The sequence below is a fragment of the Nonomuraea sp. NPDC047897 genome, from assembly GCF_043204415.1.
In the GTDB taxonomy this organism is placed as follows: domain Bacteria; phylum Actinomycetota; class Actinomycetes; order Streptosporangiales; family Streptosporangiaceae; genus Nonomuraea.
Genome location: NZ_JBIDCC010000002.1, coordinates 355,607 through 582,105, shown reverse-complemented (window position 1 = coordinate 582,105; position 226,499 = coordinate 355,607). Strand labels below are relative to the sequence as shown.

The window sequence follows — 226,499 nt, the reverse complement described above, 5'->3', positions numbered from 1 at the left end:
CGTCCTGCTGCCGCCCCTGGCCGCCCTCGCGCTGATGTACGGCATCGGCGAGCTGACCCTGTCCTACCAGCGGTTCCTCCACGTCTCGGTGCCGGGCCTCGCCGGGCTCGTCATCGCCGCGGTGCTGCTGGCCTTCCTCCTGGGCTCGCGGCTGTCACCCGTCGCCTCACTGCTGGGCGGGCTGGTCTGCACCGTGGTCGGGTTCGTGCCGGTGGTGGAGCTGTCGGGCGTGCGGGTCCTGCCCGACGAGGTCTTCACCGGCGTGCTCGGTCTCGGGTTCCGGACGCTGCTCTACACGTGGATGCTGCTGGTGCTCGGGGTGGCGCTGCTGGTGGCGTCGGCGTTCCCGTCGCGCTGGCGGAGCGTGCGGCCCCCGGTCGTCACACCCGGACACGGCTACGGCGGTGCTCCCTACGGGCCCGCGCCCGGCCACCCGAGCGGCCCGCAGGGCGGTGCGCTCGGTGGGCCCGCGGGTGGCCCGCTCGGTGGGCCCGTGAGCGGACCCGGCGGCACGCCACCCGGGCCGTACCCGTCGTCGCCGGGGTCCGAGGACGCCACCCGGCCGATGCATCGCGAGTGACGGCCGAGCCCGCCTGGCAGAATGCCGCCATGCGCGAAACGAAGATCGGCGACTTCCTGGACCGGCTGGCCGACCGGGTCCCCGCGCCCGGCGGCGGGGCGAGCGCGGCACTGCACGCGGCACAGGCGGCCGCGCTGCTCGGCATGGTGGCCCGCTACAGCACCGGCGAGAGGTACGCGGCGCACGCCGAGACCGTCGCCGCCGTGACGGCCGAGACCGACGCGCTGCGGGAGCGGGCGCTGCGGCTCGCCGAGGAGGACGCCGCGGCGTTCACCGCGGTCACCGACGCCTACCGGCTGCCCCCGGGCGAGCAGCGCACCGAGGCTGTCGCGACCGCCCTCGCCGGCGCGGCCGAGCCGCCCGCCGCCGTCGTGGAGACCGCCACCCGGCTGGTGGGGCTGTGCGAGACCCTGCTGCCGATCGGCAACCGCAACGTCGTCACCGACGTGGCGGCCGCCGCCGAGGCGGCGCGGGCCGCGCTCACCACCGGGCGGGTGAACGTCGAGGTCAACGTGGCCGGCATCAGGGACGAGACGGTGACGGGCGCGCTGCGCGAGCGGCTCGCCGGGGTCGACGCCGCGCTCGCCCGGGCCGAGCGGGTGACGGCGGCCGTCCGCGAGGAGATCACGGCGTGACGGGCAGCGCGGGCGGGACCTCGCCGGCAGGCGTCGAGCTGCGCGGCAGGGACGTGGCGGCGGCGATCAGGGCCGAGACCGCCGAACTGGTGGCCGCCGCGCGCGGTTCCGGCCGTCCCGCGCCGAGGCTGGCCGTGGTGGTGGCCACCGCCGACGAGGCGACCCTGTGGTACGTCCGGTCGATCGCCAAGGCGGCGGAGAGCGTGGGCATCACCTGCGATCTCGTGGACCTGGGGCCCGCCGCCCGGCCGCGGGAGATCCGGGCCGCGCTGGAGCGGCTCGCCGCCGATCCGGGCGTGCACGGCGTCATGCTGCAGACGCCGCTCCCCGAAGGCGCCTCCGCCCAGGAGCTGGCCGCCGTCATCGACCCGGCCAAGGACGTCGACGGCGCCAACCCGCTGTCGCTCGGCCGGCTGGCGGCCGGGCTCCCGGCGTTCGCGCCGGCCACGGCGGCGGCGGTGATGGCGCTGCTCGACCGGCACGGCGTGCCGCTCCGGGGCGCCCGGGCCGTGGTCGTCGGCCGCTCCACGGTCGTCGGCAAGCCGCTCGCGCATCTCCTGCTCGACCGGCACTGCACCGTCACCGTCTGCCACTCCCGCACGCGCGACCTCGCGTCCGTCACCTCCACGGCCGAGGTGCTGGTGGCCGCGGCCGGCCGGGCGGGGCTGATCGGCGCCGAGCACGTGGCACCGGGCGCGGTGGTGATCGACGTCGGCACCAACCCGACGCCCGACGGGGGGCTGACGGGCGACGTGGACTTCGGCGCGGTCGTCGGCCGGGCCGGGGCGCTGACGCCGGTGCCCGGCGGGGTCGGCCCGGTCACCACGGCGATTCTGCTGCGCCACACCGCGCGGGCGGCGGGCCTGGCGTGACGGTGCCCGGACGCGCGGCGGGTCCCGCTCCCCGCCCCGGCGTGCCGGCCGAGAGCGGTTCGCGAACGTACGGATGGGCCGGGGCGGTCCCGGCGCGGCAGGAGGGCCGTGATGCGTGAAGTGCTGGTCGTGCAGAACAGTCGCAGTGGCGGCCCCGGCCGGTTCGGTGGCTGGCTGGAGGAGGCGGGACTGCGGCTGGACGTGGTCCACGCCTACGACGGCGCGGCCGTGCCCGACGTCCTCCGGCACGACGCCATGGTCATGATGGGCGGCGGCTACCTGCCCGGCGAGGACGACCGCGCGCCCTGGCTGGCGCCCACGCGGAGGCTCGTGGCCGAGGCGCTGGCCCGGAATGTCCCGTTCTTCGGCATCTGCCTGGGCGGGCAGATGGTCGCCGAGGTGGCGGGCGGCGAGGTCACGGGCGACGCGGGCGCCCCCGAGAACGGCAGCGTACCCGTCACGCTGCGTTCCGAGGCGGCGGACGACCCGCTGTTCCGCGACCTGCCGGGCGTGGTGCCGGCCATCGAGCACCACGTCGACGCGATCACCGCGCTGCCGCCCGGCGCGGCGTGGCTGGCCGAGACGGCCGCCTGCCCGTACCAGGCGTTCCGGGTCGGCGAGCGGGCGTGGGGCGTGCAGTTCCACCCCGAGGTGCTGCCCGAGCGCATCCGGACGTGGGAGGTGGACGGGTTCGACCCGGACGAGGTGTACGCGCGGGCGGTGGCGGACGAGCCGGTCTCGACGCCGATCTGGCGGGAGGTGGCCGCCCGCTTCGCCCGGATCGTCCTGCACGCGGGCGAGCCCTCAGCGATGGCGGCGCAGGTCTCCCCCGCCGGCTGACCGCCGGGCGGCGTGCCCGGTCATCGCCCCCACGCGCGGGACGCCGTCCCACGGAAGATCTCCCGTCCCGACCTTTAGCGACCTTCATACGGGATAGGTATGCGCGGAACGCCGCCACAAGGAGGGAGCCGGAACCCATGACCACCGGCGACGACCGGCCCACGCTGACCACCCGGCAGGGACACCCCGTCCACGACAACCAGAATCAGCGCACCGTGGGGGCGCGTGGCCCGTCCACGCTCGAGAACTACCACTTCCTGGAGAAGATCAGCCACTTCGACCGCGAACGCATCCCCGAGCGGGTCGTGCACGCCCGGGGCGTGACGACGTTCGGGTACTTCGAGGCGTACGGGAAGCTGGGCGACGAGCCGATCTCCCGGTTCACCCGGGCGAAGCTGTTCCAGGAGGCCGGCAAGCGCACCGACGTGGCCGTGCGCTTCTCGACCGTCATCGGCGGCCGCGACTCCGCGGAGACGGCGCGCGACCCGCGCGGGTTCGCGGTGAAGTTCTACACCGAGGACGGCAACTGGGACCTCGTCGGCAACAACCTGGGCGTCTTCTTCATCCGGGACGCCATCAAGTTCCCCGACGTCATCCACGCGCTCAAGCCCGACCCTGTCACGTTCCGCCAGGAGCCGGCCCGGATCTTCGACTTCATGTCGCAGACGCCCGAGTCGATGCACATGCTGGTCAACCTGTTCAGCCCGCGCGGCATCCCGGCGACGTACCGGTTCATGCAGGGGTTCGGGGTCAACACCTACAAGTGGGTCAACGACCGGAACGAGACCCTGCTGGTGAAGTACCACTGGATGCCCAAGCAGGGCGTCCGCAGCCTCACCGTCGAGGACGCCGCGGCCATCCAGGCGAACGACCTGGGCCACGCGACCAAGGACCTGATGGAGGCCATCGACCGCGGCGACCACCCCGAGTGGGAGCTGCTGGTGCAGGTCATGTCCGACGACGAGCACGCGGAGCTGGACTTCGACCCGCTGGACGACACGAAGGTCTGGCCGGAGAACGACTTCCCGCCCAGGCCGGTCGGCCGCCTCGTGCTCAACCGGAACGTCTCCAACAACTTCGCCGAGAACGAGCAGATCTCGTTCGGCACCGGCGTGCTGGTCGACGGGCTGGACTTCTCCGACGACAAGATGCTCGTCGGCCGGACGTTCTCCTACAGCGACACCCAGCGCTACCGGGTGGGCCCGAACTACCTGCAGCTCCCGGTCAACCAGGCGAAGAACGCCGACGTCCGGACCAACCAGCGCGACGGCCTGATGGCCTACCACGTCGACGGCGCGGGCGAGAACCCGCACGTCAACTACGAGCCGTCGATCACCGGTGGGTTGCGTGAAGCGCCTTCACCGGGCGAGGAGGTCGGACCGGTCCTCACAGGCCGGCTGACGCGCCGGCGCATCCCCCGGACGAACGACTACACGCAGGCGGGCCAGCGCTACCTGCTGATGCACCAGTGGGAGCGCGACGACCTCGTGCAGAACCTCGTCACGCTGATCAGCGAGTGCGCCCGACCGGTGCAGGAGCGGATGGTCTGGCACTTCCTGCTGGCCGAGGACGAGCTCGGCCTGCGGGTCGGCCAGGGGCTGGGCATCACCCCGGCCGACGTCACGCACCTCGAACCGCTGCCCGGCCAGACGCTGACGGACGAGGACCGCCAGCGGCTGTCCCAGCTCGGCAAGAACGGGCCGCGCGACGTCACAGGACTGAAGATGACGCACTGCGTGCCCGACGAGAGGGGCCTGCCCGCGTAGCCGAGGCTCGGGCGGACGTCCGGGGCGGGACGGCGAGCCCGCCCGCCCCGGCGTACATTGACCACGTGCGTGTTGACCAGCTTCACCCGTGGCCGACGACGGTCGCGGAGGCGGAGGCCATCCAGGACCGACTACGGCTTCACGTGGAGCCGGCCGGGCCGCGCGCGTTCACGTTGGTGGCCGGTCTCGACGTGCACTACCGGGACGACGAGCGGCTGACCGCCGCCGTGGTGGTGCTCGACGCGGCCACGCTGTCCGTCGTGGAACAGGCGACGGCGCACGGCAGGGCCGCGTTCCCGTACGTGCCCGGCCTGTTCGCGTTCCGGGAGCTGCCAGCGCTGGTGGAGGCGCTCGAACAGCTCACGGTGACGCCCGACCTGCTGGTGTGCGACGGGCACGGGCTGGCGCATCCACGCGGGTTCGGGCTGGCCTGCCACCTCGGCGTGCTGACCGGCCTGCCCGCCCTCGGCGTGGGCAAGACGCCGTTCGTCGGCACCCACGCCACCCCGGGGCCGGAGCGGGGCGCGTGGACGCCGATCGTGCTGGACGGCTCGACGGTGGGCCGGGCGCTGCGCACGCAGGACGGGATCAAGCCGGTGTACGTGTCACCGGGGCACCGTATCGACCTGGAGACCGCGACCGACCAGGTGGTGCGCCTGACCCCGCGCCATCGCCTCCCGGAGCCCGTCCGCCGCGCCGACCACCTCGCCCGGCACCCCGACTGACCACGGGCGGGCGGTCAGACACCGGCGAACTCGCCCGGGGTCAGGATGGCCTGGGCGTCGGCCCCGGCGAACCACAGGCCGATGACGAACACCGCCGTAGCCTCCAGCAGCACGGCCCGGTCGAGCCCACCGCCGTCCAGCGGGGTGCAGCCCAGGTCCGTGACGAGGGCGCGTACCCGGGACAGGGCGTCCGGGTCGTCGCCGCACAGGGGCACAGCGAGCGGCCGCCCGTCGAACACGGGCGGCGTCATCCGCCACACGTCCACGTGACACAGGTTGAACGCCTTCACAACGTGCGCGCCTGTGAGGTCAGCGACCAGCCGGGCGATGGGACGCGTGACGTCGAAGGTCTGCGGCTGGTTGGTCACGTCGATCAGCGGCTTGCCGCGCAGCGCCGGGCCGGCGGCGGTGAGCACGTCCTCCAGCCCCGGCTCCAGGACCGCCACCATGACGACGTCGCCGAACGCGGCCGCCTCCGCCCAGGTGCCGGGCAGCACGGCCGAGCCGCCGGCGGCGGTCATCCGGCCGGCCAGTGCCGCCGTCGTGACCGGGTCGCGCCCGCTGACCATGACCTCGTGTCCGGACCGCGCCCACTGCGTGCCGAGGGCGTCGGCCATGTTGCCGGTCCCGAGAATGCCGATCCGCATGCCGTTCTCCGTTCGTGTACAGGGTTTACTTACGGAAGGACGGTAGGCATCCCGTCACACACCATTCGGTGCCCAACGGAGGCTGTACGTTGTTCCTCGCCGACTGCCAGGCAAGACTGGCCTTCGACCTGCTGGCCAACACCTGGAACGCCGTCGTCGTGTGGGGGTTGCGGCACGGCCCGCGCCGCCCGGGTGAGCTGCGGGAGCAGATCGGCGGGATCAGTCCCAAGGTGCTGACGGAGACGTTGCGCCGGCTGGAGTTCAACGGGCTGGTCGCCCGGCGGGCGTACGCGGAGGCTCCGCCGAGGGTCGAGTACGAGCTGACGGAGCTGGGCCGGACGCTGCTGGGCCCGATCGGGACGTTCGGGGAGTGGGCGTTCGCCCACGCCGAGGACGTCCTGGCGGCTCAGGACCGCTGGGAGGACGCCGTCGAAAGCCCGTGACGTCGCCCGGGAGCCGGCCCCGGAGAGCGCCTCGGCTCAGGCGGCCTGCTGCCGGTGCAGGAGCAGCATCGCGGCGTCGTCCAGCAGCGGGCCGCCGACGTGTTCGACGAGGTCGGCCCGCAGCGCGTCCAGTCCCACCTGCGGATCGCGGGACAGCAGCAGGGGGACGCGCTCGTCCAGCGGGTAGAAGGCGCCGCCGGAGTCGCGGGCCTCGATGACGCCGTCGGTGTAGAGGAGAAGCTGGTCACCCGCCACGAACGGCACGCGCTGCGGCCGCGGCTCGCCCGGCCCGAGGGCGGCCAGGCCGAGGGCGAGGCCTTCCTCGGTCGGCTCCACCTTCTGGACGCGGCCGTCGCGGCCCAGCAGCAGCGGCGGCGGGTGACCGTGGTTGAGCAGGTGGATGCCGTTGTCGTCCACCTCGGCGAGGATGGCGGTGACGAACTCCTCCTCGCCGAGCTGCCGGGCCAGGGTGGCCTCCAGCCGGGCGCTCACGGCGGCCAGCCCCGGCTCGTCGTAGGCCGCTTCGCGGAACGCGCCCAGCACCCAGGCGGCCGTCTCCACGGCTTCCAGCCCCTTGCCCTGGACGTCGCCGATCAGCAGGCGGACGCCGTAGGGGGTGGTGACGACCTCGTACAGGTCGCCGCCGATCCGCGCCTCGGCCACGGCGGAGGTGTAGGACAGGGCGATGTCCAGGTCGCCCGCCCGGCGTGGAACGGGGCGCAGCAGCACGCGCTGGGCCGCCTCGGCGACCCGGCGGACGTTGGCCAGCTCCCGTTCGCGGCCGAGCCGCAGCCGGGCGGCGAGCATGCTGGCTCCGGTCACGGCGGCGATGGTGGCGAGGGTCACGGAGCCCTGCCACCGGCCCAGCACGTCGTTGTACAGCGACAGCGGCAGGCAGACGAGCATGGCGACGACGCCGACGGCGAAGGTGCGCCGGACGCTGCCGTACACCGAGGCGAACGTGGGGCCGAGGGTGAGCAGCGGCAGGAATCCCAGAGTCGTGCCCACCATCAGGTCGATCATTGTGACGGCGGCGATCGCGGCGAAGGGCAGTGCCTGCAGGATGGCGTGCGAGGTGAGGCGCACGTTCAGGCGTGATCTCATCGCCTGCCCACCGGGTCGCCCGGGGCGTGGGCGCTCGTCCGGACGGGAATGGGGTGCGAGATCACGGCCACACGTCTATTACACCAGGTCCGTAACGGCTGCCACACCCGGTCTCCGATGAGGCCGGTCTGGCCGGGACGGGTGGCGCCCGGCGACGGGCCCGGGCCGGCGGGTGGCTGGAAAGGACCAGGGTTCGGTCACTTCCTGTCGAAGTGGAGGCGGGTGGTGGTGCCGCCGCTGTCGCTGTGGCGGCGGACCAGGTCGGTGAGCTCCTCGACGAGGATGAGCCCGTGCCCGCGGCCGGACAGCGGGGCGACGGGGCGCACGGGGGGGACGTCGAAGCGGCCGTCGTCGTCGATCTGGCAGACGAACGTGTGGGGCAGCGCCCAGGTCGTGACGGTGCAGCCGTCGGAGGTGTGCTCGAAGGCGTTGGTGGCCACCTCGTTGACCGCCAGCAGCACCCGGGCGACCCGGCTGCCGCTCAGGCCGGCGGAGCGGGCCTGGGTCTCGACGAACGAGCGCACGCGCGCCAGCTCGGCGAGGGTCTTGAAGGTCCGCCGGTGCGCCCCGGCGGGAGGTGGGCTGAGTGGCTGGTCGAACATCTCGCTGTTCTCCAGGGGGCCGGCGAGGACGAGGGCGCACGGGCGGCTCGCGGACGGTGACGCGAGCCGGGGGTCACGCGGGGGTTCCCTTCGCGGCCGTCAGCTCGGGGGCGCGGGGCGCCTGGATGGAGCCGATGACGGCCAGCAGCTCCACGAGGGCGGGTCGCGCGCCGCGCAGCAGGATGCGGCCGCGTCCGGCGGCGACCGTGCCGGCCAGCAGGCGGGCGGTGGCGACGTCGGCGAAGGTGAGGCCGGCGACGTCGATGACGAGGGGGGTGTCGCTGTCGTCGGCCGCGGCCGCCAGCGGGTCGAGTACGGCGGCCAGGGCGTCGCAGTTGGTGCGGTCGGCGGCGCCGTCGAGCGACACCCCGTCGGGGGTGCGGCGGATGCGGAGCAGGGGCTCCCACTCCTCGACGCTGCCCGCGCCGGCCCGGGCGGCCCCGGGGTGGGCGGCGCTGATCCGTTCGAGCTCCGCGTGGGTGAACAGCCGCCGGTCGTAGCAGCACAGCGCCATCGCGTAGCCGGCGGAGAAGATCTGGTTGGCCTGCGCCTCGTAGCGGGCCAGCTCGCCCATGTCGACCAGCGGGCGGACCGTCCAGCCCATGTCGGCGGCCACCCGGAGTCCGGACCAGCCCTCGGCGCGCGCCTGGTCGATGGCGGCCGTCCAGCCCTTCAGGGCCCGTTCGGGTTCGAAGGAGCCGTCGGACAGGAAGGACTCCTCCGCGGTGGTGACGTGCAGTTGCCCATCGTTCAGCGGCTGTCGCACCTCCACTCCGTACGCCTGCGCCGCGGCCAGGAAGGCGGGAGGGAGGAAGGTGTCGGTGATGTAGAGGACCTTCTGGTCGTGTTCCAGGCCCTTGCGGAGGAATCTGACCAGAGCCCGCAGATGACGCTCGTGGTCATCGAAGGTCCAGCAGACGTGGTCCCCAGGGCGGAGCCGGTCGACTGTGGTGGGATCTGCCATGAACCGCTTCTCGTCATCGGGGGATCGGCGTGACGCTCAGGCTGTGCCCTCGGGGGTGCCCTCTCCGTGTCTCGCCTTCTGTCCACAGTAACAAAGCGCATGACACGCCAATCCCCTACAAACCGGACGCAAGTGGTTGTCCAGTCGCCCTGTCGCCGTCTGTCCAGGTGACGGTCACACAGGTCAGCCCTTCAGTCCCGTGTGCGCGAGACCCTCGATGAACTGCCGCTGCGCCAGGACGAACACCACGAGGACGGGCAGGGCCGTCATCGTGGCAGCGGCGAGCTGAACGTTCCATAGCGGCGAGCCGTAACCGTCGACGAACTGGGTGAGCGCCTGCGGCAGCGTGAACCTGGCCGGGGTCGACAGGTAGACGATCGGCTCCAGGTACAGGTTCCAGGAGTGCAGGAACGTGAAGATCGCGACCGCGCCCAGCGCCGGCCGGGCCAGCGGCAGCGCGACCCGGTAGAACGTGCCGAACCGGCCCAGCCCGTCCACCCGGGCCGCCTCCTCCAGCTCCCCGGGCAGCGTGATGAAGAACTGCCGCATGATGAACGTGGCCAGCACGCTCGGCGCGCCCAGGATCGGCACCAGGATGAGCGGCCAGTGCGTGTCGCTGAGCCCGGCGGTGTGAAACATCTGGAACAGCGGGACGATCGTCACCTCACTCGGGATGAGCAGCCCGATGAGCACGAGGACGAACAGCGCGTTCTGCCCCGGGAAGCGAATGCGGGCGAAGGCGTAGCCGGCCATCGCGGCGACCGCCATCGTGCCCGCCGTGACCACGGCGGCGATGTAGAGGCTGTTGAGGTACTGCTGCGCGAACGGCTGCATCGCGAAGACCTCCCGGTAGGACGACAGGTCCCAGCGGGTCGGCAGCAGCGCGGGCGGGAAGGCGAAGATGTCGCTGATCGGCTTGACCGACGAGGTGACCATCCACCAGGTCGGGAAGACGAACGGCACGCACAGCGCGCACAGCAGCCCGTACAGGGTGAGCTTGACCCTACGACTCATGAAAGACCCACCTCCTGCGCAGCCGCCACTGCAGGAGGGTGAGCGCGGCGACGATCGCGAACAGCAGCACCGACAACGTCGCCCCGTAGCCGAAGTGCCGGAACTGGAAGGCCTGCTGGTACAGGTAGTAGACGAGCACCGTGGTGGACGTGCCGGGACCGCCCTGCGTGAGGACCGCGATCTGGGCGAACACCTGCAGCGACCCCACGACCGTGATGATCGAGGTGAGCAGGATGGTCGGGCTGATGAGCGGCACGGTGACGCTGCGGAAACGCCGCCACGGCCCGGCCCCGTCCAGCTCGGCGGCCTCGTGGAGCTGGCGCGGCACGCCCTGCAGCGCGGCGAGGAACAGCACCATGTTGAGCCCGACGTTCTTGATCACCTGTACGACGATGACGGACAGCATGGCCGTGGCCTCGCCGCGCAGCCAGTTGGGCCCCTCGACGCCGGCGAGGCCGAGCAGGCCGTTGACGCCGCCGTCCTTCTGCAGCAGGAACTGCCAGACGATGGTCCAGGCGACCAGCGACACCAGCACGGGCGAGAAGAACAGCGTCCGGAACAACGTCGTGCCGCGCAGCCTCTGGTTCAGCAGGACGGCCAGGGCCAGGGCGAGGCTCAGGTTGAGCAGGACCAGGCCGACCGAGAACAGCGCGGTGGCGGTCAGCACCGACCGCAGGTTGGTGTCGGCGACCAGCTTGGCGTAGTTGTCGCCGCCGACGAACTCGAACGTGCCGGCCAGCACGTTCCACTCCTGCAGGCTGTACCAGCCGACCAGCACGAGCGGCAGCAGCACGAACAGCACGCTGCCGGCGAGCTGGGGCGCGACGAACAGGTAGCCGACGAGCCCGTCGCGGCGGGCGATCGTCCAGAACCGGCCGGACCGGCCGGGCGGGCGCCGCAGAGCCGCCGTGGCGGCGCCGCGGGCGAGCTGGGTGGTGGCCATGTCAGGCGCCGAGCATGGGCTGGATCTTGGCGCAGACGCCGTCGAGCACCGCCTTGACGTCGGCGTCGGGCTTCCACAGCGGATCGAGCGCCGCCCGCACGGTCTGCGCCAGCTCGGCCTGGCCGGTGTGGCTGGGCTTGACGACGCCCTTGCCGATGCCGTCGATGACGACCTGCTGGAGCTGGTCGGGCTTGAGCAGCGGGTTGGTCTTGGCGAGGGTCTCGGCGGTGAGCTGGGAGCGGCGCGGCGGCGGGAAGTACGCGGCCAGCTTGGCGGAGTTGGCGGTGTTGGTGAAGTAGGCCAGGAAGTCGGCGGCCAGCTCGGCGTTCGGCGACTTCTTCAGCACGCCGATCCCGGCCTGCCCGATCACCGCGTACGGCCCCTTCGGCCCGGCGGGCAGCGGCAGCAGGTCCCAGTCGAAGGAGGCGTCCTTGAGCATGGCGGCGCGGGAGATCTGCGCGACGGCCATCGTCGCGTCGCCGGAGAAGAAGTCTGCGGTGGTGCCCGGCCCCGGCATGGCCTTGTCCGTGAAGATCGACTTGTGCAGGAACGTCATCGCCTCGGTCATCTCGGGGCCGTTGAACGCGCACGTGGCGCCGTCGTCGCTCCACGCCTTGGCGCCCCAGCCGCCCCAGACGGTGGCGAGGTTGTCCCACCCCTTGTAGTCGAAGTTGAGGATGACCAGGCCGGACTTGCCGCTCTTGGCCGCGGCCGCGGCGTTCACGGCGGCGGCGTGCTCCCAGTCCCACGTGCCGGCCTCGGCCAGCTCGCGGGGCGTCTTCTGGCCGGCGGCCTTGACCAGGTCGTTGTTGACGAACACGCCGAACGGCGAGGTGGAGAAGGGGTAGGCGTACAGCTCGCCGTCCTGCTGCCACAGCCGGGTGGCCGACGGGATCAGCTCGCCGACGTTCTCGATCTTGCTCTTGAGTGGGGCGAGCGCGCCGGAGGAGACGAAGTCGGGCGCGGAGCTCTCCAGGACCCACGCCAGGTCGGGCGCCTTGCCGCCGGCGATCTGGGTGGTCAGCGTGGTGGTGTAGCTCTCGAACGGGATGGGGTCGAAGGTGATCTTCCCGACGTTCGGGTGGGTCCTGCGGTACTCCTCGGCGATCTCGTCGAACAGCTTGAGATGCGCCTCGGTGGAGGTCCAGATCGTCATCCGCAGCGGCTGCGGGCCCGACGCCGCCGGGGTGTCCTGGCCGCCGCCGCACGCGGTCGCGGTGAGCACGGCGGTCAGGGACAGGGCCGCCAGTTTCCCGAGTGCTTTCATGGGTGGTTCTCCTTCTGGCGTCAGTAGCCGGCGACGTCCGGCCAGCCGAGTTCGACGCCGTCGCGGACGAGCCGCCGCTGGTAGTCGGCGAGCAGCCGCTCGCCCTCCCGTACGGCGTGGGGGGTGGTGGAGTGGTCCAGGCAGAAGGCGGCGAGCGCGCCCGCCGCCTCGCCGACGTTCCACTCCACGGGGTGCAGGCGGTAGGCGCCGTTGGTGATGTGGGTGGTGCCGATGTTCTTGCCGGCGGGCAGCAGGTTGGTCACGCGCCGCGGGACGAGGGCGCCGAGGGGGATGCGGAACGGGGAGCAGCCCACGTCGATGTAGTTGTCGCCGCCGGTGGACGGGTGCAGGTCGATCCGGTACATGCCGACGCCGACCGTGTCGGGATAGGCGACGGCGCCCTTGTCGCCGCGCACCGCCAGGGACAGGTCCTGCTCGGTGACCGTGCGGAGGGCGCGGATGCGGCGCGACTCCCGGATGTAGGGCGCCTGGGCGAGCCCGTCGGCGCTTCCGGTCACGTCGCCGCGCAGCCGCAGCCCGGGCCAGCCGGTGCCGCCGTCGGGACGGGGCGCCTCGGTCTGCAGCCAGTAGAGCACCGAACGGGACAGCTCGCGGGCCGCCGCCAGGTGCTCGGCGGCGTCCGGCACGTCGATGACCGGCCCCTCCAGGTAGTCGATCATCGGCCAGTTGACCAGGGTGATGTCGCTGGCGTACGCGCCGGGCAGGAAGTTGTCGCGGGCGGCGATCCGGCGGAACGTCCACAGGTTGGCGTCGCCGGGGTTGACCCGCTGGTCGGCCTCCACCGAGCGGGGGTCGTCGCCGGGGTTGGGCGTGAAGGAACGCTCCACGGTCTCCAGCGTGCGAGGGCTGGGGCAGCGCCACGACAGCAGCCGGTCGCCCCAGAACGGCGGCTGGTAGGCGCGCCAGAAGTCGTAGGAGGCGGGCCGGTCGACGGTGTGGTCGCCGTCGACGTGGTCGATCGCGAAGCAGACCGAGACGGCCTGCATGTTGAGCGGCTGCGCCTCGGCCGGCGCGCTGGGCTCGCCGGTCTCGGTTTGCGACTCGAAGCCGGTGACGTACTCGGTGCCGGTCAGCGGCAGCAGGTCGCCGGTCTCGGTGGCGTCCAGCACGTACCGGGCGACGACCGTGACCTCGCCGCCGCCGTCGCGGTGCGCGAGCCGCACGGCCGTGACCCGGTCGCCGTCGGTGTCCGCCGCGACCGGCCGGTACGGCTGCAGCACCCGCAGCCGCCCCGCCCCCCGGTACGGGGCGAGCATCGCCTCGATGACGGCGACCGCGACCCTCGGCTCGTGGCAGAGCCGGCTCACGTGTCCCGCTCCGGGGTTCAGCTCGCGCCAGGCCCGGGCCCGCTCGGTGAGCGGGTAGTGGTCGCGGTAGTAGCGGCGGATGCCGTCGCGCAGCGCGCGGTAGCTCGCCGTCACGCCGAAGCGCTCCACCCACGAGTGCTCGTCCGGCGGCACCGCCTGGCTGGTGAGCTGGCCGCCCAGCCAGTCGTACTCCTCGCTGAGCACCACCGAACGGCCCGCGCGCAGCAGGGCCAGCGCGGCGGCCACGCCGCCGAGGCCGCCACCGGCGACGAACGCGTCCGCCGAGATCTCCACCACGGTGGGTGTCACCCTTCTTCCTGGGTCATGTCTTCCTGGGTCATGGGGGGTACGGGAGCCAGCGTCGAGCCTTCGACCGGCTCGCACGCCAGCAGTTCCTGAGGGGCGCCGCCGCGCTCCGGCGGCCCGGCCAGCAGCTCGGTCAGCAGCTCGACGGCTCTGCGGCCCATCTCGCGGCGCGGGATGCGGAACCCGGCGAAGTCGATGTCGGTGCGCACGGGCCGGCTGGAGGCGCCGAGCGCCAGGACGGACAGGTCGCGCGGCACCGACAGGCCGCGCTCGCGCGCCGCCCGCACGGCGGCGACGGCGTCGGCGAGCTCCTCGGCGAAGACCGCGGTCACCCCGGCGTCGAGGAGGTCGTCCAGGCGCGGCAGGTGGACGCCCGTCACGCCGAGCCGCCGGGCGGCCTCGCCGAAGCCGCGCAGGCGGTCGGCGTAGGACTCGGCGCCGGCGCCGGCGCCCAGGTAGCCCAGCCTCCGGTGCCCGAGCCGCACCGCCCGCTCGACGAGGGCGCCCACCGCCGCCGGGTAGTCGGCCCCCACGTACGGCACGGGCGCGCCCGCGTCGTCGCGGCGGCCCACCGACACGAAGGGGATGCCCTCGGCCAGCAGCCGGGCCAGGTCGTCGCGGTCGACGGTGCGGCCGAGCAGCACGCAGCCGTCGGCGAGGCGCACCCTGCTCTCGGCGTTGAAGATCCGCCTGCGCTCCCCCGACGCCTTGGCGCCGGTGAACAGCAGCAGGTCGCAACCGGCCTCCTCGGCGAACTCCTCGATGCCGACGAGGAACGGGTGGTAGAAGTCGGCGCTCTCGGCCGGGAAGACCGCCTCGTAGGTGAAGACGCCGAGGATGCGGTTGCGCCGCTCGGCCAGCCGGCGGGCGGCCGGGTCGGCCACGTAGCCGGTCTCCCTGATCACCTGGAGCACCCGCTCGCGGGTCTCGGGCGAGATGCGCACCTCACCCTCGGCCCGGTTGTTCAGCACCAGCGACACCGTCGTCTGGCTCACCCCGGCCATCCTGGCGATGTCCTGCTGGGTGAGTCGCCGGCTGGAAGCAGTCACGGTCCGTGCCCATCCCTCGTCTTGATAATGCGCATTAGTACGTCATGCGGCCTCATTCTTCGCCGACACCGGAAACCCCGTCAAGAGCTAATAGCGGACGATAATCCGTATTAGCCGGAACGGCGGCACCGTGCGGAGGACGCGCCGGCGCAAGGCCACACCCCGTCACGGTGATCGTTCAGGACCAGAAGCGCTCCAGCACCACGGCCACTCCGTGCTCGTCGTTGGACAGGGTGCGCCGCTCGACCGCCGCCAGCACGAGAGGATGGGCGTTGGCCATGGCGTATCCCGCCCCGGCGAAGGCCAGCACGGCCAGGTCGTTCGGCATGTCGCCGAACGCCGCCACCTCCGCCGGGTCCACCCCGCGCTCCTCGCACAGCCCGGCCAGCGTGCCGGCCTTCGTCACCCCGGCGGCGCTGATCTCCAGCAGTCCGCCCACCCCCGAGTGGGTCACCTCCGCCTGACCGTCCACGGCGGCGACGGCCGCGGTGAACATCTCGTCCACCAGGTGCTCCGACGACCAGACCAGCAGCTTGGCGATCGGTCCGGCGCAGCCCCGCAGCGAGGCGACCTCGCGGCGGTGACGCGCGTCGTGGACGTGGGTGACGCCGTAGCCCGGCTCGGCCAGCACGCCCGTGCCCGTCTCGGCGGCGAACGCCACCCCCGGCAGCGCCTCGGCCAGCGTCTCCACGACGTGCGCCGCCGTGGCGGGGGCGAGGTCGCGCCGGGCGACGATCTCGCGGGTGCCCAGATCGTAGACGATGGCGCCGTTGCTGCAGACGGCGAGGCCGCCGACGCCGGCCAGCTCCGCGATCGGCTCGACGCCACGCGGCGCCCTGGCGGTGACGAACACGATCTCCGCCCCGCCCTCACGCGCCAACCGCAGCGCCCGGCGGGTGCGCGGCGAGACCGTGCCCGTGGAGTCGAGGAGGGTGCCGTCCAGGTCGGTCGCCACGAGGCGGGGAGGGTTCACGTACCGATTATCACCTCCCGCTCCGGCCCGGCGCGGGCCCGCTGTACGCTGCGCGAATGCCTCCTGATGTCCGCCAGGACCATCCCGTCGGCTCCGCCCTGCGTTTCGCCACCGAACTGGTCGCCTGGGTCGCCACGCCGTGGGCGCTGTGGCCGCACTCCGCGCCGCTGGCCGTGCTGTCGGTGGTCGTGCTGATCGGCCTGCCGACGCTGTTCGCGACGCCGGGCGACAAGCGGCACGTGATCGTGGCTGTGCCCGGATTCGTGACGATCCTGCTGGTGGTGCTGCAGCTCGTCGCCGCCGTCGCCGGGGCGTGGACCGCCTGGTCCGCGGTCGCGGGCGGGGCCGTCGCGCTGCTGGCGGCGGTCACGGCCGTCGTCGAAGTGCCGCGCTGGCGGTGGCTGCTGTCACGGCGCGGGTGACGCGGCGCGGGTGACGCGGCCCCGGCCCTACAGGCGCATCTCGGAGGGCAGCCGCCTGGAGGCACTCGTCAGTTCGAGGCCCAGGAGCTCGCCCGACCCGCCGAAGTCGAGCGTCACCCCGTCGGCGGTGACCTGGCTGACGGTCTCGCCGGGGGCGATCTCGTGCTTCATGGCGAGGTACGCCCGGTCGTGGCCGGGGTCACGGGTCAGGTAGACCGGGTGCCTGCGGCGGCCCAGCGGCTCGTCATCCCAGCTCAGCAGCCCCTCGTGGGCCTCGTGGGAGCGCGCGAGCGCGGCCCGCACCACGTCGAGGACGTTCTCCAGCGCCTCCAGCGCGTCGACGCCGGTGACCTTGCGCTCGTGCTCCCAGCCGGCCAGGCCGTCGATCCGGTACGGGCACGACCACTCCCCCGCCGCGTCCTCCGTGGGCAGGCCGACGGTGACGACGACCTCGCCGGGCGGGTCGCCGCGCAGGGTGAGCGTGCGGTGGGCGATCTCGTACATGCAGGGTGATCTACCCCCGTCACGCGGCGCGCAAGACTGGCGTCGCCGGGACGCCGCCGCCATACCGGCAGCGTCGAAAGCCTTCCGGCGCGCCACCGGCGGCGGTTAGTCTGCTCACGGTCGTGGTGAGGGGGCCATGTGTGGAATGAGCCGTTCGGGACCCGGCTGCGGGCCCGGCTCGACAAGTACGGCCCGCTCTGCGTGGGCATCGATCCGAGCCCGGAGCTGCTCGGGGCGTGGGGCCTCGACGACTCGCCGGCCGGGCTGGAGCGCTTCGCCCGCTCGGTGGCGGGCGACGTGGCCGACGTCGCCGCCGTGGTCAAACCGCAGTCGGCGTTCTTCGAGCGCTGGGGCAGCCGCGGGATCGCCGTCCTGGAGCGGGTCATCGCCGACCTGCGGGAGGCGGGCACGATGGTGCTGCTCGACGTCAAACGGGGCGACATCGGCAGCACGATGGCCGCCTACGCCGAGGCCTACCTCGACCAGGGCAGCCCGCTGGCCGTGGACGCGGTGACGGTCAGCCCGTACCTCGGGTTCGGGTCGCTGGAGGTGGCGATCACCAAGGCGGTGGCCAACGACGCGGGCGTGTTCGTACTGGCGCGCACCTCCAACCCGGAGGCCGGCGAGCTGCAGTCGGCGGTCGCCGGCCAGGTCGTCGCGGGGGCCGCGGCGGCGAACGCGGGGCACGCCCCGCTCGGGCCGGTGGGGCTGGTGGTCGGCGCGACCCTGCCGTCGCTCGACCTGCCGCTCGACCGGTTCGGCGGCGCGATCCTGGCGCCCGGCCTGGGCGCGCAGGGCGCCGCGCCGGCCGACCTGGCGCGCCTGTTCGCGGGGGTGCGGCAGGCGGTGGTGCCGTCGGTGTCGCGAGCGGTGCTCGCCGACCCGGACCGGGTGCGCGAGCTGACACTCCGCTACCGCGACGAGTGCGCCCACCACCTGTCGCCGTGACCGGCGAAGTCGGCAGCGCCGTGCGGCATGCCGTGGGTAGCGCCGCGACCGGCGCAGTCAGCCGCGCCCTGGGTCGCCGCCGTGACCGGTAGTCAGCCGCGCCATGAGCCGCGCCGTCAGCCGGTGGGGCCGACGTCGGGGCGGACCTCCTTCTCGGTGACGCCCTCCTCCGACTCCTCGCGCCCTTCCCGCCCCTCGGGCCGTTCGGCGTCGCGGGGCTGCTCGACGTAACCCGGCTGGTCCACGTCACCCGGCTGGTCCACGTCACCGGGCTGGTCGACGTCGCCACGCTGGTCGGCGTCGCCGGGCTGGTCGGCGTCACCGGACGGCGTAGCGGCCTGGGCGTCGGGCGGGTCGGCGGGGATCGGACGGCCGGAGGTGGCCGTCTCGGCGCCCGAGCGCCGCGCCACCACATCGCTCTCGGCGTTCAGCCCGGGCACGGCGTCGGGCGTGTCCTCATGGTTCTGGCTCATGGTGCACCTCCTGCCCCGCCAACCGACGGTGATGTCGCCTCCTGCCCGACCGTCTAGGCTTCCCTCTCATGTCCTGGCGATCATGGATGCTCCGCTTCCCCGGCAAGCGGACGAAGCCGGTGGTCCGTCGGTAGAGGACGACCCGGGCGCGCCGCCGTCCCGCTCACCGGCGACGTGCCGCGGTGGCGGGGCGGCTCAGGCCAGGGCGGCGTCGATCTCGGCGCGGGTGGGCATCGAGGTGCTCGCGCCCCGCCGCCGCACCGACAGTGCCGCCGCCGCCGAGGCGAACCGCAGCGCCTCGGCCGCCGGCAGCCCGTCCGCGCGCGCCACCGCCAGGGCGCCGGCGAACGTGTCGCCCGCCGCCGTGGTGTCCACCGCCTCCACCCGTACGGCGGGCACGCGCAGCCGCTCCCCCGACCGCGACCCGTACAGGGCGCCGTCGGAGCCGAGCGTGATCACGGCCTCCGGCACCCGCGCCAGCAGCGCCTCCAGCGCGGCCGCCGGCTCATGCTCGCCGGTCAGCGCGGCGGCCTCGTGCTCGTTGGGGACGACGAGGGCGACGGCGTCGAGCAGCTCGTCCGGCAGTTCGCGGGCCGGAGCGGGGGTGAGGATGGCGGGCACCCCGGCCTCCTTGGCCGCCCGCGCCGCGCCGGTCACCGCCTCCAGGGGAAGTTCGAGCTGGAGGAGCACGGCGCTGGAGGCCGCGATGACGGCCCGGTCGGCCGCGTCCGGCGCGGTGACGGCGCCGTTCGCGCCGGGCACCACGATGATCGAGTTGCCGCCGGCGTCGTCCACCACGATGTGCGCGATGCCGCTCGGGCCCGGCACCTGCCGCAGGTGCTCGACGTTCACCCCGGCCACGGCCAGCGTGTCGCGGATCTCCGCGCCGAAGCCGTCGTCTCCGACGGCCCCGAGGAAGGTCACCTCGGCGCCCGCGCGGGCCGCCGCGATCGCCTGGTTGGCTCCCTTACCGCCGGGGACAGTGCGGAATGCCCGGCCGGTGACCGTCTCGCCCTGCTTGGGGGCCTGAGACACGTACGCGACCAGGTCCATGTTCGCGCTGCCGAAGACCGAGATCATCGCTGCATCATCTCCCGCGTCCGCCGGGCCAGCTCGTCCAGCCCGATGCCGTCGAAGCCCGTCAGGCTGCTGGCCAGCTCGTTCTTCATGAGCCATCGGTCGGGGACGCCGCCGTTCAGCGCCCCGGCGACCGAGCCGGCGGTGGCGCCGGCCGAGTCGGTGTCCCAGCCGCCGGCGACCGCCCCGGCGATGGTGGCGGTGACGTCGCCCGCGCCGTGCACCAGGGCGGCGGCGACCAGGGCGGCGTTGTTGATCGTGTGTACCCAGTGCAGCCGGCCGTGCCGCTCGTACAGCCGGTCGACGACCCGTTCGAAGTCGCGTTCGACGGAGGCGTCCTCGGCCGCCAGCCGGACCGCCTCGTGCAGGCGTGAGCCGGGCGGCACCACCGACAGTCCCGCGGCCACCACGTCCTCCGCCGAGGTCGCGACGAGCGACCGGGCGCACATGGCGGCGGCGAACATGGCGCCGTAGACGCCGTTCGCGGTGTGCGTGAGCCGGGCGTCGCGCCAGGCGTACTCGGCCGCGGTGGCCGGGTCGCCCGGGTTCGCCCAGCCGTACACGTCGGCCCGGATCAGCGCGCCGATCCACTCGCGGAACGGGTTGCGGTGGGTGGCGGTCTCGGGCGGCTCGACGCCGGACAGCAGGTTGCGGTACGCCACCCGCTCGGCGGTGAACGTGCGGCCCGCGGGCAGCTCGTCCAGCCAGACGGCCGCCACGTCGTCGGTGGTGAAGCCGCGGCCGTGGCGTTCGAGGACGGTGAGGGCGAGCAGCGGGTAGTTGAGGTCGTCGTCCTCGGGGATGCCGGCGATGTTCTCGGCCAGCGAGTTGACGGCGCTGCGCCGGTTCCACGGCCACCGCGCGGCGACCTCGCGCGGCAGGCCCTCGGCGGTGAACCAGCCGCGGATCGGCCAGTTGCCGGTGGCCTCGGCGATCTCCCTGACGCCCTGGCGGGGGATCTTCTCGACGGGTTTGCCCAGCACGCATCCGGCCGCCCGGCCCTGCCACGCCCCCAGCACCCGCGCGGGATCCACCTCCGGCCGCCCGCCGGTTCCGCCCGGCGCCGCCGCGACGGCGGGCCAGGCGGGGGCGGCAGGCCAGGCGGGGGTGGCGGCGATGATGTCGGCGAGGTCGGTGGGCTCGGCGAGCGGCGACGGGATGGCGGCCAGCTCGTCGAGCAGGTGTTCGGCCAGCGGCCGCAACGCGCGGGCACGCGGCTCGGAGGCGCCGGCGCGAGGCGGGGCGTCGTGCCCGCCGGCCGCGTGCCAGCGGGCCGCGATGCCGGCCACCTCCGGGCCGTCGCGGCCGTCCTCGGCTGCCTGCCGGAGCTCGTGCCCCACCAGGTCCTCCGGCTGGACCCAGGTGAGCCGGATCATGCCCGCCCCGCCGCGGGACCGCCGGTGAGTGCGGCGAACGCGGACTCGTGCGCGCGGCGGCGGGCCAGGTCGTCGGCGTGGACCTGCCGCGCCACCCGGGCGATCGCCCGGCCGGGCGCCACCAGATCCGTGCGGCTGGCCGCACCCACCCGCGTCACCCACTCGGCGGGCACCGCCGCCAGCCCGCCGAGCGCCCCGGCGATGGCGCCGCCCATGGAGGCGATCGAGTCGGCGTCTCGCCCGTAGTTGACGCCGCCCAGCACCGTGTCGCGGACGTCGCCCTTGGCCACCACCAGGAACGCCAGCGCCAGCGGCAGCTCCTCGATGCTGTGCAGCCGGCTCGGCCGCCGGGCGCCGAGCCCCTGGTCGCGGTAGGTGTCGGCGACCGTGTCGTACGGGCGCACGGCGGCGCGCAGCGCGGCGAACGAGCCGTCCCAGTGGCCGATGCCCTGTGCGGCCTCGCAGACCGCCTCGATGGCGGCCCGGGTGCCGTCCTTGGCCAGGCGCAGGCAGGCGGCCACGACGGAGTCGACGGTCGCCTGCGGCCGCATGGCCTCGGCGACGGCGGCGGCCATCACCCCGGCCGCCTCCCGGCCGTAGCTCGACTGGTGTGCGCCCGTCAGGTCGATCGCCTCGGCGTAGGCGGCGTCGGGGTCGGCGGCGTTCACGATGCCGACCGGCGCCACGTACATGGCGGCGCCGCAGTTGACGATGTTGCCGACGCCGGCCTCGCGCGGGTCCACGTGCCCGTAGTGCAGGCGTGCGACGATCCACTTCTCGGCCAGGAAGATCCGCTGCAGCGGCAGCGCTTCGGCCTCCAGTTCGGGGATCCACTGCCGCTCCCCCATCAGCTCCGGCACGAGGTGCTCGGCCATCGCGTACGCCCCGAGGTGGCCGCGCACCTTGTCGTACACGCGGATCAGCGCGTGCGTCATCAGGGTGTCGTCGGTGATGTGCCCGTCGCCCTTGTGGTAGGGCGCGATGGGGCGGGCGTTGCGCCAGTCCTCGTTGAACGGCGGCACGATGCCCTCGACGCGGCCGCCGTAGCGGTCCACGATCTGCTCGGGGGTCCAGCCCTCGGTGGCGCCGCCCAGCGCGTCTCCGACCGCCGCCCCCGCGACGCAGCCCACGGCCTTGTCGGTCAGCAGGTCGGAAGGCTGGTCTGGGAGCGTCATGCGAGTTCCTCCGTCAGGGTGGTGGTGAGTTCGATGAGGTCCTGGCCCGCCAATCGCGGCAGGCAGCACCCGGTGAGCGTGCGGGCCGTGCTGATCCATCCTGGCGCAAGCGCCGCGAGTCCGCCGCAGGCGCCCGTGAGCGCTCCGGTGAGCGCGGGCGCCGAGTCGGCGAGCGGCGCCAGGCAGGCCGCGGCGGGCACGGCGGCGGCCGGCGAGCCGCCCGCCACCTCGGTGAGCGCCAGGGCCACGGGCACCGTCTGCGCCGCGCCGACGGCGTAGCTGTAGACGTGGTCGAGCAGCGCGGCGTCGAGTGCCGGCACGGCGGCGAACGGGTCTCCCGCGGCGCGGGCCACGTCGAGCGCGAGGCGGGCGTTGTGCCCGATGGCGGTGTCGGCGGGCAGCGCGTCGAGGGCCGCCCGCACCGCCGCGGCCGCCGAACCGGTCGCGACGGCCGCGGCCACCGCCCTGGCCATGGCCTGCGCGCCGAGGACGCCGTCGCCGGAGTTGGTGACCTGCGCGTCCTCGGTGGGGTCGCGGCCGAGAGCGCCGAAGGCGACGGCCCGGACGGCGGCGGCGTCGTCGAAGTGGTGCGGGTTGTCGTGGCCGCTGGCGGGCGGCTCGACGCCCCGGGCCAGGTTGCCGAGCGCGGTGGCGACGGAGACGCGGGCGCGGACGTCGTCGCCCAGCTCCCGGAACGCCTCGGCCCGCGGCCGGTCGATGGTGAGCGCCGTCCAGGCCAGCCACTCCGCGTCGTCGGACGGCCCGAGGGCGAGCGGGGCGACGGGCTGGTTGAGCGCGAACGGCACCGGCAGCGTGGTGACCCGGTGTTCCTCGGCGAAGGCGTCGAGCTCCCGGTGGAGCCGCCTGCTCCACGGGGCGTGCAGGGCGGCGCGGTGCCTGGCCGCCGGCCAGCCCACGGCGTCGCCCACGGCGAGGCCGACGAAGGCCCCCTGGATTCTGTCCCCCGACATGCGTCTCCTACAGTCCTTCCGGCGGGCCGTCCGCACGGCCCCGGGTCGGCTCTCCCGCCAGGTCCGCCCGCACCGGATCGTCCCGCTCCACCAGGGCGGACAGCTCGTCCGCCACGTCCAGCACGTGCCTGCCGGCGACCACCGGCAGGCAGGCGCCCGAGACCGGGCCGATCCGCGCGGCCCACCGCTCGGGGATGCCGCTCTCGCCCTGACCCGCTCCGGCCACGGCGCCGGCGATGGCGCCGATGGTGTCGGCGTCGCGGCCCAGGCTGACGGCGAACGTCACGGACGCCGCCACGTCCCCCTTCCCGGCCAGGTAGGCGGCCAGCGCCAGCGCCACCGCCTCGGGGGCCAGGTCGGTCCACGGGTAGTGGGGTACCACGACGGCCTCGTGCAGCGCCGCCACGAGCGCCGCGTCGTCCTGGCCCGCGCCGGTCTCGACGGCGTCGCGGGCGCGTCCGGTGGCGCGTGCCGTCCAGGAGTCGGCCGGCACGACCGACAGCGCGGCCTGGACCACCTGCTCCGGCGGCAGCCCCGCCATGGCGGCGGCCACGGCGGCGGCGACGGCCCGCCCGCCGAGCACCCCTTCGCCGGAGTGGCTGACCAGCCCGTCCTGCTCGGCCAGCCGCGCCGCCTCGGCCGGGTCCCCGGGGCAGAACACCCCGTACGGCGCGGCCCGCATGGCCAGGCCGTCGGACCAGCCGTGCTGGTGCGCCAGCCCGGTCATCGGGGGCTCCAGCCCGCGGCGCAGCGCCTGCACCGTGCCCAGCTCGGAGAACCCGGCCCCCTTCATCGGCCCGGTCACCCGGGGGATGACCTCGGCCCGGTAGGCGGCTGCCACGTCGGCGGGGGTGAGCGCGTGCCCGTGCCGGACCAGCAGCGACGCCGCGAAGATCGCGTACTCGGTGTCGTCGGTGCCGCCGCGTTCGATCTCGGTGAGCCGGCCCCAGCGGCGGCGGATCTCGGCCGGCGTGAGGTTCTCGGCGGGCGCCCCGAGGGCGTCGCCGGCCGCCAGGCCGAGCAGACACCCTCGGGCCCTGTCGCGATGCGTCACCGCTGGTACCGCTCCAGCACCTGGTTGCCGTCCTCGACGAGCCGCTTGGCCGCCTCGTCGATAGTGATCTTGTTGGCGTAGTACTCCTGGAGCACCGGCGTGGCGACCTTGCTCTTCCACTCGTCGAACCCGTTCACCTTGAGGAACGGCGCCACGACCAGGTCCTTGGCGGAGGCGGTCGCGACGTCCCAGCCGTCCTCCTTCGTGGTGATGGAGGGGTCGGCGGCCGCCTTGACGGAGGTGGGCAGCAGCCAGTCGCCCTTGGCGAGTTTGGCCTGGTTGGGGCCGTTGAGGAAGAACGAGATGAACTTCATCGCCTCGTCCGGGTGCTTGCTGTCCTGCGCGATCGACAGGGTCTGGGAGACGGCGCCCTGCTGGGTGGTGGTGCCCTTCAGCGGCGGCAGCGTCACCCACTCGAACCCGTCGGGCGCCTGCTCGGCCACCTGCTGGCGCAGGTAGACGCCGGCCGGCAGCATGGCGAACTTGCCCTTGTAGAAGGCGGGCAGCGGGTCGGCGGTGCCCTGGCCGAGCGCGGCCGGGTCGGCCGACTTGTCCTTGTAGAGCTGGTCGTGGATGCGCTGCAGGACCTGCTTCTCCTCGGGCCCGACCTTGACCGTGGTCTTGCCTTCGGCGGTCTGGAAGAACGTGCCGCCGAAGTTGAGCGCCAGGTTGAGCGTCTTGTTGACCGGTGACTTCATCGGCCAGGCGACGCCGAACGTGCCGCCCTTGGTCATCTTCTTGGCCGCCGCGGAGAACTCGTCCCAGGTCCACGGCTGCTCGGGGGTGGGCAGGCGCACGCCGGCCTCGTCGAGCAGCTTCTTGTTGGCGATCACGACCTGCGACTCCTGCAGGAACGGCACCCCGTACACGCCCTGCTTGCCCTTGCCGTCGTCGAAGGTGACGGTGTCCCAGGCGGGCTGCGGGATGTCGGCCTTGAGGTCGGCGGGCACCTTGTCCGACAGGTCCATCAGGTAGCCGTCGGCGGCGAACCCGGCCAGCGCCGGCGAGTCGTTGTGGATCACGTCGGGGGCGGTGCCGCCCGCGAACTGGGTGACGAGCTGGTCGTTGACGTTGTCCCAGCTGCCCTGGACGTAGGTGACCTGGATGCCGGGGTTGGCCTTGTTCCACTCCTCGACGAGTTGCTTGTTGGCGGCGAGGGACTCCTTCTGCCAGGCCAGGCTGAGGAAGTTGAGCTTGACGGGCTCGCCGGGCTTGGCCGCCTCGTCGCCGCCGCTTCCACCGCCGCCGCACGCGGCGGTCAACGCGACGACCGCGGCCGCCGCCAGAGCGGACTTCATTCGCATGTGTGCCTCCTAGCCCTTCACGGCGCCGGCCATCAGGCCGGACTTCAGGCGCCGCTGGATGATTGCGAAAAAGATGAGGCTGGGGATCGTGGCCATGAGGGAGGCCGCGGCCAGCGGGCCGAGCCGGGCCACCCCCTCGGGGCCGACGAACCTGGCCAACGTGAGGGGAAGCGTCATCACGTCCGGGTCCTGCAGGACGACCAGTGCGAAGAGGAACTCGTTCCACGACGAGATGAACGCGAACAGCAGCGTCGCCACGACGCCGGGCGCGAGCAGCGGGGCGACCACGCTGACGATCGAGCGCAGCCGGCTCGCGCCGTCCACGGCCGCCGCCTCCTCCAGCTCGGCCGGCACCGCGCGCACGTACCCCTGGAGCATCCACAGCGCGAACGGCAGTGTGAACGTCACGTGCACGATGACCAGGCCGGGCAGCGTGTTCACCAGCTCCATGTCCCGCAGGATCATGAACAGCGGGATGATGATCAGGATGAACGGGAACACCTGGCTGACCAGCACCCAGCCGATCGCGATCCGGTTGAGCAGGCTGCGGTAGCGGGCCATCGCGTACGCGGCGGGCAGCGCGATCACCACCGTGACGACACTGGCGAACAACGCCACGACCAGGCTCCGGGAGGCGGCGCCCACCAGGTCCTGCTCGCCGAACGCGTCGGCGAAGTTGGCCAGCGTCGGCTCGCGCGGGATCCACGTGGGGTCGGCCTGCGCCATCTCCTGCGGCGTCTTCAGCGCCGTGGACAGCAGCCACACCAGCGGGAAGGCCAGGAAGAGGATGTAGGCGACCAGTGCCAGGTACTGCGGTGCGCGCCGCACCCCGCTCGCCTTCTTGCCGCTCACTTCGCCTCCCTCATCTGCCGCCACAGGTAGAGGCCGAGGACCGCCAGCACGACGATCGCCATGGCCAGGCCGAGCATCGAGGCGTAGCCGGCGTAGCGGTACCGGAACGCCTCCTCGTACGCGAACAGCATGGGCAGCCTGGTCCGGCCGCCGGGCCCGCCCTGGGTGAGCACGTAGACCAGGCCGAACTGGTTGAAGTTCCACACGAAGTCGAGCGAGGTGATCGCGACGATGACGGGCTTGAGCTGCGGCAGCGTGATGTTCCAGAACCTGCGCCAGCGGCCCGCCCCGTCGACCTCGACGGCCTCGTACAGCTCCCGGGGGATGCCCTGCAGGCCCGCCAGCAGCACCACCGTCGTCTGCGGCATGCCGGTCCAGATCCCGACCACGATGATGGCGGGCAGCGCGAGCGAGAAGTCGGCGAGCCAGTTGACGTCGGTGCCGAGCAGGCTGTTGAGGATGCCGGCGTCGGGATGGTAGACGAGCTTCCACATCAGCCCGATGACCACGGGCGGCATCGCCCACGGCACCACCGCCAGCACCCGGGCCACACCGCGGAAGCGGAGGTTCTGGTTGAGCAGCAGGGCCAGGCCGAGCGCGGCGAGGAACTGCAGCACGGTCACGGAGACCGACCAGATGATCCCGATCCGGAACGACGACCAGAAGTCGTCGTCGCCCATGAGCTGGGCGAAGTTCTCCAGGCCGACGAAGGACGTCTCGTGGTTGCGGGTGTTGCGCGCGTCGGTGAACGCCAGCCCGATCCCGTACAGCAGCGGCCCGACGCTGAAGAGCACGACGGGCACGAGGGCGGGCAGCATGAGCAGCCACATCTCGCGCGAGCGCCGTGACCGGCGGGCGCGCCGCACGTGCTTGGCGGGTGGCGCGGGTGGTCTCGTCACGGTCGCCGTCATGCCTCGCCTCCTTCGTCGCCGGGCCGAACGGTTGTGCCGGGCCGGACGGTTGTGCCGGGCCGGACGGTTGTGCCGGGCCGGACGGTTGTGCCGGGCCGGACGGTTGTGCCGGGCCGGACGGTCTCGCCGGATCGCGGCGGCTGTTCGCCGGTGGTGGACGCGCGGACGGCGAGCCGCGGCGGCACGGTGACCAGGCGGGGGGCGACGTCGTCGTCCGCCAGCCGGTCCAGCAGCAGCTCGGCGGCAGCCCGGCCGCGTTCGGCCGAGCCGAGGGAGACGCTGGTGAGCGCGGGCCAGGACGCCGCCGCCAGGTCGGTGTCGTCCATGCCGACCACGGCCACGTCCCGCGGCACCCGCCGCCCGGCGGTCCGCAGCACGTCGAGCGCGCCGAGCGCGATCAGGTCGTTGGCGCACATGAGCGCGTCGATGTCGGGCCGCCTGTCGAGCAGGGCGGCGACCGCGCGGCGGCCGTCGGCCCGGTAGAAGTCGCCGATCTCCACCAGCTCCTCGTCGTACGGCAGGCCGAGGGCCGCCAGCGCCTCCACGTAGCCGGCGCCGCGGGCCGCGCCGGGCACGGTGTCGGGCGGTCCGTTGACCAGCCCGATGCGCCGCCGGCCGAGGGCGTGCAGGTGGTCGAGGGCCAGCCGGACGCCGGTGCGCGAGTCGGCGCGCACGTTGTCGACCGGCGTGCCCTCCGGCACCGAGCCGATGACGACGACGGGCGCCCTGGCGGCGGCGAGCATCCGCAGGTGCGCGTCGGTGACCCGCAGCGGCACCATGATCAGCCCGTCCACGTAGCGTTCGCCGAGGCTGTGCAGCACGCCGATCTCGTCGGCGACGTCCGCGCCGGTGGAGTGCAGGACGAGCCGGTAGCCGGCCGCCTTGAGCACGGGCTGGATCTCGCGCAGCATGGCCAGGTAGGCCGGGTTGCCGACGTCCGCCATCGCGAACGCGACCTGGTGGGTCCGGCTCGACTTGAGCGAGCGGGCCACGGCGTTGCGCACGTAGCCGAGCTCCTCCGCCGCCGCCATCACCTTGCTCACGGTGTCCTGCCTGGTCGGCAGGCCGTTCAGCACCCGCGAGACCGAGGCGATGGAGACACCCGCGCGCTTGGCGATCGTGGTGATCGTGGGTCCCTGGGCCAAGGCTGTCCTTCCGCCAAGGCAAACGCTTTGCCCCTGCTTCTGTAAACGTTTACCGCGTGGGGCACATGAAACACTCACGTCACCCACGGGTCAAGTCACGATCACATAACGCCAGGTCAGCGGCATGTCCGGGTCAAGGAAGCCCCTGAGTCGCCACTCAGGCGGCGCGGGCGGCGAGCAGGCGGAGGACGAGCGCCAGCGGCGGCCAGTCCGCGCGGCCGCGACGGACGACGGCGTACGAGCGCATCGTCACGCGCGGGCCGGACAGCGGCAGCAGCCGGATGCCGGGCAGCGTGGGCTGGTCGGCGGGCAACAGGCCGATGCCGAATCCGGCGACGATGAGGTCCTGGACCAGTTCGAGGCTGTCGGCGCGATGGGTGATCCGCGGCTCGAAACCGGCCATCGACGCGAGCGTGCGTACGACGTCCTCGTCGGCGGTGTTCCGCGAGTTCACGATCCAGTCGCGGTCGCGGTGCGCCCCGAAGACCGCGGGCGCGTCGCCGTGCGCGGCCATCCCCCGGGACGCGTCGCCCTGCACGGCGGCCCCCGCGTGCGGCGCGGCGTGCGGCACCGCGAGGCTCCAGGCCACCGACCACAGCGGCATCCTGTCCACGGTGGCGTCGGCGGCGACGGGGGCGAGGTCGTAGTCGTAGATCAGGGCGAGGTCGACCGCGTCCGAGGCGAGCAGCGCCAGGGACTCGGCCGGTTCGTGCTCGTGGACGCGCAGCCGCACCCGTGGATGCCCCGCGGCCAGGTCCGCGGCGACGGGGAGCAGCGAGCGGCGCACGGCCGTGGCGAAGCCGGCGACCCGCAGGGTGCCCGCCGGCTCGGCGTCCGGGTCGAGGTCCAGCCGGGCCGCCTCCACCGCGGCGAGGATCGTCACGGCGTGCCCCGCCAGCCGCCGGCCCGCGGGGGTCAGCCGCACTCGGCGGCCGTGCGGTTCGACCAGGGCCGCGCCCACCTCGCGGGACAGCGCGGCGATCTGCTGCGACACAGTCGAGGTCGTGGTGCCCAGCTCCTCGGCGACCTCGCGCATCGAGCCCAGCCGGGACAGTTGCAGCAGCATCTGCAGCCGGCGGACGTCCATGCCGTCAATCGTTCACGAATCACGAACGGTACGTCAAACGTTCTCACGTGGACATGAACGGTCACGGTCTCGTGTACTGGGCCCATGACGACCACCGCCTCCCCGGCACCCCCTCCGGCCCCGGCCGGCGGGGCGTCGCCCGCCGCCCGCACCGGCACGGCGCTCGCGCTGGCCTCGATGCTCTTCGTGCAACTGGGCCTGGCCGTCTCCGTCACCATGATCGACCAGGTGGGCGCCGAGGGCGCGGCGTGGCTGCGGCTGGCGTGGGCCGGAGTGCTGCTGCTGATCATCGTGCGGCCCCGGCCGTCGGGCTTCAGCCGGTCGGGCCTGCTCGCCTGTGCCGCGCTCGGCCTGGTCACGGCGGGCCTGACCCTGTTCTTCATGGCCGCCGTCGCCCGGCTGCCGCTCGGCACCGCCAGCGCGCTGGAGTTCCTCGGCCCGCTCGGCGTCGCCGTGGCCCGCGGCCGCGGCGGGCGGAAGGTGTGGCCGCTGCTCGCCGCCGCGGGCGTCCTGCTGCTCACCGAACCGTGGCACGGCCGCATCGACCTGCCCGGCGTCGGCTACGCCCTGGCCGCCGCCGTCTGCTGGGCCGCCTACATCCTGCTGACCCAGCGGGTCGGCGACGAGGTCGCCGGCATCCGCGGGCTCGCCGTCTCCATGCCGGTCGCCGCCCTCGCGGCCACCGCGGTCGCCGGGCCCTCCGTCGTCGGCCGGCTCACCTGGGAGCTCGTCCTCGTCGGCCTCGGCCTGGCCCTGCTGCTGCCCGTGGTGCCGTTCATCCTCGAACTGCTCGCCCTGCGCAGGCTCACCACCGCCGCCTTCGGCACCCTGATGAGCCTGGAGCCCGCGATCGCCGTCGGCATCGGCTTCGTCCTCCTGCACCAGACTCCCGGCTGGGCGGCTCTCGCCGGGATCGCGTTCGTGGTCGTCGCCGGCATCGGCGCCGAACGCACCGGCGCCCGCGGCCCGGTCGAGCGCGCCTGAGAGGATCGGGCCCGTGATCCACCATCTCCGCCACACCCCCTGGGAACGTCCCGAGACGCGGCCCGCCATGGCCAACACCGACGACTTGCGGCCGGGACTGGCCCTCACCAGCCGCTCGCTGCTGCGCGACGGCCGCCCGTGGATCCCGGTGACCGGCGAGCTGCACTACAGCCGGGTGCCGAGGAGCCGCTGGCGCGACGCCCTGCTGCTGATGAGGGCCGGCGGGGTGACCCTCGTGTCCACGTACGTCTTCTGGATCCACCACCAGGAGCGGCGCGAGCGCGAACCGGTGTTCGACGATGGCCTCGACCTGGCCGCGTTCGTCCGGCTGGCCCGGGACACCGGCCTGGAGGTGATCCTGCGGATCGGGCCGTGGTGCCACGGCGAGGTCCGGGGCGGCGGCCTGCCCGACTGGGTGACGGCCGCCGGCTACGCGCCGCGCACCGACGACCCGGCCTACCTGGAGGACGTGCGCGCATGGTTCGGCCACCTGGGCCGGCAGGTGGGACCGCTGTGCGGGCCGGACGGGCCGGTCATCGGCATCCAGCTCGACAACGAGCTGTACGACCAGCCCGGCCACCTGCGCACGCTCAAGGACGTCACCCGCTCGTGCGGCCTGTCCGCGCCGCTGTGGACGGCGACCGCCTGGGGCGGCGCGGACCTGCCCGACGGCGACGTCTTCCCGCTGTACGGCGGCTACGGGGACGGGTTCTGGGTGGACACCGGCGAGGGCTGGGACGACTCGTTCCGGGCCCACTACTTCTTCTCGCACCAGTGGGACGACCCGGGCATCGGGCGGGACCTGGCCGGCTCCCCCGCCGCGCCCGCGGCCCGGCAGCCCGGCTTCCCGCCGGCGACCTGCGAGCTGGGCGGCGGCATGGCGAGCGCCTACCACCGGCGGCCCCTGCTGTCGGGCGCCGACGTGGCCGCGGTGGCGCTGGCCAAGCTCGGCAGCGGCTCGGCCTGGCAGGGCTACTACATGTACGCGGGCGGCGCCAACCCGCGGCCCGGGCTGCAGGAGTCGCAGGCCACCGGCTACCCGAACGACCTGCCCGTCCTCGACTACGACTTCAACGCGCCGATCGGCGCCCACCTGCAGACCCGCGACGCCTTCCACCTGCTGCGCGCCCAGCACGCGTTCCTGGCGGCGTTCGGCGACCGGCTGGCCACGATGAACGCCGTCATCGCCGCCGATCCGGCGCCCCCCGCGCTGCCCGACGGGTCAGCCCCGTCCGGCGGGTCCGTCCCGTCCGGCGTGCGGGACCGCGGGTCACTGCGCTGGGCGGTGCGCTCGGACGGGCGGTCGGGGTTCGTGTTCGTCAACGCCCACCAGCCGTACGAGCCGCTGCCCGACCACCGGGACGTGCGGTTCGACGTGGAACTGGCCGAGGCCCGCGTCCGCTTCCCGCACCGCCCGGTCACCATCCCCTCGGGGGCGTTCCTGTGGTGGCCGGTGAACCTGGACGTCGCGGGCGTCACCATCGCCTGGGCGACCCTGTCCCCGCTCACCGTCCTGGACGTGCCGGGCGGCGACCCCGTCCTCGTACTCGCCGGCACCGGCGGCGTGCCGGGCTGTCTGGCCGTCCCGGCCGGCCACCGGGTGAGCGGGCACCCCGTCCGCGAGCACGGCGGGGAACTGGTCCTGGAGGACCTGCCCGCCTCCCGCTCGGCCGTCACCGTGGAGGCGCCCTCGGGCGAGCGCCTGCGACTGCTGGTGCTCGACGAGGCGGAGGCCCTGCGCGCGTGGACGCCCACCGTCGGCGGGCTCCGCAGGCTGGTCCTCTCCGACGCCGACATCGTCGAGGACGGCGGCACGCTGCTGGCCGTCACCGCCGGCGGCCCCACCACGGTGGAGGTCTACCCGCCGCTCGCCGTCTCCGGGGGGTACGAGGGGGATGCCCGGTTCGAGCGGCACGAGGTGGGCGAGCCGCCGGAGCCCGTGCCCGTCTCGATCGTGCGGGTCGGCGAGGCGTCCGCGCCGCCCGTGCGGCCGGTCACCGTGCCCGGCCGGGCGTCGGCTCCGGACCCGGAGACCTTCCTCGCCCACGCCGCCCACTACACGATCACGGTCCCGGCCCGGACGGCCGGCGCGCGGTCGTTGCTGCGCGTCGAGCTCGTGGGGGACGTGGCCGTGGCGAGCGTCGGCGGCCGCGTCCAGGACCTGTTCTGGAACGGCGCCCCCTGGGACATCGACATCACCCCCGCCCGCAACGGCGAGCCGGTCGAGGTGGAGGTCATGATCTATCCTCTCGGCCCCGGGACGCCGGTGTGGCTGCCCCCGGAAGCGGAGGAGATCAGGCGGTCGCTGACCGGGCCGGCGGCCCGGATCGTCTCGGCCACGGTGATCGACCGCCGGCCGGTCCGGCTCCCGTCGTGACCGTCACCCGCGCTCGGCGGCCCGCTTCTCCCGAGGGGTAGGGGGCGGCCCGAAGCGCCGGCGGTAGGCCGTCGGCGTCAGCCCGGTCTGCCGCCGGAGCCGGGCCCGCAGGTTGGCGGCCGTCCCGAGCCCGCTGAGCCGGGCCACCCTGTCCAGGCCCTGCTCGCCACGTTCGATCAGCCGGCAGGCCAGCGCCACGCGTTCCGCCGTGAGCCAGGCGAGCGGGGTGGTGCCGAGCTGGGCCGCGAACCTCCGGTGCAGCGTCGCCGGGCTGACCGCCGCTCGGGCGGCGAGGTCGGCGACGGTCAGCGGCAGGTCCAGCCGTTCCTGGGCCCAGGCCAGCACCGGCGCGAGCGAGGCGTCCGGAGTGTCCGGAACGGGGCGTTCGATGAACTGACGTTGGCCACCGTCCCGGTGCGCCGCGAACACCAGTCGCCGGCTCACCGCGTTGGCCACGTCGGCGCCGTGGTCACGGCGGATCAGGTGCAGGCCGAGATCCAGCGCGGCGGCGCTGCCGGCGGCGGTCAGGACATCGCCGTCGTCCACGAACAGCACGTCGGGTTCGAGGCGGACACGCGGATGCCGGGCCGCGAACGACTGCGCCCAGCGCCAGTGCGTGGTCGCCCGGCGACCGTCGAGGAGACCCGCCTCGGCGAGCACGAACGCGCCGGTGCAGAAGCTCACCAGCCGGGCGCCGCGCGCGGCGGCGCGGCGTACCGCGTCCAGCACGGCGCCGGCAGGCCGCGCCAGCGGGTCCGGCCGGTTGGGCACGATCACCGTGTCGGCGTTGTCGACCTGCTCCAGCCCGCCGGCTCCGGACAGCGTGAACAGCCCGGCGTGCATGCGCAGGGCGGGCGCGGCGGCGCTGAGGGTGAAGTCGTACCAAGGCCGGTCCAGCTCGGGCCGCCGCAGCCCGAACAGCTCGGTCGCGACGCCCAGCTCGAACGGATTGGACCCCTCGTCCACGATCATGGTCACCCGGTGCGGGCGGCCTCCGGTGGCGTGCGAGGATTCGTGCGGCATATGCGATTCCTAGCACTCACACTCCGCGAACACCACCGGCGACGATGGCCGCATGACCCATGAGCCGATTTCCCTGCGGGCCGCGCTGGCCCGCTTCGACCGTCTGTGGAGCCCGCGGATCGTCACCCGGGTGAACGACTACGACGTCCGGATCGCCAAGGTGGCCGGTGAACACGTCTGGCACACCCACGCCGACACGGACGAGTTCTTCCTGGTGCTGGAGGGCGAGCTGACGATCGCCCTGCGCGACGCCGAGGGCGCCGGTGCGGGTGGGCGGACCGTCACGCTGGCGCAGGGCGAGGTGTTCGTCGTGCCGCGTGGCGTGGAGCACAAGCCGTCCTCGGCTGCGGGGGCGTCCATCCTGATGTTCGAGCCGACCGGCACGCTGAGCGTGGGTGACCGTCACGACGAGCTCCCCGGCCACGTCGACGCGACCACGGGCCACGCTCTCTGAACGGCTGCGGGCAGGCCTCGCCGGGCGTCCGGTGAGGGGGTCGGCCCGGGGCCGTGGCCTCAGGCGGGCACGGGGGCGGGGGCGCGGGCGGTGAGGACGCGGATGGCGGGGGCTCCCGCGAGGGCGACGACGGCCGCCAGGACGGCGGGGATGATGAGCGCGATCGGCAGGGACGACGCCTCCGCGACGTAGCCGAGCACCGCCGGGCCCACCAGGAGCCCGCTGTAGCCGAACGCCGTCACCATGGCCAGCGCCCGCCCGACGGGCCCGCCGGCCGCGCCGACCGCGCTGAAGATGACCGGCACCACGGTGGCCAGGCCGACCCCGGCGAGCGCCCAGCCCGTCCAGGCGCAGACCACGCGCAGGGTCTCGCCGGTCAGCGGGGCGGCCAGCACGAGGACGTAGCCGAGGGTGGCGAGCAGGCCGGCGAGCTGGATCGTCCGCACGGAGCCGAGCCGGGCCCGGATGGGGTCGCCGAGCAGGCGGATGGTCGTCATGGCCACGGCGAAGATCGTGTAGGCGAGGGGCGCGGCGGCGGGATCGGTGTCGAGGATCCAGCGCGCGTGCAGGGCGGCCCAGTCGATGGCGGCGCCCTCGGCGAGGTGCCCGGCGAACGCGGCGAGGCCGAGCAGCGCGATCAGGCCCCAGCGCAGCCCGGAGCCGGCGCGCCCGTCGGCGCGCCCGCCGACGGAGGCGTCGCCGGCCGGGGCGTCGGCCTGTTCGGAGACGGCCGGCAGCAGCAGCCGGGCCAGCGGCAGGTACAGGAACGGCACGACCACGGCCGCCCCGACGAGCAGGGCCTGGGCGTCGAGGCCGGTCCGCAGGACGAGCGCGGTGAGCGCGCCGCCCGCCGCCCCGCCGAGGCTCCACGTGCCGTGGAACGCCGAGATGATCGGACGCCCGTAGGCGCGCTCCACCTCGACGGAGTGGGCGTTCATGGCCACCTCGGTCACGCCCAGGCCGAGGCCGAAGAGCACGGCGAGGATCGCCAGTTGCAGGTAGCCGGGCGCGACGGCCGGCCCGAGCAGGACGAGGGCGGAGAGGGGGCCGCTGATCCAGCACACGGTCCGGCTCGACCATCTGTCCACGAGCGGCCCGGTCACCAGCATCGACACGAGGGCGCCGCCCGAGATGAGCAGCAGGACGGTGCCGAGCCGCGCCGGTCCGAGGTCGAGCCGGTCGTTCAGCGACGGCAGGCCGGAGGCCCACAGCCCCATCACGAATCCGGCCAGGGAGAAGTAGCCGAACACCGCGACCCGGGCGCGTCTGGCTTCTGCGATACTTATGTTCACGCCTAGAGCATATTCAAGGATGTGACAATCGCACAATGGCGACGAACGGGGCGACGACGAGTGGCGAGCTGCGCGCCCACAACCGGGTGCGGCTGCTGCGCGCGGTGCACGACTGCGGCGCCACCCTCACCCGCTCGCGGCTGACCCGCGACCTGGAGCTGGCCCGCGGCACGGCGTCGGTGCTGGTCGCCGAGCTGGCCGACAGCGCGCTACTGCACGAGGAGCCCGCCGCCGAGCACGGCCGCGGCCGCCCCACCCAGGTGCCCGGCCCGCATCCGCACGGGCCGATCGCGCTCGCGGTGGACGTGCGCGAGGACGCCTGGGAGGTCACCGAGTGCTCCCTGGGCGGTCAGGCGACGGTCCTGGAGGTCCGCCGCCACGACGGCACGCCGGAGGGGGCGTTCGGACCACTGGGAGAGGTGCTCAGGGGGCAGGTGGACCGGCTCGGCCCCAGGGTGGTGGGCGTGGGGCTGGCCGTGGCGGGGCCGGTGCGCGCCGGGGGCCTGGTGGACGTGGCGCACCTGGACTGGCGCTCCGTGGACGTCCCGGCCCTGCTCGACCTGCCACCGCTCGGCCCTCCGCCCGAGGGAGGCCGCACGGCGTACGGGGCTCCCCCCGCCGGAGACGGCACCACGCACGACACTCCCCCAGCGGGACACGGCGCCGCGCACGGGATGCCGCTGGTGGGCAACGACACGGCGTTCGCGGCGCTGGCCGAGGCGCGGCGGGGCGTGCTGCGCGGCGTCCGCGTGGGGCTGCATCTGCACGTCGACTTCGACCTGGGCGGCGTCCTCGTGGTGGACGGGCGGCCGCTGGCGGGGGCGGGCGGGATCGGCGCCGAGTTCGGGCACATGCCGCTGACCGGCGGCGCCGAGCCGTGCGCCTGCGGGGCGCGTGGCTGCTGGGGCCGCGAGGTGGGCACGAACGCGCTGCTGCGCCGGCTGGGACTCGCCCACGGCGGCGGCCGGGGCCGCGACCGGGCCGAGCGCGTCTTCGCCGACGCCGCGGCCGGGGACGCGGAGGCGGCGCGGGCCCTGGCGGCGAACGCCCGCGCGCTCGGCACAGGGGTCGCCGCCCTGGTGAACGCGCACGACCCCGAGGTGGTGTCACTGTCGGGCTTCGGCGTCGATCTGCACGCGCGGGCCCTGGCGGCGCTCACGGAGCCGTTCGGGGACGGCCTGATGGCGATCCGCCGCGAGCGGCCGCCCCGGCTGGCCTCCTCCACCCTCGGCTGGCGGGGGGCGCTGATCGGGGCGATGGAGTCGGTGTTCGACGCGTTCCTGACCGTCGAGGGCGTCCAGGCGTGGCGCCGCGCCCGCACCGCCGCGCCTGCCTGACCCACCGCGCCCGCACCGCCGCGCCCGCCTGACCCGCTGCGGGCGGCGGTCGCCGGGGGACCGGCGCCCCTCCATCCGGGCCTGCACCAGGCGCGCGACACGCCCGAACTGCGAAATGTGATGCATAACACCCTTTCTAGGGCGAAACACCCCAGGCGGCGGGCGGGCGGACCCATACCGGTCCCAGCGGGGATCTTGCGACGCCACCCGGACGGGCGTACGGATGAAGGCGTCCGGAAGGCGAAGGACCGCCCGGACGCGAAGGATGTCCCGTGGATCTCGAACTCGCCCTGCGCATGTGCGAGGCGGCGCTCCGGCAGGCGGCGCGCGAGGGGGCGCTGATCTCCGTCGCGGTCGTCGACGAGGGCGGCCATCTGGTGTCTTTCCAGCGTATGGCGGGTGCGCGGCTGGCCGGCCCGGTGCTGGCGCCCGCCAAGGCCTATACCTCCGTGGCGCACGGCATGGCCACGGCCGAGCTCGGCAGGCTGGCGGCGCCCGGCGGGGAGCTGCACGGCCTGGCAGGTGACCGTTTTGTGTGTTTCGGAGGGGGCATCCCGCTTTGGGCGGATTACGGTGAAGGGGAACGGGTGGTCGGCGGCGTGGGGGTCAGCGGTGGGACGGTCGCGCAGGACGTGTCGTGCGCCGACGCGGCCGCCTCGGTGTGGAGCACGCGCTGAGCATCGCTTTCCGCACCAAGAACCGCTGGTATCCGCCATGATTAGCCACTGCACTACGGGTAACAGAATCCCGAACGTTAACTCCCCGAGGAGAGACAGATGGCACTTCCCACTCTCACCCCCGAGCAGCGCAAGGCGGCTCTGGAGAAGGCGGCCGAGGCTCGCGCGGCCCGTACGGCCCTGCTGGCCAAGGTCAAGGCCGGCGAGCTGTCCTTCAGCCAGCTCCTGGAGCGCGACGACGACATCGCCAAGAAGATCAAGGTGTCCCAGGCTCTGCGCGCGGTCAAGGGCGTCGGCCCGGCCAAGGCCACCGCGCTGATGGAGGAGGCGGGCGTCGACGAGAAGCGCCGTCTCGGCGGCCTGGGCGCCCAGCAGCGCAAGAAGCTGGTCGAGGCGCTCGGCTAGAACGTGAGCGGCCGGGTCCGCGCGGATCCGCCCGCGCGGACCGGCCGGCCGCCCTCCCCGCCGGCCGCACCCGGCGAGGACCGGCCGCCGTGCCGCCGGCCCGCCGACCGGGCCCGGGCGGACCGGACGCCGGTCGGGCGCCGATCAGGCAGGGGTCACGAGCGGAGGTAGGCGAGGACGGCGAGCACCCGGCGGTGCTGGTCGCTGTCGTCGGCGTAGAGCCCGAGCTTGCTGAAGATGCTCCTGATGTGCTTCTCCACGGCCCCGTCGCTGATCACCAACTGCCGGCCGATGGCCGGGTTGGACCTGCCCTCGGCCATCAGCCCGAGCACCTCCCGCTCGCGCGGGGTGAGCTGGGCGAGCGGGTCGTCCTTGCGTCTGCGAACCATGAGCTGGGACACCACCTGGGGATCGAACACGGTGCCGCCCGCGGCGACACGCCGCAGGCCCTCCAGGAACTCGTCGACGTCGACCACCCGGTCCTTCAGCAGGTAGCCGACCGCGCCGCGGGCGTCGGCGAGCAGGTCGTCGGCGTAGGACACCTCGACGTACTGCGACAGGATCAGCACGGGCGCGCCCGGCACCCTGCGCCGCGCCTCCACGGCCGCCCGCAGCCCCTCGTCGGTGAACGACGGAGGCATCCGCACGTCCACCACCGACACGTCCGGCCGATGCTCGGCCACGGCGGAGACGAGGGCGTCGCCGTCGCCGACGGTCGCCACCACCTCACAGCCGAACTCCTCCAGCAGCCTGACCAGGCCCTCCCTGATCAGAACCGCGTCATCGGCCACCACTACGCGCACGGCACCTCCGCCACGATCACCGTCGGCCCGCCGTCGGGCGAGTCGACCGTGAACTCCCCGTCGACCGCGCGGAGCCGGTCGGCAAGCCCGGCGAGACCGTGTCCCTTGGCGACATGGGCGCCGCCGACCCCATCATCCCCGATCGTCAGCATCAGCGTGTTGCCGGTACGGGTGAGCTGGACGGTGCAGACAGTGGCGCGGCTGTGCTTGGCGACGTTCGTCAGGGTTTCGGCGACGACGAAGTAGACGGCGTTCTCCACGGCCGCCTGGAAGCGCCCGGTGGTCTGCACGTCCAGCTCGACGGGGATGGTGCAGCGGCCGGCCAGCGCAGCCAGCGCGGGCGCGAGGCCCCGGTCCGACAGGATGGGCGGGGCGATGCCGCGCGACAGGGCGCGCAGCTCGTCCAGCGTCTCGCGGGTGGCGGCGATGGCCGAGCTGATGGTCTGCTGCGCCGCCTCGGGGTCCTTGCCGAGCTGGCGCTGCGCCCGGGACAGCTCCATGGCGAGGGAGACGAGCCGCTGCTGCGGGCCGTCGTGGATGTCGCGCTCCAGCTTGCGCAGCGCGTTGGCCTCGGCCGACACGGCGGCGGCGCGGCCCTCGGCCAGGTCGTCGATGCGTTCCTGCAGCTCGGCCACGCCGGTCAGCAGCGCCCGGCCGAGCCCGGCGCGCAGCAGTGCGGCCATCCGCGTCATGAACGGCAGCAGGATCACGAAGACCAGCCCGAGCAGCACGTGGAAGATCGAGTTGGTGAGATAGCCGGAGCCGAAGCCGAGCAGCTCGGGCAGCTCCACGTTGCCCGGGATGCGGGACGTCACGATGCCGTAGAGCGGGTACGTCAGCGCCAGCAACGGCACCGCCCAGAACACCACGGTCAGCACGAACGCCGCGATCGAGATCGGGAAGTTCAGCAGGCCGTGCAGGAGGTCGAGCCACGACTGCCCGCTGGTGAGCGGGGTGACCAGCCGGCGGAACCGGCCCGCCCCTTCCGGGGCCGGTTTGTAGCGGGGGCGCACGGGCGGGCGGCGCAGCACGTCGGACAGCCAGCCGCGTTCGGCGTCGGCGAAGCCGCGGGCCATCAGCAGGGTCCCGGCCAGGATCGGCACCCCCACCCACACCACGACGGTCCCCAGCCCGGCGGCGAAGCCGGCGATCATGAGCACGAAGCCGATGACGGCTGTGGGGAAGCCCACGAGCGTGTAGCGCGTGTCGAGCAGGACACGCCGTGTCAGGGAGCGCATGGCCTCAACGGTAGGGCGCGAAGGCTCCCGGTTCGAGCCGGTATGCCGGTGTCCGGTGGTAGGGCCTGCCCTACCCGCCCGGTGGTGTGATCTCGACCGGGAGACGGCGGCGTACGGCAATGTGCCGCGGCGGTCGCGGCGGAAGCCTGGGAGCACCGCGTTTGCCGACGAATCGAGGCCCCCCGTGACCGCCCTGCTCGCTCCCCCTCCGCCCGTGCGGCGGGCCCCCGCGCGTCCCTCGCCGGTGGCCGCCCGGGACCCGTTCATCGACCTGCTGCGGGTGCTGGGGATGGTCCTCGTGGTGGTGCAGCACTGGACGATCCCGGTGCTGGCCTTCGACGGGGCCGTGCTGACCACGGGCAACGCCCTGGCGACGCCGGGGGTGTGGGTGGTGACGTGGCTCAGCCAGGTGATGCCGCTGGTGTTCTTCGCGGGCGGAGCGGCCGGCGCGATCAGCTTCGGCCGGGCCCGGGACGGCGCGCCGCGCTGGGTGCTGGCGCGGCTGCGCCGCCTGGCGTGGCCGCTGGTGCCGCTGGCGGCCGTGTGGCTGCCGCTCCCGCACGCCCTCGCCGCGCTCGGCGTGCCGGCGCAGCCGCTGGAGACGGGGGCGCGGCTGACCGGCCAGTTGCTCTGGTTCCTCGCCGTCTACGTGATCGCCGTGGTGGCCACGCCGTGGCTGGCCGGCCTGCACGCCCGGCACGGCCTGCGCGTCCCCGCCGTCCTGGCGGCCGGCGCGGTGGCGACGGACGTGCTGCGCTTCGCGGCGGGCTGGGACGCGCTCGGCTACCTCAACGTCGTGTTCGTCTGGCTGGCCGTGCACCAGGCCGGCTTCCTGTACGCCGAAGGCCGGCTGACCCGGCCGGGGACGACGGCGGCGGCCGGGTTCGGCGTCGCCGCGCTGCTGGTGTGGGCCGGGCCGTACCCGGGCAGCATGATCGGCCTGCCCGGCGCGGAGATGTCGAACATGGCGCCGCCCACGCTCGCCATGCTGGCCGTGGCCGCCGGGCAGATCGGCCTGGCCACGCTGCTGCGGCCGTGGCTGCTTCGCCTGCCGCTGCGCGGGCTGCTCGCCTGGGCGGGGCCGCGCGTCATGACGGTGTACCTGTGGCACATGCCGGCGCTGTTCGCGGTGACCGGGCTGGTGGTGGTGGGGCTGGGCGTCGGCACGCCGGAGCCGCTCTCTCCCGGCTGGTTCGCCGGGTGGCCGCTCTGGTTCGGGGCGCTGTGCCTGGTGATGTGGCCGCTGCTGCGGCTGTTCGGCCGCTTCGAGGAGCCGCCCGCGCTGCCGTACGGGCGGGCGGGGTGGCCGGGCGCGCTGGCCGCGGCCGCGCTGACCGGCGGCGGGGTGCTGACGCTCACCGTGGCCGGGTTCGCGCCGGGCCTCGCGCCGGTCGCCGGGGCCGCCGCCGTCGCCGGCGGCCTGTTGCTGACGCTGCCCGGCGCCCGCCGGGAAGCACGGCGGGACGTGCGGTGAGGGTCCGGAGACACGCCCGTCACACCGTCTCGCCACAATCGTGAGACATGACGAAGCTTCGCCCCGTGTCCGACGCCGACCTGCCCGGCGTCGCCGCCATCTACGCCCACTACGTCGAGACCAGCGTGGCCACGTTCGACGAGACGCCACCCCCCGTGGAGGAGTGGCGGGCCAAGCGGGCCGCGATCGCCGGGGCGGGGCTGCCGTTCCTGGTGGTGGAGGACGACGGTGAGGTGGCGGGGTTCGCCTACGCGGGCCCGTACCGGCCCAAGCCCGCCTACCGGCACACCGTGGAGGACACCCTCTACCTCGCCCCCGGCGCGACGGGACGGGGGCTGGGGCGGCTGCTGCTCGGCGAGGTGATCGACCGGGCCGCGCGGGCCGGCGCCCGGCAGATGGTCGCGGTGGTCGCCGACAGCGGCGACCCGGCGTCGCTGCGGCTGCACGCGGCGTTCGGCTTCGGGGAGGCGGGGCGGCTGCGGAGCGTCGGTTTCAAGCACGGCCACTGGATCGACACGGTGCTGCTGCAGCGCTCCCTGGGCTAGCGCCGGTTCGACCACGTCTCATTCTTCGGCAGGATAGGCATGTGAGCCTTCTCATCGACCGCCTGCCAGAAGAGATCGACGCCGACCCGGACGCCATCTTCGACGCGTTCGTCGCCTGGAACTCCGAGCGGGGGCTCACGCTCTATCCCGCCCAGGAGGAGGCCCTCATCGAGGTCGTCTCCGGCAGCAACCTGATCCTGGCCACGCCCACCGGGTCCGGCAAGAGCCTGGTGGCGGCCGGTGCCCACTTCGCCGCGCTGACGCGCGACGTGCGCACCTTCTACACCGCGCCGATCAAGGCCCTCGTCTCGGAGAAGTTCTTCGACCTGTGCGCGGTCTTCGGCACCGAGAACGTCGGCATGATGACGGGCGACGCCAGCGTCAACCCGGGCGCGCCGATCATCTGCTGCACCGCCGAGATCCTGGCCAACGTGGCGCTGCGCGACGGCGCGCAGGCCGACATCGGCCAGGTCGTCATGGACGAGTTCCACTTCTACGCCGAGCCCGACCGGGGCTGGGCGTGGCAGGTGCCGCTGCTGGAGCTGCCGGGGGTGCAGTTCGTGCTGATGTCGGCCACGCTGGGCGACGTCACCATGTTCGAGCGTGACCTGACCCGGCGCACCGGGCGGCCGACCGCGGTGGTCAAGCACGCCGAGCGGCCGGTGCCGCTGGTCTACTCCTACCGGATGACCCCGCTGCACGAGACTCTTGAGGAGATGCTCAGCACCGGCCAGGCGCCGGTCTACGTGGTGCACTTCACGCAGGCCGCCGCGATGGAGCGGGCGCAGTCGCTGATGAGCATCAACATGGCGACGAAGGCCGAGAAGGAAGCCATCGCCACGATGATCGGCGGGTTCCGGTTCACCACCCGCTTCGGCCGGGCCCTGTCGCGGCTGGTCCGCCACGGCATCGGGGTGCACCACGCCGGCATGCTGCCGAAATACCGGCGCCTGGTCGAACGGCTGGCCCAGGCGGGGCTGCTGAAGGTCATCTGCGGCACCGACACGCTGGGCGTCGGCGTCAACGTGCCGATCAGGACCGTGCTGTTCACCGCCCTGTCGAAGTACGACGGCAACAAGGTGCGCCGACTGCGGGCCCGCGAGTTCCACCAGATCGCCGGGCGGGCCGGGCGGGCCGGCTTCGACACGATCGGCTACGTCGCCTGCCAGGCGCCGGAGCACGACGTCGAGAACGCCAAGGCCCTCGCGAAGATCGGCGACGATCCCAAGCGGCGACGCGGCTACGCGCGCAAGAAGCCGCCGGAGGGGTTCGTCGGCTGGAGCCAGGAGACGTTCGAGAAGCTGCAGACGGCCGAGCCGGAGCCGCTCAACTCGCGGTTCAAGGTGAGCAACGCGATGCTGCTCGCGGTGATCAACCGGCCGGGCGACTGCTTCCAGGCGATGAAGCACCTGCTGACTGACAACCACGAGGACCGCAAGTGGCAGCGGCGGCACATCAGCCAGGCCATCGCCATCTACCGGTCGCTGCTGGCCGGCGGCATCGTGGAGCAGCTACGCGAGGCCGACGAGCAGGGCAGGCGGGCCAGGCTGACGATCGAGCTGCAGGAGGACTTCGCGCTCAACCAGGCGCTGTCGACGTTCGCGCTGGCCGCCTTCGACCTGCTCGACATGGAGTCGCCGAGCTACGCGCTGGACATGGTGTCGATCGTCGAGTCGATCCTCGACGATCCCCGGCAGATCCTGTCGGCCCAGCTGAAGAAGGCGCGGGGCGAGGCGGTCGCGCAGATGAAGGCCGACGGGATCGAGTACGAGGAGCGCATGGAGGCCCTCGCGGAGGTCATGTACCCGATGCCGCTGGAGACCCTGCTGCTCGGCGCGTACGAGACCTACCGGCAGGGCCACCCCTGGGTGGGCGACTACACGGTCAGCCCCAAGTCGGTCGTGCGCGACATGTACGAGCGGGCGATGACGTTCGGCGAGTACATCCAGTTCTACGAGCTGGCCCGCTCGGAGGGCACGGTGCTGCGCTACCTCGCCGACGCCTACCGGACGCTGTCGCGGACGGTGCCCGAGCACCGCAAGACCGACGACCTGGTCGACCTGATCGAGTGGCTGGGCGAGCTGGTCCGGCAGGTCGACTCGTCGCTGATCGACGAGTGGGAGAAGCTCGCCAACCCGGCCGAGGCGCTGGAGCGCCAGGAGGAGCTGGAGGCCAGGGTGCGGCCGGTCACCGGCAACGCGCGGGCGTTCCGGGTGCTGGTGCGCAACGCGATGTTCCGCCTGGTGGAGCTGTGCGCCCTGGAGAAGGAGGAGGAGCTGGCCGAGCTGGCCCCCGACGTCGACTGGGGCGCGGCGCTCGACGCCTACTACGACGAGCACGAGGAGATCCTCACCGGCGCCGACGCGCGTGGGCCCGCGCTGCTGCGCATCGAGGAGGAGAGCGGCCTGTGGCGGGTCCGCCAGACGATCAAGGATCCGGCGGGCGACGGCGACTGGGGCATCGACGCCCAGGTGGATCTGGCCGCCTCCGACGAGGAGGGGCGCGCGGTCCTGCATGTCACCGGCCTCAACCGGCTGTGACGCCGGGCACCCGGTGACGGGGCCCGGACATGAAGATAGCCGTGTGCCGGAACGGACTGGCAAGGACGTCCCGGCACGCGGCTGTCACTGTTCATGCTCTCGACGCGACGTCCGTGTCACGTCATGACCATGTCGCAAGATCGAGACATTCGGCATGGGGTTCAGCAGGAGGCGACGTCACAGATCTTGCTCAGCATGCGGCGGGCGTCCTTGGCCTGCCGGGCGAAGTCGCTCCTGGCCGGCTTGCCCCACTCGCCCGCCTGCGTGTAGACGATGAGGGCGTTGGCGCGGCGGGCGACCACGGCCCGCTCGCCGCCGATGGCCGGCCGGTGGCCCTGGTAGCTCTGCCCGGTGACGGTCAGGGCCTCGTCGCCCAGCTTGACGGTGCCGCTGCTGTAGCGGTAGCCGCTGATCCGGCAGCCGGCCACCGCCGCGCGCAGGTCCTTGACGGCCCTGCGGGCGGCGGACTCCGACGTGTAGAGGATGACCTGCTCGGACTTGGAGAAGTCGGGCACGGCCGTGTAGACGATGGTGCGTGCCGCGGTGCGGCCCTGCCGGGCGAGCCGCGGACGTTCGCACGGGTTGACGACGAGCGGGGCGTCCGTCTTGCGGCTCACCGCCCACGAGGTCTCGGGGTCGTCGTCCTTGACGGAGGCGGCCTTGTCGTACAGCAGGAAGCCGTTGGGGATAGAGACGGCGGCGGCTAACAGGAGTGTGATGACCATGGCTCAAAATAGTACGAATGAGTGACGAGGAGATCAGGCGGGTCCTCGGCCTGCTGTCCCAGGACGACACAGTGCGGACGTTCGCCGCGTTACTGCTCGGCGTGGACGGCGAGCGGCCGGCGAAGACGCTCGACCGGCTGGCCGGTGGCGGCCTGGCGGAGCGCGGACCGGACGGGGCGTGGCGGGCCCGGCCCGAGCGGTTCCGCGAGCTGCTGAAGGAGCTGGCCGAGCCGGCCGCCCCGGTGAGCGAGGAGGAGCGGCTCCTGCGCACGTTCCTGGTGGACGGCCGGTTGCGGGCGATCCCGGTGCGGCGCGAGAAGCGGCTGGTGGTGCTGCGCCACATCTCGCGGGCGTTCGAGCCGGGAGTGCGTTACCCGGAGAAGGACGTGAACGTGACGTTGCGCGCCTTCCATGATGACTACGCGGCGCTGCGCCGCTATTTGGTGGACGAGCTGCTGCTGTCCCGCGAGGACGGCTTCTACTGGCGCAGCGGCGGCCCGGTGGACGTGTGACGGACCCGCCCCGACGGGCCGGTACGTGAAGAGGACGACGTACGGCAGGCCCGGTCGCCGGCCGTCAGCGGAGCAGCGGGCACGGATGGTTCACGTGCCGGTTGGGGCAGCAGATCACACCCACGGTGATGAAGCGTCCTTGGGCGAGCCATTCGCCCCACTGGACGTCCACGCCACGGGGCAGCAGATCGGTGGCCCCCGCCAGGCGGTGCTCCAGAGGGGTCGTGTCGCCCGGCGGGCGCAGGGGCGCGTACTCGCCCGCCATCCAGGTGGCGGCCTTGCCGGCGTCGTCGAAGGTCTCGGCGATCCTCGTGCGTGGTCTGGCCAGCCAGTCGCCCGTCCGCATCGGCGGGAGTGCGGAGGTGGCGAAGTCCGGTGCGGTGGGGCGGCGTTCGGCCTCGTGCTTGAGGTCGGGGCCGTGGCCGAGCCAGGTGTAGGCGTGCCAGTGCATCGTTCCCCGTACAGTCGAAGGAGCGACGGCCCGTGCCTGGTTCAGGCGGGCATGTCCATCTCCTCCTCCTGCTGGTTGCCGCCGCACACGCGGCGAAACTCCAGCGGGCCGAGATCCTTCGCGTACAGGTCCATCTCTCTCCCCTCCTTCGCCCGGGCCGGACGACCCGAGGTGGTGCCGCCCCGGAAGTCGGCCCGTGGCAGCTACTTCCGGGGGTGTCTTGAGCTGGGGTTCCGCAGCGTGTCGAGCAGGACGGACGCGAGCTCCCGCAGCGTCGTCGGCCGCCACTGCGGCGGGCCGGATGATTCCGGGGCCTGTCTGCCGGGGAGCCGACCTTGATGCCAGGGTGCCGGCGTGTACTCACGCCACACTCCGTGCCGCCATGCGTTCACCGACGGATGGCAGATCCCGCAGTCGAGGTCGCAGGAAGCCGTGCAGTCGGGAGCTCCACACCAGTGGTGGCAGCGTCTGGATTCGCGCGCTTCGGCAGGGGGCCGCTTCTCCGGCAAGCCGTGCGCCCCGACGAAGACCTTCGGCATGGCCGGGACGACGGGGGATGTCTGTCGGGCAGGCATGAGCCGACGGTAGGAGTGGGTGATTCACTGCCTCAATGAACTTGCGCGAACTTGCACGATCAGCCTAGGGCAGCGAGTGCTGCCGTGATCAGAGCGCGTGCCTTGTTGCCGTATACGGCGCCGGCCGCGAGTTCGGTGAAGCCCTTGATGTAGAGCGCGATCTCGCGCGGTTGGGTGACGGTCACGCCCGCGGACAGCAACTCTACGAACACCCGCTTGTCGTCGTAGATGGAGAAGGTCTCCATCGTCCACAGCTTGCGAGGGGCGCCAGAGGGGATGATTCCGAGGGAGATGGATGGCAGAGACATGCCCTCCAGAAGCTGGCCAAGCTGCCCGGCCATCACCTCGTCATCAGCGACCCGATCGCGCAGGACGGACTCTTCCATGAGGATGGCGAACCGGTGGTCGCCCTCGTAGAGCAGGCGGTTTCGGGCTGCCCGTGTTGTGACCGCTTCCTCGATGTCGCGAGGAGCATCGTGGAACTCGGCAAAGGCAGTCAGGACGGCTCGCATGTATCCGGGCGTTTGAAGGGGCCAGGGCATGAACTGTGAGCAGTAGAAGCGGAACAGGCGGGTTTCCTCGTACAACGAGACTCGCGTCTCTTGCAACCGCTTCATGCCGCCGCGTTGCAGTCGCTTCCACTCGACATACATGCTGTCGGCGTCGCGGCTCGCAGCGATCAGGTCAGGGATCTCTTCCTCAGCGCCGCAGATCCGGCACCAGGCGCGTATGTCGTCGTCAGTCGGCAGGGTGCGGCCGTTGATCAGCCGGGAGCACTTTGACTCGTCCCAACCGGCCGCCAGGGCCACAGCCCTGGCGGTGAGGCCGGAGTCGCGAAGGATTTCCCGAAGCCGCCTGCCGATGGCGAGACGGGCCTGCTGGGCGCTGGATGACGGTGATGATGCCACGTGCCGTGATCAGGTAGGCCGGTACTCCGCGTGGTCGATGCCGCGCCGCCAAACAGCCTCGAACGCTGTCGCACACAACTTCACCACCGCAGGATCTTCGGAGAAGTCGTAGCCGGCGGCCTCGCCGTCCCCTGAGTGAAGGCCGAAGCGCACCAGCCCCCCGTCGAACAACCAGAAGTCATTGCCGGGTAGCGCTAGATCGGATGCTCTTTGGCGGGGTAGCCAGCGAACCAGTTCACCACCGGCAAGGTTGGCATGGGGGGTAGCGGAGTGCTCATATCGGATGTAGTCGCTGACCGGCTCGGAAACGATTCGAGCGCGGCGGACCACGACGCCCCGGTCCACGGTTGCCCTCATCAGCTTCACCCAGGGAGCGTCGAAGTCGGTCCGGTCGAATGGTCTGCCGTCACGCCAGGCACGGAAGCCGGGACTTGAGTAGCCGTAACCATCACGCATCTCCAGGTGCAGGGCGGAGCGCGTGCAGCGCCCCAGCAACTCGTCCAACGTCGGGCTCGCGTTCACCGCACGCCTCCAGGAGGTAACCACGCATGTGTGCAGGAAGCCTAACGATCATTTCGTTGGGCGCGAGCGGGCTCCGTGCCACCACATGGTCCAGCTCGGCCTGGTCCGTGACCACGACTCCCTGAATCACGAAGCTTCCGTCTCTGTCATCGACCCAGACCGAGGGGCAGCCGCCGTGCTCACTCGTGCCGTCGATGCCGATGAACCGTAGCGCCATGGTCCCCTCCAGTGCTTCGGATGTGCGCGGACTTGCACACGCGAGCCTCAACCGCCCAGGGGTCACCGTCAAGCGATTGTGCTCAGATCGCATCAGCACAACGTCAGCGCCGGTGCTGACAACGATCACGATCAACCCGGAACAACAAGAAGCCCCAGGCTCTCGGCGTGGGCCGCGAGCTGGGGCCATGACTCCTGTCGACCAGGTCAGACCTGGTACGCAGGGGAGTGTGGTGGACGATACTGGGATTGAACCAGTGACCTCTTCCGTGTCAGGGAAGCGCTCTCCCGCTGAGCTAATCGTCCTTGGAGGTGGAGACGGGATTTGAACCCGTGTGGACGGCTTTGCAGGCCGCTGCCTCGCCTCTCGGCCACTCCACCGTGCCGAACTCCGAGCGGAAGACGGGATTCGAACCCGCGACCCTCACCTTGGCAAGGTGATGCTCTACCACTGAGCCACTTCCGCGTTGTCGCGCGTCCACTCTAGCGGGTTTTCCGAGCGGATGCTCACTTGCGGAGCTGTCGCGCCACGCTGCGTTCGGTCGCGGGCAGGCTGAGGAAGATTTCGAGGATGCGGGTGAGCCGGTGGACCTCGATGCGGTGGAAGGCGGGTCCGTCGGAGCGGGCCAGCATGAGAGTGAGCGCGAGCGGCGGCAGCGGGGCGTGGATGACGTGCAGGCCGTCGTCGAGCGTGGCGGCCGTGGGGCGCGACGGCACCGTGTCGGGCAGCGGCACCTTCTGGGGTGCGCGCCAGCTCGCGTAGACGACGCCGTGCTCGGCGGCCGTGGCGGCCCAGTCGGCGCTGAACAGCACAGGCAGCGAGTCGACCAGCGTGGTCAGCGCCCGGTCGCCGGCCGTGGTGACGTATTTGAGTATCTCCAGCTCGGGGTAGGTGCCCGGCGCCTCGCGGGTGCTCCAGACGCCCTCGACGGACACGCCTTCGACGCTGAGCAGGCCCTTGACGAGCGCTTCCTTGGGCGTGCCCTCGGGGCAGTACACGGTGAGGTCGTCGACCGCCCGGCCCTCTCCCCTGTCGAGCACGGTGACCTGGGTGATGTCGGCTCCGGCCGTGCCGAGGACCCGGGTCACCTGGGCCAGCGACCCCGGGCGGTCGGGCAGCGTGATGCGGAGACGAAGGAGCATCCATCCCTCCCTGCGAAGATGCCGCTCCCCAGCCTATCGGCGAATACCGGTAGGAGCCGGACCTGCGCTACAAATGACGGGGTGAAGATTGGGCCGATCGGGGTGTGGCCTCCGGTGGTGCTGGCGCCGATGGCGGGCATCACGAACGCGCCGTTCCGGGTGCTCTGCCGTGAGCAGGGCGCCGGGTTGTTCGTGTGCGAGATGATCACGACGCGGGCGCTGGTCGAGCGCAACCCGAAGACGCTGCGGATGATCAGGTTCGCCGAGTCGGAGACGCCGCGGAGCATCCAGCTCTACGGGGTGGACCCGGTGACGGTGGGCCGGGCGGTCGCGATGATCGTCGAGGAGGACCTGGCCGACCACATCGACCTCAACTTCGGCTGCCCGGTGCCCAAGGTGACCCGGCGGGGCGGCGGCTCGGCGCTGCCGTACAAGCGGCACCTGCTGCGGCGGATCCTGCGCGAGGCGGTCGCCAACGCGGGCCCGCTGCCGGTGACGATGAAGATGCGCAAGGGCATCGACGACGACCACCTGACCTACCTCGACGCGGGCCGCATCGCGGCCGAGGAGGGCATCGCGGCGATCGCCCTGCACGCCCGTACGGCGCGGCAGCACTACGGCGGGGTGGCCGACTGGGCGGCCATCGCCCGGCTGAAGGAGGCGGTGCCCGAGATCCCGGTGCTGGGCAACGGCGACATCTGGTGCGCCGACGACGCGCTGCGGATGGTGGCCGAGACGGGCTGTGACGGGGTCGTCGTGGGGCGGGGCTGCCTGGGGCGGCCGTGGCTGTTCGCGGACCTGGAGCACGCGTTCGACGGCTCACCGGAACGGGCCAGGCCGACGCTGGGCGAGGTGGCGGCGGTGATGGCCCGCCACGCCGAGGGGCTGGCCGCGTGCTTCGACGTCGAACGCTACGCGGTGGCCGACTTCCGCAAGCACGTGGGCTGGTATCTCAAGGGTTTCACGGTCGGCGCCGAGCTGCGGCGCGAGCTGGCCACGTCGGAGTCGCTCGACGGCCTGCGGGCGGGGCTGGCGAAGCTCGACCACGACCAGCCGTGGCCGCCCAACACCGACACGCCGCGCGGCAAGTCGGGCGCGCGCACCAAGGTGCTGCTGCCCGACGGCTGGCTCGACGACCCATGGGACGGTGCCGTGCCGGCCGACGCCGAATCGGACGTCTCGGGCGGCTGACGGCCCAGCCCGGGCGGCTCAGCGCACGCCGCGTGGTCGGAACTGGACGCTGATGCGCGGCCCGGTCGGGCGGGTGGTCTTGGGGATGGCGTGTTCCCAGGTGCGCTGGCAGCTCCCGCCCATGACGAGCAGGTCACCGTGGCCGAGGTCGCGCCGGATCGAGTGGCCGCCGCCGCGCGGCCGCAGCAGCAGTGCGCGCGGAGTGCCGACGGAGAGGATGGCGACCATCGTGTCCTCGGTGCTCCCCCGGCCGATGGTGTCGCCGTGCCAGGCGACGCTGTCGCGCCCGTCGCGGTAGAAGCACAGGCCCGCTGTGCGGAACGGCTCGCCCAGCTCGTACCGGTAATGGGCGTTGAGGGCCCGCAGGGCGTCGTCGAGCGCCGGGTCGGGCAGCCGTTCGCCCTCGTCGTAGAACTTGAGCAGCCGGGGCACGTCGACGACCCTGTCGTACATCCGCCGCCGCTCCTCCTTCCACGGCACGCCGTCGGCGAGCCGCTCGAACAGCGCGTCGGCGCCCGTCATCCAGCCCGGCCGCACGTCGATCCACGCCCCGTGGCCGAGGACCGTCCGCTCGACGGTGTCGCCGAGCGTGCCGACGGCTATGTCCTGGTCGAGGTCGAGCAGTGACGGCTGGAAAACAGCCTTCATGTCACCGAGTGTATGCGATGCATCAAACATCCATTCGATTCGGTCACCGCCGCTGTGCATCCCAGCGAGGATCCATGTAACGTCTGCGTCGTGCTAAGCCGTTACATGGTCGGCGCGGTCGCCGCGCGCACCGGCGACGAGATGTCCGGTCCCGCCCTGCTCCTGGCCGGACTGGCGCTGAGCGGGTCCCCGGTGCTGGGGGCGTGGCTCCTGGCAGGGCTCACCGCCTCGGCGGCCGTGGGCGGGCCGCTGCTCGGGGCGCTGCTCGACCGGGCCCGGCGGCCGGGCCGGATGGTGGGCTGGTGCCTGCTCGGCTACACCGCCGGCCTGCTCGCCGTGCTGCTGGGGCTGGGGCGACTGCCCGACGCGGCGCTGGTGGGCCTCGCCGTGTCGGCCGGCCTGCTGGGGCCGGCGCTGACCGGCGGCTGGACGTCACAGCTCCCCCTCGTCGTCCCTGCGGACCGGCTGGGCCGGGCCAACGCCCTCGACGCGATCAGCTACAACGTGGCCGGCCTGGTCGGCCCGGCGGCGGTGGCGGCGGTCGCCGCGGCCACGAGCGGCCAGACGGCGGTGTTGGCGTCGGCCGTGCTGCTGCTCGCGGCGGTCCCGCCGGCGTGGACGCTCCCACCCCGCCGATCCACCCCGCCACCCCCCTCCGCCAAAGCCCTCATGGACGGCACCCCATCGAGCGGGGCGGCGTTGCGCCGGGAGCTCGCCGCCGGATTCACCGCCATCGCGCGCAACGCGTCGCTGAGGCGGGCGACCGTCACCTCGATGGTGTCCTGCTGCGGGCTCGCCGTGCTGGTGGTCGGCACGCCGCTGCTCGGCGCCGAGCTCACGGGCGAGGCGTCGTACGGGGCGCTGCTCCTCGCGGTGACGGCGGCCGCCGCGCTCGTCACGAACGCCGCGGCGACCCGGGTACGGCGCTGGAGGCCGCGGCCCGACACCGTCCTGGCGGGTTCGACGCTGCTGCTGGGCGCCGCCATGGCGCTGGCCGCCCGGGCGGCGTACGCCGACGGGCCGTTCGAGCTGGCCGTGCTCGCCGCCGCGGTGGCCGGGGTGGCGGAGGGGCCGCAGCTCACGGCCCTGATGGCGGTGCGGCACCGGGAGGCGCCGCCGCGCCTGCGCGGCCAGATCTTCACCACCGGCGCCAGCCTCAAGATCACCTCGTACGCGGGTGGGGCCGCGCTGGCCGGTCCGCTGGCCGCGTACGACGTCGGGCTCGCCCTGCTGGCCGGGGCGGCGCTGCAGGTGCTGGCCATGGTGGCGTACGGGCTGCTGTCGCGTCGCCGGCACGGGCGGCCCGGCTCCTGACCCCGCGCCCGGGTCACGGGGACGTCCGCCGGGGTGCGTTCAGGCGCGGGCCGCCCGGTGGGCGGCCACGCGTTCGCGGGTGGCGCAGCGGGTGCTGCAGTAGCGGCGCGGGCTGCCTCCGCCGAGGTCGAGGTACGGCCGGCGGCACGCGGCCGAGGCGCACAGGCCGCCCGGGACCCGCTGGTGGTCGGCCAGCAGGACGGCCAGGGCCATGGCCGACGACACCAGGAACCACTCCCCCCACGGCACGTCGTCGTGGGCGTCCACGTGCACGTGCCAGGGCGACGTGCCGCCGTGGCTGGTCAGCCGGGGCGGCCGGGCCGCATCGGCGAGGATCCGGTTGAGCAGCCCGGCCGCGGCGTCGGCGCCGGGCGCGGCCAGCACCTCCACCAGCCGCCCCGCAGCCACCCGCATCGCCGCGACGTCGCCCGCCCGAACGAGCCCCGTCCCCGCGGTCGCCGCGTCCTGACCCGTGGGCGTCCCTTCGGCGACGGCCCGTTCGCCGTGGGCGCGCAGCACCCGGGTCACCGACTCGGCCGACGGCTCCTCGTACAGCAGGGCCACGCACAGGGCGACGGCCCGCTCGGCCATCGCCCGGGTCGAGTGCACGCTCACCCCCGCAGCGTACGCCGGTGGCGGCTACGGGAGCGGGCGGCGGCCCGCGAAGCCCAGCTCGGTGCGGTGGTACCAGCGCAGCTCAGTCTCGCCCTCGATCCAGCAGAGCCGCACCGACACCCCGTCGAGCACGGCCGGGAAGTCGAGCAGGACGGGCGCGACGCCCTTCACCTCGATCCCCTGCCGCGCCCAGCCGCTCAGCAGGTCCTCGATGCGGGCTTCCAGCGCCTTCAGCTCGGGGACGCCGCCGAGCGGGGAGGTGCCGGCGGTGCGCCGGTCGTGGGCGAGCTGCGCCATGTCGGCGCGGGCGGCGACCAGTGCGCGGGCGTCCTCGACGATCGACGGCAGCAGCGCACGCGCCTCGTCCACGGTGAAGATCCTGTCCATGGCGGCACGCTAGCCGTTCGGCTCGTAGGCCCGCACGAGCTGCTTCTCGGCCTCGTCGAGGTAGCCGTCGAGGTAGGCGGCGGCCTCCTCCGACCGGCCGGACTCCAGCAGCTCCAGCAGGCGCCGGTTGCGCTCGACGAACGGCTCGTGGAAGGCGCGCGGGTTGTGCATGACGTGGAACACCAGGCGCAGCTCGGCCAGGAGCTGCCGCATCGCCTCGTCCAGCCGTGGGCTCTCGTTGAGGGTCACCAGGGCCTGGTGGAAGCGGATGTTGGCGGTGCCGACGCCCTGCCAGTCGTCCCGCTCGGCGGCCCGTTCGGCGTCGGCCAGAGCGTCCTTGATGTGCGCGAGCTGCTCGGGCGTGGGGACGCGCCGCACGGCGGCGCCCTCGATGACCCGGCGGACCCGGTAGAGGTCGGCGACGTCCTCGGCGGACAGCATCCGCACGAACACGCCGCGGTTGAGCCGGTGCTCCAGGAGCCGTTCGTGGCCGAGCAGCCGGAACGCCTCGCGCAGCGTGTTGCGCGACACCCCGAGCGCCTCGGAGATCGACTCCTCGGACAGGCGTTGGCCGGGGACGAAGAAGCCTTCGCTGATGCGGTCGCGGAGGATGTCGGCCACCCGTTCGGCGGTGCTGCTGCGGCCCAGCCGGGTGCGGTCGCGCTCGAGATCGGCAACAGCGTCGTTCACAAGGGCCAGACAATCATCGAACAAAACCCTTGTCGAGTTGTTCAACGATCCTTATGTTGAAGACAAGCCCCCACACAAGGACAGGAGCGACGACATGCCAAGCTCCCCCCAGCAGACACGGCGCGTCATCTTCGCCAGCCTGGTCGGCACGTCGCTGGAGTGGTACGACTTCTTCCTCTACACGACAGCGGCCACCATCGTCTTCGGCAAGCTGTTCTTCCCGACGTTCGACCCGCTCAACGCCACACTGCTCGCCCTGACCACGAACGCCGTCGCCTTCGTGGCCCGCCCGCTCGGCGGCATCGTCTTCGGCCACTTCGGCGACCGCGCCGGGCGCAAGACGGTGCTCGTGGTCACTCTCCTCGTGATGGGCGTCTCGACGTTCCTCATCGGCCTGCTGCCCGGCTACGACAGCATCGGCGTCGCCGCGCCGATCCTGCTGGCGCTCCTGAGGTTCGTCCAGGGGCTCGGGCTGGGCGGCGAATGGGGCGGCGCGGTGATCATGTCGCTGGAGCACGGCGACGACCGCAGGCGCGGCTTCAACGCGAGCTGGCCGCAGGTGGGCGTCCCGGCGGGGTTCGTGCTGGCCACCGGGCTGCTGACCATCCTGTCGGTCACCCTGCCGGACACGGCGTTCCTGTCGTGGGGCTGGCGGGTGCCGTTCCTGCTGTCCGGGGCGCTCGTGCTCGTCGGCCTGTGGGTGCGCGTGCGGATCACCGAGTCGCCACTGTTCGCGCAGGTGGAGCAGGCGGGGACGAAGGCGAGGATGCCGCTGGTCGAGGTGCTGCGTACGCACCCGCGCGCCCTGCTGTCGGCCTTCACCGCACGCATCGGGGTGGACGTGGCCTTCTACACCTTCACGGCGTACATCATCGTCTACCTGACCGGCCCGCTCGGCATGGAGCGCTCCGTCGGACTGAACGCGGTGCTGATCGGGTCGGCGCTGCAACTGGTGCTGATCCCGCTGTTCGGCGCGCTGTCCGACCGCCTGGGCCGGCGCCCGGTCTACCTGGCGGGCGTGGTCGGCGCGGCCGTGTGGGTGTTCGCGTTCTTCCCGCTGCTCGACACCCGGTCGTTCCCGCTCATCGCGCTCGCCGCCGTCGTGGCGCTGGTCACCCACGCCGCCATGTACGGCCCGCAGGCGGCGTTCATCGCCGAACTGTTCACCACCCGGCTGCGCTACAGCGGCGCCTCCATGGGTTATCAGGTGGCCGGGATCGTCGGCGGCGCGTTCGCCCCGATCATCGCGATCAAGCTGTTCGACGTGTACGGCACGACGCTCGCCGTGTCGGTGTACGTGGTGGCCGCGCTGGCCGTCACCGCCGTGGGCCTGGCCATCGCGCCGGAGACCCGCGACCGCGACCTCGCCGCCGGCCCGCTGCCCCAGCGGACCTGACGGGCCCCGAGGCCGGATCCCCGCAAGCCCGCGGCCCGCTGACCAAGATCCGGGCCTGGGTGACGGTTGTGATTGAATCGCCACCGATTCGCGGAACGGAGCGGGGCCAATACGCATAAACTGCGCGCCTGTGAGCCTCCCTGTACGTGAACGTTCCCGCCGGCCGGGTGGCGGCCGCCACCGCCGCCCCGTCCCCACCTCCCTGCCGCCGGACGCCCCTGTGCTCGTGCTCGCCGCGCCGGGCGACGTCTCGGGCGTAGCCACCGAGATCGCCGGTGTTGTACGGGTCGACCATCCGCAGATCGAGGTGCGCCTGACCCCGATCACCGAGCTGGCCGAGTCCCTGCCGCAGGGCCGGGAGGCCGTCGTGGTGCCTCTGCTGACCTGGGACGACCCCGAGGTCATGGCCGAGATCGCCACGATCGTCGAGGCCGCCGGCACGGACGCGGTCGTCACCGAGGCGCTCGGCCCGCACCCGCTGCTCGCCGAGGCCCTGCACATCCGGCTGGCCGAGCGCGGCCTGGCCCGCGCCGACCGGGTGCGCCTGCTGAACGTCTCCAGCCCCGTGGACGCCGTCATCCTCGCCACCGTGGGCGGCACGCGGGCCGTGCAGGCCGTGCAGCCCACGGCGGTGCTGCTCGCCTCCCGCCTGACGCTGCCCGTGGTCGCCGCCTCACTTGACAGCGAGCCGGGTGTGCCGATGGCAGCCGAGCGGCTGCGCGCCGCCGGGGCGGACCGGCTGGCCATCGCGCCCTGCCTGATCGGCCACGAGGCACCCGCCGACCTGCTCGAACGGGCCGCCGCCGGGATCGGCGCCGGTCACGCCGAGCCGCTGGGCGCCCACGGCTCGATCGCCGAACTTGTCGCGCGAGCTTACGGAAGTCAACTCGCGACTTGACAAGGACTTGTGGAGATCACAAAAGTGGCGTTTACTTCTCCGCATGCGCCGGGTGCAGTGCAATGGTGCGCGTCTGTCCCTCCGTGATGTGACGGAGGCCGACGTGGCGGCGCTGCACGCCGTCTACGGCGACCGCACGGCCACGCAGTACATGCCGTTCGGCCCCCGCAGCAACGAGCAGGTGGCCGATCTCGTCCAGGAGGCGCTGGCGGCGGCCGCCGCCGAGCCGCGCCGCCTCTACATGCTCGCGGTGGTCGACACCGACCACCGCGACGTCATCGGGGTGGCCCGGCTGCACATCGAGGCCGACCACCCGCACAGCGCCGAGATCGGCGTGGGGCTGCGGCCCGACCAGTGGGGCCGGGGCATGGGCACGGACCTGATCCGGCTGCTGCTGGCGTTCGGCTTCAAACAGCTCGGGCTGCACCGCATCTGGGGCGCCCGCGCTCCGGAGAACCTGCCGGCCCAGCTCGCGATGCTGACGGCGGGCATGGTCGAGGAGGGGCGGATCCGCCACCACGTGCACACGCCGGACGGCTGGCGCGACTCGATCGTCCACTCGGCCCTCCATGACGAATGGACCGACCGCTAGGCGCGGGCGTCACGGGCGTCCCGTCCGGGTCGCTTCGCCCCGGGACGTCCGGCCGGCCCGGGGGTGCGGGTGCGTCTTCTCCGGAGATTGTCGGTGGCTGCCCCTACGATGAGGCTCCTCACGTGGAGGGATCTCACTCATGCTCGACTCTCTGATCGTGCCCCTGTTCGTCACGACGGATCTGCCGCCCCGGGCGGACCTGGCCGAGTTCGGGGGGCTGCTCGCCGGGACGGCGCGCACGCTCGACCATGGCGGCGAGAGCTACGAGGCGTTCCTGGCCGGCAAGGTGTTCTGGCTCGACCGGCCGGCGCCCGCCCGGCAGCGGTCGGCGGAGGCGGAGCTGCGGTTCGCGGGCATGCTGGGCTACCTCGCCGCCTCGGGTCCCGGCCACACGACCAGGAGCGTCGTGGCCGACGTGCGCCGGGCGATCTCCACGGCCGTCGCGACCCGCTACGGCGACGTGGGGGCGGCGCCCGCGGTGTTCGCCATCCGCGACCGCGACGTGCGCGAGCGCACCCCCGACGCGGCCCTCTACGTCGACACCCGCGACGCCGTGCCCGACCTGGTCACGGTCACCCGCCCCTACCTGTGACGCGGGGGCCGCGCGGCCCGGGTCAACTTCTCGTACAGGCCCGCGCCGGGCCGTGACGGGGTGCCCGGCCGGGGTAGCTGTCCCGCATGCTCTACGGCAAGGAACACGTTCAGCGCTACCAGCAGACGGACGGTGCGGAGGGGCACGACTGGAACGACACCACCGTGCTCCTGCTGACCACCAAGGGCCGCAGGTCCGGCCGGCCCTACACGACGCCGCTGATCTACCAGCGGCACGGCGACGCCTACGTGGTGGTCGCCTCCAAGGGCGGCGACCCCGAGCACCCCGACTGGTACAAGAACCTCCAGGCCAGCCCCGAGGTCGAGGTGCAGGTCAAGGGCGACCGGTTCACGGCTGTCGCGCACACGGCGATCGCGGAGGAGAAGCCGGAGCTGTGGCGGCTGATGACGCGCGCCTGGCCCCAGTACGACGACTACCAGACGCAGACCGACCGGGAGATCCCGGTGGTCGTGCTCCAGCCCGTCCGCTGAGCCCCGCTTCCCCGACCGGCTAGAACGTCACCAGCGGGTCGCCGACGAAGTCGGCGAGGAAGTTGACGAAGAAGAAGCCGAAGAACAGGAAGTTGAGCACCAGGACGACGTAGTGCCACGGCCGCGGCCGGGCGGGCCGGGGCAGCCTGCTGTTGAGGTAGATGAGCAGGAACGGGTACAGCAACGCGCCCAGGTTGGACATGTTGGCCGACCACTCGACGAGCGCCACCGGAAGGCTCAGGTGGATGATGATCGAGATGACGACCAGCAGCACGATCATGAACGGGTAGTAGAAGCGCCGCGGGTCGCCCTCGACCAGCGCCCGCAGCCGTGGGCTGGTGGCGTGCGCGGCGTCCGTGGTCACCCGCACCATGGCCTCGAAGATGCCGAGCTGCGTGGTGAAGAGGATCAGCACGCCGAGCACCAACGCCACGTAGAACAGGAACGGCCCGTACTCCTCGCCCAGCACCGCGGCGACGAAGGTCGGCACGTCGGCGCGCGTGGGCCGCTCGCCCGACAGGGCGACCGCCTGCGACATGAGGATCGTGGGCAGCAGCATGCCCAGCATGGCGCCGACGAAGAACACGCCCCACATGTCCGTCAGCAGCAGCCGGTACCAGCGGCGCCACAGCCCCCGGTTGAGCTCGTCGTCGGGGAAGGTGACGCCGCTGGCGAGGATCTCCCGGCGCTCGCCGCGCATGCCCGAGATGTACCCGGCCCGGTAGCCCATGCCGTAACCCTTGTCCCGGTAGTGCCCCATCACGTACCAGTTGAGGCCGGAGGCGAGGGCGGTGAACCCGGCCAGGCCGCCGAGCTGGGTGGCGGTGATGCCCGACGGCGGGACGGCGGGCGTGAAGAAGCCGCGCACGCCCTCCCACCACACGCTCCACGGCACCACGAAGAGGCACACGAGCAGCAGCGCGACGAGAATGGACCCGACCAACACCCAGTTGGCCAGTTCCAGCGTCCGGCTGATCCGCCGGGCGGCCGCGGTGATGAGGAAGACGACGACGAGCAGCGCGATCGCCCACAGCCGCGGCTCCTCCGCCCCGGCGGGCGCGACCGTGCCGTGCACGAGCGCGTACACGCCCTGGCCGGCCGAGGCGGCCCAGCCGCCGGCGATGAACGCGAAAATGACGACGAGCACCGACAGCGGCACCCACAGCCGCCAGCCCGGTGGGACGCGGCCCCAGCCCACGACCGGGGTCTCGCCGGTGGCGACGACGTAGCGGGCGCACTCGACGTTGTAGAACGTCTGGAGCAGCGCGGAGATCAGGATGACCCAGCCGACGCCGACGAAGCCGTACTGGCCGACGCTGAGCGGCCCGAGCAGCCATTCGCCGCTGCCGATGGAGATGCCCAGCGCGATGAGGCTCGGGCCCACGGCGTGCTGGAACAGCTCCCGCGGCCCGATCCGGGTGACCCTGAACACCTCTTCGGGGGTGGGCAGGTTCGTGACGAGGAGCTCGGGGCGGCTCACGCCGAGTGGAAGCGTCATCTCTGCCTCCTGACGCCCAGGTGACCCCCGTCATCCGGGGCCTGCGGGGGAACGGCGGCCCGCCCTTCCCCCATCACTCCGCGACATTCCCCTCAACAGGGGAAATGCACCCCAAGAACGGGAAAAACCGCGTCAGGCGAGGAGCGAGGTGTAGAGGTCGAGGGTGCGGCCCGCGATGCGTTCCCAGGAGAAGTGCTCGACGGCCCTGGCCCGGCCCGCCTCGCCCATCGCGCGAGCCCTGGCCGGATCGCCGAGCAGGGCGTTGACCCGCTCGGCGAGGTCGGCGGCGAAGCGGCGGGGGTCGTGCGGCGTGCCGTCGGCGCCCTGGTCGATCGGCACCAGCAGGCCCGTCTCGCCGTCGGCGACCACCTCCGGGATGCCGCCCGTGGCCGTGGCCACCACGGCCGTCTCGCAGGCCATCGCCTCCAGGTTGACGATGCCCATCGGCTCGTACACCGACGGGCAGACGAACACCGTCGCGTGCGTGAGCAACTGGATGACCTCCGGCTTGGGCAGCATCTCGGAGATCCACCGGACGCCCTCGCGCTCGCGTTCGAGCTCGCGCACCAGCCCGGTCACCTCGGCGGCGATCTCCGGTGTGTCGGGCGCGCCCGCGCAGAGCACGAGCTGGGCGCCGGGGTCGAAGGCGCGCGCCGCGTGCAGGAGGTGGACCAGTCCCTTCTGCCGGGTGATCCGCCCGACGAAGATCACGTACGGCCGGCGGGGATCGACCCCGTGCCGCTTCAGGACGTCGTCGGCGCGGTCGGGAGCGTACTCGGCGGTGTCGATGCCGTTGTGGATGACGGTGACCCGCTCCGGCGCGATCTCGGGATAGGCGGCGAGCACGTCGCGGCGCATGCCGTCCGACACCGCGATGACGGCGTCGGCGGCCGCCAGCGCGGTCCGCTCGGCCCAGGAGGAGATCGTGTAGCCGCCGCCGAGCTGCTCGGCCTTCCAGGGGCGCAGGGGTTCGAGGCTGTGCGTGGTGACCACGTGCGGGACGCCGTGCAGCAGCTTCGCGACATGCCCGGCGAAGTTGGCGTACCAGGTGTGCGAGTGGACGACGTCGGCGCCCTCGCAGGCCGCGGCCATCTCCAGGTCCACCCCGAGCACCTGCAGCGCCGCGTTGGCCGACTCCAGGCCGCCGGGGACCCGGTAGGCGGACACGCCCGGCTCGTCGCGGTCCGCGCCGAAGCAGCGCACCCGGACGTCGGCCAGCCGCCGCAGGCGGCTCGCCAGGTACTCCATGTGAACCCCGGCACCGCCGTACACCTCGGGCGGATACTCCCGGCTGAGCAGATCGACACGCATGAGACGACCTTACGAGCAACCCGCCCGCCGGGGACACCTCGACAGGCCGTTCCGCGCCGATCGGGATGAACGACAAGAAACCGGTGGCTGCCGAGGGGGCGCCATGCGGGGTTTCGTCGATAGATCGGCCAAATGGGGGTAGCGTCTGGACATGAGGTCCCAGAGGGTGCTTGCGGTCGTGCTGGCAGGTGGCGAGGGCAAGAGGCTGATGCCTCTGACGGCTGACAGGGCCAAGCCCGCCGTGCCGTTCGGCGGGATATATCGGCTCATCGACTTCGTGCTGTCCAACCTGGCCAACGGCGGCTATCTGCAAATCGTCGTGCTCACCCAGTACAAGAACCACAGCCTTGACCGGCACGTGTCCCGCACCTGGCGGTTGTCGGCCATGCTCGGCAACTACGTGACCCCGGTGCCGGCGCAGCAGCGGCTCGGGCCCCGGTGGTTCTCCGGGTCCGCCGACGCCCTGTTCCAGAACCTGAACCTGATCTACGACGAGATGCCCGAGCACGTCATCGTGTTCGGCGCCGACCACATCTACCGGATGGATCCCCGGCAGATGGTCGAGCAGCACGAGGAGTCCGGCGCCGACGTGACCGTCGCCGCGATCAGGCAGCCGCTGGCGCTGGCCGACCAGTTCGGGGTGATCGAGACCGACCCGCAGGGGCGGCGCATCGTGGCCTTCCGCGAGAAGCCGAAGGACGCCGTGGGCCTCGCCGACTCCCCCGACGAGATCTACGCCTCGATGGGCAACTACGTGTTCAGGACGCAGGCGATGATCGACGCCCTGCGCGAGGACGCCCTCGACCCGACGAGCAAGCACGACCTCGGCGGCAACATCATCCCCATGCTGGTCAAGTCGGGCGGCGCCGACGTCTACGACTTCGCCGACAACGTCGTGCCGGGCTCCACCGAGCGCGACCGCGGCTACTGGCGCGACGTGGGGACCCTGGACGCCTACTACGACGCGCACATGGACCTCATCTCGGCGCACCCGGTCTTCAACCTCTACAACGACAAGTGGCCCATCCACACCGGCCACGACACGCTTCCGCCGGCCAAGTTCGTGCACAACGACGGCGACCGGGTGGGCCGGGCGATCGACTCGCTGGTCTCCCCCGGCGTGATCGTCTCGGGTGGCACCGCCGTCCGGTCGGTCCTGTCGCCGAAGGTGGTGCTCCACTCGCACTCGCTGGTGGAGGACTCCGTGCTGATGGAGAACGTCAAGATCGGCAGGGGTGCGATCGTGCGCAAGGCGATCATCGACAAGAACGTCGTGATCCCCGACGGCGCCCGGATCGGCTTCGACCTCGACCACGACCGCACCCGTTTCGCGCTGACCCGCGGCGGGGTGGTCGTCATCGGCAAGAACGAGATCGTCGAGCGCTGACGCGCGCCGGCCAGCCGGGCGGCAGCCGGTCAGCCGGGCGGCAGCGTCATCCGCCAGGCGTGCGGCACCACGGTCCAGGTGCGGGCCGGGTACGGGCCGCTGAGCTCGCCGTCGGTGTTGACGTGCACGGGCGGGCCGGAGATCCGGACCCGCGTGCCGCGGGCGGTCACGACGTCCGGCCGGCCGGTGTGCCGGCCGAGCCGAAGCTGCACGCCGTACAGCAGGCGGCGCAGCGGGCCGGTCGCGAAGGACACGACCACGTCGGCGAGCCGGTCGGCGGGGCTGGCGTCGGGCGTGATCGGCGTGCCGCCGCCGATGGTGCGGCCGTTGCCGACGCCCACCATCAGCACCCGGCGCCGCCCGTCCGCGATCACCCGGCCGTCCACCTCCACCCGCAGCGGCACCCCCTTGGTCCGCACGCCGGCGATCACGCTGCCGGCCGCGTAGGCGAAGCGGCGCAGGAACGGCTTGAGCGGCCCGGCCGTCTGGGCGGCCTCGACCCCCACCCCGGCGTGAACGGCGTTCACCACGACCCCGCCGTCCTCGTCGCGCAGCAGGTCGAGCGGCCGTGGCTCGCCGGTCGCCGCCACCCGGGCCGCCTCCACCGGGTCGAGCGGCACGCCCAGGGCGCGGGCGAGGTCGTTGCCGGTGCCCAGCGGCACCAGCCCGACCGTGCGGGACCCCAGCTCGCCCCGCTCGGCCAGCGCCGTCACCAGGCAGTGCAGGGAACCGTCGCCGCCGAGCACGACCGGGTCGCGCCCGGGGTGCTCGGCCAGCAGGCTCCCCAGCTCGGCCGGGTCGCCGAGCCGGGCCTTGACGGTGTCGGCGTGCTCGGCCAGCTCGGCGAGCACCCGGGACAGGGCGTCGTCGTCCGCGCTTCCGGCCGAGGAGTTCGCGATGGCCACCAGTCGGCGCACAGGCCCTCCTTCGTTCGCTGGCCGCCCTCTACCCCGATCGGCGCCGGTGATCCCCCGGTGGGGTGGGCCCCGGGACGGGCTGGCGTGGGCGCCGTCCGGGGCGAGGGCGGTGTCCGTCCGGGGGGCGCCATTCCCGCCGGACAGACCGTGGCCCGCGGCCCTGATCCCCTGTCAGGGCCGTCCTCGTGTGGCACGGCGAGGAGAAAGCCGCCTCGGGAACGTCCTCGGGCGGCTCCTGGAGTCCGGTGGCGGGGACTGTCCGGGAGCCTTACCGGCCGTGAGCCGCGTGGGGCGCGGTCCGCGGGGATGAGGCGGTCATGTGGGGCTTTCCTGGTCGTGCCGGGACATCGTCCACGGTAGCCGGGTGATCAGGGCCGGGGCCAGCGATTAACGGGCGCGGTGGCGGGCGCGGAACCCCGCCGCCTTGGCGCGGTGGCGGGCGCGGAACTTCGCCGCCTTGGCGCGGTTGCCGCACTCCTGCATGTCGCACCAGCGCCGGGCGCCGGCCCGCGAGGTGTCGACGTACCGGCGGGTGCAGGTGCCGGCTCCGCACTCCTTGATCCGTACGGCCTGCGGCCCGCCGAGCAGTTCCACCGCCTGCCGGGCGACGGTGGACAGGGCAGCGGCCAGGTCTCCGGCCCGCTCGACCCGGCCGGTGTCGTCCAGCCGCACCAGCGCCGGGGGGCCGGCGGCGAACCGGTTGACGCCTCCCGGTCCGCGGCCGGCGACGGCGCGGCCGACGGCACCCCCGCCGGCACGGTCGTTGTGGGAGGGGTAGCCCTTCTGCCAGCCGGAGTCGAGCAGGGCCTTCTCGATCACGTCCTCGAACGGCTTTGGGTGTGCGCCTTGCTCATGCACCCATGCCCGAAGACGGTCGGCTACGATCCGAAGCCGTGCCGTAACGGAAAAGTGTGAATCCCTGCGAAAGGCCGCATCGTACAGTGAAGATATGACGGTGCTGACTATCGAACTCGACCCGCCGATGGAAGCCGCCCTGGCCGACCTCACAGGTGACGGCGACAGCCCGGAGACCGCGATCCGCCTTGCCGTGCTCACCGCGTGGCGCCTGCGCCGCGATGAGCGCATCCGCGCCCAGGCCGAGGCCATCGCGGCCGACCCCGACGACCAGGCCGAGATCCGAGCGATCCAGCACGAGCTGGATGATCTCCGTGCGTGGTGACCTGTACCGCCTGCGCGCACCTCGGGATGCCGTAGGCCATGAGCATGGCTGACCGGTTCCAGACGATCGTCTTCACCCACCACGATCACCTGGCGGAACTCGCCCTGGCGGAGCTTCCCTCGGACCGCGTGCGCGTCCACCGGCTGCAGCGGTTCGCTTCCTTCAGCCGCGCTGGGGGCCGGCGTCGGAGCTGGGGCCGGGGTCGGGGTCGGCGCCCAGGTCGGCGGTCCACGGTACCCCGACCCGGGTCTCCGGGGTCTCGACGCGGAAGCGCGGCAGCGAGTCGGGGAAGTTCGTCCTGATGAAGGTGACCAGGTGCTCGCGGACGTCGCACTTGAGGTCCCACGCGGACGGGGAGTCCGCGGCGCTCATCAGGGCGCGCAGCTCGACCAGCCCGTTCGGCAGCACGTCGGTCACCTGAAGGGTCCAGTCCTTCTGGTCCCACAGCGGGTTGCTCTGGATGAAGGCGTAGAGCTCCTCGCGCAGCTTGTCGACCGGGACCGACCAGTCGACCCGCAGGAACACCGCGGCGATGACCCGGCTGCCGTGCCGGGTCCAGTTCTCGAACGGGTTCTGGGTGAAGTAGGAGACGGGCAGGACCAGCCGGCGCTCGTCCCACAGGCGCACCACCACGTAGGTGAGCGTCAGCTCCTCGATCCTGCCCCACTCGTTGTCCACCACGACCACGTCGTCCAGCCGCAGCGCGTCGCTGAAGGCGAGCTGCAGGCCCGCCAGGGCGTTGCCGATCGTCGGCTGGGCGGCGATGCCGACGATCGCGCCGGCGATGCCGGCGGAGGCGAGCAGACCGGCGCCGAGCGCCCGCACCTGGGGGAAGGAGAAGAGCATCGCGCCGACCGCGATCACGACGATGACCGCGGCGGCGATCCGGCGGACCAGCCCGATCTGCGTCATGATCCGCCGGGCCCGCCGGTTGCGCTCCCCCTCGACCTTCACCAGCCGGTCGAGCACCACGTCCGTCAGCGCGTACGTGGCCTGGACGATCAGCCAGGTCACCGCGCCGATGGTGACGAGCCCGAGCGCCCGGTCCAGGGTGCGGGCGGTGGCCAGTTCCCCCGGGCTCCCGCCGAACATGCCCGGCCCGAACACCAGGTTGAAGGCCACCACGGCCGCCACCGTGAACCCGGCCCAGGTGCAGTGCTCGACCAGGTGCCGGGCGAGCGCCCACTTGCGGCCGGCCTTGGACAGCAGCCGTCGGAAGATCTCCACGCAGAGAACGGCCCCGGCCACCGCTATGGCCAGGACGAGCCAGCCGGCTGGCGTCTGCACGAGTAATGCCCCCAAATCTCCTATCAAATAATCCTAGAACGTCTCATCGAACGTCACATTGCCCTCAACAGCCACCTGATAAGCCGACACCCGCCGCTCGAAGAAGTTCGCGAGCTCCTGCACGTCCTGCAACTCCATGAACGCGAACGGGTTGGCCGTGCCGTAGCGCACCGGCAGCCCGAGCCTGGCCAGACGCTGGTCGGCCACGTACTCAAGGTACTCGCGCATCTGCTCGGCGCTCATGCCGGGCATCCCCTCGCCGCACAGGTCACGGGCGAAGGCCAGCTCGGCGGCCACGGCCTCCTCCAGCATCGCGGTGACCTGCTCGCCCAGCTTGTCGTCGAACAGTTCCGGCTCCTCGGCCCGGACGGTGTCCACCACGCTGAAGGCGAACTCCATGTGCATGGACTCGTCGCGGAACACCCAGTTCGTCCCGGTGGCCAGGCCGCTGAGCAGGCCGCGCGAGCGGAACCAGTAGACGTAGGCGAAGGCGCCGTAGAAGAACAGCCCCTCGATGCAGGCGGCGAAGCAGATGAGGTTCAGCAGGAACTGCCGGCGCTCCTCGGCCGTCTCCAACCGTTGCAGCCCGCCGATCGAGTCGATCCACCGGAAGCAGAACTCCGCCTTGTCCCGGATCGACGGGATGTGCTCGATCGCGGCGAACGCCTTGACCCGCTCGTCCGGGTCGGGCAGGTAGGTGTCGAGCAGCGTCAGGTAGAACTGCACGTGCACGGCCTCCTCGAACAGCTGCCTGCTCAGGTACAGGCGCGCCTCGGGGGCGTTGACGTGCTGGTAGAGGTTGAGCACCAGGTTGTTGGCGACGATCGAGTCACCCGTGGCGAAGAAGGCGACCAGCCGGTTGATCAGGTGGCGTTCCTGCGGGGTCATCCTGGCCAGGTCGGCCAGGTCGGTGTGCAGGTCCACCTCCTCGACGGTCCAGGTGTTGCGGATGGCCGCCCGGTAGCGCTCGTAGAAGTCCGGGTAGCGCATGGGCCGCAGGGTCAGGTCCATTCCAGGGTCGAGCAGCATGGCGGGGATGTCTCCGTAGGTGGTGGGGTCGGTCACTGGCAGGCTTCGCAGACTTCGGGGTTCTCCAGCGAGCAGGCGACCGCCTCTGCCGGGGTGACCGCCGGGGTGACCGCCGGGGCCGCCGCCACGGTCGTCTGGGCGATCCGGGTCGCGGGGCGCGAGCGCAGGTAGTACGTGGTCTTCAGGCCGCTCTTCCAGGCGTAGGCGTACATCGAGGAGAGCTTGCCGATGGTGGGGCTGGCCAGGAAGAGGTTGAGCGACTGCGACTGGTCGATGTACGGCTGGCGGGCCGCGGCCAGGTCGATGAGCGCCTTCTGCGGCAGCTCCCACGCGGTGCGGTAGAGCGTCTTCAGGTCGGCCGGGATGCCGGGGACGTCCTGCACGGAGCCGTCGGCCCGCTTGATCGCGTCGCGCATCGCCTGCGTCCACAGCCCACGGGCCTGCAGGTCGGCCACCAGATAGCGGTTGACCTGCAGGAACTCGCCGGACAGCGTCTCACGCTTGAAGACGTTGGACACCTGCGGCTCGATGCACTCGTAGCAGCCGGCGATGGAGGCGATGGTGGCCGTCGGCGCGATGGCGATCATGAGGGAGTTCCGCAGCCCGGTGGTGGCGACCTTGGCCCGCAGCGCCTCCCAGCGCGGCGAGTCGGCCGCGCCCGCGTAGTGGTCGGGGTGCAGCACCCCCCGCGCCGCGCGCGTGTCGTCGTAGGAGGGGTGCCGGCCGCGCTCGACGGCCAGGTCGGCGGAGGTGTCGTAGGCGGCCAGCGCGATCTCCTCGGCGATCCGCGTGGACAGCTCCAGCGCCTCGGGCGAGTCGAACGGAAGGCGCAGCGTGAAGAACACGTCGGCCAGGCCCATCACGCCGAGCCCGATCGGCCGCCACCGCCGGTTGGCCGCCTCGGCCTCGGGCGTCGGGTAGAAGCCCAGGTCGATGGTCCGGTCCAGGAAGCGCACCGCGGTCCGCACCGTGCCGCGCAGCCGGTCCCAGTCGAGCTCCGCGCCGTCGCGCAGGTGGGCGGCCAGGTTGACCGACCCGAGGTTGCACACCGCGGTCTCGGCGTCGCTGGTGACCTCCAGGATCTCGGTGCACAGGTTGGACAGGTGGATGACGTTCTCGGGGCGGGCCGTCTGGTTGGAGGTCCGGTTGGCCGCGTCCTTGAACGTCATCCAGCCGTTGCCGGTCTGCGCGAGCGTGCGCATCATCCGGCCGTACAGGGTGCGGGCCGGGATCTGGCGGACGAAGCGGCCCTGCGCCTCGTAGGCGCGGTACGCGCGGTCGAAGGCGTCGCCGTACAGGTCGGTGAGGTCGGGGACGTCCTTCGGGTCGAACAGCGACCACGGCTCGTCGGCCTCGACCCGGCGCATGAACTCGTCCGGCACCCAGTTGGCCAGGTTGAGGTTGTGCGTACGGCGCGCGTCCTCACCCGTGTTGTCGCGCAGCTCCAGGAACTCCTCGACGTCGGCGTGCCAGGTCTCCAGGTAGACGCAGGCCGCGCCCTTGCGCCGGCCGCCCTGGTTCACCGCGGCGACCGAGGCGTCCAGGGTGCGCAGCCACGGGACGATGCCGTTGGAGTGGCCGTTGGTGCCGCGGATGAGCGAGCCGCGCGAGCGGACCCGGGTCCAGGAGATGCCGATGCCACCGGCGTACTTCGACAACCTGGCCACCTGGCCGTACCGGTCGTAGATGGCCTCCAGCTCGTCGCGCGGCGAGTCGAGCAGGAAGCACGACGAAAGCTGCGGCCGGCGCGCGCCCGCGTTGAACAGCGTCGGTGAGCTGGGCAGGTAGGCCAGCGTGGACATCAGCCCGTACAGCTCGGCCGCCTCGGACACCGACGACGACAGGCCGCAGGCCACCCTCAGCAGGAAGTGCTGCGGCCGCTCCAGCACCGCCCGCGTGTCGGGGTGGCGCAGCAGGTAGCGGTCGTGGACGGTGCGCAGGCCGAAGTACTCGAACCGGTCGTCGGCCTCGTCGCTGACGAGCGCGTCCAGCTCGGCGGCGTGGGCGGCGACGAAGGCGGCGAGGGAGTCCTGGACCAGCCCGGCCGCGTGGGTTGCCGCGACCGACTCGGAGAAGGTCCGCACGCCGTGCCCGGCCGCCTCGTCGGCGATCTCCTCGGCCAGCAGCCGGGCGGCGACCCTGGAGTTGGCCGGGTCGGCGATCACCCGGGCGGCGGCCTCCTCGATGGCCAGCCGCCGGTCAACCTCAACGATCTGCGTCACGTGCTCTCCTCGCGAGCTTCGCCCCGTCGGAGCGCGCGAGAGCAGGGCGGCGCGGGGCGTGGCCCGGCCGCGTCGGCCCCCGGGCCCTCCCTCGAGGCCCTGGACAGGTGAGCCGGGCGTGCCGGACCGGCGTGCGTCGTCTCGCACGCGCCGGCCGGAGACCCCGGCGTCGCTGGCAGGTCTTCGGGCTCGCGGGCACGCATGATCACGTGGTCATGCCGGTCCTACTGGCCGTCGCTTCCCGGATCTCTCCAGTGCTCGTGACGGCGGTCGTTCCCGCTCACCGCTGCGGGGCAGCCCCGGAATCGCACCGGGTTCCCTTTCACTCCGCCCCGAGGGGCGAACCAGCGACGAGCAGGATCCTACATCTAGTGCCCGCGACCGCAACTCGCCCCATCATGTTGTGCCGGGCGTGTCGACCAGTCCGAGGTCGCGGAGCACGGCGCGGGTGCGTGCCGTCTCGGAGGCGAGCCACTGCTCGAAGTCGCCGCCGCCGAGCGGGATCGGCTGCCACCCTCCGGCGCGGCAGGCCTTGTGCCAGGGCGCGGAGCCAGCGACGCGCTCGCACATCTCGATGGCCGTGGCGCGCAGCTCGCCGGGCATGCCGGGCGGGCCGACCGCCGCGCACCAGTCGGCGAAGTCGATGCGCACGCCCGACTCCAGGAGGGTGGGCACGTCGAGCCCGTCGACGCGCCGGGCGCTGGAGACGGCCAGCGCCCTGACCCGCCCCTTGCGCAGGTCGGCGCGCCAGGCGCGCAGGCTGCCGGCGGCGGCCACGGCCCGGCCGCCGCGCAGGGCGTCCTCGGCCTCCGCCTGGCTCGCGTGGCCGGCGTAGACGAGCCGGCGCGCGTCGGCCCCGAGCCCCCGCGCGATCAGCCCGAACAGCAGGTGGTCGGGCTCCCCCTGCGGCCCTCCGGCGAGCGGCATGCCCTCGGGCCGGGCGAGCAGCTGGGCGCCGAACTCCTCGAAGTCGCGCACCGGCGAGCCGGCCGGCACGACCACGACCTCGACCTCTCCGGCGAGCCTGACCAGCGGCGTCGCGGTCTCGTGCAGCCGCGGCGCGGCGTCGATCTCGGCGGCGGCCAGCGCGGGCAGCCCGGTGATCGTGATGGTGGTGGCCTGCCGGTGGCCGGACAGCAGGAAGCCCGACTGCCAGGCGGCCCGGGTGAGCGCCTGCGTCACGCCCGCCCACCGCTCGGCGCCCGGCGTGATGGTGAACGGCACGCGCACCGCTCCGGCCGTCGGGCGGCGTTCGGCGCCGCACGCCGCACCGGTCAGGCCGAGCCCCGCCAGGCCTAGCCCCAGCGCGAAGAACTGCCGTCGGCGCATGCGTGCCTCCCCCGGGCGCGCGGGTACCTCCCACTACCTGAGGTTATTGACAACTCACGGTGAGTTACACCTGCCGCGCCCGCGGCTTCCAGCCGACTCCGGCCATGAGGTACGACGCCGTGGACGGTTCGGCGGCCAGCCTGGGCCGGTCAGGCCGCCAGTCGGCGGCGTGCACGAGGCCGGGCTCGACCAGCGTGAAGTCACCGAAGAACGCCCGGATTCTGGCGGGCGGCCGGGCGGCGCCGCGGCCGGCGGCGGGCTTGGCGGCGGGCTTGGCCCGGCCCGGGGAGGTGGCGTGGGTGAGCACGAGGTGGCTGCCGGGCGCCACCGCCTCCCGCAGGGCGGCCACGGCGGCGTGCGGGCCACCGGCTCCGGCGTCCCCACCCCCGCACCCGCCCGCGTCCGTGCCCGCAACCGCATTCGCGCCGGTGCCCTCATCCGTGCCCGTGCCCGCGTCCGTGTCGGGGATGAAGTGCAGGATCGAGATCAGCAGCACGCCGACCGGGCGGCTCAGGTCGAGGAAGGCGGCGGCGCGGTCCAGCACCCGCGCGGCGTCGAGAAGGTCGGCCTGGACGAAAGCGGCCCTGCTCTCGTCGTGGAGCAGGGCCGTCGCGTGCTCGGCGACCACCGGGTCGCGGTCCACGTAGACCACCCGGGCGTCGGGCACCACCTGGTGGACGCTGCCCTGGGTGGGCAGCCCGCTGCCGAGGTCGAGGAACTGGCGCACGCCCGTGGCCGCCAGGTGGCGCACCGCCCGCTGCTGGAAGCCCCGGTTGACCCGGGCCAGCGGCACGGCCTGCGGGACCAGCTCGGCCAGCCGGTCGGTCGCCTCGCGGTCGACGGCGTAGTTCGTCACACCGCCGAGCATGTAGTCGTACATGCGTGCGAGGTTGGGCGTGCGCGGATCGAACTCGACCACAAGCGGATCTTAGGTCGATATTGCGCTAATTACACGACCTTTGTGCGATTGTGGCCATAGTGCCGCCTGGACTCACTCGACCGTGACGCTCTTGGCCAGATTGCGAGGCTTGTCCACATCGCGGCCGAGGGCGACCGCCGCGTGGTAGGCGAAGAGCTGGAGCGGGATCGACAGCAGGATGGGGTCCAGCTCGATCTCGTTCCTCGGCACCACGATGACGTCGTCGGCCAGCTTGGCATCGGGCTCGCGATGGCCGACCATGAGCACCTGGCCGCCGCGGGCGCGGATCTCGCCCAGCGTGGTGAGGTTCTTGTCGAGCAGCTCGTCGTCGGGGACGATCGCGACCGTCGGCATCTCGGGGCCGATCAGCGCGAGCGGCCCGTGCTTGAGCTCGCTGGCCGGATAGGCCTCGGCGTGCACGTAGGAGATCTCCTTGAGCTTCTGCGCGCCCTCACGGGCCACCGGGTAGCCGCGCACCCGGCCGACGAACATCATGCTCGGGTGGTGGGCGTACTTCTTCGCCAGCTCGGCGATCTTGTCGCCCTGGGCGAGGATCTCCTCGATCTGGCCGGGCAGCCGGCGCAGGCCCTCGCAGATGCGGCGGCCGTCGGCGGGCGACAGGTCGTGCACCCGGCCGAAGTGCAGCGCGAGCAGCGCGAACGCCACCGCCGTGGAGGTGAAGGCCTTGGTCGAGGCGACCGACACCTCGGGCCCGGCGTGCAGGTAGACGCCGCCGTCCACCTCGCGGGCGATGGCGCTGCCGACGGCGTTGACGATGCCGATCACCCGGCCGCCCTTGCGCTTCAGCTCCTGCACCGCCGCCAGGGTGTCGTAGGTCTCGCCGGACTGGCTGATCGCCACGTACAGCGTGTCGGGGTCGACCACCGGGTTGCGGTAGCGGAACTCGCTGGCCGGCTCCGCGTCCGCCGGGATGCGGGCCAGCTCCTCGATGAGCTGCGCGCCGATCTGGCCGGAGTAGTAGGCTGAGCCACACCCGATGATCTTCACGCGGCGGAAGGAACGGGTCTCACGGGCGTCCAGGTTGAGGCCGCCGAGGTGGGCGATGTGGAAACGCTCGTCCAGCCGGCCGCGCAGGGTGCGGGAGACCGTCTCGGGCTGCTCGGAGATCTCCTTGAGCAGGTAGTGCTCGTAGCCGCCGGTGTCGTAGTGGCCGGCGTCCCAGTCGACGGTCAGCGGCTCCTTGGCGGTCTCGCGGGCGTCGCTGGCGAAGGTGTGGAAACCGTCGGCCTTGAGCACGGCCAGCTCGCCGTCCTCCAGGTGCACCACCTGGCGGGTGTAGCGGACCAGCGCCGACACGTCGGAGGCGGCGAACATCTCCTTCTCTCCGATGCCGAGCACGATCGGGCTGCCGTTGCGGGCCACGACGACCTCGCCCGCCCGCTCGGCGTCGACGACGGCGATGCCGTACGTGCCGACGACGCTCTTGAGCGCCTTGCGCACGGCCTCCTCCAGCGACTCCGTCTCCTCGACGGTGCGGGCGATCAGGTGGGCGAGCACCTCGGTGTCGGTCTCGGAGACGAACACGACACCGTCGGCCGCCAGCTTGGCGCGCAGCTCGTCGGCGTTCTCGATGATGCCGTTGTGCACGACGGCGATGCGCTCGTCCGACGACAGGTGGGGGTGCGCGTTGACGTCACTGGGCACGCCGTGGGTGGCCCACCGGGTGTGCCCGATGCCGAGGCCGCCCTTGAACCTGGCCGGCATGACCTTGGCCAGGTCGGCGACGCGGCCCTTGACCTTGCGTACCTTCAGCCCCTTGCTGGACACCACGATCCCGGCCGAGTCGTAGCCGCGATACTCCAGCCGCTGCAGCCCCTCCAGCAGGATGGGGGCGGCGTCCTTGGGACCGACATAGGCGACGATTCCGCACATCCAGGTTCTCCTCTTCCATGAACGATGGTGATGTCCGCGACGCGGGACATGACAGGGGCCGCGGGGCGGCCCGTCAGCCGTAGACGATGCGGCGCAACTGGCGCAGGGACAGCTCGGGCGGCGCCACCCGGCGCATCCGGAGTTCGGCGGCCACCCGGGGGAAGATCTCGTCGTTGGTGAGGCCGCGGGCCTTCAGCTCGGCGTGGCGCCGCCTGACGAACTCCTCGACCGGCTCGGAGAAGTACGACAGCACGTCGGCGACCACGCGAGCCGCCTCGCCGGGACCTAACCCGCTGGTCCTGGTGAGGTGGGTGATGAGTTCCTCATGGGGATGCCGCGTCGTGGACACAGACGAGGACACTACGCACAAGCAGCCGGACACGCCAACATCCTGCCCGCAAACGGGCAGGATTAGCGCCGAACGCGCGATCCCCGCGCGGGGCCGGGGCCGAAACACCGGCGAGTGGCACCTCCTTCTGCGCGACGACCACGGACAGTAACCTGACGGGACCGATCCGTGGGGGGTTGCCATGCTGCAGTGGGTCGTCGCCGGTCTCGCCGCCGGCGCTCTGGTGGGGCCCGTCCAGGACCATGGCCGCCAGGGCGACTTCGCCGAGGCGGCGCGGGAGTACGGAGTCCCGGTGAGCGTCCTGCTCGGGGTGTCGTACCTGCAGTCGCGCTGGGACACCCACGACGGCCGGCCCAGCACCGACGGCGGGTACGGCCCCATGCACCTCGTGGACCTGGAGACGGCCGCCCGCCCGGACGATCACGGCGGGCACGCGGCGCACGCCTCCGGCGACGCCCGCGGCGACGGGGCCAGGCCGGCACCCCGGGCGCCGGAGGCCAGACCCGACCGGCCCGCCGGTCCGGCAGCCGGTCCCGCCCCCGGGGAGTCCGACATCACGGGGCCGTCGCTGCGGCGTGCGGCACGGCTGACCGGGCTGCCCGCCGGACAACTGCGCGCCGACCCGGCCGCGAACATCCGGGGCGGCGCCGCGCTGCTCGCCGCCTACCAGCCGCACCCCACCGCCGACCCGGCCGGCTGGTACCAGGCGGTCGTCCGCTACTCGGGGGCGCGTGACCCGCTCACCGCGAGGAGCTTCGCCGACGAGGTGTTCGCGGTGATCCGGGAGGGCGCCACCCGCCGCACCGACGACGGATTCCCGGTGCGCCTCGCCCCGGTGCCCGGCCTGCGGCCGCCGGCCGCGCCGCCGCTGCGCCGGGCGCAGAACGCCGAGTGCCCGGCCACGCTGGCCTGCGAGTGGATGCCCGCCGCCTACAAGCGGACCGGCGGAGGCGACTACGGCAACCACGACCGGATCTCGGGCGAGCGGCGCGTCGACTACATCGTCATCCACGACACCGAGGGCTCCTACGACGGCATCAAGTCGATGGTGACCGACCCCGACTACGTGAGCTGGCACTACACGGTCCGCTCCAGCGACGGCCACGTCGCCCAGCACGTGCGCACCAAGGACGTCGCCTGGCACGCCGGCAACTGGGACGTCAACACCCGCTCGATCGGCGTCGAGCACGAGGGCTACCTCGCCAAGGGCGGCGCCTGGTACACCGAGGCGATGTACCGGGCCTCGGCCAGGCTCGTGCGGCATCTCGCCGACCTGCACGACATCCCGCTGGACCGGGCGCACATCCTCGGGCACGACAACGTGCCGGGCACCACCCCGCAGACGCTGCCGGGCATGCACGACGATCCCGGCCCGTACTGGGACTGGGCTCACTACTTCGAGCTGATGGGCAGCCCCCTGCACGACGACCCCCGGGCGCGGGACGACCGCGACTCCGCACGCCGGCACGCCGGTCCCCTCACCTCCCGCGCCCGGCCCGCCGACGCCCCGAAGGGCGCCCGCCGGGCCGCCGCCGCCAGAACGGTCCGGACCGGCCGCGACGGCGAGGACGCCCCCGCGTCGGTCGTCGTCCTGCCCGACTACGGCACCAACCAGCCCACCTTCACCGGCTGCGTCAAGGCACACCCGGCCCGGGCGTGCGAGCCGCACGGCGCGTCCGCGGTGTGGCTGCGCACCGAGCCGCGCGCTGACGCCCCACTGGTGGACGACGTCGGCAAGCGGGTGGGCAAGCCGAGCACGTCCAGCGTGTACGACCACAGCGCCCGGGTCTCCACCGGCCAGCGGTTCGCCGTGGCCGGCACCCGCGGCGACTGGACGGCCATCTGGTACCTGGGCCGCAAGGCGTGGTTCCACAACCCGCCGCAGAACCCCGCGGCCGTGCCGGCCGGCGGGCCGCTGGTCATGCCGCTCAAGGACGACGTCAAGGTGTACGGCCGCGCCTTCCCCGGGCAGCCCGCCTACCGCGGCACGGGCGTCGACTTCCAGGAGCGCGTCCCCCTGCCGTACGTCATCCGGCCCGGCCAGGCGTACGCGCTCGGGCACACGGTGCGCAGCTCGTACCTGTCGGCCGGCTCCTACGACCCGGACCGGCACGTCACTGTCACCGGCCGGCAGCGCTACCACCAGATCCAGCTCGGCCACCGCGTCATGTACGTCAAGGCCAAGGACGTCCGGGTGGTCCACTGATCTCCCGGCCACGAATTTCCGCCCACCGCCCGTTCGCTGCGCACGGGCACTCCGCGGAGACGATATGGTTTTCCCGTGGCCCGGCACCGCCGGGAGCACGCGGAAGTGGCTCAGTGGTAGAGCATCACCTTGCCAAGGTGAGGGTCGCGGGTTCGAATCCCGTCTTCCGCTCGGAGCGCAAACTCCATGGTGGAGTGGCCGAGAGGCGAGGCAGCGGCCTGCAAAGCCGTCCACACGGGTTCAAATCCCGTCTCCACCTCGGCTTGTCGGCGGACCCTTCGGGATCCGCTAAAGTAAAGCGCGACGCCACGCGGAAGTGGCTCAGTGGTAGAGCATCACCTTGCCAAGGTGAGGGTCGCGGGTTCGAATCCCGTCTTCCGCTCTGAGTGACAACTCAACACGGACGATTAGCTCAGCGGGAGAGCGCTTCCCTGACACGGAAGAGGTCACTGGTTCAATCCCAGTATCGTCCACCACCCTTCAAACCCCGGCTCGCGGCTCACCCCGTGAGACCGGGGTTTGCGGTCGTTCCGGGCGCACCCGTTCCTCGGCGGTCGGGGCCGGAGAGCAGCGTGCCGCACGACCGCCCCCGCGCGGTGCGGCATGAGGACACGACCGCCGCGCACAGGGCCGGCGACGGTGCGGCGTGACGGCACGACCACCACGCTCAGAGCCGGAGACAGGCGGCCGGCCTTCGGTCGTTCGCCCGTCTCCGAGCCGGTTCGACCACGCCTGGAAGGTCGTGGCGCCGTCGAGGTGAACTCGCCGGTCACCGGGGCACAAGGAGGCGGATACGGGTCGGCGGCAAGCCGCCGGCCGGCGGACCGGCCGCCCCCCGCGGCCGGCGCCGGGGTCCGGGACCGCGAAGGAGGTGGGTGCGATCAGAACTGATCGCTACTCTGGGTGGTCCGATGAGGGACGCTCGGGCGGGATGGGTGACACGGTGACGGTCAACGCAGAGGTGCAGATCACTGACCTGGAGCTCAATGATCATGCGTGTCTGACCTTCGGCGAGCCGGAGGAACTGCTCGACCTGACCGCCGCCTACATCCGCGACGGCCTGTCCGGCGGCCAGCGGGTAGTGTGGCTGTGCGAGGAGCCGCAGGGTGCGCTGACCGAGCTGGGCCGCCGCGGCGTCGCCGTGCGGTCCGCCACCGAGGCGGGCAGCATGGACGTGGTGGCCTCCCGTGACGGCCTGCTGTCCGGGCACTCGTTCACGGTGGACCACGCGATGGGGTGGCTGCGCCGGCAGATGGAGCTGACCCCGCGCGAGCGATACTCCGGTCTCCGGGTGGCCCTCGACATGGGGTGGGCGCTACGGCCCATCAGCGGGATCGAGCAGTTGCCGGCGTTCGAGGAGGAGATCGCCACGGCGTTGTCGGACACCGGCGTGTCGGTTCTGTGCCAGTACGACCGTGATCGGTTCGACCCGGTCACGCTGGCTTCGGTGTCCTCCTTCCACACGCGTTCGGTGGCCGCCGCGACCTACCACAGCGATCCGCTGCTGCGCATCTGCCGCCAGTACGCGCCGCCCGGCATCCGGGTGGCCGGGCAGCTCGACCGGACGGCCGAGGAGTCGCTGGCGCTGGCGCTGGCCGAGACGATCAGGATGGACGGTGACATCACGATCAACATGACGGAGCTGTCCTTCATCGACCTGCCGAGCGCGCGGATGGTCCTCGACGCGGCGCGGACCATGGCGCCCGACCGGTCGGTCGTGCTGCGCTGCGGCCACCCGATCGCCTCCCGGCTCGTCCTGCTGGGGGCCGCCGGCATCTCCGGAGTGAGCCTGGTGACCGGTCATGACGGCTGACAGACCCGTGGACGGCCCGCCGGCCGCGCCCGCCCGGCGGGCACACTCCGGCGCCGAGCCGGCCGCCGGTGTGACCGAGCCGCTGCTGGAGCAGCCGTTCGACGGCGACTCCCTCTACGCGCTGCGGGCCACGCTGGAGGCGCACGCCTCGCGGGCCGGGTTGCCCGACGGCCGGGTCATGGACCTGGTGATGACCGTGCACGAGCTGGCCACCAACGCCGTCATCCACGGTGCGGGGAGCGGGCGGGTGCGCATCTGGCGGGTGGACGGCGTCCTGCGGTGCGAGGTCAGCGACGCGGGCCCGCCCGGAGCCGCCGCGGGCGCCCGCGCCGGGAACGGCACGGAACCCGACGCGGACGGCAGTGCGGATATCGGTGCGGGAGGGGGCACGGGGGGCGGTGTCCGGTGGCCCGTCCGGCATGGGCACGGGCTGTGGATCGCCCGTTACCTGACCGACGGCTTCACGCTCGTCACCGGGCCCGGGGAGAGCGTCGCCACCGTCGACTTCACCCTGCCCGCCGCCGCGGACGGTTCGCCGTTCGGGCTCGTCCGGCACGAGCACGGCTCGCACGTGCTGCTCGAACTCACCGGGACCCTGAGCGAGCAGGCCGCCGAGGAGATCACCGCCGTGGTGGGCGACGTCGCGTCCGCGGGCCGGCCGCGGCTGGTGCTCGACCTGAGCGGGGTGACGTTCTGGGACGCGGTCGGCGTCGCCGCGCTGATCACGGCGCAGCGTCAGGTCGAGGCCGCCTCCGGGATGGTCGTCCTGGCCGGGCCCGCCGCCGGGTTCCGGGAGCGGCTCGACGCCCTGAGCCCGACCCCGTTCACCGTGTACGCCGACCACGACGACGCGGCCCGGCGCTTCCGAAGCGAACCCGGCTCCTGACCCGGTCAGCCCTCGGCCAGGACGCGTTGGGCGACGGCGAAGGCGGCGTTGGCCGCCGGGACCCCGCAGTAGATCGCCGCCTGCAGCAGCACCTCGCCGATCTCGTCCGAGGTCAGTCCGTTGCGCAGCGCCGCGCGTACGTGCAGGGCCAGCTCGTCCAGGTGGCCGCCGGCGACGAGTGCGGTGAGGGTGACGCAGCTCCGGGTGCGGCGGTCCAGGCCGGGACGGTTCCAGATCTCGTCCCAGGCGTAGCGGGTGATGAGGTGCTGGTAGTCGTGGGTGAAGCCGGTGGTGGCCGCCGTCGCCCGATCGACGTGGGCGTCGCCCAGCACTTCGCGCCGGGTCCGCATCCCGGCCGCCCAGCTCTCCTGCCGGCCGCCTCCGGACCGGCCGGGCCCCGGCCTCTCGCGGTCCGGGTGCGCGGGGAGCAGGGGGTTCAGGTGGTCGGTGATGGATCGGGTCACCGCGTTCGCGCGTTGCACGTTGGCCAGGTGGGCGGCGTTCGGGATGACCGTGAGGCGGGCGTCCGGGATGCCCCGGAGGAGGACGAGTGCCTGGTCCAGGGGGGTCGCCGGGTCGTCGGCGCCCGCGACGACCAGGGTCGGGGCGGTGACGGCGGACAGGCGGCCGGTCAGGTCGCAGCCGGCGAGGGCTTCGCAGCAGGCGGCGTACGACTCGGCGTCCACCTCGGCCAGCATGTCCAGGATCCAGCCGCCGTCGTAGCCCGGGGTGAACCAGCGCGGGCCGAGGACCGGGGCGAGGGACGCCACCCCGCCGGCGCGGACGGCGGCGGCCCTGTCCCGCCACGGTCCGGGCTCGCCGAAGCGGGCGGCGGTGCAGCAGAGTACGAGCCCGCTTACCCGGCCGGGCTCGGTGAGCGTGCCGGCGACGGCGGTCGCGACGGCGCCGCCGAGGGAGACGCCGCCGACGGCGAAGGGCTCGTCCGGCAGCAGGCCGAGCACGGCCCGCGCCAGCGTGGCGATGGTGAACCCGGCGGGCGCGGCCGGCGAGCCGCCGTGGCCGGGCAGGTCGTACCTGAGCACGCGCCACGACGCGGTGAGCGCGGGCAGTTGGGGGCGCCAGACGTCCATGGTGGTGCCGAGGGACGGCCCGAGGACGAGCAGCGGCCCGTCGGCGGGGCCGTCGACGCGGTGGTGAAGGGTGAGCGGTGCTGTCATGGTCCGTCCCGGTGGTGTGGTGCTGGTGCCGCGGCCCGGTGGCCGGTCCACGGTGCTGGTGCTGCCTCCACCGCGCGCATCGGCCCGGTCGCCGGTCCGTGGTGCCGGAGCCGGCCGCGTGCCGCCCGCGTGCGGTGCGGCGCCGTACGGTGCGGCGCCGTGCGGTGCGGTGCGGTGCGGTGCTAGGTGCGGCGGTCGCGGTAGGCGGCGAGGACGCGGTCGACGAGTTCGCGGGCGGCGCCCAGATAGGCGGCCGGGTCCAGCAGGTCGTCCGGACCCCGCAGCGGGCCGTCGCCGCGCAGCAGTTCGGCCAGCTCGTCCGCCGGCAGGTGGGCGGCCAGCCGTTCGGACACGACGCGGCCGCCGGTGAGGTCGAGGTTGGCGCGCATCCGGCCGGGGAACACCTCAAGGCCCGCCAGCAGTTCGGCGGCCGTCTCGGCGGCGCCGCCGGTCAGCCGCAGGCACTCGCGCAGGGGCGCCCACTCCGCCTGCCACGCGCCGGCGGCCCGCTCGTGCTCGCCGGAGCGGCCCAGCGGCCAGGCGTACACCGGCACCTGGAGCGCGGCCGAGCGGACGAGCACCGACAGGGCGGGGTTGCGCTTGTGCGGCATGGCCGACGAACCGCCGGGAGCGGCTTCGGCGACCTCGCCGACCTCGGTCTGGGCCAGCAGGATCACGTCCGTGGCCACCTTGCCGAGCGCCTCCGCCGTGCCCGTGAGGGCCGCGCCCAGCTCTCCCACCACGGTCCGGTCGGCGTGCCAGGGCGTCTGAGGGGTGGCCAGTCCGAGCTCCTCCGCGAACAGGTCCACCAGGGCGAGGGCCCTCGCCTGCGGCGCGGGCGCGCCCGCCGCCGGGGAGGGCGGCTCCATGGCGGCCGTTTCGACGAGGGCCGCCAGGGTGCCGGCCGCGCCGCCGAGCTGGGCCGGCAGCCGCAGCGCCGCCAGCCGGTCGCGGGCGCGCAGCAGCCCGGCCAGCCACCCGGCCGCCTTCAGGCCGAACGTCGTGGGCACGGCCTGCTGTCCCAGCGTGCGGGCGGCCATCACGGTGTCGCGGTGCCGGTCGGCGAGGGCGGCGAGGGGGCGCATGGCCGCCTCCAGGCCGGCCGTGATCGCCGCGAGCGCGCGGGAGGAGACCAGCATGGCGGCGCTGTCCACGATGTCCTGGCTGGTCGCGCCCCTGTGCACGAAGCCGGCCGCCTCGCCGGCGGCGGCGCGCAGGTCGGTCACCAGGGGGACGACGGGGGTGGCCGAGCGGCGGGCGCGGCGGGCCAGGCCGGCGGGGTCCACGGTGAGGTCCGCCGCCGCCCGGGTGATGAGCGCCGCGGCCCGTTCGGGGATGAGACCGGCGCGGGCCTGGGCGCGGGCGAGGGCGGCCTCGGCGTCCAGCATGGCGCGCGCCCAGGCCGTGTCGGAGGTGAGCCGCTCCACCCGCGTGCCCGCCCGGACCGGGGTGAGCAGCCCGGCGTCCGGGGCCGTGTCCCGGGCCGCCCGTTCCGATGCGCCGCCCGGGGTCGCGGCCCCGTGGCGCGTCCCGTCAGAAGTCAAGGAAGACCGTCTCCCCCTCCCCTTGCAGGCGCACGTCGAACCGGTAGGCGTCGCCGGAGCGGGTGGCGGGCGGGGTGGTGAGCGGGGTGGCGAGCGGGGTGGCGAGCAGGGTGGCGCGCCGTGCGGGGTCGAGGCCGTCGAGCAGCGGGTCGGGCCCGTCGTCGAGGTAGACGCGGGTGAGCACCGACCGCAGCAGCCCGCGCGCGAAGATCTGCAGTGACAGGTACGGCCCCGCGGGCGGTGCGGTGCGGAACCGGTACGTGCCGTCGGGCGCGGTGGCGCACCGGCCGAACCCGGACACGCCGCCGTCGCCCCGCCGCAGCGCGCCGCGGTCGCCGGTGCGCCCGAGCCACAGTTCGAGCAGGGCGTCAGGCACCGGGTCGCCGGCCCCGTCGAGCACCCGCCCCTCCAGGGTGACGGCGCCGGGGTGGCCGGGCGGCACGAGCTCCCAGTCGTGCGGGTACGGCAGCGCGTGGGCGAAGAACGGCCCGACGGTCTGCGACGGCGTGATGGTCATGGGTTCTCCACGGGCGTGCGGCCGAGCACGATGTCGAAGGTGTACCCCAGAGCCCACTCCGGTTCGGTCACGTCCAGGGAGAAGGACGAGACGAGCCGGTCGCGGGCGGCGGCGTCGGGGATGGACCGCAGCACCGGGTCGTACGGGATCAGCGGGTCGCCCGGGAAGTACATCTGGGTGACGAGCCGCTGGGTGAACGCCGTCCCGAACACGGAGAAGTGCAGGTGGGCGGGCCGCCAGGCGTTGGGGTGGTTGCGCCACGGGTAGGCGCCGGGCTTGATCGTGACGAACCGGTAGCGGCCCTCGTCGTCGGTGAGGCAGCGGCCGGCGCCGGTGAAGTTGGGGTCGAGCGGGGCCGGGTGCCGGTCGAGGTCGTGCGCGTACCGGCCGGCCGAGTTGGCCTGCCACAGCTCCACCAGCGTGGCGCGGACGGGCCGGCCGGCGTCGTCGAGGACGCGGCCGGTGACGATGATGCGCTCGCCGATCGGCTCGCCCGCGTGCCGGCGGGTCAGGTCGTGGTCGAGCTCGCCGACCTCGTCGTGCCCGAAGACGGGGCTGGTCAGCTCGATCGTGTCGGGGTCGGCCCGGAACGGCACGGGCGGCTGCGCGGGCGCCCGCAGGAGGGTGCTGCGGTAGCCGGGGCTCAGGTAGGGCGGGTGGGGGGTGGTCATGGCCGTCCTCGGTCGGGTGTCGGGTTCGTCATGGCAGGCCCACGTAGTTCTCGGCCAGGGTGGTCGCCGCCGCCTCCGAGGAGGTGACCTGGTCGAGGTGGGACACCTGCAGCCGCCGGCCGTAGTCGTCGTCGGTGTCGAAGGTGTGCAGCAGCGTCGTCATCCAGTACGAGAAGTGCTGGGCCCGCCACACGCGCCGCAGGCACGCCCGGGAGTAGCCGTCGAGCAGGTCGGTGGAGCCGGTCGTGAAGTAGGCGTCGAGCGCCTCGGTGAGCACGCGCACGTCGGCGACGGCCAGGTTGAGGCCCTTGGCGCCGGTGGGCGGCACGATGTGGGCGGCGTCGCCGGCGAGGTAGAGCCTGCCGTACTGCATGGGCTCGGTGACGAATCCCCGCATCGGGGTGACGCCCTTCTCGACGATCTCGCCGGTGGCCAGTGTGAAGCCGGGCACGGTCTCCAGCCGGGCCTTCAGCTCGGCCCAGATCCGCTCGTCCGGCCAGTCGCCTAGGCTGGTGTCGGGCGGGACCTGCAGGTAGAAGCGGCTGACTTCGGGCGATCGCATGCTGTGCAGGGCGAAGCCGCGCTCGGTCCTGGCGTAGATGAGCTCCTCCGCCGACGGCGCCACCCTGGCGAGGATGCCGAGCCAGGCGAAGGGATAGACGCGTTCGTAGGTGGTGAGCACGCCGTCGGGGACCGACGGGCGGGACACCCCGTGGAAGCCGTCGCAGCCGGCGACGACGTCGCAGTCGAGCCGCCGGCCGCCGCCGAAGGTGAGGTAGGGCCGTTCCTCCGGCGAGTGCAGCGCCACGTCGTCCACCTCGAAGCGGACGTCGCCGCCCGCCGCCAGCCTGGCGGCGATGAGGTCCTTGACGATCTCCTGCTGTCCGTACACGGTGATGGACCTGCCCGAGACGAGCTTGTCGAACGCGATGCGGTGGCGTTCGGCGCCGTACCTGAGCTCGATGCCGTGGTGCGGCAGCCCTTCGCGCAGCAGCCTGTCGCCTACGCCCGCCTGGACGAGGGTGTCGACCGTGCCCTGCTCCAGCACGCCGGCGCGGACGCGCCGCTCGACGTGGTCCCGGCTGCGTCTCTCCAGGACCACGGAGGAGATGCCGCGCAGGTGGAGCAGGTGCGACAGGAGCAGTCCGGCGGGTCCGGCCCCGATGATCCCGACCTGGGTTCGCATGGGGCAAGCATCCCATCCCGGCCCGCGGCCAGGCCCAGCTCGGCCTTCCACTGGGTGGAAGACCGATGCCAGGATGGCCGCATGGCCGGTGGTGCGCGGGAGGGCGGGCGTTCGGTGACGTCCAAGGTGCTCGCCATCCTGGGCGCGTTCGACCCGGCCCACCAGCAGCTCACGCTGACGGACCTGGCGCGGCGCAGCGGGGTGGCGCTGAGCACGACGCACCGGCTGGTCGCGGAGCTGGAGGAGTGGCAGGCGCTCAGCCGCACGTCCGACGGCCGGTTGCGGATCGGGATGCGGCTGTGGGAGCTGGGCCAGCTCGCGCCGGGCCGGTTGCGGGACCTCGCGCATCCGTGGCTGCAGGAGGTGTTCGCGAGCACCGGGGAGAACGTCCATCTGGCCGTGCGCGACGGCCTGGAGGTGCTGTACGTGGACAAGGTCCACGGGCGGCGGGCGGTGCCCATCGTGTCGCGGACCGGCGGGCGGCTGCCCATGCACCCGACCGGCGTGGGCAAGGCGCTGCTCGGCTACGAGCCCGACTGGTTCGTGCAGGCGTACCTGGCGCGCGAGCTGGAGCGGCCGACCCCGCACACGATCACCGAGCCGGGGCGGCTGGCGCGGGAGCTGGCCGCCGTGCGCGCCCAGGGGTACGCGCTGACGTACGAGGAGATGACGCTCGGCACCTGCTCGGCGGCCGTGCCGGTGCTGGTGGACGGGCGGGCCGTCGCCGCGCTGGGCATCGTGATCTCCTCCCGGCGGGCCCGCGAGCTGCACCGCCTGGTCGAGCCGCTGCGCGGGGCGGCGGGGCAGATCGCGCGGGCCACCGTCGAGGGGCGGTGAGGGCGGTCGCCTTCGAGGGGCGGTGAGAGCGGCCGCCGTCGAGGGTCCGCGCGGTCTGGCCGGGCGACCCGGTCCACCGCGCCCGGCACGGCGACACTCCGGGTGGAGGCCCGCCCCAGCAGGCACGTTATCGCGTCGTTATCGGACGCCTGTACGTTCCCTTCGTTGTCACTGAACAGGTTGTTCAGTAGAGGTGATCAAGGGGTTCGATGGCCGAGTCCGAGACCGCGCGGCTGGGCGCCCGCATCCGGGCGTACCGGACCATGCGCCGACTGACCGTGCGGGCGCTCGCCGTCGAGGCCCAGGCCAGCCCCAGCTTCATCAGCCAGCTCGAACGCGGGCAGACCAGCGCGAGCGTGGGGATGTTGCGCCGGATCGCGCAGGCGCTCGGCCTGACGGTGGCCGAGCTGTTCAGCGACGAGATCGAGGTGGGGCACCGGGTGGTGCGCCGCGAGCAGCGGCCCACCCTGCCCGCCGGGCCGGGCGTGCGCAAGTTCCTCGTCTCCCAGCGCCCGCTGCGCGGCGTGGAGATGTACGCCGGTGAACTCGATCCCGGCGCCTCCACCGGCGACGAGCCGTACACGCACGGCGACTCGCAGGAGATCTTCCTGGTGCTGCGCGGGCGGGTCGCCGTCTGGCTCGGCCCGCCGGGCGAGAGCGTCGCGCACGCGCTGGGGCCGGGAGACAGCGTCGAGTACCGCACCTCCGTCCCCCATCGGGCGGTCAACGACGGCGACGAGGTCGCCGAGGTGCTGTGGGTGGTCAGCCCGCCGACGCCGTAACCTTCTTGTCCGATTTCGTACGTTTTTTCCGATGAGCCAGATGGGGAAGGTTCCTGACGTGACACGAGGCATCCCGCTGAGCGGGGACTTCGCCAATGGCGGCGTCTCCTTCTGGTACCTGCAGATCGGCCTGCCGGACCGGCGGGCGGCGCTGCCGGGTTCCCGCGCCTACGACGTGGCCATCGTCGGCGGCGGCTACACCGGACTGTGGACGGCCTACTACCTGAAAAAGGCCGACCCCGGCCTGCGCGTGGCGATCCTGGAGAAGGAGTTCGCCGGGTTCGGGGCGTCAGGGCGCAACGGCGGCTGGCTGTCGGCCGAGTTCGCCGGGTCGCGCGAGCGGCACGCCGAGGCCCGCGGCCGGCAGGCCATGATCGACCTGCAGCGGGCGATGTTCGGCGCGGTGGGCGAGGTCATCGACGTCGCCCGCGACGAGGGCGTCGACGCCGACGTGCACAAGGGCGGCGTGCTGCACGTCGCCACCAACCCGGCGCAGCGCCGCCGGCTGCGCGCCGAGGTCGCCGACCTGCGCGCCTGGGGGTACGGCGAGGACGACATGCGGCTGCTGAGCCGCGACGAGCAGCGCGAACGCCTGCAGGTGGCGGGCACCCTGGAAGCCGCCTACTCCCCGCACTGCGCCCGCGTCCAACCGGCCAAGCTGGCCGTCGGGCTGGCCCGGGTCGTCGCCGGGCTCGGCGTGGACGTCTTCGAGGACACCACCGTGACCGAGATCCGCCCGCGCCGCGACGGCCGCCCCGCCGAGGCCGTCACCCCGCGGGGCGTCGTGTCGGCCGAATACGTCATCCGCGCCACCGAGGGGTTCACCGCCGGCCTGGCCGGGCAGCGCCGGCAGTGGCTGCCGATGAACAGCTCCATGATCGTCACCGAGCCGCTACCCGCCGAGGTGTGGAAGCACATCGGCTGGGCGCAGAGCGAACTGCTCGGCGACACCGCCCACGCCTACGTCTACGCGCAACGCACCGCCGACGACCGCATCGCGATCGGCGGACGCGGCGTGCCGTACCGGTTCGGCTCACGCACCGACCGCCGGGGCGCCACCCAGGCGTCCACCGTGGCGCTGCTGTGGCGGATGCTGGTCAAACTGTTCCCGGCGGCGGCCGACGCGCGCGTACAGCACTCGTGGTGCGGGGTCCTCGGCGTACCGCGCGACTGGTGCTCCACCGTGCACCTCGACCACGCCACCGGCCTCGGCTGGGCGGGCGGCTACGTGGGCAGCGGCGTCACCACCGCCAACCTGGCCGGACGGACCCTGCGTGACCTGGTGCTGCGGCACGACACCGAGCTGACCGCGCTGCCGTGGGTGGGCCGCCAGGTGCGCCAGTGGGAGCCGGAGCCGCTGCGATGGGCCGGGGTGCACCTCATCTACACCCTGTACCGGGCGGCCGACCGGCACGAGAACGAGCGGGGCACCACGACCTCGGCCTACGCCCGGCTGGCCGACCTCATCGCGGGCCGCTGACCCCGGGCCCGTCGGCCTCGGGGTTCCTCCGGCGTACCGGCGTGAACAGGGCGGCCGCCGCGATGGCCAGGCAGCAGCAGCCCGCGAACCCGAACACCGGGGCCGTGCCGAACCGCGCAGCGCCCCACCCCAGCGCCGCGGCGCCGACCGGGCCGAGCGAGAAGTGGATGGTCCAGAACGCCGAGGTGACCCGGCCGAGCAGATGGTCGGGCGTCACCTGCTGGCGCAGCGACATCGAGCAGATCCCCGCCACGCTGACGCAGGCGAGATAGCAGGCCATCGCCACCGCCACCCCCGGCACACCGTCGGCGAAGCCGATGCTGACGATCGCCAGGCCGCCCACGGCCTGCGCCCCGATCCACGCCGGCCCGAACCCGACGCGCTTGCGCACCCGCGCCACCAGGAACGACCCCGTCATCGTGCCGACCGCGGCGACGCCGAGGACCCCGCCGACGACGGCGTCGGACTGGCCCAGGTCGTGCTTGAGCCGGAAGATCACGATGTCGGTCAGCCCGAGCGTCAGGAAGATGAAGAACGACAGCAGGATCGTCAGCACCCGCAGCACCGGATGCCGCCACAGGAACACGGCCCCGGCCAGCAGTTCGCGCCACGACCGCTCGTCCCGCTCCCGCGGCGCGGGGGTGTGGCGGGCGATCCGCACCAGGTAGACGCCGGCCGCCGACACCGCGAAGCTGACGGCGTTCACGGCGATCGCCGCGCTCGCCCCCCACAGGCCCGCCACCGCGCCGGCCAGCATCGGGCCGAGGACGCCCGCCGCCGCCGCGGTGCCGAACAGCCGGCCGTTGGCCTCGGTGACGCGCTGCTCGCCGACCAGGCTGCGGACCGAGGAGACGTACGTGACCTGGAACAGCATGCCCACGGCCGCGGCCAGGGGCAGCACCATGTACAGCAGCCAGACGTGGGCGCCGGTCAGCCAGGCGAGCGGGATCAGCGCGTACAGGCCGCACCGGAGCAGGTCGCAGACGATGAGCAGCATCCGCCGGTCGAACCGGTCGACGAGCACCCCGGCGAAGATCCCCGCGGTGACCGACGCCGCGCCCGACACGCCGGTCAGCAGACCCATCTGGGCGACGGAGCCGGTGACGTCGAGGATCAGCAGGGGGACGGCGATGAGCGCGAACGAGTCGCCCGCCACCGAAAGGGTCTGCGCGGCCCAGAACGTGAGGAAGTTGCGGTCGCGCCACAGCGAGCGGCCGTCGGGCGATCCGGCGGACTGTCCGGCGGACTGTCCGGCGGGGGGCGGTGCGGGTGGGACGGCCGTCGGGGGGCTCGGTTGTCCAGTCCGTGCGTCCTCCGTCACCCGGTGTCCCCCTCGTCCCTCATCGCTCGTCCCGGCGCTGATCATCGTGCGCACCGGGCGGGCGGACGTCAATCGGTTTTCCCGCCCTTCACGCCGGCCTCGCCCGGCGTCGGCTCGCGCCGCTGGGTCGGAGGCAAGCCGGGCGGGCGGACCGGAGGCGGGCCGGGCGGGCGGGCGGCGTCGGGTGTCCGGGTTTGGACCATGTAGTACCTGAGAGCCAGGCGCGGAGTAGGGCCCGCGGCGGGACGCCGGTGACGGGACGTGATCCCTAATTTGGCCACCGTAACCACAACCGGTACGGAAGGACCCCACCGATGGCGCCCCAGCCGCGCGACGTCTCCCGCGCACCCCTGTCGCCCCCCGCGGGCCGCTCGCCCGTGCTCGCGGCGCGCGGCGGTGGGGGTCGTGGCCGCCCGGGACGGTTGCGGCGAGGGGTCCTGGCCATGCTGGTCACCGCGTCGGTGGCCGTGCCGGTGGCGGGGGCGGCACAGCCTCAGGCCGTGCCCGCGCCGGTCCCGGCCCCGGTGCGGCCGTTGCGCGCCGCCACCCCGGCCGCGCTCGCCGATCGGTACGCCGCCTCCCGCGCCGCCATCAGGGACGCGGAGCGGACGGCCGCCGCACACGGTCACCTGCGGCGGGCCGCTTCCTTGCGCGCCATGGCCGACCCGGCGCGCACCTTCCTGTCCTTCGACGGGCGCGACGGGGGCCGTGCCGCCGAGGTGTTCGGGGACCTGTCGCGTGCCGGGCGGATCGCCGTCCTGGTCCCCGGCGCCGACACCAGCCTCGACCGGTACGGCCGCCTCCGGGCCGGCGCGTCGGCGTTGCACCATGAGGTGCACGGCCGCTCGGAGGTGCACGGCCGCTCGGCCCCGCCCGGCTCGGTGGCGTCCGGGCAGGCCCTCCCCCAACCGCCGCCGAACCCCGGGACCGCCAGCCCGTCCGCCGCCCCGTCCGCCGCCCCGTCCGCCGTTGTGGCGTGGCTGGGGTATCGGACACCGGGCAGGTTCGGGGCCGAGCAACTGACCGCCGGGCTCGCCGAACGCGCCGCGCCCGGCCTGCGCCGTTTCGTGCGGGACCTCCGCACGGCACGGCCCGGCGTCCGGGTCGTCCTCGTCTGCCACTCCTACGGGTCCGTGGTGTGCGCGCGGGCCGCGGCCGAGCCCGGGATCACCGACATCGTCCTGTACGGCAGCCCGGGCACCGGTGCCGACCACGTCTCCGGCCTGCGGACCGGCGCCACCGTCTGGGCCGGCCGTGGGGCGGGTGACTGGATCTCCGCGGTGCCGCACACGCGCGTGCGGCTGCCGTTCGCCACCCTGGGGTTCGGGGCGGACCCGGTGTCCCGGGGGTTCGGCGCCCGCGTCTTCCCGGCGGGCGACGGCGGCCACAGCGACTACCTGCGAGCCGGGTCCGTGGCGCTGGCGAACATCGCCCGGATCGTCCTCGGCCGGCCGGCCGCCACGGACGGACGTCATGGCTGACCGGCCGCACGGCGGGTTCCGGCCGTCCGGAGCGTCGCCGCACGGCGGGTTCCGGCCGTCCGGCGCGTCGCCGCGCCGCTGGGTGGTGCGACCGTGAGGGGCGTCCCGATGGTGCGCCGGGTGGAGGCTGCCACGCCCGAGGGGCGTGATCGGGGGCTGGACGCGTTGCGTGCGCTGGCCATCTGCGGGGTGGTGCTGGGGCACTGGCTGGTGACGGCGCTGGTCGCCGACAGCGGTACGGTGCGGGTCACGAGCCCGTTACGTCAGCTGCCGCAGTTCGTCCCTGTGTCGTGGGTGTTCCAGACGTTGGCCGTGTTCTTCCTGGTGGGCGGCTGGGTCGGGGCTCGCGGTCTGGCCGCCGCCCGGGGCCGGGGGGAGACGTACGGGCGGTGGTTGCGGGATCGGACGGCGCGGCTGTTCCGGCCGGTCGCGGCCGTGGTGACGGTGTGGGCGGTGGCCGCCGGAGCGATGCTGGCGTGGGGCGCCGGGCTGGAGAGCGTGCGGGCCCTGGTCAAACTGGTGCTGTCGCCGATGTGGTTCCTGGTGGTCTTCGCGGTGCTGACCGCGGCGACGCCGCTGGCGCGACGGCTGCACCCGGCGATGCCGGTGGCCGTGGTGGCGTGCGTGGACGTGGCGCGGTTCGGGCTGGGCGGGCCGCAGTGGCTGGGCTGGGTGAACGTGGTCGCCGGCTGGCTGGTGCCGTACTGCGTGGGCGCGGCCTGCGCCGCCCGTGGCGTGCCGGCCCGTGCCGCCGGGTGGGGGTTGTTCGCCGGCGGGGCCGCCGTGACCGCCGGGCTGGTCGCCTGGGGCGGGTACCCGGCCGCGATGGTGGGGGTTCCGGGCGCCACGGTGTCGAACTTGGATCCGCCGACCCTCGCGGCCGTGTCCTTCGGGCTCGCCCAGTGCGGGGCCGCCCTGCTCCTGCTCGGCCCGCTGCGGCGGCTGATGCGCCGGCCCGTCGCCTGGGCCGGGGTGGCGCTGGTGAACCTGTCGGCGATGACGGTCTTCCTGTGGCACCAGACGGCGCTGATCGCTGTCACGGCCGTCGGCATGTCGGCCGGCGGGGGGCTGCCCGGGCTGCACACCGTCCCGGCCGACGGCGGATGGGTGCTCGCCCGGCTGGCCTGGGTGCCGGTGTTCGGGCTGGCGCTGCTCGGCTGCTGCGCCGCGTTCGGCGCGTATGAGCGACGTGCGTACGGCAAACGCGCGCACGTGGCGGGCCCGAAGCGGGCTCAGCCCTCGCGCCACGGGTCGTAGTCGACCTCCAGCGGCTCCTGCCCCGGACGCTCTCCCTCGGGGACGTGCTGGAGGTTGACGCGGATCCGGTACCAGACGCTGCTGCGGCCGCGCATCCCGTCGACCAGCACGTCGGCGGGCTGCAGGCGGGCCGCCGCCTCGGGGTGGCGGGCCTTCCACCGTTCGAGGCCGGCCATCACCTCGTCCTTGTGCTGGGCGCGGGCGATCTCGATGACCGGCAGGGTCTGCCGGCGACGGCCGGTGCCCTTGGGCGGCTTGGGGGCGGGGCCGAGGGCCTCGGCCAGCTCCAGCAACCCGTCGAGGGAGCCGGCATGCAGGTCGATGTCCTCCCACGGGTCGCCGGTCTCGGCCAGCCGCCTGGGCACGGTGTCGATGGTGAACTTCTCCGGCCGGCAGCCCGGCACCTCGTCCCAGGTCAGCGGGGTGGACACGCGGGCGTCGGGCACCGCGCGGACGGAGTAGGCGGAGGCGACGGTGCGGTCGTAGGCGTTCTGGTTGAAGTCGACGAACACGCCGTGCCGCTCCTCCTTCCACCACCGGCTGGTGGCCAGGTCGGGCGCCCGGCGCTCCACCTCGCGGGCGACCGCCTCGGCGGCCTTGCGCACCTCGGCGAACGGCCGGCACGGCTCGATCCGGGCGTAGACGTGGAACCCGCGCGAGCCGGACGTCTTGGGCCAGGCGGTGAGGCCGTGGTCGGCGAGGACCTCCCGCGCGACCTGCGCGGTGCGCAGCACGTCGGCCCACTCCACTCCCGGCACCGGGTCGAGGTCGATACGCAGCTCGTCGGGATGGGCGAGGTCGGCGGCGCGCACCGGATGCGGGTTGAGATCGACGCAGCCCAGGTTGACCACCCAGACGAGCTGGGCGAGGTCGCGGACGACGACCTCCTCGGCGCCGAGCCCCGACCGGTAGCGCAGCTCGGCCACCTCGATCCAGCCGGGCCGTTTGGCGGGCGCCCGCTTCTGGAAGAACGCCTCCTCCTCGATGCCGTGCACGAACCTCTTGAGGATCATCGGCCGGCCGGCCACCCCGCGCAGCGCCCCGTCGGCCACCGCCTGGTAGTAGCGGATCAGGTCGAGCTTGGTGTGACCACCGCGCGGGAAGATCACCTTGTCGGGGTTGGTGACGCGGACCTGCCGCCCCGCGACCTCGATGTCGGGCATGCGCCCACCCTACGCGGCGCCCCTGACAATCCTCCGGACCTGCGCCGGTATCCGCGCCCGCGTTCGTCCGGGACGCGCCCGTCACAGGGCGACGCCGAAGACCACCCGCTTGTTCCTGAACTCGGTGACGCTCCACAGGCGGCCGTCCTGGACGGTCAGGTCCTCGGGGCCGATCGGGAAGGGACGGATGACCGGGTCGCCGTCGCCCTGGACGACGAGCCTGCCGTTGGTGCGACTGTCGGCGGCCTGGCTCAGATACCAGGTGCCGCCCCGCGACAGCGCGCCCTGGATCTTGGGGTGGCCGAGGACGTGGGCGTCGCGCGGGGCGCCGTCGGCCAGGACGCCGTCCTCGGCCAGGTCCCACCGTGCCACCAGGCGGTCGCGGCGCACGTCGGCGTACTCGCCGCAGACGAGGGCGTGCGGGGCGGTGCTGCGGTCGATCGCGGCGAAGGAGAAGCGCGGCCCCTGCTGGAGGAGCCGCCAGGCGTCGGTCTGCGGGATGACGTAGCGGTAGCCGAAGGCGTGCAGCCGTCCGCCGTGCCGGCCGATCCGGGCCGGGTCGCCGAGGTCCTTCTGCGCCGTGCGCAGGTCGAGGATGTGGCGGGTGTCGAAGACGCGCAGCCCGTGGAAGGTGTCGGCCACGTACAGCAGGTCGCCGTACCAGGCGATGCCGCCGGCGTGGATGTCGATCGGCCGGTACGACCCGTCCGGTCTGGCCTCGACGAGCAGCGCGTGCTGGTACTTCAGCGTCCGGGGGCTCAGGAACGTGACCCGGACGCCGCGCTGGGTCACGGGCGGCTCCGGCTTGAAGTACCAGCTCACCACGAACACCGGCACGCCCGCCGAGCCGGAGTCGTCGTCGCCGGTCAGACCCTGCGGGTACCAGTCGGGGGTGTCCTGGTCCTTGACGTCGAAGGCGTACCAGTCGGCCGGGCGGGGCCGCATGGCGCCCAGTGCCGCCGTCGCCCCTCTGCGCACGGCGGTCCGGTTGCCCCGGGCCAGCACGGTCGCCACGCCGACGGCGCCGATCTCGGCGGCGAGCCTGGCGGCCCCGTCGGGCAGGGTGCCGGTCGCCCGCGCCAGCGCGTAGGCGGCCTTGTCCGCCGGGGCCAGGCCCGTCGCTTCCATCTCGCCCTCGCTTTCCGTCATGGTGGAGATTCTGACGGTCTGCGAGGGGCGGTTGTTGCGCCTACGGCCATATATGCACAGGAAGTCCGGAAAGTGAGTGCTCGTGATACTCGCGGACGAGCCGCTCGGCGTCGCCGCCGAAGCGGGCCATGGCCTCGCGCTGCCACACCGCACCGGTGCGGCGCAGCCGCGTCCGCTCCCTGATGATGTCCAGGGCGGCGTCCACGTCGTCGGGCACCACTCCGGCCTCCAGCAGCGCGGCCCGCGCCTCGGGCAGCAGCCGGAGCACCAGGTCGGCCGCCTGGAGCTCCCCGTCGACGCCGGGCCACGACAGCTTGGCGTCCAGGCCGTGCATGGCCGCCCGGTAGAAGTTCTGGTACGTCTCGCCGAAGCGGTAGCCGGTCAGGTCGCGTTCGGCCTGCGCCAGCGTCAGCCCGAGCAGGAACGCCGCGTTGGCCGTCATGTCCGCGCAGGTCGGCCCGGCGGGCAGGGCGCGCATCTCGACCCGCAGGTGGCCGCCGTCGGCCGGGTCGTAGACGGGCCGGTTCCACTGCCACACGGTGCCCTGGTGCAGCCGCAGCTCCGGCACGTCACGCGGGTCGTCGCTGTCCCGCAGGTCGGGCAGGATCGGATCGTAGTCGCGCACGTACCTCTCGAACAGCTCGTACGCGCCCTCCCGCACCCAGTCGGACCCGAACGTGACCCGCCCGTCCTTGCGGTAACGGCGCTCGACGTCGCGATCGTCGGCCGCCTCCTCCATGAGGGCGATCCGCGTCTCCTCCCACAGCCGCCGGCCGAGGAAGAACGGCGAGTTTCCGCAGGCGGCCAGCACCGGCCCGGTGGCGAGCTGCGCGGCGTTGAACAGCCGGGCGAACCGCTCGGGCGGGGTGCGCAGGTGCACCTGCCAGGAGGTGTTGGCCGCCTCCAGGATCACGTCCTCGACGGACAGCTCCAGATCCTCGATCTTGACGAGGAACGGTTCGAGGCGCAGCCGCCGGAAGCCCCGGCCCATGGCCCGGTAGCGGTTCTGGTCGCTGATGGCCTCCTTGGTGAAGTCGCCGGTGGCGAGGGAGGGCAGGATGCCGATGGGCACCGCCCCGCCGCCCGGCACCGCCGCGTCCACCCTGGTCAGCGCCTCCTGGACCTCCGCCCCGAGAATCTGGAACGGCCGGCCGGCCAACGGCACCGGGGTCAGGTTGACCTCCAGGTTGTAGCGGCCGAGCTCCAGCACCACGCGGGGGTCGCCGAGCGCCTCGCGCACCTCCGCGTTGCGCGGCAGCGGCCGGCCCGCCGCGTCGACGAGCACCAGCTCCAGCTCCGCGCCGATCGTCACCGGCCCCCGGCCGAACCCGGGCTCGGCCAGCAGCGCGCGCAGCTCGCCAAGCTGCTCGCGGAGCCGTTCTCCGAAGCGGGTGTACTCCGCCTCGGAGAACCGCTCCTTGTCCAGATCTTGTCCCATGCCCCCCATACTGTCCGGACGAACGGCCTCCACACCTCACCAGCGGGCATGCCGGTCGGCGGGCCTTGCGCGAGCCGCGGGAGCTGACTCTAAGCTCGTGAGATGCGAGCCGTTGCCTTTGACCTGTTCGGTGGAGAGCTCGACCTGCGCGAGCTGCCCGACCCGTCGCCCGCGCCCCACGGGGCGGTGATCAGAGTCGAGGCGACCGGGCTGTGCCGCAGCGACTGGCACGGCTGGCAGGGCCACGACCCCGACATCCGGTCCCTGCCGCACGTGCCCGGCCACGAGTTCGCCGGGGTGGTGGAGGCGGTCGGCTCCGACGTGCGCGGCTGGCTGCCGGGCGCGCGGGTGACCGTCCCCTTCGTGTGCGCCTGCGGCACCTGCGCGTCCTGCGCCGCGGGCGAGCAGCAGGTGTGCGAACGGCAGACCCAACCGGGTTTCTCCCACTGGGGGTCGTTCGCCGAGTTCGTGGCCGTGGACCACGCCGACGTCAACCTGGTCGCCGTCCCCGAGGACATGACATACGCCACCGCGGCCTCGCTGGGCTGCCGCTTCGCGACGGCGTTCCGGGCGGTGGCGCAGGTGGGCGAGGTACGGCCGGGCGAGTGGGTGGCGGTGCACGGCTGCGGCGGGGTGGGCCTGTCGGCCGTCATGATCGCCTCGGCGGCGGGGGCGCGGGTGGTGGCGGTGGACGTCACCGCCGAGGCCCTGCACCTGGCCGAGCGGATGGGAGCCACGCACTTCGTCGACGGGTCGGCGGGCGACGCGGCGGCCCAGGTGCGGGAGCTGACCAGGGGCGGCGCCCACGTGTCGCTCGACGCGCTGGGCAGCGCGCAGACGTGCGCCGCGTCCGTCGAGAGCCTGCGCCGCGGGGGCCGCCACGTGCAGGTGGGGCTGCTGCCCGGCGGGGCGACGCCGGTGCCGATGGGCCGGGTGATCGGGCACGAGCTGCGGCTGCTGGGCAGCCACGGCATGGCGGCCCACGCCTACCCGCCGATGATGGAGATGATCCGGGCCGGCATCCTGCACCCCGAGCAGCTCGTCACCCGCACGATCGGGCTGGGCGACGCGGGCAAGGCGCTGGCCTCGATCGGGTCCGTCCCCGGCGTCACCCTGATCAGCCCGCACGTCTGACCTGCGCCCGGGGGCGCCGGGCGGCGCGTGCCGGTCACCGGCGACCCTCTGCGGGGTCCGTCGATGTCGCCGTTTTTCCGGCGCACTTGCATGCTTGACGGGTAGCGGGGCAGATACTCGCGGTGTTGGCGTCCTCACCCCCCGCGCCTCGGGTGTCGTGAGCGCCCTCAGGGACCACCAAGGATGTGCCGGCCGACCGCAAGGACACCCGTGATCCGAACGTTGCTCGCTGAGGACATGCATCTCGTACGCGGGGCGATCGTCGCCCTGCTCGCCTACGAGGAGGACATCGAGATCGTCGCGGAGGTCGACAGGGGCGACCGCGTCGCCGCCGCCGTCGCCGCGTCCCAGGCGGACGTCGCGGTGCTCGACGTGGCGCTGCCCGGCAAGGACGGCCTGGAGGCGGCCGGCGAGCTGCACGAACGGCACCCCGGCTGCGGTGTCCTCATCCTCACCGGCGTCGGCACCCCCGGCCTGCTGCGGCGCGCGCTGGACGTGCACGTGCGCGGGTTCATGGCCAAGGACGCGCCGCCGCACCAGCTCGCCGACGCCATCCGCAGGGTGGCCCGCGGCGAACGAGTGATCGACTCCGAGCTGGCGATCGCCGCGATGCGGCCCGAGGATCCGCCGCTGACCGCCCGTGAACTGGACGTGATCGGCGCGGCGGCCGGGGGCGCGCCGGTGTCGGAGATCGCCGCCTCCCTGTTCCTGTCGGAGGGAACGGTCCGCAACTACCTGTGCCGCTCCACGGCCAAGCTGGGCGCCCGCAGCCGGATCGACGCCATCCGCATCGCCCGCGAGTCCGGCTGGATCTGACGGCACGGCGGTCCGGTCACCCCTCGGGAACGGTCAGACCGGTGTGGAAGGCGGCGAAGGCGAGGACGTCGGCGGCCAGGGCGACCGAGCGGCTGGCCGCGCGGGCCCCGTGGCCCACGTCGGGTTCGTGGCGCAGCAGCACCGGCCCTTCACCGACCGTGGCCCACTGCAGGGCCGCGCACATCTTGCGGGCGTGCAGCGGGTCCACCCGGGAGTCGCCTCCCGACACGGTGAACAGCGTCGCCGGGTAGGCGGTGCCGTGGCGGACGTGGTGGTAGGGCGAGTAGGCCAGCAGCCAGGGAAACTGTTCCGGGTCGTCGGCCGAGCCGTACTCGGAGGTCCAGGAGTGGCCGAGACCGGACCGCTCGTAGCGGACCATGTCGAGGATGCCCGCCGAGCACACGACCGCGGCGAACAGGTCGGGCCGCCGGGTGAGCGCGGCGCCGACGAGCAGGCCGCCGTTCGACTCGCCCCAGGCGGCAAGCCGCGCGGGCGTCGTCCAGCCGTCCGCGACGAGCCGTTCGGCGGCGGCGACGAAGTCGTCGAAGACGTTCTGCTTGCGGTCCAGCATGCCGTCGCGGTGCCATTCCTCGCCCTCCTCGCCGCCGCCGCGCAGGTTGGCCACGGCCAGCACGCCGCCGGCCTCCACCCAGGCGCGGGAGTCGGCGGCGTAGGCGGGGGTGAGCGGCCGGCCGAACCCGCCGTACCCGGTGAGGATGGCCGGGCGGGGCCCGTCGCGGTCCGGCAGCGCGGAGACGACCATGCGGACGAGCGTGCCGTCGGCGGAGCGGTACTCGACGTGCCGGCTCTCCACCTCCGTCGCGGCCGGCCGGCCGGGAGCCGCCGCCCAGCGGGTGGCGATCCCCTCGCGGACGTCGTAGCGCCACACCTCGGCGGGGGTCACGGCGTCGGTGTAGCCGAACCAGGCGTCCGGCCCGCCGCCCGGCCGCGAGGTGAGCGACGTGATGGTCCCGTTGCCGGGCAGCGGCACGCCGCCGAGCGGCCGGCCGGTGACGGCGTCGTGCACCCCGATCTCGCCGACGGCGTGCCGGGTCCGGCACACGAGCAGCCGGTCGCCGTCGAGCAGGGTGAACGCCCCGAGCACCGCCGCGGGGTCCTCGGGGACCAGCTCCTTCCAGGCCGCTGGGGCGGCCGGGTCCGCGACGCACAGTCTGCGTCGCGGCGCGTCCAGGTCGGTGAGCACGTAGAGCCGCCCGTCGTGGCCGACCGCCGCGGCGGTCCTGGCCCGCGCGCCCTCCTGCACGGGCCGCGGGTCGAGCCGGTCCGGCTCGTCACGTGACAGGTCGGCGAGCCAGAGGTCGTTCCCGCCGCCGGTGCCCGCCGAGAGCGTCAGCCAGCGTCCGTCGGCGCTGATCTGCAGCCCGTACGGCACCGCTCCCCGGGTGAACACCTGGACGTCGGCCGGTCCGCCCAGCCGGTGCAGGTAGACGCCCTGGCGGAAGCGCACGTAGAGGAACGCGCGCCCGCCGGGCAGCCAGGCGACCGGCGAGTACCGGCAGCCGCCCACCGGGCCGTCCACCACCCGCCGGGTGGCGAGGTCCATGACGTACAGGTCGGCCCGCTCGTCCCCGCGCCGGGACACCTGGTAGGCCAGCAGGCGCCCCTCCAGGTCGGGCTGCCAGTCGTCCAGCGTGGTGAGGCCGGACGGGTCGAGCCGCGCCGGGTCGAGGATCACCTCGCCGTCCAGGCGGAGGACGGGGTGCTCCTGGCCGGCGGACTGCGAAAGGTCGAAGCGGTGCGTTCCGCGCCACACGGGCGGGGTGACCAGGCCGGCCGCGCCGAGCCGCGCCAGGCGGGCGGCGAAGTGCCCGCGCAGGGGCAGCGCTGCCGCGTGGTCGTGCCAGAGCCGGTCCTGCTGGGCCTGCCAGGCCCGGGTGGCCGGGTCGGCCGGGTGTTCCAGCCAGCGGTACGGGTCGCGGACCAGGTGGCCGTGCAGGTTCTCGGTGATCGGCATGCGGGCTGCGTACGGATATGTCATGAAACGGGCTCCGGTTGCCAGTGGCCGACCAGGTCGGCGTACAGGGGTGCGGTGCGGACCAGCTCGTCGTGCGTTCCGGTCTGGACGCGGCCCGCCTCGACGAGCAGGACGCGGCCGGCGCGACGGGCGGAGGTGATGCGGTGGGCGACCACGACGAGCGTCCCGCCCCTGCGGGCGAAGGCGTGCTCCACCCGCGCCTCGGCGGCCGGGTCCAGGTGGCAGGTGGCCTCGTCGAGGATGACCAGCCGGGCGGGCGCCAGGTAGGCGCGGACCAGGGCGACGAGCTGGCGCTGCCCGGCGGAGAGCGCGGCCGGGTCGAGCGGCTCGTCGTATCCGCCCGCCGCCTCGACCAGCTCGTGGGCGCCGAGCGCCGCGACGGCCTCCTCCACGGCCGCCCCGGCGCCGGCGAGGTAGGTGAGGTTGGCGCGCAGGGTGCCGCGGAAGACGTACGCCTCCTGGGGGATCAGCACCCGGGCGGCGGGCTCCACCCGGTCCGCGGGGACGCCGCCGACCAGCACCCGCCCGGCGTCCGGGCGGACGAGGCCGCTCATCAGGCCGACCAGCGTGGACTTCCCCGCGCCGCTGGGACCCACCACGGCCAGCCACCCGCCTTCGGGCACGCGCAGGTCCAGTCCCTCGACGACCGGCGCCGAGTGCGGGCCGTACGCGAACGTGACCCCGCGCAGCAGCACCTCGCCGTCCGCCGGCCGGAGCCGCGTCGCGCCGGTCACCCCCGCCTCCGGCAGGGACGGCGCGGCCGAGCCGATCCGGTCGAGGACCGCCGCCAGCCGGACGCCGCTCACCCCGAGCCCCTGCACCAGGCCGCCGAGAGCGGGCGCCAGCGACTGCGTCACGTACGCCAGCGCACCGACCACCACCCCCGGACCCGCGCCGCCGTCGAGCAGCCACGGCGTACCGGCCAGGACGAGCAGGACGGGCAGCCAGCCGCCCACCGCGAGCGCCGCCGTCCGCAGAGCGGTGACCCGGGCCAGCGCGCGGGCGGCGGCCAACTGCTCCGCCACGCGGGCGGCCGTCTCGCGTTCCGCGCGGTCCTCCGCGCCGCACGCCGTGATGTCGCGCAGCCCCCCTGCGAGGGCGGTCATGGAGTCGGCGAGCCGCTCGTCGGCCACCAGGAAGTCGCGCTGCCGCCGGGCGAGCAGCGGCAGCGACACCAGGAACAGCACCAGCCCCGCCACGAACGGCGGCAGCACGAGCAGCGCCGCGCCCGGCGCCAGCGTCACCAGGCCGACGACCACGCTGGCCGCGGTGAAGGCGAACCCACGCACCGTGGTGACGACGGCCGCGAAGGCGTCCCTGGCCAGCTCGACCTGCAGCCCGGCCCGGGTGACCGCCGAGCCGCCGGGCGGCTCCCCGCCCGGCCCGGGCGCCGTCGCCCGGCCGATCGCGCCGGCGACCACCTCGGCGAGCAGGTCGTCGCGGAACGGCTCGGCGACGGCGGCCACCGTGAGCACGACCTGCCGGGCGGCGAACGCGGCGACGACCCAGGCCGCGCCCAGCCCGGCGAGCCACGCCAGGCCGGTCGCCGGGCGGCCCGCCGCGAAACCGTCCTCGATGGCGCCCGCGACGGCGTGCCCGATGAGGAACGCGGGCCCGGCCTCCAGCACCGACCACAGGCACAGGCGGACGAGCCGGCCCGGCTCGCGCCGCAGCGCCCCGTACGGCAGCCGCCACCGCGCCCTGTTCACGTGAGATCCCCCTCGCGCCCGTCGTCAGCCTCGTGGAAGACCGCGCGGTAGCCGGGGTCCCGCCACAGGTCACGGTGCGTGCCGCGGGCCCGTACGGCACCGTCGTGCAGCCACACGACCTGGTCGGCGCGGGCCGCCGTGGCGGGCCGGTGCGCCACCACCAGGCGGGTGCGGCCGGCGTGCCCCGTGGCGAGGGCGTGCCCGACCTGGTGCTCGGTCACCGTGTCCAGGCTGGAGGTGGCGTCGTCGAGGACGAGCAGGCGTTCCCCCTGCGCGAAGGCGCGGGCCAGGCCGAGCCGCTGCCGTTCGCCGCCGGACAGCGGCGCGTCCGCCAACCGGGTGGCGTACCCCCGGGGCAGCCTGCGCACGAAGTCGTCCGCGCGGGCCGCCCTGGCCGCGCCCACGACGGCGGCGTCCACCGGAGGGGCGTCCACGGCGGCACCGGGCGGGTCTGGAGGCGGGGGCGGGGGCGAAGCAGGGCGGCGGCGGCCGAGCGCGACGGCGTCGGCGATCGTGTCGCCCACGAGAACCGGGCGGTCGAAGGCGCAGCCGACGGCCCGCCGCAGCTCGGCCCGCTCCAGCTCGCGCAGCGGCACCCCGTCGAGCAGGACTGTCCCCTCCACCGGGTCGGCCAGCCGGGCCGCGAGCGCGGCCAGCAGCGACTTGCCGGAGCCCGACCGCCCCACCACCGCCGTCACGGATCCGCCCGGGATCACCAGCGACGGCACGGCCAGCCCGTCGGCCACCACGCCGCGGAACTCCACGGTGCCCGGACCGGGCGGCAGCGCCCGCGTCCCGTACCGCGTGACCGGCACCTCAAGCAGCCCGGCGACCCGCTCCCCCGCCGAGCGCGCCCTGGCCAGCCCGCCGATGAGGCCGAGGGCGGAGCCGAGCGCCGAGCCCAGCACCGCGTACCTGGCGGCCGCGTACAGTTCGCCCACCGTCAGCTCTCCCGCGGCCAGGGCGAACCCGCCGACGGCCAGCACCGCCACCTCCGCCAGCGGAACGGCGAGCCCCACCCGCACCCCGCCGGAGGCGTTGGCCCGCCACAGGTCCATGCCGTGGGCGCGCAGCCGGTCCAGCGGCGCGAGGACGCGGCGCGTCTCCAGGTCGGCCGTGCCCGCGGCGGCGATGGTCCGGGCGCCGCCGAGCGCGCCGACCAGGCGGACCGCGATCTCGCCCTGCGCCTCCTGGTAGCCGCCGCTGATCGTGGTGGTGGCGCGCAGGAAGGCGCGCAGCACGAACAGGACCAGGACGATCCCGGCGGCCAGCGTCAGCGTCAGAAGGGGGTCGATGAGCGTGAGCGCCACCAGCGCGCCCGCTGTGGGCACCAGCAGCGCCAGCGCCCCGGTCACCGACTCGGGGGCGCGGCCGGCCTCCTCGGTGTTCAGGCCGGCCCGGGTGACGAGCTCGCCCTCGGGGAAGCGGCGCGTCACGGCCGGGCCGGCGCCGAGGACGTGCCGCAGCAGGTTCCGGCGCAGCCCGGCGGCGGCGTGGGCGGCGCTCGCACCGCGCGCCCACACGCCGACGCTCTCGCAGAGCATGACGCAGGCGACGATCACCACGCACCAGAGCAGCCACAGCGCCGGCCGCGATCCGTCCTCCGGACGGGTGAAGGCGTCCACGGTCCGGCCCGCCACGTACGGCAGCGCCAGCTCCGCCGCCGCACCGGCGACCGCCGTGACCGCGAGGAGCACGGGCCATCGCCCGCCACGCCGTACGGTCTCCATGACCAGCCGGTCTCCGGCGCGCACCCGCCCCTCCTCGTCCGTGGTCCCGGTCCCGATGGTGATCCCCGCGCCGCTCGCGGCGGCGCGGGGATCAGGCCGTGCGTCAGTGGCAGACGGCGACACTGAGGTTGCTCGGCTTGCCGGAGTGGCAGGAGAGCACCGTGAGCGTGCTGCCGCCGCTGGCGACGTCACTGTTCGACGGGGTCTCAAGGCCCTGCAGGTCGAGAAGAACCATGTTGTTACACCTCCTTCCGCGGCTCGGGGACACTGGGCCGCGGACCCGCGGCCTCCAGGAAAGGCAGGCTTGCACGGTGCTCGCCGAGCACCGTGCCGAGCGCGAACAGGACGCCTGCCGTGCCTGTCGCGAGATCCATGGACAGCCGCAGAAGCTGGTCGCCCGGGAACGCCAGGCCGCCGCCGTACGGCAGGGCGTGCCAGCGCAGCCCCTTGACCTGGGCGTCCACCACGGAGCCGGGGCCGTCCGGCTCGCCGAGGCCGCCGAGCGCGGCGATGATGCCGGCGCGGCCGGTGAACAGGCCCGGCTGGACGAAGAAGCCCGCGCGGGCCACCAGCCGCAGCCGGTCCAGGTCCGCGGCGAGGCCGGGGTCGTCGCGGTGGGCGAGGTAACGGGCGAGGACGAGCGCGATGCCGGCCGAGCCCTCGTCCAGGTAGGGCAGCACCCGCCAGCCCTGGTTCACCTGGAGCGAGCCGTCCTGGACCGTACGGCACCTGCGCAGGTCCTGCCGGATCGCCGTCGCGGCCAGGTCGAGCAGCGCCCGGTCGCCGGTGTGCTCGTAGGCGTGCAGGAACAGCAGCGCCGGGCCGCTGGAACCGTGCATGAGCCCGGCCCGCGGGTGGGCTCCGCCGCTGGTCTCGGGAACGTCGCCGGGGCCGCCGAGCCGTTCGGCGCAGATGTCGGCGGCCCGCAGGGCGGCCTCGGTCAGCTCGCTCTCGCCGTGACGCAGGCCGAGGCGCAGCAGGTTGAGGCCGATGCCGGACAGGCCGGAGTAGAGCGCCGACTCCAGGCCCTCCCACTTCTCCCGCAGGCAGATGGCGGCCAGGTCGAGGGCGTCCTGGCGGTGGCCGAGCCGGTCCAGGACGTGGGCGATGCCGTGCAGGCCGTCGTACAGGCCCAGCCCGGAACCCTGAAGGGGGCGCGGCGCGCGGGCGCGCAGCCAGTCCTCGTACTCGGGGAAGCGGCCCGCCCCGGTGACGTCCAGCGCGTACAGGACGCCCGCCGCGCCGTGGGCGAGGTTCAGCCCGCCTCCGGGGCGGAACTGGGCCGGGTCGCCGGGGAAGAGCCGATCGTCGCGGCCGGGGGTCGCGGCGGCCGTGATGGCGCGGCGCATCGCCTCGCGCACCCGCGGCCAGGGCGCCGAGCCGGGCATCGGCACCTGCCCGTCCCCGTTCCGCGCGTGCCCGCCCTGCCCTTTCCCGTCCTGCCCGTCCCCGCTCGCCCGCGTGCCGGCGTCCGCCCGCGTGATGACGTCCGTGGCGGCGAGCGCCATGCCGGCCGTGCCCGGGAAGGCGTCGGCGACCAGCTCGCCGAGCTGGGCGGCCTTGCCGTCGTGCAGCGGCAGCATGATGGTGCACTGCGGGGCGAACAGCCCGAGCCGCAGGCACGCCAGCGCGTACCGGTCGACGTCCCGCCCCTGCCGGTCGGGCGGCGCGACGAACGCCGGGTGGGCGAGCGCGGCGCGCGTGCCGTCGCCGTCGAGGGTGGCGACCTCGTAGTCGATGAGCACCACGCGCCCGTCGTCGGTCAGCAGGACGTTGTCCGGGTGCAGGTCGCCGAAGACGACGCCGCGCCCGTGCAGCTCCGCCACGGCCCGCTCGACCCGGTCGAGCGTGTCCAGGGCCCAGCGCGTGTAGTCGGCCACGTCCTGCGCGGTGCAGGTGGCCCGGGTGAGCGGGTAGCGGTGCACGAGGCGGCGCTGCAGCGGGACGCCGTCGACGAACTCCTGCACGAGGAAGTGGTGCTCGCCCAGCGTGAAACCGCCGAGCAGTTCGGGCACCACGTCCAGGCCGGCCAGGCGCTCCAGGATGTCGCGTTCGTGGGCCAGCCGGGTGACCGCGTCGCGTCCCGCCGCGTCCAGGCCGGCGTGCGGGCGGGCCTCCTTGAGCACCACGCGCCGCCCCGTGTCGCGGCTGGTGGCCAGGTAGACGCCGCCGCCGTTGGAGAAGTGCAGGACCCGCTCGATGTCGTACGGCAGGCCGCTGGTGGTGACCGCGTTGCGGGCGGCCAGGTGAGGCTCCAGGAAGGCGGGCAGCGTGGTCCACGACGGCACCGAGAAGGTGGCGCCGCGCACGTCCGGCACCAGCCGCCCCTCCCCGTCCGCCATGGCGAGCACGCGCTCGCCGGCCTCGGTGAGGCAGTGCCGTTCGGCGAACCCGCCGTACCTGACGTAGAGGGGGCCGTCGCCGTAGCGCAGGTCGCTGAGGATGTACGGGCCGCGGACGCCGCGCAGGGACTCGTCCAGCTCTTTGAGCACCAGCTCGAGTTGCGCCTCGTCGCGCGGGTAGATGGTGACGAGTTTGCCGCTGGACGCCCGCGATGCGGCCTTGGAGTTCACCATGACGAGGACCGCCGGGCCACGCAGGAATTTGAAGGCGATTCCGCGGGGCAGGCAATACTCCCAGACGGCCTCGATCGCTTTCTCGGCGTCGTCGAGGCGGGCCGAGACGTGGATTTTCCAGCCCTGCCGCGGCAGCGGCGGCTGCCCGGCCGCCGCGTAGTAGCACCAGGTGTCGGTCACCTCGTGGGACCATCCCGGGGGCAGCGGGCGGCGCAGAAGGGAGAATTCGGCGTCCTCGGCAGCGGTGTGCTCAAGGGTGTCGTAGAAAAGACGATCCGCCAGGCAGTACAGCTCGTACTGGTCCATTCCGCTCCTTCCCGGTGCGACCTCCATAAGGTTCTCGATCGGGCAGGCGAACGTCTAGTAACAGCTGACATAACTGTAATGGGACGACTACATTCGCTTATGTGCGTTTTTCATCAATGGCCGGTTACGGCGTCATCATCGGCGCGCGGGACATGGACGGTGAAAGCGAATTCGCCCCCACGGGAGGGATTCACCTCCAGCCGGCCGCCCACCAGCGCCACCCGTTCGGTGAGGTTCGCCAGCCCCTGCCCCGGGCCCGGCCCGAGCCCGGCCGTGCCGTCCCCGTCGCGGCGCGGCGGGCGGGCGCCGTCGCTCCGCATCGACAGGTGGACCCGCCCGTCCCGCTCGGCGACGTCGATCGCGCAGTGGCGGGCGTTGGCGTGCCGCAGGATGTTCGTGACACCCTCGCGCAGGGCGTGGGTGAGCGCCTCCCCCACCTCTCCGGTCAGGTCGCGGCACGACGCCCGCACCCGGCAGCGCACCCCGACCGACTCCAGCAGGGCCCGCGCCGAGGCCAGTTCCTCCTCCAGCGACGAGCGCCGCCCTCCGTGCGCGACCGCGCGCACGTCCGCCGCCAGCGCACGCAGCAGGTCCAGCGTCTCCGCCACCTCCAGCCCGGCCTTGTCGTCGCGCTCGTCCACCAGCCGCTGGACGAGCTGCGCCTTCAGGACCAGGACGGCGAGCCGGTGCCCCACCAGATCGTGCAGATCACGGGTGAAGCGGCGCCGTTCGAGCGCGACCGCCCGCCCGATGGCCTCGTCACGCACGCCGGTCAGCCGGTGCGCCCGCGCCGCCAGACCGACCAGGGCGCACTCCACCAGGCCGAGCACCGGAGCGGCGATCGCCCAGCCCGGGTGCGCCGTCCCGGCCGGCGCCCACAGCAGCACGGGCCCGCAGGCCACGGCCTGCGCCGCGAGCAGGGGCGAACGGGTCCGGCAGGCGGTCATGAACAGGGCGCCCGACAGCAGCCCGCACACCGGTGTCCACGTCGCGCCGAGGAACGGCAGCGGCAGGTACGTCAGGCACGCCTGCACTCCGGCCGGCCACCGCCGGCCACCGTGACGCCCCGTCATCAGCAGCGCGAACGCCACGTGCAGCGCGACCAGCACCCACAACACCACCGAGCCCGCCAGCGCGTGCCGCGACCCCGCCAGCCCCGCCTGCACGGTCACCGCCAAGGCCACGGCCCCCGCCGTCACGACCACCCCGCCCGGCCACAACGGCGACGGTGGCACGGCGAACACGGAGCGTAACCGATCGAGGAATCCGTCTGTCCCGTACACCCGTCCCCCGGCATCCGGTCGGCCCACCGCGAGGGCGGCACGCCCGCCTCGCCCCTCTAAGGGACCTGATCTGCCTGCCCATGTAAAGTGCGCCATCTCAGGAAATCTCACCCCCTGGCTAGGGTGGGTCCATGGAGTACACACGACTTGGCGCCACCGGACTGCAGGTTTCCCGCATCTGCCTGGGCATGATGAGCTACGGCGACCCCGACCGGCAGGAGTGGGCGTTGCCGCGGGAGCAGGCGGAGCCGATCGTCCGCCGCGCGGCCGAGGCCGGGGTGACCTTCTTCGACACCGCCGACATGTACAGCGACGGGCAGAGCGAGGTGGTGACCGGCGAGATGCTGCGCGCGATCCTCCCCCGGCGCGAGGACTACGTACTGGCCACGAAGGTCTACTTCCCGATGGGCGAGGGCCGCAACGACCGCGGTCTGTCGCGCAAGCACATCCACGCCGCGATCGACGCCTCGCTGCGGCGGCTCGGCACCGACTACGTGGACCTGTACCAGATCCACCGATGGGACGACCACACGCCCATCGAGGAGACCATGGAGGCACTGCACGAGGTGGTCAAGGCGGGCAAGGCCCGCTACCTGGGCGCCTCGTCGATGTGGGCGTGGCAGTTCGCCAAGGCCCAGCACGTGGCCCAGGCCAACGGCTGGACGCGGTTCACGGCCATGCAGCCGCACTACAACCTGCTCTACCGCGAGGAGGAGCGGGAGATGCTGCCGCTCTGCGCCGACCAGGGCGTGGGCGTGATCCCGTGGAGCCCGCTGGCCCGCGGCGTGCTGGCCCGCGCCGGCGCGTCCGGCTCGACCGCCCGCACCGGGTCCGACCCGCGCATCGACGCCCTGTACGACCCCGACAACGACCGCGTGATCGTGGATCGGGTCGCCCAGCTGGCGCGCGAGAGGGAGCTGCCCGCGGCGCAGCTCGCGCTGGCCTGGCTGCTGCACCAGCCGACGGTGACCGCTCCGATCGTGGGCGCCACCAGGGACGGGCACGTGGACGACGCGGTGGCCGCGGTGTCGGTGAGCCTGTCGGACAAGGAGCTCGCCTTCCTCGCCGAGCCGTACCGGCCGCGCGAGGTCCGCTTCTGACCGGCGGGCCGAGGCCCGCGACCGGCGGGCCGAGGCTCGTCACCGGCGGGCCGAGGCTCGTGACCGGCGGGAAGTGTCGGTGCGGCCTTCTAAGCTGATCCCATGGCACGGGCAAACGAGCAGGCCGCGGCGGCGCTGCAGGAATACGCGGAGCTGTTCGCGCTGACCGGGGGCGACGCCTTCCGGGTGCGCAGTTACCAGAAGGCGGCCAAGGCGATCGCCGGCCACCCCGAGGACATCTCGGCGGCGGACGTGCGCGCCGTCCCCGGCGTCGGTGGGGCCATCGCCAAGAAGATGGAGGAGTTCCTGCGGCGCGGGAGCTTCCGGCAGCTCGACGACCTGCGCGGCCGGGTGCCCGAGGGAGTGCGGCGGCTGACCCGGGTGCCGTCGCTCGGTCCCAAGACGGCGATCATGCTGTTCGAGGACTTCGGCATCGACTCCCCCGCCGCGCTGGGCGAGGCCATCGCGGCGGGGCGCCTCGACGGGGTCAAGGGTCTCGGCCCCAAGACGCTGGCCAACCTCGCCAAGGGCGTCGAGCAGCTCGCGCAGTCCGGCCGCCGGGTGCACATCGGCGTGGCCATGGCGCTGGCCGAGCAGGTGATGGCGTCGCTGAGCGCAGAGCGCATCGCCTACGCCGGCTCGCTGCGCCGGATGAAGGACACGATCGGCGACATCGACATCCTGGCCGTGGCGCCGGTGTCCGTCATGGAGGAGTTCCGGGCGCAGCCGTACGTCGCGGAGGTCATCGCCGCCGGCGACAAGAAGACGTCCGTGCGCACCACGTCGGGCGTCCAGGTCGATCTGCGTGTGGTCCCCGCCGGGTCGTGGGGCGCGGCGATGCAGTACTTCACGGGCTCCAAGGAGCACAACGTCGCGATCCGCGAGATGGCGGTCAAGAAGGGCTGGAAGCTGTCGGAGTACGGCCTGTTCGAGGGGGAGCGGGTGATCGCCGCCGAGTCGGAGGAGGACATCTACACCGCGCTCGGCATGCAGTTCGTCCCCCCGCCCATGCGGGAGGACGGCGGCGAGGTGCGCGCGGCGCTGCGCGGCGAGTTGCCCGAGCTGGTCCGGCTGGCCGACCTGCGCGGCGACCTGCACACCCACACCGACCTCACCGACGGCATCGCGTCGCTGGAGGACATGGTGGCCGCCGCCCGGGCTCGCGGCTACTCCTACTACGCCGTCACCGACCACGCCCCCGACCTGACCATGCAGCGCATGACCCTCGACAAGGCGCTGGAACAGCGCGGGCGGCTCGCCGAGCTGCAGCGGAGCCACCCCGGCATGCGCCTGCTGCACGGCACGGAGCTCAACATCGCGCCCGACGGCTCGGTCGACTGGCCGGCCGAGGTGCTGCGGGAGTTCGACGTGTGCGTCGCGTCGGTCCACTCGCACTTCGGCATGTCCCGCGACGAGATGACCCGCCGGTTCATCGCCGCCTGCGAAAACCCCTATGTCGACATCATCGGCCACCCCACCACCCGCAAGATCGGCAAGCGGGACCAGGTGGACGCCGACTGGGACGCCGTCTTCCGCGCCGCCGCCCGCACGGGCACGGCCATGGAGATCGACTCCTACCCCGACCGCTCCGACCTGCCCGCCGACCTGGTGCGGCTGGCCAAGCACCACGGGGTCAAGTTCTCGATCGACAGCGACTCCCACGCCATCCCCCACCTGGCCCACCAGCGCTTCGGCATCGGCATCGCCCAGCGCGCCTGGCTGACCACCGACGACGTCATCAACACCTGGCCGCTGGAGCGCCTGCGGGCGTTCCTGCGCCCCTGACGCCCCCCGCGCGAGCCGCACCCACCGCGCCCTCAACCTCCCGACACCCACCCGCGCCCTAATCCCGCCCCCTCACCCTCAACCTCCCGACACCCACCCGCGCCCTCAACCTCCCGCCGCCGCCCCCACCCCCAGCCGAGCCGCACCCACCCTTCATGTCCCGCCCGCGACGACGTGACTCCCGCACGCCCACACCTCCCGCGTCGTCCTCTGGCATGACAACCCCCAGGCCGATGTGCACCCCGCGAATCTTCGGCAGAGTGGGTCCTCCGCCACCCATCCCCCACACCCGGAGGACGCCCGCAGTGGCTCATGAGTCCAAGCTCCGCCGAGCGGCGGCACGCGTACTGACCGGCCTCATCGTGCTGCTCATGGCGGCGGTGGCCGGGCTGGCGTGGGCCTATCCGTCCGTCGCGGCGACCACGTGCCCGAGCTGCTACGGCCTGACGGAGCAGTCCCCCGGCCTCTACGTGGAAGCCGACCTCCCGCCCGCCCGCCGGGCCGAGATCAGCCGGATCGTCGACGAGGCGTCCGAGCGGGTGACCGACTTCTACGGCGGCAGGCGAAGCTCCCCGACCGTGCTCGCCTGCACGACCGAGGAGTGCTACCAGCGCATCGGCGGAGGCAAGGAGCGTGGCATCGCCGTGCTCAACCGTGCGGTGATGCTGTCACCCCGAGGGCTGGACCCGGTGATCGCCTCCCACGAGATGTCCCATGTCGAGCTGCATCAGCGGCTCGCTTCCGGGGTTCAGGTCCCGCAGTGGTTCGACGAGGGGCTGGCCGTGGTCCTCTCCGACGACCGGCGCTATCTCGCCCCCGCAACCACCGCCGAAAGCACGACCGAGGCCGCCGGCACAGCCTCCGACGACCGCTGTCTGGTCCCGCCCGACGGTCCTCTCCCCGCCACACTGGACGACTGGCTGCGCGCGGCCGGCAAAGACCCGCGCACCTACGCGAAGGCCGCCTGCCAGGCGAGCCGCTGGCTCAACGCCAACGGTGGCCGCACCGGCCTGCTCACCGCCATCGACCGCCTCAACTCAGGCCGCACCTTATGACCGAGGTCCCGCCGGCTGCGGCGATCGCCACAGGTCCCACCGCCACCCGCCACCCGCCGCCTTGCGACCGCGTCGGCACCGGCGGAACCACCCGCTGGCGCAACTCCCCCACCCACCAGGCACCAGCCGCCGAAGTAGCGCATCCACGGACGAACTTAACGGGTCCTGGTCTTATCCGAGAAAAGCCGTATCCACCACCATTGGAGATCATTCTGACTAGAGTGATCCGGTGTTTTTGACTAGATCCACAAACTGTCGAAGGCGTGCTCTCTCCGGACTCGCCGCCGCAACCGTGCTGCTGGGCGGCCTCGTAGCACCGCCCCCGGCGAACGCGGAGGTGGACAACGGCTCCGTGAGCACGCTCGCGCACTTCCTGCGGCAGGCACTCGACCGTCAGCAGTTCGAGCAGGTCCTGGACACCAACCCGCCGACGAGCGCGGCCGAGCTGCACGCGCTGCGGCAGGACGGCGCCGACAAGGAGGCGAAGCAGCTTCCGCGGAAGGCGGAGCTGAACGCGGCCGCCGCGGCGGCCGAGCCGATCGCGCAGCAGCCCCAGATCGACCTGACCGTCATCGAGTTGAACGGTCTCGGCCGTCCGCTCTCCTCCGGGACCGTGCTGATGAGCCCGCAGTATCCGGACGGCAAGGTCGTGCCGGTGGACCGCAACCTGCATACCACGGACGTCCGCTGGAGGCAGTGGGACGACGCCGGCTGGTACGCCAACCGCGGCCAAGGCAGCATCGACATCGTGCCGGGCCGCGAGAACGCCCCCATCGACTTCATGAGCCCCTACCCCGCGTCCGTGCTGAAGCTGATGGTGGCCTTCGGGGTGCTGCGGCTGGTGAATCAGGGTCAGATCTCGCTCGACGACACCTACGCCTACCAGCCGGTCACGGTCAGCTCGCTGTGCGGTCCGGCCGGCAGCGACACGGTCCGCAACTACCTCGACGCCACGCTCACCTGGTCGTCCAACGCCGGCGCGTGCGCCATGGTCAAGCTGCTGCACGACAAGGGCGCGGTCGACGGCCTCAACCAGACCTTCCAGGATCTCGGCCTGGAGACGCTGCAGCTCAAGAACACCAACCCCGCCAACGGCGCGCGGTGGGGCAACCCCGTCACCATGAGTTCGCTCGACACGGCGAAGCTGCTGATGCTGGTCAACGGCGGGGTGGGCACCCTGTGGAAGACGCCGGGCGGCGCCAGTGTCACCGCCGGCGTCCTGAGCGGCGCCTCCCGCGCGTACTTCAGGAGCAGGCTGGCCGAGCAGGGCATGAACGTCACCCTCTCCACCACCAACTGGTGCGGCGCCGACTACCCCGCCCCCGGCATCCCGCAGCTCACGCCCTCGCGGTGGATCGGCGCCGACGGCACCGTGACGATTCCCGGTCAAGGCATCTCCTACGGCCGCGACGTGCGACCGTGCAACCAGAAGGCCGAGGTGACGTACGCCCACAAGAACGGCTGGGTGAACAACTCCGGCGCCGACGCGGGCATCGTGAAGGCCCTGCCGGGCAAGGGCGGCCGCACCTACATCGTCGCCCTGTTCTCCAACCTCGGCTACCAGTACGTCGACGCGAACCGGCCGCCGGCAGGCGCGGAGAACGTGTGGTTCACCGAGCGGCTGGCGAAGCTCGGCAAGGTCATCGACGAGTACGAGAAGCGACGCTCCTCCTGAGGTCCGCCGCCGGTCGAGCCGAGCAGGCAGGCCGGCGGCTCACCCGTCCTGCCCGCGAAGCCGGACCGGCGGCTCACCCGCTGTATTCGCTCACGACGTCCACGACCCAGAGGACGCCGAAGCGGTCCCTCAGCATCCCGTAGAGCGGAGCCCACTGCGCAGGCGCCAGCGGCTGCACGACGGTGGCTCCGACGGAGAGTTTCTCCCAGTACGCGGTGACCTCCTCCGTGGTGTCACCCCGGAGGGAGACGAAGAACGCGTTCTCCCCCCGGTCCCACGGCAGTCCGGAGGGCACGTCGTAGGCCATCACGTGGAAGCCGTTGTCGGCGACCACCTGGCCCCACATCACCTGGTCGGCCTCGGCCGGGTCCTGCACGCTCCCGGCATCCTGGTACGTGACGACGGCGAGGTCGCCGCCGAACACGGACTGGTAGAGGTCGAGCGCCGCGCGGGCGTCGCCCCGGAAGTTCAGATGCGTCACGGACTTGACGGACATTGCTCGCTCCTAGCCTTCGATCATCGTTTCTGGACACCGTGCAGCGCCCGCGCTGAGCTGTCGTTCGCGGGACCGGCGCCACGCCGGGCCGCAGGGGCGGGTCACGGTGACCGGGTCCTGGCCGTCCTTGATGTTCGGCCTGGGACAACGGTCGCAGGGGAAGCGGTCAGGGTATGGCCGCTTCTCCGGGCAAGATGGGAACCATGCCGAAGACCTCAGCGCGCCTGCTGTCGCTGCTCTCGCTGCTTCAGGCACGCCGCGACTGGCCGGGGGCGCTGCTGGCCGCACGACTCGACGTCAGCCCGCGCACGGTGCGCCGTGACGTCGACCGCCTGCGCGAGCTCGGCTATCCCGTGGTGGCCTTCAAGGGCCCAGACGGCGGATACCGGCTCGATGCCGGTGCCGAGTTGCCCCCGTTGCTGTTCGACGACGAGCAGGCCGTCGCCTTGGCCGTCGCCCTGCAGATCGCCGCCGTCAGCGGCGCCGGCATCGAGGAAGCCGCGGCACGCGCGCTCACCACCGTCCGGCAGGTCATGCCCGCGCGGCTGCGCCGCCGCATCGACACGCTCCATGTCACCGCCGTCGAGCGACCCGCGTTCCGGCCGGATCCGCAGGTCGACAGCGGCGTGCTCATGGCGCTCGGCGCCGCCGTCCACGCCCGCGAGGTGCTGCGTTTCGACTACACCCCCGCGTCCCCACCGGCGACGGGCGACGACGGCGCACCGCCACCGCCGCGCCGGGTGCAACCCCATCACCTCGTCACCTGGGGCGGACGCTGGTACCTCGTCGCCTGGGACCTCGACCGCGAGGACTGGCGCATCTTCCGTGCCGATCGGATCATCCCGCGCGCCCCCACCGGGCCCCGCTTCACGCCGCGCGAGCTGCCCGGGGGCGGAGTGGCCGCCTTCGTGGCCGGCAGGTTCCGCGGCTCTTCCGGCTCCGGCGACTGGCCCTGCCGCGGCGAGGTGATCCTCGGCCTGCCCGCGGCCGTCGTGTCCCGCCACACCCGCGACGGAGTCGTCGAGGAGCTCGGCTCGGACCGCTGCCGGCTCGTCCTGGGCTCGTGGTCGTGGCCCGGTCTGGCCGCCGCCATCGGCAGGTTCGACGCCGACATCGAAGTCGTGGGGCCGGCCGAGCTCAAGGACGCTTTCGCGCACCTGGCCCGGCGCTACGCCGGCGCCGCCACCGACGCACCCGCCGCCCTGACCTCGCCCCCGCCCCCCGTCCCCTGAGCCGAGCGTTCGGCCGGTCGCGTACGCGCGTGGCGTCAGGGCGCTGCGGGGTTCGGTGGGGCGTCGTAGACCAGGGTGTACCGCCAGAAGAGGCGGCGCCTGATCCGGGCGCCGGGCAGCTCCCGTGCGGCCGCGGCCCGGATCTCGGTGAGGGTCTCCTGCGCGGCGGCGGTGGGCGCCGTCATGTGCGGGGGCGGAGCGTCGGCGCGGGCGGGGTGCTTGACCAGCCCCATGATCAGGTTGGCGGCCATGGCCGGCAGGGCGGCGAGCAGGTCGGCGGGTCCGGCCTCCCGATAGCAGCCGACGACCACGAGACGCCCGCCTGGGGTGAGGCAGCCGCGCAGTTGCCGCAGGGTGGTTGCCAGTGGGAGGTGGTGCAGGACGGCGACGAGGGTGACGGCGTCCCAGCGCCGTTGCGGATCGCGCCCGGCGAAGTCGGTTCGGGCGATGGTGATCGCGGGGTCGGCGGCGAAGCGCCGGGCCGCGGCGCGGGCGGTCGCGGGGTCGGGTTCGAGGCCGGTGACGGTGGCGGCGTCGCGACGGAGGAGGGTGACGAGGTTGCCCGTGCCGCAGCCGACGTCGAGGACGTGGCGGGCCCCGGACGCGGCCACCTGCTTCGCGACCCAGGGACCGTAGTGGTCGTTGTGGCTCCACGGGTGCCGCCGGTTGAACTGGTCGAGGCGGGACAGCAGCGTCATGGACGACCACCCTAACGATCACTACGCACGTGCGCGGCTCGTCTCAGGTGGTCCTCGACTCGTCCCGGCGGCCGTGTCTGTGGGATGATCAGAAGTACGGAGCCCTCTCGGTCCCGGTGCGCGAAGCCCGGGCGAGAGGGTTTTCTCATGCCCGCCCACCGCGACGACGCGCCCTCCGGCGGCACCCTCACCAGTGAAGGAGCTCTCGATGAAGCTTGGTCTGACCTGCCCTCGTTACACCTGGCCCGGCGGTGACGCCGCGATCGCCGAGCGGTTCGCGGCCGTCGCGCGGGGCGCCGACGAGGCGGGCCTGCACAGTCTGTGGGTGATGGACCACCTCTTCCAGATTCCGAACTTCGGTTCCGTGACCGATCCCATGCTGGAGGCGTACGGCGCGCTCTCGTTCGCCGCCGCCCTCACCCGCCGAGTCACCCTGGGGGCGCTGGTGACGTGCGTCGTCCATCGCGAACCCGGCATGCTGGTGAAGCAGGTCAGCACCCTGGACGCGCTCTCCGGCGGCCGTGCCGTGCTCGGCATCGGGGCCGGATGGTTCGAGGAGGAGTCGCGCGGGCTCGGCCTGCGGTTCCCGCCGCAGGCCGAGCGGTTCGAGCGGCTGGAAGAGACGCTGCAGATCGCCCGGCGGATGTGGAGCGACGGGGACGAGCCGTACGAGGGCCGCCACTACCGGCTGGGCCGGACGCTCAACGCACCGCAGGCGCGCCCGCCCATCCTGGTCGGCGGCAGTGGGGAGACGAAGACGCTCCGGTTCGTCGCCGAGTACGCCGACGCCTGCAACCTGCTGCACGGCGCCGACGTACGCCACAAGCTCGGCGTGCTGCGCGCGCACTGCGAACGGCTGGGACGCCCGTACGAGGAGATCGAGAAGACCCTCCACATGCGCATCCCGGCCGGGGAGAGCGTCGAGGAGAGCGTCCGGCGGTGTGCCGCGCTGGCCGCTGTGGGCATCGACCACGTCATCGTCGCCGTGCCCGACGCCGCGGACGAGCGGTGGCTGGCCCATGTCGCCGCGCTGGCCGAGCGGATCTCGTCCGTGGTCCCGTCCGGCCGCTGAGCCGAGGGCCCGCGTACATCGCGACCGGCTCACGCCGGCAGGACGGGCAGATCCGTGGCGGAGCGACGGCATCCGTGACTCGTGGACCGGGGTCGGGCGGGTGGAGACCGGGTAGACCCAGACCGGGGAGGTGACGCCCGCGGGGGGCGAGTGCCGTTCGCCGGGGCCCGGTGATGCTGCGAGCGAGCCGGCCCGTCGGGCTGCGCCGAGACGAGCAGCCCGACGGAGGCTCGGCCGCGTGGGTGCCGGTTGTCCGAGAGGGGCAGAGATGTCCTGGCCTGCGAAGACCAAGGTTGGCATCCGTGCGTGGTGGGAGGTGGATCGGCGGACGCGCCCGTGATTACATGGTTTTCCAGTAGGAAATAGAGGAGGGGATATGAAGCAGGTCACGGCGTCCATCGTCAAGCCCCTGCCGGATCACCTGTTCATCCGGCACGACGGCAACGCGGAGATGCGCTGGGAGGCCATGGCCGGTCTCGGCTACCACACGCCGATCGACCGCTTCTTCGTACGCAACCACACCTCCACCCCGCGCATCGACTCCGGCACGTGGCGGCTGCGCCTGCACGGGCCGGGGGTGCGATGTCCAGCAGCGCACGACTACACCGACCTGCGGGCCATGCCGTCACGCACCATCGACGCCGCGATCGAGTGCACCGGGAACGGACGGCGGTTCTACGGGACGCAACAGCACGACCCGACGCCCGGCACCCCGTGGGGCCTCGGCGCCATCGGCGTGGCCCGCTGGCGCGGAGTGCCCCTGGCGCACCTGCTGAGGCAGGCCGGCCTGCGGCCGGAGGCCGTGGACGTGGTGGCGCGCGGGCTGGACGCGCCGTTCGAGGAGCACGGGCCCGTCCGCCGTCCCCTGCCCGTGGCCAAGGCCATGGACGACGTCCTCGTCGCCTACGAGATGAACGGCAGGCCCCTGCCTCCCGACCACGGCTTCCCGGCCCGCCTCGTGGTGCCGGGATGGGCCGGAATAGCGTCGATCAAATGGCTGGGCGATCTCGAAGTCACCACGTCCGAAGCCGTCACGCCGTGGAACACCATCTTCTACCGCGACATCACCGTGCAGCCGGTCAGAAGCGCCTTCGAGCTCGCCTGGGACTCCACCCTGGTCGCCGGACGCCCGTACGTGCTGCGCGGCAGGTCGTGGTCCGGGCGGGGACACATCGTGAAGGTGGACGTGAGCCTCGACGGCGGGCTCACCTGGCACGAGGCGGAGCGGCACGGCCGGCACCTGGTCGGGGCCTGGTCACGCTGGCACGTCACCTGGGTGCCGCCGCGTCCGGGGCCGCACGTGCTGATGGCGATGGCGACCGACGAGACGGGCGCGTCGCAGCCGCTCGTCACGACACGCCATCCCCTCGGCTACGACTTCGACGCGGTCGTCCGGCATCCCGTGCGGGTCGTCGAATGGTAGAGAATCGCAACAGATCCGGGCTTGGACGCGCAGCGCGAGAATAGCCTCCCGGAAGGTGTGGTATTCACCTGGAGGTCTCCCGCCGAAACCGCACCGAAACGGCCGCGTGTGATGCTGACTCACAGGCCCGGCGAGGGAGAGTTCATGCGCCAGTTGACCGCGCTCGACGCGCAGTTCCTCCATGTCGAGTGCGCGACCACGACCGCGCACGTGGCGGGCCTGGCGATCCTGGACCCGGCCGACGGTTCCGTGAGCCGGGAGTCGCTGGCCGCGTTGCTGCGGGAACGGATCCACCTGTCCCCGGCGCTGTGCCTGCGGCTGGCGCCGGTGCCGCTGGGCCTCGACCGTCCGTACTGGGTGGCCGAACCGGCGCCCGACATCGACGACCACCTGTTCGAGACGGTGCTGGCAGCCCCGGGGGACCACCGGCGGCTTGCCGAGGAGGTGGCCCGCATCCATGAGCGCCGGCTGGACCGCACCCGGCCACTGTGGGAGATGCACCTGATCCGGGGCCTGGCCGGCGGCCTGGCCGCCGTCTACACGAAAGTGCACCACGCGGCGATCGACGGCGTCTCCGGCGCCGAGACGCTGGCCGCCCTGCTGGACCTCGGCCCCATCCGCCCACCCGGACGGCCCGGTGGTCGGCGCGCGGCCGTGGCCTGGACGCCGGGCGGAGCGGCCGAGGACGGCAGACGGTCCGGCGGCGAGGCCGGCGCCGGTCTCGGAGCGGGCGGGATGGTGGCGGCTGCCGTCCTGCGGTCCATGACGTACCCCGTGCGGGCTGTGGCGGCTGCCGTGCGGACGGCCGGTGATCTCGACGCGATCCCCCTCGTCTCCACCGTCCCCGGCGCCGGACTGATCGCGCGGGCGGCCCGGGCGGTGACGCGGGACCAGCACAGCCGCCCCCGGCTGCCCCGGCTCGCGCCTCCCCGCACCCCGCTGAACGGGCCGATCAGCGCCCGCCGGCACCTGGCCTTCGGTTCGGTGCCGTTGAAGGACGTCAAGAAGGTGGCGCGGACCCACGGCGTGAGCGTCAACGACGTGGTCATGACGCTGTGCGCCGCGGCCCTGCGGTCATGGCTGGCGGAGCGGGACGCGCTGCCGGACGAGCCGCTCGTCGTGGCCGTCCCCGTGGCGGTCCGCGGGCCCCGCGCCGGAGGGGGGCCCGGCGTCCCGGAGCCCTCGGGTACGAGGGAGCCCCCCGGCGGTGGACAGCCCGCCGACGCGCGGCAACCCTCCGGCGCCCGGGAGGCGGCCGGCAACCAGATCTCCGTGATGGCCGCCCCGCTGCCCACGGACGTAGCCGACCCCGTCGAACGCCTGCTCCGCATGGGCGAGACGATGCGCGCCGCCAAGCGTCGTTTCGCCCTGGCCCCGGCCCGCTGGGTCGGCGACCTCTGCTCGCTGCTGCCCGCGCCGGTCGGCGCGCTGGCGACTCCGGCGATCTTCCGGCTGACGTCGGTGGCGTTCCCGCCCATCAACCTGATCATCAGCAACGTGCCGGGGCCCCCGTTCCCGCTGTACCTGTGCGGGGGGCGGGTGCTGTCGTACTACCCGCTGTCGGTGCTGACCGACCTGACCGGCGGCGTGAACATCACCTGCTTCTCCTACGACGGCATGCTCGACTTCGGCGTCGTGGCCTGCCCGGAGCGGATGGACGACGTGTGGGGCCTGCTCGGTCACCTCCAGCGGGCGCTCGCCGAGTTGCCGGCCGAGGACGACGCGCGCGCCTGAGGGCGGGCCCGACCGGCCGGCGCCGCCGGGCTCGCCACCTGGTCAGGAGCCCATGCCGGCCAGGTCGAGGTGGGCCAGCCGGTCGGGGTCGGACAGGATGTCGATCGCGGCGATCCTGCCGGAGGAGATGGTGAAGCTCATGACGGAGATGAACTGGCCGTCGATGGCGTTGACCAGGCCGGCGGCTCCGTTGACCAGGGCAGGATGCGTGGTGGCCGCGGTGGCCATGCGCTGGAAGGTGGCGAGTTGTCCGGCCACGGCCGCGACACCGCGAATGATCTTCATGCCGCTGGTGAGCACCCCGCCGTCTGCGCGCAGCACCACGTCGGGGTCGAGGATGGACACCAGCGCGTCGAAGTCGCCGCCGCGCGCCGCGGCCAGGAACGCGTCCACCACGCGGCGCTGATCGGCCAGGTCGGGATCGGGCTTCGGGACCCCGCCGCGAACCCGCTGCCGGGCGCGGCTGGCGAGTTTCTTGGCCGTGGCGGGGGTGCGGTCGACGATGGGGGCGATCTGCTCGAACGGCAGGCCGAACATGTCGTGCAGGACGAAGGCCAGCCGTTCGGCGGGGGTCAGCGACTCCAGCACCACCAGCAACGCCAGCCCCACGGAGTCGGCCAGCAGCACTTCCCGCTCCGGATCGGTGCCGCCCTCCCCGCTGATCACGGGGTCCGGCAGGCGGTCCTCCAGCGGCTCCTCACGCCGGGCCTTGCGGGTGCGGAGCAGGTCCAGGCAGACCCGGCCGACCACGGTGGTCAGCCAGCCACCGAGGTTGTCGATGTCACCGGAGTCGGAGCGCGCCAGCCGCAGCCAGGCCTCCTGGACCGCGTCCTCGGCCTCGGTGAGCGAGCCGAGCATGCGGTAGGCGACCGCCCTCAGATGGGGGCGGTGGCCCTCGAACTGGACAGCCAGCAGGTCATGGTGCTTCACGGTCGCGTTCCTCTCCTTCTCGTCCTTCATACCGCTGACGGACCGCAGCGGGAAAAGGTGACCGCGGGCGGACCGGTCACCTTCGCGCCGCGCGATCCGTCAGAGCAGCGAACCACCGATCAGGAAGGAACCCACCACCATGACCGCCACCGAGCAGCAGAACCGTCAGTCGCGCCTGCCCAACCCCGCCGTCCTCGTCCCCGAGCTCAAGGACATCGGCGGAGCCCTGTTCAAGGCGACCGGGAACGGCGCGATCCCGCAGACCACCATCAGCCTGGTCCAGCTTCGCGCCGGCCAGATCGCCGGCAGCACGTACCTGACCGTCCTGCACACCGGCAACCTGCGCAGGGCCGGCGCGAGCGAGGAGCGCATCACCGCCGTGGCCTCCTGGCGGGACGCCCCCTACTTCACCGAAGCCGAACGCGTCGCCCTGGAACTGGTCGAATCCGTCCTGACGCCGAGCCCGGCCGGCGAGCGCGTGCCCGACGAGCTGTACGACCGGGCGTCGCAGCTGTACGACGACAAGGCACTCGCCACGCTCATCATGGCGATCGGCCAGGTCTGCTTCTTCCTCCCCCTCGCCCTCATCGGCAGGCCCCTGCCGGGCGTGTCGCCGGCGGAGCAGTGGAGGCCGTGACGTCCGCCGGAGGTCACCGCTCAAGGTGACGACGTACGGGCAGCGGGTCCGGGCCGCCACACGGCCCGGACCCCGGTCTTGGCCTCCCCGGGGAAGCGCGCCGGGCCGGTGACCTCCGTCCTCGCCTCCGCCCTCACCTTCGCCTCGGTGAGCAGGCGCCGGACGATGCGACGCCGATGGAAACGAGACGAGACGATTCGTCTTGACATGGGATCGGTATGCCCGCATACTTCAGAGGCATCCAGGCACCGAGAAGAGGAGTCGCTCTGCGTACCCCTGCCCAACTGGCACTCCACGAGATCACCAAGCGCTACGGCACCCGCGTCGTCCTGGACCGGGTGTCACTCACCGTCAAGCCCGGCGAGCGGCTCGGCGTGATCGGCGACAACGGGTCGGGCAAATCGACCTTGCTCAAGCTCATGGCGGGTGCCGAACGGCCGGACAACGGCGAGCTCGTGGTCGTCGCGCCCGGCGGCATCGGATATCTGCCGCAGGCGCTCGCGCTGCCGCCGCACGCGACGGTGACCGACGCCGTCGATCTGGCACTGGCCGAGCTGCGCCAGCTCGAGGCCAGGATGCGGGCCGCCGAACGGTCGTTCGGCACGGCAGCCACAGAGGCCGGCCCGAAAGTCGACCCAGACGTCGACCCAGACGTCGGCCCGGAAGTCGGCCCGCCCGGCTTGGGGGCCGACACAGGGGCCGACGCGGGGGCGGAGGCCGGCGTGGATCTGGACGCGTACGCGGAGCTGGTGGCGCAGTTCGAGGCGCGGGGCGGCTACGAGGCCGACGCTCGGGTGGAGGTCGCGCTGCACGGGCTCGGACTGCCCGGGCTCGACCGGAGCCGGCCGCTGGGCACGCTCTCCGGTGGCGAGCGCGCCCGGCTCGCCCTGGCCGCCACGCTGGCGTCCGCACCCGAGCTGTTGCTGCTCGACGAGCCGACCAACGACCTGGACGACCAGGCCGTGGCCTGGCTCGAACAGCACCTGCGCGCCCATCGGGGCACGGTCGTGGCCATCACGCACGACCGGATGTTCCTGGAGCGGGTGACCACCGCCATCCTGGAGGTCGCCGACGGGCAGGTGCGTCGCTACGGCGACGGGTACACCGGATACCTCGCCGCCAAGGCCGCCGAACGCGCCGCCCAGGCGCGGGCCCACGAGGAGTGGAAGACGGAGCTGGACCGGCATGCCACGCTGGTGTCGGCGAACGCGGGCCGGCTGGCCGCCATCCCGCGCAAGACGCCCAAGGCAGGCATGGGCACCGGCACCTGGCGGGCACGTTCACGTACCCACGGGGCCGCCGGGCGCATCCGGCAGTCCCAGCAGCGGCTACGGTGGCTCACCGACCACCCTGCGCCGCCGCCCCCGGAGCCGCTGCGCTTCACCGCCGCCTTCGCCACCACGCAAGCCACTGCGCAAGTTACTGCGCAAGCCACCGACAGCGCCACCGCAGGGGCCACCGGCAGAGGCACCTCGGGGGCCACCGCGGCGGCCGAGGCCGGGACCGTGGTGACCGCGCTCGACAGCGTGGTGGTGGCGGGACGGCTGCGCCTGGAGTCCCTGACTCTCCGCGCCGGTGAGCGGCTGCTCGTCACCGGCCCGAACGGAGCGGGCAAGACCACGCTGATGCGCGTGCTCGCCGGAGAACTGCGACCGGACGCGGGCGAGGTACGGCGGACGAGCCGAGTCGGGCTCTTCCGGCAGGACGATCCGGGCACCGGAGCCGTGTGGCGGACCGGCGTCCCGGGCGGGGACGACCAGGGCGCCGAGGATGCGCGCGTCTTCCCGCGGGAGGAGCCGGCGAACCTGACCGTGCTGGGGGCCTACGCGCACGGCCGTCCCGGGAGCCTGGACGAGCACGCGGACGCGCTGCTCGCCCTGGGGCTGTTCCGGCCGTCCGACATCGGGCTGCGCCTCACCGAGCTGTCCTACGGGCAGCGGCGCCGGATCGAGCTGGCGCGGCTGGTGAGCGAGCCCGTGGACCTGCTCCTGCTGGACGAGCCGACCAACCACCTGTCACCGATGCTCGTGGAGCAACTGCAGGAGGCGCTGATCTCTTTCCGCGGCGCGCTGGTCGTCGTGACGCACGACCGGCGCCTGCGGGCCACGTTCGCCGGCTCCCACCTGGAACTGGAGGCGGGCACGGCGGCGTAATCCACAGGAACGAGACAATCCTGTATCGTATGAGACGTAGATGTCTCATACGATACAGGGAAGCATCATGGGCGTCAGCGCGGAACAGATCATGACCGCAGCGATACGACATCTGAACGGCGACCCGACGGCCTCCATGGCAGAGCTGGCCGAGGCGGTCGGGGTGAGCAGGGCCACGCTGCACCGTCATTTCAGCAGCCGGGAGGAGCTCATGCTCGCCCTCGGCCGCCGCGCCCTGGAGCGGTGGCAGGAGGCGCAGGAGGCGGCCGGCGTCACCGCGGCCGCGGAGTCCGGCGACCGCGACCGCATCGAGGAGGCGCTGACCGCCCTGCTGACCTGCGTCGTGACGGTGACGGACGAGTACGGGTTCGCGCTCACCGACCATGCCATGGCCGTCCACCCCGAGCTGGCCCGCCGCTCCGACGAACTGGAGGAGCAGGAGATCGCGCTGTACGCCGCCGGGCAGTGCGCCGGCCTGATCCGCGCCGACCTGCCCGCCCGCTGGGTGAGCGGCACGGTGTTCGGCCTGTGCGTAGCCGTCCGGGAGGGGCTGCGGCGCGGCGACATCGCCCGGCGCGACGTGCCCCGGCTGGTGCATGAGTCGTTCTGGCACGGCGCGGCCCCCCGGGGGACGTCATGACCCTCACCGCCGCCCCCGTCACGTCGCGGCGCCGCTGGGCCGGCCTGGCCGTGCTGTCGGCCGGCCTGCTGGTGGTCGTCATGGACATGACCGTGCTGAACGTCGCGCTGCCCGCCATCACGGAAGATCTGCGGCCCGGCGCGGTGCAGGTGCTGTGGACGGTGGACGTCTACGCGCTCGTGCTCGCGGGGCTGCTCGTCACCTTCGGCGCGATCGGCGACCGGTGGGGGCGCAGACGGCTGCTGGTGACCGGGTTCGCGCTGTTCGGGCTGGCCTCCACCGTGGTGCTGTGGGCACGCACTCCGGACGCGCTGATCGCGGTGCGGGCACTGCTCGGGCTGGGCGGTGCGATGATCATGCCGACCACGCTGTCCATGATCCGCACCCTGTTCGCCGATCCCCGCGAACGGGCCACCGCCCTCGGCGTCTGGTCGGCGATGGCGGCCGTCGGCGCCGCCCTCGGGCCTGTGCTGGGCGGCCTGCTGCTGGAGAGCTTCAGCTGGCGGTCGGCGTTCCTCGTCAACGTGCCCGTGATGGTCGTGGCCGTCGTCGCCGGGCTGCTGCTGCTCCCCGAGTCGCGCAACCCCCACCCCGGCCGCTGGGACCCGCTGGGTGTCGTGCTGTCCATCACCGGCATGGTCGCGTTCGTGTACGCGGTCAAGCACGCCGCCAAGGAGGGGCTCGCCGCGCCCGCTGTGCCGGCCGCCCTGGCCGTGGCGGCGCTCGCGCTGGGCTGGTTCGTCGTGCGGTGCCTGCGCCGGCCCGATCCGCTGCTGGAGATCCGCCTGTTCGGGAGCGGGCCGTTCTCCGCCGGAGTGGCGGCGGCGCTGGCGACGTCGATCGCGATGGCCGCGATGCTGTTGCTGCTGGCCCAGTGGATGCAGCTCGTGCAGGGCCACTCCCCGCTGGAGTCGGGGCTGCGGCTGCTGCCCGCCGCGCTGGGCGCGGTCGTCGCCTCGCCGCTGGCGCCGGGGCTGGCGGCGCGCGTCGGAGCGCGGACGGTGCTCGCGGGCGGTCTGGCCGTGACCGCGCTGGGGTTCGTGCTGCTCTTCGCCTGGGCGGGTCCGCTGGGCTACGGACCGGTCGCGGGCGCACTGGCGCTGATCGGGTTCGGGCAGGGCTCGCTGGCCATCGCCTCCGCCGTCATCATGGCCGGGAGCCCCGCCGCCAAGGCGGGCAGCGCCGCCGCCATCGAGGAGACCGCCTACGAGCTGGGCGGTGTCCTCGGGGTGGCCGTGCTGGGCAGCGTCGCCGCCGCCGTCTACCGGGCGGAGCTGTCGTACGAGGGACCGGCCGCAGGGGTGGTGCGCGAGTCGCTGGGCGGCGCCCTCGGCGTGGCCCGCGAGCTGGGCGAGGCCGGGGCGCACCTGGCCGGGCAGGCCAGGGCCGCCTTCACCGGCTCCCTCGTGACGGCGTGCGGCGCCGGGGCGCTGATCATGCTGGCGTCCGCCGTGGCCGCCTGGCTGCTGACCACGCGCGACCTGGACCTCTCGGCCCCCGCCGCCGAGGCGGGCACCGGTGCCCGCGGAGACGCCCTCAGCCGACCCGCACCATAACGGCCGGCGCCCTGACGGCCCGCCCCGGCGAGCGCCCTCGGTGACCGGGTGCAGCGCCGTCGTCAGCGGGTGCGGTTCACCAGGGTCAGGCAGAGGGCGCGCAGGGTGGCTGCGGACGGCAGGCAGGCGTCCAGGGCGGCCACGGCCGCCCTGGCCCGGCGGTCCGCCAGCTCGACGGCCCGCCTGCGTCCGCCCGCCTGCTCGATGAGGTGGGCGGCCTGGCGTACCGGCTCGTCACCGGCGGCGCCGGTGGTGAGCAGGTCGGCCAGGTCGCCCGCGGCCGGCCCGCCGGCGGCCAGGGCGGCCAGCACCGGCAGGGTCTTCTTGCCGCGACGCAGGTCGCTGTGGACGGGTTTGCCTGTGACGTCCGGGTCGCCCCAGATGCCGAGCAGGTCGTCGGCGATCTGGAAGGCCACCCCCAGCTCGCGCCCCACCTCGTAGACGCGGTCGGCCTGCGCGGCGGAGCCGCCGCCGAGCGTCACGCCGACGGCGGCGGCGCAGCCCAGCAGGGCGCCGGTCTTCCGGGCCGCCATGGCGCAGTACTCGTCGAGGGTGACGGCGTTGCGGCCGGTCCACGGCCGGTCCTCGAACGCCATGTCCTCCGTCTGGCCGTTCACCAGCTCCACCAGCGCCGCCGCCAGCCGGTTCGTCGCGGGCGCGCTGCCGGTGGCGGCGAGCCGGCTGATCGCCAGGGCCAGCAGGGCGTCGCCGGTGAGCACCGCGGGCCCGACGCCGAACGCCTTCCACACCGAGTCGCGGTGCCTGCGCTGCTCGTCGTGGTCGATGATGTCGTCGTGCACGAGCGAGAAGGCGTGCACCAGCTCGACGGCCAGCGCGCCGGGCACGGCCTGTTCGGGGGCGCCGCCCACGGCCTCGGCGCAGAGCACGGCCAGGGCCGGGCGCAGGGCCTTGCCGCCCTGCTCGCCGGCGGGCGTGCCGTCGGACTCGGTCCAGCCGAGGGCGAAGGCCGCCATGTCGCCGCCCCAGGGGTGCAGGCCGGCCACGGCGTCGCGCAGGGCGGGCGTCAGCAGGCCACGTACCCGGGCCAGCGTCTCGGTCACGACGGGGGTCAAGACATCACATCCGGAGCGGAAGGGAGTGCGGCGTGCCGGACGTCCATCTCTATCCCCCAGGTACGATCAGGGCGCGTCGCCCTTCTTGATCATATTAATAGTGCCATGTGATACTTGACCCCCAATGTTACGTATGCCCCGAGGGACCCTCTTCGGACGCCCGATGCTTGAGTCGCCGACCCACACGTCCCGTCCGAATGGGGAGCTCCGCCATGCCACCTGACACGGACGCCGCCGTGACCAAGCCTCACGTTTTCCCGTTCTACCGTGCCGTTCCCCGCCTGGTGAAGGATCCGGTCACCGAACTGGCGCGCATGGGCGTCGAAGCCGGCGGACGGGTCGTCCGGCTCGACCTCGGCCCCTTCCGCCCCTACCTGGTCTCCCACCCCGACCATGTCCAGCAGGTGCTGAAGACCGAATGGTCCAACTTCGTGCGCGAGGGCATGTTCTGGCGGCCCCTGCGCCGGGTGCTCGGCGACAGCGTCTTCAGTGAGGGCGACGCCTGGGAGTCGAGCCGGAAGATCCTCAAGCCGCTGTTCACCGCCCGCTACGTCACCCGACTGGGCGACGCCCTGGCCGACACCATCGCCGACAGCATGGGCGACCTCGACGAGCACGCGCGCACGGGCCGGCCGATCGACGGCGGCCACCAGATGACCACGATCACCAACCAGGCCGTGGTGAAGGTGCTCTTCGGCGGCCGTATCTCCCACGAGACCGCCGAGCGGCTCGCCCCGGAGTTCGCCACGTGCGCCACGTCGATCCACTTCCGGATGCTGTTGCCGTTCGCGCCCTACTCGATCAGGGTGCCCGGCGACCGGGCGTTCCTGGCCTCGGCCCAGAAGATCGACGACATCGTGCGCCCGGTCATCGAACGGACCGCCCGGGAGGGTGACACGGGAGCCACGGATGTGCTCTCGGCGCTGCTGCGCGCCCGCGGCGGGCCGCGCGGCGAGCCGGACGTTCGCCAGATCCGCGATGACCTGGTCAACGTCTACGGCGCCGCCTCCGAGACCACGGCCATGTCGCTCACCTGGCTGTGGGCCGTCCTGCACGAGCACCCCGACGTCGACGACCGGCTGCACGAGGAGATCGAATCCGTGGTGGGCGGCGGCCCGGTCCGGCCGTCGGACGTGCCCCGGCTGGGCTACCTGCGGATGGTCCTGCAGGAGGTGCTGCGCGTCCACCCGCCGGGCTGGATCATCCCGCGTCAGGTGGTGGCCGACACCGAGATCGGCGGCGTGCGGATCAAGGCCGGCTCGCAGGTGCTGGTCAGCCCGTACACGACGCACCGGCTGGCGGAGTTCTGGGAGCGGCCGTGGGAGTTCGACCCCGAGCGCTGGTCGCCCGGCCGCGAGCAGCGCCGCCATCCGTTCGCCTTCATCCCGTTCGGCGGCGGCCCGCACGTCTGCCTGGGCATGCGGCTGTACTACCTGGAAGCCCCGCTGGTGATCGCCAACGTGCTCAGCAGGTACCGCCAGGAGCTCACCGACCCGCAGCGGTTCACCCCCCTCCCAGGGGCGTCCATGCGGCCGAAGGAGAAGATCATGGTGCGCCTGGTGCCGAAGCGACCCGCGGGGGGAGACTCGTGAGCGTCGGAGAAGTCGCCGCCCGCGGCGCCCACGACCCCACGACGGCGGCGAACGAGCTGGTGACCAGCCTCATGTTCCGCCCCTGGGGCCAGGTCTCGACCTCCGTCTACGAGACGGGCCGGCTGGTCTCGCTCGTCCCCTGGCTGACGGGGCACCACGAGCGGATCCGCCACCTGCTCGCCACCCAGCGGCCGGACGGTTCCTGGGGAGCGCCCGACGGCTACGGGCTGGTGCCGACGCTGAGCGCCACCGAGGCCATCCTCGCGGCGCTGCAGCGCGGCGACCCCGGCACGGACCCGCGCACGCTGCGGGAGGCGGCCGGACGCGGGCTGCGCGCCGTGGCCCCGTGGCTGGCCGCCCGCCGCGCCCTGCCCGACACCCCGGCCGTCGAGCACATCGTGCCCTCGCTGGTCGGCCTCATCAACGGCCGCCTGTCAGGCACGCTGCCGGGAGCCGAGGCGCTGCCGCTGCCCGACGGGATGGACCACGAGCGGCTGGAGGGCATCCGGTCGTGGATCGCCTCCGGCGCGGAGGTCCCGCAGAAGCTGCTGCACGCCCTGGAGATCGCCGGCCCCGCCGCCTGCGGCGCGCCGGCGATCCGGCCGACGGCCATCGGCACCGTCGGCGCCTCGCCCGCCGCCACCGCCGCCTGGCTGGGCGAGCGTGGGACGCGCGACCCGCACGAACCCGCCCGGGCCCACCTGGAGGCGGTCTCCAGGCGTCACGGCGGGCCGGTGCCCGTCGGGCTGCCCATCACCGTGTTCGAGCGGGGCTGGGTGCTGAGCTGGCTGCTGCGCGCCGGGGTGTCGATCGACGTGCCGCCGGAGATGGTGGCCGACCTCAGAGCCGCGATCGGCCCCGCCGGGACGCCCGCCGGAGCCGGGCTGCCCACCGACGCCGACACGACCTCGGTGGCGCTGTACGCGCTGGCGCTGCTCGGCGTGCCCCACGAGCCGGACAGCCTGTGGGCGTTCCACGCCGGCACGCACTTCGCCACCTGGCCGGGCGAGGACGGCTCCTCGGTCAGCGTCAACGCGCACGTGCTCGACGCCTTCGGCGGGTACGCCGCCCGCCGGCCGGACGCGGCCCCCCGCTACCGCCGCGCCGCCGCCGACGTGGCCGCCTGGATCAGGGACCGGCAGGAACCGGACGGGAGCTGGGCCGACCGCTGGCACGCCTCGCCGTACTACGCGGCGGTGAGCTGCGCGCTGGCGCTGGACGAGTTCGGCGGCGACGTCTCGGCGGGCGCGGTGCGCGCGACGGTCGACTGGGTGCTGGATACACAGCGGCCGGACGGCTCCTGGGGACGGTGGGAGTCGACCGCGGAGGAGACGGCGTACGCGATGCAGGTCCTGCTCCTGACCCGGTGGCGCGACGACCGGCGGTGCGTGCGCGCCGCGAGCCGCGGGCTCACCCATCTCTCGGACCATCTGGCGTCGTCGTCCGGCGCGCAGCATCCTCCCCTCTGGCACGACAAGGACCTGTACGCGCCGACCGCCGTCGTGCAGGCCGCGATCATCGCCTCGGCGCACCTGGCCCGGCGCCTCTAACGCCGGGGAGCGGCGTGGGTGCGCGCGTCGCCGGCCAGGTCGCCGACGGTGTAGGCGTGGGTGTCGCGGGCCAGGTACCAGCGGCCGTTGAACGACACGCTCCTGACCTGCGCGGCGCCGATCTCGGCCAGCTCGGCCGGCAGCTCGGCCAGTGCCGCCCGGAAGGTCGTGTCGAGCTCGTCGATGTGGGCGGTGACCCGCGCCACCGCCTCCCCCGTGGTCAGGCCCTCGCGCTCCAGGATGCTGATCGAGTTGGGCTTGCCCTCGGCCTTCTCCCGCTCGAACGTCCTGACGTCGTTGGCCAGCCGCATGCAGGCCGCGCCGAGGCGGGTGGCGGGCTCGATCGACGCCCAGTGCTCCGGGCCGGTCGACGCCGGACCGCAGACGGCCAGGGCGGCCGCCCACCAGGCCGGGTAGGTGATGCTGTGCACGCCGTTGGCGAGGTAGTCCGCGTACGACGGCCACGGCGCGCGGGCCGTGGCCCAGGCGCGCTCGCGGGTCATCGCCTCGCCCACGAGCCGGACGTGCCGCGACAGGTTCGGCACGTGCGACGCCGCGCCGGCGTGCGCGTGGAACCGGTCGCACCATCGCGACCAGGCGGCCAGGATCTGCTCCACCGGACCGCCGGGGACGGGAGGCCGCGTCGTACGGCCCAGGATCGCGGGCAGCGCGGCGAAGAGCGCCGCCTGCTCGTCCTCGGCCCCTTCCCCGGCGATGCCGTCGGCGATGTCGTCGATGCCGAACAGGATCATCGTCAGCACCCCGAGGTCCGCGACCCGGTGGCGGGCGGCGTCGGGGAACGTGGCCGCGGCCGACAGGCAGCTGAAGGCAAGCCTGCTGGCCGAGCTCTCACCGTCGGCGTACAGCACCGGGTAAGGCCGCAGGAGCGCGGCCGCCTCGGGCACGACCTCCAGCGCGGCTCGCAGGACGCGGCCACGGTCGGCCTCGGGGACGCCCGCGAGCTGATGGGACCCCTTCAGCAGGCTGTCGGCGAGCTCGTTGCGAATGACGAAGTAACCCTGAGGGTCCGGACCGCTCACTCCCGAAGCCTATCGCCACCGATCTTGCCCGTTTCGCCAGAACAACCGACAAGCCAATACAACCGACAAGCCAAAACAACCGACAAAAGGCATAACGGGCTCGAAAGGCACACACCTGGCTTGAGTGATGATCGTCTGCTTGCTATGGTCCCCAGGTTGTCAGCGCCGGTACGCCACTGCAGGACCTGGTGGTCGCCACTCCATGACGTCGCAGGGTAGGTATGATGCGCCTCCGCAATTCCCGACTGCGGACCAAGATCACAGCTCTGCTCCTGTCACTGACGGCGCTGTGGGCGTTCGCGGCCTGGGTCACCCTGCGCGACGGCGTCAACCTGCTCTGGGTGTCGCTGCTCGACACCAACGTCGCCCAGCCGAGCGAGAAGGTGCTGGTCGAGCTGCAGCGCGAGCGCAGGATCACGATGGTCCGGCTGGGCGACGGCAGCCTGCGCAACCGCAAGGCGGTCCAGGCCCAGCGCGCCCGAGCCGACCAGGTCACGGACGCCTTCGAGGAGTCGGCGCGGACGTGGTTCGTGGACTGGGCCCTCGACGACGAGGGCGCCGACCGGGTCGCCCAGGTCCACAAGCGGCTTGCGGGTCTGAAGGCCGTCCGCCAGTCCGTCGACGCCGGGCAGATGACCCGCCTGCAGGCGGCGAAGGCCTACGCCGACGTCATCGACGCGATCCACAGCATGTTCGGCGCGCTGGCGACGGTGGACGACAAGGCGCTCGCCAAGGACGCCCGTACCCTGCTGCAGATCAGCCGCGCGCAGGAGGTGCTCTCCCGTGAGGACTCCCTGCTGGCCGGCGCGCTGGCCCAGGGGACGCTGACGGCCGAGGAGCAGAGGCGCTTCACCGAGACCACCGGCGCCTGGCGCATCCTGGCCGACCAGGCCGCGGCCGAGCTGCGACCCGAGGACCAGATCGCCTACAACAAGCTCACGCAGGAGGGCGGGCTCACCCGGCTGGCCAACCTCGAGGAGCTGCTGGGCGACTTCGGGAGCGACCTCGACAACGTCCCGTTCGGCGCCGAGCAGTGGAAGTCCTCGACCGAGCGCGCCATCGCCGAGCTCAACAGCTTCATCTTCGCCGCAGGCGACCGCGTCGTCGAGCGGGCCGAGCCCGTCGCCGTGGGCGTCGTCGTCCGGCTGGTGCTCATGGGGGGCCTCGGGCTGCTCGCCGTCATCGCCTCGATCGTCCTGTCGGTCACCACGACCCGCCGGCTGCTCGCCCAGTTGCAGAAGCTGCGCGACGCAGCGCACGAGCTGTCCGACGAGCGGCTGCCGGGCGTGGTCGAGCGGATCGGCCGCGGCGAGACCGTGGACGTCGCCGTCGAGGCGCCGGCCCTGCAGTTCGGCGACGACGAGATCGGGCAGGTCGGCCAGGCGTTCAACACGGTGCAGGAGACCGCGATCCGGGTCGCCGTCGAGCAGGCGGCGCTGCGCCGCAGCATCCGCGACATCCTGCTCAGCCTGGCGCGGCGCACGCAGGGGCTGGTGCACCGCCAGCTCACCGTGCTGGACGTGATGGAGCGGCGCGAGACCGACCCCGAAGAGCTGAAGGAGCTCTTCCGGCTCGACCACCTGGCCATCCGGATGCGGCGCAACGCCGAGAACCTCATCGTCCTGTCGGGCTCCTCCCCCGCCCGCACCTGGCGCCGCTCGGTGCCGATGGTGGACGTGGTGCGCGGCGCGCTGGCGGAGGTCGAGGACTACACCCGGGTCGACCTTTTGCCGATGGGCGACGTGGTGCTGGTCGGCCGGGCCGTCGGCGACGTCATCCACCTGCTGGCCGAGGTGATCGAGAACGCGGTGTCGTTCTCCCCGCCCTACACCACCGTGCAGGTCAGCGGGCAGCTCGTGGCCAACGGCTACGTCATCGAGATCGAGGACCGCGGGCTCGGCATGAAGCCCGAGGACCTCGCCGCCGCCAACGAGCGCATCGCCGACCCGCCGGAGTTCCGCATCTCCGGCACCGCGCGGCTCGGCCTGTACGTGGTGAGCCGGCTGGCCGAGCGGCACAGCATCCAGGTGCGGCTCAAGCCGTCGCCGTACGGCGGCACCACGGTCGTCGTCCTGCTGCCGCAGGAACTGGTGGAGATCGACGACAGCCGCGACACCCCCGACGACGACCCGCCGGCCCGCCTGCCGCAACGGCAGAGCACGGTGGCGGCCGTGGCCACGGCGGCGCGGCCGGCCACCGCGGAGAACGTCCGCCCGATCAAGGTCGCCGCCGCCCGCCGCGCACTGGCCCTGCGGCCGGACGAGGCCGGCGGCCCGCGCGAGCCCGCCGACGGCGGCGACCGCACCGCACCCCGCAGGCCCGCCGACCTCCGTGAGCCCGCCCAGCTCCGCCAGCCCACCGGGCTGCGTCAGCCGTCCGAGGCGGCCGATGCGCCCGAGGCGCGCCCGGAGCCGGCGCCGGACCGGGCGGCGACGCCGGAGCGCCGGCAGCCGCCCACCGAGTTCACCCCGTCGGGGCTGCCCTTCCGGGTGCCCCAGGCGAACCTGAACCCCGCCCTGAAGGCGGACCCACCCCCCGTACCGGCCGTCGACGAGGAGGACGATGACGAGCGTTCGCCGGAGGAGATTCGAGCCATGATGGGATCCCTGCAGTCGGGCACCCGCCTGGGCAGGTCCGAGGCCGCCAAGCTCATGGATGACCAGCGATCGGGAGGCGACGGGTGACACCGGCTTCGGGCACGGACCTCAACTGGCTGCTTGACGACCTGATCGGCCGCGTCCAGGACGCCGAGCACGCCATCGTGCTGTCGTCCGACGGGCTGCTGATGGCCTCCTCCGAGGGGCTGGAGCGGACCGACGGCGAGCACCTGTCGGCGGTGGCCTCCGGGCTGCAGAGCCTCGCCAAGGGGGTCTCCGAGCGTGTGGGCGGCGGCGCGGTCCGGCAGACGGTCGTGGAGTGGCGCTCGCGCTTCCTCATCGTGACCTTCGCGGGCGAGCGGGCCTGCCTGGCCGTGCTGTGCGGCCAGGGCTCCGACATCGGCCTGGTCGCCTACGAGATGGCCATGCTGGTCGCCCGGGTCGGCCAGTACCTCACCTCCGCCGCGCGCACCGGGGAGGCCGTCGCCGGGAGCGAGCGGTGACCCGCACCGACGAGCCCGCGGGCAGGACGCCGGGCGAGCCGGCGGACGAGCACTGGGTCGATCCTGAGATCATCCGGCCCTACGTCGTGACGCGGGGGCGTACGCAGCCGGTGCACGGCAAGTTCGACCTCATCTCCATGGCCTTGTCGGTGGGGCCCATGCCCGGCCCCGGCTCCGGGCTCGACCCCGAACATCTGCAGATCCTCCAGCTCTGCCGCGAACCGAAGTCGGTCGCGGAGATCGCCGCGCACCTGGACCTGCCCGCGGGCACGATCCGGGTTCTCCTCGGCGACCTGTTCGACAAGCAACTCGTCTCGGCCCAGGAGCCGCAATCCGAGGTGGACATGCGTGACATGAACATGTACAGGGCGGTGCTCGATGGTCTTCGATCGCTCTGAGCGCCCCCGCCTGCCCAGGGCGATCAAGATCCTGATCGCGGGCGGTTTCGGGGCCGGGAAGACCACGATGGTCGCCTCGGTCTCCGAGACCAGGCCGCTGCGGACCGAGGAGATCCTCACCGACCGCGGCATCGGCGTCGACGACCTGACCTCGGTGGAGGCCAAGCGCACCACCACCGTGGCGATGGACTTCGGCCGCATCACCCTGACCAACGACTACGTCCTGTACCTGTTCGGCACGCCGGGGCAGGAGCGGTTCTGGTTCGTCTGGGACGAACTGGCCGAGGGCGCGCTGGGCGCGGTCATCGTGGCCGACACCCGCCGCCTGGCCGACTGCTTCCCCTCGGTCGACTACTTCGAGCGGCGCGGCACGCCGTTCGTGGTGGCGGTCAACTGCTTCGAGGGGGCGCCGACGTTCGAGCTGGACGAGGTACGGCTGGCGCTCCAGCTCGACCCGTCGATCCCGATCGTCCTGTGCGACGCGCGCAAGCGCGACTCCAGCAGGGAGGTGCTCATCTCGCTGGTGAAGCACTCGGCCCGGCTGCGCGCTGAGCCCGTCGGCAGCTGAGCGCACGCGAAAAGGGGGCCCGGCCGTTGCGGCCGGGCCCCCTTCGAGGTGCGACGGGTCAGTGCTTGACCGCCTTCTCGGCGCCGACGCCGGTGAGCGAACGGACCTCGATCTCGGCGTACTTGGCGGCGTTGTACTCCTTGCTCAGGACGGTGCCGAGCCAGCCGCACAGGAAGCCGAGCGGGATCGAGATGATCCCCGGGTTGCTGAGCGGGAACCAGGCGAAGTCGGCGGTCTTGAACAGGGCCGTCTCCGAGCCGGACACCACCGGCGAGAAGATGACCAGCACCAGGGCGGAGACGAGGCCGCCGTAGATGGCGGCGACCGCGCCGGCCGTGTTGAACCTCTTCCAGAACAGGCTGTAGAGGATGGCCGGCAGGTTGCCGGAGGCGGCCACGGCGAACGCCAGCGCCACCAGGAAGGCGACGTTCTGGCCCTGCGCCAGGATGCCGAGGCCGATCGACACGGCGCCGATGACGAACGCCGACACCCGGGCCACCAGCACCTCCTCGCGCTCGGTGACGTTGCCGCGCTTGAAGACGTGCGCGTACAGGTCGTGCGCGAAGCTGGAGGAGGAGGCGAGCGTGAGGCCCGCGACGACGGCCAGGATCGTGGCGAAGGCGACCGCCCCGATCAGGGCCAGCAGGATCGTGCCGCCCACGTCGCCGAGGAACGTCTTGCCGATGGCCTCGGCGAGCAGCGGCGCGGCCGTGTTGCCCGCCTTGTCCGCGGCGGCGATCGTCTTGCTGCCGACCAGGGCCGCGGCGCCGAAGCCGAGGACGAGGGTCAGCAGGTAGAAGGTGCCGATGATGCCGATGCCCCACAGCACCGACTTGCGGGCGTCCTTGGCGGTCGGCACGGTGTAGAAGCGGATGAGGATGTGCGGCAGGCCGGCCGTGCCCAGCACGAGCGCCAGGCCGAGGCTGATCAGGTCGATCTTGCCGGCCAGGCCCTGCGCTTCGGTGCCGTACTTGCCGCCGGGGCTGAGGAACTGTTCCGGCTTGGCGCTCTGCGCGGCGGCCTCGCCCAGCAGGCCCGACAGGTTGAAGCCGTAGTGGGCCAGCACGAGGAGGGTGATCAGCGCGGCGCCGCCCATGAGCAGCACGGCCTTGACGATCTGTACCCAGGTGGTGCCCTTCATGCCGCCGAAGACCACGTAAACGATCATGAGGGCGCCGACGCCGACGATCGTCCACGCCTTGCCCGCCGGGGAGGTGACGCCGAGCAGCAGGCCCACCAGGGCGCCGGCGCCGACCATCTGGGCGAGCAGGTAGAAGATGCTCACCGTGATCGTGGACACGCCGGCGGCCGTCCTGACCGGGCGCGGGCTCATCCGGAACGCCAGCACGTCGGCCATGGTGAACTTGCCGGAGTTGCGCATCAGCTCCGCGACCAGCAGCAGGGCCACCAGCCACGCCACCAGGAAGCCGATGGAGTACAGGAAGCCGTCGTAGCCGGACAGCGCGATGATGCCCGCGATGCCGAGGAAGGAGGCGGCCGACATGTAGTCGCCGCCGATGGCCAGGCCGTTCTGGACGCCGCTGAAGGACCGCCCGCCGGCGTAGTAGTCGGCGGCCGTCTTCGTCTGGCGGCTCGCCCAGAACGTGATCCCGAGCGTCGCGGCGACGAAGGCGAGGAAGAGGACGGCCGAAAGGGCTTGCGAGCTCATCGAGTCTTCTCCTCGACCTCGTGGCGGAGCTTGTCGGCGATGGGGTCGAGCTTCTTCTCGGCGTGCCTGGCGTACGCCCAGGCGATCCAGAACGTCGAGACGAACTGGAGCAGGCCGAACACCAGTGCCACGTTGATGTTGCCCACCAGCTTGATCGACATGAAGTCACGCGCCCAGCCGGACAGCACCACGTAGAGCAGGTACCACACCAGGAACGCCACGGTCATCGGGAACGTCCACCGGCGGAATCGGCGCCTCAGCTCCTGGAACTCGCTGCTGCGCTGCACTTCCTCATAGACGGACGCGTCATGTTCTTGAGTCGTCACGAGACCCTCCACTGTGATGCGGATCACGCACACGGTAAGAGGGCAACCTACCCGGAGGGGAGGCCGTAAGCGTGGCGGTTCGGCGAGCCGCCACGCACCGGCGACCAGTTGTGCCTGGCTTGCGATGAATGGTGCCATTCATACGACGAACGGTCGCGGGCCCGCGCCGCTGGGTCTTTGTCAACCTTTGACCGCGCCCGCGGTGAGCCCCTCGACGATGTACCGCCGGATGACGGCGAACAGGATCAGCGTGGGGATGACGGAGACTACGGTGGCGGCCGCCATGGAGCCCCAGTCGATGTCGTACTGGGTGATGAAGGAGTTCATCGCGACGGGGATGGTCTTGGCGTCCTCGCTGTCGATGAACGTGATGGCCAGGAACAGCTCGTTCCAGCACTGGACGAAGGCGAAGATGTAGGTGGCGGCGATGCCGGGCAGCATGACCGGGATGACGACGCGCACCATCGCGGCCATCCGCGACGCCCCGTCCACCTGCGCCGCCTCTTCCAGCGCGACGGGGATGCGCTCGTAGAAGCCGCGCATGATGATCGTGGAGAACGGCACCAGCATGGCGACGTAGACGAGCATGAGCCCGGCCAGCCGGTTGAGCAGGTCGAGGTCGGACATCAGCAGGTAGAGCGGGCCGAGCGCGATGAACAGCGGGATCATCTGGGTGACCAGGTAGGCCAGCATCAGCGCGCCGCGGCCGGGGAAGGAGAAGCGGGCCAGCACGTAGCCGCCGAGCACGCCGATGACGGTCACCACGCCGGCCGCCACCAGCGAGACGACGAGGCTGTTGAGCAGGTAGGTGCCGAAGTCGGCGAAGGAGAACAGCTCCTCGTAGTGCTCGAAGGTGATCTCGCCCGGCCAGTACCTCAGCGGCATCGAGAAGATCTCGGCCTTGGGCTTGAGCGAGGTGACGACAATCCAGTAGAGCGGGAAGAGTGTGATCAGCAGCCAGACGCCGAGCACGAGGCCCTTGGCCAGACGCCTCATCGCGACCTCTCGAATCGGGTGACGTTCAGGTAGAAGACGCTGAAGGACAGCAGCAGGCCGAGCACCAGCAGCCCGACCGCGCCCGCCCGGCCGTAGTCGCCGCCGATGACCTGCTGGATGAGGAACGTGGTCACGATGTCGGTGCTACCGGCCGGGCCGCCGCCGGTCATGGCGTAAATCAGGTCGGGGAAGTTGAGGATCCAGATGATCCGCAGCAGCACGATGAGCGCCAGCGTGGGGCGGATGTGCGGCAGCGTCACGTGCCAGAACTGCCGCAGCCGGGAGGCGCCGTCCACCGACGCCGCCTCGTACAGCTCGGCGGGCACCGACTGCAGCGCCGCCATGATCATGATGGCGAAGAACGTGACGCCGTACCAGACGTTGGCCACGATGACCGAGGTCATCGCCCACCCGGGCGAGGCCAGGAAGCCGATCCGCTCGTCGATGATCCCGGCCTTCAGCAGCAGGTCGTTGACCACCCCGAACTGCCCGTTGAACATCCACCGCCACAGCAGCCCGATGAGGAAGCCGGACATCGCCCAGGGGAAGAACACCCACGCCTGGTAGAGGCCCCGGCCCCGGAACTGGCGGCGCAGCAGCAGCGCCAGCCCGAAGCCGAGGAAGAACTGGAAGAACAGCGACACGGCCACCCACGTGCCGGTGTTGCGCAGCGCCGTCCAGAACCGGTCCTCGGCCAGCACCGACCGGAAGTTCTCCAGCCCTACGAAGGGCGTGGAGGTCAGGTCGAAGAGGTTGTAGCGCTGGAAGGCGATGACGGCGCCGCGGATCATCGGGTAGTAGGTGAACACCACCACGAAGATCACGCCGGGCAGTAGGCACAGGGCGATGAACCTGGCCTTGCGGCCGGTGAACGCCGGTCTGGCGACCGAGCTCATGACACCTTCTTGGCCTGGTCGGCCCAGAAGGCGTCCCATGACGCGAGCACCTCGGCGACGGTCTTCTTGCCGGTGATGAGCGCCTGGACGTCACGGTCGGAGTCGACGTTGAACTGGCTCCAGCCCGGGTAGTCCACCGGCCGGATGGTGATCACCTGCTGGGGGTCCTGCTGGGCTTCCAGGTAGGCCTTCCAGGCGCCCTGCGAGAACTGCGGGTCGTTCTGCGCCTGCTTGGAGATCGGGATGAGCGAGTTGCCCTTGGCGAAGGCGATGCTCTGCTCGGCCTCCGACAGGAACTGCACCAGCTTGACCGCCTCCTTCTGGTGCTTGCTGAAGGAGGTGACGCCCCAGCCGGCGTACCCGACCGGCTGGAAGGCGTAGCCGGTGGGCCCCTTGGGGATGGGGGCGGTGGACCACGCCTGGACGCCGCTCTCCTCCACCGTCTTGATCACCTCGGGGTCCTGGATGAGCATGCCGGTGACGCCGGAGGTGAAGCCCTGGACCATCTCGGGGTAGCCCCAGGAGACCGAGTCGGGCGGCGAGGCCTCCTTGAAGATCTTCACGTACAGGTCGAGGGCCTGCGCGGCCTCCGGGGTGGAGAAGATCGTCCGCTTGTCCTTGAGGAAGAACGACTTCTCCGGGTCGAGGGCCTCGCCGTTGTACGCGCTGATCATCATGACGGCGTAGTCGGCGCCGCCCTTGCCGCCCCGGAAGGAGTAGCCGAAGCGGTCGCCCGTGGTCATCTTCTTGCCGGCCTCGTACAGCTCCTGCCAGGTCTTGGGGGGCTGGGTCAGCCCCCAGTCGGTGCGGTGGAACAGCGTCCGCTGGTAGAAGCCGTACGGGATGAGGTACGGCTTGCCGCCGACCTCGACGGCCTTCTTCCTGGCCAGGTCCGTCAGGTCGGCCCAGCCGGGCCAGGCGTCGGTGGGCAGCTCGGCCAGCCAGCCGTTGTTGGAGAAGGACTTGGCCGTGTGGTCGCGGACCTCCAGCACGTCCAGGTCCTTCTTCGTCTGCAGGATCTGGGTGATCTTCTGGTCGGCGCTGTCCAGCGGCGGCGAGACCAGCTCGACCGAGACGCCGGGGTTCGCCTTCTCGAAGTCGGCGATCAGGCGCTTGATCAGCTTGGTCCGTTCGGGGCTGGTCAGGCTCTCGACCATGCGCAGCCGCACCTCGCCGGAGGAGCCCGAGTCGGAGCCGCAGGCCGCGAGGGCCAGCGTTGCGGCGGTGAGCAGAGCCGCGGGTGCCGCCAGGCGTGATGATCTCATGTGTGCCTCCGTGCGAGGTAAGACAGCGCTGTCAGTCACGCTAGGCGACCGACCCCCTCCAGCGCCAGACCCAGGTCCTTGATCAACGTTTCGGCCGCCTCCAGCCCGACGGACAGGCGCACGAGCCCGACGGGGATGCCCATCGTGGCGCGGACGCTCTCCTTGGTGCTCAGGGCGGGTGCGTTCACCAGGCTCTCGAACCCACCCCAAGACACCCCTATCCGGAAATGTCGGAGCAAATCAAGGAACGCGGCCACCTCCTGCCGCGACTCCGTATCCAGCTCCACGCTGAACAGGCTGGAGAACCCCGCCATCTGCCGCACCGCCAGCGCGTGCCCCGGATGCGACGGCAGCCCCGGATGGTTGACCCGCCGCACCGCGGGATGGCCGGCCAGGAACTCGGCGACCGCCAGCCCGCGCTCCTGGTGCGCGGCCATCCGCACGGGCAGCGTCCGCAACCCCTTGATCACCTTGGCGGCGACGTGCGGCGCCATGGCCGCCCCGTAGAGCTGGTACTCGGTCAGCGCCAGCGGCCTGATCAGCCGCGACGAACCCACCACCACGCCGCCGACCAGGTCGCTGTGTCCGCCCACGTACTTCGACAGGGAATGCACGACCAGGTCGACGCCCATGGTCAGCGGCTTCTGGAAGATCGGCGTGGACCAGGTGTTGTCCATCACCGTCACCAGCCCGTGCCGCGCCGCCCAGGCGGTCACCGCCGGGATGTCGAAGACCTCGTACCTCATGTAGGAGGGGGATTCGAAGTAGAGTAGGCGCGTGCTCTCCCTGATAGCGCTGTCACACGCCTGGAGACTGTCGACGTGCGTATGCGTGACCCCGAACTTCTCCAGATAACGCAGGAACTGGGTCGTCGGCCCGTAGACGGCGCCCAGCACCAGCACGTGGTCCCCCGCCGACACGAGCGAGGAGATGGTCGCCGAGATCGCGCCCATCCCCGACGCGAAACACTTGGCCCGCTCGCCCCGCTCCAGCGCGGCGAGCTTGCGCTGGGCGATATCCACGGTCGGATTGGTGCCCCGCCAGTAGACGTACCGTTCGTCCTCGTTCCTGATGGCCTCGCCCAGCTCCTCCGCCGTCGCGAACGCGAACAGGGAGTTCTCGAACACCGGAGGGTTGACGGCGCCCAGCATCCAGGGCTCGTCCTCCCCCATCCGGCCACAGATCCACTCATCGTCCATGGAGGCAGACTATGACAGCGCGCAAGCCCACCATGGCCGACGTGGCCCGTCACGCCGGAGTCAGCCTGAAGACGGTCTCCCGGGTCGTCAACCAGGAGCCCCACGTCAGCGCCTCGGTGCAGCAACGGGTGCACGCGGCCATCAGCGCGCTGGGCTTCCGCCGCAACGAGGCGGCCAGCCGGCTGGCACGCGGCGCCACCATGCTGACGATCGGGCTCATCATGGAGAACATCTCCAACGAGTTCTACTCCCGGCTGGCGGCCGCGGTGGAGGCGGCGGCCGGCGAGCACGAGGCGCTGGTGGTGTTCGGCTCGTACGAGGAGCGGCCCGAACGGGAGCGGATGCTCGTCGAGTCGATGTACGGCCGGGGCGTCGACTCCCTGATCATCGTGCCGTCGGCGGCCGACCACGGCTGGCTGGCCGAGCACCCCGGGCTCACCGCGGTCTTCGTCGACCGCGCCCCCGCCGGGCTCGACCGGGCCGACGTGGTGGCCCTCGACGACGTGCGCGGCGGCCTCGTCGCGACCGAGCACCTGCTGGCCCGCGGACACCGCCGCGTCGCGCTCATCTCCGACGACGACGCGCTCAGCTCGGTGCACGACCGCGCCGCCGGCTACCGCGCCGCGCTGCGGACCGCCGGGGTGGCGGTGGACGAGTCACTGGTCGTGCGCGGCGTGTTCGACCCGTGGCGGGCGGGCCAGGAGGTCACCCGCCTGCTGTCCCGGCCCGACCCGCCGACCGCGTTCTTCGCCACCAACAACCGGGCCGCGATCGGCATCCTCCAGGCGCTGCGCGAACGGCCCGAGCGGCCGGCGTACGTGGGCTTCGACGACTTCGCCCTGGCCGACGTGTTCAACCCGGGCGTGACGGTGGTGCGCTACGACGTCCGCCGCCTGGCCCGCAGCGCGGTGGACCTCCTGCTCAGCCCCTCCGCGCAGCCCCGCCGGGTCAGCGTCCCCGTCGAGCTCGTGGCCCGCGGCTCGGGCGAGCTCCCCCCTCCCTGAGATCGCCGGCCCGCTCGGCGTGCCCGGCCCCGGACGACGGAGCCGCGTGCCGGTCTCCTAGGAGGAGCGCGGGCGCCAGTCGCCGCGGTCCAGGTTGAGGTCCTCGGGAGTGTGCAGGCGGACCATGGTCCTGGCCACCCCCGCCGGGACGCGGTGCGGGGTCACGAAGGACACCGCGATCATCACCGTGAACGCGATCGGCACCGTCCAGGCCGCCGGCTGGGCCAGCAGCGCGTTCGCCAGGCCCGCGTGCGGTCCGCCGACGATCGTGGCCAGCACCGCGGCGCAGGCCAGCCCGCCCCCGACGAACAGCCCGGCCAGCGCGCCCGTGGTGCTGAGCCGCCGCCACCAGATGCCGAGCACCAGCAGCGGGCAGAACGACGACGCCGCCACCGCGAACGCCAGCCCCACCACGTCGGCCACGGGCAGCGCGCGGGCCCACAGCGCCAGCGCCAGCGGCACGACCACGGCCAGCACCGTCGCGACCCGGAACGAGCGCACCCCGCCCCTGAGCAGATCCTGGGCGATCACTCCGGCCACCGACACGGTCAGCCCCGAGGAGGTGGACAGGAACGCGGCGAACGCCCCAGCCGTGACCAGCGCCGTCAGCAGGTCGCCTAGGGTGCCGCCGACCATCCGGCCGGGCAGCGTCAGCACGACGGCGTCGGTGCGGGCCAGGTCGGGGGTGTACAGCCGGCCCAGCCAGCCGTACAGGGCGGGCAGCAGGTAGAAGGCGCCGAGCAGCGTCAGCACCACCAGCGTCGTACGGCGGGCGGCACGGCCGTCCGGGTTGGTGTAGAACCGCACCAGCACGTGCGGCAGCCCCATGGTGCCCAGGAACGTCGCGAGGATGAGCGAGTACGTCGAGTACAGCCCGTACTCCCTGCCTCCGCCCAGCGGCGCCTGCCACACGGCGGCGTCCTGGGCGCTGATCGCCGGCGCCCCGTCAGCCTTCCACGCCATCAGCAGGAACACCAGCGGCACCGCCAGCGCGGTCAGCTTCAGCCAGTACTGGAACGCCTGCACGAACGTGATCGACCGCATGCCGCCGGACAGCACGTTCACGGCGACCACCACGGCCACGAGCAGCCCGCCGGCCCACGGCGGCGCGCCGGTGATCTCCCGAAGCACCAGGCCGGCGCTCTGGAACTGCGGCATGAGGTAGAGCCAGCCGATGAGCACGACGAGGCCGCTCGCCGTGCGGCGCACGGTCATGGACTCCAGCCGCGCCTCGGCGAAGTCTGGCAGCGTGTACGCCCCGGAGCGGCGCAGCGGCGCCGACACCAGCACGAGCAGCACGAGGTAGCCGCCGGTCCAGCCCACGGGCAGCCACAGCATGTCGGCGCCGAACGACAGGATGAGCCCGGCCACGCCCAGGAACGACGCCGCCGACAGGTACTCGCCGCCGATGGCGGAGGCGTTCCACAGCGGGGTGACGGTGCGGGAGGCGACGTAGAAGTCGGAGGTGGTGCGGGAGACGCGGATGCCGAACGCGCCGATGAGCACGGCCGCGAGGACCACGACGAGCACCGCCGTGAGGCTCATCGGCCCTGTCCGCCGGTGTGCGGCGTCATCGGCGTTCGACCAGGTCGGCGAAGTGGCGTTCGTTGCGTTCGGCCTGGCGGACGTAGAGCCAGGCGCCGGCGACGAAGGCGGGGTAGATGAGGCCGCCGAGCACCGCCCACGGCAGCGGGACGCCGAGCAGTTCGCTCTCGCGCAGCCGCGGGATGAGCAGGAACAGCAGCGGCAGGCCGCCCACCACGCAGCCCAGCACCGTGCAGACGAACATCGCCAGCCGGAACTGGGTGCGCAGCAGGGAACGCATGTAGACCTCGCCGAGGTGGGTCTGTTCGTCGATCTCGCGGGTGGCGGGGTAGCGGGGCCGGCGGGCGGCGGCCGTCCGCGGGCTGGTCACGGCGACCCGGCGCGCCTGTTCCGCCCGGCGGGACGGGTCCCCCGTCACTCGGCGCGGCCCTTCCGGGCGCGGCGGACGAGGAGGTCGCGCAGCTCGCGCGTGTGGCGGCGGCTGACGGGGATCTCCGTCCTGCCCACCCGCACCACGCACTTGCCCGAGTCGATGTGCAGCTCCTCGATGTGCTTGACGGCCACCAGGTGGCTGCGGTGCACGCGGACGAATCCGGCCGACGCCCAGCGCTCCTCCAGGGTGGCGAGCGGGATGCGCACCAGGTGCGTCCCCGTCGCGGTGTGCAGGCGGGCGTAGTCGCCCTGCGCCTCCACGTAGACGACGTCGGCGCTGGAGACGAACCTCGTCACCCCGCCCAGCTCGACGGGGATGGTGTCGGACTCCCCCGTGTCCACCGGCATGTCGGCGGACACGGCAACCCGCCTGATGGCCTCGGCGAGGCGTTCCGGCCGCACCGGCTTGAGCAGGTAGTCCTCCGCCTTGATCTCGAAGGCGTCGACGGCGTGCTCCTCGTACGCGGTGACGAACACGACGCGCGGCGGGTTGGCGAAGCGCGACAGGAGCCGCCCGAGCACGACCCCGTCCAGGCCGCGCATCCGGATGTCGAGGAAGACGGCGTCGATCGGCCGGCCCTCGGCGATGGCGCGGTCCAGCAGCCGCAGCGCGGCCGCCCCGTCCCGGGCGGTCGCCACGTCGCCGATGCGGGGGTCGGCGCGCAGCAGGTACGACAGGTCTTCCAGCGCGGGAAGCTCGTCGTCGACCGCCAGCACGCGAAGTTGCGCCATAGACAGTGATAAAACCGACAACAGAGCGTATGGTCAACGGGCCGAGACGCCGGGGTGATACTTCGGCAACCGTACGTTGACTTTCGTGCCCGCCCCGGGCGCGGTCTCGACGACCAGGCCGTACTCGTCGCCGTACACCTGGCGCAGCCGCTCGTCCACGTTGGCGAGCCCGACGCCGCCCGCGGGGGTGATCTCGCCGGCGAGGATGCGGCGCAGCCGGTCGGGGTCCATGCCGAGCCCGTCGTCCTCGACGCTGATGGCGCACTCCGCCCCGGCGTCCTCAGCGAGGATCGTGATGCGGCCCACGCCGTCCTTGCTCTCCAGGCCGTGCCGTACGGCGTTCTCGACCAGCGGTTGCAGGCACAGGAACGGCACGGCGACGGGCAGCACCTCGGGGGCGATGCGCAGCGTGACCTGGAGCTGGTCGCCGAAGCGGGCGCGCTCCAGGATGAGGTAGCGGTCGATGGAACGCAGCTCCTCGGCCAGCGTGGTGAACTCGCCGTGCCGGCGGAAGGAGTAGCGGGTGAAGTCGGCGAATTCCAGCAGCAGTTCGCGGGCCCGTTCGGGGTCGGTGCGGACGAACGAGGCGATGGTGGTGAGCGAGTTGTAGATGAAGTGCGGCGAGATCTGCGCCCGCAGCGCCCGCACCTCCGCTTCCATGAGCAGGGTCCGCGAGCGGTCCAGCTCGGCCAGTTCGAGCTGCGAGTCGACCCAGCCGGCCACCTCCTGGGCGGCTCTGACCAGCCCGGCGGAGGCGTGCGGGCCGTAGGCGGCCAGCGTGCCGACGACCCGGTCGTCGGTGGTGAGCGGCACGACGACGGCGTGCCGGACCGGGCACTCCAGCAGGGCACAGTCGAGGTCGAGGACCTGGGTGCGGCCGTCCTTCAGCGTGGCCCGCGCGTGCCCGAACGCCTCGCCGGCGTGGTGGTCGCCGGCCCCGTCGTAGACGAGCAGCCGCTCGCTGTCGGTGATGGCCAGCGCTGACGAGCCGAGCAGCGTGCGCAGGTGCCGGGACGCCTTCTCCGCGCCTTCGGCGGTCAGTCCGGCGCGCAGCGGCGGGCCGGCGAGGGAGGCGGTGTGCAGCGTCTCGAACGTGGCGCGCTCGGCCGGGCTGGTGCCCAGCTCGCGCCGGCCCCGGACGAGCCGCCACAGGACGATCGCCGGCACGCCGACGAGCACCGCGGCCACGGCTACGCCGACGACGTACTGCACGGCCCCTCACTTCCCCGCCGCTTCCACAGGGTCGGATTCCACAGGGCCGGAGCCTACGCCTGCACCAGCGCCCGCGCGATGGCGGCCGCGCAGGCGAGGGCCTCCTCGTCGGAGGCGTACCTGGTGCGCGGCCAGAAGAAGCCGCGCAGCCCGTCCTTGCGGTTGCGCGGCACCACGTGCACGTGCAGGTGCGGCACGCTCTGGCTGACCCGGTTGTTCATCGCCACGAACGTGCCGGCCGCGGCCATGCCGTGCTCCACCGCCCGCGCCATGGCCTGCACCCGCTCGAAGAACGGCCCCACGTCGGGCAGGTCGGCCAGCGTCTCGGCGTGCCGCCTCGGCACCACCAGCACGTGCCCCTTGAACAGCGGCCTGCTGTCGAGGAAGGAGACGGCCACCTCGTCGGAGTGGACCATGAACGCGGGCCGCTCCCCCGCGACGATCTCGCAGAACAGGTCGGTGCTCACCGGCCGAACCCTACCCGCGGGCGCGGGCGGCGAAGGCGGTCCAGCTCGTCATGTTGGGCGCGGACCAGGAGTCGGGCGCGTGCAGGAAGTGTTCGCCGACGTGCCGGGCGAGCCGTTCGGGCACCTCGGCCGTCTTGCCGCCGCGGCAGTGGTAGACGAGCGCCCCCTCCCGCTGTCCCATGGCCATCCACGGCAGCCAGGGCGAGACGCGGCACCAGGAGAAGGCGCACGGCACGGACGGCGTGCCGGTCTCCAGGTCGGCGGCGTGGACGAAGAACTGGAACAGCTCCATCGCCCGGTAGGTGTCGCCGGCGGAGTGGTCGGGGTAGTCGGCGACCTTCAGCGGCGACGGGTAGGCCAGGCGCACGTCGATGTTGAACACCGCCTGCCCGCCCACCGCCGTGACCGGCACCGCGTGGTCGCCGAGACGCTGGTTGACGGGGTCGTTGAAGACGTGCTGGACCTCGACGGACGTGCCGGTGAACGGGTTGTCCCAGACGTCGATGATCTCCCTGGTGACCGGGTCGAGGTAGGCGGCGGCCTCACGGGCGAGCAGCCGCCAGCCGTCGTCGGCCCGAACGGCCCGGGCCACGTTGACGCCCTCGAAGCCGAACAGGTGGTGGGGGCCGTCGTCGCGCCGCCAGCCGTACACGTCGCCGGTCCACCACGAGATCGTCTCGGCGCCGTCGTCGGACGCGCGCACCCGGATGAAGTCCATGAGTGCAGCCTGTCGGACCCCGGCGCGATGATCAAGCGTCTAGCGGACGGTCACGTCGAAGATCGCCTCGCCGGACAGCCGTCTGCTCTCCGCCGTGGCGGGGGTGGTGGCGCGGCCGCAGCGGAAGCAGTCGTACAGGTGGATGCGGGTCCGTCCGGGGTGCTTGGCGTTGAAGACGAAGTAGCTGGTGTCGGCGTCCTCGGGGCGTTCCTCGCTGATGTACGAGGCGACTCTCGGGTCGGGCACGGCCACCAGGCTCCACTGGTCGCCCGCCGCCGGGTCGTCGGGGACGGCGAGGGAGAACCGCTGGCCGGAGCGCAGCTCGGCGGTGACGGTGGCGCCCTTCGCCCCCCGGACGACGACGCCCAGGTCGCTGACCGCCGACCCGCCCCCGCAGGCGGTCGCGCCGCAGGCCAGCAGCCCGGCGAGCACGACCGGGAGCGCGACCTGGAGCACCGCCTGGAGTACGGCCCGGAGTGCGGCCGGTGTCCTCGACGCGGCTCTCCCGGTGGCCGTCGCACGTCTCATTCGGGCAGGTTATCGGGCTCCGGCTCGTCCCTGGGCACGGCGTACGGTTCGCTTTCCGGGGGTTTGCCTTCGGCGATGGCGCGTTCCCTGACCAGCTCGGCGTCGAGCTCGGCGCCGAACAGCAGGGCCATGTTGGACAGCCACAGCCAGATCAGGAAGACGACGACCGCCGCCAGCGTGCCGTAGGTCTTGTTGTACGAGCCGAACTGGCTGACGTACAGGGCGAAACCCGCCGACACGATCACCCACAGGGCGACCGCGAGCAGCCCGCCGGGGGTGATCCAGCGCATGCCGGGCTGGCGCACGTTGGGCGCCGCCCAGTACAGCACCATGATCAGCCCAGCGGCGATGAGCGCCAGGACGGGCCACTTGAGCACGTTCCAGGCGGTCACCACGGCGCCGCCCAGGCCCAGGGCGCGGCCCGCCAGGTCGGCCAGCCGGCCGGTGAGCGTGACCGCGATCGCGCCGACGGCGAGCAGCACCGTCACCAGGATCGTCAGGCCGAGCTTGAGCGGAGTGGTCTTCCAGAACGGGCGGCCCTCCTCGATGTCGTAGATCTCGTTCCCGGCCCGGATGAACGCCCCGATGTAGCCGGAGGCGGACCACAGGGCCACGGCGAGACCGACGATCGCCAGCAGGCCGGCCGAGCCGCTGCTGCGCTGGACGCCCGCGAGTCCCTGCGTGAGCAGGTCGCGCACCTCGGCGGGCGCCAGCACGGCCAGGTGGCCGATCAGCATGGCGGTGTCGTCCTGGCCCAGCAGGCCGAACAACGACACCAGCACGATCATCGCCGGGAAGATCGACAGCACCGCGTAGTAGGTGAGCGCGGCGGCGAGGTCGGGGACGCGGTCGTCCCTGAACTCGGCGAGCGTCCGCTTGGCCACGCTCCACCAGGCTCGGCGCGGCAGGTCGGCGGGGGTCTCCGGCGACGCCAACGGGCTACCGGCCCCTGAAGCGCCTGGTGGGCCGGGCGGTGCGGCGGGCTCTCATCCGGCGCATGACGAGCACGCCGACCGCGCCCGCCGCCGCCAGCAGCAGGACGGGGCGCTTGCGGGCCTGGCCGGTGACCTTGTCGGCCGCGTCCTTGACCTGTTCGGGGGTGACCTCGCGGACCTTGCCGGCGACCTCGGTCGCCTTGCCCTTGGCCGTGCCGGCGACCTCGGCGGTCCTGCCCCTGACGGTGCCGGCGACTTCGGCGGTCTTGCCCTTGACGGTGCCGGCGACCTCGGCGGCCTTGCCCTTGGCGGTCTCGGCGGCCTCGCTCGCCCTGGCCTTCACGTCGGCCTTGTGGGCGAGGGCGGCCACGGTGTCGCCCATGTCCTCGCGGGTCTCCTGGATGCGGTTGCGCACGTGTTCCTCCTCGTCGTCGTTGCCGGTGTCCGCGCGCCGGGAAGGCGCCGCCCGCCGGTCTCGGCCGGGACGGGGGGTCCCGGAGCGGGCGCCGCCGGTGCGCGGGTCACCGGTGTGGGGGTCATGGTGGATGTCACTGCGGGTGTCGCTGCGGGTATCGCTGTGGGTGTCGCCGGATCGGGTCTGCGAGCGTGCCTCGCCCTCGCGGTCCTCGATCAGGGCGGTGCGCTCGTCCGGCAGCGGGGGTTCGGGGTCGAAGACCTCGTGCTCGTCGCGCGCGGCCTCGGCCCGCCGCGCGTTCTCCTCCGCGCCGGGCCGCGTCTGGGGCACGTTGATGGACTCGTGGTCGGTCGGCGCCCCCACCGTGGACCGGTGAGCGCCGACCTGCCCGGCGTGCTGCTCGCTGTGTCCGGGATCCGTCTCACTCATCGCCGTACGCTCTCCTTGACCACGTCGATGTCGGCCTTGACGCTGGCGATCGCCTCGCTGGGCACCGGCGGCGCGGCCTGCTTGACCTGCTTGCGGCCGATGAGGCCGATCACGGCGGCGATGACGAACAGCACGACGGCCACGATCGCCGCGGCCGCCCAGGCCGGCATGACCAGGGACAGCAGCAGGACGACGGCCGCCACGAGCGTGGCGCCGCCGAAGAACGCGACCAGGCCGGCCGCCCCGAACAGGCCGGCGCCGAAACCGGCGCGCTTGCCTTTCCGGGTGAGCTCCAGCCGGGCCAGCCGCAACTCGTCCCTGACGAGCCGGGAGACCTGCTCGGAGAGATCGTTGACGAGTTTGTGGGTGTCGTTCACGTCGTCACCTCCTCTGATGAGGAGAGCGACTACCCAGGCGTGCGGGGTTCTATCACCGGGCCGTCAGCGCTTGCGGGTGGACCCTCAGGGGCAGCGGCCCCGGGCTCAGCGGTCCTCGAACGAGGCCGGCACCATCACCCGCACCCCGTTGGGCACCACCCGCAGCCGGATCGGCGTGCGCAGCCGCACCTCGCCGTCGACGTCGGCCGCCATCGGCGGGTCGGTCTCCAGCAGCATCTCGCGGCCCATCACGAACGGCCCGCCCGCCAGGCTGCGCCAGCGGCCCGTCGTCGCCCGGGCCAGCGTCTCGACGAGCAGCCGCAGCTTCTTGCCGGAGCCGAGCTGGTAGGCGACGAGCATGCCGTTGTCGATGCTGATGTCCTTCGCCACCTGCCAGCCGCCGTGGAAACGGCCGTTGGCGATGTTGAGCTGGTGGGTGAGCAGTTCGTGGCGCTCCCCGTCGACCGTGATGGCAGCGCGGAACGGCCGGTGCCCGGGCAGGATCGTCAGCGCGGTCAGCGGGTAGGCCGGCCGGCCGAGCACCCGCTTGAGCCACGGCTTGACCGTGCCGGCCACCTCGACGGACACGCCGAAACTGGCCAGGTTGGCGAACGGCCGGTCGTCGGCCATGCCGAGGTCGATGTCGGCGACCTTGCCGGTGGCGAACACCCGGATCGCGCCCGGCAGGTCGAGCGGCAGGCCGAGGCTGCGGGCGAAGTTGTTGGTGGTGCCGAGCGGCAGCACGCCGAGCGCCACGTCGCGGTGGGCGACGTGGCGCACGGCCGAGGAGAGGGTGCCGTCGCCGCCGCCCACGATGAGCAGGTCGGGGCCGGTGGCGAGGGCGGTGTCGAGCAGGTCGCGCAGGCGCTTGGGGTTGTAGACGCCGATCTCGGCCAGCGGCTCGAAGCCGAGGGCGTGGATCTGCTCGATCACCTCGAAGTAGTGGCGCCTGCCGCGGCGTGAGCGCGTGTTGATCACCAACGCCACCCGGCGGTCCGTGCGGATCGCCTCAGTGTGCTCGGCCTTGGTGCGAAGTGCGCTCATGGTCATCAATCGTAGGCGCACAGAGTGCCGCCTGAGGCCGACCGCTGAACGCGGCCGACCTGAGACGTACGGAGTGCCGGCTGAGGCCGACCGCTGGACGCGGGCCGGACTCAGGTCGCGTGCCGGCTACTTCTTGGGCGGGGTGACGTGGACGATGGCGCCGAGGTTGCCCGGGAGCGGGCTGATCAGCCTGAACTGGACGCCGAGCGCCTTGCCCTCGTCACCGGGGTTGCCGGTGCCGAGCTTGTGGCCGCCGTCGACGTCCGTGCCGTACAGCTCGGTGGCCGGGGTGCCGTCGACGTGCACGACGCGCGTGCTGTACGGCTGGTCGCCCTTCGACGGCACCACCACGGAGGCGTCGAAGTCGCGGTAGTACAGCGTGTCGTCCTGCACCTCGAAGCCGGGGTACCAGGTCTTGGCGTCGGTGAAGTTCGGCACCCCCTTCAGCGCCTTGACGTCCGTGCAGTACTCGCTGAACGGCTCGGCCGGCGCCTCCAGGCACTCCTTGAACGGGTACGTCCTGGTGAAGGAGAACGCCGCGTTGGAGGTCTGCGAACGGCCCTCCATGTTCTTGTGCCTGGTCGGGTCCTTCTCGGCCGCGGCGCCGGTGCGGCGCAGCGGCTCGTAGTGCGAGTCGACGAGCAGCAGGCTGCCCTTGGAGCCGATGCTCGGCGGCAGTTGCAGGTTGGGGACGAGGGAGTTGTTGGTGTAGGTCGAGTCGCGGTACCAGACAAGCAGCCCGGGGGCGTTGTACTTGACCTTCTCCACCTTCCAGGCGCCGTCGCGCGCGTAGGTGGTGTCGTAGGCGTACTGCAGGCCCTTGTCGAAGCCGTCGAAGTTGCGCCACTCGGCCAGGTAGAACCGGGAGATCTCACGGAAGCCGTTGTTGATCGTCCAGCCCTGGCCGCTGGTGTTGGTGAAGGTGCCGCCGGTGGCCTTCCAGCCGTTCGCCCCGCCTTCGACGTCGTCGCTCCACACGACGGCGGCGCCGTTGGTGAGCTGGAAGTCGTCGGCGTGCCAGCCGCGCGGGGTGAAGGCGGCGTCGGTGTTGTACGTCAGGCGCAGTTTGACGCTCTGCCCGGCGAACGGGGTCAGGTTGACGTAGTCGTGCCGCCAGCCGTCGGTGTTGCCGGTGAGGCCGTACTTCTTGTCGCCGAAGGTGGCGAGGTTCTTGTTCGGGTCGGGGTAGCCGTCGGGCGTGGTGACCTCGGTGCCCGCCTCGTCGAAGACCTTCTGCTGGGCCCAGGTCTGGCCGCCGTCGGTGGACACCTCGACGAAGCCGAAGTCCCAGTCCTGCTCGATCTCGTAGTTGTTCCACATCCAGAAGCGGACGTCGGTGCCGGCGGGCACGGGCACGTCGCGGGTGAGCGTGACGTTCGCCCACTCCTGGTCCATGCCGGACCACCAGGTGCCGGTGCCGCTGTGCGGGTCGATCATCTTGAGCGGCTCGGAGGCCAGGTTGACCCGGACGCCGTCCTGGGTGAGCTTCGGCGTGCGCGACGACTGGCCGACCGTGACGAGCCGGGCGGCGTCACCCGGGTCGAACACCTTCGGGTTGGCCCAGCCGAGCACCCACTTGTCCCACAGGCCCATGTGGGTGGGCATGGACTGGAAGATCGGGCCGGAGTGGGACCCGCTGGACATCAGGTCCCAGAAGTCCACGGCGGAGCTGGCCGAGCCGGAGGTGTCGTACAGGTCGGGCAGGCCGAGGTCGTGGCCGTACTCGTGGGCGAAGACGCCCACGCCGGAGTCCTCGGGCTGCACGATGTAGTTGGAGATCTTGAGGTCGGTGCCCGGCACCTTGTGGCCGCCGGCGACCGCGCTGGAGTGCGCCCAGATGGCGTAGGTGCCCTCGGCGCCGCCGTCGGACGACTTGTCCTTGCCGGCGTGCACGAGGACGAGGTGGTCGATGACGCCGTCGGGCTCGGCGTAGTCGCCGTCGCCGTCGGCGTCGGAGATGTCCTCGACGTCGTAGTCGGCCCACGGGAAGGCGGGCTGGGTCTGGGCGAGGACGTTGACCGCGTCGATGGCGAGCTGGCCTGCCCCGAGCGGGTTGTCGGGGTGGCCGGACATGTCCTGCGGGGCGCCGCCGCAGGCCGCGGCGCCGTACCACGCCTCGGAGTGCGGCGCCTTGAGCCAGCCGACGGCCGAACCGGTGACCGAGTAGGCGCCCTTGGACATCTCCTCGTACATCTTCTTCAGCGTGTGGCCGGAGATGTCGATGCCGGGCTTGCCGTCGCGGGGGTCCTTCAGGTCGGGGCGGACCCGCTCGGTGATGCCGGTGTCGGTGTAAAGCATCTTGTTGAAGTGCTGGGTGCTGAAGTCCTTGACCCAGAAGGAGTTGTTGTCCTTCTTCGGCAGCGTGGCCGGGTCGGGGATCTTGTTGTGCAGGGGGCCGTTCAGTTTCGTGCCGGCCGGCTCGACGACGCAGTCGTCGGGGGCGCTGTCGACGGTCCGCAGCCGGTTGAAGCCGGAGAAGTCGTCGTCGGCGTTCTCGTTGAACTCGACCAGCAGGGTGAGGAGCTTGGCGGTCCTGGTCTGCTTGGCCTTCTTGAAGATGAACTCGGCGGGGTTGCGGCCGGTCCTGATGGCCTCGGCCTCGCGGCCGGCCAGGACTCTGGCGGCGACCGGGTTGCCGCTGGCGAACTTACGGTCGTACTCCTGCGCCGGGTGCTTCGCCCGGGCCCGCGAGCCGGGGACGGCCGGTTCCTTCGGGTCGGGCTCCACGCGGGGCGGGGCGTAGTTGATGTAGTAGTCGGACGCGCTGGGCTCGTAGCGTGCCTCGGACGTCTCGGCGGCCGAAGAGGTCGCCGGGGGGACGGTGAGGGCGGCGGTCAGGAGCGCGGCCGCCGGTATCGCTGCTAACAGGCGCTTCGTGCTGGGCACAGGTGACCCTCTCTGCCCGGGGTCGCCGGGCGGTGACCATGGGGGTGCGATGTCCGGACCGTAGAGCGTCAGTAAAGCGGGCGTAAAGGCCGTAGTTGAGAAGTAACGCATTTGCGACCTATGTCCGTTATGGACAGGCAGACATCCACATTCCGGACTCGCTGCCTCCTGGGGAGCCCGCGTCTTCTATCCTTCGTAGGCGACCCGATCCGAGGAGAAAGATCACGTGAACGCTCAGCGCGACTACGCCGACCTCGTCCAGCGTGGGCTCACGCTCGACCTGACCCGTGGCAAGCCGTCACCGCGCCAGCTCGATCTCTCCGACGACCTGCTCAAACTCCCGACGTCCTACCGCACGGCCGACGGCACCGACGGTCGCAACTACGGCGGTCTGCAGGGCCTGCCCGAGCTGCGCGAGCTGTTCGGCCCGCTGCTGCAGGTGCCCGCGGCGCAGCTCGTCGTCGGCGGCAACTCCAGCCTCACGATGATGCACGACACGATCGTGCACGCCCTGCTCAGCCCGCTCCCGGGAGCCGCGCGCCGCTGGGTGGAGGAGCCGGAGATCACCTTCCTGTGCCCGGTGCCGGGCTACGACCGCCACTTCACCATCTGTGAGCGCTTCGGCATCAAGATGGTCGCGGTTCCCATGGGCGCCGACGGCCCCGACATGGACGTGGTGGAGCGGCTCGTCGCCACCGACGCCACGGTCCGGGGCATCTGGTGCGTGCCCAAGTACAGCAACCCGTCGGGCATCGTCTACAGCGACGAGACCGTGCGCCGGCTGGCCGCCATGCCGGCCGCCGCCCCCGACTTCCGCATCTTCTGGGACAACGCCTACGCGGTGCACCACCTGACCGGCGACCCGGCCGAGCTGGCCGACGTGCTGGCCCTGGCCGCCGAGCACGGCAACCCGGACCGGGTGTTCGTCTACGGCTCCACCTCCAAGGTGACGCTGGCGGGCTCCGGTGTGGCGTTCTTCGGCTCCTCGCCGGCCAACGTCGAGTGGTTCCTGGCCAACACCGCCAAGCAGTCCATCGGCCCCGACAAGATCAACCAGCTTCGGCACGTGGAGTTCCTGCGCGACGCCGACGGCGTGGCGGCCCACATGCGGCGGCACGCCGAGCTGATCTGGCCGAAGTTCGAGCTGGTCGACCGGGTGCTGGCCAAGGAGCTGGGCGGCCTGGCCACCTGGACCAGCCCCAAGGGCGGCTACTTCATCAGCCTGGAGGTGCCGCACGCCGCCGAGGTGGTGGCCAAGGCCAAGGCGGCGGGCATCGCGCTCACCCCGGCCGGCGCCACCCACCCCTACGGCACCGACCCCGACGACCGGGTGATCCGCATCGCGCCCACCTACCCCGACCTTGAGGAGCTGGAGCAGGCCATCGCCGGCCTCGCGGTGTGCGTCCGGCTGGTCGCGGAGGAGCGCGGCTGACCCCGGCCCGCGGCCTGCGGCCCGCGCCCGGGCGCGGGCCGCACCGGGGCGCTCGGCTCAGCCGGCGCGGTTCCGGAAACCGAAGATGTACTCCCGCGTCTCACTCGGGTGGAACGACACGCCCACCCCGGGCTCGAAGGCGACGTTGTCCCTGGGGCAGTAGCAGAGGTTCTCCCACACCTTGAGCGCCTGCTCACGGGCCGGAGCCTCGGCCAGATCGCGCTTGCGCGCGCCGTACGAGCCGAGCACCTGCAGCAGCCCGAACCCCCAGAACAGCCCGGTCAGGCAGAACGGCGCCAGCAGCACCTCGCCCCAGCCGGAGTCCTTGCCCATCGCGATCACCAGCGCCACCACCAGGTGCACCAGCGCGGCGACCCCCAGCAGCATGTAGCCCTGGTTGCGCGCCCAGGGCGTGTAGTGCCGGCTGGGGAACGACAGCCAGACCGCGAGCTGGGTGCGGCTCATCACGTGCCTGGAGGCGCCGAGCGTGGCCGCCATCGGCAGGTCGGCGACCTCGCGCTGGCCGGGCAGGCGCACCCGGCCCATCCGGTACGTGGTCCCCGCCGCCACCGCCCCAGGAACGGAGATCACCTGGTCAGCCTCGGAACACACCGGACACGTCACTTTCACCCGGGCAGTCTGGCCTTAAGCCTCCATACAAGCAAACCGTATGGTTCTTCATGTGAGACCCATAGATGCCTTGGTGAACGCCCTCCCCGAGGGACGCGTCCTGACCGACCCCGACGTGGTCGACTCCTACGCACGCGACCGCACGTTCGTCGAACCCGGCAAGCCGCTGGGCGTGGTGCTCGCCGCCTCGCGCGACGACGTGGTGGCCACGATGCGCTGGGCGAGCGAGCACCGGGTGCCGGTCGTGCCGCGCGGCGCGGGCACCGGCCTGGCGGGCGCGGCCACGGCCGGTGACGGCTCCGTCGTCCTGTCGCTGCACCGGATGACCGCGATCAAGGAGTTGTCCCCCGCCGACGAGATCGCCGTGGTGGAGCCGGGCGTGATCACCGCCGACCTCGACCGGGCCGCGCGGGAGCACGGGCTCATGTACGCGCCCGACCCGTCGTCGTACGAGATCTCGACGATCGGCGGCAACCTGGCGACGAACGCCGGCGGGCTGCGTTGCGTGAAGTACGGCGTCACCCGTGACTCGGCGCTCGGCCTGGAGGTGGTGCTGGCCGACGGCCGGATCCTGCGGACCGGCCGCCGCACGGTGAAGGGCGTCACCGGCTACGACCTGACCGGCCTCTTCGTCGGTTCGGAGGGCACGCTCGGCGTGATCACCTCGGCGACCGTACGGCTGCGCCGGGCACCGGCCGTGCCGCCCGCGACGTTCGCGGCGGAGTTCGGCTCGCTGCGCGAGGCGGGCGCCGCGGTGGCCGCCATCATGGCGGCGGGCTGCCAGCCGTCGTTGATGGAGCTGCTGGACCGGGCCACGCTGGAGGCGATCGACGACTGGCGCAACATCGGCCTGGAGCCCGGCACCAACGCCATGCTCATCGGCCAGTCCGACGCGGCCGACGGGCAGGCCGTGGCGGCGCGGATGGAGCGGCTGTGCGTGGCCAACGGCGCCACGTTCGTGGCGGTCTCCTCCAGCCCGCAGGAGACCGACGAGCTGATCGGCGTGCGCCGGATGGCCTACGACGCCAAGGAACGCCTCGGCGCCTGCCTCGTCGAGGACGTGTGCGTGCCCCGCTCCGTGCTGCCCGACATGATCGCCGAGATCGAGGCGGCCGCCGCCCGGCACGACGTGAAGATCTGCACGGTGGCGCACGCCGGCGACGGCAACCTGCACCCGGTGTTCATCTTCGAACGCGGTCTGGCCGAGCCGCCCGCCAACGTGTGGGCCGCGGCCGACGACGTCTTCCGGCACGCTCTGGAGCTCGGCGGCACGCTGACCGGGGAGCACGGCGTCGGTGTGCTCAAGCGCCGCTGGCTCGGTCTGGAGTCGGGGCCGGTGGTCCAGGAGGTGCAGCAGGGCATCAAGGCGGTGTTCGACCCGCTCGGCATCCTGAACCCGGGCAAGGCCATCTGAGCTCACGGCCGGTGACGACGTGCGGACCGGTGAACACGGTCCGCACAGGACGACTGACACAAGACAACAAAACGTGAAAGATACGTCACGTCAGGCCCACGCACCAACCATCACGCTGGTAGCGTTCTGCCCCAGTTGTCGATATGTATGCATGCGTCTTGGGGGTCCGACGTGAATCAACACCAGCCGTTGGCGGCGGACGATCCGCGACGGCTGGGAGCCTACGAGCTCCTCGGCCGACTGGGGGAAGGCGGGCAGGGCGTCGTCTATCTGGGTCGCAGCGACTCGGACGAGCACGTGGCGGTCAAGCTGCTGCACCACGCCGCCGTCGCCGACCCGGAGGCTCGGACCCGGTTCCTGCGCGAGGTGTCGGTGGCCCAGCGGGTCGCCCGGTTCTGCACCGCGCCGGTGCTCCACGCCGACCTCGAGGGCAGCCGGCCGTACATCGTGAGCGAGTTCGTCCCCGGGCCGTCGCTGCGCGAGCTGGTCCTGAACGAGGGACCCCGCCGGGGGGCGGCGCTGGAACGGCTCGCGATCAGCACGGCGACGGCGCTGGCGGCGATCCACCGGGCCGGGATTCTGCACCGCGACCTCAAGCCCGCGAACGTGCTCATGGGGCCCGAGGGCCCGGTGGTGATCGACTTCGGCATCGCCCGGGCACTGGACTCGCCCGGCGCCACGGCCACCGGCATGGCCATGGGCACGCCGTCCTACCTGGCGCCCGAGCAGCTCAGCGGCGGGGTGGTGTCGGAGGCGGCGGACGTGTTCGCCTGGGGCGTCACCATGGTGTTCGCCGCCACGGGCAAGCCCGCCTTCGGCGCCGACTCCATCCCCGTGGTGATGAACCGCATCCTCAACGAGGAGCCGCAGCTCGGCGCGATGGACGGCGCGATCGGCGAGCTGGTGGCGGCCTGCCTGTCGAAGGACCCGGCGATGCGGCCCACGGCGGACGAGCTGGTCGTGCGGCTCACCGGGCAGCCGGCGCCCAACGCGGCCATCGAACCCGTCACCGGCCAGCGCCTCATCCCCTTCCCGGGCGGCGCCCAGCAGGGCTCTCCCGGCCCCCACCAGGCCGCGTCCGGCCCGCAGCCCGCCGCCCCGCAGGGCACCGGCGCTCAGGGAACCGGCCCGCACACCGGCCCGACCGGCCCCGGCCCGCACGTTTCCGGCCCCCACACCGGCCCGCACTCAGGCCAGCACGTTTCCGGGCCGCAGGCCGCCGTGCCGCACCAGGGTTTCGCGGGCGGTCCGGTCCAGCCCGGCCCTCAGCACCCGGGCGTCCCGCACGCCGGCCACCCCCAGCAGGGTCACCCCCAGCAGCAGGGCCAGCAGCAGTACAGCCCGCAGCCGGGACAGCAGGCCGGTCCGCAGCAGCAGCACGGACAGCAGCCGGGGCAGCAGCCGGGACAGCAGCCCGGCCACCGCTTCGGCGCCGCGCCGCACGGTGGGCAGGCGCCCGGCCACGGCCCGTCCCCGGCAGGTGCGCCCGGCACGGCCGGCCAGAACCGGCCGGGAGGCCGGCCGTCCGGACAGCCGGCGGGACAGCCGGTCACGCCCGCCGACCGCTCCGCCGCCAAGCAGCGCCGCACGCTCACCTTCGCCCTGTCGGGCGCGGCCGCCGCCGCGCTGCTCGTGGTGGGCGGCGCGGTCGTCGTCCAGGCCCAGAACGGCGCCGGCGGCAAGACCGAGGTCGTGCAGCCGGTGAACAACGCCTCGCGGGCCACCCCCACCGGCGGCGCGGGCGACGGCCAGCCGGCCGAGCAGCAGGCGATCGATCCGCCCATCCTGCCGACCCTGGACCCCGTCGTCACGCCGGAGCTGGAAGACGCGGAGGAGCCGAAGGCCAAGCAGCCCGAGGACCTCCAGCCGATCCAGAGCATGCCGGCGGAGAGCAAGCAGCAGTCGGACCACATCACGGTCCCGACCACCGCGCCGACCACCGTGCCGACCACGAAGCCCGCCACGAGGAAGCCCTCGACCCAGCGGCCGGAGCCGAAGCCGACCGAGTCGGAGAAGCCGGACGACAGCGTGGCCCCGGAGGCCGAGCCGACCACCCCGCCGACCCCCGGACCCACCAAGGAGCTGCCCGCGACCCGCAGGACGCCGGTCAAGCCGGCGCTCAAGCCGAACACCCACACCCCCACCGGGGTGTGCGGCGCGGGCTACAAGGTGATCAACAGCCGGCCGCTCGGCGACGGCGCGACGGTCTACCTGCTCTACAACACGGGCGCGGGCAAGAACTGCGTGGTCACCCTGTCCAGGATGGTGCATCCCGGCAAGGTGCCGATGAACGCCGTCCTCCAGGTCAAGAACGGACCCAGCGCGAGCAACCCGGGCAGCTTCACCGCCTACGCCGGCCCGGTCCGGCTGGCCGCCAAGCAGAAGTGCGTCATCTGGGGCGGCACCTGGGGAACCCGGACCTGGAAGTCCGGCTGGAGCCACTGCACCTGACCCCGCTCCGCCGCGCGGCCCTTCGTGACCCTGATCCGGTCACGGAGGGCCTTTCGTTTCCCGGCACGGCGAGGTTAGGCTGGTTGACGTGATCGTCAAGTCGGATCCGCTGACCGCCCGTGGGCGGCGGACCAGGGCGGCACTGGTGCAGGCCGGCCGGGAGGCGTTCGACGAGCACGGGTACGAGGCGGTGCGGGTCGACGACGTCTGCGCCCGCGCCAAGGTCTCGCACGGCACCTTCTACACCTACTTCGACTCCAAGGAGGCGCTGTTCCGCGAGGTCGCCGCGGCGGTGGTGGGCGAGATGTTCACCGCCAGCGTCGTGGGGCCGGCCGTGCCCGGCGACCCGTACGCCCGCATCGAGGCGGCCAACCGGCTCTACCTGCGGGCCTGGGCGGCCAACTCGCGGCTGATCCGGATGCTGGAACAGGCGGCGGCGGCCGAGGAGGGCCTGCGCGACCTGCTGCTCGAACTGCGCGAGGTGTTCGTGCGGCGCGGCGCCGAGGGGCTGCGGCGGCTGCAGGAGCAGGGGCTGGCCGACCGCTCGCTCGACCCACGGCTGACCGCCGTCATGCTCGGCGGCATGGTGGAGCACTTCGCGCACGTCTGGCTCGACCTGGGCGAGCGGGCCGACGAGGAGACCGCCGTCGGCCTGCTGACCACACTCTGGGCCCGCGCCATCGGACTGACGCGGCCGTCAACCACGTCCCCTGTGGAGGGCCAGTGATCACAAGCGGGCTGGATCCCGCCGACCCCGGGCACCTCCGGCGGCGCGCGGCCATGCTGGACAAGCTCGCCGCCCTGGAGGCCGAGCACGCCAAGGCGGTGGCGGGCGGCGGCGACGCGTACGTCTCCCGGCATCGCGCCCGTGGCAAGCTGCCGGCCAGGGAGCGGATCGAGCTGCTGGTCGACCCCGACTCGCCGTTCCTGGAGCTGTCGCCGCTCGCCGCCTGGGGCAGCGACTTCCCGGTGGGTGCCGGCGTGGTGACGGGGATCGGGGTGGTCGAGGGCGTCGAGTGCGTGATCTGCGCCAACGACCCCACCGTGCGGGGCGGCGCCTCCAACCCGTGGACGCTGCGGAAGACGCTCCGGGCCGCCGACATCGCGTTCGCCAACCGCCTGCCGTTCGTCAACCTCGTCGAGAGCGGCGGCGCCGACCTGCCGAGCCAGAAGGAGATCTTCATCCCGGGCGGGCGGGTGTTCCGCGACCTGACCCGGCTGTCGGCGGCGGGCATCCCGACGATCGCCCTCGTGTTCGGCAACTCCACGGCGGGCGGCGCGTACGTGCCGGGGATGAGCGACCACGTGGTGATGGTCCGCGAACGCGCCAAGGTGTTCCTGGGCGGCCCGCCGCTGGTGAGGATGGCGACCGGCGAGGAGTCCGACGACGAGTCGCTGGGCGGGGCCGAGATGCACGCCCGCACCAGCGGCCTGGCCGACTACCTGGCGCTGGACGAGCACGACGCGCTGCGGATCGGCCGGGGCGTCGTCCGTTCCCTCGGCTGGCGCAAGCTCGGCGTCCGGGCGGGGCCCGTGCGCGAGCCGGCGTACCCGGCCGAGGAACTGCTCGGCATCGTGCCCGAGGACCTGAAGATCCCGTTCGACCCGCGCGAGGTGATCGCGCGGATCGTGGACGGCAGCGCGTTCGAGGAGTTCAAGCCGCTCTACGGCGAGTCGCTGGTGACCGGCTGGGCGCGCCTGCACGGCTACCCCGTCGGGATCCTGGCCAACGCCCGCGGCGTGCTGTTCAGCGCGGAGTCGCAGAAGGCGACGCAGTTCATCCAGCTCGCGAACCAGACGCGCACGCCGCTGCTGTTCCTGCAGAACACCACCGGCTACATGGTCGGCAAGGAGTACGAGCAGGGCGGCATCATCAAGCACGGCGCGATGATGATCAACGCGGTGTCCAACTCGAGGGTGCCACACCTGACCGTGGTGATGGGCGCCTCCTACGGCGCGGGCAACTACGGCATGTGCGGGCGGGCCTACGACCCGCGGTTCCTGTTCAGCTGGCCGAGCGCGAAGTCGGCGGTGATGGGACCCGCCCAGCTCGCCGGCGTGCTGTCGATCGTGGGCCGCGCCTCGGCCGCGGCGCGCGGCCAGGTCTACGACGAGGAGGCCGACGCGACGATGCGGGCCATGGTGGAGGCGCAGATCGAGGCGGAGTCGCTGCCGTTCTTCCTGTCGGGGCGGCTGTACGACGACGGGGTGATCGACCCGCGCGACACGCGGACCGTCCTCGGGCTGTGCCTGTCGGCGATCAACAGCGCCCCCGTGCCGGAGCCCGCCGGATACGGGGTGTTCCGGCCGTGATCACCCGTCTGCTGGTGGCCAACCGGGGGGAGATCGCGCGGCGGATCTTCCGGACCTGCCGGGAGCTGGGCGTCGAGACGGTCGCGGTGTTCTCCGACGCCGACGCCGGCGCGCCGCACGCGGCGGAGGCCGACCACGCGGTACGGCTGCGCGGCGTGCGCCCGGCGGAGACGTACCTCGACGTGGACCGGCTGCTGGCGGCGTGCCGGGCGGCCGGGGCGGACGCGGTGCATCCCGGGTACGGGTTCCTGTCGGAGCACGCCGGGTTCGCGCGGGCCGTGCTGGAGGCGGGCCTGGTGTGGGTCGGGCCGCCGCCGGAGGCGATCGCGGCCATGGGCTCGAAGGTCGCGGCCAAGCGGCTGATGGCGGAGGCGGGCGTGCCCGTCCTGCCCTCGCTGGACGCGGCCGGGGCCACGGACTGGGAGTATCCGGTGCTGGTGAAGGCGTCGGCCGGTGGTGGCGGCCGGGGCATGCGGGTGGTGCGGTCCGCCGCCGACCTGGCGCGGGAGATGGCCTCGGCGCGGCGGGAGGCGGAGGCGGCGTTCGGCGACGGCACCGTGTTCGTCGAACCGCTGCTGGAGCGGGCCCGGCACGTCGAGGTGCAGCTCCTCGCCGACGGGCACGGCACGGTGTGGGCGCTCGGCGAGCGCGAGTGCAGCGTGCAGCGGCGCCACCAGAAGATCGTGGAGGAGTGCCCGTCGCCCGGGATCGGCGAGGAGACGCGGTCGCTGCTGCGCGAGGCGGCCGTCCGGGCGGCCCGCGCGATCGGGTACGTGGGCGCGGGGACCGTCGAGTTCCTGGTGCGCGACGGGCGGGTGGCGTTCCTGGAGATGAACACCCGCCTGCAGGTCGAGCACCCGGTGACCGAGCTGGTCCACGGGGTGGACCTGGTGCGGTTGCAGCTCGCCGTGGCCGAGGGGGCCGCCCTGGAGGGCGCGCCGCCCGGCCCGCGCGGGCACGCCGTGGAGGCCCGGCTGTACGCCGAGGACCGCGACTACCTGCCGCGGACAGGGGTGCTGCGGCGCTTCGAGATCCCGGGTGACGTGCGGGTGGACTCCGGGGTGGAGTCGGGCTCGGAGGTCTCCCCCCATTACGACGCGATGCTGGCCAAGGTGGTCGCCCACGGGGCGAACCGGGCGGAGGCGGTCCGTAAGCTCACGACCGCGTTGCGACGCGCCCGGCTGCACGGCGTCACCACCAACCGGGACCTGCTCCTCGACATCCTGACCAGCCCGCGGTTCCGGGCGGGTGACACCCATGTCGGCTTCCTGGACGACCACCGCGCCGCCCTCTCCCCGGTCCCGGACGCCGGACGCGCGGAGGAAGGCGAGGCCGCGTTGCCGGTGCTGGCGGCCGCGCTCGCCATGGCGGCGGCGCGGCGGCGGGCGGCACCGGTGCTCGGCAGCCTGCCCTCCGGCTGGCGCAACGTCCGGTCGCAGCCGCAGCGGGCCAGGTTCGCCGAGGCCGAGGTCGTCTACCAGCCGCTGCCCCCCGGGGTGACGGTCGTCACCGCGGGGCCGGACCGGGTGGTGCTGGAACGCGACGGCCTGCGGCACACGTTCGACGTCGCCCTGTACGGCGCCCACAACGGAGCCCACAACGGGGCCCACAACGGGGCCCACGGCGGGGCCCACGGCGGGGCCCAGGACGGGGCCCACGACGGCGACCCGGCGCACGTCGCCATGGTGTACGTCGACTCGCCGGGCGGGCGCGCCGAGCTGACCCCCTTGCCGGTTCTGCCCGAGCCCGTGGCGCCCGTGGCGCCAGGATCGCTGCTCGCCCCCATGCCCGGCAGCGTGCTGCGCGTAGAGGTGCGGCAGGGCGAGCAGGTGACGAAGGGGCAGCCGGTGCTGGTGCTGGAGGCCATGAAGATGGAGCATCGGATCGCCGCCCCCGCCGCCGGCGTCGTCTCGGCCGTACACGTCGAGGAGGGACGGCAGGTGCGGGCGGGAGCGGTGCTGGCGGTCATCGAGGAGACCGCCGGGAAGATCACTCAGGAGGAGCACCCATGACGCGGCTGGTCCACAAGGAGCTCGCGAACGGCGTCGCGACGATCACGCTCGACTCGCCGCCGAACCGCAACGCGCTGTCCGTGCGGCTGCTCGCCGACCTGGAGGACCGGCTCGGCTGGGCGCTGGCCGAGCCGAAGGCGCGGGTCATCGTGCTGACCGGCGCGGGCCCGGTCTTCTGCTCGGGCGCCGACCTTAAGGAGCAGCGGGTCGAGCGCGCCTCGGGCGCCGCCGACGCTCCGGTGACCGCGTCGTTCCCTGAGATCCTGGCGCTGCTCTGGGAGAGCCCGAAGCCGGTCGTCTGCCGCCTCAACGGTACGGCGCGGGCGGGCGGGCTCGGGCTGGTCGCCGCCTGCGACTTCGCCATCGCGCCGGAGACGGCGTCGTTCGCGTTCAGCGAGGTGCGGCTCGGCGTCGTCCCCGCGATGATCGCGGTGCCGGTGCTGCGCCGGCTGAATCCGAGGGCCGCGGCCGAGTACTTCCTGACCGGCGAGGTGTTCGACGCCGCCCGGGCCGTGGAGATCGGCCTGCTCACCCGGGCGGTGCCGGCGGAGGAGCTGGACGCGACGGTCGGCCACTACGCCGACATGCTGGTCAAGGGCGGGCCGGAGTCCCTGGCCATCACCAAGCGGCTGGTCAGGGACCTGCCGGGCGTCTCGTTCGAGGAAGGGCTGCGGCGGATGGCGGCCCTGTCGGCGCAGCGGTTCACCTCGGAGGAGGGCCAGGAGGGCATCGCGGCGTTCCTGGCCAAGCGGCCCGCGGCGTGGGTGCCGCCGGGCGGGCGGACGTCCTGATGCTGCGCGTCGCCAACTGCGGCGGCTTCTACGGCGACCGGCTCTCGGCGGCCCGGGAGATGGTCGAGGGCGGCCCGATCGACGTGCTGACCGGCGACTGGCTGGCCGAACTGACCATGCTCATCCTGGCCGGCAACCGGCTCAAGGGCCGCCCCGGTTACGCTCCGACGTTCCTGCGGCAACTGGAGGACGTGCTCGGGCCGTGCCTCGACCGGGGCATCAGGATCGTCACGAACGCGGGCGGCCTCGACCCGGCCGGCTGCGCGGAGGCCGTGCACGAGCTGGCCGCCCGGCTCGGCCTGGCACCCCGGGTCGCGTACGTGGCCGGCGACGACCTGACCGGCCGCGACCTCGACCTGACGAACGCCGACACCGGCGAGAGCCTGGCGGCGACCCCGCTGACGGCCAACGCCTACCTGGGCGGCCGCCCGATCGCCACCGCCCTGGCGGCCGGCGCGGACGTGGTGGTGACCGGCCGGGTCACGGACGCCGCCCTGGTGACGGGGCCCGGCATGTGGCGCTACGGGTGGGGGCCCGAAGACCTGGACGCGCTGGCCGGATCGGTGGTGGCCGGGCACGTCATCGAGTGCGGCTGCCAGGCCACGGGCGGCAACTACGCGTTCTTCCGTGACGTGCCGGACCTGGCGCACTGCGGGTTCCCCATCGCCGAGCTGCACGCCGACGGCTCGTCGGTCATCACCAAGCATCCGGGCACGGGCGGGCTGGTCTCCACGGGCACGGTCACGGCACAGCTCGTGTACGAGATCGCCGGTCCCCGCTATCCGGGCCCCGACGTGGTGGCGCGCTTCGACACCATCGTCCTGTCCGACGACGGCCCCGACCGGGTTCGCGTCTCGGGCGTGCGGGGGGAGCCGCCGCCCGACACGCTCAAGGCGGCCGTCACCTGCCTGGGCGGCTACCGCAACTCGATGACGCTGGTGCTCACCGGGCTCGACGTCGAGGCCAAGGCTCGGGTGGCGGAGGAGGCGATCTGGGCGCGGGTGCCGCGCGAGTCGTTCGACGAGGTTGATGTGACGCTCACCGACGGCGGGCTGCTGCGGATCACCGTCATGGACGCCGACCCGCGCCGGGTGGGCCGGGCCTTCTCCTCGGCGGTGGTGGAGACGGGGCTGTCCAGCTATCCCGGCTTCCACGCCCTCTCCCCGCCCGGCGACGCCTCGCCGTACGGGATCTTCTGGCCGGTGCTGGTGCCGGCGGGCGAGGTGCGCGCGGAGGTGTTCCTCGACGGTGTGCGGCTGCCCGGCCCGGACGGCGAGTCCCTGGCAGCCCGCACCCCGCCCCCGGCCGGGCGGGGCCGCGCCGTCCTCGGGGGCGGGCCGGGCACCTCGGCGGCGGGAGAGACGACTGTCGCGGACTGGCGGGCGGGTGCCACGGTGCCGGTGCCGCTGGGGCGTGTGGTGGGGGCACGGTCCGGCGACAAGGGCGGCAACGCGAACCTGGGCGTGTGGGTGGCCACCGCCGAACAGTACGCCTGGCTCGCGGCCACCCTCACCGTGGAGCGCCTGCTGGAGTTGCTGCCCGACCTGGCCCCGCACCGGGTGGACCGGTACGAGCTGCCCAACCTCAAGGCCCTGAACTTCGTGGTCCACGGGCTGCTCGGGCGGGGCGTGGCGGCCGGCACCCGGGTGGACCCGCAGGCCAAGGCCCTTGGTGAGGAGTTGCGGGCCCGGCCCGTGGAGCTGCCCGTCCGCCTGCTGCGAACGGCTACCGGGTGATCCGGGCGCCCCGGCCACGGCCCGCCCCGGTCACGCGTCGGCGACGTCCCGCGGTCATCTGAAGTCGGCCGCGTGGTCGTGCGCCCACTCGCGGAACGTGCGGGCGGGACGGCCGGTCACCTCCTCGACGGTGGTGGTGACCGGCTCGGGCTCGGCCACGATGGAGGCCCAGTGGTCGAGCGCGCCGTCCACCACCGCTGGATCGCCCCACGCGGTGATCATCTGGGCGCGGGCCTCCTCCCGCGGCTGCTCGTCGAAGCGCAGCGGACGGCCGATGACCTCGCCGATGACGCGCACCTGGTCGGCCTGGGTGATGGTCTGCGGCCCGGTGAGCACGTGGCTGCGCCCGGCGTGGCCGTCCTCCGTCAGCGCCCGGAACGCGACGGCGGCGATGTCGGCCTCGTGGATCAGCGAGCGCGCGGCGCCGGCGTACGGCGCGCGCACCACGCCGCCGGCCCGGATCTCCTCGGCCCAGCCAAGGGTGTTGGTGGCGAACCCGCCCGCCCGCAGGAACGTCCACTCCACCCCGGACCCCCGCACCAGGTCCTCGATCTCGCCCCACACCCCGTTCTGTGCCGGGTCGGCCCCGTCCCGGACAGAGAAGGCCGAGACGTACACGACCCGGCGGGCGTGCCGGGCGATCGCCTCGACGACGGGCTCCGCCCCGGCGGCCGAGAAGGACGGCCACAGCAGGAACACCGAGCCCACGCCGTCCAGCGCCGCCTCCACGGACCCGGGGTCGTGCAGGTCGCCGCGCACCACCTCGACCCCGTCGGGCAGGCCGGCCCGCGACGGGTCGCGGGTCATCGCCCGCACCGGGAAGCCCGCCTCGTGCAGCAGGGACGCCAGGTGCCGGCCGATGTTCCCGGTGGCGCCGGTCAGGAGAATCTTGTCTGTCGTGTTCATGGGACCATGCTCGAACTTAAACCTTTGTTGAAGTCAACCTAAGCTGGTGACCATGACCGACCCGTCGCCCCTCGCCAAGGAGCTGACCATCGGCGAGCTGGCCGAACGCAGCGGAGTGCCCGCCTCCGCGCTGCGCTTCTACGAGCGCCAGGGCCTCATCCGCAGCCGCCGCACGGCGGGCAACCAGCGCCGCTACCACCGCTCCACGCTGCGCCTGGTGGCGTTCATCCGCGCCTCGCAGACGGTCGGGATGCCGCTGTCGGTGATCGGCGGCGTGCTGGCGCTGCTGCCGGAGGGGGCGCATCCCACTCCGGAGTTCTGGCGGCGGGCGTCGCGGTGCTGGAGCGAGGAGCTCAACGCGCGCCTCGCCCGGCTGGAACGGATGCGCGACCTCTTCACCGACTGCGTCGGCTGCGGCTGCCTGTCGTTCGAGCAGTGCGCCCTGGTCAACCCCGGCGACCGGCTCGGCGGGGAGGGCGCGGGGCCACGCCGCCTCCTCGGCGACGCCTGACGCGGCGGGTGCCGTCGCGGCTGATGAGGCCACCCTTGCGCAGGGCTGTCCCACCCACATCAACCGCCACAACACACTCCCCTCATCCTGTCCGGCCGAGCCACCGGGGAAACCTGGTCAGGGCGTCCCTCTTCGCCCGGTGCGACGAGTCGAAATCCGGTTGAGCCGGGTGCCGGCGTGCGGAAGGATGACCGGCATGCGGATCCGCCGGCTGACCTCCGACGACCTCGACGCGTGCACCCGGCTGGCCGAGAGCCGTGACTGGGGGCCCGAGCGGCACAAGTGGGGGCTGCTCCTCGACGTGGGCGAGGGCTACGGCATCGACGCGCCCGACGGTGACGGGCTCGCGGCGACCAACGTGCTGACCCGCTACGGCGACGACCACGCGGTGATCAGCATGGTGCTGACCGCCTCCCGTTACGCCCGCCAGGGGCTGGCGCGCAAGCTGATGGAGCACGTGCTTGCCGAGGCGGGCGAGCGCACGGTCTCCCTGCACGCCACCGACGCCGGCCGCCCGCTCTACGAGCAGCTCGGCTTCCGCGTCCTGGGGCGGGTCGTCAAGCACACCGGCGTCTTCCGGGGCGAGCCGTCCGGCCGGACGCGCCCGGCCGGCGACGACGACCTCGGCATGATCCTGGCGCTCGACGCCGAGGTGTTCGGCACCGACAGATCGGCGCTGCTGCGGCGCATGTCCGGCTTCGGCGAGCAGGTGCTCGTCGCCGACGGCGGGTTCGGGCACTGCTGGCGCAACGACGGCAACGTCGTCATCGGCCCCGTGGTGGCCCGCGACCTGGCGACCGCGCAGGCGCTGATCGGCGACCTGGCCCTGCACGTCGGAGGCGAGGTGCGGATGGACGTCGACACGGCGCACGCCGACCTGATCCGGTGGGCCGAGGCGCACGGCATGGGCGAGCCGTGGGCGGTGTCGCTCATGGCGCGTGACGGGTCGCCGCCCGGCGACCGGTCCAGGCAGTTCCTGCCGTTCATGCAGGCTCTCGGCTGATCCGCCCTGATCTGTCGGCCTCATGGGGTAAGCGCGCCTTATGTGACGGTTTTGTGGCAAACGATCAGCTATGTCCTCCCGAGCCGTACAATTGCGCGCAATTGCAGTTCTCGGCGAGAGAAGGACTCCATGCGCATGCGGTTCCTCGGCTCCACGTCGGAGGCGGGCGCCTGCCCCACCCTCTACGAGACCGACCGCGGCACGATCGTCGTCCAGGGGCTGCGGCTCACCGACCCCGAGGCCCTGGCCGACCTGCGCGACGTGCTCGACGGCGAGACCGCCGTCGAGGTGCCCCGCGAGCTGATCACCGAGATCGCCCGCCGGGTGCTGCCCGGCCCGCCGGAGACCGCATCCCCTGTTTCGGGTCCGACGCCATCCGCCACCACTTGATCACAATTGCGTGACCGCCCCTGGCATGATCGGCAGCAGCGGGGCTAGCCTCTTGGCGCGTGACGTCCTTTCAGCAGGCGCGCGCCGACCTCGGCAACCAGCTCCGTGCACTGCGCGAGGCCGCCCACCTGTCGGGCAAGGACCTGGCCGAGCGGCTGCGCTGGCAGCCGTCGAAGGTCTCCCGCCTGGAGAACGCCAGGCAGACGGCGACGGAGGACGACGTCGTCGTGTGGGCGCAGGCCGTGCAGGCCCCGCCGGAGACCACGGACCAGCTCATCGCGCAGGCCATCGCGCTGCTCGAACGGCACGACGACTGGAAGCAGCGGCACCGCAGCGGCCTTGCCGCCCTCCAGGAGGACATCCGCGACCTGGAGGCGCGCACCCGGCTGTTCCGGGTCTTCGAGCCGAACATCGTGGTCGGCCTGCTGCAGACCGCCGAATACTCCCGCCACGTCTTCCGTAAGGTCAGACGCCTCTACAGCGCTCCCGAGCAGATCGACGCGGCCGTGCGGGTGCGGATGCAGCGGCAGGAGATCCTCTACGACCGGAGCCGGACGTTCAGGTTCGTGCTGCCCGAGTCGGCGCTGCGCACCCGGCTCGCCCCGGTGGACGTCATGCGCGGACAGCTCGACCGGCTGATCGCCGTCAGCAGCCTGCCGAACGTCGAGTTCGGCGTCATCCCCTTCGCCGCCGAGCTGCCGTCGGCGCCGGTCAACGGATTCTGGATCTACAACGAGGGCATGGTCGGCGTCGCCACCATGACCAAGGACCTCGTGCTGCGCGACCCCGACGACATCGCCTTCTACGTCCGCGCCTTCGACGACTACGCCAAGGTGGCGGCGTTCGACGAGGCGGGCCGCGACGTCATTCTCCGCATTCTTGACGATTACCGCAAACAATCCGCCTCTTAATCCGCGCAATTGCTTGCCCGCCTCCACAAGATCGTGCAATTCTTCTCGCGAGGACGTTGCGGAGGTGACGCATGATGCTTGATACCGCGCTCAGCCTGGAGCGGTTCGCGTGGTGTGCCGGTCGTCACGCCGATCTGACCATCCAGAGCCTGGCCCTGGCGAGCGACCCGGCGTACGTGTCGGTGCGCAACCGGTTCTCCGCCACGCTCGCGGAGAGCGTGACCTGCTCGGAGGACGGCAGCTTCGTCACCTCGTGGGGCTACCGGCTCGGCACGACCGACGACGTCGAGGGCGCCGCCGCCCGCCTCGCCTTCCTCCTCGCCGCCCTGCCCGCCTGACCTGCCCCGGGCGGCGGCCTCAGGCGAAGGCGTCGGGGGAGATGCCGGCCTCCCGGGCGGCGGCCGTCCGGGCGTGATCGAGAAGGCGGGAACGGCTGAGGACCGTGGGATGGAGGGTGTACCGGATCACGAGGCCGTCGAGCATGGCGTCGATGCGCTCGGCCGCCCCCGCCGGGTCGTCGCAGGCGAACTCACCCGTCGAGGTGCCGTCGGCCAGCACCCGCGCCAGCGCGTCCAGCCAGGCCGTCTCCAGCTCCAGCATGATGCCGTTGACGGCCGGCTCGCGCAGCGCGGTGTTCCAGGCGTCGATCCACAGCAGCCAGCTCTGGTCGGACCTGGACTCCGGGATGTAGTACTGCAGCACCCGGTCCAGCCGCTCCGCCGCGGTGCCGGGGCCGGCGGCCAGCTCGTCGAGCCGGGCGCTCTCGATGTCGAGCGTGGCCCTGAGCATGGCGGTGATCAGCTCGTCCTTGGTGGCGAAGTGGTAGTGGATGAGGCCGCCGCTGACGTTGATCGACTTGGCGATGTCGGCGATCCGGGTGTTGGCCAGGCCGCGTTCGAGCACCACCTTGCGGGTGGCCTCGAGCAGCTCGGCCCGGCGCTGGTCGGCCTGCTCGGCCCGAGACGTACTCCGCACCGGCCAAGCCTATCGGCCCACGGCGGGACGGCAGGGTGGGTCATCCGGCGGCGGAGCAGTCGTGGAGGCCGTCGTGGCCGGTCACGGCCGCACAGGTGCGCCGGACCCAGTCGGTGACCTCGCTGTCGCCCCGGCCGGGGCCGCCACCGCCGGTCAGCACGTACCGCAGGCGTCCGGAGGCGACGAGGTCACGCAGGCGGGCGACGGTCATCGCGGGGTCGCGCCCGGTGAAGCCGCCCATGGCGATGACCGGTTCGCCGGTGGCCAGGATGATGGAGGACGCCTGCTGGGCGCCGGCGACCGCGACGAGCCAGGTGGCCGTCCCCTGGTTCGCCTGCAGATACGCGACGAGCGCGGCGTCGGGCTCGCCGCCGAATCCCCCGGCTCCCCGGCCGTCCCTTCCCCCGGGCCGCACGCCCGAGGGCGGCGCACCGAGGCGCGTGCCCCGCACGCCGGGGCCGCCCCCCATGCCCGAGCCGGCGGCCGGGCCGGCCGTGGGGTTCGTGCCGTTGACCGGCGACCGCAGCGGCGTCACCGCGTACGCGGCCGGGCCGGCGAGCCCCGCGACCAGCGCGACCGGCAGCACACCCACGGCCGACCTTCTCAGCGCGCCCCCGCCGAGCCGGGCCAGGACGAGCCCCGCCGAGGCGAGCACGGTGGCGGCGAGCACGACCCAGGCCAGCCAGGGCAGCCAGTCGGGGGTGCGGCGCAGCACGGCGAACGACCAGCCACCGGTGACCGCGACCGCCAGCGGCAGCACCCACCACCAGGCGCGGGAGTGCCGGTGGGCCCGCCACATGAGCACTGCGCCCATCCCGGTGAGCGCCGCCACGGCCGGCGCCATCGCCGTCGTGTAGTACGGGTGGAAGGTGCCGCTGGAGAAGCTGAACACCGCGAAGTGGACGGCCAGCCAGACCCCCCACATGATCCACGGCGCGCCCGGCTGGCGCAGCACGGACCAGACCGGCGTCGCGCCCGCCCCGCGGGCGCGCCACCGCGACCAGGCCGACACCGCCGCGACGCCCGCCGCCGACGCGCAGAACGGCAGCAGCCACGAGATCTGGCCCGCCATGGTGTCGTTGAACAGCCGCCCGGCCCCCGGGGCGCCGCCGAAGGACGCGCCGCCGCCGAAGCCGCCGGCCCCGCCGCCCTGCCCGAAGATCCGCCCGAGCCCGTTGTAGCCGATGACGAGGTCCCACACGGAGTTGTCCGTGGAGCCGCCGACGTACGGGCGGGAGTCCGCCGGCCACAGGTCCACGATCACCATCCACCAGGCGCTGGCCGCGGCCAGCACCGCCCCGGCGGCCAGCAGGTGAGCGAGCCGCCTGGCGGCCGTCGTGCGCGCGCACGCCAGGTACGCCAGCGCGAAGGCCGGCACCGCCACGTACGCCTGGAGCATCTTGGTGTGGAACGCCAGCCCGACGAGCAGCGCGCACAGCATCAGCAGACGCGGCCGCCCGGCGCGCGACGCCTCCAGGCAGCACCAGCCGGCCGCCACGAGCAGCAGGACGAGGAGGGTGTCGGGGTTGTTGTCCCGGTTGATCGCCACGGTGATGGGTGTCAGCGTCATGACGACGGCCGCCCCGAGCGCCGCGGCGTGCGCGTACGGGCCGGTGCCGAGGCCGCGCCGGACCGCGGAATGGACCAGCGCGACGGTGGCCACGCCGGCGACCGCCTGCGGAAGCAGCATGCTCCAGGTGCCGTAGCCGAAGATCCGCGCCGACAGTCCCATGACCCACAGCGCCAGCGGCGGCTTGTCGACGGTGATGAACGAGCCGGCGTCGAGCGCGCCGAAGAAGAACGCCTTCCAGCTCGTGGTGCCGGACCGGACGGCGGCGGCGTAGTAGGCGTTGGCGTCACCGCTGAGCGCCCAGGCGTACAGGGCGAACGCGGCGGCGAGCACGCACCACAGCGCGGGCCGCGACCAGCGGGGGGCGTCGCCCGCGCCGAACACGACGCGGCCGGCGAGCGGGGCCCGGCGGTGCGGCGGCCGGGCGAGGGTGGCGGTCATCGGCCCTGCCCCCGCTTCGGGTGGAAGACCCAGCCGCGCAGCAGCAGGAAGCGCACCAGGGTGGCGAGGGCGTTGGCGGCGACGACGGCGGCGAGTTCCATCCCGTGCGGGACTCCGGCGGGGAGCAGGGCCAGCCCGCCGGTGGTGAGGGCGAGCCCGACGAGGAAGGCGACCAGCCCCTCGAACTGGTGCCGCAGCGCCCCGGCCGAGCCGGTCACGCCGAAGGTGAAGCGGCGGTTGGCGGCGGTGTTGGCCACGGCGGTGACGAGCAGCGCCACCGCGTTCGCCGTCAGGGCGGGCACCGCCTGCCGCAGCAGCGAGAACAGCGCCAGGTAGGCCAGCGTGCTGACCGCTCCCACGAGGGCGAACCGGGGCAGTTGCCGGGCCATGCCGCGCGGCAGCCGCGCCTCCCGCACCCGTGGCGGCACGGGCAGGCGGGCCGCGCCCCACAGCGTCCGGCGGGCGACCCGGGCCATGCCGCGCAGGTCGTCCAGGGCGGTGCGCAGGACGTCCACGCGGCTGTCGGGGTCGTCCACCCAGTCGACGGGCACCTCGTGGATGCGCAGCCCGGCCCCTTCGGCGAGCAGCAGCAGCTCGGTGTCGAAGAACCACTCCTCGTCCTCGACGGCGGGCAGCAGGGCATGCGCGACCTCCGTGCGCGCGGCCTTGAAGCCGCACTGGGCGTCGGAGAAGCGCGCCCCCATCACCGAGCGGAGCAACAGGTTGTACGAGCGGGAGATGAGCTCGCGTTTCGGCCCGCGCACCACCCGTGACGTCCGGGCCAGCCGGGTGCCGATCGCGAGGTCGCTGTGGCCGGACAGCAGCGGCGCGACCAGCGGCAGGAACGCGTCGAGGTCGGTGGACAGGTCCACATCCATGTAGCTGACGACGTCCGCGTCACTGGAAGACCAGACGTGGCGCAGCGCCCTGCCCCGGCCCTTGGCGTCGAGGTGGACGGCCCGTACGTGCGGCAGTTCGGCGGCGAGTCCCCGGGCGACGTGCCAGGTGCCGTCGGAGCTGGCGTTGTCGGCGATCGTGATGCGGAAGCCGTACGGGAAGGTGCCGGTGAGGTAGCCGTGCAGCCGGGTGACGCTGTCGCGGAGCGCCCGCTGCTCGTTGTGCACGGGGACGACCACCTCGACCAGGCGCGTCTTCACTGTTGTCTCCATGCCCCACAGTTCAGGGGTTCAGGATTTAAGGGGACTTACTGGTTTCTGAGGGCAGGATGAGATTTGCCCGGCAAAGTGATCGTAGCGAGGATGCCGCCCCCGGGGGCGTTGGCCAGGCGCGCCTGTCCTCCCGCCTCGGCCACGGCCTGCGCCACGATCGCCAGCCCGAGGCCCGAGCCGGGCATGCCGCGCGCCGTCGGGGAGCGCCAGAAACGGTTGAAGACGTGCGGCAGCTCCCCCTCGGGGATGCCGGGCCCGCGGTCGCGCACGGTCAGCTCGCCACCGCGCAGGGCCACGTCCACCTGGCCGGGACCGAACTTCGCGGCGTTGTCGATCAGGTTGAGCACGGCCCGTTCCAGCGAGGCGGCTCCGCCGACGACGTGCCAGGGGTCGAGGTCGGTGGTGACCTCGGCGCCGCGCAGCCGGGCCCGCTCGACGGCTGCCTCGACGACGTCGTGCAGCGCCAGCTCCACGTGCGGCTCGTGGTCGGTGTCGCCGCGGGCGAGCTGCAACAGGTCGCCGACCAGCGTGGACAGCTCGGCGAACTGCGCCTTCACGTTGACCAGCAGGCGCTCCTTGGCCCCCGGGTCGAGGCTGCGGCCGGTCTGCTCGCTGCGCAGCAGCAGGTCGATGTTGGTGCGCAGGGTGGTCAGGGGGGTGCGCAGCTCGTGTCCGGCGTCGGCGACGAGCTGCTGCTGGCGTTCGCGGGAGCCGGCCAGGGCCGCCGTCATGGCGTTGAACGACGAGCCGAGGCGGGCGATCTCGTCGGTGCCGGCGATCGGGATGCGGGTGGTGAGGTCCTCGGTCTGCGCGATGTGCTCGACGGCACGGGTGAGCCGGCCGACCGGCGCCAGCGCCGTGCGGGAGACGGCCCAGCCGGCCAGCGCCGCGCCGAGCACGCCGAGGGCGGCGACCGCGCCCAGCAGCAGGGCGACCATGTTGAGGGTGTCGTGGAGCTGGTCGAGCCGCCGTGCCTTCATGCGGGCCATGCCGGGCTCGACGCCCTCGACGAAGACGAGCACGGCGGTGCCGTCGGTCGTCGCGCCCGTGTAGGTGTGGAAGCCCCCCCGTGCCGCGATGCGCCGGTCACCGCCCCGCACGACGATGGGCGGGCCCAGGTGGCAGGTGGGGCGGCCGTCGCTGAAGACGAGCTGGTTGATCTCCGGCGGCTGGAAGTCCGCCGCGACCGACGCGTCGGTCGTGCAGTGGGAGCCCACGTAGTCGAGGTCCTTCTTCCTCTGGTACGGGGACGCCCCGGGGTCGGGCCGCAGGGCGCGACCCATCTGGTCGTACAGCTGCTGGCGGACGATCATGTAGCAGGCGCCGGAGCTGATCGCGACGGCCAGCGCCACGGCCAGCGCCACCAGGAGCGTCAGCCGTGAACGGAGGCTGCCCCGTCTCACGGCGCGGCCCGCAGCACGTACCCGACTCCGCGCACGGTGTGGATCACCCGCGGCTCGCCGCCGGCCTCGGTCTTGCGCCGCAGATACATCACGTACACGTCCAGCGAATTGGACGTCGGCTCGAAGTCGAACCCCCACACCTCGCCGAGGATCTGCTCCCTCGTCAGCACCTGGCGCGGGTGCGTCAGGAACAGCTCCATCAGCAGGTACTCGGTGCGGGTGAGGTCGAGCACCCGCCGGCCGCGCGTGACCTCCCGGGTGGCCGGGTCCATGCGCAGGTCGGCGTAGGCCAGGGCGTCGTCGGCCGGCGTGTCCCGCAGAGCGCCGCGCCGCAGCAGGGCGCGTACCCGGGCCAGCAGCTCGTCCAGCTCGAACGGCTTCACCAGGTAGTCGTCCGCGCCCGCGTCGAGCCCGGAGACCCGGTCGCCCACGGCGTCGCGGGCCGTCAGCATGAGGACGGGCACGTGGTTGGCCGAGGCGCGCAGCCGCCTGCAGGCCGTCAGCCCGTCGAGGCGGGGCATCATGACGTCGAGCAGCACGGCGTCGTACGGCTCGCGGGCCAGCTCCTCCAGCGCGGCCTGCCCGTCGTCGGCCGTGGCGACCCGGTAGCCCTCGAACTCCAGGCTCGACTGCAGTGCCTCGCGCAGCGCGGGCTCGTCGTCCACCACCAGCAACCGTGCGGCTTCACTCATGCCACTCAAGGTAGGCGCTCATGATGAGAGCCCGATGAGTGTCACGCCCGCCCGCCGCCCGTCAGCAGCGCCATGGCGGCGTTGTGGCCGGGGATGCCGCTGACGCCGCCGCCCCTGCGGGCGCCCGCCCCGCACAGCAGGATCCGCTCGTGCTCGGTCTCGACGCCCCAGCCGCCCTCGCCGGCGTACGGCCAGGACAGGTCTCGGTGGAAGATGTGGCCGCCGGGCAGGCCGGTCTCCGTCTCCAGGTCCACCGGGGTCCTGGCCTCGACGCAGGGCGTGCCGTCGGGAGCGCGCAGCAGGCAGTCCTGCAACGGTTCGGCCAGGACCGAGTCGACGGAGGCGAACGTGGCGCGCAGGGCCTCGGCCCGCGCCCGCTCCGGGTCCTCCCGGAACAGCCGGGCGGGCATGTGCAGGCCGAACAACGTCATCGTCTCGGCCCGGCCGCGCAGCTCCGGGCCGAGGACGGACGGGTCGGTCAGCGAGTGGCAGTAGACCTCGGCCGGCGGCAGGTCGGGGATCCGGCCGCCGGCCGCCTGCTCGTAGGCGCGGGCGAGCTGGTCGCGGCCCTCGTTGATGTGGAACGTGCCGCTGAAGGCCGCCTTCGGGTCCACGGCCGGGTCCTTGAGCCGGGGCAGCCGCGACAGCACCATGTTCACCTTGAGCTGGGCGCCCTCCGGCACCGTGTCGGGCCGGCCGAGCAGCCGGTCGAGCACCGCGGGCGGCAGGTTGACCAGCACGTGCCCGCCCGTGACCGTGTGCTCCTCGTGCTCTGCGTCGTGCTGCCCGTCATGCTGCCCGTCGTGCTGCCCCTCGTGCTGCCCCTCGCGCTGCCCCTCGTGCTGCCCGGGGTGCCGGCCGCCGCGCTCCGCGTCGCGCGCCGTGCGGAAGGTCACCTCTCCGGACGGCGCGATGCCGACGATCTCGGCGCCGGTCACGATCCGTGCCCCGGCCCGCCTGGCCGCCTCCTCGATCGCGCCGGAGACGGCGCCCATGCCGCCCACGGGGACGTTCCACTCGCCGGTGCCGTCACCGATGACGTGGTAGAGGAAGCATCGGTTGGCCAGCAGGTCCGTGGCAGGGTCGGCGAACGTGCCGATCAGCGCGTCGGTCAGCACGACCCCGCGCACCGTGTCGTCGCCGAACCGCTCGTCCACCACCTCGCCGATGGGCCGCCGGAACAGGTCGCGCCACGCCTGCGGACCGACCAGCCGCTCGATCTCCGCGGCGGGGCGCAGCGGCTCCAGCAGCGTCGGCGCCAGCGTGCGCGCGACCCGCCCGACGAGACCGTAGAAGTCCTGCCACGCCTGGTGGTCGGCCGTGCCGCCGGTGACGTCGCGGAACGAGGCGGCCGTGCGCGCCGCGTCGCCGTTGTCGACCAGCAGGCCGGTGCGGTCCTTGGGCGTGTAGGAGGCGTAGCGGCGGCGGCGCAGCTCCAGGCCGAGGCCGAGGTCCCGGGCGATCTTCGTGGGGAGGAGGCTGACCAGGTAGGAGTAGCGCGACAGGCGCACGTCCACGCCCGGGAAGGCGCGGGTGGAGACGGCCAGGCCACCGGCGTGGCCGAGCCGTTCGAGGACGAGGACCTTGCTTCCGGCGCGCGCCAGGTAGGCGGCCGCGACGAGCCCGTTGTGCCCGCCCCCGGCGATGACGACGTCATACCTGCTCATAGCGGCACCTTACGGCCCGCGGGCTGGTCGGGCGACCGCCGCTCAGGCGGGGCCGGCGATGGCGAGCAGGGTGGCGGCCGGCCCGGTGAGGGGACGTCCGCGCCGCCACACCGCGTGCAGGCTGCGGGCCAGGTCCACCCCGGCCAGCGGCACCTCCACCAGCCGCCCGGTGGCCAGCTCGGCCTCGACGGCGTACCCGCTGAGCACCGCGGGCGCCACCCCGGCCTGGGCCGCCCCCTTGACGGCCGCGTTGGACCCGAGCTCCAGCCGCGGGCTGGCCTGGCGCAGCCCCGTGAACGCCACGTCCAGCGTCACCCGGGTGCCCGACCCGGACTCGCGGACGACCAGCGGGGTCGCGGCGAGTTCGGCGCTCCGCAGCGCGGTGCGGCGGCGCGCCCACGGGTGACCGGGCGCCACGACCACCACCAGCCGGTCCGTGGCCACGACGCGGCGGGCCAGCCCGTCGGGCACGCTCGGCCCCTCCACGAACCCCAGCTCCACCTCCCCCGCCAGCACCCGGGCGGCCACGTCGGCGGAGTTGACCACGTCGAGGCCCACCTGGACGCCGGCCTCGCGGCGCTGGAGCTCGCCGAGCCAGCGCGGCACCAGGTACTCGGCCACCGTCATGCTGGCCGCCACCCGCAGGTGCGCGGCGCCGCGGTGCCGCACGGCCCGCGCGGCGCGGGTCAGCTCGTGGGCGGCGGCGAGCACCTGAGCCGCCCAGCCCGCCACCATCCGCCCCTCCGTGGTGAGGGTGGAGCCGCGCGGCGTGCGTTCCAGCAGGGGCAGGCCGAGGCGGCGTTCGAGCAGCGCGATGCGCTTGCTGGCGGACGGCTGCGCCATGCCGGCCGCCCTGGCCGCCTGGCCGAGGCTGCCCAGCTCGCCCACGTCGACCAGGAGCTGGAGGGAGACGAGGTCAGGCAGCTCAGTCATAGCCCCAGGCTATGACCTCCCAGTCATGCGGCGGCTACCGGCCCCCTCCCGCGCCACGAAGACTGGGGGCATGCTCCTGCCCGGCCTCGCCGCGACCGTGCTCGCGGTGGCCCTCTCGCTGGTCGTCAACCGGATCGTCCCGGCGCTCAGCCCGGCCGTGGTGGCGGTGGCGGCGGGCGCGCTGCTGGCGAACCTCGGCGGCGCCGGGCCCCGGCTGCGTCCCGGGCTGGCGTTCACGGCCCGGCGGGTGCTGCGGACGGCCATCGTGCTGCTGGGGTTCCAGATCGCGGTGCCGCAGGTGCTGGCGCTGGGCTGGCCGACGGTGGCGGTCGTGGTCACGGCCACGGGGGTCACGTTCACGCTCACGCCGCTGATCGGCCGGCGGCTCGGCCTGCCGGCCGGCACGTCGCTGCTCGTCGCCACCGGGGTGGCCGTCTGCGGCGCCGCCGCCATCGCCGCGATGCACGACGCGACCCGCGCGCCCGGGCCCGGCGGGCGTCCCGTGACGACGGACGACGACGCCGCGGCGGCGCTCGGCGTGGTGGTCCTGTACGGGAGCGCGGCCATCGTCGCCGTGCCACTGGCGGCGTCGTGGCTGGGGCTGTCCCCGGCCCAGCTCGGGGTGTGGGCGGGCGCGGCGGTGCACGAGGTGGCCCAGGTGGCGGCGATCGGGTCGGCCTCCGGCGTGCTGGCCACCGCGATCACCGTGAAGCTCGGCCGCGTCCTCCTGCTCGCCCCCATCGTCGCCCTCACCACGGCCGCCCCCGCGCCCGCCCCCGCCGCCACCGCACCCGCCGACACCACCGCCACCACCGCCACCACCACCGCCGCCTCCCCCACCGCCGCTCCCCCCACAGCCGTCTCCCCCACAGCCGGCGGGCCGTCCGCGCCCGCGCGCGACGCCGGGGGGCGGCCCCCGGTGATGCCGTTGTTCGTGGCGGGGTTCCTCGGGGCGGTCGCCCTGCGCAGCCTCGGCCTCGTGCCGCCCTCGGTGACGGCGGTCCTGCCCGACGTCACCGCCGTGCTCATGGCCGCCGCGCTGTTCGCCCTGGGCACCGGCATCGACGCGCGCAAGCTGGCCCGGGGCGGGCGCGTCCTGCTGCTGGGCGGCATCGCCACGGGCCTGCTCGCCGCCGTCTCGCTGGCCGGCGTCGTGTTCCTCGCCTGACTCCGGAGGCATGCCCTGGCGGCCGAGCGAACCAGGTGAAATACACTGACGTGCGCTTCACCGCCGCATCCGCAGACCTACGAGGAGCATCGGACCCACATGCACAGCGCCACCACGCCTCTGCTCCAGCCGTCCGACGAGGTCGCCGCGGCGCTCGCCGCCGGCGCCCCCGTCGTGGCGCTGGAGTCCACGATCATCTCCCACGGGCTGCCGCAGCCGCGCAACCTGGAGGTCGCCCGGGAGCTGGAGGGGATCGTCCGGGAGGCGGGCGCCGTGCCGGCCACGATCGCGGTGCTCGACGGCGTGGCCCGGGTCGGTCTGGACGAGGCCGACCTGGAGCGCATCGCGACCGAGCCGGGCCTGCGCAAGCTGGGTCAGCGCGACCTGCCCGTGGCCGCGGCGCTGAAGGCCAGCGGCGCGACGACCGTGTCGGCCACGTCGTTCCTGGCCGCGCGGGCGGGCATCCGGATCTTCGCCACGGGCGGGCTCGGCGGCGTCCACCGCGGCTGGACCGAGGAGCAGGACGAGTCGGCCGACCTCGACACGCTGGCCCGTACCCGGATCACGGTGGTGTGCGCAGGTGTGAAGTCGATCCTCGACGTGCGGGCGACGCTGCAGCGGCTGGAGACCCGCGGCGTCACCGTCGCGGGCTACCGCACCGACACCTTCCCCGGCTTCTACCTGCACTCCTCCGGTGAGCCGGTCGACTGGCGGATCGAGACGCCCGAACAGGCCGCGGCGATCATGCGCGGCCAGGACGCGTTCGGCGGCCAGCAGACCGCGCTGATCGTCGCCAACCCGGTGCCCGAGGACCGGCAGCTCGATCCCGCCCTGCACGACCGGGTGCTGGCGGAGGCGCTGGCCGCCGCCGACCGCGACGGCGTCACCGGCCAGGCGATCACGCCGTTCCTGCTGGGCTACCTGGTGCGCGGCACCGGCGGCGCCTCGCTGGAGGCCAACCTGGCGGCCGTGCGCGGCAACACCGCGCTCGCCGCCCGGATCGCGCTGGCCTGGTCGCGCCCGTGACCCTCGCGGGCCCGCCCGCCGCCACCGGACTGCTGGTCGTCGGCGACGTCGTGACCGACGTGGTGGCCCTGCACGGCGCCCCGCTCGCGCCCGGCACCGACACCGCGGCGGAGATCGTGCTGCGTCCCGGCGGCTCCGGCGCGAACACCGCCGCCTGGGCCGCCCACCTCGGCGGCGACGTCCGCCTGCTGGCCCGGGTCGGGCGCGACACCGGCGAGTGGCACACCGGCGAGCTGCGCGGCACCGGGGTGCGCCCTCATCTCGTCGTCGATCCGGACCGCCCGACGGCCGTGGTGATCGCCATGGTGGACGCGACGGGCGAGCGCACCATGCTCACCAACCGCGGGGCCGGCGGCCGGATCTCCCCGGACGACTGGGACGGCTCCCTGCTCGGCGGCGTCGGGCGGCTGCACCTGTCGGCGTACACGATGTTCGCCGAGCCGGGGCTGCGGCTGGCCAGGCTCGCCATGGCGCAGGCCGCCGCGGCGGGGGTGCGCGTCAGCGTCGATCCCGCCTCGACCGGCCCGCTCCGGGAGTTCGGCGTCGAGCGTTTCCTGGCCGAGTCGGCCGCCGCCGACCTGATCATCCCCAACCTCGACGAGGCGCTCCTGCTCACCGGCGCGCCCACCCCCGAGCGGGCCGCCGAGATCCTGAGCGACAGGTACGGCACGGCGGTGGTCAAGCTGGGACCCCAGGGCGCGCTGGCGGCCACCGGAGGCCGGGTGGTGGCTACCGTGGAGGGGGTTCACACCCAGGCCGTGGACACCACGGGGGCGGGTGACGCCTTCGCGGCCGGATACCTCACGGCGGCCCTCCGCGGCGCCGGCGAACAGGCAGCGCTCCGGGCCGGTTGCCGGGCGGGAGCCGCGTGCGTGGCCCTCGTGGGCGGTCGGCCACGGTACGGTTTGGAAGTGAATCGTCTTTACCCTATTCACGCCGATTGATAGCTTGCCGCATAGGCTGCACCATTGACCACATGCGTATCGCCTAGTAACGCGGCTCACTCTGGGGAGGATACGGTCCGCCGATGGACGTCGAGTCATCGATCTGCCTGAGCGACCTCGTCCCTGCCCTGCGCTGGAGTAGACCCCAGCAGATCGCGGAGTCCCTGGGCGACCCGCGGCTGCCGGCCGCCTGGTGGTCGTCGGTGGCCCTCCAGCGGGCGCTCGGCACGACCGGACTCGACTGGATCTGCGAGCGGCTCGCCCGGCTGGCCGCCTCCCGCTGGGACCACATCCCGCTGGCCGACCTGCTTCCGGCTCTGACCATCCACCACGTGGACCCGGCGCTGCCCGGCTGGCCCGACGCCACCCGCACGGCGGTCGCCGGGCTGGGCGGCTGGCGCCGGCTGCGCCGCCTGACGCCCGGCGACCTGGCCACGCCGTCCGCGACGCCCGAAGTGGTGATGGGCGCGGTGTTCCGCGAGGTTCTGGGCCGCTTGCAGGCGTCCCGTCCGGGGCCCCCGGCGGGGCATCCGGAGGCCACCCTCCCCGTGCAGCGCGGCGCCGTACCCGGGCAGCGCGAGCCCGAGTCCGCCGGCGAGTCGCAGCGGCAGACCGGCAGCTTCCCCGCCGTCCAGCCCGGCCCGGCCCGTCCGAACACCACCGGCAGCCCGCACACCACCGGCGGCCCGCACACCACGGGCGGCCCGCAGGGCCCGGGCGGTCACCCGGACGCCGGCGGCGCGCAGAGCCCGGCCCCCCACCAGAGCGGCGCCTTCCCCGCCGCCGCGCAGGACGGCCCCTCCGCCCAGAGCGGCCCCTTCCCCTCCCCCGCCCAGAGCGGCCCTTTCCCCTCCTCCACGCAGAGCGGCCCCTTCCCGGCGGGCGCCTCGGGCCCGCAGCAACGGCAGACCGGGGCGTTCCCGGCCCAGCCCGGCGGCCTGCCGCAGCGGCAGGGCGGCGCCCAGCCCGAGTCCCCGGCCGCGTCCGGCGGCGCGGCCCATTCCGGCCCCTTCCCGGCAGCCCCGCAGACGGGCTCCCCGACGGGTCCGCAGACGGGTCCGCAGCCCGGTGTGGGCGGGGCCGGTCCGGCTCCCGGCGCGCCTCTCCCTCACCGTCCGGCCGGTACGGCCGCCACCCCGCCCGTCCCCGGGGCGCCCCCCTCCCTCCCCGGCGGCGACCGTCCCGCCGCCGCGCCCGGCTCGGCCGGCCCCGTTCCCCCGGCCGCGGCACCCGCGCCCTCCGACACCGACCACGCGATGGTCCGGGTGGTGGACGGCCTGTTCCGCACGCTGGACAAGCTCGAACTGGCCGTCGCCGTGCACCGGCTGTTCGCCGAGGACCCCGTCAGCCTCCGTACCCTCGCGCACAAGATGCTCGTCGACCGCGACGCGCTCTCCCAGGCCCAGCGCACCGCGGAGGAACGCGTCCTGCAGTGGCTGCGCTCGTCGGAGTCCGCGCCGGTGACCGGGCACATGTTCCGGCTGACCGAATGGCTCGGCGCCGCCGCCACCCAGGAGCAGCTGATCGGCGCCGACCCGGCCCACCCGGTGATGGTGCCGTCGCTGCGCACGCCGCTGTGGCGGGTGCTGGTCACGCTGATGCCCGACCGCCGCCTGCAGGACGGGTGGCTGGTCGTCGGCGACATCCAGCGGCTGCAGGCCCGTACGCGGCAGCTTCTGGCGACGCGCCCGGCCGACACCGACGTGGTGGAGCTCATGGCGGAGCTCGGCGTCCGGGCCCACTCCGCCCAGGCGTGGCTCGACGCCCTGCCGCCGGAGGGTCCGGCCGGCGCGCCGGCCGCCGCCGCCCCGTCGCCGGCGCAGCCGCTTCCCCGCCGTACCCCCGGAGCCAACGGCCACCACCACCGCGGCGGGCAGCCGATCCCCACGGCCGCGGCCGGCTCCATCGACCCGTCGGCGGCCCTCGCCACGCTCTCCGCGCTGTCGGGCGGCCGCTCCCCGGCGCTGGCCGGCGCCCCGGTCGTGCCACGCCCGCCGATCCCCGGCCCGTCGTCCGACCCGCGCCGCTGGCAGCGCATCGAGGTGACTCCCGAGCACCTGCGCGGCGGCCCGGTGCCCGTGCCCGAAGGGTACGCGGCCCAGCTCGGCATGCGACCCGGCACGCTGCTGTCGGTGACGGGTCCCGGCGACAACGCCATCGTGCTCGTGTGGCAGGGGCACCAGCCGGTCTTCGACTCGCTCCAGCCTGTCCTGATGCGCCTCAACGCCCGGCCGGGCGACCAGGTGTACGTCACGGTGGACGGCTACCGCCTGGAGGCTCAGCTCACCGGCTGAGATTCGGCCTCGCCCTTTCCCGTCACGGCGTGGCCGGTCCACTCGCCGTGCCTGTCACGGCGTGGCCGGTCCACTCGCCTCGCCGGCGATCTGGGTGACGAGGAAGTCGAGCCGCTCCGTCTGGCCGTCCGGGGAGATGCGGCCGCTGCCGGCCAGGGCGGCGAGGCCGTGCAACGCGCTCCAGGTGACTTCGGCGAACAGCTCGCGTCGCGGGTCGTCCGAGCCGAAGCAGCTCACGAACTCGTCGAAGGCGGCGCGCAGCGAAGGCGGCGTCTCGGCGTGCCCTACCTTCACGTCGGTCGGCAGGACGAACATGGCCTGGTAGAGCGCGGGCTGCCCGGTCGCGAACTCCAGGTAGGCGCGGCAGACGGCGTGCAGTGCGTGAGGCTGCTCGGGGGTGGCCAGCCGGGCGCGGCGCAGGTGGGCCGCGAGTTCGCCGAAGCCTTCGACGGCAACGGCGCGCAGGATGGCGTCCTTCCCGTCGAAGTGGCTGTAGAGCACGGGCTGGCTGTACTCGACGCGCTCAGCCAGCCTGCGCGTCGTCACCGCCTCCCACCCTTCGGCCTGGGCCAGTTCGCGGGCGGCCGTGATGATCAGCTGATGGCGCTGGGCGCGCTCGCGTTCGCGGCGTTGGGTGATGGCGGACATGGCCGCATCATAGCAACGCTAGACATCATGTCTACGACAACTCTACCACCGCTAGCACTTCTATCGCCGCTAGTGAGTGCCGAGTCACTGCCCTGAGGGCCTACGCCAGCGGCCGCGAGCCGGGGGGCAACGATACGCCGGAGCCTCGGCGGACTCGGCTGAGCATCCCGCCATCCGGTCGACCGGACCCTTGCCACTCCTATCGAATATCGATATATTTCCATCGTGAGTCGATCGAAGGAGAGACGATGGGAAAGCTGACAGTGCTCGCGCTGCGCGTCGTGCTCGTGGCGCTGCTCGCCGGTTCGGTGTTCGTCCAGACGGTGATGGTGCCGCTGCTGGCGGTCGACCTGGAGGGGCTCCGGCCCGACTACGCGTACCTGCGCACCCCGTTCCTCGTGATCATGGTTCTGGGCATCGTGACGGCCCAGGTCGTCCTGGTCTGCGTGTGGCGGCTGGTGACGATGGTGCGACGCGGAACCGTGTTCTCCCACGCCGCCTTCCGGTACGTGCACATCGTGATCGGCGCCATCGTGGCGGCCGCCGTCCTGATGTTCGGGCTGGCGGTCCTCCTGGCGCCGGGGGAGGCCGTCGCGCCGGGCATCGTCCTGCTGATCTGCGGGGCCGTGGTGGCCATCCTGGGGGTCGCGCTGGTCGTGCTCGTGCTGCGGATGCTGCTCGCCCAGGCCGTCGCCCGCGACGCCGAGGCGGCACAACTGCAGGCCGAGCTCGAAGAGGTGATCTGATGCCGATCGCCGTCGACATCGACGTGATGCTCGCCAAGCGGAAGATGTCCGTGGGCGAGCTCGCGGACCGCGTCGGGATCACGCCCGCCAACCTGGCCGTCCTGAAGAACGGCCGCGCCAAGGCGGTGCGCTTCACGACGCTCTCCGCGCTCTGCGAAGCGCTCGAGTGCCAGCCGGGAGACCTGCTGCGCTGGGAGGCCGACGACGCCGCGGACGGGTGACGACGAGCGGCGGTCCCGACAGCGGCCCGCGCCCGGCCCGACGTTCTGTCGTCCGGCACCGCTTTCACCTGGGGTCGGCGGACGGCCTCATGGAACCCAACGACGCCTACCTGTGCATCGTCGCCGGTCGCGACACCCAGGCCAGGCTGTTCCTGCCCTTCGAGGAGGACGGCCGGTTGGCACTCATCCTGTCCAAGGCCTTCCTGCTGGCCGACGACACCGCCATCACCGCCCCCTCCATCACACTCCAGCTCCAGGCCTGATCGACGCCGAGGGCGGGCGCGCACGCGTGCCCACCCTCGGGCCGACCCCCGGCCGGGGCGTCCCCGCCCCGGCCTCAGCGACCAGGCCCGCCGGCGGCGACCCCTCAGAGCAGGTGCGGCGTCGCACGACCCAGCAAGGCCGTGGCGATGGCGACCTGAGTCGGTTCGAGGGCGGTCTTGCCGTCCTCGACGTCCCACAACGCGTTCTGCAGCACACGGCCGAGCGTCCAACCGGTCGCCCGCTGCCGGTCCAGGCCGACCACCTCGGTCAGCAGGTCGAACCGCCGACGCACCGCGCCCGCCACGTCACCCGTCGCCGCGACCGCGTCCCATCGGTCGTCCAGCGCCGGCAGCAGCTCGAACCCGGGGTCGCCGGCCAACGGCTCGGGGTCGATGGCCAGCCACGGTTCCCGCTCCCCCGCCAGGACGTTGCCGCCGTGCAGGTCCCAGTGCAGCAGCCGGTCGCCGGGCTCGCCGACCAGCTCGGCCACGGCGGACGCGCAGGTGAGCACCAGCCGCCGTTCGGCGGGGTCGCGCAGCGCCGGCACCGCGGCCGGTGCCTGGTCCAGCATGGCGGCGGCGATCCCGGCCAGGGATCGCACCCCGTCGGGCGCGGGCACCGAGGTCAGCCGGGCCATCAGCTCCGCCAGCACCGGCAGGGCGACACGGTCGTCCGCCACCGCGGACAGCGGCCGGGCGTCGTCCAGCCGTTCGAGGAGCTGGGTGCCGCTCTCCTCGTCGTGGTCGAGCAGGCGGACGATGCCGTCGCCCCGCCACGCCAGCAGCCCGGCCACCACACCGGCGGTCTCCTCGCGCGGCTGCTGCAGCTTGAGGACGGCGGGCGTGCCGTCGGCCCGCCGCACGGGCAGGACCAGGGACGCCATGCCGTGCGCGACCGGGCCGTCGAGCCGCAACTCCCAGCGGCGCAGGAAGTCACCACCGAGGCGGGGCAGCCCGGCGAGCCAGGTCCGCGCCCCGGCGCCGTTGGCGCCGTAGGACGCGGCGAACGCGGCGGGGACGTCGATCGGGGTCGACGTGTTCATACGAGAGATCTCCTTCGTCAGGGCCTGGGAACGAACGGGCGAACGAAGGAGCCAACGGAGGTGCCCGGCTGCCGGGCAGGCGTCAAACCATGCCCGCCACCCTACCGAACGACGATCGACGCCGCCGTCCCACCGGCGCCTGCGACGGGCACCGGCTCTTCCCCCGGGGGCTCGACCAGTACCGGCTTCTTCGCCCGGGGGCTCGACGAGTACACGATCCCGCGCCGGCCGGACGTCAGCGAAGAACTCTCGCACCGCCCTGACCTGCGCGTACGCCGGGCGGCTGACGACGTCCGGCAGAACAAGACTGTTCTTCCCGGACCTTCCCGCGCATGGTTGTCGGCGTCCCCCACCACGCCGACAGGAGATCCCCCATGACCGAGACCGTCCCGCTGCACCTCGACGGCAACAACGCGCCGGTCGCGCAGGAGGTGACGCTGGAGCCCGCCAAGGTGACGGGCCGGATCCCCACCGAGCTGTCGGGCCAGTTCTTCCGCAACGGGCCCAACCCGCGCACCGGCTGGTCGCCGCACTCCTTCGCGGGCGACGGCATGATCCACACGATCGCGCTGGACGGCGGCCGGGCGCGCTGGTACCGCAACCGGTACGTCCGCACTCCGCTGTACGAGCGCCCCGGCGAGTCCCGGTTCGCCCTCGCCTTCGATCCCGGCACGGGCAGGATCGACTACCGGGTCACCACGGCCAACACGCACCTGATCGCGCACGCCGGCAAGCTGTTCGCGCTGGAGGAGGGCGGCTTCCCGTACGAGGTGACGCCCGACCTGGCCACCGTCGGGGCGTACACCTTCGACGGGGCGCTGCGGACGCCGATGACGGCGCACCCGAAGACCTGCCCGATCACCGGTGAGCTGCTGTTCTTCGGCTCCCGGCTGCGCCCGCCGTACCTGACGTACTACCGCGCCGACGCCGCGGGGAAGGTGGTGCAGACGCGGGTGATCGACGTGCCGCGGGCGACGATGATGCACGACTTCGCCATCACCCGCGATCACGTGATCTTCCTGGACCTGCCCGTGGTCTTCGACGCGGCCCGGGCCGCCGCCGGCGCACCGCCATGGCACTGGGACGACGCCCATCAGGCCAGGTTCGGCGTCCTGCCGCGCACGGCCGGCGACGACGCGCCCGTACGCTGGTACGACATCGCGCCGTGCTACATCTGGCACATCATGAACGCCTTCGAGGACCCCACCACCGGCACGATCACGGTCACCGGCACCCGGGTGCCGTCGCTGTGGCGCGGCGGCCCCGACGACGTCGGCGGCGGCCTGCCCTCCTTGCACCGCTGGACCCTGGACCCGCGCGCCGGCACAGTCGCGGAGTCTCCCGTGGACGACGCGCCCAGCGAATACCCGCGCGTCGCCGACAACGTGATCGGGCTGCCGCACCGCTATGGCTACACCACCAGCTTCGCCCTGGAGGCCGAGCCGGAGCGGTCGGAGATCTACGCCTATGACCTGGCCGACGGCGGCGTACGGGCGGTGCACCGCTTCCCGGCCGGGCACACCTGCGGCGAGGCGGTCTTCGTGGCGGCGGGCGCGGGCGGGGAGAACCACGGGTACCTGATGACCTTCGCCCACGACCGGGCCGCCGACCGCGGCTATCTGGCCATCCTCGACGCCGCCGACCTGGCTGCGCCGCCACTGGCCGAGGTGCATCTCCCGGTCCGCGTCCCGGCCGGCTTCCACGGCAACTGGATCCCGGCCTGAGCTTCACGTCTCGGCGGCCACGGATCAGGGTGGCCGAGCACTGGATCCCGGCCTGAGCATCGCGTCACGACGGCCACGGATCAGGGTGGCCGAGCAGCCGGCGACCGCCTCCACGCACGCGCCTGTTCCCGTGGCCTCAGGGCTCGCCGTCGAAGAGGTGGAGGCGGTGGGCGGTGGCGGCGGCCTCGCCCCGGGAGGCGGCGCCGAGCTTGCCCAGGATGTTGGAGACGTGCACGCTGACGGTCTTGACCGCGATGAACAGCTCGCCGGCGATCTCCCGGTTGCTCCGCCCGTCGGCCACCAGCCGGAGCACCTCCAGCTCCCTGGCAGTCAACCCCAGCGAGGGACCGCCGGGGGACGCCTCCGGCCCGCTGCCGTCGCCGGCGCCCGGCGCGCCGGTGGTGGGGCCGCCGGAGGGAATCCTGGCACGTCTGGCCAGGCCGTCCAGCTCGGCGAGCAGCGGCGCGGCGCCGAGCCGGTCGGCGAGTTCGCGAGAGCGGGTCAGCCGGTCGGCCGCCTGCTGCCGGTCGCCTCGGGCCAGGGCCGCGTGCGCGGCGTCCGCGAGCGCGCGGGCCTCGGAGTAGGGCTGCTGGAGCGCCGCCCAGGCCGCCACCGCCTCGTCGCACGCCACCAGCCGCCCGGCCACGACGTCCTCGTCGCGAAGCCCCGCGTGATTCTGCTCGTCCTGGCCCGCGACGGCCGCAGCGGGCCAGGTCAGGGCGGTGAAGGTGAGCCAGTGGGCATGTTGCTGATCACCCTCCACCCTGAGCCGTCGCGCCAGCGACCACAGCTCCGGCACCAGCGGCTCGCCGAGCCGGGCGAACGCCACCAGCACCGGCCACGAGTAGCGCGGGCTCTCCATGAAGTCCCGCTCGCGCAGCGTGCGCGCGGCCGTCTCCAGCGCCTCGCCCAGGCGGCCGCGGGCGACCAGCAGCTCGATCTCCCGGCGGGCGTGCGGCAGCACGTGCTGGGCGCGGTAGACGCCGCGGCCCAGGACGCGGCGGGCGGCCGCGTGCAGCTCCTCCGCCCGGTCGAGCCGGCCACGGGCCAGCGCGATGTCGGCGGCGTTGCCCTGCAGGCTCGCCTGGGTGGGCGGTGGCGGGACGCGGTCGAGGGCGCGGTCGATGACCTCCAGCGCCTCGTCCCAGCGGCCGAGCGACACCAGCGGCTCGGCGAGGTTGATCGCGAGGAAGGTGCCCGAGGTGCGGGCCAGGCCCTGCCGTTCGGCCTCGGCGAGGCCCTCGCGCGCCACCCGGGCCGCCCGATCGTGCCGCCCGGCGCCCTCCAGGACGTCGGATTCGGAGATGGCGCCGCCGATCAGCGCGTTGGGGTCGCCGGCGGCGAGCGCGAGCCGCCGCACCTCGGCGAACCCGGCCAGCTCCTCGTCGATGCGGGAGAACCGCTGGCAGCGCGCCCAGGTCAGCGCGATGAGGGCGGTGGCCTCGACGGCGGGCTCCCCCACCTGGCGGGCCAGCTCGATGGCGCGCTGGGAGGTCGCGATCCGCTCGGACCACACGTCGGGGGCGTGCAGCATGCGCGCCAGGTTTTCCAGCACCTGGGCGCGCAGCTTGAGCGGGCCGCCGTCGGAGACGAGGGCGGCGGCCTGCCGCAGGTCGTCGAGGTGGCCGGACCTGCCCAGCGAGTAGCGGATCATGCCGCGCCGGCGCAGCAGGCGGGCGGCCCTGATCGGATCGGTCTCGGGATCGACCTCGGCCATGGCGGCGCCGGCCAGCGCGATGCCCCGCTCGAACTCACCCGCCACGTGGGCGACCGTGGCGGCCCGCCCGAGGACGTCGACGTGCTCGCACCCGATGCGTGCCGCCGCGTCGGGCACCTGGCCCCACAGCTCCAGCACCCGGGACAGCATGCGAAGCTGCTCGTCGTAGGCGGTGGACCTGCGCGCCGCGGCGGCGGCCTTCCAGGCGCTGACCAGCGCCGAGGTGGCGTCGTGGGCCGCGTGCCAGTGGTGGGCCAGCTCGATCGCGCCTCGCGGCTCGGGCAGCAGGGACGGGTCGCGGGCGATGGCCTCGGCGAAGCGGGTGTGCAGGCGCGTGTGCTCGCCCGGCAGCAGGTCTTCGTGGAGGGCCTCGCGGATGAGGGCGTGGCGGAACGCGTAGCCCTCGCCGTCGACCACGAGGACGTTGCCGGCGACGGCGGGCCGCAGCGCCTGGGACAGGGCGGCGTCGTCGAGGCCGCTGACGGCGGTGAGCAGGGCGTGCTCGATGTGCTGGCCGCCGGCGCTGGCCACCCGCAGCAGCTCCTGCGTCTCCTCGGGCAGCCGCTCGACCCCGGCCAGCAGCAGGTCGCGCAGCGACTCGGGCAGCGTGTCGACACCGCCGGTCTCGCCCAGCAGCGCCTCGACGAACAGCGGGTTGCCCTCGCTGCGCTCGTAGATCAGCTCGATGTCGGCTGCGGACGGCTCGCGGTCGAGGATGCCGGCCGCCTGGGCGACCACCTCGCGGCGGGTGAGCCGGCGCAGCTCCAGCCTGCGCACCCCGCCGACCCGGGCCAGCTCGGCGAGCAGCGGGCGCAGGGGGTGGGTGCGGTGCAGCTCGTCGGAACGGTAGGTGACGAGGGTGAGCAGCCGGGCGTCGGAGCGCTGGTAGCGCACCAGGAAGGACAGCAGGTCGCGGGTGGAGCGGTCGGCCCAGTGGGCGTCCTCGATGACGAGGACGGTCGGCTGGTCCTCGGCGAGCCGCTCCAGCAGGCCGAGCATCTGCTCGAACAGCCGGGCGCGCGCCTCGGGGCCGTCCTTGTCGGGCTCGCCGAACTCGGGCAGCAGCCGGGCCAGCCCCCGGGTGTGGCCGGGCACGAGCGCGGCGACGCCGTCCCGGCCGCGGCCGCGCACCAGGCCGCGCAGCACGGCGCTGAACGGCGCGAACGGCAGACCGTCGGTGCCCAGCTCCAGGCAGCCGCCCACGAGCAGCTGGGCGTCGCCGGCCCGCTGCTCGAACTCCTGGACCAGCCGCGTCTTGCCGACGCCGGCCTCGCCACCGACGAGCACGGTGGAGGAGGCGCCCGCCCGCGCGCGGGCCAGCGCCTCGTCGAGGACGGCCAGCTCGCCGTCCCGTCCGGCGAACACCGGGCTCACCGTGTGGATCGTCACGCTCACAAGGATGCCATCCTGCCCCGACAGGATCGGCCGCGCGGCAGGCCCGCCCGCCCCGTTCGCCGGACCCGCCGCGGGCGCGTTCGATAGCGTGCCCGGGTGACCCAGATCAAGGTGGTGTACACCAAGTACGACGGCACGCTGCACTGGAACCATCCCGGCACGCTCCTCGGCGAGGACGACCACGGCGCGTGGGTGTCGGTGCCCGCCGGCACGCAGGCCAGCAAGGGCGCTGAGCCGCCGGTCACCTGGGAGACCCCGATCGTCATGCTGTTCCCCCGCGACGGCTGGTGGACGGCCACGTTCCACACCCCTCCGCACTCGTTCGAGGTGTACGTGGACGTCACGACGGTGCCGCGGTGGCGCAACGGCGAGGTCACCATGGTCGACCTGGACCTCGACGTGATCCTGCTGCGCGACGGCGGGCTCGTCCTCGACGACGAGGACGAGTTCGCCGAGCACCAGGTGACCTTCGGCTACCCGGACGACCTGGTGACGCGGGCGTGGGAGACGGCCCGGTGGCTGCTGGCCGCCGTCGAGGGTCGCGAGGGCCCCTTCGGCGGTGCCCACACCGCCTGGCTCGACCGGGCCGCGCCGTCCGGGTGACGGCGCGACGGGTCGCTCAGACGGCGGCGGTTCCGGTCACAGGTCGCCGAGGCCGAGCTGGCGGGCGATGAGCATGCGCTGGACCTCGCTGGTGCCCTCGCCGATCTCCAGGATCTTGGCGTCGCGGTAGAACCGGCCGACCGGGAACTCGTTCATGAACCCGTAGCCGCCGAAGATCTGCGTCGCGTCGCGCGCGTTGTCCATGGCGGCGTCGGAGGAGACCAGCTTGGCGATCGCCGCCTCCTTCTTGAACGCCTGCCCGGCCACCAGCTTCTCCGCCGCGTGGTAGTAGGCCAGGCGGGCGGTGTGCGCCCGCGCCTCCATGTCGGCGATCTTGAACTGGATGGCCTGGTAGTGGCCGATCGGGTGGCCGAACGCCTTGCGGTCCCTGACGTAGCGCACGCACTCGTCCACGCACCCCTGGGCCAGGCCGACCCCCAGCGCGGCGATCGCGACACGGCCCTCGTCGAGGGTGCGCAGGAACTGCGCGTAGCCGCGGCCGCGCTCGCCCAGCAGGTTGGCGGCGGGTACGCGGCAGTCGGCGAAGGACAGCTCCCGGGTGTCGGAGGCGTTCCAGCCGACCTTGGAGTACTTCTTCGACACGGTGAAGCCGGGCGTGCCGCTCGGCACGAGGATGGTGGAGATCTCCCGTTCCCCGGTGAGCGCGGCCACGGCGACCACACCGGTGATGTCGGTGCCGGAGTTGGTGATGAACGCCTTCGTCCCGTTGATCACCCACTCGTCGCCGTCGAGCACGGCCGTGGTGCGCATGCCGCCGGGCACGTCGGAGCCGCCGCCGGGCTCGGTCAGGCCGAACGCGCCCAGCACCTCGCCGGTGGCCATCCGGGGCAGCCACTCCGCGCGCTGGGCCGGCGTGCCGTAGCGGTAGATCGGCATCGCGCCGAGCGACACGGCGGCCTCCAGCGTGATCGCCACGCTGGAGTCGACGCGGGCCAGCTCCTCCAGGGCGAGGCAGAGCGCGAAGTAATCGCCGCCCATGCCGCCGTGCTCCTCCGGCAGCGGGAGTCCGAACAGGCCCATCGCGCCCATCTGCCGCACGATGTCGTACGGGAACTCCTCGCGCTCGTAGTGGTCGCCGATCACCGGGGCGACGACGTCGCGGGCGAACGCCTCGACGGTCTTGCGCAGCTCTTCGTACTCGGAGGTGAGCATGGGTGGTCAGCCTTTCGACAGGGCTTGGACGACGCGGGACGGGCTGGGCCGGCCGAGCAGGCCGGCCAGCCAGGTGCTGGTGGCCACGAGCCGGTCGAGGTCGAGGCCGGTCTCGATGCCGAGGCCGTGCAGCATCCAGACGAGGTCCTCGGTGGCGAGGTTTCCGGTGGCCGACTCGGCGTAAGGGCAGCCGCCGATGCCGCCCGTGGAGGCGTCGACGGTGGTGACGCCCGCGCGGAGGGCGGCGAGGGTGTTGGCGAGGGCCTGGCCGTAGGTGTCGTGGAAGTGCACGGCGAGCCGGTCGGTGGCGTCGAACGCCTCGATCAGCTCGGTGACGTGGCCGGGCGTGGCGACGCCGATGGTGTCGCCGAGCGACAGCTCGTAGCAGCCGAGCCCGAGCAGCCGCCGCCCCACGGACACCACCTGGGCGACGGGCGTCGGGCCCTCCCAGGGGTCGCCGAAGCACATCGACACGTACGCCCGCACCCGCACCCCCGCCTCCAGCGCCCGGGCGACCACCGGTTCGAACATCTCGAACTGGCTCTCCAGGCTGCGGTTGAGGTTCTTGGCGGCGAACGTCTCGGTGGCGCTGGCGAACACCGCGATCTCGTCCACGCCGTGCGCCAGCGCCCGGTCGAGGCCGCGTTCGTTCGGCACGAGCACCGGGTAGCGGACGCCCGGCCTGCGGTCGAGCCGGCCGAGCAGTTCCTCGGCGTCGGCGAGCTGGGGCACCCACTTCGGGTGGACGAAGCTGGTCGCCTCGATCACCTTGTGCCCGGCGTCGGCCAGCCGGGCAATGAACTCCGCCTTCACCTCGGCGGGCACGGTCACCGGCTCGTTCTGCAGGCCGTCGCGCGGGCCGACCTCGTAGACGGTGACGTGGTGCGGGAGCCCTTCGAGCGGGTACGGGCGGCGCATCTCAGCCTTCCTCTCCGGTGACGTCCCCTGCGCCGGCGGGGGTGACGACGGCGAGGACGGCGTCCATGTCGACCGGCTGGCCCGCCTGCACGGGCAGTTCGGCGACCACGCCGCCGACCGGCGCGGTGACGGTGTGCTCCATCTTCATGGCCTCCACGATGACCAGCGGCTGTCCCTCGTCCACCCGATCGCCGGTCTGGGCCTTGACCACGAGGACGGTGCCGGGCATGGGGCTGCGCACCACGCCGTCGGCTGCACCGGCCGCGCCGGGCCGGTCGCCCGGGTCGCCGATGAGGTGGCGGGTCACGGCCCAGGCGGCGCCGTCGCCGCCGAGCCAGAGCGTGTCGCCGTGCCGGGCCTGGAGGTAGTGCGTGGTGCGGCCGGCGAGGGTGACGGTCAGGCGGGGGCCGTCCTGCCGGATCCGGGCCGGGACGGGCGGGCCGGCCGGTCCGCCGGTGAGCGCGGGGTCCGTGGCGGCGACGCCGGAGGCCGCGGCGTCGCCGAGGAGGCGCACCTCGGCCGCCCGGTGCGGCAGGCCGCGCACCTGTACGGCGTGCACGCCGTCGCGGGTCTCCAGCCGCCACGTCGTCCACGCCGGCTCGCCGACGCGCCAGCCGTCGGTGACCTCCCAAGGGTCGGCTCCCTGGGGCACGGCGTGGAAGGCGAGCGCGGCGGCGGCCAGCACCTCGCCGGGCGCCTCGGCCGCCGGGACGACGTCGGGCAGGATCCGCTCGACGAGCCCTGTGTCGAGGTGGCCGGCCCGGACGGCCGGGTGGGTGAGCAGGCCGCGCAGGAACGGGATGTTCGTGGTCACGCCGAGCAGGACGGTCTCGGCCAGGGCCCGGTCGAGGAGGCGCAGCGCCTCCTCCCGGCCGGGCGCCCAGGCGATCACCTTGGCCAGCATGGGGTCGAACTCGCTGCCCACGACGCCGCCCTCCGCCACCCCGGAGTCGACGCGCACGGCGCGTGGGCCGGCGGTGGGCTCGCTCGCGGGCTCCCGCACCGCGAGGATCCGGCCGCCCGTCGGCAGGAACCCGCGGGCGGGGTCCTCGGCGTAGACGCGGGCCTCCACGGCGTGCCCGGTCAGCCGCACGTCGTCCTGGGCGAACGGCAGCGGCTCGCCCGCCGCGACCCGTAGCTGCAGCTCGACCAGGTCGAGGCCGGTGACCAGCTCGGTGACCGGGTGCTCGACCTGCAGGCGGGTGTTCATCTCCATGAAGTGGTAGGCGCCGGTGGTGCCGTCCACGATGAACTCGACCGTGCCGGCCCCCGTGTAGCCCACGGCGCGGGCCGCCTCCACAGCCGCGGCGCCCATCGCGGCCCGCGTCCGCGCGGTGACGAACGGCGACGGCGCCTCTTCGACGATCTTCTGGTGGCGGCGTTGCAGGCTGCACTCGCGCTCGCCGAGGTGGACGGTGTTGCCGTGGGTGTCGGCCAGCACCTGGATCTCGATGTGCCGGGGGTCGGCGACGTAGCGTTCGATGAGCAGCGTCCCGTCACCGAACGCCGCCTGGGCGGTGCGGCGGGCCGACTCCAGCGCGGCGGGCAGCTCGGCGGCGGCGCGGACCAGCACCATGCCCTTGCCGCCGCCGCCCGCCGAGGGCTTGATCAGGGCGGGGAAGTCGGTCCACGACTCCAGGGAGTCGCCGGGCTCGGCGCCGCCGGGCACGACGGGGACACCGGCGGCCGACACGGTGGCCTTGGCGCGGATCTTGTCGCCCATCGCGTCGATCGCCTCGGGCGGCGGGCCGACGAACACCAGCCCGGCCTCGGCGCAGCGGCGGGCGAACGCGGCGTTCTCGGCGAGGAACCCGTAGCCCGGGTGGACGGCCTGGGCCCCGGACGCGCGGGCCGCCGCCACGATCGCCTCGATGTCGAGGTATCTCGGGATCTCCAGGGCCAGGTCCGCGTCGCGGACGTGCCTGGCCCCGGCGTCCGAGGCGGTGTGCACGGCCACCGAGGTGACGCCGAGCCGGCGCAGCGTGCGGATGATCCGGACCGCGATCTCGCCCCGGTTGGCGACGAGCACGGTGTCGAACGTCGAAGAGTCCATGATCGCGTCACATCCGGAAGACGCCGTAGCCGACAGGTGGGAGCGGGGCGTTGGCCGCCGCGGAGAGGGCCAGACCGAGGACGGTGCGGGTGTCGAGCGGGTCGATGACGCCGTCGTCCCAGAGCCTGGCGGTGGAGTAGTAGGGGTTGCCCTGGCGCTCGTACTGGGCGCGGATCGCGTCGGCGTCGGCCCCGCCGGCCGCGCGGCCGACCGTGGTGAGCACGTTGGCCGCCTGCTCGCCGCCCATGACCGAGATGCGGGCGTTCGGCCACATCCACAGGAACCGGGGCGAGTACGCGCGCCCGGCCATGGCGTAGTTGCCCGCCCCGAACGACCCGCCGATCACCACGGTGAACTTGGGCACCCGTGCGCAGGAGACGGCCGTCACCATCTTGGCGCCGTGCTTGGCGATGCCGCCCGCCTCGTACGCCTTGCCGACCATGAAGCCGCTGATGTTCTGCAGGAACACCAGGGGGATGCCCCGCTGGTCGCACAGCTCGATGAAGTGGGCGCCCTTCATGGCCGACTCGCTGAACAGGATGCCGTTGTTGGCGATGACGCCGACGGGGTGGCCGTGCAGGTGGGCGAAGCCGGTGACGAGCGTCGGCCCGTACTCGGCCTTGAACTCCAGGAACCGCGACCCGTCGACCAGCCGGGCGATCACCTCGCGCACCTCGTACGGCTGCCGGGTGTCGGCGGGGACGATGCCGTACAGGTCGCGCGGGTCGTGGCGGGGCTCCTCGGGCGCGGTCGTCGGCCACGGCCGGGGCGGGCGCGGCGCGAGGGTGGAGACGATGTCGCGGACGATGGCCAGCGCGTGCGCGTCGTCCTCGGCCAGGTGGTCGGTGACGCCGCTGACCCGGGCGTGCAGGTCGCCGCCGCCGAGCTCCTCCGCCGTGACCTCCTCACCGGTGGCGGCCTTCACCAGTGGCGGGCCGCCGAGGAAGATGGTGCCCTGACCGCGGACGATGACGGCCTCGTCGCTCATGGCGGGCACGTACGCGCCCCCGGCCGTGCACGAGCCGAGGACGGCGGCGATCTGGGGGATGCCCGCCGCGCTCATCGTGGCCTGGTTGTAGAAGATGCGGCCGAAGTGGTCGCGGTCGGGGAACACCTCGTCCTGCCGGGGCAGGAACGCGCCGCCGGAGTCGACGAGGTAGACGCACGGCAGGCGGTTGTGCAGCGCCACCTCCTGCGCGCGGAGGTGCTTCTTGACGGTGATCGGATAGTAGGTGCCGCCCTTCACGGTGGCGTCGTTGGCGACGACCACGCACTCGCGTCCGGAGACCCGGCCGACACCGGTGATGATCCCCGCGGCGGGCGCCTGGTCGTCGTAGAGGCCGTCGGCGGCCAGCGGCGACAGCTCCAGGAAGCGCGAGCCCGGGTCGAGCAGGCCGTCCACCCGGTCGCGCGGCAGCAGCTTGCCCCGCTCGACGTGGCGGCGGCGCGACCGCTCGGGCCCGCCGAGGGCCGTCGCGGCCAGCCGGTCGAGCAGATCGGCGGCGAGGCGCTCGTTGTGCTCGGAGTTGCGCTTGAAGGTCTCGCCGCCGGGGTCGGCCGCCGACTTCAGCACGGGCCAGTCGCTCATGACTCCCCTCTCACCATGCGGACGATGTTAGTCATCATTAACCTAACCGTCTACCATGTGGAACCGTGACGACCGTCCGGACCCCTACCCGCAATCGCGGCACCAGGCGCGCCGAGATCCTCGCCGCCGCCGCGACGCTGTTCGCCGCCCGCGGCTTCCACGGGGTCTCCATCGAGGACATCGGGGCCGCCGTCGGCGTCTCGGGGCCGGCGCTCTACCGTCACTTCAGCGGCAAGGAGGCGCTGCTGGCCGAGATGCTGCTCGACGTCAGCTCCCGGCTGCGCAAGTCCGCCGCGGCCGCCGTCACCGCCCGGCCGGGTCCCGAGGACACCCTCGACGCGCTGCTCGACGTGCAGATCACCTTCGCGCTGGAGCAGCCGGCACTGATCACCGTGCACGACCGGGAGCTGGGCAACGTGCCCGAACCGCAGCGGCGGCACGTCAGGCGGCTGCAGCGGCTCTACGTCGAGGAGTGGGTGACCGTGCTGGCCGAGCTGCACCCGGCCTGCCCCCCGCCGCGGCTGCGCGCGGCGACGCACGCGGTGTTCGGGCTGCTCAACTCGACGCCGCACAGCGCGGGAGAGCTGTCGCCGCAGGCGATGCGCCCGCTGCTGCACGCCATGGCGCGGGCCGCGATCACCGCCTCGGCCGCCTCCGGCTGACACTCCGGGTTAACGCTCGCTAACTCCGACATCGAGTCTTACGGCCGGTGGGCGGCCCGACAGGGGCACACAGTTTCGAACTCGGTGTGCGACGGAGTGACCACGTGCTGTAGTTTTTCCTCGCCGCAGGCGTACAACCCCCCTGAAAGGAACGCCCAATGCTTGACCTCGAAGCGGAAGTCATCGACCTGAAGACTCGGGTAGAGGCGCTCGAGACCCATAACCTGAGTGGCATGCCTGGCATCACCGTCGCCGAACGGTTCACCTCCCTGCACGACCGCATCGACACCATGGGGAGGAACATCACCGACCGGCTCGACCGTCGCTTCACCGTGCTGGACGGCCGGATCACCGACACGCGTGCCGAGATGAGCCGCGGCTTCAAGCAGGTCGGCCAGCGACTGGACCTGGTCGACCTGCGGTTCGAGCAGATCGACGGCCGGTTCGAGAAGGTCGAGCAGCGCCTCGACCAGATGGACCGCCGCTTCGAGAAGGTCGAGCAGCGCCTCGATCGGATGGACGCGCGGTTCGAGAAGGTCGAGCAGCGCCTCGATCGGATGGACGCACGGTTCGAGCAGATCGACACGCGGTTCGAGCAGATCGACGCACGATTCGAGCAGATCGACGCACGATTCGAGCAGATCGACACGCGGTTCGAGCAGATCGACGCTCGATTCGAGAAGGTGGAGGGTGACATCGCCGAGCTCAAGGTCGGGATGACCGACATCAAGTCCATGCTCGTCAGCCTGGGAGCCAAGGCGCCCGCGCAGGCCTGACGCGTGGCGGAGGCCCGGGCCGCCGGCCCGGGCCTCCATGGTGCGCGCGTGGGTGTGCGCGGGTGGTTACCGCTTGACGCGGACGTGGTCCACGCGGCTGTGGTCGCCGTTGGTGTCGGCGTCACCGCGGAAGACGAACTTCCAGCTGCCGGACTTCGACGCCCTGGTCTTGGTCGCCAGCCTGCCGTGGTCGTTCGACCAGGCGGTCTTCACGTACTTCCAGGTACGCGAGCCGGTGGCCTTGAACCACAGCTGGACCTTGCCTTCGTAGCCCTCCCATGCGCCGTCGTCGGCCACCTGCAGCAGGCCCTTGAACTTCAGGTACTTGCCGCGCTTGACGGGCTCGGGGTAGGCGTTGAAGGCGAGGACGCGGGTGTCGGCCTTGGCCGGCGGGGCCGGCTGGACGACGCGGACCCAGTCGGAGCCGCTGCTGGTGCCGTCGACGCCGCGGGTGCCCCGGTAGGCCGCACGCCACCAGCCCGACTTGTGGGCGGTGGCCGACGCCCAGAAGCGGCCGTCGCGGCCGGTCACGTCACTGGTGACGCGCTCCCACCGGCTGGAGCCGGCGGCCTTGAAGAGGATGTCGACCCGCTGGCCGGGCAGGCCGCCCTGGCCGTCGACCCGCAGGGTGCCGGAGAGCCGGAGCCGGTCGCCCTTGTCGATCGGCTCGGGGCGGGCGTCGAAGCCGGTGATCCGGCTGGCGCGGTCGCCGTGCCGGACGTCGACGCGGTCGGTGTCGCTGACGGAGCCGCGGGCGACGGCGGTGCCGCCGAACTCGGCCCGCCACCAGCCGGTGGCCTCGGCCTCGACCCGGGCGCCGAACCAGCCGCCGCGGCCGGTCCTGACCTTGGCGACGTGCCGGTAGGCGTCGGTGCCCTGCTCGCGGAAGGTCAGGGTGACGGTCTGGCCGTCGTAGCCCTTGCCCTCGGCGAGGAGCCGGCCGGACAGGCGCAGGCGCTCGCCTCGGACGGCCCTGTCGGGGTCGGCGTCGAAGTCGGCGACCTTGGTGTCGAGGGCCTTGCTGACCTCGAAGGTGCCGTCGGCGGACTTTTCGCCGTCGCCGTGGGCGATGGCGAGCAGGTTCCACCGGCCGGCGTCCTTGGCCTCGAAGGTCCTGGTGCCGGTCCACTTGGTCCACTGGCCGTGGGGTGACGGCTTGAGCTCGACGGGGGTGCCGACGCTCACCTGGCCGGGGGCCTTGAGCTGGAGCTCGGCCTTGCCGGCGGACTTCGTGGTGAAGGTGAACGTCGCGGTGACCGGCTTGTCGAAGACGACGAGCGGTGCGGGACTCACGCTCACCTTCGAGATGCTCGGCGCCTGGGCCGCCGTCGCGGGCGACGCCAGGACGAGGGTGGCGGCGCCCATCGCCAGGGCGATGCCGGCCGCGTGCATGCGTTGTAACATTCCGGGTTCCTCTCAAGCAGACCCAGTGGGACAACGCGGCAGTGAGGGTGCCACGTAATACACCCCAGTAGACGCCAAAATCCCCGTAAAGGTTCAGAATTCTGACAAGTTACCGAAGACATGGGTCAATCGGGCAGGTGGCGAACATGTCCGCGCCGACGGGGAGACGTGGGCCGTCCCGTGAGGACATAATCGGGCTTGTGGCGCGGGACACAGTTGAGACTCACTTCATTCAGGCGGTCACGACGCTGGAGGCGGGCGCGGCCCGTGATCCCGGCCGTCCCCTTCGCGAGGGGGGGCCGCTGACCGGCGAGTTGTGCCGCACGCTGTTCCAGCGCCAGCTCGACAGCCGGCTGCTCGACATCGCGGCCCGCTGGCTGCGCCAGCAGGGCGAGGGCTTCTACACGATCGGCTCGGCCGGCCACGAGGGCAACGCCGCCGTCGCCGCCGCGCTGCGGCCCACCGACCCCGCGCTGCTGCACTACCGGTCGGGCGCGTTCTACCTGACCCGCTCCGAGCAGGCCGGCCGGCTGCCCGACGAGGGGCTGCGCGACGTGCTGATGGGCCTGGCCGCCGCGGCCGAGGAGCCGATCGCGGGCGGCCGGCACAAGGTGTTCGGCCATCCCGACCTGGCCGTCATCCCGCAGACCTCGACGATCGCCAGCCACCTGCCGCGTGCCGTGGGCGTGGCCTTCGCGATCGAGCGGGCCCGCGCGCTCGACCTGCGCTCGCCCTGGCCGCGCGACGCGGTGGTGGTGTGCAGCTTCGGCGACGCCTCGGTCAACCACGCGACGGCGCTGACCGGCCTCAACACCGCCGCCTACGCCACCTACCAGGGGCAGGCGATGCCGATCCTGTTCGTCTGCGAGGACAACGGCATCGGCATCAGCGTCCGCACCCCCCGGGGCTGGGTGGAGGCGGCGGCCCGGCGGCCGGGCATCGAGTACTTCTCCGCCGACGGCTGCGACCTCGCCGACTCCTACGCCGCCGCCGTGCGGGCCGTGGAGCACGTGCGCACGCGTCGCGCCCCCGCGTTCCTGCACCTGTCGACCGTCCGGCTGATGGGGCACGCCGGTTCCGACGTCGAGTCGGCCTACCGCACCCAGCGGGAGCTGCGTGCCGACCTGGAACGCGACCCGCTGGTGGGCACCGCGCGCCTGCTCGTCGCCGCCGGGCTGAGCACTCCGGAGGAGTTGCTGCGCTCCTACGAGTCGGCGCGCGAGCACGTGCTGCGCCTCGCTCTGGAGACCACGCGGCGGCCCCGGCTGAGCTCGGCCGAGGAGGTCATGCGGCCGCTGGCGCCCCGGCGGCCCGACATGATCGCCAAGATCGCCCCCGTCGCGGCGGAGGCGACGGTCAGGGAGAAGGCGTTCGCCGGGTCGCCGCCCGAGGCCGACAAGCCGATGACGCTCTCCCAGTCGATCAACCGGACGCTGGCCGACGCCCTGGCGGTCCACCCGGAGATGATGGTCTTCGGCGAGGACGTGGCCAAGAAGGGCGGCGTCTACGGCGTCACCCGGGGGCTGCAGAAGCGGTTCGGCCCCGGGCGCGTCTTCGACACCCATCTCGACGAGCAGGCGATACTCGGGCTGGCGCTCGGCTCCTCGGTCGCCGGCATGCTGCCGGTGCCGGAGATCCAGTACCTGGCCTACCTGCACAACGCGCTCGACCAGATCCGCGGCGAGGCGGCCACGCTGTCGTTCTTCTCGCAGGGCGCGTACGTCAACCCGATGGTGGTCAGGGTGGCCGGCTACGCCTACCAGAAGGGGTTCGGCGGCCATTTCCACAACGACAACGCCGTCGCCGCGCTCCGCGACATCCCGGGGCTGGTCATCGCCTCGCCGGCGCGGCCGGACGACGCCGCGGCGATGCTGCGCACCTGCCTGGCCGCCGCCCGCACCGAGGGGTCGGTCTGCGTGTTCCTGGAGCCGATCGCGCTCTACAACACCAGGGACCTGTTCGAGGACGGCGACGGCGGCTGGCTGGCGCCGTACGTGCCGCCCGCACGCTGGAGCGAGACGCACGTGCCGATCGGGCGGGCGCGCTCCTACGGCGACGGGCGCGACCTGACGATCGTCACCTTCGGCAACGGGCTGCGGATGAGTCTGCGAGCCGCCGTCCGGCTCACGCAGGAGGGCTACGGCTGCCGGGTGCTCGACCTGCGCTGGCTGGCGCCGTTGCCGGTGGACGACCTGCTGCGGGCGGCTGAGCTGACCGGCAAGGTGCTGATCGCCGACGAGACGCGGCGCACCGGCGGGGTGTCCGAGGGGGTCGTGACCGAGCTGCTGGACGCGGGTTTCTCCGGCGAGATCGCCCGGGTCACCTCGTCCGACAGCTTCGTCCCGCTCGGCGACGCGGCGCACCACGTGCTGCTGTCGGAGGACGAGATCGAGCAGGCGGCACGCAAGCTGCTGGGATGAGCCGCGCGCCCGGCGCCCGCCGGGCTCGGGAGGCGTTCGCCGTGGTGACTGCATCTGTTAACAAGGCAGAAACACTGGTAGTTTAGGGAGCGCTCCCAACAGATCATGGGCCAGGTGCATCGTGACCGATCTGCCCACGCTCGCGCAGGTAGCGGCCGAAGCAGGCGTCTCCCCCGCGACGGCATCGCGGGTCTTGACCGGCACTGTCAGGGTCAGCACGTCGACCCGCCGCCAGGTCTACGACGCCATGTCCCGGCTGGGCTACGTACGGCACCGCGCGCCGCGCGGGACGCCCGCCCGGCGGACGGCCGGCGGCGTGGCCGTGGTCATCTGTGATCATCTCCACCGCTTGTTCTCCGACCCCTACTACGCGCGGTTCCTGTCCGCCGGGGGCGACGTGCTCGCGGAGCTGGGTCTGCCGCTGATGGTGATGACCGTGCCGCCGGCCGACCCGGGCGCGCTGCCCGTGCTCACCGGTTCGGCCGACGGGGTGCTGCTGATCGCGGCGCGCGAGCGGCACCCGCTGGCGATCACGCTGTCGACGTCGGGCGTCGCGGTGCGCGGCATCGGCCGGCCGCCCGACGACGTGAAGGTGCCCTACGCCGACGTGGACAACCGCGACGGCGCCCGGCAGGCGGCCGAGCACCTGCTGCTGGCCGGCCGGCGGACCATCGGCGTGATCGCCGGCCCGCCGACGCTGCCCGCGGCGCAGGACCGGCTGGAGGGGTTCGTCGCCACCCTCCGTGAGGCAGGGCTGCCCGACCCGCCCGTGGCGTACGGCGACTTCGGCCTGCCGTCGGGCACGCACGCGATGCAGTGGCTGCTGAGGCGCGCACCCGGGCTGGACGCGGTGTTCTGCGCCTCCGACCTCATGGCGGCCGGCGCGATGCACGCGCTGGCGCGGGCCGGGCGCCGGGTGCCGGACCACGTCGCGGTGATCGGGTTCGACGACGCCCCGGTGGCGCGGCGGGTCACCCCGGCGCTGACGACGGTCCGCCAGCCGGTGGAGGAGCTGGCCTCGATCGCCATCCGGCTGCTGCTGTCCGGCGCCGTCTCGGTCAACCCCATCCTGCCCGCGGAGCTGATCGTCCGTGATTCAGCATGAGCCGGGCGACGTCCTGGCACGCAGGTACGTGCTGCTGGAGCGCATCGCCACGGGCGGCACGTCGGTGCTGTGGCGGGCGCACGACCGGGCGCTGGAGCGGCTCGTCGCGGTGAAGGTGCTCCAGGAGGAGCGCGAGCTCGCCCGCAAGGAGGCGAGGACGACCGCCCGCCTGGCGCACCCCGACGCCATCGAGGTCTACGACTACGGCGAGACGGTGACGCCGCAGGGCCGGGTTGCGGCGTTCGTGGTGCTCCGGCTGCTCGACGGGGTGCCGCTGGCCGAGCGGCTGCTGGCGGGCCCGCTGCCGTGGCGGGAGGCGGCGGCGACGGCCGCCCGCGTGGCCCGGGTCCTGGAGGCGGCGCACACGCAGGGCATCGTGCACCGCGACGTCTCGGCCGAGAACGTGCTGCTGACCGCGTCCGGCCCGAAGCTGCTGGACTTCGGCATCGCCGCCGTGACCGGCGACCCGGACGACGAGCGGGGCACGCCGCCGTACGTCTCGCCCGAACGGCTCACGGGCGCGCCCGTGCACCCGGCGGCCGACGTGTACGCGCTGGGCGTGCTGTTCCACCAGATGCTGACCGGCGCCCTGCCGTACCCGGAGACGACCTGGGAGGAGCTGGAGACGGCTCGCCGGACCGCGCCGGGGCCGCGTCCGGCGAGCGTGCCGCACGAGCTTGCGGTGCTGTGCCAGCGCTGCCTCGACCCGGTGCCCGCGGCGCGGCCCGGCGCCGGGGAGGTGGCCGAGCTGCTCGCGCGGGCGCTGGCCAGGGCGCGGCTCGGGCGCGGGCTGCGGCGCGGGGCGGCGGCGGTGGCGCTGGCCGCGTTCGCCGGGACGGCGCTGTGGTTCGGATCTCCCGGGGAGCCGTCGCGCGAGGGCGGCGACCGGGCCCCCGCGCTGGCCGGCGGCCGGCCGCCGGGCACCTCACCCGCCGACGGCCGGTCCCCGGTGCGGCAGGAGCCGCTGCCGCGGGAGACACCCGCCGGTCTGCCGGCGGCCGCTCCCCTGGTCACGGCGTCCCCCCGCCACGCGCTCGTGTCGCGGTCGCTGCCACGGGCCGTGGACCGCTTCCACGGCGCGCTGGCCGCGGGCGCGGCCGGCGGCCGGATCCGGTCCGACGTGGCGCTGGACCTGCGGCAGTCGCTGGCGCACGCGTCCTCGGCCCGGCAGGTGGCCGAGGTGCGGCGCAAGCTGGACGACCGGCTGCGCGAGGGGGCCGTCGAGCCGGGGCTGCGCGGCGATCTCGACGGGTTGCTCGCCGAGATCGCCGCCGCCTTCCGGCGCGCCTGAGCCTCAGGGCGCCGTCGCGCAGGCGTAGCCGGCGGGTGTGGAGGGGTCGCCGACCGGCCGGCCGGCCTGGAAGCCGAACGTGGTGGCGGCGCCCGGCGCCAGCCCGCCGTTGTAGGCGAGGTTGCGGGCGGTGACGTTCTGCCCGCTCACCGACACGGCGGCGTTCCACGAGCCGGTGACGGTGTGCCCGGCCGGCAACGTGAACGTCACCGTCCACCCGGCGGTGGCCGAGTCGCCGGTGTTGGTCACGGTGACGGGCTGGACGACGTAGCCGCTCCCCCACTGGCTCTGCACGGCGCCGGTGACGGCGCAGCCGTCGTCTCCGGAGCCGCCCGTCGTGGTGACGGTGATGGTGTTCGACACCGGCGAGGTGTTCCCGGCGGCGTCCCGGGCCCGCACCTGGAACCGGTACGTGGTGCCCGGTGACAGCCCGGTGGCGGTGAAGCGGGCGGCCGCGGAGGTGCCGGCCACGGCGAACGGTCCCGACGCGCCCGCCCGCAGCACGTCGTAGCCGCTAACGCCGGTGTCGTCGGTGGACGCCGTCCACGACAGCGTGGCCGCGCCCGACGTCACGCCCGAGGCGGCCAGATTCGCCGGCGCCGTGGGCGGGGTGGTGTCCGACGAGCCGCCGTAGATCGTGGCCTCGCGGGCGGTCGCCCTGATGCCGTCGGGGCCGTTGAACAGCCGCTCCCCCCACGGGGTGAGCCGCGCCGGGTCGAACGAGGCGACCTGGTCGAGGTACTCGACGCCGCCACTGTTGCCGCTCCACGACCAGCCGAGGTAGCCGATGCCGCGGCTCCGCGCCTGGGCGAGGATGGTGTCCTCGTCGGGGTCGCCGTCGGAGTGCAGGTGGCCGAACTCCCCGATGACCAGCGGCAGGCCGGCGGTCCGGAAGGCGTCCAGGTAGGCGTTGATCTCGGCGGCCGTGTCGTACACGCCGTACATGTGCACGGAGAAGACGGTGTTGCGGTCGGGGTCGGCGGCGAGCACGGTGGCGGCGTTGTCGCGCATCACGCCCTGCCAGTCCTGGCCCCAGTTGGGCGCGTCCACCATGATGAGGTGCTCGAACCCGGCCTCGCGCAGCCGGACGATCGCGGCCGAGGTGGCCTGCGTCCAGCCGGGGGTGACGGCGTTGTTGCCGAACGGCTCGTTGCCGATGTTGACGACGACGTGGTTCTCCTGGCCGGTCAGGACGCTCTTCAGGCCGATCCAGTAGGTGACGGCCTGGTCCAGGGTGTAGGCGCCGCTCTGCTCGCCGTACCCGGTGGTGTCGTGGTTCTCCAGCACGCAGATGAGGCGGTTCTGCCTGCACAGGGTGATGACGTTCGCGACGTCGGCGGCGGTGTTGGGGGTCCAGCGGCCGCCGCTGAGCACGACGCGGACCGTGTTGGCGCCCGCCGCCTTGATCGCGGCGAACGAGCCGGTCCGGGAGGTGTACCAGGTGTGCGCGTGGTTGGTGCCGCGCATGACGAAGGCGTTGCCGTTGGCTTCGAGGATGCGGGTCCCGCCGGCCCGCAGGCCCGCCGCGGCGGCGGCGGGCTGCGGGACCAGCAGGAGCGCGCCCAGGAGAGCCAGCAGGGCGGCCAGTCTCAGGGGCATGGGTGGGTTCATCCGTTCGGGAAGAGGGTGCCGTAGTCGGCCGCCGCCATCGCGACGTCGGCCTGCGCCCAGAAGCGGTGGTAGGTGAACGCCGGCGCGGGGCCGCCGTCGAGGTGGTCCTGGACCTTGTCCCAGTCCGGGTCGTCCTTGTAGAAGGAGCGGATGTCGAGGAACGTCTTGCCGGCGCTGATCGCGTCGCCGTTGGGCATGGTGCCGGTGTAGCCCGGCGGGATGTACAGGCCGGTGTTGGTGGCGTCGTCGTGGGGGTCGTCGAAGCGGCTGTAGTCGGCGCGGGTCTCGGTCACGCCGACGCCCTTGGCGTCCTTGTGGGCGAGCATGCCGTCGATGAGGTTCTTGGCGCCGGCCTTGGCGGCGGCGTTGCCGGACTTGGCGGCGTACCAGGTGAGGGTGCGCGCGTAGGCGGCGGCCGCGCCGACGTCGGTGGTGTGGTTGACCACGGTGACGTGCAGGCCGGGGTTGGGTCCCGGGCCGCCGGGGCTGCCGGTGTAGCTGGCGGCGGGGGCGCCGGACCAGGTCATGTCGTTGGGGATGCGGTAGGTGGCGCCCGGACCGAACGTGGTGTTGGCCAGCGCCCAGGGCACCCACTTGTCGAGGACGGCCTTGGCCTTGGCGTCACCGGTGACGTAGTAGTACTCGGCGACCCGCTCCAGCGACCACACCTGGAAGCCGAACCACCGGTTGCTCGGCGGGTCGTGGTAGACGGGCTGGTGGTCGTAGGCCCAGCCGTAGAAGGTGGGGGTGCCGGCAGGGGGCTGCTCGTAGTCGCCGTTCCAGCTGTTGGTCGCGCCGCCGGCGATGCCGCCTTCGGCGGACTGCAGCCACAGGTAGGAGTCGAGCTGCCGCTGCAGGCTCGTCTGCCAGTCGGAGGCGGCCGTCGGCGACTGCGGGCGCAGGGCGGACGGCCCGGCGGGCGACAGCACCCACGCGGCGAACGGGTTCTGGTAGCCCTGGTGCCAGGAGCTGGAGCCGACGCGCCACGCCCAGGAGCCGCCGGTGTCGCCGCCCCAGGCGTAGTACCAGGTCAGCATGTACGACGAGCTGCTCTTGCCGGTGCCGGCCGGGCACGAGGTCGAGGTGCAGCCGGGGTTCTTGAAGTACTTGTCGTAGAAGGCGTACCGGAGGTAGTCGCCCATCTTGGCGGCCTTGGCCAGCGTGGAGCTGATCTGCGCCTGCTTGCCCTGCGCGGTGGCCCAGGTCAGCGCCCAGTAGGCGACCTGGACGGCGCGGGCGTCGGCGTCGGGGGCGTTGGTGTAGCGCCACTGGTTGGCGCCGCCGCCCTGGATGAACAGCGGCGGGTAGCCGGCGCCGGGCTTGCCGAAGCGGCCGGTCTCGCAGGAGGGGTGGGCGACGGTCTCCCAGGCCGACTCCTGCGGGCCGCGCTGGAAGGTGTTGATGTAGGTGACGCGCTTGGTGTTGTCGCCGCACTCGGTCAGGTTCGCGCCGCGGCCGGTGCCGTAGCCGTAGACGTCGTCCACGTCGAGGAGCCAGTGCATGCCGTAGACGTCCCGGGTGCCGTAGGTGCTCTGCAGCTCGTTGGCCAGCGGGTCCTGGCCGACGGGGACGCTGGTGCTGAGCGGCACCGGGTACTGGCTGGGGCGGGGCCGTTCGGGGGCGTAGTCGGCGGGGTCGGCCGGGTTGTAGGCGGCGTTGCCGGGCTGGGCGGCGGCGGACGGGATGATGTACTGCTCCATCACGTTCCAGGCGTTGTTGAACGGGGCCCAGTTGCCGGTGACCCTGCCGTACTGGGCCTCCAGCCAGAGCCAGAAGCTGAACGCCTCGGAGGTGGTCTCGTGGCCGTGGTCGGGCGCCTCGACGATGAGCGTCTCGATGGAGTGGTAGGGGATGCCCTCGGGCGAGAAGTACCCGTTGGCCGGGTTTTTGATCTTGTTGTACTGGGTGGTGAACTCGGTCAGGTAGGGGTTCTGCGGCACGTCGTCGTCGGCTTCGGTGGCGGTGACGGTGACGGGGGTCAGGCCGCTGGAGGCGACGGTGATGGCGCGGCTGCCGTTGGTGGTGTCGGCGTCCTGGGCGGCGGAGACGGTGACGTTCTGGACGACGTTCCACGTCTGGGGGGTGAAGGTGAGGTTCGCGCCCTGGGTGATGGTCAGGTCGGTGTCGCCGCCTCCGGCGGTGGAGGTGACGGTGACGTTGCCGGTGGGCTGCGCGGCGAGGCGGACGCCGTAGGCGGCGGTGCCGCCCTCGGGCACGGTGACGGCGGTGGGCGTGACCTGGAGGGCCTGCTGGCCGGGGGTTCCGCCGCCGCCGTCACACGTCACGCCGTTGATGGCGAAGCTGTCCGGGTTGGTGTTGGTGCCGGTGTAGCTGCCGTTGAAGCCGATCGTCCACTGGGCTCCGGTGGCCTGCCTGCCGTTGTAGGAGGCGTTGGTGGCGGTGACGTCCTTGCCGGACTGGCTCCAGTCGGCCGACCAGCCGTGCGTGACCTGCTGGGTGCCCGGCCAGGTGTAGGTCAGGCGCCAGCTCGTCAGCGGGTCGCCCGTGTTGGTGATGGTGACGTTGGCGCCGAAGCCGCCGCCGCCGTCCCAGGACTTGACGTACGTCACCGAGCAGGCGACGGCGGCGTGGGCCACGCCGACGAGCGCCGTGGACAGGCTCAGCAGCAGGACGCCGAGCGCGGTGAGGAAGCGGTGTCTCATGGAGGTCCTCTCGGACGAGGTGGGAGCGCTCCCATATGCTGGGGTTACGTGGATGGTAGGCGGGCCTCCCCCACCCGCCCAGGCCGCTCCGCGGAGCGGGCGCGACGTTCCTGGTGACGCCCGGCCCGCCGCTGAAAGTTTCATCCCGCTCGTGCGGATTCGACGGCCCGGCTCACCGCGGCCTGTACAGCGCCGTGAATCCGGGCTATGGATGGGAGCGCTCCCACCCCCATGAGAGGAACCCCCCACATGAGACACCGCCTTCTCGTCGTGGTCACCGCCTTACTGGCGGCCCTGGCCATGGCGTTGACGTCGGCTCCGGCAGCACAGGCCGCGGTGGCCTGCTCCGTCACCTACACCAAGGCATGGGAGGGCGGCGGCGGCTTCGGCGCGAACGTCACCATCAAGAACACGGGCGACCCGCTGACGAGCTGGCGCCTGACCTACACCTGGCCGGGCACCCAGCGGGTGACCAACGGCTGGTCGGCCGACTGGACGCAGTCCGGCAAGGACGTCACGGCGGCGAGCCTGTCCTACAACGGCAGCCAGGCCACCGGGGCGAGCTGGACGATCGGCTTCAACGGCAGCTACACCGGGACCAACACCAACCCCACGTCGTTCGCCGTCAACGGCGTCACCTGCGACGGCGACACCCCTGGACAGCAGGCCCTGCGGGTCACCCCGACCACGCTGAGCGTGCCCGAGGGCGGCAGCGCCACCTACGCCGTCCGCCTGGCCACCCAGCCGTCCGGCAACGTCACCGTCACCTCCACCGCCGGCAGCGGGGACGCCGACCTGACCGTCACGGGCGGGGCGAGCCTCACCTTCACCCCGGCCACCTGGAACACGGCGCAGAACGTCACCGTCTCCGCCGCCGAGGACGCCGACACCGCGGGCGGCAGCCGGCCCATCACCGTCGCCTCCAGCGGCCTGACCCCCGTCACCGTCACCGCCACCGAGGCCGACAACGACGGCGGCGGCGGGGACGGCCACGTGGACAACCCCTACGCGGGAGCCACCGGCTACGTCAACGCCGACTGGTCGGCCAAGGCCGCCGCCGAACCCGGCGGCCAGGCCGTGGCGAACATCTCGACCGGCGTGTGGATGGACCGCATCGCCGCCATCAACGGCACCTCCAGCGGCCGCGGCCTGCGCGCCCACCTCGACGCGGCCGTCACCCAGGACGCCGCGAACGGCAGCGCGCCGCTGACGATCCAGGTCGTCATCTACAACCTGCCCAACCGCGACTGCTCCGCGCTGGCCTCGAACGGCGAGCTCCTCATCGCACAGAACGGGCTCAACAGGTACAAGACCGAGTACATCGATCCGATCGCCCAGATCATGGACGACCCCAAGTACGCGAACCTACGCATCGTGACGATCATCGAGATCGACTCGCTGCCCAACCTGGTCACCAACCTCAACCTGGCCAAGTGCCAGGAGGCGCAGACCTCGGGCGCGTACGTGCAGGGCGTCCAGTACGCGCTCAACAAGCTGCACGCGATCCCGAACGTCTACACCTACGTCGACGCCGCCCACCACGGCTGGATCGGCTGGAACAGCAACTTCGGGCCGACCGCCGACCTCATCGCCTCCACCGCCCGCGGCACCACCGCCGGGTACGCCAGCATCGACGGCTTCATCACCAACACCGCCAACTACTCCGCGCTGACCGAGCCGCACTTCACCGTCTCCACCACGGTCAACGGGACGACGGTGCGCCAGTCGAGGTGGATCGACTGGAACGACTACGTGGACGAGCTGAGCTTCGCCCAGGCGTTCCGCCAGGAGCTGATCAGGAAGGGCTTCCCGAACACCATCGGCATGCTCATCGACACCTCGCGCAACGGCTGGGGCGGCTCCGCCCGGCCGAGCGGCCCGAGCACCTCCACCGACCTGAACACCTTCGTCGACCAGTCGCGCGTGGACCGGCGCATCCACGCCGGCAACTGGTGCAACCAGAGCGGAGCCGGCCTCGGCGAGCGGCCGCGGGCCAACCCGGCTCCCGGCCTGGACGCCTACGTCTGGATCAAGCCGCCCGGCGAGTCCGACGGGTCGAGCCGGCAGATCGACAACGACGAGGGCAAGGGCTTCGACCGGATGTGCGACCCCACGTACACCGGCAACGACCGCAACGGCCACAACATGAGCGGGGCACTGCCCGACGCGCCGCTGTCCGGCCACTGGTTCTCCGCCCAGTTCCGGCAATTGTTGCAGAACGCCAACCCGCCCCTGTAAACACAGCCCTGCTGTGACACTGCTCCGCACAGGACGTACGGCCCCAGCCCGGAATCCCGCGGGCTGGGGCCGTACCCGCGCGCCGGGGCGGGCGTGAAAGTGATCGGGCCGATCGGGAGATACGGGATGTGCACTGATCGGGTCCGGAGGGTGAAGATGACGGGGGAAGCATCGTGACGGCGGTGTCGTGGGCGACGGGGGACACCGGCCGTGCCGCGCCCGCCGCACCCACCGGGCCCGCTCAGGGCCGCCTGGAGGACGGCGAGGCGTTCGCGGCGGTGTTCGACGCCTGCTTCGGGGAGATCCACGGCTACGTCGCCCAGCGGCTCGGCCCGGACCACGCCGAGGACGTCGTCGCCGAGACGTTCCTCGTCGCCTTCCGCAAGCGTGCGCAGTACGACCCGGCCAGGGCGAACGTCCGGACCTGGCTGTACGGCATCGCCACGAAGCTGGTCGGCAGGCACCGCCGCCTGGAGGCGCGCACGCTGCGCGCGCTGGGCCGCTACGGCGTGGACGCCGACGCCCCCGGCCCAGAGGAGGGGGTGGCGGTGCGGGTGAGCGCGCAGAGCCTGCGCCCGAACCTGGCGGCGGCCCTCGCCGACCTGCCGCAGCGCGACCGGGACGTGGTGCTGCTGGTCGCCCTGGCCGGGCTGAGCCACGAGGAGGTCGCCTCGGCGCTGGGCATCCCGTACGGCACGGTCGGTTCCCGGCTGAACAGGGCCCGGCGCAAGCTGCGCGCGTCGCTGGGCGGGGCCAACCCGATGCGGGAGCTGGAGGAGGCCGACCGTGGATGAGCTGGAGCGGGTGCGCGACCTGTACGGCGAGCCGCCGCGGCCGGACCCGGCGGTCCAGGCGCGGGTCCGGGCCCGGCTGGCGGGCCGCCCTGCCGGCCGCCCTGCCGGCCGCCCTGCCGGCCGCCCTGCCGGCCGCCCTGCCGGCCGCCCTGCCGGCCGCCCTGCCGGCCGCCCTGCCGGCCGCCCTGTCGGCCGCCGCCGGGCGTCGTGGAGACTGCCGCTGGCGGGCGCGGTGGCGACGCTCGCCGTCGTGCTGCTCGCCTACGGTGTCGCCGGCGGGATCGGCGGGATCGACCCGGCCCGGGATCGCGCGCCGGGCGTGGCCGCCGAGCGTGATCCGGCGACCGTGAGCCTGGCGGCCGGCAGGTCCGTGCTGCTGACGGCGGCGACCTCGGCGGGTTCGGAGTCCCGGCCGCGCGGCGCGTACTGGCGGGTCAGGCGGCAGACCGTCCCCGGGAAGGTCACCACCCTGTGGGCGTCGCGCGACGGCCGCGCCTGGACGACCGGGCCGGGCAGCGGCACGGCGCCCAGGCCCGTCGCCGAGCCGTTCACCATGGCGGGCCGGCCGCTGACGCTGCGCGACATCGAGGGGTTGCCCGCCGAACCGGGCGCGCTCAGGCGTCGGGTGGCGGCGCTGCTGCCGCCCGGCTCCGGCGACGGGATGCTCGCCGACGCGGTGAGCGGGCTGCTGTGGAGCAAGCCGTCACCTCCCGCCGTCCGGGCGGCCGCCTACCGGCTGCTCGCCGACCTGCCGAACGTCCGCTACCTGGGCCCCGCCGACGACGTCACCGGGCGGTGGGGCGAGGTGTTCGCGTTCAGGCTCGACGCAACGGGGGTGGAGCGGATCCTGACCATCGACCCGGCCAGCTCGCAGGTGCTGTCCAGCGCCGACGCGCCCGACGGCCGGGTCGAGGTCGTCCTGACGGCCGGCTGGACCGACGAGGGGCCCGCCGCGCCGTGACCCCGGCCCCCGCACAGAGCCAGTCGCGTCAGAGCCAGTCGCGTCAGAGCCAGTCGCGGCGTTTGAAGACGAGGTAGAGGGTCAGGCAGACGATCGCCATGAGCAGGATCGCGAACGGATAGCCCCACGCCCAGTGGGTCTCCGGCATGTGGTCGAAGTTCATCCCGTAGATGGTGCCGACCAGCGTCGGCGCGAACAGGATGGCCGCCCAGGCGGAGATCTTCTTGACCTCCTCGCCCTGCTGGATGCTGGCCTCGGTCATCTTGGCCATCTCGGCGTTCTGCGCCTGGGTGACCAGCGTCGAGTTGATGACGAGGATGTCCTGCAGCATCTGGCGGAAGGCGGCGACACGCTCGTTCACGGTGATGGCGTGGTCGGCCACGTCGCGCAGGTAGCTCTGCAGCTCCTCGTTGGAGCCGTACTTCTGCGCCCCCGCGATGAAGCCGTCGATCATGCGGACCAGCGGCGCCGTGGCCCGCTGGAACTCGATCACCTCGCCCGACAGCTCGTACACCCGCCGCGAGACCGACGGGTCGCCGCTGAACACCTGCGCCTCGATCTCCTCCAGGTCCTTCTGCAGGCCGGCCACGACCGGGGCGTAGCCGTCGACCACGGCGTCGAGGATGGCGTACAGCACGGCCTGCGGGCCCTGGCGCAGCAGCTCGGGGTCCGACTCCATGCGTTTGCGCACCACCTGCAGGTCGGGCGCCTCCGCGTGCCGTACGGTGATCACGTAGTTGGGGCCGACGAAGACGTGCAGCTCGCCGAAGGCGACCTCCTCGACGTCGTCGAGGTAGCGGGCGGCGCGCAGCACCACGAAGAGCATGTCGCCGTAGCGGTCGGCCTTGGGCCGCTGCGAGCCGACGATGGCGTCCTCCAGCGCCAGCTCGTGCAGCTCGAACTCCTCGGCGAGCTTGACCAGCTCCCACTCCTTGGGCCGGTAGAGGCCGATCCAGGCGAGGCTGCCGGGCATCTGCTTGAGCCGCTGGAAGGCGTCGGCGAGCGAGCCGGGGTTGTCCACGCGCTGGCCGTCGCAGTAGATCGCGTTGTCGATCACCGTGGGGCGGTAGGGCGCTTCCTCGGGGGCGCGTGGGTCCATCGAGTGCTCGGGCGGCTCCTCCCGCGTGACGGAACCACGCCTGAAGCTCTTCATCCGCGCCCTGCCGTTCCTTCTCGCGATGGCCGCCCTGTCTCCCGTCACGTCAGCATCCACTTTCTACCAGATCGTCCCGTCGTTCTCGGTGAAGGTCACCTTCCCCCGCCACCGGCGACCACGCTTCCCGATGGGCCGGACGCGGCCAGGGCTTTACCTGGATAGGGTTCTTCTCGATGGACGATCTCTGGGCCCACCTCATCAAGGTCCAGCCCGACCCCTCCCCCTGGGTCGTGCTGGGGTCCGCGCTGGCGGCGCTGGCGATCGTGTCGTTCAGGACGTCGTGGCACCTGGCCCGCGGCCTGATCACGATCGCCCACGAGGGGGGCCACGCCCTGGCGGCGCTGCTGACGCGGCGCAAGCTGGAAGGCATCCGGCTGCACTCCGACACCTCGGGCGTGACGCTGACCCGAGGCCGGCCCAACGGCCCCGGCATGGTGCTGACCGCGCTCGCCGGCTACGTCGCCCCCTCGCTGCTGGGGCTGGCCGCCGCCTGGCTGACCGAGCAGGGCCGCATCACGCTGCTGACCTGGACCGTGCTGCTGTTCCTCGTCTGCATGCTGCTGCTGATCCGCAACGTGTACGGCGCGCTCATCCTGCTGGCCACGGGCGGGGCGGTCTTCGCCCTGTCGATGTACGCGCCCGGCGACGTGCAGCAGGCCGTGGCCCTGGTGGCGGTGTGGTTCCTGCTGTTCGGCGGGGTACGACCGATCATCGAGCTGCAGCGCAAGCGGCGGCTGCGGCAGGCGCGCGACTCCGACGCCGACCAGCTCGCCCGGCTGACGATCCTGCCCGGCGGCTTCTACGTGCTGTTCTTCCTGCTGGTGGCCTGCGCCTCGGTGGTGGCCGGCGGCTACCTGATGAACCCGCTGACCTAGGTGTTCTGCCGGGATGGTACGCTGCTGATCGTTTGGTTTCAGGTTCCGGATGAGAGGGAGGTGAGGTTCGATGACCGCGGTGAAGACCGCTGCCGTGCGCAGCGCCCGGACATTCCTCACGTCCCGGGCCCCGGTCTGACCCACTTCTTCCCCTCGCCGTGAGCTGTCGCGCTCGCGAAGCGGGGTGGTGTCTGCGTCTCGTCGGGGCCCCTTCCCGCAAGGTGTCTCACGTTGCCAAACCTCATCACGGATCCATCCTCCAGCGGCCTGTCCCGATACGGGTGGACCGCATCCCTCGACGACTCCTTCACTGAACACCGCGCAGCCGGCCTCGTCCCGGCCAGGATCGTGCGGGTGGACCGCGGCAGGTGCGACGCGGTCACCGAGTCCGGCTTGGTGCGGGCCCGGCTCATGACGTCGCACTCGCCCGACCCGCTCCTCGCCCCCTGCACCGGCGACTGGGCGGCGCTGCGCCCGGGCCCCGAGCCGGAACTGGTCACGCTGCTGCCGCGGCACAGCATGATCGTGCGATCGTCCGCCTCCCGGTCCTCGCACGGGCAGGTCCTCGCCGCGAACGTGGACATCGTCGGCATCGCCGTCTCCCTGGCCGTCCCCCTGGACGCGGCCAAGCTGGAGCGGCTGCTGGCCCTGGCCTGGGAGAGCGGCGCCACGCCGCTGGTCATCCTCACCAAGGCGGATCTGGCCGCCGACGCCGACGTCGTGCGCACCGAGGTGAGCACGCTGGCGCCGGGTGTGGACGTCCTGGTGACCAGCGTGACCACCGGCCAGCACCTCGACGTGCTGACCGCGCTGCTGAGCGGCACCACCGTCCTGCTCGGTCCGTCCGGCGCGGGCAAGTCCAGTCTCTGCAACGCGCTGCTCGGCGAGGACGTTCTCGCCACCGGCGAGACGCGGGCGCAGGACGGCAAGGGCCGCCACACCACTGTCCGGCGTGAGCTGGTCCCCCTACCCGGCGGGGGTGTTCTCATCGACACGCCCGGCCTGCGCGGGATCAGCCTCTACGACGCCGCCGACGGCCTGGAACGGGTCTTCGCCGAGATCGAGCGTCTCGCCCGGGACTGCCGCTTCGGCGACTGCTCCCACGACAGTGAGCCGGGGTGCGCGGTCCAGGCCGCCATCCGGGCAGGCGAGCTGATCGAGCGCCGCCTGGGCAGCTACCGCAAGCTGCAACGCGAGAACGCGTGGGAGGCCTCGCGCACCGACGCCCGGCTGCGCGGCGAGCGCACCAACCGGCAGAAGGCCATCACCAGCCACCTGCGCGCGACGTACAAGTTCAGGGACCGGCAGTCATGACCGACCACGTGACGGCGTTCTTCGCCCTGCACCACGACCTGCCCCGCCAGGGCCCGGGCTCCGACGCGACCACCCGCCGCCTGCTGGCCCTCGCCGGACCGCTGCCTCCGCGGCCACACGCGCTGGACATCGGCTGCGGACCGGGCCGCGCCTCCCTGCTGCTGGCCCAGGAGGCCGGGGCCGAGGTCACCGCGATCGACACCCACCGGCCGTTCCTCGACGCGCTGACGCGAGCGGCCGCCGACCGCGGCGTCGGCCACGCCGTCCGCACCGTCCGGGTGTCGATGGCGGACCTTCCCTTCCCTGATCAGCGTTTCGACGTGATATGGGCGGAAGGGTCCGCGTACATCATCGGCTTCGACGCCGCGCTGCGTTCCTGGCGGCGACTGCTCGTCCCCGATGGCGTGCTGGTCGTCACCGAGTGCGAATGGAGCACCGGCTCCCCGTCGCCGGAGGCGCAGGCGTTCTGGAACCGGCACTACAGGCTGCGCACCCGGGACCGGAACGTCGCCGCGGCGCGCGCCGCCGGCTACGCCGTCGCCGGGGTGCACACGCTCCCCGACAGCGACTGGTTCGACGACTACTACACGCCGCTGGCCGCACGAGCCCACGCGGCCGACCTCACCGTGCCCGGGATGCGCGAAGCCGTCGCGGCCACCTTCGAAGAGATCGCCATACGCCGCGAACACGGCGCCGACTACCAGTACACCGGCTACGTCCTGCGCCCGCAGGAAACCCCTGAAACGGATGCGAACACTCCCATGACCACTGCCTGGACCACCCGTTCCGAGACCACCGCCGACCTCGCCGAGATCCGCACGGTCAACCTCGCGGCCTTCCCCACCGCGCTGGAGGCCGACTTGGTCGAGGCGCTGCGGGCCGACCCGGAGGCGTGGATCCCCGGCCTGTCCTGGGTCGCCGAGGCTCCCGACGGCACCATCGCCGGATACGCGCTGCTCACCCGCTGCCACGTCGACGGCGCCCCGGCGCTCGCCCTGGGCCCGTGCGCCGTCAGGCCCGAGTACCAGCGGCACGGCGCCGGTTCGGCCGCCATCCGGGCGGCGCTGGACGCCGCCCGCGCGCTGGGTGAGAACCTCGTGCTCGTGCTCGGCCACGCCGAGTACTACCCGCGCTTCGGCTTCGGCCCGGCCTCCGGGCACGCCATCCGGCCGCCCTTCGACGTCGAGGACAAGTACATGATGGCGCTCGCCCTCGACCCCGCCCGGCCCGTACCGGCCGGCACGATCCGCTACCCCGCGGCGTTCGGCGTCTGACCCGGCCCCTCCCGGGCCGCCCGCCGGCGAGGGATCTCCCCTCGCCGGCGGGCGGCCGCCACTCGCCACCGTCCGGCACGGAGCGGGCCCGCCCGAGGGTTCGCGGTCGTGCGCCCGGCAGGTTCAGCACCCGCTCGGCCGGCCGGTGAGAAAGCTCCGCACGTCCTCCACCTCCGCGGCCAGCGGGCCGGCCGCGATCTCGCCGAACGGCGAGACGGTGACCTCCGCGCCCCTGCGCGCCCATACGCCCGCCACCATCCCGTCCACCAGCACGACGGGCCGCAGGATCCCGCCGCCCGGGAACACCGTGCGGGCGTGACCGGCCGGCACCACCGGGTCCCGGCTCCGCCAGCCGAGCAGATACTCGTCGAACGCCGGCAGCAACCGCACCAGGGGCTCCCCCACCGGGTCCGGCAGAACCGGTGGGCCGGCCAGCCGCCAGGCGGTGCGGGCCGCGCCCAGCGGCAGGCCCGACCAGGCGGCCAGGTCCTCCGGGCCGGCCGGGTGGTGGGCGCGGCGGTAGCGCACCGCCAGCTCGCGCAGCGCCCGCTCCCGGTCCGGTTCGGGGCGGACGGGCGCGCCGAGCCAGTCGGCGGCGTGCACGTACGTGGGCTTGCCCGCGCGGGACGGGCCGAGGACGGCCAGGCCGTGGAAGGCGGCCAGCGCCACCAGGTGCACCACGCCCTGGCCGTGTGCCCTGCCCGCCAGGCGTTCCTCCAGCTCGGCCTTGGTGAGGGGGCCCTGGCCGGCCAGGGCGTCGCCGATCAGGGCCGGCAGGTCGTCACCGGTGACTCCCTCCTCGGCCAGGCGGCGGCGGGCGGCGGTGTCGCTCCTGGTCAGGGCGTGCACCCACGGCAGGTCGTCCACGTGCGTGAAGTGCAAGGTGCCCCGGAGGCTCCAGGTGCGGACGATCTCGCGCCCCTCCCACGCCGCCTCCACCTGGGCCAGGGTGAGCGTGGCCGAGCGGGCGCGCAGGCCGAGGCAGGCGGCGGTGACGTCCTGCGCCTGCACGGCCGCGAGGTGGCGGACGACGTCGCCCGCGCCCGGTCCGGCCGGACGGTGCAGTAGCTGCGCCTCGACGCTTCTCATGCCCCGCATCCTCCCGCACTCCGGGCGCGCGCGTGATCAGCCGGTGGGGAAGTCGTCGGGAGTGCGCAGGCGCGCCCGCAGGTACACCCCCGACTCGTTGAGCACGCCCGTGCCCGCGTAGGTGCCGCCGCCGCACGTGCCCGGCTTGAACGCGGCGCTGCTCTCGGGGGCGTCGGAGTACGTCCAGTTGGCGTAGCTGATCTTGTGCTGGTCGAGCAGGTTCAGCCAGGTGGTGGTGGAGGCCAGGTCCACCTGGCCGCCGCCGGTGTAGGTGACCGTGCCGAACTCGCTGACGAACAGCGGCAACCTCGTCGCCGCCCGCGCGACGACCTGGCGGTAGGCGTCGGTGTGCGAGGCGGCGTAGAAGTGGAACGCGTACATGACGTTGGCGGCGTTGACCGGGTTGGCGACGACCTCGTTCTCGTTGCCCCCCTCGGAGACGCCCAGCGACGACCACGCCCGGGTGCCGACGATGACCACGGCGTCCGGGTCGTTGGCGCGGATCACGGGGATGACCTGCTCGGCGTAGCTCTTGATCGTCGCCCAGCTCACCCCGTTGGGCTCGTTGGCGATCTCGTATATGACGTTGTCCTTGGCCGCGTTCCGCGCGGAGACGGCGGCGAAGAAGGTCTTGGCGCGGTCGAGGTTGTAGGTCGGGTCGCCGGGGGTCAGCGTGTGGAAGTCGACCACGGCGTACAGGCCGCGCGCCTCGGCCATGTCCACGAGCCTGTTGACCTCGCGGGTGAACGCCGCCGGATTCGTCTCGTACCCGCCCTCCTGGACGTACATGGAGATCCGGAACAGGTCGGCCTTCCAGTCGTGGGCGAGGGCGTCGAGCGAGGCGTCGTCGTAGCAGTCGGCGAACCACTGCAGGCCGTGCGAGCTCATGCCGCGCAGTTGGATGGGACGGCCGTACTGGTTGCACAGGTGGACGCCGCAGACACGCAGCCGGCCGTTGACCTCGACCGGGGTGCCGCCGGGGGTCGGGGTGAGCGTGGGGGTGGGGGTGACGCCGCCGGTGCAGGTGACGCCGTTCAGGGTGAACGACGCGGGTGTGGGGTTCGCCCCGGTGTGGGAGCCGTTGAAGCCGATCGTCGCCGCCGCGCCCGTGCCGAGCCGGTCGTTGTGGCCGGCGCTGCGGGCCGTCACGGCGGATCCGGTCTGGCCGTACGTCGCCGACCAGCCGTGGGTGACCTTCTGGCCGGAGTCGGGGAAGGCGAAGCCGAGGGTCCAGCCGTCAACGGGGTCGCCCAGGTTCCTGATCGTGATGTTGGCGGTGAAGCCGTTCTGCCAGGTGTTCGTCGTGTAGGTGACCGCGCAGCCGGGGGCGGTCAGGGCGGTGACGGCGGGCGCGGTCGCCACGCCCGCGGCGGTGAGCGCGGTGACGGCGCCGACGGCGAGGAGGTGACGTCCGCGGCGGGGACGCGGGAGGAGCTTCACGGCGGTGGCCTTTCGTGTCCCGGTGGGGGCGGGTGCGGCGGCCGTGCCGCCCAGCGAGGCCGGGCGGGGGCCGGCGGATCGGGGTGGGGGTCGGCGGCAACGTACCAACGCGGGCGATGCCGGCCCCAGCGGCGTCGCCTCGGGCGCCCGGCGGACCGCGCGCCGGCGCGGCTCCGCCGGGCGCGTCGTCCCTGGTCCGGCCGGGTGATCGGCGGACCGTGCCCGCGCGGGCGAGGTGAAAGTTTCACCGCCGGTCGGCCGCGCCGCGGGCCGCCGGACGCGCCCGGACGCCGCGCGAGTCCGTTGTTGTCGGTGGGAAGCCTTACCTTAGAGCGCGTGTCCGATCAGCCCCTGACCCTCGACGCCGCCCTGTCCGACGAGGCGGTCCTGTCGACCTACCGCCGGATGTTCGCCGCGCTCGCCCGCGACAGCGGTGCCGTCGTCGACGATCCCGCCCTGGTCGACATCGCCGAGACGCTGTTCGCGGCGTTCGCGGAGGCGGGCGAGGAGTGGCTGACGCACGAGCAGATGCGCTTCGCCTGCCGGGCCTACCCGGCCGACCAGTTCGACAACCGGCTGCGCGTGCTCAAGGGCCTCGGCGCGATCCGCGAGGTGTTCCCCAAGCCGCACCAGCTCCGCTACCGCGCCTCGTTCACCAGCGTCGTCGGGCTGATGTTCATCCGGCGGATGATGGACGACGGCGGCCAGTCCGAGATGCACCGGCTGCTCGCCCTGGAGGACCTCAACGTCGCCGACCCGCGCACCACGATGGAGGAGGCCAGGCAGAGCGCCGCCAACCTGGCGCGGGCGTTCCGGCTGTGGGCGCTGGAGCTGATCACGCTGACCACCGGCACGATCGAGGAGCTGCGCGAGCAGGCGCCCAAGCTGTGGGGCACCGAGGAGATCGCGCGCCGCGCGCAGAGCCTGCACGGCACGATCCTGACCCGCTGGCCCGAGCTCGACCGCGTCTGCACCGACCTGCGGGCCGCGATCTACGCCTACAGCGACGCCTCCCGGCGCGCGGCCGGCCGGCTGGCCGACTCGGCGGGCACGACCCGCAACCTGACGCTGCTGCCGACGGAGACGTGGCGCACGTTCACGCAGACGGCCGGCAAGGAGCGGCTCGCCGCGGTGCTCGACGGGTTCGTGTTCGACGCGCCGGCCCCGTGGCACGATCCGGCCGCGATCGCGCGGGCCGTCGACGAGGCCCCCCGGCCGGTTCCGGCACAGCCCACTCCCCCGCGTTCCGCCCTCCCCGACGCGGGGCCCGAGGGCTCCCTCGGCTCCTCGCCGACCGCCGCGCTGGAGCGGCTGACGCAGGTGGCCGAGTCGGTGCTGGGGTCGGCGTCGAAGGTGGCGCTGGCCGACGTGCTCGGCGCCGACTGGCCCTCGGCCCGCCGCCTGCTGGCCGACCTGACCACGGTCGACCTGCGGCCCGAGCTGCCCTACCGGCTGACCTGGTCCGACGGCCTGACGATCGACCCGGCGCGGGAGCCGTCCTGGCTGTCCCACGGCCACCTGGAGCGCATCCCGTGACCCGCCCGACCTGTCGCCTGGAGTGCCCCGCATGATCCGCGCCGACGACGCCGCCACCGCCCACGTGCTCGCCCGGGCGGGCGGCGCGCTCCCGCTCGGGGCCGGGGCCACCGCGCCCGCCGGCATGCTGCGGCTCACCCGTCCCGACTCCACCGGCGAGGCGCTGCCCGGGTGGCCCGACGGGGCCACCCCGTCGCTGCTGGAGGAGCACCAGGTGGCGCCGGTTCCGGTGGAACGGGCCGGCGAGACGCGGCGGGTCCTCGCCGCGTGCCTCAAGTGCTGCTGGACCGACCCGTCCGCCGACCCGTGGCCGGGCGACCCCGCTCCGGTGGAGCTGGTGCTCGACACCTACCGCGCGCTGATCGGGCGCACCGACGACCTCATGCGCAACTGGGCGCGCGGCGCGCTGCGCCGGCTGCACGACTCGGCCTGGATCGTCATGGCCGACGGTCTCGTCACGCTCGGGCCGCGCTGCGCCCTGTGGCCGGTGGAGTCGTACGCGCAGCTCAAGGAGCTCGTACGGCGCATCCCGGAGCCGGAGCGTGCCGCGCTGACGGTGGTGGCGGACGCCGACCTCGTCGCGGCCGCCCGCCCGGCCGGACCCGCCGCCGCAGACCAGGACCCTTCGCCCGCCGCCGCAGACCAGGGCCCCTCGCCCGCGCCGGACACCGGCCGGGCGTGCGTGCGGCTGGGCGGGCAGGTCGAGGGGGGCGCGGCCGAGTTCGACGACCTGCTCGGCGGTTACGACGAGCGGCGGCGCGCCGAGCTGGTCGCGGCCTTCATGGCGGTGGAGCATGCTGCCGAACCCGTGCCGGAGGCCAGGTTCATGGCGCTGCGCGACCCGGCGTTGCGGCACACCCTCGGCGAGATGCTGACCCGGCGCGGGCGGACGCTGATCCCGCACCGCGAACGCTGGATCTCCGGCTACGACGACCAGGCGGCGGCCCGGGCTGCCCGGCTGTTCGACGAGACCGCGTCCGGAGCACGTCCGGGAGGCGGAGGTGCGGGCGGCCCGGCGAGGCTGGGCGAGGCGGAGAAAGCGGTGCTGACCCTCGTGCTCGTGCACTCGGTGGCGATCCCCCGCGCGGAGGGCTTGCTGCCCGAGGACACCTGGGCGTCGCCGCACCCCACGCCGGTCGACGAGCTGCGACGGCACACCCAGATACCGATCGGCGAGTTGGAGGCGGCGTTGCGGACGTTGCGCCATGCCGGGCTGCTGACCCAGGTGAAGGCCGGTGAGGAGGCGGGCGGCTACGTGCCGGGGTCGCAGTTCCACCGGCTCACCCCGGCGGCGCGGCGACGGCTGCAGGAGGAGCTGATCCTGGCGGCCGGGCCGCACACCCCGCTCGCCGGCGCCGTACGCGCCCGGAGGTCGGCCGAGTAGTCCCGCATCGGCCGTACGGCCGGCGGCGGGACCAGGCTCAGAGCAAGGCCCGGACGGGACGCCCGGTGAGTGGTTGACCGGGGGCCGGCCGGGGGCCAGACGAGCTGGTCGGCGACGGGCCGGCCAGGCGAACGACGGACGGAAGGGTAACGGGGGTTCCAGGTGTCGCAGGTGGAGAACGTGGTCGGAGACCGGGTGCTGATCGCCGTGCAGGCGGTCAACATCTCGCGGTTGTCGACCCATCCGGTGCCGACCGTCCCGGGCACGCTCATCGTCGTCGCCGGTGCGGGGCCGAAGGACTCCAACGGCGCCGGCAAGTCGTCGTTCATCGCCTCGATCACGGCGCTGCTGGGCGACGAGCAGTGGCGGTTCGCCTCGGGCGCGAAGGCGGTGTCGGAGCTGCTGTTCAACGCGGAGCTGGCCAGCGGAGCCGGGGCCCGGCAGTGGGCCAGCGCCGGGCACGGCTACATCGTGGGAGTCTTCGGCGACCCCGGCATCGCCGCGACGCCCGCTGACGCCGACGGAGGCGGGGCGAGTTCCCCGGCGGGTGCGGGCGGGCAGGAGGGTGAGCCGGCCGGCGGGGAGCTGTTCGAGGTGCCCGACACCTCGGGCGGGGCGGTGACCGTGTGGCTGCGGGTGAACCAGGAGGCGCCGCATCTGGAGATCCGGTGGCGTGACGGGGTGCACCTGGCGGCGGCCGCCTCCGAGGCCGAGCGGGTGGCGCGGGCCGACGACATCTGGGCGTCGCTCCCCCGCTCCGCCGGGCGGCGTGACGTGGTGGCGCGTGACCTGACCAAGGTGCTGTACGGCGACCGGGTGCGCTGCGTGTCGTTCCTGTCGACGTCCGTCCGCAGCAAGGTGGCCACCAACCTGCTGTCGCAGCCGCTCAACGAGATCTCGCCGGAGCGGGTGTTCGAGGCGATCGCGGCGCTGACCGGTCTCGACTCCGAGCTGGAGCAGGAACGTGAGGCGCGGCGCGACGAGCACGCCAAACGGGTGCGTGCGGCGCAGGCGGCCGAGCGGCTCGCGGAGTTCGAGGCGGAGTCCAAGGCGTTGCTGGCCACGTTCGACCGCCGCGACCAGGCGCGGATCAGGCTGGCCGACGCGCTGCGGTGCTGGCGCGGCAGGCAGGCGCGCAAGCTGGCCGACGCCGCGGCGAAGGACGAGTCGCTCGCCGCGGAGCTCGGCCGGCACCGGGTGGCCGGCGAGGCGGCGGGTGAGGCGATCGCGCTGGTGAAGGCGGAGATCGCCACGCTGCGGGAGGACACGCTCGACCGGCAGGTCGGCGAGGCGCGCAAGGCGCTGGCGGCGTTGCAGGCGCGGGCCGCCAAGCTGGAGGCCGACCGGGCGGTGGCGGAGAACACCGCCGACGGGCTGCGCGCCCGGGTCCCGGAGCTGGAGGAGGCACGCAGGTTCGCCGACGGGCGGGACGTCCCGGCGGCGGAGGGTGAGCTGCGCGAGGCGCGGCTGCGGCTGAACGAGGCGCTGAAGGCGCTGGGCGTGGCCGACCGGGAGGTGGCCGACGCGCAGGCGGCGCTGGACGACGCCGAAGGCGGTCCGGCCGCGGCCCAGCTCAACGCGCTGGCGACCGCCGGGGTGCCCGCGACGGGGCTGCTGGACGCGCTGGACGTGGCGGAGCAGGCGCGTGACCACGCCGACGCGACGCTGCGGGGATGGCCGCACGAGCACGCCGTGATCGTGGACGCCGTCGAGTTGGGCGCCGCGGCCGAGGCCCTCGCCGCGCTGCCCGGTTCGGTGCTGGTGAGCGCCGCCGGGGTGAGCGTCGTGGGGGCGTTCGACGGGGTGGCCACGGGCCGTGAGGCGCGCATCAAGGCGGCCGAGCAGCGCCTCAACCGGGCCCGCGACACGCAGGAGTCGGCCGCTCAGGCCGTACGGGAGGGTGAGGAGGCCGTCGCCGAGGCGCAGCGGCGGCTGGACGGCGCGCGGGCGGGCGTGCGGCTCGCCGAGGTCGAGGCGCAACTGGCCGAGCGACGGGCCCGGCTGGCCGAGCTGGCCGGTGCGCTGGAGGAGGTCGCCCCCGCGGTGGCCGAGGCCGAACGGCAGGCGGGCGCGCTCGACTTCCGGGCCCGCACCCGCGACATGGAGATCGAACGTCTGGAGGGGCGCCGTCAGCGGCACGAGAGCGACCGCGCCCAGGCCCGCGACCAGCAGGCACGTGTCACCGCCGAACGGGAGGCGCTCAAGCTGGAGGCGCTGGCCGCCGACTGGGGCGGCGCCGTGGACGGCGCGCGCGAGTGGCTGGCGGCGCTGCCGGAGGAGGAGCGGCCGCGCACGGCCGAGGAGTGGTGGCGCGTCGCCGAGCGGCACTTCGACCAGGCGCTGCGCGACACCTTCCCGGAGGAGGACGCGGAGATCCCGGAGGAGCTGCGGTTCCTGCTGTCGGAACGGGGCGGCAGCACGGCGCGGGAGCAGGCGACGTTCTCGGCGGTGTGCGGAGTGCTCGCCTCCTACCTGCGTGGCCAGGAGGAGTACGAGAAGCACCAGCGGCGGCAGATCGAGGCGCAGCTCGTGTCCCGGCAGCGTGACCTGTCCGCCGCCGACAAGGGCGCGGAGGAGGCGGCCCAGTCGACGGCCGTGCACCGGGCGGCGCTGAGCGCGGCGATCAAGGCGCGGCTGACGCGGGTGGCGGAGGAGTTCGAGAAGCTCGACACGTCCTACGGCGGTTACGGCGCGACGCTGGAGTTCCCGGTGCCGCCGGCGCCTGCCGACCCGGAGCAGCGCTGGCAGTGGCGGGTGACGCCCAAGTGGCGGCGCGGCGAGGGCCAGGGGTACGTGCCGTACAACCGGCGGGCCAACACGGCGCTGATGGACGAGAAGGCGGTCAAGCTGGTGTGCGCGGCGGCGATCGCGTCGTCCGGCGGCGGGCACCTGTGCCTG

The 226,499-nt window shown here is 73.2% G+C and carries 199 protein-coding genes, 7 tRNA genes, 1 pseudogene and 1 riboswitch (2 of these 208 running past the window's edge); of the genes and pseudogenes, 98 read left to right on the top strand and 109 right to left on the bottom strand.

The window, feature by feature from the left end; translation table 11 throughout:
• From ACGF0J_RS06090 to ACGF0J_RS06065, 6 genes are all read left to right on the top strand, one after another.
• Window positions 1-580 carry the 3' portion of a hypothetical protein gene (locus ACGF0J_RS06090; protein ID WP_393142405.1) on the top strand. The gene continues 41 nt to the left of window position 1, outside the view, so only the last 580 of its 621 coding nucleotides appear in the window; its start codon lies beyond the left edge, outside the window; its stop codon occupies window positions 578-580.
• 29 nt (window positions 581-609) lie between these two features.
• Window positions 610-1,215 (top strand): cyclodeaminase/cyclohydrolase family protein, encoded by a 606-nt coding sequence (locus ACGF0J_RS06085; protein ID WP_393142403.1) that lies wholly within the window; start codon window positions 610-612, stop codon window positions 1,213-1,215.
• Complete coding sequence (locus ACGF0J_RS06080; RefSeq protein WP_393142401.1) at window positions 1,212-2,087, top strand: bifunctional 5,10-methylenetetrahydrofolate dehydrogenase/5,10-methenyltetrahydrofolate cyclohydrolase; 876 nt, start codon at window positions 1,212-1,214, stop codon at window positions 2,085-2,087. The genes ACGF0J_RS06085 and ACGF0J_RS06080 overlap by 4 nt, the downstream gene beginning before the upstream one ends.
• Before the next feature lie 111 nt (window positions 2,088-2,198).
• On the top strand, window positions 2,199-2,927 hold the full coding sequence (locus ACGF0J_RS06075) for a type 1 glutamine amidotransferase (RefSeq protein ID WP_393142399.1): 729 nt from the start codon (window positions 2,199-2,201) through the stop codon (window positions 2,925-2,927).
• A gap of 137 nt (window positions 2,928-3,064) precedes the next feature.
• The gene (locus ACGF0J_RS06070) at window positions 3,065-4,693 is read left to right on the top strand and encodes a catalase (RefSeq protein ID WP_393142397.1); all 1,629 of its coding nucleotides are present in this window, start codon (window positions 3,065-3,067) and stop codon (window positions 4,691-4,693) included.
• Window positions 4,694-4,758: 65 nt separating this feature from the next.
• The gene (locus tag ACGF0J_RS06065; RefSeq protein ID WP_393142395.1) at window positions 4,759-5,418 is read left to right on the top strand and encodes an endonuclease V; all 660 of its coding nucleotides are present in this window, start codon (window positions 4,759-4,761) and stop codon (window positions 5,416-5,418) included.
• A 14-nt stretch (window positions 5,419-5,432) separates the two neighbouring features.
• Here the strand turns inward: ACGF0J_RS06065 and ACGF0J_RS06060 are convergent, their stop codons facing one another.
• Entirely contained in the window at window positions 5,433-6,065 is a 633-nt protein-coding gene (locus ACGF0J_RS06060) for an NADPH-dependent F420 reductase (protein WP_393142393.1), read from the bottom strand.
• 89 nt (window positions 6,066-6,154) lie between these two features.
• Here ACGF0J_RS06060 and ACGF0J_RS06055 point away from each other — a divergent pair, with 89 nt between their 5' ends.
• Window positions 6,155-6,508: a winged helix-turn-helix transcriptional regulator gene (locus ACGF0J_RS06055; RefSeq protein WP_393142391.1), complete on the top strand. Its 354-nt coding sequence runs from the start codon at window positions 6,155-6,157 to the stop codon at window positions 6,506-6,508.
• A 36-nt stretch (window positions 6,509-6,544) separates the two neighbouring features.
• Here ACGF0J_RS06055 and ACGF0J_RS06050 read toward each other — a convergent pair whose 3' ends face one another.
• From ACGF0J_RS06050 to ACGF0J_RS06010, 9 genes are all read right to left on the bottom strand, one after another.
• Window positions 6,545-7,612, bottom strand: a complete 1,068-nt coding sequence (locus ACGF0J_RS06050; RefSeq protein ID WP_393142389.1) for a PP2C family protein-serine/threonine phosphatase — start codon at window positions 7,610-7,612, stop codon at window positions 6,545-6,547.
• Window positions 7,613-7,809: 197 nt separating this feature from the next.
• Window positions 7,810-8,214, bottom strand: coding sequence for an ATP-binding protein (locus tag ACGF0J_RS06045; RefSeq protein WP_393142387.1), 405 nt, complete (start codon window positions 8,212-8,214; stop codon window positions 7,810-7,812).
• Between the two features lie 73 nt (window positions 8,215-8,287).
• A complete protein-coding gene (locus ACGF0J_RS06040) occupies window positions 8,288-9,178 on the bottom strand; it encodes an MEDS domain-containing protein (RefSeq protein WP_393142385.1) in 891 nt (296 codons plus the stop codon).
• Between the two features lie 183 nt (window positions 9,179-9,361).
• On the bottom strand, window positions 9,362-10,192 hold the full coding sequence (locus ACGF0J_RS06035; protein WP_393142383.1) for a carbohydrate ABC transporter permease: 831 nt from the start codon (window positions 10,190-10,192) through the stop codon (window positions 9,362-9,364).
• Complete coding sequence (locus ACGF0J_RS06030) at window positions 10,182-11,135, bottom strand: carbohydrate ABC transporter permease (protein ID WP_393142381.1); 954 nt, start codon at window positions 11,133-11,135, stop codon at window positions 10,182-10,184. The genes ACGF0J_RS06035 and ACGF0J_RS06030 overlap by 11 nt, the downstream gene beginning before the upstream one ends.
• 1 nt (window position 11,136) lies before the next feature.
• Entirely contained in the window at window positions 11,137-12,402 is a 1,266-nt protein-coding gene (locus tag ACGF0J_RS06025) for an ABC transporter substrate-binding protein (protein ID WP_393142379.1), read from the bottom strand.
• A gap of 20 nt (window positions 12,403-12,422) precedes the next feature.
• On the bottom strand, window positions 12,423-14,039 hold the full coding sequence (locus ACGF0J_RS06020; protein WP_393142377.1) for an FAD-dependent oxidoreductase: 1,617 nt from the start codon (window positions 14,037-14,039) through the stop codon (window positions 12,423-12,425).
• Window positions 14,036-15,085 (bottom strand): LacI family DNA-binding transcriptional regulator, encoded by a 1,050-nt coding sequence (locus ACGF0J_RS06015; protein ID WP_393142374.1) that lies wholly within the window; start codon window positions 15,083-15,085, stop codon window positions 14,036-14,038. Before ACGF0J_RS06015 ends, ACGF0J_RS06020 begins: the two co-directional genes overlap by 4 nt.
• A gap of 178 nt (window positions 15,086-15,263) precedes the next feature.
• Entirely contained in the window at window positions 15,264-16,058 is a 795-nt protein-coding gene (locus tag ACGF0J_RS06010; protein WP_393142372.1) for an HAD-IIB family hydrolase, read from the bottom strand.
• Between the two features lie 56 nt (window positions 16,059-16,114).
• Here ACGF0J_RS06010 and ACGF0J_RS06005 point away from each other — a divergent pair, with 56 nt between their 5' ends.
• Window positions 16,115-16,480: a hypothetical protein gene (locus tag ACGF0J_RS06005; protein WP_393142370.1), complete on the top strand. Its 366-nt coding sequence runs from the start codon at window positions 16,115-16,117 to the stop codon at window positions 16,478-16,480.
• 27 nt (window positions 16,481-16,507) lie between these two features.
• Here ACGF0J_RS06005 and ACGF0J_RS06000 read toward each other — a convergent pair whose 3' ends face one another.
• Window positions 16,508-16,984: a DUF6968 family protein gene (locus ACGF0J_RS06000; protein WP_393142368.1), complete on the bottom strand. Its 477-nt coding sequence runs from the start codon at window positions 16,982-16,984 to the stop codon at window positions 16,508-16,510.
• Between the two features lie 138 nt (window positions 16,985-17,122).
• Here ACGF0J_RS06000 and pyrF point away from each other — a divergent pair, with 138 nt between their 5' ends.
• Window positions 17,123-17,932, top strand: coding sequence for an orotidine-5'-phosphate decarboxylase (pyrF, locus tag ACGF0J_RS05995; RefSeq protein ID WP_393142366.1), 810 nt, complete (start codon window positions 17,123-17,125; stop codon window positions 17,930-17,932).
• A 116-nt stretch (window positions 17,933-18,048) separates the two neighbouring features.
• Here pyrF and ACGF0J_RS05990 read toward each other — a convergent pair whose 3' ends face one another.
• The 11 genes from ACGF0J_RS05990 to ACGF0J_RS05940 form a co-directional block, all read right to left on the bottom strand.
• Window positions 18,049-18,405: a hypothetical protein gene (locus ACGF0J_RS05990; RefSeq protein WP_393142364.1), complete on the bottom strand. Its 357-nt coding sequence runs from the start codon at window positions 18,403-18,405 to the stop codon at window positions 18,049-18,051.
• Window positions 18,406-18,600: 195 nt separating this feature from the next.
• A complete protein-coding gene (rbsK, locus tag ACGF0J_RS05985) occupies window positions 18,601-19,485 on the bottom strand; it encodes a ribokinase (protein ID WP_393142362.1) in 885 nt (294 codons plus the stop codon).
• A complete protein-coding gene (locus tag ACGF0J_RS05980; RefSeq protein ID WP_393142360.1) occupies window positions 19,482-20,858 on the bottom strand; it encodes an ADP-ribosylglycohydrolase family protein in 1,377 nt (458 codons plus the stop codon). The genes rbsK and ACGF0J_RS05980 overlap by 4 nt, the downstream gene beginning before the upstream one ends.
• Complete coding sequence (locus ACGF0J_RS05975) at window positions 20,855-22,033, bottom strand: ADP-ribosylglycohydrolase family protein (RefSeq protein ID WP_393142358.1); 1,179 nt, start codon at window positions 22,031-22,033, stop codon at window positions 20,855-20,857. The genes ACGF0J_RS05980 and ACGF0J_RS05975 overlap by 4 nt, the downstream gene beginning before the upstream one ends.
• Window positions 22,030-23,004, bottom strand: coding sequence for an ADP-ribosylglycohydrolase family protein (locus ACGF0J_RS05970; RefSeq protein WP_393142356.1), 975 nt, complete (start codon window positions 23,002-23,004; stop codon window positions 22,030-22,032). Before ACGF0J_RS05970 ends, ACGF0J_RS05975 begins: the two co-directional genes overlap by 4 nt.
• A 7-nt stretch (window positions 23,005-23,011) precedes the next feature.
• Window positions 23,012-24,058, bottom strand: coding sequence for an ADP-ribosylglycohydrolase family protein (locus tag ACGF0J_RS05965; RefSeq protein ID WP_393142354.1), 1,047 nt, complete (start codon window positions 24,056-24,058; stop codon window positions 23,012-23,014).
• A complete protein-coding gene (locus ACGF0J_RS05960) occupies window positions 24,055-25,362 on the bottom strand; it encodes an ABC transporter substrate-binding protein (protein ID WP_393142352.1) in 1,308 nt (435 codons plus the stop codon). Before ACGF0J_RS05960 ends, ACGF0J_RS05965 begins: the two co-directional genes overlap by 4 nt.
• A gap of 9 nt (window positions 25,363-25,371) precedes the next feature.
• Window positions 25,372-26,214 carry a carbohydrate ABC transporter permease gene (locus ACGF0J_RS05955; protein ID WP_393142350.1) on the bottom strand — a complete coding sequence of 281 codons (843 nt, stop codon included), beginning with the start codon at window positions 26,212-26,214 and terminating at the stop codon, window positions 25,372-25,374.
• Window positions 26,211-27,125 carry a carbohydrate ABC transporter permease gene (locus tag ACGF0J_RS05950; RefSeq protein ID WP_393142348.1) on the bottom strand — a complete coding sequence of 305 codons (915 nt, stop codon included), beginning with the start codon at window positions 27,123-27,125 and terminating at the stop codon, window positions 26,211-26,213. The genes ACGF0J_RS05955 and ACGF0J_RS05950 overlap by 4 nt, the downstream gene beginning before the upstream one ends.
• Window positions 27,122-28,270, bottom strand: coding sequence for a LacI family DNA-binding transcriptional regulator (locus tag ACGF0J_RS05945; RefSeq protein ID WP_393142346.1), 1,149 nt, complete (start codon window positions 28,268-28,270; stop codon window positions 27,122-27,124). Before ACGF0J_RS05945 ends, ACGF0J_RS05950 begins: the two co-directional genes overlap by 4 nt.
• Window positions 28,271-28,427: 157 nt before the next feature.
• Entirely contained in the window at window positions 28,428-29,357 is a 930-nt protein-coding gene (locus tag ACGF0J_RS05940; protein WP_393142344.1) for a LysR family transcriptional regulator, read from the bottom strand.
• Window positions 29,358-29,441: 84 nt separating this feature from the next.
• Between ACGF0J_RS05940 and ACGF0J_RS05935 the strand changes: the two genes are divergently transcribed.
• Together ACGF0J_RS05935 and ACGF0J_RS05930 are read left to right on the top strand one after the other, a co-directional pair.
• Window positions 29,442-30,341, top strand: coding sequence for a DMT family transporter (locus tag ACGF0J_RS05935; protein WP_393142342.1), 900 nt, complete (start codon window positions 29,442-29,444; stop codon window positions 30,339-30,341).
• 13 nt (window positions 30,342-30,354) lie between these two features.
• Window positions 30,355-32,718 carry a beta-galactosidase gene (locus tag ACGF0J_RS05930; RefSeq protein ID WP_393142340.1) on the top strand — a complete coding sequence of 788 codons (2,364 nt, stop codon included), beginning with the start codon at window positions 30,355-30,357 and terminating at the stop codon, window positions 32,716-32,718.
• A gap of 3 nt (window positions 32,719-32,721) precedes the next feature.
• Here the strand turns inward: ACGF0J_RS05930 and ACGF0J_RS05925 are convergent, their stop codons facing one another.
• Window positions 32,722-33,741, bottom strand: a complete 1,020-nt coding sequence (locus tag ACGF0J_RS05925; RefSeq protein WP_393142339.1) for a helix-turn-helix domain-containing protein — start codon at window positions 33,739-33,741, stop codon at window positions 32,722-32,724.
• Between the two features lie 52 nt (window positions 33,742-33,793).
• Between ACGF0J_RS05925 and ACGF0J_RS05920 the strand changes: the two genes are divergently transcribed.
• Window positions 33,794-34,195 (top strand): cupin domain-containing protein, encoded by a 402-nt coding sequence (locus ACGF0J_RS05920; protein WP_393142338.1) that lies wholly within the window; start codon window positions 33,794-33,796, stop codon window positions 34,193-34,195.
• Window positions 34,196-34,254: 59 nt separating this feature from the next.
• On the opposite strand, the gene ACGF0J_RS05915 is transcribed toward ACGF0J_RS05920, so the two are convergent.
• Complete coding sequence (locus ACGF0J_RS05915; protein WP_393142337.1) at window positions 34,255-35,487, bottom strand: MFS transporter; 1,233 nt, start codon at window positions 35,485-35,487, stop codon at window positions 34,255-34,257.
• Between the two features lie 35 nt (window positions 35,488-35,522).
• Between ACGF0J_RS05915 and ACGF0J_RS05910 the strand changes: the two genes are divergently transcribed.
• From ACGF0J_RS05910 to mihF, 3 genes are all read left to right on the top strand, one after another.
• Window positions 35,523-36,824: an ROK family protein gene (locus ACGF0J_RS05910; protein WP_393142336.1), complete on the top strand. Its 1,302-nt coding sequence runs from the start codon at window positions 35,523-35,525 to the stop codon at window positions 36,822-36,824.
• Between the two features lie 272 nt (window positions 36,825-37,096).
• Window positions 37,097-37,501: a heme-binding protein gene (locus tag ACGF0J_RS05905; RefSeq protein WP_393142335.1), complete on the top strand. Its 405-nt coding sequence runs from the start codon at window positions 37,097-37,099 to the stop codon at window positions 37,499-37,501.
• Window positions 37,502-37,600: 99 nt separating this feature from the next.
• On the top strand, window positions 37,601-37,906 hold the full coding sequence (gene mihF, locus ACGF0J_RS05900; protein ID WP_101784984.1) for an integration host factor, actinobacterial type: 306 nt from the start codon (window positions 37,601-37,603) through the stop codon (window positions 37,904-37,906).
• Window positions 37,907-38,061: 155 nt separating this feature from the next.
• Here mihF and ACGF0J_RS05895 read toward each other — a convergent pair whose 3' ends face one another.
• A complete protein-coding gene (locus ACGF0J_RS05895; protein ID WP_393142334.1) occupies window positions 38,062-38,709 on the bottom strand; it encodes a response regulator in 648 nt (215 codons plus the stop codon).
• On the bottom strand, window positions 38,700-39,947 hold the full coding sequence (locus tag ACGF0J_RS05890) for a sensor histidine kinase (RefSeq protein WP_393142333.1): 1,248 nt from the start codon (window positions 39,945-39,947) through the stop codon (window positions 38,700-38,702). Before ACGF0J_RS05890 ends, ACGF0J_RS05895 begins: the two co-directional genes overlap by 10 nt.
• A gap of 184 nt (window positions 39,948-40,131) precedes the next feature.
• Between ACGF0J_RS05890 and ACGF0J_RS05885 the strand changes: the two genes are divergently transcribed.
• Genes ACGF0J_RS05885 through ACGF0J_RS05875 form a run of 3 tightly spaced genes read left to right on the top strand, consistent with a single transcriptional unit; the run spans window position 40,132 to window position 44,506 of the window.
• Window positions 40,132-41,421: an acyltransferase gene (locus ACGF0J_RS05885; protein ID WP_393142332.1), complete on the top strand. Its 1,290-nt coding sequence runs from the start codon at window positions 40,132-40,134 to the stop codon at window positions 41,419-41,421.
• Window positions 41,422-41,468: 47 nt separating this feature from the next.
• Window positions 41,469-41,966, top strand: coding sequence for a GNAT family N-acetyltransferase (locus tag ACGF0J_RS05880; protein ID WP_393142331.1), 498 nt, complete (start codon window positions 41,469-41,471; stop codon window positions 41,964-41,966).
• Between the two features lie 41 nt (window positions 41,967-42,007).
• Window positions 42,008-44,506, top strand: a complete 2,499-nt coding sequence (locus ACGF0J_RS05875) for a DEAD/DEAH box helicase (RefSeq protein ID WP_393142330.1) — start codon at window positions 42,008-42,010, stop codon at window positions 44,504-44,506.
• Window positions 44,507-44,667: 161 nt separating this feature from the next.
• On the opposite strand, the gene ACGF0J_RS05870 is transcribed toward ACGF0J_RS05875, so the two are convergent.
• Window positions 44,668-45,231, bottom strand: a complete 564-nt coding sequence (locus ACGF0J_RS05870) for a hypothetical protein (protein WP_393142329.1) — start codon at window positions 45,229-45,231, stop codon at window positions 44,668-44,670.
• Window positions 45,232-45,248: 17 nt separating this feature from the next.
• Between ACGF0J_RS05870 and ACGF0J_RS05865 the strand changes: the two genes are divergently transcribed.
• Window positions 45,249-45,743 (top strand): DUF2087 domain-containing protein, encoded by a 495-nt coding sequence (locus ACGF0J_RS05865; protein ID WP_393142328.1) that lies wholly within the window; start codon window positions 45,249-45,251, stop codon window positions 45,741-45,743.
• Window positions 45,744-45,807: 64 nt separating this feature from the next.
• Here ACGF0J_RS05865 and ACGF0J_RS05860 read toward each other — a convergent pair whose 3' ends face one another.
• The 7 genes from ACGF0J_RS05860 to ACGF0J_RS05830 form a co-directional block, all read right to left on the bottom strand.
• Complete coding sequence (locus ACGF0J_RS05860) at window positions 45,808-46,194, bottom strand: hypothetical protein (protein ID WP_393142327.1); 387 nt, start codon at window positions 46,192-46,194, stop codon at window positions 45,808-45,810.
• Between the two features lie 634 nt (window positions 46,195-46,828).
• On the bottom strand, window positions 46,829-47,677 hold the full coding sequence (locus ACGF0J_RS05855) for a helix-turn-helix domain-containing protein (protein WP_393142326.1): 849 nt from the start codon (window positions 47,675-47,677) through the stop codon (window positions 46,829-46,831).
• A 9-nt stretch (window positions 47,678-47,686) separates the two neighbouring features.
• Window positions 47,687-48,199, bottom strand: a complete 513-nt coding sequence (locus tag ACGF0J_RS05850; protein WP_393142325.1) for a DUF6879 family protein — start codon at window positions 48,197-48,199, stop codon at window positions 47,687-47,689.
• A gap of 447 nt (window positions 48,200-48,646) precedes the next feature.
• Window positions 48,647-48,721: transfer RNA gene (locus ACGF0J_RS05845), tRNA-Val, on the bottom strand.
• Between the two features lies 1 nt (window position 48,722).
• A tRNA-Cys gene (locus tag ACGF0J_RS05840) sits at window positions 48,723-48,796 on the bottom strand.
• A 13-nt stretch (window positions 48,797-48,809) separates the two neighbouring features.
• Window positions 48,810-48,881 (bottom strand) — tRNA-Gly (locus tag ACGF0J_RS05835).
• Between the two features lie 41 nt (window positions 48,882-48,922).
• Window positions 48,923-49,558 carry an ACT domain-containing protein gene (locus tag ACGF0J_RS05830; protein ID WP_393142324.1) on the bottom strand — a complete coding sequence of 212 codons (636 nt, stop codon included), beginning with the start codon at window positions 49,556-49,558 and terminating at the stop codon, window positions 48,923-48,925.
• An 81-nt stretch (window positions 49,559-49,639) separates the two neighbouring features.
• On the opposite strand from ACGF0J_RS05830, the gene dusB reads away from it, so the two are divergent.
• On the top strand, window positions 49,640-50,749 hold the full coding sequence (gene dusB, locus ACGF0J_RS05825) for a tRNA dihydrouridine synthase DusB (protein ID WP_393142323.1): 1,110 nt from the start codon (window positions 49,640-49,642) through the stop codon (window positions 50,747-50,749).
• A gap of 18 nt (window positions 50,750-50,767) precedes the next feature.
• Here the strand turns inward: dusB and ACGF0J_RS05820 are convergent, their stop codons facing one another.
• Window positions 50,768-51,397 (bottom strand): alpha-ketoglutarate-dependent dioxygenase AlkB, encoded by a 630-nt coding sequence (locus ACGF0J_RS05820; protein WP_393142322.1) that lies wholly within the window; start codon window positions 51,395-51,397, stop codon window positions 50,768-50,770.
• Between the two features lie 90 nt (window positions 51,398-51,487).
• On the opposite strand from ACGF0J_RS05820, the gene ACGF0J_RS05815 reads away from it, so the two are divergent.
• Window positions 51,488-52,711, top strand: a complete 1,224-nt coding sequence (locus ACGF0J_RS05815; RefSeq protein WP_393142321.1) for an MFS transporter — start codon at window positions 51,488-51,490, stop codon at window positions 52,709-52,711.
• A gap of 39 nt (window positions 52,712-52,750) precedes the next feature.
• Here ACGF0J_RS05815 and ACGF0J_RS05810 read toward each other — a convergent pair whose 3' ends face one another.
• Genes ACGF0J_RS05810 through ACGF0J_RS05800 form a run of 3 tightly spaced genes read right to left on the bottom strand, consistent with a single transcriptional unit; the run spans window position 52,751 to window position 54,403 of the window.
• The gene (locus tag ACGF0J_RS05810; protein WP_393142320.1) at window positions 52,751-53,326 is read right to left on the bottom strand and encodes a CGNR zinc finger domain-containing protein; all 576 of its coding nucleotides are present in this window, start codon (window positions 53,324-53,326) and stop codon (window positions 52,751-52,753) included.
• A gap of 24 nt (window positions 53,327-53,350) precedes the next feature.
• On the bottom strand, window positions 53,351-53,713 hold the full coding sequence (locus ACGF0J_RS05805) for a DUF2203 domain-containing protein (protein WP_393142319.1): 363 nt from the start codon (window positions 53,711-53,713) through the stop codon (window positions 53,351-53,353).
• Window positions 53,714-53,722: 9 nt separating this feature from the next.
• Entirely contained in the window at window positions 53,723-54,403 is a 681-nt protein-coding gene (locus tag ACGF0J_RS05800) for a GntR family transcriptional regulator (RefSeq protein ID WP_393142318.1), read from the bottom strand.
• 94 nt (window positions 54,404-54,497) lie between these two features.
• Between ACGF0J_RS05800 and ACGF0J_RS05795 the strand changes: the two genes are divergently transcribed.
• The 5 genes from ACGF0J_RS05795 to ACGF0J_RS05775 all read left to right on the top strand — a co-directional run bounded on the left by ACGF0J_RS05795 (window position 54,498) and on the right by ACGF0J_RS05775 (window position 58,372).
• Complete coding sequence (locus ACGF0J_RS05795) at window positions 54,498-55,799, top strand: MFS transporter (protein ID WP_393142317.1); 1,302 nt, start codon at window positions 54,498-54,500, stop codon at window positions 55,797-55,799.
• A gap of 130 nt (window positions 55,800-55,929) precedes the next feature.
• Window positions 55,930-56,697, top strand: a complete 768-nt coding sequence (locus ACGF0J_RS05790) for a sirohydrochlorin chelatase (protein ID WP_393142316.1) — start codon at window positions 55,930-55,932, stop codon at window positions 56,695-56,697.
• A gap of 43 nt (window positions 56,698-56,740) precedes the next feature.
• Window positions 56,741-57,289, top strand: coding sequence for a GNAT family N-acetyltransferase (locus ACGF0J_RS05785; protein ID WP_393142315.1), 549 nt, complete (start codon window positions 56,741-56,743; stop codon window positions 57,287-57,289).
• Window positions 57,290-57,428: 139 nt separating this feature from the next.
• Window positions 57,429-57,881, top strand: a complete 453-nt coding sequence (locus ACGF0J_RS05780; RefSeq protein WP_393142314.1) for a hypothetical protein — start codon at window positions 57,429-57,431, stop codon at window positions 57,879-57,881.
• Between the two features lie 86 nt (window positions 57,882-57,967).
• Window positions 57,968-58,372 (top strand): nitroreductase family deazaflavin-dependent oxidoreductase, encoded by a 405-nt coding sequence (locus ACGF0J_RS05775; RefSeq protein WP_393142313.1) that lies wholly within the window; start codon window positions 57,968-57,970, stop codon window positions 58,370-58,372.
• Window positions 58,373-58,391: 19 nt separating this feature from the next.
• On the opposite strand, the gene ACGF0J_RS05770 is transcribed toward ACGF0J_RS05775, so the two are convergent.
• Both ACGF0J_RS05770 and glgA read right to left on the bottom strand, forming a co-directional pair.
• The gene (locus ACGF0J_RS05770) at window positions 58,392-59,870 is read right to left on the bottom strand and encodes an Nramp family divalent metal transporter (RefSeq protein WP_393142312.1); all 1,479 of its coding nucleotides are present in this window, start codon (window positions 59,868-59,870) and stop codon (window positions 58,392-58,394) included.
• A gap of 132 nt (window positions 59,871-60,002) precedes the next feature.
• The gene (glgA, locus tag ACGF0J_RS05765) at window positions 60,003-61,181 is read right to left on the bottom strand and encodes a glycogen synthase (protein WP_393142311.1); all 1,179 of its coding nucleotides are present in this window, start codon (window positions 61,179-61,181) and stop codon (window positions 60,003-60,005) included.
• A 151-nt stretch (window positions 61,182-61,332) separates the two neighbouring features.
• Between glgA and glgC the strand changes: the two genes are divergently transcribed.
• Window positions 61,333-62,568 carry a glucose-1-phosphate adenylyltransferase gene (gene glgC, locus ACGF0J_RS05760; protein ID WP_393142310.1) on the top strand — a complete coding sequence of 412 codons (1,236 nt, stop codon included), beginning with the start codon at window positions 61,333-61,335 and terminating at the stop codon, window positions 62,566-62,568.
• A gap of 29 nt (window positions 62,569-62,597) precedes the next feature.
• Here the strand turns inward: glgC and ACGF0J_RS05755 are convergent, their stop codons facing one another.
• A complete protein-coding gene (locus tag ACGF0J_RS05755) occupies window positions 62,598-63,485 on the bottom strand; it encodes a diacylglycerol/lipid kinase family protein (RefSeq protein ID WP_393142309.1) in 888 nt (295 codons plus the stop codon).
• Window positions 63,486-63,872: 387 nt separating this feature from the next.
• Window positions 63,873-64,304, bottom strand: a complete 432-nt coding sequence (locus ACGF0J_RS05750; RefSeq protein WP_393142308.1) for a CGNR zinc finger domain-containing protein — start codon at window positions 64,302-64,304, stop codon at window positions 63,873-63,875.
• A 130-nt stretch (window positions 64,305-64,434) separates the two neighbouring features.
• On the opposite strand from ACGF0J_RS05750, the gene ACGF0J_RS05745 reads away from it, so the two are divergent.
• Window positions 64,435-64,665, top strand: coding sequence for a hypothetical protein (locus tag ACGF0J_RS05745; protein WP_393142307.1), 231 nt, complete (start codon window positions 64,435-64,437; stop codon window positions 64,663-64,665).
• A gap of 162 nt (window positions 64,666-64,827) precedes the next feature.
• On the opposite strand, the gene ACGF0J_RS05740 is transcribed toward ACGF0J_RS05745, so the two are convergent.
• The 7 genes from ACGF0J_RS05740 to ACGF0J_RS05710 all read right to left on the bottom strand — a co-directional run bounded on the left by ACGF0J_RS05740 (window position 64,828) and on the right by ACGF0J_RS05710 (window position 73,693).
• A complete protein-coding gene (locus ACGF0J_RS05740; RefSeq protein WP_393142306.1) occupies window positions 64,828-65,952 on the bottom strand; it encodes a mechanosensitive ion channel family protein in 1,125 nt (374 codons plus the stop codon).
• Window positions 65,953-65,985: 33 nt separating this feature from the next.
• On the bottom strand, window positions 65,986-67,017 hold the full coding sequence (locus tag ACGF0J_RS05735) for a ribonucleotide-diphosphate reductase subunit beta (RefSeq protein ID WP_393142305.1): 1,032 nt from the start codon (window positions 67,015-67,017) through the stop codon (window positions 65,986-65,988).
• A complete protein-coding gene (locus ACGF0J_RS05730; protein ID WP_393142304.1) occupies window positions 67,014-69,203 on the bottom strand; it encodes a ribonucleoside-diphosphate reductase subunit alpha in 2,190 nt (729 codons plus the stop codon). Before ACGF0J_RS05730 ends, ACGF0J_RS05735 begins: the two co-directional genes overlap by 4 nt.
• Before the next feature lie 156 nt (window positions 69,204-69,359).
• Window positions 69,360-69,567: riboswitch (cobalamin riboswitch) on the bottom strand.
• Between the two features lie 32 nt (window positions 69,568-69,599).
• Window positions 69,600-70,532: a tripartite tricarboxylate transporter substrate-binding protein gene (locus ACGF0J_RS05725; RefSeq protein WP_393142303.1), complete on the bottom strand. Its 933-nt coding sequence runs from the start codon at window positions 70,530-70,532 to the stop codon at window positions 69,600-69,602.
• 64 nt (window positions 70,533-70,596) lie between these two features.
• Window positions 70,597-71,451, bottom strand: coding sequence for an SAM-dependent methyltransferase (locus ACGF0J_RS05720; protein ID WP_393142302.1), 855 nt, complete (start codon window positions 71,449-71,451; stop codon window positions 70,597-70,599).
• A gap of 72 nt (window positions 71,452-71,523) precedes the next feature.
• Window positions 71,524-73,344: a glutamine--fructose-6-phosphate transaminase (isomerizing) gene (gene glmS / locus ACGF0J_RS05715; RefSeq protein ID WP_393142301.1), complete on the bottom strand. Its 1,821-nt coding sequence runs from the start codon at window positions 73,342-73,344 to the stop codon at window positions 71,524-71,526.
• Window positions 73,345-73,417: 73 nt separating this feature from the next.
• Window positions 73,418-73,693 (bottom strand): hypothetical protein, encoded by a 276-nt coding sequence (locus tag ACGF0J_RS05710; protein WP_393142300.1) that lies wholly within the window; start codon window positions 73,691-73,693, stop codon window positions 73,418-73,420.
• Between the two features lie 181 nt (window positions 73,694-73,874).
• Here ACGF0J_RS05710 and ACGF0J_RS05705 point away from each other — a divergent pair, with 181 nt between their 5' ends.
• The 7 genes from ACGF0J_RS05705 (at window position 73,875) to ACGF0J_RS05675 (ending at window position 78,598) form a co-directional block, all read left to right on the top strand.
• Window positions 73,875-75,899 (top strand): N-acetylmuramoyl-L-alanine amidase, encoded by a 2,025-nt coding sequence (locus tag ACGF0J_RS05705; protein WP_393142299.1) that lies wholly within the window; start codon window positions 73,875-73,877, stop codon window positions 75,897-75,899.
• 99 nt (window positions 75,900-75,998) lie between these two features.
• A tRNA-Gly gene (locus ACGF0J_RS05700) sits at window positions 75,999-76,070 on the top strand.
• A 17-nt stretch (window positions 76,071-76,087) separates the two neighbouring features.
• Window positions 76,088-76,158: transfer RNA gene (locus ACGF0J_RS05695), tRNA-Cys, on the top strand.
• Between the two features lie 51 nt (window positions 76,159-76,209).
• Window positions 76,210-76,281: transfer RNA gene (locus ACGF0J_RS05690), tRNA-Gly, on the top strand.
• A 19-nt stretch (window positions 76,282-76,300) separates the two neighbouring features.
• Window positions 76,301-76,375, top strand: a tRNA-Val gene (locus ACGF0J_RS05685).
• Window positions 76,376-76,842: 467 nt separating this feature from the next.
• Window positions 76,843-77,712, top strand: coding sequence for an MEDS domain-containing protein (locus ACGF0J_RS05680; protein ID WP_393142298.1), 870 nt, complete (start codon window positions 76,843-76,845; stop codon window positions 77,710-77,712).
• On the top strand, window positions 77,702-78,598 hold the full coding sequence (locus tag ACGF0J_RS05675) for an ATP-binding protein (RefSeq protein WP_393142297.1): 897 nt from the start codon (window positions 77,702-77,704) through the stop codon (window positions 78,596-78,598). Before ACGF0J_RS05680 ends, ACGF0J_RS05675 begins: the two co-directional genes overlap by 11 nt.
• 5 nt (window positions 78,599-78,603) lie before the next feature.
• On the opposite strand, the gene pcaC is transcribed toward ACGF0J_RS05675, so the two are convergent.
• The 5 genes from pcaC to ACGF0J_RS05650 all read right to left on the bottom strand — a co-directional run bounded on the left by pcaC (window position 78,604) and on the right by ACGF0J_RS05650 (window position 83,694).
• Window positions 78,604-79,776 (bottom strand): 4-carboxymuconolactone decarboxylase, encoded by a 1,173-nt coding sequence (gene pcaC, locus ACGF0J_RS05670; protein ID WP_393142296.1) that lies wholly within the window; start codon window positions 79,774-79,776, stop codon window positions 78,604-78,606.
• A gap of 182 nt (window positions 79,777-79,958) precedes the next feature.
• A complete protein-coding gene (locus ACGF0J_RS05665) occupies window positions 79,959-81,320 on the bottom strand; it encodes a lyase family protein (RefSeq protein ID WP_393142295.1) in 1,362 nt (453 codons plus the stop codon).
• The gene (locus ACGF0J_RS05660; RefSeq protein WP_393142294.1) at window positions 81,310-81,837 is read right to left on the bottom strand and encodes a protocatechuate 3,4-dioxygenase subunit alpha; all 528 of its coding nucleotides are present in this window, start codon (window positions 81,835-81,837) and stop codon (window positions 81,310-81,312) included. The genes ACGF0J_RS05665 and ACGF0J_RS05660 overlap by 11 nt, the downstream gene beginning before the upstream one ends.
• Window positions 81,834-82,508 (bottom strand): protocatechuate 3,4-dioxygenase subunit beta, encoded by a 675-nt coding sequence (gene pcaH, locus ACGF0J_RS05655; protein WP_393142293.1) that lies wholly within the window; start codon window positions 82,506-82,508, stop codon window positions 81,834-81,836. The genes ACGF0J_RS05660 and pcaH overlap by 4 nt, the downstream gene beginning before the upstream one ends.
• A 28-nt stretch (window positions 82,509-82,536) precedes the next feature.
• Window positions 82,537-83,694, bottom strand: a complete 1,158-nt coding sequence (locus ACGF0J_RS05650; protein WP_393142292.1) for a 4-hydroxybenzoate 3-monooxygenase — start codon at window positions 83,692-83,694, stop codon at window positions 82,537-82,539.
• An 81-nt stretch (window positions 83,695-83,775) separates the two neighbouring features.
• Here ACGF0J_RS05650 and ACGF0J_RS05645 point away from each other — a divergent pair, with 81 nt between their 5' ends.
• The 3 genes from ACGF0J_RS05645 (at window position 83,776) to ACGF0J_RS05635 (ending at window position 86,793) form a co-directional block, all read left to right on the top strand.
• Window positions 83,776-84,531, top strand: coding sequence for an IclR family transcriptional regulator (locus tag ACGF0J_RS05645; protein ID WP_393142291.1), 756 nt, complete (start codon window positions 83,776-83,778; stop codon window positions 84,529-84,531).
• Window positions 84,532-84,740: 209 nt separating this feature from the next.
• Window positions 84,741-85,313: a helix-turn-helix domain-containing protein gene (locus ACGF0J_RS05640; protein WP_393142290.1), complete on the top strand. Its 573-nt coding sequence runs from the start codon at window positions 84,741-84,743 to the stop codon at window positions 85,311-85,313.
• Window positions 85,314-85,371: 58 nt separating this feature from the next.
• Window positions 85,372-86,793 (top strand): NAD(P)/FAD-dependent oxidoreductase, encoded by a 1,422-nt coding sequence (locus tag ACGF0J_RS05635; RefSeq protein WP_393142289.1) that lies wholly within the window; start codon window positions 85,372-85,374, stop codon window positions 86,791-86,793.
• Here the strand turns inward: ACGF0J_RS05635 and ACGF0J_RS05630 are convergent.
• A complete protein-coding gene (locus ACGF0J_RS05630) occupies window positions 86,777-88,114 on the bottom strand; it encodes an MFS transporter (protein ID WP_393142288.1) in 1,338 nt (445 codons plus the stop codon). The genes ACGF0J_RS05635 and ACGF0J_RS05630 overlap by 17 nt on opposite strands.
• A gap of 314 nt (window positions 88,115-88,428) precedes the next feature.
• Between ACGF0J_RS05630 and ACGF0J_RS05625 the strand changes: the two genes are divergently transcribed.
• Together ACGF0J_RS05625 and ACGF0J_RS05620 are read left to right on the top strand one after the other, a co-directional pair.
• Window positions 88,429-89,595: an alpha/beta hydrolase gene (locus ACGF0J_RS05625; protein ID WP_393142287.1), complete on the top strand. Its 1,167-nt coding sequence runs from the start codon at window positions 88,429-88,431 to the stop codon at window positions 89,593-89,595.
• Between the two features lie 93 nt (window positions 89,596-89,688).
• Entirely contained in the window at window positions 89,689-90,852 is a 1,164-nt protein-coding gene (locus ACGF0J_RS05620) for an acyltransferase (RefSeq protein ID WP_393142286.1), read from the top strand.
• On the opposite strand, the gene ligD is transcribed toward ACGF0J_RS05620, so the two are convergent.
• From ligD to ACGF0J_RS05605, 3 genes are all read right to left on the bottom strand, one after another.
• Window positions 90,828-92,015 (bottom strand): non-homologous end-joining DNA ligase, encoded by a 1,188-nt coding sequence (gene ligD / locus ACGF0J_RS05615; RefSeq protein WP_393142285.1) that lies wholly within the window; start codon window positions 92,013-92,015, stop codon window positions 90,828-90,830. The genes ACGF0J_RS05620 and ligD overlap by 25 nt on opposite strands.
• 81 nt (window positions 92,016-92,096) lie before the next feature.
• Entirely contained in the window at window positions 92,097-93,164 is a 1,068-nt protein-coding gene (locus ACGF0J_RS05610; protein WP_393142284.1) for a hypothetical protein, read from the bottom strand.
• A 40-nt stretch (window positions 93,165-93,204) separates the two neighbouring features.
• A complete protein-coding gene (locus tag ACGF0J_RS05605; RefSeq protein WP_393142283.1) occupies window positions 93,205-94,602 on the bottom strand; it encodes a glutamate--cysteine ligase in 1,398 nt (465 codons plus the stop codon).
• A 102-nt stretch (window positions 94,603-94,704) separates the two neighbouring features.
• On the opposite strand from ACGF0J_RS05605, the gene ACGF0J_RS05600 reads away from it, so the two are divergent.
• Window positions 94,705-95,736, top strand: a complete 1,032-nt coding sequence (locus tag ACGF0J_RS05600) for a zinc-dependent alcohol dehydrogenase family protein (RefSeq protein ID WP_393142282.1) — start codon at window positions 94,705-94,707, stop codon at window positions 95,734-95,736.
• A gap of 210 nt (window positions 95,737-95,946) precedes the next feature.
• Entirely contained in the window at window positions 95,947-96,552 is a 606-nt protein-coding gene (locus ACGF0J_RS05595) for a DNA-binding response regulator (protein ID WP_393142281.1), read from the top strand.
• A gap of 16 nt (window positions 96,553-96,568) precedes the next feature.
• Here ACGF0J_RS05595 and ACGF0J_RS05590 read toward each other — a convergent pair whose 3' ends face one another.
• From ACGF0J_RS05590 to ACGF0J_RS05565, 6 genes are all read right to left on the bottom strand, one after another.
• On the bottom strand, window positions 96,569-98,527 hold the full coding sequence (locus ACGF0J_RS05590) for a prolyl oligopeptidase family protein (protein ID WP_393142280.1): 1,959 nt from the start codon (window positions 98,525-98,527) through the stop codon (window positions 96,569-96,571).
• A gap of 20 nt (window positions 98,528-98,547) precedes the next feature.
• The gene (locus ACGF0J_RS05585) at window positions 98,548-100,257 is read right to left on the bottom strand and encodes an ATP-binding cassette domain-containing protein (RefSeq protein ID WP_393142279.1); all 1,710 of its coding nucleotides are present in this window, start codon (window positions 100,255-100,257) and stop codon (window positions 98,548-98,550) included.
• Window positions 100,254-102,011 (bottom strand): ABC transporter ATP-binding protein, encoded by a 1,758-nt coding sequence (locus ACGF0J_RS05580; protein WP_393142278.1) that lies wholly within the window; start codon window positions 102,009-102,011, stop codon window positions 100,254-100,256. Before ACGF0J_RS05580 ends, ACGF0J_RS05585 begins: the two co-directional genes overlap by 4 nt.
• Before the next feature lie 79 nt (window positions 102,012-102,090).
• Window positions 102,091-102,222 carry a SapB/AmfS family lanthipeptide gene (locus tag ACGF0J_RS05575; RefSeq protein WP_393142277.1) on the bottom strand — a complete coding sequence of 44 codons (132 nt, stop codon included), beginning with the start codon at window positions 102,220-102,222 and terminating at the stop codon, window positions 102,091-102,093.
• 4 nt (window positions 102,223-102,226) lie between these two features.
• Complete coding sequence (gene lanKC / locus ACGF0J_RS05570) at window positions 102,227-104,869, bottom strand: class III lanthionine synthetase LanKC (protein WP_393142276.1); 2,643 nt, start codon at window positions 104,867-104,869, stop codon at window positions 102,227-102,229.
• Between the two features lie 113 nt (window positions 104,870-104,982).
• The gene (locus tag ACGF0J_RS05565) at window positions 104,983-106,113 is read right to left on the bottom strand and encodes a sensor histidine kinase (RefSeq protein ID WP_393142275.1); all 1,131 of its coding nucleotides are present in this window, start codon (window positions 106,111-106,113) and stop codon (window positions 104,983-104,985) included.
• A gap of 170 nt (window positions 106,114-106,283) precedes the next feature.
• Between ACGF0J_RS05565 and ACGF0J_RS05560 the strand changes: the two genes are divergently transcribed.
• The 4 genes from ACGF0J_RS05560 (at window position 106,284) to ACGF0J_RS05545 (ending at window position 111,767) form a co-directional block, all read left to right on the top strand.
• Window positions 106,284-107,252: an aldo/keto reductase gene (locus tag ACGF0J_RS05560; RefSeq protein ID WP_393142274.1), complete on the top strand. Its 969-nt coding sequence runs from the start codon at window positions 106,284-106,286 to the stop codon at window positions 107,250-107,252.
• A 102-nt stretch (window positions 107,253-107,354) separates the two neighbouring features.
• A complete protein-coding gene (gene polX, locus ACGF0J_RS05555; protein WP_393142273.1) occupies window positions 107,355-109,037 on the top strand; it encodes a DNA polymerase/3'-5' exonuclease PolX in 1,683 nt (560 codons plus the stop codon).
• A 305-nt stretch (window positions 109,038-109,342) separates the two neighbouring features.
• Window positions 109,343-110,092, top strand: coding sequence for a hypothetical protein (locus ACGF0J_RS05550; protein WP_393142272.1), 750 nt, complete (start codon window positions 109,343-109,345; stop codon window positions 110,090-110,092).
• 352 nt (window positions 110,093-110,444) lie between these two features.
• The gene (locus tag ACGF0J_RS05545; protein WP_393142271.1) at window positions 110,445-111,767 is read left to right on the top strand and encodes a serine hydrolase; all 1,323 of its coding nucleotides are present in this window, start codon (window positions 110,445-110,447) and stop codon (window positions 111,765-111,767) included.
• Window positions 111,768-111,840: 73 nt separating this feature from the next.
• On the opposite strand, the gene ACGF0J_RS05540 is transcribed toward ACGF0J_RS05545, so the two are convergent.
• The gene (locus ACGF0J_RS05540; protein ID WP_393142270.1) at window positions 111,841-112,263 is read right to left on the bottom strand and encodes a VOC family protein; all 423 of its coding nucleotides are present in this window, start codon (window positions 112,261-112,263) and stop codon (window positions 111,841-111,843) included.
• Between the two features lie 203 nt (window positions 112,264-112,466).
• Here ACGF0J_RS05540 and ACGF0J_RS05535 point away from each other — a divergent pair, with 203 nt between their 5' ends.
• A complete protein-coding gene (locus ACGF0J_RS05535; protein ID WP_393142269.1) occupies window positions 112,467-113,495 on the top strand; it encodes a helix-turn-helix transcriptional regulator in 1,029 nt (342 codons plus the stop codon).
• 35 nt (window positions 113,496-113,530) lie between these two features.
• Here the strand turns inward: ACGF0J_RS05535 and ACGF0J_RS05530 are convergent, their stop codons facing one another.
• Window positions 113,531-114,193: a class I SAM-dependent methyltransferase gene (locus ACGF0J_RS05530; protein ID WP_393142268.1), complete on the bottom strand. Its 663-nt coding sequence runs from the start codon at window positions 114,191-114,193 to the stop codon at window positions 113,531-113,533.
• Window positions 114,194-114,401: 208 nt separating this feature from the next.
• On the opposite strand from ACGF0J_RS05530, the gene ACGF0J_RS05525 reads away from it, so the two are divergent.
• The 3 genes from ACGF0J_RS05525 (at window position 114,402) to ACGF0J_RS05515 (ending at window position 118,422) form a co-directional block, all read left to right on the top strand.
• Entirely contained in the window at window positions 114,402-115,265 is an 864-nt protein-coding gene (locus ACGF0J_RS05525) for an LLM class F420-dependent oxidoreductase (protein WP_393142267.1), read from the top strand.
• A gap of 376 nt (window positions 115,266-115,641) precedes the next feature.
• Window positions 115,642-116,688 (top strand): sulfite oxidase, encoded by a 1,047-nt coding sequence (locus ACGF0J_RS05520; protein WP_393142266.1) that lies wholly within the window; start codon window positions 115,642-115,644, stop codon window positions 116,686-116,688.
• Between the two features lie 144 nt (window positions 116,689-116,832).
• Window positions 116,833-118,422 (top strand): wax ester/triacylglycerol synthase domain-containing protein, encoded by a 1,590-nt coding sequence (locus ACGF0J_RS05515; protein WP_393142265.1) that lies wholly within the window; start codon window positions 116,833-116,835, stop codon window positions 118,420-118,422.
• A gap of 42 nt (window positions 118,423-118,464) precedes the next feature.
• Here the strand turns inward: ACGF0J_RS05515 and sigJ are convergent, their stop codons facing one another.
• Complete coding sequence (sigJ, locus tag ACGF0J_RS05510; protein ID WP_393142264.1) at window positions 118,465-119,352, bottom strand: RNA polymerase sigma factor SigJ; 888 nt, start codon at window positions 119,350-119,352, stop codon at window positions 118,465-118,467.
• A 139-nt stretch (window positions 119,353-119,491) separates the two neighbouring features.
• Between sigJ and ACGF0J_RS05505 the strand changes: the two genes are divergently transcribed.
• The 4 genes from ACGF0J_RS05505 to ACGF0J_RS05490 all read left to right on the top strand — a co-directional run bounded on the left by ACGF0J_RS05505 (window position 119,492) and on the right by ACGF0J_RS05490 (window position 124,338).
• The gene (locus ACGF0J_RS05505; protein ID WP_393142263.1) at window positions 119,492-119,989 is read left to right on the top strand and encodes a carboxymuconolactone decarboxylase family protein; all 498 of its coding nucleotides are present in this window, start codon (window positions 119,492-119,494) and stop codon (window positions 119,987-119,989) included.
• Window positions 119,990-120,207: 218 nt separating this feature from the next.
• Entirely contained in the window at window positions 120,208-122,142 is a 1,935-nt protein-coding gene (locus tag ACGF0J_RS05500; protein ID WP_393142262.1) for an ABC-F family ATP-binding cassette domain-containing protein, read from the top strand.
• A 67-nt stretch (window positions 122,143-122,209) separates the two neighbouring features.
• Entirely contained in the window at window positions 122,210-122,782 is a 573-nt protein-coding gene (locus ACGF0J_RS05495; protein WP_393142261.1) for a TetR/AcrR family transcriptional regulator, read from the top strand.
• Window positions 122,779-124,338 carry an MFS transporter gene (locus tag ACGF0J_RS05490; protein ID WP_393142260.1) on the top strand — a complete coding sequence of 520 codons (1,560 nt, stop codon included), beginning with the start codon at window positions 122,779-122,781 and terminating at the stop codon, window positions 124,336-124,338. The genes ACGF0J_RS05495 and ACGF0J_RS05490 overlap by 4 nt, the downstream gene beginning before the upstream one ends.
• Window positions 124,339-124,400: 62 nt before the next feature.
• On the opposite strand, the gene ACGF0J_RS05485 is transcribed toward ACGF0J_RS05490, so the two are convergent.
• Window positions 124,401-125,411 carry a polyprenyl synthetase family protein gene (locus tag ACGF0J_RS05485; RefSeq protein WP_393142259.1) on the bottom strand — a complete coding sequence of 337 codons (1,011 nt, stop codon included), beginning with the start codon at window positions 125,409-125,411 and terminating at the stop codon, window positions 124,401-124,403.
• 212 nt (window positions 125,412-125,623) lie between these two features.
• Between ACGF0J_RS05485 and ACGF0J_RS05480 the strand changes: the two genes are divergently transcribed.
• Together ACGF0J_RS05480 and ACGF0J_RS05475 are read left to right on the top strand one after the other, a co-directional pair.
• Window positions 125,624-127,003: a cytochrome P450 gene (locus ACGF0J_RS05480; protein ID WP_393142258.1), complete on the top strand. Its 1,380-nt coding sequence runs from the start codon at window positions 125,624-125,626 to the stop codon at window positions 127,001-127,003.
• The gene (locus ACGF0J_RS05475; RefSeq protein ID WP_393142257.1) at window positions 127,000-128,553 is read left to right on the top strand and encodes a prenyltransferase/squalene oxidase repeat-containing protein; all 1,554 of its coding nucleotides are present in this window, start codon (window positions 127,000-127,002) and stop codon (window positions 128,551-128,553) included. Before ACGF0J_RS05480 ends, ACGF0J_RS05475 begins: the two co-directional genes overlap by 4 nt.
• Here the strand turns inward: ACGF0J_RS05475 and ACGF0J_RS05470 are convergent.
• Window positions 128,550-129,593, bottom strand: a complete 1,044-nt coding sequence (locus ACGF0J_RS05470; RefSeq protein WP_393142256.1) for a terpene synthase family protein — start codon at window positions 129,591-129,593, stop codon at window positions 128,550-128,552. The two genes, ACGF0J_RS05475 and ACGF0J_RS05470, sit on opposite strands and share 4 nt — an antisense overlap.
• A 224-nt stretch (window positions 129,594-129,817) precedes the next feature.
• On the opposite strand from ACGF0J_RS05470, the gene ACGF0J_RS05465 reads away from it, so the two are divergent.
• The 4 genes from ACGF0J_RS05465 to ACGF0J_RS05450 are packed head-to-tail and all read left to right on the top strand — an operon-like array spanning window position 129,818 to window position 133,659.
• On the top strand, window positions 129,818-132,277 hold the full coding sequence (locus ACGF0J_RS05465) for a nitrate- and nitrite sensing domain-containing protein (protein WP_393142255.1): 2,460 nt from the start codon (window positions 129,818-129,820) through the stop codon (window positions 132,275-132,277).
• Window positions 132,274-132,693, top strand: a complete 420-nt coding sequence (locus tag ACGF0J_RS05460; RefSeq protein ID WP_393142254.1) for a roadblock/LC7 domain-containing protein — start codon at window positions 132,274-132,276, stop codon at window positions 132,691-132,693. The genes ACGF0J_RS05465 and ACGF0J_RS05460 overlap by 4 nt, the downstream gene beginning before the upstream one ends.
• A complete protein-coding gene (locus ACGF0J_RS05455; RefSeq protein WP_393142253.1) occupies window positions 132,690-133,091 on the top strand; it encodes a DUF742 domain-containing protein in 402 nt (133 codons plus the stop codon). The genes ACGF0J_RS05460 and ACGF0J_RS05455 overlap by 4 nt, the downstream gene beginning before the upstream one ends.
• Entirely contained in the window at window positions 133,072-133,659 is a 588-nt protein-coding gene (locus tag ACGF0J_RS05450; protein ID WP_393142252.1) for an ATP/GTP-binding protein, read from the top strand. The genes ACGF0J_RS05455 and ACGF0J_RS05450 overlap by 20 nt, the downstream gene beginning before the upstream one ends.
• Window positions 133,660-133,717: 58 nt before the next feature.
• On the opposite strand, the gene ACGF0J_RS05445 is transcribed toward ACGF0J_RS05450, so the two are convergent.
• The 6 genes from ACGF0J_RS05445 to ACGF0J_RS05420 all read right to left on the bottom strand — a co-directional run bounded on the left by ACGF0J_RS05445 (window position 133,718) and on the right by ACGF0J_RS05420 (window position 140,010).
• Window positions 133,718-135,328 (bottom strand): cation acetate symporter, encoded by a 1,611-nt coding sequence (locus ACGF0J_RS05445; RefSeq protein ID WP_393142251.1) that lies wholly within the window; start codon window positions 135,326-135,328, stop codon window positions 133,718-133,720.
• Window positions 135,325-135,654: a DUF485 domain-containing protein gene (locus ACGF0J_RS05440; protein WP_393142250.1), complete on the bottom strand. Its 330-nt coding sequence runs from the start codon at window positions 135,652-135,654 to the stop codon at window positions 135,325-135,327. The genes ACGF0J_RS05445 and ACGF0J_RS05440 overlap by 4 nt, the downstream gene beginning before the upstream one ends.
• A 180-nt stretch (window positions 135,655-135,834) precedes the next feature.
• The gene (locus tag ACGF0J_RS05435) at window positions 135,835-136,650 is read right to left on the bottom strand and encodes a carbohydrate ABC transporter permease (RefSeq protein WP_393142249.1); all 816 of its coding nucleotides are present in this window, start codon (window positions 136,648-136,650) and stop codon (window positions 135,835-135,837) included.
• Window positions 136,647-137,546 (bottom strand): carbohydrate ABC transporter permease, encoded by a 900-nt coding sequence (locus ACGF0J_RS05430; protein ID WP_393142248.1) that lies wholly within the window; start codon window positions 137,544-137,546, stop codon window positions 136,647-136,649. Before ACGF0J_RS05430 ends, ACGF0J_RS05435 begins: the two co-directional genes overlap by 4 nt.
• Complete coding sequence (locus ACGF0J_RS05425) at window positions 137,543-138,811, bottom strand: ABC transporter substrate-binding protein (RefSeq protein WP_393142247.1); 1,269 nt, start codon at window positions 138,809-138,811, stop codon at window positions 137,543-137,545. Before ACGF0J_RS05425 ends, ACGF0J_RS05430 begins: the two co-directional genes overlap by 4 nt.
• A gap of 35 nt (window positions 138,812-138,846) precedes the next feature.
• Window positions 138,847-140,010, bottom strand: coding sequence for a trans-sulfuration enzyme family protein (locus ACGF0J_RS05420; protein WP_393142246.1), 1,164 nt, complete (start codon window positions 140,008-140,010; stop codon window positions 138,847-138,849).
• 11 nt (window positions 140,011-140,021) lie between these two features.
• On the opposite strand from ACGF0J_RS05420, the gene ACGF0J_RS05415 reads away from it, so the two are divergent.
• Entirely contained in the window at window positions 140,022-141,014 is a 993-nt protein-coding gene (locus ACGF0J_RS05415; protein WP_393142245.1) for a LacI family DNA-binding transcriptional regulator, read from the top strand.
• A 57-nt stretch (window positions 141,015-141,071) separates the two neighbouring features.
• On the opposite strand, the gene ACGF0J_RS05410 is transcribed toward ACGF0J_RS05415, so the two are convergent.
• The 12 genes from ACGF0J_RS05410 to ACGF0J_RS05355 form a co-directional block, all read right to left on the bottom strand.
• The gene (locus tag ACGF0J_RS05410; RefSeq protein WP_393142244.1) at window positions 141,072-142,559 is read right to left on the bottom strand and encodes a cation acetate symporter; all 1,488 of its coding nucleotides are present in this window, start codon (window positions 142,557-142,559) and stop codon (window positions 141,072-141,074) included.
• 25 nt (window positions 142,560-142,584) lie between these two features.
• Window positions 142,585-142,977, bottom strand: coding sequence for a hypothetical protein (locus tag ACGF0J_RS05405; protein WP_393142243.1), 393 nt, complete (start codon window positions 142,975-142,977; stop codon window positions 142,585-142,587).
• Window positions 142,974-143,723 (bottom strand): LytR/AlgR family response regulator transcription factor, encoded by a 750-nt coding sequence (locus ACGF0J_RS05400; RefSeq protein WP_393142242.1) that lies wholly within the window; start codon window positions 143,721-143,723, stop codon window positions 142,974-142,976. The genes ACGF0J_RS05405 and ACGF0J_RS05400 overlap by 4 nt, the downstream gene beginning before the upstream one ends.
• 33 nt (window positions 143,724-143,756) lie before the next feature.
• Window positions 143,757-144,935, bottom strand: coding sequence for a sensor histidine kinase (locus ACGF0J_RS05395; protein ID WP_393142241.1), 1,179 nt, complete (start codon window positions 144,933-144,935; stop codon window positions 143,757-143,759).
• A 53-nt stretch (window positions 144,936-144,988) separates the two neighbouring features.
• Window positions 144,989-145,402, bottom strand: coding sequence for an HIT family protein (locus tag ACGF0J_RS05390; RefSeq protein WP_393142240.1), 414 nt, complete (start codon window positions 145,400-145,402; stop codon window positions 144,989-144,991).
• 10 nt (window positions 145,403-145,412) lie between these two features.
• On the bottom strand, window positions 145,413-146,120 hold the full coding sequence (locus ACGF0J_RS05385; protein ID WP_393142239.1) for a DUF1838 family protein: 708 nt from the start codon (window positions 146,118-146,120) through the stop codon (window positions 145,413-145,415).
• Window positions 146,121-146,159: 39 nt separating this feature from the next.
• A complete protein-coding gene (locus ACGF0J_RS05380; RefSeq protein WP_393142238.1) occupies window positions 146,160-146,648 on the bottom strand; it encodes a hypothetical protein in 489 nt (162 codons plus the stop codon).
• Window positions 146,645-147,583, bottom strand: a complete 939-nt coding sequence (locus ACGF0J_RS05375; RefSeq protein WP_393142237.1) for a YihY/virulence factor BrkB family protein — start codon at window positions 147,581-147,583, stop codon at window positions 146,645-146,647. The genes ACGF0J_RS05380 and ACGF0J_RS05375 overlap by 4 nt, the downstream gene beginning before the upstream one ends.
• 4 nt (window positions 147,584-147,587) lie before the next feature.
• Entirely contained in the window at window positions 147,588-148,427 is an 840-nt protein-coding gene (locus ACGF0J_RS05370; RefSeq protein WP_393142236.1) for a DUF3618 domain-containing protein, read from the bottom strand.
• Window positions 148,424-148,804 carry a phage holin family protein gene (locus ACGF0J_RS05365; RefSeq protein ID WP_101784841.1) on the bottom strand — a complete coding sequence of 127 codons (381 nt, stop codon included), beginning with the start codon at window positions 148,802-148,804 and terminating at the stop codon, window positions 148,424-148,426. The genes ACGF0J_RS05370 and ACGF0J_RS05365 overlap by 4 nt, the downstream gene beginning before the upstream one ends.
• A gap of 105 nt (window positions 148,805-148,909) precedes the next feature.
• The gene (locus ACGF0J_RS05360) at window positions 148,910-149,848 is read right to left on the bottom strand and encodes a diacylglycerol/lipid kinase family protein (protein WP_393142235.1); all 939 of its coding nucleotides are present in this window, start codon (window positions 149,846-149,848) and stop codon (window positions 148,910-148,912) included.
• 126 nt (window positions 149,849-149,974) lie between these two features.
• A complete protein-coding gene (locus ACGF0J_RS05355; protein ID WP_393142234.1) occupies window positions 149,975-152,734 on the bottom strand; it encodes an immune inhibitor A domain-containing protein in 2,760 nt (919 codons plus the stop codon).
• Between the two features lie 226 nt (window positions 152,735-152,960).
• Here ACGF0J_RS05355 and ACGF0J_RS05350 point away from each other — a divergent pair, with 226 nt between their 5' ends.
• Entirely contained in the window at window positions 152,961-154,166 is a 1,206-nt protein-coding gene (locus ACGF0J_RS05350) for an aminotransferase class I/II-fold pyridoxal phosphate-dependent enzyme (protein ID WP_393142233.1), read from the top strand.
• A gap of 57 nt (window positions 154,167-154,223) precedes the next feature.
• Here ACGF0J_RS05350 and ACGF0J_RS05345 read toward each other — a convergent pair whose 3' ends face one another.
• Entirely contained in the window at window positions 154,224-154,757 is a 534-nt protein-coding gene (locus ACGF0J_RS05345) for a hypothetical protein (protein WP_393142232.1), read from the bottom strand.
• 91 nt (window positions 154,758-154,848) lie between these two features.
• On the opposite strand from ACGF0J_RS05345, the gene ACGF0J_RS05340 reads away from it, so the two are divergent.
• From ACGF0J_RS05340 to ACGF0J_RS05310, 7 genes are all read left to right on the top strand, one after another.
• Entirely contained in the window at window positions 154,849-156,210 is a 1,362-nt protein-coding gene (locus ACGF0J_RS05340; protein ID WP_393142231.1) for an FAD-binding oxidoreductase, read from the top strand.
• 171 nt (window positions 156,211-156,381) lie between these two features.
• The gene (locus tag ACGF0J_RS05335; protein ID WP_393142230.1) at window positions 156,382-158,661 is read left to right on the top strand and encodes a protein kinase; all 2,280 of its coding nucleotides are present in this window, start codon (window positions 156,382-156,384) and stop codon (window positions 158,659-158,661) included.
• Window positions 158,662-158,749: 88 nt separating this feature from the next.
• Complete coding sequence (locus tag ACGF0J_RS05330) at window positions 158,750-159,388, top strand: TetR/AcrR family transcriptional regulator (RefSeq protein WP_393142229.1); 639 nt, start codon at window positions 158,750-158,752, stop codon at window positions 159,386-159,388.
• 53 nt (window positions 159,389-159,441) lie between these two features.
• Window positions 159,442-160,974 (top strand): acyl-CoA carboxylase subunit beta, encoded by a 1,533-nt coding sequence (locus ACGF0J_RS05325; RefSeq protein WP_393142719.1) that lies wholly within the window; start codon window positions 159,442-159,444, stop codon window positions 160,972-160,974.
• A complete protein-coding gene (locus tag ACGF0J_RS05320) occupies window positions 160,971-162,986 on the top strand; it encodes an acetyl/propionyl/methylcrotonyl-CoA carboxylase subunit alpha (RefSeq protein WP_393142228.1) in 2,016 nt (671 codons plus the stop codon). The genes ACGF0J_RS05325 and ACGF0J_RS05320 overlap by 4 nt, the downstream gene beginning before the upstream one ends.
• The gene (locus tag ACGF0J_RS05315; protein WP_393142227.1) at window positions 162,983-163,777 is read left to right on the top strand and encodes an enoyl-CoA hydratase/isomerase family protein; all 795 of its coding nucleotides are present in this window, start codon (window positions 162,983-162,985) and stop codon (window positions 163,775-163,777) included. The genes ACGF0J_RS05320 and ACGF0J_RS05315 overlap by 4 nt, the downstream gene beginning before the upstream one ends.
• On the top strand, window positions 163,777-165,513 hold the full coding sequence (locus ACGF0J_RS05310) for an acyclic terpene utilization AtuA family protein (RefSeq protein ID WP_393142717.1): 1,737 nt from the start codon (window positions 163,777-163,779) through the stop codon (window positions 165,511-165,513). The genes ACGF0J_RS05315 and ACGF0J_RS05310 overlap by 1 nt, the downstream gene beginning before the upstream one ends.
• Before the next feature lie 54 nt (window positions 165,514-165,567).
• Here the strand turns inward: ACGF0J_RS05310 and ACGF0J_RS05305 are convergent, their stop codons facing one another.
• Complete coding sequence (locus tag ACGF0J_RS05305; RefSeq protein WP_393142226.1) at window positions 165,568-166,419, bottom strand: SDR family oxidoreductase; 852 nt, start codon at window positions 166,417-166,419, stop codon at window positions 165,568-165,570.
• Window positions 166,420-166,471: 52 nt separating this feature from the next.
• Between ACGF0J_RS05305 and soxR the strand changes: the two genes are divergently transcribed.
• From soxR to ACGF0J_RS05280, 5 genes are all read left to right on the top strand, one after another.
• Window positions 166,472-166,930 (top strand): redox-sensitive transcriptional activator SoxR, encoded by a 459-nt coding sequence (gene soxR, locus ACGF0J_RS05300; protein WP_393142225.1) that lies wholly within the window; start codon window positions 166,472-166,474, stop codon window positions 166,928-166,930.
• A gap of 196 nt (window positions 166,931-167,126) precedes the next feature.
• A complete protein-coding gene (locus ACGF0J_RS05295) occupies window positions 167,127-167,933 on the top strand; it encodes a GNAT family N-acetyltransferase (protein WP_393142224.1) in 807 nt (268 codons plus the stop codon).
• Between the two features lie 129 nt (window positions 167,934-168,062).
• Entirely contained in the window at window positions 168,063-168,323 is a 261-nt protein-coding gene (locus ACGF0J_RS05290) for a hypothetical protein (RefSeq protein ID WP_393142223.1), read from the top strand.
• 59 nt (window positions 168,324-168,382) lie between these two features.
• Complete coding sequence (locus ACGF0J_RS05285; RefSeq protein ID WP_393142222.1) at window positions 168,383-169,234, top strand: helix-turn-helix domain-containing protein; 852 nt, start codon at window positions 168,383-168,385, stop codon at window positions 169,232-169,234.
• Between the two features lie 71 nt (window positions 169,235-169,305).
• Window positions 169,306-169,572, top strand: coding sequence for a hypothetical protein (locus ACGF0J_RS05280; protein ID WP_393142221.1), 267 nt, complete (start codon window positions 169,306-169,308; stop codon window positions 169,570-169,572).
• Window positions 169,573-169,591: 19 nt separating this feature from the next.
• On the opposite strand, the gene ACGF0J_RS05275 is transcribed toward ACGF0J_RS05280, so the two are convergent.
• Genes ACGF0J_RS05275 through ACGF0J_RS05245 form a run of 7 tightly spaced genes read right to left on the bottom strand, consistent with a single transcriptional unit; the run spans window position 169,592 to window position 178,084 of the window.
• Window positions 169,592-170,209 (bottom strand): TetR/AcrR family transcriptional regulator, encoded by a 618-nt coding sequence (locus ACGF0J_RS05275; RefSeq protein WP_393142220.1) that lies wholly within the window; start codon window positions 170,207-170,209, stop codon window positions 169,592-169,594.
• Window positions 170,210-170,249: 40 nt separating this feature from the next.
• Window positions 170,250-172,220, bottom strand: a complete 1,971-nt coding sequence (locus ACGF0J_RS05270) for a glycosyltransferase family 39 protein (protein ID WP_393142219.1) — start codon at window positions 172,218-172,220, stop codon at window positions 170,250-170,252.
• Window positions 172,217-173,389 (bottom strand): glycosyltransferase, encoded by a 1,173-nt coding sequence (locus ACGF0J_RS05265; protein ID WP_393142218.1) that lies wholly within the window; start codon window positions 173,387-173,389, stop codon window positions 172,217-172,219. Before ACGF0J_RS05265 ends, ACGF0J_RS05270 begins: the two co-directional genes overlap by 4 nt.
• Window positions 173,390-173,424: 35 nt before the next feature.
• Entirely contained in the window at window positions 173,425-174,792 is a 1,368-nt protein-coding gene (locus ACGF0J_RS05260; RefSeq protein WP_393142217.1) for an ATP-binding protein, read from the bottom strand.
• Window positions 174,789-175,484 carry a response regulator transcription factor gene (locus tag ACGF0J_RS05255; protein ID WP_393142216.1) on the bottom strand — a complete coding sequence of 232 codons (696 nt, stop codon included), beginning with the start codon at window positions 175,482-175,484 and terminating at the stop codon, window positions 174,789-174,791. Before ACGF0J_RS05255 ends, ACGF0J_RS05260 begins: the two co-directional genes overlap by 4 nt.
• 41 nt (window positions 175,485-175,525) lie before the next feature.
• A complete protein-coding gene (locus ACGF0J_RS05250) occupies window positions 175,526-177,151 on the bottom strand; it encodes a phytoene desaturase family protein (protein ID WP_393142215.1) in 1,626 nt (541 codons plus the stop codon).
• A 42-nt stretch (window positions 177,152-177,193) separates the two neighbouring features.
• Window positions 177,194-178,084 (bottom strand): LysR family transcriptional regulator, encoded by an 891-nt coding sequence (locus ACGF0J_RS05245; protein WP_393142214.1) that lies wholly within the window; start codon window positions 178,082-178,084, stop codon window positions 177,194-177,196.
• Window positions 178,085-178,154: 70 nt separating this feature from the next.
• Between ACGF0J_RS05245 and ACGF0J_RS05240 the strand changes: the two genes are divergently transcribed.
• The 4 genes from ACGF0J_RS05240 to ACGF0J_RS05225 all read left to right on the top strand — a co-directional run bounded on the left by ACGF0J_RS05240 (window position 178,155) and on the right by ACGF0J_RS05225 (window position 183,516).
• On the top strand, window positions 178,155-179,252 hold the full coding sequence (locus ACGF0J_RS05240; protein WP_393142213.1) for a YeiH family protein: 1,098 nt from the start codon (window positions 178,155-178,157) through the stop codon (window positions 179,250-179,252).
• Window positions 179,253-179,351: 99 nt separating this feature from the next.
• Window positions 179,352-180,278 carry a pseudouridine-5'-phosphate glycosidase gene (locus tag ACGF0J_RS05235; protein ID WP_393142212.1) on the top strand — a complete coding sequence of 309 codons (927 nt, stop codon included), beginning with the start codon at window positions 179,352-179,354 and terminating at the stop codon, window positions 180,276-180,278.
• Window positions 180,275-181,222 carry a carbohydrate kinase family protein gene (locus ACGF0J_RS05230; protein WP_393142211.1) on the top strand — a complete coding sequence of 316 codons (948 nt, stop codon included), beginning with the start codon at window positions 180,275-180,277 and terminating at the stop codon, window positions 181,220-181,222. The genes ACGF0J_RS05235 and ACGF0J_RS05230 overlap by 4 nt, the downstream gene beginning before the upstream one ends.
• An 83-nt stretch (window positions 181,223-181,305) precedes the next feature.
• Complete coding sequence (locus ACGF0J_RS05225; protein ID WP_393142210.1) at window positions 181,306-183,516, top strand: hypothetical protein; 2,211 nt, start codon at window positions 181,306-181,308, stop codon at window positions 183,514-183,516.
• A gap of 54 nt (window positions 183,517-183,570) precedes the next feature.
• Here the strand turns inward: ACGF0J_RS05225 and ACGF0J_RS05220 are convergent, their stop codons facing one another.
• Window positions 183,571-184,164, bottom strand: a complete 594-nt coding sequence (locus ACGF0J_RS05220; RefSeq protein WP_393142209.1) for a TetR/AcrR family transcriptional regulator — start codon at window positions 184,162-184,164, stop codon at window positions 183,571-183,573.
• A gap of 248 nt (window positions 184,165-184,412) precedes the next feature.
• Between ACGF0J_RS05220 and ACGF0J_RS05215 the strand changes: the two genes are divergently transcribed.
• The 3 genes from ACGF0J_RS05215 to ACGF0J_RS05205 all read left to right on the top strand — a co-directional run bounded on the left by ACGF0J_RS05215 (window position 184,413) and on the right by ACGF0J_RS05205 (window position 185,394).
• Window positions 184,413-184,910 (top strand): DUF2975 domain-containing protein, encoded by a 498-nt coding sequence (locus ACGF0J_RS05215; RefSeq protein WP_393142208.1) that lies wholly within the window; start codon window positions 184,413-184,415, stop codon window positions 184,908-184,910.
• Window positions 184,910-185,131, top strand: a complete 222-nt coding sequence (locus ACGF0J_RS05210; RefSeq protein ID WP_393142207.1) for a helix-turn-helix domain-containing protein — start codon at window positions 184,910-184,912, stop codon at window positions 185,129-185,131. Before ACGF0J_RS05215 ends, ACGF0J_RS05210 begins: the two co-directional genes overlap by 1 nt.
• An 89-nt stretch (window positions 185,132-185,220) precedes the next feature.
• A complete protein-coding gene (locus ACGF0J_RS05205; protein ID WP_393142206.1) occupies window positions 185,221-185,394 on the top strand; it encodes a hypothetical protein in 174 nt (57 codons plus the stop codon).
• 104 nt (window positions 185,395-185,498) lie between these two features.
• Here ACGF0J_RS05205 and ACGF0J_RS05200 read toward each other — a convergent pair whose 3' ends face one another.
• The gene (locus ACGF0J_RS05200) at window positions 185,499-186,437 is read right to left on the bottom strand and encodes an aminoglycoside phosphotransferase family protein (protein ID WP_393142205.1); all 939 of its coding nucleotides are present in this window, start codon (window positions 186,435-186,437) and stop codon (window positions 185,499-185,501) included.
• A 374-nt stretch (window positions 186,438-186,811) separates the two neighbouring features.
• Between ACGF0J_RS05200 and ACGF0J_RS05195 the strand changes: the two genes are divergently transcribed.
• Complete coding sequence (locus tag ACGF0J_RS05195; RefSeq protein ID WP_393142204.1) at window positions 186,812-188,161, top strand: carotenoid oxygenase family protein; 1,350 nt, start codon at window positions 186,812-186,814, stop codon at window positions 188,159-188,161.
• Window positions 188,162-188,297: 136 nt separating this feature from the next.
• Here ACGF0J_RS05195 and ACGF0J_RS05190 read toward each other — a convergent pair whose 3' ends face one another.
• Window positions 188,298-191,267 carry an AAA family ATPase gene (locus tag ACGF0J_RS05190; protein WP_393142203.1) on the bottom strand — a complete coding sequence of 990 codons (2,970 nt, stop codon included), beginning with the start codon at window positions 191,265-191,267 and terminating at the stop codon, window positions 188,298-188,300.
• A gap of 102 nt (window positions 191,268-191,369) precedes the next feature.
• On the opposite strand from ACGF0J_RS05190, the gene ACGF0J_RS05185 reads away from it, so the two are divergent.
• Window positions 191,370-191,876, top strand: coding sequence for a DUF402 domain-containing protein (locus ACGF0J_RS05185; protein ID WP_393142202.1), 507 nt, complete (start codon window positions 191,370-191,372; stop codon window positions 191,874-191,876).
• Window positions 191,877-191,912: 36 nt separating this feature from the next.
• On the opposite strand, the gene ACGF0J_RS05180 is transcribed toward ACGF0J_RS05185, so the two are convergent.
• The 4 genes from ACGF0J_RS05180 to ACGF0J_RS05165 are packed head-to-tail and all read right to left on the bottom strand — an operon-like array spanning window position 191,913 to window position 197,608.
• Window positions 191,913-193,049: an acyl-CoA dehydrogenase family protein gene (locus ACGF0J_RS05180; RefSeq protein ID WP_393142201.1), complete on the bottom strand. Its 1,137-nt coding sequence runs from the start codon at window positions 193,047-193,049 to the stop codon at window positions 191,913-191,915.
• Window positions 193,050-193,055: 6 nt separating this feature from the next.
• The gene (locus tag ACGF0J_RS05175) at window positions 193,056-193,967 is read right to left on the bottom strand and encodes a hydroxymethylglutaryl-CoA lyase (RefSeq protein ID WP_393142200.1); all 912 of its coding nucleotides are present in this window, start codon (window positions 193,965-193,967) and stop codon (window positions 193,056-193,058) included.
• Window position 193,968: 1 nt separating this feature from the next.
• Window positions 193,969-196,020 carry a biotin carboxylase N-terminal domain-containing protein gene (locus ACGF0J_RS05170; protein WP_393142199.1) on the bottom strand — a complete coding sequence of 684 codons (2,052 nt, stop codon included), beginning with the start codon at window positions 196,018-196,020 and terminating at the stop codon, window positions 193,969-193,971.
• 7 nt (window positions 196,021-196,027) lie between these two features.
• Window positions 196,028-197,608 (bottom strand): carboxyl transferase domain-containing protein, encoded by a 1,581-nt coding sequence (locus ACGF0J_RS05165; protein WP_393142198.1) that lies wholly within the window; start codon window positions 197,606-197,608, stop codon window positions 196,028-196,030.
• A 65-nt stretch (window positions 197,609-197,673) separates the two neighbouring features.
• Between ACGF0J_RS05165 and ACGF0J_RS05160 the strand changes: the two genes are divergently transcribed.
• Window positions 197,674-198,270 (top strand): TetR/AcrR family transcriptional regulator, encoded by a 597-nt coding sequence (locus tag ACGF0J_RS05160; protein ID WP_393142197.1) that lies wholly within the window; start codon window positions 197,674-197,676, stop codon window positions 198,268-198,270.
• Window positions 198,271-198,428: 158 nt separating this feature from the next.
• The gene (locus ACGF0J_RS05155; RefSeq protein WP_393142196.1) at window positions 198,429-199,046 is read left to right on the top strand and encodes a hypothetical protein; all 618 of its coding nucleotides are present in this window, start codon (window positions 198,429-198,431) and stop codon (window positions 199,044-199,046) included.
• A gap of 66 nt (window positions 199,047-199,112) precedes the next feature.
• Here the strand turns inward: ACGF0J_RS05155 and ACGF0J_RS05150 are convergent, their stop codons facing one another.
• The gene (locus ACGF0J_RS05150) at window positions 199,113-200,450 is read right to left on the bottom strand and encodes a hypothetical protein (protein WP_393142195.1); all 1,338 of its coding nucleotides are present in this window, start codon (window positions 200,448-200,450) and stop codon (window positions 199,113-199,115) included.
• A gap of 200 nt (window positions 200,451-200,650) precedes the next feature.
• On the opposite strand from ACGF0J_RS05150, the gene ACGF0J_RS05145 reads away from it, so the two are divergent.
• The 3 genes from ACGF0J_RS05145 (at window position 200,651) to ACGF0J_RS05135 (ending at window position 205,266) form a co-directional block, all read left to right on the top strand.
• The gene (locus ACGF0J_RS05145) at window positions 200,651-202,870 is read left to right on the top strand and encodes a dehydrogenase E1 component subunit alpha/beta (protein WP_393142194.1); all 2,220 of its coding nucleotides are present in this window, start codon (window positions 200,651-200,653) and stop codon (window positions 202,868-202,870) included.
• Window positions 202,871-202,991: 121 nt separating this feature from the next.
• Entirely contained in the window at window positions 202,992-203,975 is a 984-nt protein-coding gene (locus tag ACGF0J_RS05140) for a LacI family DNA-binding transcriptional regulator (RefSeq protein WP_393142193.1), read from the top strand.
• A complete protein-coding gene (locus ACGF0J_RS05135) occupies window positions 203,962-205,266 on the top strand; it encodes a serine/threonine-protein kinase (RefSeq protein ID WP_393142192.1) in 1,305 nt (434 codons plus the stop codon). Before ACGF0J_RS05140 ends, ACGF0J_RS05135 begins: the two co-directional genes overlap by 14 nt.
• 3 nt (window positions 205,267-205,269) lie before the next feature.
• Here ACGF0J_RS05135 and ACGF0J_RS05130 read toward each other — a convergent pair whose 3' ends face one another.
• Both ACGF0J_RS05130 and ACGF0J_RS05125 read right to left on the bottom strand, forming a co-directional pair.
• Window positions 205,270-206,865 carry a cellulase family glycosylhydrolase gene (locus ACGF0J_RS05130; protein WP_393142191.1) on the bottom strand — a complete coding sequence of 532 codons (1,596 nt, stop codon included), beginning with the start codon at window positions 206,863-206,865 and terminating at the stop codon, window positions 205,270-205,272.
• Between the two features lie 8 nt (window positions 206,866-206,873).
• Window positions 206,874-209,540, bottom strand: coding sequence for a glycoside hydrolase family 48 protein (locus ACGF0J_RS05125; protein ID WP_393142190.1), 2,667 nt, complete (start codon window positions 209,538-209,540; stop codon window positions 206,874-206,876).
• Between the two features lie 249 nt (window positions 209,541-209,789).
• On the opposite strand from ACGF0J_RS05125, the gene ACGF0J_RS05120 reads away from it, so the two are divergent.
• From ACGF0J_RS05120 to ACGF0J_RS05110, 3 genes are all read left to right on the top strand, one after another.
• Window positions 209,790-211,778: a glycoside hydrolase family 6 protein gene (locus tag ACGF0J_RS05120; protein WP_393142189.1), complete on the top strand. Its 1,989-nt coding sequence runs from the start codon at window positions 209,790-209,792 to the stop codon at window positions 211,776-211,778.
• A gap of 173 nt (window positions 211,779-211,951) precedes the next feature.
• Entirely contained in the window at window positions 211,952-212,572 is a 621-nt protein-coding gene (locus tag ACGF0J_RS05115; RefSeq protein ID WP_393142188.1) for an RNA polymerase sigma factor, read from the top strand.
• Complete coding sequence (locus ACGF0J_RS05110; RefSeq protein ID WP_393142187.1) at window positions 212,565-213,533, top strand: hypothetical protein; 969 nt, start codon at window positions 212,565-212,567, stop codon at window positions 213,531-213,533. Before ACGF0J_RS05115 ends, ACGF0J_RS05110 begins: the two co-directional genes overlap by 8 nt.
• Before the next feature lie 43 nt (window positions 213,534-213,576).
• On the opposite strand, the gene ACGF0J_RS05105 is transcribed toward ACGF0J_RS05110, so the two are convergent.
• Window positions 213,577-214,686, bottom strand: coding sequence for a magnesium and cobalt transport protein CorA (locus tag ACGF0J_RS05105; RefSeq protein ID WP_393142186.1), 1,110 nt, complete (start codon window positions 214,684-214,686; stop codon window positions 213,577-213,579).
• A gap of 176 nt (window positions 214,687-214,862) precedes the next feature.
• On the opposite strand from ACGF0J_RS05105, the gene ACGF0J_RS05100 reads away from it, so the two are divergent.
• From ACGF0J_RS05100 to ACGF0J_RS05085, 4 genes and pseudogenes are all read left to right on the top strand, one after another.
• On the top strand, window positions 214,863-215,564 hold the full coding sequence (locus ACGF0J_RS05100) for a M50 family metallopeptidase (RefSeq protein WP_393142185.1): 702 nt from the start codon (window positions 214,863-214,865) through the stop codon (window positions 215,562-215,564).
• A 231-nt stretch (window positions 215,565-215,795) separates the two neighbouring features.
• On the top strand, window positions 215,796-216,878 hold the full coding sequence (gene rsgA / locus ACGF0J_RS05095; protein ID WP_393142184.1) for a ribosome small subunit-dependent GTPase A: 1,083 nt from the start codon (window positions 215,796-215,798) through the stop codon (window positions 216,876-216,878).
• Window positions 216,875-217,399, top strand: a pseudogene (locus tag ACGF0J_RS05090) (SAM-dependent methyltransferase); the annotation flags it as partial. The gene rsgA and the pseudogene ACGF0J_RS05090, both read left to right, overlap by 4 nt.
• 240 nt (window positions 217,400-217,639) lie before the next feature.
• Window positions 217,640-218,152 (top strand): GNAT family N-acetyltransferase, encoded by a 513-nt coding sequence (locus ACGF0J_RS05085; RefSeq protein WP_393142715.1) that lies wholly within the window; start codon window positions 217,640-217,642, stop codon window positions 218,150-218,152.
• 123 nt (window positions 218,153-218,275) lie between these two features.
• Here the strand turns inward: ACGF0J_RS05085 and ACGF0J_RS05080 are convergent, their stop codons facing one another.
• Both ACGF0J_RS05080 and ACGF0J_RS05075 read right to left on the bottom strand, forming a co-directional pair.
• Window positions 218,276-219,241 (bottom strand): winged helix DNA-binding domain-containing protein, encoded by a 966-nt coding sequence (locus ACGF0J_RS05080; RefSeq protein ID WP_393142183.1) that lies wholly within the window; start codon window positions 219,239-219,241, stop codon window positions 218,276-218,278.
• Between the two features lie 36 nt (window positions 219,242-219,277).
• The gene (locus ACGF0J_RS05075; protein ID WP_393142182.1) at window positions 219,278-220,681 is read right to left on the bottom strand and encodes a cellulase family glycosylhydrolase; all 1,404 of its coding nucleotides are present in this window, start codon (window positions 220,679-220,681) and stop codon (window positions 219,278-219,280) included.
• A 336-nt stretch (window positions 220,682-221,017) separates the two neighbouring features.
• On the opposite strand from ACGF0J_RS05075, the gene ACGF0J_RS05070 reads away from it, so the two are divergent.
• The 3 genes from ACGF0J_RS05070 to ACGF0J_RS05060 form a co-directional block, all read left to right on the top strand.
• Window positions 221,018-222,217, top strand: coding sequence for a hypothetical protein (locus ACGF0J_RS05070; protein ID WP_393142181.1), 1,200 nt, complete (start codon window positions 221,018-221,020; stop codon window positions 222,215-222,217).
• Window positions 222,218-222,248: 31 nt separating this feature from the next.
• The gene (locus ACGF0J_RS05065) at window positions 222,249-223,601 is read left to right on the top strand and encodes a hypothetical protein (protein WP_393142180.1); all 1,353 of its coding nucleotides are present in this window, start codon (window positions 222,249-222,251) and stop codon (window positions 223,599-223,601) included.
• Window positions 223,602-223,772: 171 nt separating this feature from the next.
• Window positions 223,773-226,499, top strand: the 5' portion of a protein-coding gene (locus ACGF0J_RS05060; protein WP_393142179.1) for a chromosome partitioning protein ParA. 279 nt of this gene lie beyond the right edge of the window; the window shows 2,727 of its 3,006 coding nt (coding positions 1-2,727); it begins with the start codon at window positions 223,773-223,775; the stop codon falls past the right edge of the window.

What these genes read in the sequence shown, in the direction of transcription:
- ACGF0J_RS06085 (WP_393142403.1), top strand. Translation starts at nt 610, where the DNA reads ATGCGCGAAACGAAGATCGGCGACTTCCTGGACCGGCTGGCCGACCGG.
- ACGF0J_RS06075 (WP_393142399.1), top strand. Translation starts at nt 2,199, where the DNA reads ATGCGTGAAGTGCTGGTCGTGCAGAACAGTCGCAGTGGCGGCCCCGGC.
- ACGF0J_RS06070 (WP_393142397.1), top strand. Translation starts at nt 3,065, where the DNA reads ATGACCACCGGCGACGACCGGCCCACGCTGACCACCCGGCAGGGACAC.
- ACGF0J_RS06060 (WP_393142393.1), bottom strand. Translation starts at nt 6,065, where the DNA reads ATGCGGATCGGCATTCTCGGGACCGGCAACATGGCCGACGCCCTCGGC.
- ACGF0J_RS06050 (WP_393142389.1), bottom strand. Translation starts at nt 7,612, where the DNA reads ATGAGATCACGCCTGAACGTGCGCCTCACCTCGCACGCCATCCTGCAG.
- ACGF0J_RS06045 (WP_393142387.1), bottom strand. Translation starts at nt 8,214, where the DNA reads ATGTTCGACCAGCCACTCAGCCCACCTCCCGCCGGGGCGCACCGGCGG.
- ACGF0J_RS06040 (WP_393142385.1), bottom strand. Translation starts at nt 9,178, where the DNA reads ATGGCAGATCCCACCACAGTCGACCGGCTCCGCCCTGGGGACCACGTC.
- ACGF0J_RS06035 (WP_393142383.1), bottom strand. Translation starts at nt 10,192, where the DNA reads ATGAGTCGTAGGGTCAAGCTCACCCTGTACGGGCTGCTGTGCGCGCTG.
- ACGF0J_RS06030 (WP_393142381.1), bottom strand. Translation starts at nt 11,135, where the DNA reads ATGGCCACCACCCAGCTCGCCCGCGGCGCCGCCACGGCGGCTCTGCGG.
- ACGF0J_RS06025 (WP_393142379.1), bottom strand. Translation starts at nt 12,402, where the DNA reads ATGAAAGCACTCGGGAAACTGGCGGCCCTGTCCCTGACCGCCGTGCTC.
- ACGF0J_RS06005 (WP_393142370.1), top strand. Translation starts at nt 16,115, where the DNA reads ATGCCTCCTGATGTCCGCCAGGACCATCCCGTCGGCTCCGCCCTGCGT.
- ACGF0J_RS06000 (WP_393142368.1), bottom strand. Translation starts at nt 16,984, where the DNA reads ATGTACGAGATCGCCCACCGCACGCTCACCCTGCGCGGCGACCCGCCC.
- ACGF0J_RS05990 (WP_393142364.1), bottom strand. Translation starts at nt 18,405, where the DNA reads ATGAGCCAGAACCATGAGGACACGCCCGACGCCGTGCCCGGGCTGAAC.
- rbsK (WP_393142362.1), bottom strand. Translation starts at nt 19,485, where the DNA reads ATGATCTCGGTCTTCGGCAGCGCGAACATGGACCTGGTCGCGTACGTG.
- ACGF0J_RS05980 (WP_393142360.1), bottom strand. Translation starts at nt 20,858, where the DNA reads ATGATCCGGCTCACCTGGGTCCAGCCGGAGGACCTGGTGGGGCACGAG.
- ACGF0J_RS05975 (WP_393142358.1), bottom strand. Translation starts at nt 22,033, where the DNA reads ATGACGCTCCCAGACCAGCCTTCCGACCTGCTGACCGACAAGGCCGTG.
- ACGF0J_RS05970 (WP_393142356.1), bottom strand. Translation starts at nt 23,004, where the DNA reads ATGTCGGGGGACAGAATCCAGGGGGCCTTCGTCGGCCTCGCCGTGGGC.
- ACGF0J_RS05960 (WP_393142352.1), bottom strand. Translation starts at nt 25,362, where the DNA reads ATGCGAATGAAGTCCGCTCTGGCGGCGGCCGCGGTCGTCGCGTTGACC.
- ACGF0J_RS05950 (WP_393142348.1), bottom strand. Translation starts at nt 27,125, where the DNA reads ATGACGGCGACCGTGACGAGACCACCCGCGCCACCCGCCAAGCACGTG.
- ACGF0J_RS05940 (WP_393142344.1), bottom strand. Translation starts at nt 29,357, where the DNA reads ATGGACGTCCGCCGGCTGCAGATGCTGCTGCAACTGTCCCGGCTGGGC.
- ACGF0J_RS05935 (WP_393142342.1), top strand. Translation starts at nt 29,442, where the DNA reads ATGACGACCACCGCCTCCCCGGCACCCCCTCCGGCCCCGGCCGGCGGG.
- ACGF0J_RS05925 (WP_393142339.1), bottom strand. Translation starts at nt 33,741, where the DNA reads ATGCCGCACGAATCCTCGCACGCCACCGGAGGCCGCCCGCACCGGGTG.
- ACGF0J_RS05920 (WP_393142338.1), top strand. Translation starts at nt 33,794, where the DNA reads ATGACCCATGAGCCGATTTCCCTGCGGGCCGCGCTGGCCCGCTTCGAC.
- ACGF0J_RS05910 (WP_393142336.1), top strand. Translation starts at nt 35,523, where the DNA reads ATGGCGACGAACGGGGCGACGACGAGTGGCGAGCTGCGCGCCCACAAC.
- mihF (WP_101784984.1), top strand. Translation starts at nt 37,601, where the DNA reads ATGGCACTTCCCACTCTCACCCCCGAGCAGCGCAAGGCGGCTCTGGAG.
- ACGF0J_RS05890 (WP_393142333.1), bottom strand. Translation starts at nt 39,947, where the DNA reads ATGCGCTCCCTGACACGGCGTGTCCTGCTCGACACGCGCTACACGCTC.
- ACGF0J_RS05880 (WP_393142331.1), top strand. Translation starts at nt 41,469, where the DNA reads ATGACGAAGCTTCGCCCCGTGTCCGACGCCGACCTGCCCGGCGTCGCC.
- ACGF0J_RS05870 (WP_393142329.1), bottom strand. Translation starts at nt 45,231, where the DNA reads ATGGTCATCACACTCCTGTTAGCCGCCGCCGTCTCTATCCCCAACGGC.
- ACGF0J_RS05865 (WP_393142328.1), top strand. Translation starts at nt 45,249, where the DNA reads ATGAGTGACGAGGAGATCAGGCGGGTCCTCGGCCTGCTGTCCCAGGAC.
- ACGF0J_RS05860 (WP_393142327.1), bottom strand. Translation starts at nt 46,194, where the DNA reads ATGCACTGGCACGCCTACACCTGGCTCGGCCACGGCCCCGACCTCAAG.
- ACGF0J_RS05830 (WP_393142324.1), bottom strand. Translation starts at nt 49,558, where the DNA reads ATGCTCCTTCGTCTCCGCATCACGCTGCCCGACCGCCCGGGGTCGCTG.
- ACGF0J_RS05820 (WP_393142322.1), bottom strand. Translation starts at nt 51,397, where the DNA reads ATGAAGGCTGTTTTCCAGCCGTCACTGCTCGACCTCGACCAGGACATA.
- ACGF0J_RS05805 (WP_393142319.1), bottom strand. Translation starts at nt 53,713, where the DNA reads ATGGACAGGATCTTCACCGTGGACGAGGCGCGTGCGCTGCTGCCGTCG.
- ACGF0J_RS05795 (WP_393142317.1), top strand. Translation starts at nt 54,498, where the DNA reads ATGCCAAGCTCCCCCCAGCAGACACGGCGCGTCATCTTCGCCAGCCTG.
- ACGF0J_RS05785 (WP_393142315.1), top strand. Translation starts at nt 56,741, where the DNA reads ATGCGCCGGGTGCAGTGCAATGGTGCGCGTCTGTCCCTCCGTGATGTG.
- ACGF0J_RS05780 (WP_393142314.1), top strand. Translation starts at nt 57,429, where the DNA reads ATGCTCGACTCTCTGATCGTGCCCCTGTTCGTCACGACGGATCTGCCG.
- ACGF0J_RS05775 (WP_393142313.1), top strand. Translation starts at nt 57,968, where the DNA reads ATGCTCTACGGCAAGGAACACGTTCAGCGCTACCAGCAGACGGACGGT.
- ACGF0J_RS05770 (WP_393142312.1), bottom strand. Translation starts at nt 59,870, where the DNA reads ATGACGCTTCCACTCGGCGTGAGCCGCCCCGAGCTCCTCGTCACGAAC.
- glgA (WP_393142311.1), bottom strand. Translation starts at nt 61,181, where the DNA reads ATGCGTGTCGATCTGCTCAGCCGGGAGTATCCGCCCGAGGTGTACGGC.
- glgC (WP_393142310.1), top strand. Translation starts at nt 61,333, where the DNA reads ATGAGGTCCCAGAGGGTGCTTGCGGTCGTGCTGGCAGGTGGCGAGGGC.
- ACGF0J_RS05745 (WP_393142307.1), top strand. Translation starts at nt 64,435, where the DNA reads ATGACGGTGCTGACTATCGAACTCGACCCGCCGATGGAAGCCGCCCTG.
- ACGF0J_RS05725 (WP_393142303.1), bottom strand. Translation starts at nt 70,532, where the DNA reads ATGCGCCGACGGCAGTTCTTCGCGCTGGGGCTAGGCCTGGCGGGGCTC.
- glmS (WP_393142301.1), bottom strand. Translation starts at nt 73,344, where the DNA reads ATGTGCGGAATCGTCGCCTATGTCGGTCCCAAGGACGCCGCCCCCATC.
- ACGF0J_RS05705 (WP_393142299.1), top strand. Translation starts at nt 73,875, where the DNA reads ATGCTGCAGTGGGTCGTCGCCGGTCTCGCCGCCGGCGCTCTGGTGGGG.
- ACGF0J_RS05675 (WP_393142297.1), top strand. Translation starts at nt 77,702, where the DNA reads ATGACGGCTGACAGACCCGTGGACGGCCCGCCGGCCGCGCCCGCCCGG.
- pcaC (WP_393142296.1), bottom strand. Translation starts at nt 79,776, where the DNA reads ATGACAGCACCGCTCACCCTTCACCACCGCGTCGACGGCCCCGCCGAC.
- ACGF0J_RS05660 (WP_393142294.1), bottom strand. Translation starts at nt 81,837, where the DNA reads ATGACCATCACGCCGTCGCAGACCGTCGGGCCGTTCTTCGCCCACGCG.
- pcaH (WP_393142293.1), bottom strand. Translation starts at nt 82,508, where the DNA reads ATGACCACCCCCCACCCGCCCTACCTGAGCCCCGGCTACCGCAGCACC.
- ACGF0J_RS05650 (WP_393142292.1), bottom strand. Translation starts at nt 83,694, where the DNA reads ATGCGAACCCAGGTCGGGATCATCGGGGCCGGACCCGCCGGACTGCTC.
- ACGF0J_RS05645 (WP_393142291.1), top strand. Translation starts at nt 83,776, where the DNA reads ATGGCCGGTGGTGCGCGGGAGGGCGGGCGTTCGGTGACGTCCAAGGTG.
- ACGF0J_RS05640 (WP_393142290.1), top strand. Translation starts at nt 84,741, where the DNA reads ATGGCCGAGTCCGAGACCGCGCGGCTGGGCGCCCGCATCCGGGCGTAC.
- ACGF0J_RS05625 (WP_393142287.1), top strand. Translation starts at nt 88,429, where the DNA reads ATGGCGCCCCAGCCGCGCGACGTCTCCCGCGCACCCCTGTCGCCCCCC.
- ligD (WP_393142285.1), bottom strand. Translation starts at nt 92,015, where the DNA reads ATGCCCGACATCGAGGTCGCGGGGCGGCAGGTCCGCGTCACCAACCCC.
- ACGF0J_RS05610 (WP_393142284.1), bottom strand. Translation starts at nt 93,164, where the DNA reads ATGACGGAAAGCGAGGGCGAGATGGAAGCGACGGGCCTGGCCCCGGCG.
- ACGF0J_RS05605 (WP_393142283.1), bottom strand. Translation starts at nt 94,602, where the DNA reads ATGGGACAAGATCTGGACAAGGAGCGGTTCTCCGAGGCGGAGTACACC.
- ACGF0J_RS05600 (WP_393142282.1), top strand. Translation starts at nt 94,705, where the DNA reads ATGCGAGCCGTTGCCTTTGACCTGTTCGGTGGAGAGCTCGACCTGCGC.
- ACGF0J_RS05590 (WP_393142280.1), bottom strand. Translation starts at nt 98,527, where the DNA reads ATGCCGATCACCGAGAACCTGCACGGCCACCTGGTCCGCGACCCGTAC.
- ACGF0J_RS05575 (WP_393142277.1), bottom strand. Translation starts at nt 102,222, where the DNA reads ATGGTTCTTCTCGACCTGCAGGGCCTTGAGACCCCGTCGAACAGTGAC.
- lanKC (WP_393142276.1), bottom strand. Translation starts at nt 104,869, where the DNA reads ATGGACCAGTACGAGCTGTACTGCCTGGCGGATCGTCTTTTCTACGAC.
- ACGF0J_RS05560 (WP_393142274.1), top strand. Translation starts at nt 106,284, where the DNA reads ATGGAGTACACACGACTTGGCGCCACCGGACTGCAGGTTTCCCGCATC.
- polX (WP_393142273.1), top strand. Translation starts at nt 107,355, where the DNA reads ATGGCACGGGCAAACGAGCAGGCCGCGGCGGCGCTGCAGGAATACGCG.
- ACGF0J_RS05540 (WP_393142270.1), bottom strand. Translation starts at nt 112,263, where the DNA reads ATGTCCGTCAAGTCCGTGACGCATCTGAACTTCCGGGGCGACGCCCGC.
- ACGF0J_RS05535 (WP_393142269.1), top strand. Translation starts at nt 112,467, where the DNA reads ATGCCGAAGACCTCAGCGCGCCTGCTGTCGCTGCTCTCGCTGCTTCAG.
- ACGF0J_RS05530 (WP_393142268.1), bottom strand. Translation starts at nt 114,193, where the DNA reads ATGACGCTGCTGTCCCGCCTCGACCAGTTCAACCGGCGGCACCCGTGG.
- ACGF0J_RS05525 (WP_393142267.1), top strand. Translation starts at nt 114,402, where the DNA reads ATGAAGCTTGGTCTGACCTGCCCTCGTTACACCTGGCCCGGCGGTGAC.
- ACGF0J_RS05520 (WP_393142266.1), top strand. Translation starts at nt 115,642, where the DNA reads ATGAAGCAGGTCACGGCGTCCATCGTCAAGCCCCTGCCGGATCACCTG.
- ACGF0J_RS05515 (WP_393142265.1), top strand. Translation starts at nt 116,833, where the DNA reads ATGCGCCAGTTGACCGCGCTCGACGCGCAGTTCCTCCATGTCGAGTGC.
- ACGF0J_RS05505 (WP_393142263.1), top strand. Translation starts at nt 119,492, where the DNA reads ATGACCGCCACCGAGCAGCAGAACCGTCAGTCGCGCCTGCCCAACCCC.
- ACGF0J_RS05500 (WP_393142262.1), top strand. Translation starts at nt 120,208, where the DNA reads ATGCCCGCATACTTCAGAGGCATCCAGGCACCGAGAAGAGGAGTCGCT.
- ACGF0J_RS05495 (WP_393142261.1), top strand. Translation starts at nt 122,210, where the DNA reads ATGGGCGTCAGCGCGGAACAGATCATGACCGCAGCGATACGACATCTG.
- ACGF0J_RS05490 (WP_393142260.1), top strand. Translation starts at nt 122,779, where the DNA reads ATGACCCTCACCGCCGCCCCCGTCACGTCGCGGCGCCGCTGGGCCGGC.
- ACGF0J_RS05480 (WP_393142258.1), top strand. Translation starts at nt 125,624, where the DNA reads ATGCCACCTGACACGGACGCCGCCGTGACCAAGCCTCACGTTTTCCCG.
- ACGF0J_RS05465 (WP_393142255.1), top strand. Translation starts at nt 129,818, where the DNA reads ATGCGCCTCCGCAATTCCCGACTGCGGACCAAGATCACAGCTCTGCTC.
- ACGF0J_RS05450 (WP_393142252.1), top strand. Translation starts at nt 133,072, where the DNA reads ATGGTCTTCGATCGCTCTGAGCGCCCCCGCCTGCCCAGGGCGATCAAG.
- ACGF0J_RS05445 (WP_393142251.1), bottom strand. Translation starts at nt 135,328, where the DNA reads ATGAGCTCGCAAGCCCTTTCGGCCGTCCTCTTCCTCGCCTTCGTCGCC.
- ACGF0J_RS05435 (WP_393142249.1), bottom strand. Translation starts at nt 136,650, where the DNA reads ATGAGGCGTCTGGCCAAGGGCCTCGTGCTCGGCGTCTGGCTGCTGATC.
- ACGF0J_RS05430 (WP_393142248.1), bottom strand. Translation starts at nt 137,546, where the DNA reads ATGAGCTCGGTCGCCAGACCGGCGTTCACCGGCCGCAAGGCCAGGTTC.
- ACGF0J_RS05425 (WP_393142247.1), bottom strand. Translation starts at nt 138,811, where the DNA reads ATGAGATCATCACGCCTGGCGGCACCCGCGGCTCTGCTCACCGCCGCA.
- ACGF0J_RS05420 (WP_393142246.1), bottom strand. Translation starts at nt 140,010, where the DNA reads ATGGACGATGAGTGGATCTGTGGCCGGATGGGGGAGGACGAGCCCTGG.
- ACGF0J_RS05415 (WP_393142245.1), top strand. Translation starts at nt 140,022, where the DNA reads ATGACAGCGCGCAAGCCCACCATGGCCGACGTGGCCCGTCACGCCGGA.
- ACGF0J_RS05410 (WP_393142244.1), bottom strand. Translation starts at nt 142,559, where the DNA reads ATGAGCCTCACGGCGGTGCTCGTCGTGGTCCTCGCGGCCGTGCTCATC.
- ACGF0J_RS05400 (WP_393142242.1), bottom strand. Translation starts at nt 143,723, where the DNA reads ATGGCGCAACTTCGCGTGCTGGCGGTCGACGACGAGCTTCCCGCGCTG.
- ACGF0J_RS05385 (WP_393142239.1), bottom strand. Translation starts at nt 146,120, where the DNA reads ATGGACTTCATCCGGGTGCGCGCGTCCGACGACGGCGCCGAGACGATC.
- ACGF0J_RS05380 (WP_393142238.1), bottom strand. Translation starts at nt 146,648, where the DNA reads ATGAGACGTGCGACGGCCACCGGGAGAGCCGCGTCGAGGACACCGGCC.
- ACGF0J_RS05370 (WP_393142236.1), bottom strand. Translation starts at nt 148,427, where the DNA reads ATGAGTGAGACGGATCCCGGACACAGCGAGCAGCACGCCGGGCAGGTC.
- ACGF0J_RS05360 (WP_393142235.1), bottom strand. Translation starts at nt 149,848, where the DNA reads ATGAGCGCACTTCGCACCAAGGCCGAGCACACTGAGGCGATCCGCACG.
- ACGF0J_RS05325 (WP_393142719.1), top strand. Translation starts at nt 159,442, where the DNA reads ATGCTGGACAAGCTCGCCGCCCTGGAGGCCGAGCACGCCAAGGCGGTG.
- ACGF0J_RS05315 (WP_393142227.1), top strand. Translation starts at nt 162,983, where the DNA reads ATGACGCGGCTGGTCCACAAGGAGCTCGCGAACGGCGTCGCGACGATC.
- ACGF0J_RS05310 (WP_393142717.1), top strand. Translation starts at nt 163,777, where the DNA reads ATGCTGCGCGTCGCCAACTGCGGCGGCTTCTACGGCGACCGGCTCTCG.
- ACGF0J_RS05305 (WP_393142226.1), bottom strand. Translation starts at nt 166,419, where the DNA reads ATGAACACGACAGACAAGATTCTCCTGACCGGCGCCACCGGGAACATC.
- soxR (WP_393142225.1), top strand. Translation starts at nt 166,472, where the DNA reads ATGACCGACCCGTCGCCCCTCGCCAAGGAGCTGACCATCGGCGAGCTG.
- ACGF0J_RS05295 (WP_393142224.1), top strand. Translation starts at nt 167,127, where the DNA reads ATGCGGATCCGCCGGCTGACCTCCGACGACCTCGACGCGTGCACCCGG.
- ACGF0J_RS05290 (WP_393142223.1), top strand. Translation starts at nt 168,063, where the DNA reads ATGCGCATGCGGTTCCTCGGCTCCACGTCGGAGGCGGGCGCCTGCCCC.
- ACGF0J_RS05280 (WP_393142221.1), top strand. Translation starts at nt 169,306, where the DNA reads ATGATGCTTGATACCGCGCTCAGCCTGGAGCGGTTCGCGTGGTGTGCC.
- ACGF0J_RS05270 (WP_393142219.1), bottom strand. Translation starts at nt 172,220, where the DNA reads ATGACCGCCACCCTCGCCCGGCCGCCGCACCGCCGGGCCCCGCTCGCC.
- ACGF0J_RS05265 (WP_393142218.1), bottom strand. Translation starts at nt 173,389, where the DNA reads ATGGAGACAACAGTGAAGACGCGCCTGGTCGAGGTGGTCGTCCCCGTG.
- ACGF0J_RS05255 (WP_393142216.1), bottom strand. Translation starts at nt 175,484, where the DNA reads ATGAGTGAAGCCGCACGGTTGCTGGTGGTGGACGACGAGCCCGCGCTG.
- ACGF0J_RS05250 (WP_393142215.1), bottom strand. Translation starts at nt 177,151, where the DNA reads ATGAGCAGGTATGACGTCGTCATCGCCGGGGGCGGGCACAACGGGCTC.
- ACGF0J_RS05245 (WP_393142214.1), bottom strand. Translation starts at nt 178,084, where the DNA reads ATGACTGAGCTGCCTGACCTCGTCTCCCTCCAGCTCCTGGTCGACGTG.
- ACGF0J_RS05240 (WP_393142213.1), top strand. Translation starts at nt 178,155, where the DNA reads ATGCTCCTGCCCGGCCTCGCCGCGACCGTGCTCGCGGTGGCCCTCTCG.
- ACGF0J_RS05235 (WP_393142212.1), top strand. Translation starts at nt 179,352, where the DNA reads ATGCACAGCGCCACCACGCCTCTGCTCCAGCCGTCCGACGAGGTCGCC.
- ACGF0J_RS05225 (WP_393142210.1), top strand. Translation starts at nt 181,306, where the DNA reads ATGGACGTCGAGTCATCGATCTGCCTGAGCGACCTCGTCCCTGCCCTG.
- ACGF0J_RS05220 (WP_393142209.1), bottom strand. Translation starts at nt 184,164, where the DNA reads ATGTCCGCCATCACCCAACGCCGCGAACGCGAGCGCGCCCAGCGCCAT.
- ACGF0J_RS05215 (WP_393142208.1), top strand. Translation starts at nt 184,413, where the DNA reads ATGGGAAAGCTGACAGTGCTCGCGCTGCGCGTCGTGCTCGTGGCGCTG.
- ACGF0J_RS05210 (WP_393142207.1), top strand. Translation starts at nt 184,910, where the DNA reads ATGCCGATCGCCGTCGACATCGACGTGATGCTCGCCAAGCGGAAGATG.
- ACGF0J_RS05205 (WP_393142206.1), top strand. Translation starts at nt 185,221, where the DNA reads ATGGAACCCAACGACGCCTACCTGTGCATCGTCGCCGGTCGCGACACC.
- ACGF0J_RS05200 (WP_393142205.1), bottom strand. Translation starts at nt 186,437, where the DNA reads ATGAACACGTCGACCCCGATCGACGTCCCCGCCGCGTTCGCCGCGTCC.
- ACGF0J_RS05195 (WP_393142204.1), top strand. Translation starts at nt 186,812, where the DNA reads ATGACCGAGACCGTCCCGCTGCACCTCGACGGCAACAACGCGCCGGTC.
- ACGF0J_RS05180 (WP_393142201.1), bottom strand. Translation starts at nt 193,049, where the DNA reads ATGCTCACCTCCGAGTACGAAGAGCTGCGCAAGACCGTCGAGGCGTTC.
- ACGF0J_RS05175 (WP_393142200.1), bottom strand. Translation starts at nt 193,967, where the DNA reads ATGCGCCGCCCGTACCCGCTCGAAGGGCTCCCGCACCACGTCACCGTC.
- ACGF0J_RS05170 (WP_393142199.1), bottom strand. Translation starts at nt 196,020, where the DNA reads ATGGACTCTTCGACGTTCGACACCGTGCTCGTCGCCAACCGGGGCGAG.
- ACGF0J_RS05165 (WP_393142198.1), bottom strand. Translation starts at nt 197,608, where the DNA reads ATGAGCGACTGGCCCGTGCTGAAGTCGGCGGCCGACCCCGGCGGCGAG.
- ACGF0J_RS05155 (WP_393142196.1), top strand. Translation starts at nt 198,429, where the DNA reads ATGCTTGACCTCGAAGCGGAAGTCATCGACCTGAAGACTCGGGTAGAG.
- ACGF0J_RS05150 (WP_393142195.1), bottom strand. Translation starts at nt 200,450, where the DNA reads ATGTTACAACGCATGCACGCGGCCGGCATCGCCCTGGCGATGGGCGCC.
- ACGF0J_RS05130 (WP_393142191.1), bottom strand. Translation starts at nt 206,865, where the DNA reads ATGCCCCTGAGACTGGCCGCCCTGCTGGCTCTCCTGGGCGCGCTCCTG.
- ACGF0J_RS05125 (WP_393142190.1), bottom strand. Translation starts at nt 209,540, where the DNA reads ATGAGACACCGCTTCCTCACCGCGCTCGGCGTCCTGCTGCTGAGCCTG.
- ACGF0J_RS05120 (WP_393142189.1), top strand. Translation starts at nt 209,790, where the DNA reads ATGAGACACCGCCTTCTCGTCGTGGTCACCGCCTTACTGGCGGCCCTG.
- ACGF0J_RS05105 (WP_393142186.1), bottom strand. Translation starts at nt 214,686, where the DNA reads ATGAAGAGCTTCAGGCGTGGTTCCGTCACGCGGGAGGAGCCGCCCGAG.
- ACGF0J_RS05100 (WP_393142185.1), top strand. Translation starts at nt 214,863, where the DNA reads ATGGACGATCTCTGGGCCCACCTCATCAAGGTCCAGCCCGACCCCTCC.
- ACGF0J_RS05085 (WP_393142715.1), top strand. Translation starts at nt 217,640, where the DNA reads ATGACCACTGCCTGGACCACCCGTTCCGAGACCACCGCCGACCTCGCC.
- ACGF0J_RS05080 (WP_393142183.1), bottom strand. Translation starts at nt 219,241, where the DNA reads ATGAGAAGCGTCGAGGCGCAGCTACTGCACCGTCCGGCCGGACCGGGC.
- ACGF0J_RS05065 (WP_393142180.1), top strand. Translation starts at nt 222,249, where the DNA reads ATGATCCGCGCCGACGACGCCGCCACCGCCCACGTGCTCGCCCGGGCG.